Source organism: Streptomyces sp. NPDC093510, assembly GCF_040683555.1.
GTDB lineage: Bacteria > Actinomycetota > Actinomycetes > Streptomycetales > Streptomycetaceae > Streptomyces.
Genome location: NZ_JBFBEE010000013.1, coordinates 57,672 through 288,357, shown reverse-complemented (window position 1 = coordinate 288,357; position 230,686 = coordinate 57,672). Strand labels below are relative to the sequence as shown.

Annotated in this window: 190 protein-coding genes and 6 pseudogenes (2 of these 196 only partly in view); 118 read left to right on the top strand and 78 right to left on the bottom strand. The window is 71.2% G+C overall.

What is annotated here, in order from left to right:
* The 5 genes from AB0N81_RS22720 to AB0N81_RS22700 form a co-directional block, all read right to left on the bottom strand.
* Positions 1-1,425, bottom strand: the 5' portion of a protein-coding gene (locus AB0N81_RS22720) for a hypothetical protein (RefSeq protein ID WP_365361047.1). Its footprint begins 363 nt before the window's first position; the window shows 1,425 of its 1,788 coding nt (coding positions 1-1,425); it begins with the start codon at positions 1,423-1,425; the stop codon falls past the left edge of the window.
* Positions 1,422-2,924, bottom strand: a complete 1,503-nt coding sequence (locus AB0N81_RS22715) for an integrase (RefSeq protein WP_365361045.1) — start codon at positions 2,922-2,924, stop codon at positions 1,422-1,424. Before AB0N81_RS22715 ends, AB0N81_RS22720 begins: the two co-directional genes overlap by 4 nt.
* On the bottom strand, positions 2,911-3,258 hold the full coding sequence (locus AB0N81_RS22710) for a hypothetical protein (RefSeq protein ID WP_365361043.1): 348 nt from the start codon (positions 3,256-3,258) through the stop codon (positions 2,911-2,913). Before AB0N81_RS22710 ends, AB0N81_RS22715 begins: the two co-directional genes overlap by 14 nt.
* Positions 3,215-4,351, bottom strand: a complete 1,137-nt coding sequence (locus tag AB0N81_RS22705; protein WP_365361041.1) for a hypothetical protein — start codon at positions 4,349-4,351, stop codon at positions 3,215-3,217. The genes AB0N81_RS22710 and AB0N81_RS22705 overlap by 44 nt, the downstream gene beginning before the upstream one ends.
* A gap of 83 nt (positions 4,352-4,434) precedes the next feature.
* A complete protein-coding gene (locus AB0N81_RS22700; protein WP_365361039.1) occupies positions 4,435-4,965 on the bottom strand; it encodes a hypothetical protein in 531 nt (176 codons plus the stop codon).
* A gap of 213 nt (positions 4,966-5,178) precedes the next feature.
* Between AB0N81_RS22700 and AB0N81_RS22695 the strand changes: the two genes are divergently transcribed.
* A complete protein-coding gene (locus AB0N81_RS22695; protein ID WP_365361108.1) occupies positions 5,179-5,376 on the top strand; it encodes a hypothetical protein in 198 nt (65 codons plus the stop codon).
* Between the two features lie 62 nt (positions 5,377-5,438).
* On the opposite strand, the pseudogene cutA reads toward AB0N81_RS22695, so the two are convergent.
* A pseudogene (gene cutA / locus AB0N81_RS22690) lies at positions 5,439-5,749 on the bottom strand (divalent-cation tolerance protein CutA); the annotation flags it as partial.
* A gap of 290 nt (positions 5,750-6,039) precedes the next feature.
* Between cutA and AB0N81_RS22685 the strand changes: the two are divergent.
* Together AB0N81_RS22685 and AB0N81_RS22680 are read left to right on the top strand one after the other, a co-directional pair.
* Positions 6,040-8,226, top strand: a complete 2,187-nt coding sequence (locus tag AB0N81_RS22685) for a hypothetical protein (RefSeq protein ID WP_365361037.1) — start codon at positions 6,040-6,042, stop codon at positions 8,224-8,226.
* A 426-nt stretch (positions 8,227-8,652) separates the two neighbouring features.
* Positions 8,653-8,748: pseudogene (locus tag AB0N81_RS22680) on the top strand (IS5/IS1182 family transposase); the annotation flags it as partial.
* A gap of 245 nt (positions 8,749-8,993) precedes the next feature.
* On the opposite strand, the pseudogene AB0N81_RS22675 reads toward AB0N81_RS22680, so the two are convergent.
* Together AB0N81_RS22675 and AB0N81_RS22670 are read right to left on the bottom strand one after the other, a co-directional pair.
* Positions 8,994-9,140: pseudogene (locus AB0N81_RS22675) on the bottom strand (transposase); the annotation flags it as partial.
* 135 nt (positions 9,141-9,275) lie between these two features.
* The gene (locus AB0N81_RS22670; protein ID WP_365361035.1) at positions 9,276-10,124 is read right to left on the bottom strand and encodes a helix-turn-helix transcriptional regulator; all 849 of its coding nucleotides are present in this window, start codon (positions 10,122-10,124) and stop codon (positions 9,276-9,278) included.
* Positions 10,125-10,263: 139 nt separating this feature from the next.
* Between AB0N81_RS22670 and AB0N81_RS22665 the strand changes: the two genes are divergently transcribed.
* From AB0N81_RS22665 to AB0N81_RS22635, 7 genes are all read left to right on the top strand, one after another.
* The gene (locus AB0N81_RS22665; protein WP_365361033.1) at positions 10,264-10,539 is read left to right on the top strand and encodes an Atu4866 domain-containing protein; all 276 of its coding nucleotides are present in this window, start codon (positions 10,264-10,266) and stop codon (positions 10,537-10,539) included.
* Positions 10,540-10,694: 155 nt separating this feature from the next.
* The gene (locus tag AB0N81_RS22660; RefSeq protein ID WP_365361031.1) at positions 10,695-11,453 is read left to right on the top strand and encodes a glucose 1-dehydrogenase; all 759 of its coding nucleotides are present in this window, start codon (positions 10,695-10,697) and stop codon (positions 11,451-11,453) included.
* A 185-nt stretch (positions 11,454-11,638) separates the two neighbouring features.
* Entirely contained in the window at positions 11,639-11,866 is a 228-nt protein-coding gene (locus AB0N81_RS22655) for a DUF5133 domain-containing protein (protein WP_365361029.1), read from the top strand.
* Positions 11,867-11,897: 31 nt separating this feature from the next.
* On the top strand, positions 11,898-12,353 hold the full coding sequence (locus AB0N81_RS22650; protein WP_365361027.1) for a DUF6098 family protein: 456 nt from the start codon (positions 11,898-11,900) through the stop codon (positions 12,351-12,353).
* A gap of 150 nt (positions 12,354-12,503) precedes the next feature.
* A complete protein-coding gene (locus tag AB0N81_RS22645; protein ID WP_365361025.1) occupies positions 12,504-13,703 on the top strand; it encodes an aromatic acid exporter family protein in 1,200 nt (399 codons plus the stop codon).
* A gap of 247 nt (positions 13,704-13,950) precedes the next feature.
* The gene (locus tag AB0N81_RS22640) at positions 13,951-14,910 is read left to right on the top strand and encodes an SDR family NAD(P)-dependent oxidoreductase (protein WP_365361023.1); all 960 of its coding nucleotides are present in this window, start codon (positions 13,951-13,953) and stop codon (positions 14,908-14,910) included.
* A gap of 72 nt (positions 14,911-14,982) precedes the next feature.
* Positions 14,983-15,159, top strand: a complete 177-nt coding sequence (locus AB0N81_RS22635; RefSeq protein WP_365361021.1) for a hypothetical protein — start codon at positions 14,983-14,985, stop codon at positions 15,157-15,159.
* A 39-nt stretch (positions 15,160-15,198) separates the two neighbouring features.
* On the opposite strand, the gene AB0N81_RS22630 is transcribed toward AB0N81_RS22635, so the two are convergent.
* Positions 15,199-15,891, bottom strand: coding sequence for a TetR/AcrR family transcriptional regulator (locus AB0N81_RS22630; RefSeq protein WP_365361019.1), 693 nt, complete (start codon positions 15,889-15,891; stop codon positions 15,199-15,201).
* A gap of 53 nt (positions 15,892-15,944) precedes the next feature.
* Between AB0N81_RS22630 and AB0N81_RS22625 the strand changes: the two genes are divergently transcribed.
* Together AB0N81_RS22625 and AB0N81_RS22620 are read left to right on the top strand one after the other, a co-directional pair.
* Positions 15,945-17,108 carry an NAD(P)/FAD-dependent oxidoreductase gene (locus tag AB0N81_RS22625; RefSeq protein ID WP_365361017.1) on the top strand — a complete coding sequence of 388 codons (1,164 nt, stop codon included), beginning with the start codon at positions 15,945-15,947 and terminating at the stop codon, positions 17,106-17,108.
* A 74-nt stretch (positions 17,109-17,182) separates the two neighbouring features.
* Positions 17,183-17,671 (top strand): N-acetyltransferase, encoded by a 489-nt coding sequence (locus AB0N81_RS22620; protein ID WP_365361100.1) that lies wholly within the window; start codon positions 17,183-17,185, stop codon positions 17,669-17,671.
* Between the two features lie 139 nt (positions 17,672-17,810).
* Here AB0N81_RS22620 and AB0N81_RS22615 read toward each other — a convergent pair.
* Together AB0N81_RS22615 and AB0N81_RS22610 are read right to left on the bottom strand one after the other, a co-directional pair.
* Positions 17,811-18,129 (bottom strand): annotated as a pseudogene (locus AB0N81_RS22615) (iron dependent repressor, metal binding and dimerization domain protein); the annotation flags it as partial.
* A gap of 8 nt (positions 18,130-18,137) precedes the next feature.
* Complete coding sequence (locus tag AB0N81_RS22610) at positions 18,138-18,671, bottom strand: YbhB/YbcL family Raf kinase inhibitor-like protein (protein ID WP_365361015.1); 534 nt, start codon at positions 18,669-18,671, stop codon at positions 18,138-18,140.
* A gap of 126 nt (positions 18,672-18,797) precedes the next feature.
* On the opposite strand from AB0N81_RS22610, the gene AB0N81_RS22605 reads away from it, so the two are divergent.
* Together AB0N81_RS22605 and AB0N81_RS22600 are read left to right on the top strand one after the other, a co-directional pair.
* On the top strand, positions 18,798-19,472 hold the full coding sequence (locus AB0N81_RS22605; RefSeq protein WP_365361013.1) for a GntR family transcriptional regulator: 675 nt from the start codon (positions 18,798-18,800) through the stop codon (positions 19,470-19,472).
* 250 nt (positions 19,473-19,722) lie between these two features.
* Positions 19,723-21,468, top strand: coding sequence for an FAD-binding oxidoreductase (locus AB0N81_RS22600; protein WP_365361011.1), 1,746 nt, complete (start codon positions 19,723-19,725; stop codon positions 21,466-21,468).
* A 51-nt stretch (positions 21,469-21,519) separates the two neighbouring features.
* On the opposite strand, the gene AB0N81_RS22595 is transcribed toward AB0N81_RS22600, so the two are convergent.
* The 5 genes from AB0N81_RS22595 to AB0N81_RS22575 all read right to left on the bottom strand — a co-directional run bounded on the left by AB0N81_RS22595 (position 21,520) and on the right by AB0N81_RS22575 (position 28,554).
* Positions 21,520-22,566 carry a sulfotransferase gene (locus AB0N81_RS22595; RefSeq protein ID WP_365361009.1) on the bottom strand — a complete coding sequence of 349 codons (1,047 nt, stop codon included), beginning with the start codon at positions 22,564-22,566 and terminating at the stop codon, positions 21,520-21,522.
* A gap of 168 nt (positions 22,567-22,734) precedes the next feature.
* Positions 22,735-24,417 carry an ABC transporter family substrate-binding protein gene (locus tag AB0N81_RS22590; protein ID WP_365361007.1) on the bottom strand — a complete coding sequence of 561 codons (1,683 nt, stop codon included), beginning with the start codon at positions 24,415-24,417 and terminating at the stop codon, positions 22,735-22,737.
* 90 nt (positions 24,418-24,507) lie between these two features.
* Complete coding sequence (locus AB0N81_RS22585; RefSeq protein ID WP_365361005.1) at positions 24,508-26,625, bottom strand: ABC transporter ATP-binding protein; 2,118 nt, start codon at positions 26,623-26,625, stop codon at positions 24,508-24,510.
* Entirely contained in the window at positions 26,622-27,572 is a 951-nt protein-coding gene (locus AB0N81_RS22580; RefSeq protein ID WP_365361003.1) for an ABC transporter permease, read from the bottom strand. The genes AB0N81_RS22585 and AB0N81_RS22580 overlap by 4 nt, the downstream gene beginning before the upstream one ends.
* A 1-nt stretch (position 27,573) precedes the next feature.
* Positions 27,574-28,554, bottom strand: a complete 981-nt coding sequence (locus tag AB0N81_RS22575; RefSeq protein ID WP_365361001.1) for an ABC transporter permease — start codon at positions 28,552-28,554, stop codon at positions 27,574-27,576.
* A 431-nt stretch (positions 28,555-28,985) separates the two neighbouring features.
* On the opposite strand from AB0N81_RS22575, the gene AB0N81_RS22570 reads away from it, so the two are divergent.
* The 5 genes from AB0N81_RS22570 (at position 28,986) to AB0N81_RS22550 (ending at position 34,749) form a co-directional block, all read left to right on the top strand.
* Positions 28,986-29,933 carry an endo-beta-N-acetylglucosaminidase H gene (locus AB0N81_RS22570; RefSeq protein ID WP_365360999.1) on the top strand — a complete coding sequence of 316 codons (948 nt, stop codon included), beginning with the start codon at positions 28,986-28,988 and terminating at the stop codon, positions 29,931-29,933.
* Positions 29,934-30,161: 228 nt separating this feature from the next.
* Positions 30,162-31,130, top strand: coding sequence for a hypothetical protein (locus AB0N81_RS22565; protein ID WP_365360997.1), 969 nt, complete (start codon positions 30,162-30,164; stop codon positions 31,128-31,130).
* Positions 31,127-32,257, top strand: a complete 1,131-nt coding sequence (locus AB0N81_RS22560; protein ID WP_365360995.1) for an FAD-dependent oxidoreductase — start codon at positions 31,127-31,129, stop codon at positions 32,255-32,257. Before AB0N81_RS22565 ends, AB0N81_RS22560 begins: the two co-directional genes overlap by 4 nt.
* A gap of 72 nt (positions 32,258-32,329) precedes the next feature.
* Entirely contained in the window at positions 32,330-33,388 is a 1,059-nt protein-coding gene (locus AB0N81_RS22555; protein ID WP_365360992.1) for an AMP-binding protein, read from the top strand.
* A complete protein-coding gene (locus AB0N81_RS22550; protein ID WP_365360990.1) occupies positions 33,388-34,749 on the top strand; it encodes an aldehyde dehydrogenase family protein in 1,362 nt (453 codons plus the stop codon). The genes AB0N81_RS22555 and AB0N81_RS22550 overlap by 1 nt, the downstream gene beginning before the upstream one ends.
* 26 nt (positions 34,750-34,775) lie before the next feature.
* Here AB0N81_RS22550 and AB0N81_RS22545 read toward each other — a convergent pair.
* Both AB0N81_RS22545 and AB0N81_RS22540 read right to left on the bottom strand, forming a co-directional pair.
* Positions 34,776-35,402: pseudogene (locus tag AB0N81_RS22545) on the bottom strand (histidine phosphatase family protein); the annotation flags it as partial.
* A gap of 133 nt (positions 35,403-35,535) precedes the next feature.
* A complete protein-coding gene (locus tag AB0N81_RS22540) occupies positions 35,536-36,417 on the bottom strand; it encodes an LLM class F420-dependent oxidoreductase (protein ID WP_365360988.1) in 882 nt (293 codons plus the stop codon).
* A gap of 147 nt (positions 36,418-36,564) precedes the next feature.
* Here AB0N81_RS22540 and AB0N81_RS22535 point away from each other — a divergent pair, with 147 nt between their 5' ends.
* On the top strand, positions 36,565-37,437 hold the full coding sequence (locus AB0N81_RS22535; protein ID WP_365360986.1) for an aldo/keto reductase: 873 nt from the start codon (positions 36,565-36,567) through the stop codon (positions 37,435-37,437).
* A 200-nt stretch (positions 37,438-37,637) separates the two neighbouring features.
* A complete protein-coding gene (locus AB0N81_RS22530; RefSeq protein WP_365360984.1) occupies positions 37,638-38,963 on the top strand; it encodes a cation:proton antiporter in 1,326 nt (441 codons plus the stop codon).
* A gap of 111 nt (positions 38,964-39,074) precedes the next feature.
* Here AB0N81_RS22530 and AB0N81_RS22525 read toward each other — a convergent pair whose 3' ends face one another.
* The 7 genes from AB0N81_RS22525 to AB0N81_RS22495 form a co-directional block, all read right to left on the bottom strand.
* Entirely contained in the window at positions 39,075-40,307 is a 1,233-nt protein-coding gene (locus AB0N81_RS22525) for a cytochrome P450 (protein ID WP_365360982.1), read from the bottom strand.
* Between the two features lie 13 nt (positions 40,308-40,320).
* Complete coding sequence (locus AB0N81_RS22520; protein WP_365360980.1) at positions 40,321-41,538, bottom strand: cytochrome P450; 1,218 nt, start codon at positions 41,536-41,538, stop codon at positions 40,321-40,323.
* Entirely contained in the window at positions 41,535-42,146 is a 612-nt protein-coding gene (locus AB0N81_RS22515; protein WP_365360978.1) for an ATP/GTP-binding protein, read from the bottom strand. The genes AB0N81_RS22520 and AB0N81_RS22515 overlap by 4 nt, the downstream gene beginning before the upstream one ends.
* Positions 42,124-42,480, bottom strand: a complete 357-nt coding sequence (locus tag AB0N81_RS22510; protein WP_365360976.1) for a DUF742 domain-containing protein — start codon at positions 42,478-42,480, stop codon at positions 42,124-42,126. The genes AB0N81_RS22515 and AB0N81_RS22510 overlap by 23 nt, the downstream gene beginning before the upstream one ends.
* On the bottom strand, positions 42,477-42,911 hold the full coding sequence (locus AB0N81_RS22505; protein ID WP_365360974.1) for a roadblock/LC7 domain-containing protein: 435 nt from the start codon (positions 42,909-42,911) through the stop codon (positions 42,477-42,479). The genes AB0N81_RS22510 and AB0N81_RS22505 overlap by 4 nt, the downstream gene beginning before the upstream one ends.
* A 2-nt stretch (positions 42,912-42,913) precedes the next feature.
* Complete coding sequence (locus AB0N81_RS22500) at positions 42,914-44,266, bottom strand: ATP-binding protein (RefSeq protein WP_365360972.1); 1,353 nt, start codon at positions 44,264-44,266, stop codon at positions 42,914-42,916.
* A 553-nt stretch (positions 44,267-44,819) separates the two neighbouring features.
* Positions 44,820-45,956 carry an aminotransferase class V-fold PLP-dependent enzyme gene (locus AB0N81_RS22495; protein ID WP_365360970.1) on the bottom strand — a complete coding sequence of 379 codons (1,137 nt, stop codon included), beginning with the start codon at positions 45,954-45,956 and terminating at the stop codon, positions 44,820-44,822.
* A gap of 202 nt (positions 45,957-46,158) precedes the next feature.
* On the opposite strand from AB0N81_RS22495, the gene AB0N81_RS22490 reads away from it, so the two are divergent.
* Both AB0N81_RS22490 and ectA read left to right on the top strand, forming a co-directional pair.
* Positions 46,159-48,000, top strand: coding sequence for an APC family permease (locus AB0N81_RS22490; RefSeq protein ID WP_365360968.1), 1,842 nt, complete (start codon positions 46,159-46,161; stop codon positions 47,998-48,000).
* A 196-nt stretch (positions 48,001-48,196) separates the two neighbouring features.
* Entirely contained in the window at positions 48,197-48,739 is a 543-nt protein-coding gene (gene ectA, locus AB0N81_RS22485; RefSeq protein WP_365360966.1) for a diaminobutyrate acetyltransferase, read from the top strand.
* Here ectA and AB0N81_RS22480 read toward each other — a convergent pair.
* The gene (locus tag AB0N81_RS22480; protein ID WP_365360964.1) at positions 48,723-49,442 is read right to left on the bottom strand and encodes an NAD(P)-binding domain-containing protein; all 720 of its coding nucleotides are present in this window, start codon (positions 49,440-49,442) and stop codon (positions 48,723-48,725) included. The two genes, ectA and AB0N81_RS22480, sit on opposite strands and share 17 nt — an antisense overlap.
* A gap of 93 nt (positions 49,443-49,535) precedes the next feature.
* Here AB0N81_RS22480 and AB0N81_RS22475 point away from each other — a divergent pair, with 93 nt between their 5' ends.
* Positions 49,536-50,495 carry a YafY family protein gene (locus AB0N81_RS22475; RefSeq protein ID WP_365360962.1) on the top strand — a complete coding sequence of 320 codons (960 nt, stop codon included), beginning with the start codon at positions 49,536-49,538 and terminating at the stop codon, positions 50,493-50,495.
* Between the two features lie 573 nt (positions 50,496-51,068).
* Here the strand turns inward: AB0N81_RS22475 and AB0N81_RS22470 are convergent.
* Together AB0N81_RS22470 and AB0N81_RS22465 are read right to left on the bottom strand one after the other, a co-directional pair.
* On the bottom strand, positions 51,069-51,992 hold the full coding sequence (locus tag AB0N81_RS22470; RefSeq protein WP_365360960.1) for an alpha/beta hydrolase: 924 nt from the start codon (positions 51,990-51,992) through the stop codon (positions 51,069-51,071).
* Positions 51,989-53,125 (bottom strand): glutamate--cysteine ligase, encoded by a 1,137-nt coding sequence (locus AB0N81_RS22465; protein ID WP_365360958.1) that lies wholly within the window; start codon positions 53,123-53,125, stop codon positions 51,989-51,991. Before AB0N81_RS22465 ends, AB0N81_RS22470 begins: the two co-directional genes overlap by 4 nt.
* Before the next feature lie 132 nt (positions 53,126-53,257).
* On the opposite strand from AB0N81_RS22465, the gene AB0N81_RS22460 reads away from it, so the two are divergent.
* The 6 genes from AB0N81_RS22460 (at position 53,258) to AB0N81_RS22435 (ending at position 59,028) form a co-directional block, all read left to right on the top strand.
* Positions 53,258-54,223 carry an LLM class F420-dependent oxidoreductase gene (locus AB0N81_RS22460; protein ID WP_365360956.1) on the top strand — a complete coding sequence of 322 codons (966 nt, stop codon included), beginning with the start codon at positions 53,258-53,260 and terminating at the stop codon, positions 54,221-54,223.
* Positions 54,224-54,288: 65 nt separating this feature from the next.
* Positions 54,289-54,663, top strand: a complete 375-nt coding sequence (locus tag AB0N81_RS22455) for a hypothetical protein (RefSeq protein WP_365360954.1) — start codon at positions 54,289-54,291, stop codon at positions 54,661-54,663.
* Between the two features lie 157 nt (positions 54,664-54,820).
* On the top strand, positions 54,821-55,225 hold the full coding sequence (locus AB0N81_RS22450; RefSeq protein ID WP_365360952.1) for a hypothetical protein: 405 nt from the start codon (positions 54,821-54,823) through the stop codon (positions 55,223-55,225).
* Positions 55,226-55,308: 83 nt separating this feature from the next.
* Positions 55,309-56,082 (top strand): DUF6766 family protein, encoded by a 774-nt coding sequence (locus AB0N81_RS22445; protein ID WP_365360950.1) that lies wholly within the window; start codon positions 55,309-55,311, stop codon positions 56,080-56,082.
* Between the two features lie 103 nt (positions 56,083-56,185).
* The gene (locus AB0N81_RS22440; RefSeq protein ID WP_365360948.1) at positions 56,186-57,577 is read left to right on the top strand and encodes an MFS transporter; all 1,392 of its coding nucleotides are present in this window, start codon (positions 56,186-56,188) and stop codon (positions 57,575-57,577) included.
* 140 nt (positions 57,578-57,717) lie between these two features.
* Positions 57,718-59,028 carry a hypothetical protein gene (locus tag AB0N81_RS22435; protein WP_365360946.1) on the top strand — a complete coding sequence of 437 codons (1,311 nt, stop codon included), beginning with the start codon at positions 57,718-57,720 and terminating at the stop codon, positions 59,026-59,028.
* Here AB0N81_RS22435 and AB0N81_RS22430 read toward each other — a convergent pair.
* Complete coding sequence (locus tag AB0N81_RS22430) at positions 59,021-60,451, bottom strand: FAD-dependent oxidoreductase (protein WP_365360944.1); 1,431 nt, start codon at positions 60,449-60,451, stop codon at positions 59,021-59,023. The two genes, AB0N81_RS22435 and AB0N81_RS22430, sit on opposite strands and share 8 nt — an antisense overlap.
* A 239-nt stretch (positions 60,452-60,690) precedes the next feature.
* Between AB0N81_RS22430 and AB0N81_RS22425 the strand changes: the two genes are divergently transcribed.
* Positions 60,691-61,806 (top strand): agmatinase family protein, encoded by a 1,116-nt coding sequence (locus AB0N81_RS22425; RefSeq protein WP_365360942.1) that lies wholly within the window; start codon positions 60,691-60,693, stop codon positions 61,804-61,806.
* Between the two features lie 30 nt (positions 61,807-61,836).
* On the opposite strand, the gene AB0N81_RS22420 is transcribed toward AB0N81_RS22425, so the two are convergent.
* The 6 genes from AB0N81_RS22420 to AB0N81_RS22395 form a co-directional block, all read right to left on the bottom strand.
* The gene (locus tag AB0N81_RS22420) at positions 61,837-62,130 is read right to left on the bottom strand and encodes a DUF6092 family protein (protein ID WP_365360940.1); all 294 of its coding nucleotides are present in this window, start codon (positions 62,128-62,130) and stop codon (positions 61,837-61,839) included.
* Positions 62,123-62,662 (bottom strand): nitroreductase family protein, encoded by a 540-nt coding sequence (locus tag AB0N81_RS22415; RefSeq protein WP_365360938.1) that lies wholly within the window; start codon positions 62,660-62,662, stop codon positions 62,123-62,125. The genes AB0N81_RS22420 and AB0N81_RS22415 overlap by 8 nt, the downstream gene beginning before the upstream one ends.
* Before the next feature lie 47 nt (positions 62,663-62,709).
* Positions 62,710-63,753 carry an iron-containing redox enzyme family protein gene (locus AB0N81_RS22410; RefSeq protein WP_365360936.1) on the bottom strand — a complete coding sequence of 348 codons (1,044 nt, stop codon included), beginning with the start codon at positions 63,751-63,753 and terminating at the stop codon, positions 62,710-62,712.
* The gene (locus AB0N81_RS22405) at positions 63,750-63,980 is read right to left on the bottom strand and encodes a CDGSH iron-sulfur domain-containing protein (RefSeq protein ID WP_365360934.1); all 231 of its coding nucleotides are present in this window, start codon (positions 63,978-63,980) and stop codon (positions 63,750-63,752) included. The genes AB0N81_RS22410 and AB0N81_RS22405 overlap by 4 nt, the downstream gene beginning before the upstream one ends.
* The gene (locus AB0N81_RS22400) at positions 63,964-64,698 is read right to left on the bottom strand and encodes a HemK2/MTQ2 family protein methyltransferase (RefSeq protein ID WP_365360932.1); all 735 of its coding nucleotides are present in this window, start codon (positions 64,696-64,698) and stop codon (positions 63,964-63,966) included. The genes AB0N81_RS22405 and AB0N81_RS22400 overlap by 17 nt, the downstream gene beginning before the upstream one ends.
* A gap of 192 nt (positions 64,699-64,890) precedes the next feature.
* Positions 64,891-65,415, bottom strand: coding sequence for a DUF6328 family protein (locus AB0N81_RS22395; protein WP_365360930.1), 525 nt, complete (start codon positions 65,413-65,415; stop codon positions 64,891-64,893).
* A 143-nt stretch (positions 65,416-65,558) separates the two neighbouring features.
* Here AB0N81_RS22395 and AB0N81_RS22390 point away from each other — a divergent pair, with 143 nt between their 5' ends.
* Positions 65,559-65,786 carry a DUF5133 domain-containing protein gene (locus tag AB0N81_RS22390; RefSeq protein ID WP_365360928.1) on the top strand — a complete coding sequence of 76 codons (228 nt, stop codon included), beginning with the start codon at positions 65,559-65,561 and terminating at the stop codon, positions 65,784-65,786.
* 34 nt (positions 65,787-65,820) lie between these two features.
* On the opposite strand, the gene AB0N81_RS22385 is transcribed toward AB0N81_RS22390, so the two are convergent.
* From AB0N81_RS22385 to AB0N81_RS22375, 3 genes are all read right to left on the bottom strand, one after another.
* A complete protein-coding gene (locus tag AB0N81_RS22385) occupies positions 65,821-67,215 on the bottom strand; it encodes an NADP-dependent succinic semialdehyde dehydrogenase (protein ID WP_365360926.1) in 1,395 nt (464 codons plus the stop codon).
* 237 nt (positions 67,216-67,452) lie between these two features.
* Positions 67,453-67,869, bottom strand: a complete 417-nt coding sequence (locus AB0N81_RS22380; protein WP_365360924.1) for a CBS domain-containing protein — start codon at positions 67,867-67,869, stop codon at positions 67,453-67,455.
* A gap of 127 nt (positions 67,870-67,996) precedes the next feature.
* Entirely contained in the window at positions 67,997-68,482 is a 486-nt protein-coding gene (locus AB0N81_RS22375) for a nuclear transport factor 2 family protein (RefSeq protein ID WP_365360922.1), read from the bottom strand.
* Positions 68,483-68,721: 239 nt separating this feature from the next.
* Here AB0N81_RS22375 and AB0N81_RS22370 point away from each other — a divergent pair, with 239 nt between their 5' ends.
* The gene (locus AB0N81_RS22370) at positions 68,722-69,273 is read left to right on the top strand and encodes a TetR/AcrR family transcriptional regulator (RefSeq protein WP_365360920.1); all 552 of its coding nucleotides are present in this window, start codon (positions 68,722-68,724) and stop codon (positions 69,271-69,273) included.
* 122 nt (positions 69,274-69,395) lie between these two features.
* Here AB0N81_RS22370 and AB0N81_RS22365 read toward each other — a convergent pair whose 3' ends face one another.
* Positions 69,396-70,286: a glycoside hydrolase family 19 protein gene (locus AB0N81_RS22365; RefSeq protein ID WP_365360918.1), complete on the bottom strand. Its 891-nt coding sequence runs from the start codon at positions 70,284-70,286 to the stop codon at positions 69,396-69,398.
* A 252-nt stretch (positions 70,287-70,538) separates the two neighbouring features.
* Here AB0N81_RS22365 and AB0N81_RS22360 point away from each other — a divergent pair, with 252 nt between their 5' ends.
* From AB0N81_RS22360 to AB0N81_RS22285, 16 genes are all read left to right on the top strand, one after another.
* Positions 70,539-71,291 (top strand): FadR/GntR family transcriptional regulator, encoded by a 753-nt coding sequence (locus AB0N81_RS22360; protein WP_365360916.1) that lies wholly within the window; start codon positions 70,539-70,541, stop codon positions 71,289-71,291.
* Positions 71,284-72,573 carry an MFS transporter gene (locus AB0N81_RS22355; protein WP_365360914.1) on the top strand — a complete coding sequence of 430 codons (1,290 nt, stop codon included), beginning with the start codon at positions 71,284-71,286 and terminating at the stop codon, positions 72,571-72,573. The genes AB0N81_RS22360 and AB0N81_RS22355 overlap by 8 nt, the downstream gene beginning before the upstream one ends.
* A gap of 72 nt (positions 72,574-72,645) precedes the next feature.
* Positions 72,646-73,503, top strand: a complete 858-nt coding sequence (locus AB0N81_RS22350) for a GNAT family N-acetyltransferase (RefSeq protein ID WP_365360912.1) — start codon at positions 72,646-72,648, stop codon at positions 73,501-73,503.
* 56 nt (positions 73,504-73,559) lie between these two features.
* A complete protein-coding gene (locus tag AB0N81_RS22345) occupies positions 73,560-75,461 on the top strand; it encodes an ABC transporter ATP-binding protein (RefSeq protein ID WP_365360910.1) in 1,902 nt (633 codons plus the stop codon).
* 143 nt (positions 75,462-75,604) lie between these two features.
* A complete protein-coding gene (locus AB0N81_RS22340; RefSeq protein WP_365360908.1) occupies positions 75,605-76,819 on the top strand; it encodes a metallophosphoesterase in 1,215 nt (404 codons plus the stop codon).
* Positions 76,820-76,885: 66 nt separating this feature from the next.
* The gene (locus AB0N81_RS22335) at positions 76,886-77,230 is read left to right on the top strand and encodes a DUF6479 family protein (RefSeq protein WP_365360906.1); all 345 of its coding nucleotides are present in this window, start codon (positions 76,886-76,888) and stop codon (positions 77,228-77,230) included.
* 229 nt (positions 77,231-77,459) lie between these two features.
* Positions 77,460-78,422 (top strand): NAD-dependent epimerase/dehydratase family protein, encoded by a 963-nt coding sequence (locus AB0N81_RS22330; protein WP_365360904.1) that lies wholly within the window; start codon positions 77,460-77,462, stop codon positions 78,420-78,422.
* Positions 78,423-78,585: 163 nt separating this feature from the next.
* Entirely contained in the window at positions 78,586-80,277 is a 1,692-nt protein-coding gene (locus AB0N81_RS22325; protein WP_365360902.1) for a carbamoyltransferase C-terminal domain-containing protein, read from the top strand.
* Entirely contained in the window at positions 80,277-81,365 is a 1,089-nt protein-coding gene (locus tag AB0N81_RS22320; RefSeq protein WP_365360900.1) for a glycosyltransferase, read from the top strand. Before AB0N81_RS22325 ends, AB0N81_RS22320 begins: the two co-directional genes overlap by 1 nt.
* Positions 81,362-82,021 (top strand): HAD family hydrolase, encoded by a 660-nt coding sequence (locus AB0N81_RS22315; protein ID WP_365360898.1) that lies wholly within the window; start codon positions 81,362-81,364, stop codon positions 82,019-82,021. The genes AB0N81_RS22320 and AB0N81_RS22315 overlap by 4 nt, the downstream gene beginning before the upstream one ends.
* Positions 82,018-83,181 (top strand): glycosyltransferase family 9 protein, encoded by a 1,164-nt coding sequence (locus AB0N81_RS22310; protein ID WP_365360896.1) that lies wholly within the window; start codon positions 82,018-82,020, stop codon positions 83,179-83,181. The genes AB0N81_RS22315 and AB0N81_RS22310 overlap by 4 nt, the downstream gene beginning before the upstream one ends.
* On the top strand, positions 83,178-84,143 hold the full coding sequence (locus AB0N81_RS22305) for a glycosyltransferase (protein ID WP_365360894.1): 966 nt from the start codon (positions 83,178-83,180) through the stop codon (positions 84,141-84,143). The genes AB0N81_RS22310 and AB0N81_RS22305 overlap by 4 nt, the downstream gene beginning before the upstream one ends.
* A gap of 47 nt (positions 84,144-84,190) precedes the next feature.
* Complete coding sequence (locus tag AB0N81_RS22300; RefSeq protein ID WP_365361098.1) at positions 84,191-85,423, top strand: glycosyltransferase; 1,233 nt, start codon at positions 84,191-84,193, stop codon at positions 85,421-85,423.
* A 133-nt stretch (positions 85,424-85,556) separates the two neighbouring features.
* Positions 85,557-86,207 carry an SIS domain-containing protein gene (locus tag AB0N81_RS22295; protein WP_365360892.1) on the top strand — a complete coding sequence of 217 codons (651 nt, stop codon included), beginning with the start codon at positions 85,557-85,559 and terminating at the stop codon, positions 86,205-86,207.
* Complete coding sequence (gene rfaE2 / locus AB0N81_RS22290; protein WP_365360890.1) at positions 86,204-87,607, top strand: D-glycero-beta-D-manno-heptose 1-phosphate adenylyltransferase; 1,404 nt, start codon at positions 86,204-86,206, stop codon at positions 87,605-87,607. Before AB0N81_RS22295 ends, rfaE2 begins: the two co-directional genes overlap by 4 nt.
* A 20-nt stretch (positions 87,608-87,627) precedes the next feature.
* Positions 87,628-88,689 (top strand): glycosyltransferase family 9 protein, encoded by a 1,062-nt coding sequence (locus tag AB0N81_RS22285; protein WP_365360888.1) that lies wholly within the window; start codon positions 87,628-87,630, stop codon positions 88,687-88,689.
* Positions 88,690-88,695: 6 nt separating this feature from the next.
* Here the strand turns inward: AB0N81_RS22285 and AB0N81_RS22280 are convergent, their stop codons facing one another.
* Entirely contained in the window at positions 88,696-89,982 is a 1,287-nt protein-coding gene (locus AB0N81_RS22280) for an MFS transporter (RefSeq protein WP_365360886.1), read from the bottom strand.
* A 593-nt stretch (positions 89,983-90,575) separates the two neighbouring features.
* Between AB0N81_RS22280 and AB0N81_RS22275 the strand changes: the two genes are divergently transcribed.
* The 6 genes from AB0N81_RS22275 (at position 90,576) to AB0N81_RS22250 (ending at position 95,666) form a co-directional block, all read left to right on the top strand.
* Complete coding sequence (locus AB0N81_RS22275; protein WP_365360884.1) at positions 90,576-91,322, top strand: SDR family oxidoreductase; 747 nt, start codon at positions 90,576-90,578, stop codon at positions 91,320-91,322.
* 106 nt (positions 91,323-91,428) lie between these two features.
* Entirely contained in the window at positions 91,429-92,403 is a 975-nt protein-coding gene (locus AB0N81_RS22270) for an NAD-dependent epimerase/dehydratase family protein (protein WP_365360882.1), read from the top strand.
* Complete coding sequence (locus AB0N81_RS22265) at positions 92,387-93,406, top strand: glycosyltransferase family 9 protein (RefSeq protein WP_365360880.1); 1,020 nt, start codon at positions 92,387-92,389, stop codon at positions 93,404-93,406. Before AB0N81_RS22270 ends, AB0N81_RS22265 begins: the two co-directional genes overlap by 17 nt.
* Positions 93,403-94,287 (top strand): glycosyltransferase, encoded by an 885-nt coding sequence (locus AB0N81_RS22260; protein WP_365360878.1) that lies wholly within the window; start codon positions 93,403-93,405, stop codon positions 94,285-94,287. The genes AB0N81_RS22265 and AB0N81_RS22260 overlap by 4 nt, the downstream gene beginning before the upstream one ends.
* Positions 94,288-94,371: 84 nt before the next feature.
* Complete coding sequence (locus AB0N81_RS22255; RefSeq protein WP_365360876.1) at positions 94,372-95,325, top strand: glycosyltransferase; 954 nt, start codon at positions 94,372-94,374, stop codon at positions 95,323-95,325.
* Positions 95,326-95,396: 71 nt separating this feature from the next.
* The gene (locus AB0N81_RS22250; RefSeq protein WP_365360874.1) at positions 95,397-95,666 is read left to right on the top strand and encodes a DUF6480 family protein; all 270 of its coding nucleotides are present in this window, start codon (positions 95,397-95,399) and stop codon (positions 95,664-95,666) included.
* 30 nt (positions 95,667-95,696) lie between these two features.
* On the opposite strand, the gene AB0N81_RS22245 is transcribed toward AB0N81_RS22250, so the two are convergent.
* On the bottom strand, positions 95,697-98,228 hold the full coding sequence (locus AB0N81_RS22245; RefSeq protein WP_365360872.1) for an ATP-dependent Clp protease ATP-binding subunit: 2,532 nt from the start codon (positions 98,226-98,228) through the stop codon (positions 95,697-95,699).
* Between the two features lie 254 nt (positions 98,229-98,482).
* Here AB0N81_RS22245 and AB0N81_RS22240 point away from each other — a divergent pair, with 254 nt between their 5' ends.
* Positions 98,483-99,508 (top strand): DNA topoisomerase IB, encoded by a 1,026-nt coding sequence (locus AB0N81_RS22240; protein WP_365360870.1) that lies wholly within the window; start codon positions 98,483-98,485, stop codon positions 99,506-99,508.
* Between the two features lie 120 nt (positions 99,509-99,628).
* Here AB0N81_RS22240 and AB0N81_RS22235 read toward each other — a convergent pair whose 3' ends face one another.
* From AB0N81_RS22235 to AB0N81_RS22220, 4 genes are all read right to left on the bottom strand, one after another.
* On the bottom strand, positions 99,629-100,099 hold the full coding sequence (locus AB0N81_RS22235; RefSeq protein ID WP_365360869.1) for an SPW repeat protein: 471 nt from the start codon (positions 100,097-100,099) through the stop codon (positions 99,629-99,631).
* Between the two features lie 248 nt (positions 100,100-100,347).
* Positions 100,348-101,487 (bottom strand): Vms1/Ankzf1 family peptidyl-tRNA hydrolase, encoded by a 1,140-nt coding sequence (locus AB0N81_RS22230; RefSeq protein ID WP_365360868.1) that lies wholly within the window; start codon positions 101,485-101,487, stop codon positions 100,348-100,350.
* Positions 101,488-101,847: 360 nt separating this feature from the next.
* Positions 101,848-102,660, bottom strand: coding sequence for a VOC family protein (locus tag AB0N81_RS22225; protein WP_365360866.1), 813 nt, complete (start codon positions 102,658-102,660; stop codon positions 101,848-101,850).
* 299 nt (positions 102,661-102,959) lie between these two features.
* Positions 102,960-103,361, bottom strand: a complete 402-nt coding sequence (locus tag AB0N81_RS22220) for a hypothetical protein (RefSeq protein WP_365360864.1) — start codon at positions 103,359-103,361, stop codon at positions 102,960-102,962.
* 336 nt (positions 103,362-103,697) lie between these two features.
* Here AB0N81_RS22220 and AB0N81_RS22215 point away from each other — a divergent pair, with 336 nt between their 5' ends.
* Entirely contained in the window at positions 103,698-104,750 is a 1,053-nt protein-coding gene (locus AB0N81_RS22215) for a helix-turn-helix domain-containing protein (RefSeq protein ID WP_365360862.1), read from the top strand.
* 125 nt (positions 104,751-104,875) lie between these two features.
* On the opposite strand, the gene AB0N81_RS22210 is transcribed toward AB0N81_RS22215, so the two are convergent.
* Entirely contained in the window at positions 104,876-106,210 is a 1,335-nt protein-coding gene (locus AB0N81_RS22210; protein ID WP_365360860.1) for an amidase domain-containing protein, read from the bottom strand.
* Complete coding sequence (locus AB0N81_RS22205; RefSeq protein WP_365360858.1) at positions 106,207-106,698, bottom strand: hypothetical protein; 492 nt, start codon at positions 106,696-106,698, stop codon at positions 106,207-106,209. The genes AB0N81_RS22210 and AB0N81_RS22205 overlap by 4 nt, the downstream gene beginning before the upstream one ends.
* A 191-nt stretch (positions 106,699-106,889) precedes the next feature.
* On the opposite strand from AB0N81_RS22205, the gene AB0N81_RS22200 reads away from it, so the two are divergent.
* Both AB0N81_RS22200 and AB0N81_RS22195 read left to right on the top strand, forming a co-directional pair.
* On the top strand, positions 106,890-108,566 hold the full coding sequence (locus tag AB0N81_RS22200) for a helix-turn-helix domain-containing protein (RefSeq protein ID WP_365360856.1): 1,677 nt from the start codon (positions 106,890-106,892) through the stop codon (positions 108,564-108,566).
* A 63-nt stretch (positions 108,567-108,629) separates the two neighbouring features.
* Positions 108,630-108,743, top strand: a pseudogene (locus tag AB0N81_RS22195) (NADP-dependent oxidoreductase); the annotation flags it as partial.
* 55 nt (positions 108,744-108,798) lie between these two features.
* Here the strand turns inward: AB0N81_RS22195 and AB0N81_RS22190 are convergent.
* Entirely contained in the window at positions 108,799-109,935 is a 1,137-nt protein-coding gene (locus tag AB0N81_RS22190) for a hypothetical protein (protein WP_365360854.1), read from the bottom strand.
* A 10-nt stretch (positions 109,936-109,945) separates the two neighbouring features.
* A complete protein-coding gene (locus AB0N81_RS22185) occupies positions 109,946-112,660 on the bottom strand; it encodes a type II secretion system protein GspG (protein WP_365360852.1) in 2,715 nt (904 codons plus the stop codon).
* A 466-nt stretch (positions 112,661-113,126) separates the two neighbouring features.
* Here AB0N81_RS22185 and AB0N81_RS22180 point away from each other — a divergent pair, with 466 nt between their 5' ends.
* Entirely contained in the window at positions 113,127-113,822 is a 696-nt protein-coding gene (locus tag AB0N81_RS22180; RefSeq protein ID WP_365361096.1) for a L,D-transpeptidase, read from the top strand.
* A 58-nt stretch (positions 113,823-113,880) separates the two neighbouring features.
* Here AB0N81_RS22180 and AB0N81_RS22175 read toward each other — a convergent pair whose 3' ends face one another.
* The gene (locus AB0N81_RS22175; protein WP_365360850.1) at positions 113,881-114,174 is read right to left on the bottom strand and encodes a DUF4389 domain-containing protein; all 294 of its coding nucleotides are present in this window, start codon (positions 114,172-114,174) and stop codon (positions 113,881-113,883) included.
* 205 nt (positions 114,175-114,379) lie between these two features.
* On the opposite strand from AB0N81_RS22175, the gene AB0N81_RS22170 reads away from it, so the two are divergent.
* The 5 genes from AB0N81_RS22170 to AB0N81_RS22150 all read left to right on the top strand — a co-directional run bounded on the left by AB0N81_RS22170 (position 114,380) and on the right by AB0N81_RS22150 (position 119,234).
* Entirely contained in the window at positions 114,380-114,511 is a 132-nt protein-coding gene (locus AB0N81_RS22170; RefSeq protein ID WP_365360848.1) for a hypothetical protein, read from the top strand.
* Between the two features lie 135 nt (positions 114,512-114,646).
* Complete coding sequence (panD, locus tag AB0N81_RS22165) at positions 114,647-115,075, top strand: aspartate 1-decarboxylase (protein ID WP_365360846.1); 429 nt, start codon at positions 114,647-114,649, stop codon at positions 115,073-115,075.
* Between the two features lie 47 nt (positions 115,076-115,122).
* Positions 115,123-115,806 carry an aspartate/glutamate racemase family protein gene (locus tag AB0N81_RS22160; protein WP_365360844.1) on the top strand — a complete coding sequence of 228 codons (684 nt, stop codon included), beginning with the start codon at positions 115,123-115,125 and terminating at the stop codon, positions 115,804-115,806.
* 994 nt (positions 115,807-116,800) lie between these two features.
* On the top strand, positions 116,801-117,781 hold the full coding sequence (locus tag AB0N81_RS22155; RefSeq protein WP_365360842.1) for an acetylxylan esterase: 981 nt from the start codon (positions 116,801-116,803) through the stop codon (positions 117,779-117,781).
* 121 nt (positions 117,782-117,902) lie between these two features.
* Positions 117,903-119,234 (top strand): transglycosylase family protein, encoded by a 1,332-nt coding sequence (locus tag AB0N81_RS22150; protein WP_365360840.1) that lies wholly within the window; start codon positions 117,903-117,905, stop codon positions 119,232-119,234.
* Positions 119,235-119,286: 52 nt separating this feature from the next.
* Here the strand turns inward: AB0N81_RS22150 and AB0N81_RS22145 are convergent, their stop codons facing one another.
* The gene (locus AB0N81_RS22145) at positions 119,287-120,339 is read right to left on the bottom strand and encodes a DMT family transporter (protein WP_365360838.1); all 1,053 of its coding nucleotides are present in this window, start codon (positions 120,337-120,339) and stop codon (positions 119,287-119,289) included.
* A gap of 247 nt (positions 120,340-120,586) precedes the next feature.
* On the opposite strand from AB0N81_RS22145, the gene AB0N81_RS22140 reads away from it, so the two are divergent.
* The 3 genes from AB0N81_RS22140 to glgC are packed head-to-tail and all read left to right on the top strand — an operon-like array spanning position 120,587 to position 123,782.
* The gene (locus AB0N81_RS22140; protein WP_365360836.1) at positions 120,587-121,318 is read left to right on the top strand and encodes an IucA/IucC family C-terminal-domain containing protein; all 732 of its coding nucleotides are present in this window, start codon (positions 120,587-120,589) and stop codon (positions 121,316-121,318) included.
* 56 nt (positions 121,319-121,374) lie between these two features.
* On the top strand, positions 121,375-122,541 hold the full coding sequence (glgA, locus tag AB0N81_RS22135) for a glycogen synthase (protein ID WP_365360834.1): 1,167 nt from the start codon (positions 121,375-121,377) through the stop codon (positions 122,539-122,541).
* Between the two features lie 20 nt (positions 122,542-122,561).
* Positions 122,562-123,782 (top strand): glucose-1-phosphate adenylyltransferase, encoded by a 1,221-nt coding sequence (glgC, locus tag AB0N81_RS22130; protein ID WP_365360832.1) that lies wholly within the window; start codon positions 122,562-122,564, stop codon positions 123,780-123,782.
* A 9-nt stretch (positions 123,783-123,791) separates the two neighbouring features.
* On the opposite strand, the gene AB0N81_RS22125 is transcribed toward glgC, so the two are convergent.
* The 5 genes from AB0N81_RS22125 to AB0N81_RS22105 form a co-directional block, all read right to left on the bottom strand.
* On the bottom strand, positions 123,792-124,787 hold the full coding sequence (locus AB0N81_RS22125; protein WP_365361094.1) for an ABC transporter permease: 996 nt from the start codon (positions 124,785-124,787) through the stop codon (positions 123,792-123,794).
* 29 nt (positions 124,788-124,816) lie between these two features.
* Complete coding sequence (locus AB0N81_RS22120) at positions 124,817-125,779, bottom strand: ABC transporter permease (protein WP_365360830.1); 963 nt, start codon at positions 125,777-125,779, stop codon at positions 124,817-124,819.
* Positions 125,776-127,314 carry a sugar ABC transporter ATP-binding protein gene (locus tag AB0N81_RS22115; protein WP_365360828.1) on the bottom strand — a complete coding sequence of 513 codons (1,539 nt, stop codon included), beginning with the start codon at positions 127,312-127,314 and terminating at the stop codon, positions 125,776-125,778. Before AB0N81_RS22115 ends, AB0N81_RS22120 begins: the two co-directional genes overlap by 4 nt.
* 1 nt (position 127,315) lies before the next feature.
* Positions 127,316-128,419, bottom strand: coding sequence for an ABC transporter substrate-binding protein (locus AB0N81_RS22110; protein WP_365360826.1), 1,104 nt, complete (start codon positions 128,417-128,419; stop codon positions 127,316-127,318).
* A gap of 144 nt (positions 128,420-128,563) precedes the next feature.
* Positions 128,564-129,577, bottom strand: coding sequence for a LacI family DNA-binding transcriptional regulator (locus AB0N81_RS22105; protein WP_365360824.1), 1,014 nt, complete (start codon positions 129,575-129,577; stop codon positions 128,564-128,566).
* Between the two features lie 171 nt (positions 129,578-129,748).
* On the opposite strand from AB0N81_RS22105, the gene AB0N81_RS22100 reads away from it, so the two are divergent.
* Positions 129,749-132,379 (top strand): PA14 domain-containing protein, encoded by a 2,631-nt coding sequence (locus AB0N81_RS22100; protein WP_365360822.1) that lies wholly within the window; start codon positions 129,749-129,751, stop codon positions 132,377-132,379.
* A 143-nt stretch (positions 132,380-132,522) separates the two neighbouring features.
* Positions 132,523-132,930 carry a peptidase inhibitor family I36 protein gene (locus AB0N81_RS22095; RefSeq protein WP_365360820.1) on the top strand — a complete coding sequence of 136 codons (408 nt, stop codon included), beginning with the start codon at positions 132,523-132,525 and terminating at the stop codon, positions 132,928-132,930.
* Between the two features lie 6 nt (positions 132,931-132,936).
* Here AB0N81_RS22095 and AB0N81_RS22090 read toward each other — a convergent pair whose 3' ends face one another.
* The 4 genes from AB0N81_RS22090 to AB0N81_RS22075 all read right to left on the bottom strand — a co-directional run bounded on the left by AB0N81_RS22090 (position 132,937) and on the right by AB0N81_RS22075 (position 139,250).
* Entirely contained in the window at positions 132,937-135,795 is a 2,859-nt protein-coding gene (locus AB0N81_RS22090) for an NHLP bacteriocin export ABC transporter permease/ATPase subunit (protein WP_365360818.1), read from the bottom strand.
* 1 nt (position 135,796) lies between these two features.
* Entirely contained in the window at positions 135,797-138,043 is a 2,247-nt protein-coding gene (locus AB0N81_RS22085; RefSeq protein WP_365361092.1) for an NHLP family bacteriocin export ABC transporter peptidase/permease/ATPase subunit, read from the bottom strand.
* A gap of 35 nt (positions 138,044-138,078) precedes the next feature.
* The gene (locus AB0N81_RS22080) at positions 138,079-138,885 is read right to left on the bottom strand and encodes an HlyD family efflux transporter periplasmic adaptor subunit (RefSeq protein ID WP_365360816.1); all 807 of its coding nucleotides are present in this window, start codon (positions 138,883-138,885) and stop codon (positions 138,079-138,081) included.
* Between the two features lie 137 nt (positions 138,886-139,022).
* Positions 139,023-139,250: a type A2 lantipeptide gene (locus tag AB0N81_RS22075; protein WP_365361090.1), complete on the bottom strand. Its 228-nt coding sequence runs from the start codon at positions 139,248-139,250 to the stop codon at positions 139,023-139,025.
* Between the two features lie 520 nt (positions 139,251-139,770).
* On the opposite strand from AB0N81_RS22075, the gene AB0N81_RS22070 reads away from it, so the two are divergent.
* From AB0N81_RS22070 to AB0N81_RS22055, 4 genes are all read left to right on the top strand, one after another.
* A complete protein-coding gene (locus tag AB0N81_RS22070) occupies positions 139,771-141,141 on the top strand; it encodes a wax ester/triacylglycerol synthase family O-acyltransferase (protein ID WP_365360814.1) in 1,371 nt (456 codons plus the stop codon).
* Between the two features lie 70 nt (positions 141,142-141,211).
* The gene (locus AB0N81_RS22065; RefSeq protein ID WP_365360812.1) at positions 141,212-142,708 is read left to right on the top strand and encodes an SDR family NAD(P)-dependent oxidoreductase; all 1,497 of its coding nucleotides are present in this window, start codon (positions 141,212-141,214) and stop codon (positions 142,706-142,708) included.
* Positions 142,709-143,212: 504 nt separating this feature from the next.
* On the top strand, positions 143,213-143,386 hold the full coding sequence (locus AB0N81_RS22060) for a hypothetical protein (protein ID WP_365360810.1): 174 nt from the start codon (positions 143,213-143,215) through the stop codon (positions 143,384-143,386).
* Positions 143,387-143,880: 494 nt separating this feature from the next.
* Positions 143,881-144,792 carry a nitroreductase/quinone reductase family protein gene (locus AB0N81_RS22055; protein WP_365360808.1) on the top strand — a complete coding sequence of 304 codons (912 nt, stop codon included), beginning with the start codon at positions 143,881-143,883 and terminating at the stop codon, positions 144,790-144,792.
* Position 144,793: 1 nt separating this feature from the next.
* Here the strand turns inward: AB0N81_RS22055 and AB0N81_RS22050 are convergent, their stop codons facing one another.
* A complete protein-coding gene (locus AB0N81_RS22050; protein ID WP_365360806.1) occupies positions 144,794-145,873 on the bottom strand; it encodes a LacI family DNA-binding transcriptional regulator in 1,080 nt (359 codons plus the stop codon).
* A 268-nt stretch (positions 145,874-146,141) separates the two neighbouring features.
* Here AB0N81_RS22050 and AB0N81_RS22045 point away from each other — a divergent pair, with 268 nt between their 5' ends.
* The 5 genes from AB0N81_RS22045 (at position 146,142) to AB0N81_RS22025 (ending at position 153,789) form a co-directional block, all read left to right on the top strand.
* Positions 146,142-147,440: an extracellular solute-binding protein gene (locus tag AB0N81_RS22045; protein ID WP_365360804.1), complete on the top strand. Its 1,299-nt coding sequence runs from the start codon at positions 146,142-146,144 to the stop codon at positions 147,438-147,440.
* 20 nt (positions 147,441-147,460) lie between these two features.
* The gene (locus AB0N81_RS22040; protein ID WP_365360802.1) at positions 147,461-148,429 is read left to right on the top strand and encodes a sugar ABC transporter permease; all 969 of its coding nucleotides are present in this window, start codon (positions 147,461-147,463) and stop codon (positions 148,427-148,429) included.
* Complete coding sequence (locus AB0N81_RS22035; protein ID WP_365360800.1) at positions 148,426-149,343, top strand: carbohydrate ABC transporter permease; 918 nt, start codon at positions 148,426-148,428, stop codon at positions 149,341-149,343. Before AB0N81_RS22040 ends, AB0N81_RS22035 begins: the two co-directional genes overlap by 4 nt.
* Before the next feature lie 37 nt (positions 149,344-149,380).
* The gene (locus AB0N81_RS22030; RefSeq protein ID WP_365360798.1) at positions 149,381-150,655 is read left to right on the top strand and encodes a glycosyl hydrolase; all 1,275 of its coding nucleotides are present in this window, start codon (positions 149,381-149,383) and stop codon (positions 150,653-150,655) included.
* A gap of 98 nt (positions 150,656-150,753) precedes the next feature.
* Positions 150,754-153,789: a glycoside hydrolase family 38 C-terminal domain-containing protein gene (locus AB0N81_RS22025; protein WP_365360796.1), complete on the top strand. Its 3,036-nt coding sequence runs from the start codon at positions 150,754-150,756 to the stop codon at positions 153,787-153,789.
* 6 nt (positions 153,790-153,795) lie between these two features.
* Here AB0N81_RS22025 and AB0N81_RS22020 read toward each other — a convergent pair whose 3' ends face one another.
* Both AB0N81_RS22020 and AB0N81_RS22015 read right to left on the bottom strand, forming a co-directional pair.
* Positions 153,796-154,551 (bottom strand): hypothetical protein, encoded by a 756-nt coding sequence (locus tag AB0N81_RS22020; protein ID WP_365360794.1) that lies wholly within the window; start codon positions 154,549-154,551, stop codon positions 153,796-153,798.
* A 67-nt stretch (positions 154,552-154,618) separates the two neighbouring features.
* The gene (locus AB0N81_RS22015) at positions 154,619-155,329 is read right to left on the bottom strand and encodes a FadR/GntR family transcriptional regulator (protein ID WP_365360792.1); all 711 of its coding nucleotides are present in this window, start codon (positions 155,327-155,329) and stop codon (positions 154,619-154,621) included.
* 208 nt (positions 155,330-155,537) lie between these two features.
* Between AB0N81_RS22015 and AB0N81_RS22010 the strand changes: the two genes are divergently transcribed.
* The 8 genes from AB0N81_RS22010 to AB0N81_RS21975 all read left to right on the top strand — a co-directional run bounded on the left by AB0N81_RS22010 (position 155,538) and on the right by AB0N81_RS21975 (position 163,669).
* The gene (locus AB0N81_RS22010) at positions 155,538-156,620 is read left to right on the top strand and encodes a sugar ABC transporter substrate-binding protein (RefSeq protein ID WP_365360790.1); all 1,083 of its coding nucleotides are present in this window, start codon (positions 155,538-155,540) and stop codon (positions 156,618-156,620) included.
* Positions 156,617-158,212, top strand: coding sequence for a sugar ABC transporter ATP-binding protein (locus tag AB0N81_RS22005; protein ID WP_365360788.1), 1,596 nt, complete (start codon positions 156,617-156,619; stop codon positions 158,210-158,212). Before AB0N81_RS22010 ends, AB0N81_RS22005 begins: the two co-directional genes overlap by 4 nt.
* A 70-nt stretch (positions 158,213-158,282) precedes the next feature.
* Positions 158,283-159,242 (top strand): ABC transporter permease, encoded by a 960-nt coding sequence (locus AB0N81_RS22000; RefSeq protein ID WP_365361088.1) that lies wholly within the window; start codon positions 158,283-158,285, stop codon positions 159,240-159,242.
* Positions 159,243-159,290: 48 nt separating this feature from the next.
* Positions 159,291-160,703, top strand: coding sequence for an L-fuconate dehydratase (locus AB0N81_RS21995; protein ID WP_365360786.1), 1,413 nt, complete (start codon positions 159,291-159,293; stop codon positions 160,701-160,703).
* Positions 160,700-161,455, top strand: coding sequence for an SDR family oxidoreductase (locus AB0N81_RS21990; protein WP_365360784.1), 756 nt, complete (start codon positions 160,700-160,702; stop codon positions 161,453-161,455). Before AB0N81_RS21995 ends, AB0N81_RS21990 begins: the two co-directional genes overlap by 4 nt.
* Positions 161,452-162,495: an aldo/keto reductase gene (locus AB0N81_RS21985; protein ID WP_365360782.1), complete on the top strand. Its 1,044-nt coding sequence runs from the start codon at positions 161,452-161,454 to the stop codon at positions 162,493-162,495. The genes AB0N81_RS21990 and AB0N81_RS21985 overlap by 4 nt, the downstream gene beginning before the upstream one ends.
* Positions 162,492-162,806, top strand: a complete 315-nt coding sequence (locus tag AB0N81_RS21980; protein ID WP_365360780.1) for an L-rhamnose mutarotase — start codon at positions 162,492-162,494, stop codon at positions 162,804-162,806. The genes AB0N81_RS21985 and AB0N81_RS21980 overlap by 4 nt, the downstream gene beginning before the upstream one ends.
* A 23-nt stretch (positions 162,807-162,829) precedes the next feature.
* Positions 162,830-163,669: an amidohydrolase family protein gene (locus AB0N81_RS21975; protein WP_365361086.1), complete on the top strand. Its 840-nt coding sequence runs from the start codon at positions 162,830-162,832 to the stop codon at positions 163,667-163,669.
* On the opposite strand, the gene AB0N81_RS21970 is transcribed toward AB0N81_RS21975, so the two are convergent.
* A complete protein-coding gene (locus AB0N81_RS21970; protein ID WP_365360778.1) occupies positions 163,657-165,084 on the bottom strand; it encodes a lipase maturation factor family protein in 1,428 nt (475 codons plus the stop codon). The genes AB0N81_RS21975 and AB0N81_RS21970 overlap by 13 nt on opposite strands.
* Before the next feature lie 481 nt (positions 165,085-165,565).
* On the opposite strand from AB0N81_RS21970, the gene AB0N81_RS21965 reads away from it, so the two are divergent.
* The 7 genes from AB0N81_RS21965 (at position 165,566) to AB0N81_RS21935 (ending at position 176,286) form a co-directional block, all read left to right on the top strand.
* Complete coding sequence (locus AB0N81_RS21965) at positions 165,566-168,454, top strand: AAA family ATPase (protein WP_365360776.1); 2,889 nt, start codon at positions 165,566-165,568, stop codon at positions 168,452-168,454.
* Positions 168,455-168,715: 261 nt separating this feature from the next.
* Positions 168,716-169,369: a response regulator transcription factor gene (locus AB0N81_RS21960; protein WP_365360774.1), complete on the top strand. Its 654-nt coding sequence runs from the start codon at positions 168,716-168,718 to the stop codon at positions 169,367-169,369.
* A 7-nt stretch (positions 169,370-169,376) separates the two neighbouring features.
* Entirely contained in the window at positions 169,377-170,612 is a 1,236-nt protein-coding gene (locus AB0N81_RS21955) for an ATP-binding protein (RefSeq protein WP_365360772.1), read from the top strand.
* A gap of 166 nt (positions 170,613-170,778) precedes the next feature.
* Positions 170,779-171,822 carry a 3-deoxy-7-phosphoheptulonate synthase gene (gene aroF / locus AB0N81_RS21950; RefSeq protein ID WP_365361084.1) on the top strand — a complete coding sequence of 348 codons (1,044 nt, stop codon included), beginning with the start codon at positions 170,779-170,781 and terminating at the stop codon, positions 171,820-171,822.
* Positions 171,823-172,198: 376 nt separating this feature from the next.
* Positions 172,199-173,179: a ParB/RepB/Spo0J family partition protein gene (locus tag AB0N81_RS21945; protein WP_365360770.1), complete on the top strand. Its 981-nt coding sequence runs from the start codon at positions 172,199-172,201 to the stop codon at positions 173,177-173,179.
* Between the two features lie 119 nt (positions 173,180-173,298).
* Positions 173,299-175,416, top strand: a complete 2,118-nt coding sequence (locus AB0N81_RS21940; RefSeq protein WP_365360768.1) for a SpoIIE family protein phosphatase — start codon at positions 173,299-173,301, stop codon at positions 175,414-175,416.
* A gap of 9 nt (positions 175,417-175,425) precedes the next feature.
* Positions 175,426-176,286: a DNA-formamidopyrimidine glycosylase family protein gene (locus tag AB0N81_RS21935; protein WP_365360766.1), complete on the top strand. Its 861-nt coding sequence runs from the start codon at positions 175,426-175,428 to the stop codon at positions 176,284-176,286.
* Positions 176,287-176,296: 10 nt separating this feature from the next.
* On the opposite strand, the gene AB0N81_RS21930 is transcribed toward AB0N81_RS21935, so the two are convergent.
* Both AB0N81_RS21930 and AB0N81_RS21925 read right to left on the bottom strand, forming a co-directional pair.
* Complete coding sequence (locus AB0N81_RS21930; RefSeq protein ID WP_365360764.1) at positions 176,297-176,941, bottom strand: zf-HC2 domain-containing protein; 645 nt, start codon at positions 176,939-176,941, stop codon at positions 176,297-176,299.
* 90 nt (positions 176,942-177,031) lie between these two features.
* Positions 177,032-177,553 carry a hypothetical protein gene (locus AB0N81_RS21925; RefSeq protein WP_365360762.1) on the bottom strand — a complete coding sequence of 174 codons (522 nt, stop codon included), beginning with the start codon at positions 177,551-177,553 and terminating at the stop codon, positions 177,032-177,034.
* Between the two features lie 287 nt (positions 177,554-177,840).
* Between AB0N81_RS21925 and AB0N81_RS21920 the strand changes: the two genes are divergently transcribed.
* Positions 177,841-179,064, top strand: coding sequence for a CapA family protein (locus AB0N81_RS21920; protein WP_365360760.1), 1,224 nt, complete (start codon positions 177,841-177,843; stop codon positions 179,062-179,064).
* A 60-nt stretch (positions 179,065-179,124) separates the two neighbouring features.
* Here the strand turns inward: AB0N81_RS21920 and AB0N81_RS21915 are convergent, their stop codons facing one another.
* Complete coding sequence (locus AB0N81_RS21915) at positions 179,125-180,555, bottom strand: amino acid permease (protein ID WP_365360758.1); 1,431 nt, start codon at positions 180,553-180,555, stop codon at positions 179,125-179,127.
* A gap of 132 nt (positions 180,556-180,687) precedes the next feature.
* Positions 180,688-181,149: a universal stress protein gene (locus tag AB0N81_RS21910; RefSeq protein WP_365360756.1), complete on the bottom strand. Its 462-nt coding sequence runs from the start codon at positions 181,147-181,149 to the stop codon at positions 180,688-180,690.
* A 108-nt stretch (positions 181,150-181,257) separates the two neighbouring features.
* Here AB0N81_RS21910 and lysX point away from each other — a divergent pair, with 108 nt between their 5' ends.
* Both lysX and AB0N81_RS21900 read left to right on the top strand, forming a co-directional pair.
* A complete protein-coding gene (lysX, locus tag AB0N81_RS21905; RefSeq protein WP_365360754.1) occupies positions 181,258-184,542 on the top strand; it encodes a bifunctional lysylphosphatidylglycerol synthetase/lysine--tRNA ligase LysX in 3,285 nt (1,094 codons plus the stop codon).
* Positions 184,543-184,630: 88 nt separating this feature from the next.
* Positions 184,631-185,476: a polysaccharide deacetylase family protein gene (locus AB0N81_RS21900; protein ID WP_365360752.1), complete on the top strand. Its 846-nt coding sequence runs from the start codon at positions 184,631-184,633 to the stop codon at positions 185,474-185,476.
* A gap of 24 nt (positions 185,477-185,500) precedes the next feature.
* Here AB0N81_RS21900 and AB0N81_RS21895 read toward each other — a convergent pair whose 3' ends face one another.
* Positions 185,501-186,181, bottom strand: coding sequence for a class F sortase (locus AB0N81_RS21895; RefSeq protein ID WP_365360750.1), 681 nt, complete (start codon positions 186,179-186,181; stop codon positions 185,501-185,503).
* Positions 186,182-186,529: 348 nt separating this feature from the next.
* On the opposite strand from AB0N81_RS21895, the gene AB0N81_RS21890 reads away from it, so the two are divergent.
* Complete coding sequence (locus AB0N81_RS21890) at positions 186,530-187,024, top strand: hypothetical protein (RefSeq protein ID WP_365361082.1); 495 nt, start codon at positions 186,530-186,532, stop codon at positions 187,022-187,024.
* Between the two features lie 128 nt (positions 187,025-187,152).
* Here the strand turns inward: AB0N81_RS21890 and AB0N81_RS21885 are convergent, their stop codons facing one another.
* Positions 187,153-187,710 (bottom strand): hypothetical protein, encoded by a 558-nt coding sequence (locus tag AB0N81_RS21885; RefSeq protein ID WP_365360749.1) that lies wholly within the window; start codon positions 187,708-187,710, stop codon positions 187,153-187,155.
* A 190-nt stretch (positions 187,711-187,900) separates the two neighbouring features.
* Positions 187,901-188,116 carry a hypothetical protein gene (locus AB0N81_RS21880; RefSeq protein WP_365360747.1) on the bottom strand — a complete coding sequence of 72 codons (216 nt, stop codon included), beginning with the start codon at positions 188,114-188,116 and terminating at the stop codon, positions 187,901-187,903.
* A 184-nt stretch (positions 188,117-188,300) separates the two neighbouring features.
* Between AB0N81_RS21880 and AB0N81_RS21875 the strand changes: the two genes are divergently transcribed.
* Complete coding sequence (locus tag AB0N81_RS21875) at positions 188,301-189,125, top strand: polyprenol monophosphomannose synthase (RefSeq protein WP_365360745.1); 825 nt, start codon at positions 188,301-188,303, stop codon at positions 189,123-189,125.
* Positions 189,126-189,164: 39 nt separating this feature from the next.
* Here AB0N81_RS21875 and AB0N81_RS21870 read toward each other — a convergent pair whose 3' ends face one another.
* Both AB0N81_RS21870 and AB0N81_RS21865 read right to left on the bottom strand, forming a co-directional pair.
* Positions 189,165-189,929, bottom strand: coding sequence for a hypothetical protein (locus tag AB0N81_RS21870; RefSeq protein WP_365360743.1), 765 nt, complete (start codon positions 189,927-189,929; stop codon positions 189,165-189,167).
* Positions 189,930-189,944: 15 nt separating this feature from the next.
* Positions 189,945-190,073 (bottom strand): hypothetical protein, encoded by a 129-nt coding sequence (locus tag AB0N81_RS21865; protein WP_365360741.1) that lies wholly within the window; start codon positions 190,071-190,073, stop codon positions 189,945-189,947.
* A 687-nt stretch (positions 190,074-190,760) separates the two neighbouring features.
* On the opposite strand from AB0N81_RS21865, the gene AB0N81_RS21860 reads away from it, so the two are divergent.
* From AB0N81_RS21860 to AB0N81_RS21845, 4 genes are all read left to right on the top strand, one after another.
* On the top strand, positions 190,761-191,741 hold the full coding sequence (locus AB0N81_RS21860; RefSeq protein ID WP_365360739.1) for an SCO0930 family lipoprotein: 981 nt from the start codon (positions 190,761-190,763) through the stop codon (positions 191,739-191,741).
* Between the two features lie 214 nt (positions 191,742-191,955).
* Positions 191,956-192,768: an SAM-dependent methyltransferase gene (locus AB0N81_RS21855; RefSeq protein WP_365360737.1), complete on the top strand. Its 813-nt coding sequence runs from the start codon at positions 191,956-191,958 to the stop codon at positions 192,766-192,768.
* Positions 192,765-194,912 (top strand): EAL domain-containing protein, encoded by a 2,148-nt coding sequence (locus AB0N81_RS21850; RefSeq protein ID WP_365360735.1) that lies wholly within the window; start codon positions 192,765-192,767, stop codon positions 194,910-194,912. The genes AB0N81_RS21855 and AB0N81_RS21850 overlap by 4 nt, the downstream gene beginning before the upstream one ends.
* A 4-nt stretch (positions 194,913-194,916) precedes the next feature.
* The gene (locus tag AB0N81_RS21845) at positions 194,917-195,699 is read left to right on the top strand and encodes a VOC family protein (protein WP_365360733.1); all 783 of its coding nucleotides are present in this window, start codon (positions 194,917-194,919) and stop codon (positions 195,697-195,699) included.
* On the opposite strand, the gene AB0N81_RS21840 is transcribed toward AB0N81_RS21845, so the two are convergent.
* Both AB0N81_RS21840 and AB0N81_RS21835 read right to left on the bottom strand, forming a co-directional pair.
* Positions 195,679-198,510: a hypothetical protein gene (locus AB0N81_RS21840; protein WP_365360731.1), complete on the bottom strand. Its 2,832-nt coding sequence runs from the start codon at positions 198,508-198,510 to the stop codon at positions 195,679-195,681. The two genes, AB0N81_RS21845 and AB0N81_RS21840, sit on opposite strands and share 21 nt — an antisense overlap.
* A gap of 64 nt (positions 198,511-198,574) precedes the next feature.
* Entirely contained in the window at positions 198,575-199,450 is an 876-nt protein-coding gene (locus AB0N81_RS21835; protein ID WP_365360729.1) for a LysR substrate-binding domain-containing protein, read from the bottom strand.
* A gap of 95 nt (positions 199,451-199,545) precedes the next feature.
* Here AB0N81_RS21835 and AB0N81_RS21830 point away from each other — a divergent pair, with 95 nt between their 5' ends.
* From AB0N81_RS21830 to AB0N81_RS21815, 4 genes are all read left to right on the top strand, one after another.
* The gene (locus tag AB0N81_RS21830) at positions 199,546-200,253 is read left to right on the top strand and encodes a succinate dehydrogenase (protein WP_365360727.1); all 708 of its coding nucleotides are present in this window, start codon (positions 199,546-199,548) and stop codon (positions 200,251-200,253) included.
* 3 nt (positions 200,254-200,256) lie between these two features.
* Positions 200,257-202,215 (top strand): fumarate reductase/succinate dehydrogenase flavoprotein subunit, encoded by a 1,959-nt coding sequence (locus tag AB0N81_RS21825; protein ID WP_365360725.1) that lies wholly within the window; start codon positions 200,257-200,259, stop codon positions 202,213-202,215.
* Positions 202,212-202,958 (top strand): succinate dehydrogenase/fumarate reductase iron-sulfur subunit, encoded by a 747-nt coding sequence (locus AB0N81_RS21820; protein WP_365360723.1) that lies wholly within the window; start codon positions 202,212-202,214, stop codon positions 202,956-202,958. The genes AB0N81_RS21825 and AB0N81_RS21820 overlap by 4 nt, the downstream gene beginning before the upstream one ends.
* A 91-nt stretch (positions 202,959-203,049) precedes the next feature.
* The gene (locus tag AB0N81_RS21815) at positions 203,050-204,564 is read left to right on the top strand and encodes an acyl-CoA synthetase (RefSeq protein WP_365360721.1); all 1,515 of its coding nucleotides are present in this window, start codon (positions 203,050-203,052) and stop codon (positions 204,562-204,564) included.
* Here the strand turns inward: AB0N81_RS21815 and AB0N81_RS21810 are convergent.
* From AB0N81_RS21810 to hppD, 3 genes are all read right to left on the bottom strand, one after another.
* Positions 204,549-206,891, bottom strand: a complete 2,343-nt coding sequence (locus tag AB0N81_RS21810; RefSeq protein ID WP_365360719.1) for an excinuclease ABC subunit UvrA — start codon at positions 206,889-206,891, stop codon at positions 204,549-204,551. The two genes, AB0N81_RS21815 and AB0N81_RS21810, sit on opposite strands and share 16 nt — an antisense overlap.
* A gap of 271 nt (positions 206,892-207,162) precedes the next feature.
* On the bottom strand, positions 207,163-208,284 hold the full coding sequence (locus AB0N81_RS21805) for an alpha-hydroxy acid oxidase (RefSeq protein ID WP_365360717.1): 1,122 nt from the start codon (positions 208,282-208,284) through the stop codon (positions 207,163-207,165).
* Entirely contained in the window at positions 208,265-209,476 is a 1,212-nt protein-coding gene (hppD, locus tag AB0N81_RS21800; protein ID WP_365360715.1) for a 4-hydroxyphenylpyruvate dioxygenase, read from the bottom strand. The genes AB0N81_RS21805 and hppD overlap by 20 nt, the downstream gene beginning before the upstream one ends.
* A gap of 216 nt (positions 209,477-209,692) precedes the next feature.
* On the opposite strand from hppD, the gene AB0N81_RS21795 reads away from it, so the two are divergent.
* The 11 genes from AB0N81_RS21795 to AB0N81_RS21745 form a co-directional block, all read left to right on the top strand.
* The gene (locus AB0N81_RS21795; RefSeq protein WP_365360713.1) at positions 209,693-210,820 is read left to right on the top strand and encodes a prephenate dehydrogenase; all 1,128 of its coding nucleotides are present in this window, start codon (positions 209,693-209,695) and stop codon (positions 210,818-210,820) included.
* 170 nt (positions 210,821-210,990) lie between these two features.
* Entirely contained in the window at positions 210,991-213,303 is a 2,313-nt protein-coding gene (locus AB0N81_RS21790) for an aminotransferase class I/II-fold pyridoxal phosphate-dependent enzyme (protein WP_365360711.1), read from the top strand.
* A 96-nt stretch (positions 213,304-213,399) separates the two neighbouring features.
* Entirely contained in the window at positions 213,400-214,497 is a 1,098-nt protein-coding gene (dpgA, locus tag AB0N81_RS21785) for a 3,5-dihydroxyphenylacetyl-CoA synthase DpgA (protein ID WP_365360709.1), read from the top strand.
* A gap of 14 nt (positions 214,498-214,511) precedes the next feature.
* The gene (gene dpgB, locus AB0N81_RS21780; RefSeq protein ID WP_365360707.1) at positions 214,512-215,177 is read left to right on the top strand and encodes an enoyl-CoA-hydratase DpgB; all 666 of its coding nucleotides are present in this window, start codon (positions 214,512-214,514) and stop codon (positions 215,175-215,177) included.
* Between the two features lie 92 nt (positions 215,178-215,269).
* Positions 215,270-216,520: a (3,5-dihydroxyphenyl)acetyl-CoA 1,2-dioxygenase DpgC gene (gene dpgC / locus AB0N81_RS21775; RefSeq protein WP_365361080.1), complete on the top strand. Its 1,251-nt coding sequence runs from the start codon at positions 215,270-215,272 to the stop codon at positions 216,518-216,520.
* Positions 216,521-216,532: 12 nt separating this feature from the next.
* Entirely contained in the window at positions 216,533-217,342 is an 810-nt protein-coding gene (locus AB0N81_RS21770) for an alpha/beta hydrolase (RefSeq protein ID WP_365360705.1), read from the top strand.
* 101 nt (positions 217,343-217,443) lie between these two features.
* Positions 217,444-217,668, top strand: coding sequence for an MbtH family protein (locus AB0N81_RS21765; protein WP_365360703.1), 225 nt, complete (start codon positions 217,444-217,446; stop codon positions 217,666-217,668).
* A 47-nt stretch (positions 217,669-217,715) separates the two neighbouring features.
* On the top strand, positions 217,716-219,914 hold the full coding sequence (locus AB0N81_RS21760) for an ABC transporter ATP-binding protein (RefSeq protein ID WP_365361078.1): 2,199 nt from the start codon (positions 217,716-217,718) through the stop codon (positions 219,912-219,914).
* A gap of 180 nt (positions 219,915-220,094) precedes the next feature.
* Positions 220,095-220,748: a response regulator transcription factor gene (locus tag AB0N81_RS21755; RefSeq protein ID WP_365360701.1), complete on the top strand. Its 654-nt coding sequence runs from the start codon at positions 220,095-220,097 to the stop codon at positions 220,746-220,748.
* Positions 220,749-220,750: 2 nt separating this feature from the next.
* A complete protein-coding gene (locus tag AB0N81_RS21750; protein WP_365360699.1) occupies positions 220,751-222,115 on the top strand; it encodes a HAMP domain-containing sensor histidine kinase in 1,365 nt (454 codons plus the stop codon).
* 115 nt (positions 222,116-222,230) lie between these two features.
* On the top strand, positions 222,231-230,686 hold the 5' portion of the coding sequence (locus AB0N81_RS21745) for an amino acid adenylation domain-containing protein (RefSeq protein WP_365360697.1). The gene runs 3,241 nt beyond the window's last position; 8,456 of the gene's 11,697 nt are visible here — the first part of the coding sequence; the start codon lies at positions 222,231-222,233; the stop codon falls past the right edge of the window.

The following is a 230,686-nucleotide window of genomic DNA, read 5'->3' as shown; positions in this document are numbered from 1 at the left end:
TGGAGCCAGGCCGGATCCTGTCAGCTGGTCCGGTGTGCTGCCGCTCGGGATGACGGTGGGGGTGTAGAGCACCTGGGCCGTGTTGCTCTTCGCCGAGGACGGCAGGTGGCCACCCAGCTGGCGGGTCCGTCGGGCATCGACGCTGGTCTTGATCTTGTTGAAGGTCACTTGAAGCGGCATCTCGACGGAGGGGAGGGCGTTCTCCTGCCCCTTCGCCCGCTCGGTCGGTGCAGGCGGGTCGGCCAGGACGGGTTTCGTGCGCGTCGCCGCCCATGTGCTCAGCTGCAGCTGTCCGCCGGCCCGCAGGTCCGCTTCGAACGGTGCGTAGTGCTCGTGTCTCGTCCCCCTCGCGTGAACGCGGTGGCCGTTGCGCCACACGCAGAGCGCGGACGGTGAGCCGCAGAACGCCCGGCTGCGAGCGGTCAGTTCAAGCAGGAGGAGGTAGAGACCGCCGGGTGTGTGCAGCTCGCGCCCTTCGGTGCCGATCTCCCAGGTCACGGTCTCGAACCAGCGGTCAGCTCCGCGGCGCCGTTTCACCAGGCGAACCTCGACCGCCCGGTTCTCGAGGAGCCGGTGACGGGCGGGCAATTCCTTGAGTGTCTCGCCGTTCCGTTCCGTCGCGATGGCGAGGAGGGCCATCAACGGAGGCAGGTCGCTCCAGGTCAGGAACAGGTGGGCAGCGAGTTCGCGCCGTTCCCGCCATTGATCAATCCCCGTGCCCGGGGGGACTTCCCCGGTCTCAGCCATTTCCGCAAGTACCTGGGCCAGCTGTTGCTGCTGTGGAGGGATGCCCTCAGGTTCGTCCTGCTGTCGGCGTACCAACTCCTCGCCGGTGCGGATGCGTCGGACGATCCGGGCGGTGTCCTCCCGTGCAGCGGCAGTCAGGCGGTCCAGTTCGCCGGCCGAGTATCCGCCCTCCGGATTCGTCCTGGGCCCGGGAAGGCGCCTCGCGAACGCGTCGCGAGCCTCCATGGGGATCTGGTCCCGGATCTTCTCCTGCCCGAACAACACCTGCAGTTCTGCCATGTCCCTCTGCCGCGTGCCCGCCGCAGAATCCGTGCGGGTATGGAAGGCGTTGACGTGATAGCGCGTGAGTTGTGCCGGCACCACAGGCTGAGGGTCCAGCGAGGCCAGGAAGTCCGTCCATCGCCGCAGGGGCAACCACCTGTTCTGGGCTCCGGAGAGGGTGCGAAGTCCGCCGCCAGGGCCGGTCCGCATCGCGAATGCCTCGGCGAGGAGGGGATGCCACCCGGGCAGCGGCAGCTTGCCGACATCGAATGTGCCCCGCCGGCCGTCCTCGCCGTGGAAGTCGACGACGAGTCCCCCCGATGCCCCTTCGTGAACGAGCGCTGGGGCCTTGTAGTCCGCGGCTGGCAGAGCTGACCGGCGGCCCTGCCCGGTGCTGCCCCGGCCCTGGCGGGTCACAGCGTCGTCTCCTTCTCCCCGGGCAGGTCCTGCGGGGGCTTCTCGTCGCCCAGGGCCGCGGCCGGGGTGTCGCGGGGGTCCTCCCAGGTATCGGGGACCAGGGCCATGCGGGTCTCCATCTCCAGTTCCTGCAGGGCGTGCAGATAGAGCAAGGTCGACAGCTGCGAGGCGTGTCCGAGTCTGCGGCGGACCCAGTCCATGGGGTCGCCGAAGATCCGCTGGTAGTGCAGCCGTTGGGCCGGGTTCATAGCGCCGAGTGCGGCGATGTGCCCGCGCTGGAGCTGTTCGAGGGTGATGACGGCAAATGTGTGTCTCAGCAGGTGGGCGTGTGCAAAGAGATCCAGGCCCTGCTCTTCGCACCGCTGGTTGGCTGTGGTGAACATGTCCTTCCATGCCGACAAGGTCAGCGGCATCCCGCTCTCGCCGAGCCAGAACATCGCGGGCTCCAGGCCCTGTTCGGTGTCGACCAGTAGCCGCCGACGCTCGCGCGGGCCGAGCAGTCGGACGTCGATCCTCTCGCTGCGGTGGATACCGCTCGTGTACTGGGCCAGGTGCGGCCTCTGCGGATCGGCGATCACGATCGGCCGTCGGATCTTGCGGTAGCGGCCTGCATCGCGGGCCTCCTCGATGACGCACTGCCGGTCCTCGGCCGCGTAGGCCGACAGGTCCCGCCGGACCGAGGCCGGCTCGTAGACCCATCGCGCGGAGTTCCGTTTCGCGATCGCCTTGGGCAGCCAGGACTTGCTGTAGCCGGCCGGGCCGGGTCCGGTCGGCACTTCCGTGATCAGACGGCTGGCCTGCTCTTCCAGCCGCAGGCCGGTGCGGACCGTGGAGTCAGTGAAGGTCCCGTTGCGCGACGCCCACCGGCCGCGGAAGTTGTCCCGGGGCAGGCCCTCTCGGTCATAGCCGAGGACTCCCACGTCCCGCCATCGTCGGTAAGACGGTGCGGGAAGCCACTCGATCACCTCGCCACCTGTGTCGTGAGCGTAAGTCGCTGGCACCGTCTCCCCGGTGTCCACCGGCTTCGAGCGGTGCCTGTTTCCCTTCTGCTCGGCCTTCCCGTCGCGTCGCGGCCGCTGCGGGATCGGCACTTCCGACACCCACTGCTTGCGCTTTGCGTAGACGTAGAACTGCTGCAGATGGGAGACCTCTTGGCTCCATGTATCCCCGTCGACCCGAGGCCCGCGGGGATCAAGGCGCCGCCAGTAGTGGTAGGCCGTGTGATCGGCCTCGGTCGCGTCCCGCCAGTTCTTCCCGCTCCGGCTCTGGTGCAGGAAGTTCAGCTTCCTGCAGAGGGCCGACGCCCGGTTGATCTGACTGTTCAGTGGGCCCTCCAAGAGGTTCACCCGATGGAAGTACGAGTTCAGGTCCGCGTCGTAGACGAAGCGCGGCGACAACAGGTACGGCGTGCCATCAGGAATGCCCAGGTCATCGAGCCACAACTCCCACTCGTCCGGGGAAATCCGCAGGTGCCAGGGCTGCGGCTCAGGCTGCGGCAAGTCCCGCGAGCTGTAATGGACTGACCAGGTTCCTTGTCTCAACACCCGCGGACCGTACAGCTACTTGGTCACTGACCGAGCGTGCACAAGCGAGCGTGCGACGAAAACGCTGGGTGCCGATGCGTCCCATAGGGTCGGCCTCAATGGCCTGCTCGGGCAGACCGAGCGCGGTGGCCTCGCGGTTGACCCAGGCGACGAAGTCCTCGATGCGGACGGCGGGGGCGCTCGGCCGCAGGACACCGTGATCGATGCGGGAGGTTCCGTTGTGCACGGCATGACTGAACAGGAACTTACCGTCGGGTGCCAGGCGTTCCAGGACGCGGATGGCACTCACCACGGGAGCGATGGGCCACCCAGGGCACGTCGCGTTCGACGCCGGCGGAGAGATGGCTGCCGTGGTCGTCGACGGCACTCTTATAGGCGCGGCTGTGAATACGGTGCCAGCGGGGGCTCTCGGCGTCACCCGAAGGCGGGCAGCAGCCGGTGCGCAGGCCGAGGACTTCGCCGGGGCGCATGCCGGTGAGGTAGGCGATCACGACGAAGCACGCGGTGACCAAGTGGCGTAGCAGTCTGCCGGTTTCGTTGAAGTCGATCACTGCCCGCCAGGGGCGCTCGCCAATCCGGCCGTGGACGGGAATGGACACTGGGCAGGGGCCGGGTCGACGGGAGGCGGCGGCAACGAGTCCGGTGCGCTCCGCATACAGGGCAACCTGGTGGCGGGAGGCGCCGGTGATACCCCCGACGTAGGCACGGGCGGAACCGGAGCGGCCCTGGTTCACCGTTGCCGGGACGGGCGTATTGCCGGTGACGAACGGCTCGAAGTAGGCATGCAGGGCAGCCAGCCCGTGGGCAGTGGTGGGATTGGTGCGGGCCGCCTGGGCCAGCCGCTGAGTCTCGGAATGCCCCGCGAGGATGTCCTCGGCGAAGTCTTCGACCATGCGTAGCGCCCACACCAGCAAGGGCCCCATCGTCTGCTCGGCCAGTGGCTCGGTTTCGTTCTCCCCGCCGCTGGAAGCCGGGGTCACAGGCAGGTAGTCGTCGACTGCGTGCTCGTCCCAGGGCGGCCGGGCAACTCCACTCGGGCGGACGCTGAGCTGGTCGTATGCCCACAGACGGGTGAGGGAGATGAGGATGTCGGCGATGCGGTCGCGGCTCAGCCCGGGGTCGGCCAGGTGCGTCCACTGCTGCACGGTCTCTTTGACCTTGGACAGGCTGGTGCGGGCCCGAAACCGGGTGCCGCGCCCGAAGAGGAAGCTGGGCCGCAGTTCTCCGTTGATCAGCGTCCAGGCCGTGCGGCGGATCTCGGGCTGAAATGCCGCAGGGCAACGCCGCCAGTGGATCTGTTCCAGGGCCCGGTTGGGGTTCTCCGTGAGCGCCGCGAGCGGCCAGACGGGGTCCAGGTACCGGCCGTTGAGGTGCGCATGCACGGGCCGAACATGCTGGGCGAGGACGATCGGTGAGTCGGGTACCGGCTCTGGGATCAGGTAGGCGTCAGCCTCGACAGCAGGATTCACCCTTCGAGCACCCCCGCAAGTAGGAGAACAACGAGAGCCCGATCCTCGTCACCAACCGCATGCAACGCCTGCCGCCACAGCCCGTCTCCGAGGGTCGCCCTGAGGTCCTCCAGCCGGGCATGGGCCTGGGCCCACTCGCTCTCCCACACCGGCACTGACAGGACCGAGCGCAGATTGCCCAGCGCACGGTGCAGCAATGCGAGGCGGGCGTGATGGCCCGGGTGGATACGGGCGTTGGCACAGCCCAGACACATCAGAAACGACGCGGCGCAGCGGCCGTCCACACCGGCGACCGGGCCATGCCTGTCGTCCTGGCAGTCGGCCACCACCGTGGGCCGGTCCGCTGGATCGCCTGTGGCACGCAGCGGCGCGACCACGCAGGCGGTGGCGCGCCGGGCCGCGTCCTCGGCGTCTGCCGCGATGACTTCAGCGGCTCGGTTCTGCACCCGGTGGTCGGCCAGCACATAGAAGCGGTCATGGGTTGCTGGGCTGTTCTGCCCGGCTTCGCGCCGGTGCAGCGCGTTCACCGATGCCGGCGCTCTTCGGGCCTTGGAGCAGGCGAGATTCGCGTATGACTTCGCGAATCACACGAGTGAGCAGGCGTGGGTCCGATTCGTGACGCCGTACCGGATGGACTCACTGGCGCTTTCGGTATACGGCGAACTCAAGCGCCAAGAGCTGACGGTTACAGCTGACTCCGCGTCGAGCGCCTCGGTAAGGAACTGCCTGACTCTGGAGTCGTGGTGCTCGGGGCCCTGGCGTCGGCGCTTCTGCGCGGCGGCGACGTAGACCGCGGGGTCTACGTCGCGCGCCAGTTCGCAGCAGCAGTGGAGTCAAAGCCGAACACCATGGGACGTCAGCGGGCGCAGGGCATCGCTGCCTGGCTCCCTGACACGGAGTGCGACCTGGCCGGCCACCTGCTGGCGTTCGCGTCGTGAGCCATCATGGCGCGCAGGCTCGGTGACGGTGAGGTGCCGGGGGGGGGGTACTGCGGATGAGCCTCCTCGACCACCCAGGACAGGTACGCCTGCGACCCTCCGGTCACGGGCAGCGTGATCCACTGGGGACGTCATACGGATGCTTCTCGTGCAGTCACGCCTCCAGTGCCGGGAGACGGTCCGTAGTAGTCATGTACGAGATCCGCCACTCCTGCGCTGTCTCGACCTCCCCCTTCCACCAGTAGAAGGCGGTGATCGGCGCATCAATGTGAACGCCCGCTGCCAGCTTGCTCTCGACCGCGCCCCGGGCCAGCGCCTTCGCTTGATCCTCGTCGTCACTGGTTGTCTGCGCGATCACAATCTCGTGGGCCATGCAACTGCCTCTCCAGCTCGGGTACCGCGACCCTAAGCAGCCGACCAGTGCACGCCGACAGTCGGTCGCATCGCAGCCTTGTCTACCTTGCGTGTGCCATCACTTGGGGACCACGCCTGGGGACCAGTGCCACGTGCACGCAGGTTTGTGCCGCTTGCGCGCATGTGGAGGCAGCGAGTTGAGTACCAGCGGCTTTGGCCTCGGCGGTGAGAGAGCCGAGTCCCGCGTATGCAGCGATGTGTGTCAGTCCTCGGCTCTAAGCTGGCGAAGCGGAGGATTGGGGGAGGTTCATGCAGGAATACTTGTTGGCTGATGTGCCGCTCGGACCGTTTGAGGGCACGCGGATCACGCTGTACTCGGCCCGGGGGAAAAACGCCAGACTGCACGTTGCCAGAGCATGTGGGCAGCTTCGTACGTCTGACGTGAAGACCGCACAGGTCGCTTTGGACGCGGAGGTGATGGGGCGGCTGTGCTCTCGCTGCACGGAGTGGGGATCGTGGGCACGGCCGACGACCGCGCTGGGGATGTTCCTCCGGGCACTCGGCGGAGTGGGCCTGCTCCATCAGCTGCAGTCCTACACCGAACCTGACGAGGACGAGTGCTGGACACAGGAAGAGGTAGAAGCTGCCGCTGAAGTCCTGCGTTCGGATGCGGAGGCGACGGATGACGACGGGGAGGACGCGCGCGAGGACGCGGAGCGCCTGCAGGGGCTGGTCTTCTCCTACTGGCACAGGGCGGCGGAGAGCCTGCACCGGGCACAGTCAATCCTCGCCTCCTTCCTCTGGCTTGAGGACTGGGCGCAGCGGGCGTTGGAGACGAAGGCGGAGTTCCTGGAGACCTTGCGCTCTCAGGCGGCCCTGTTCGTCGAGCCGGCGGGACTGCTCGTGGCTGCGGCGGCGGCAACGATGGAGCGGCCCCGGCTTTCCGGAGAGGACCCGGCCTTCGCGGTACTGGGCAGCAGCGACAAGATCTCCACGGCGCTGAACGCGCTGTGGCGTCGGTGGCAGGGTGCGGCCGAGAGCAGTTGGGTGGGGTCTCCAGCTCGCTCGTACATGTCTCACTACCTTGTGCAGGGCATCCGCAGCAACCGGAAGGGTCATGACGATGCGCTGGCTGGGGCGGCTCGTCTGATCGACTCCTGGGAGGCCCAGGCTCGCGCTCTGGCTGCATCGGCTGAGGGCAAGCCGACGCAGCGCGTCACCGCGCGCCTGCCCGAGGCCACTGAGGAGACGGCACGAGGGGTGCGGGGAGGACTGCTCGAAGGGCTGGATTCGTGGACGCAGGGTGTTGTGGCCACGTGGGTCGTGGGCGCGGACTGGGGGCGCCGTACGCTCACGCTTGACGTTCCTGCCCTCATCGCGGAAAGGCTGCACGCCCCGTCCAGCGACGTGGCGTGCGAACCGCCCCGCGAAGAGGCCGATGCGATCGAAGCGAGTCGCACCCCAGCTGGTCGGCCGAGTTCAATCCGCCCCGGGGTCTTCGACGACACCCCGGTCTTCGACCGGCAACCGGTGACTGCCGAACACATCCGCGCGCTGCGGACCTTCACTCGCAGTCCTGACCAGCTCTACATTGTCATCTCGGTGAGTGGCGGAGTCGAAGTCCTGCCCCACGACGTGGTGGAGAGGAGGCTTGCGCAGGGGTGGAGCGGAGTTCTCGTCGCAGGTGCCTCCGATCTTCCGGAGAGCCTGATCGGAACGTGGGCTCAGACCGCCGGCTCCGAGCTCGAGGCGGGCGGGAGCCACTGGACGGGTGGTTGCAGAGACGCTCACGATCTGCACTTCGGCGAAGAGTTCGGGGGCATCGACGGTGCGCGTCAGACCGTTCGCCACACCTACTTCGACGCCGATCGTGCACGCAACCTACGCCTGCTCGCCTTGACGCGAGGGGTGCACGATCTGCGAACCCTCGACGCAGGCAGAGAGCGGATGCTGCCCTTGGCGGTGTGGGAGGGGACGCTCGCGAGCGACCGGCTGGACCTCGCGCCTTTCATGCAACCCAGTGCTGACAGGTGGCACCGCGGTAGCGGTCTTCCTCTGGGGCCTTTGGCTGTAGCCCAGATCTACACCACGAACGCGGATCCGCAGATCGAAGGAAAGGGCCACTCACCCCTGTGCCGTCACGCCAGGGAACGCGGTGTCGCGACCAACGACGATCTTCTGACCGTCACTGACCTGCTTGCGAGAGACGACTTCGACTGGTGCGGCAAGTGCGGCGGTTACGCCGTACGCAGGCTGACCGACACCCAGGTCTCGCTCTACCGTGCCGCCCACCGACTCCACGCCATCACAGCTCAACTCGACCGAGGTAGGTGTCACGACGATGCCGACACAGTGCTTTCACAGCTGGAGGAACTGGCGGACTGGCAGCCGATCGATGAAGAGGGCTGGTACACCAGCGATTCCTGGCGGTGGCACGAGGCCATCAGGAACCTCAAACGTAAGGTCGAGAGGGCCCGTCGGGACGAGATCTCTTGAGATGTCGGGCTGGGATTGGGATCCTCCTCAAGAGGCTGATCTATCCGGTCTGCGTCATTGCCGTGGGGACCAGTTGGGGACCACACGGTGCTCGCGCACCTGAACAGCACGCGCGGGGACGCACGTTCTGCGTCCTAGTCTTGCCTGATATGTGCAGGTAGTTACTGTGGTCCACACTCATGGGGGTCAAGGGGTCGCAGGTTCAAATCCTGTCGTCCCGACTCGAAAGAGTCGTTGATCGAGGGGCCGTTTCAGAGCAATCTGAAACGGCCCCTCGATCGGTTTTGGGGGCCGTTGGGGGACTGGCGCGCTTGACCGCGTCAGCGGGTGACCATGATGGGGCTCGGCCGGCGTCGGTCCGCCAAGCTCCCGGTCCGCCAAGCTCCATGCGGGGGCTACGACTACGACCACCTGCGGTAATGACTCCGAGCTCGCCATGTCGTGCCGCGCATTGCAGGCAGGGGCATCGAGTCCTCGGGTCGACTGGGGCGGCACCGGTGGCCCGTCGAGCGGACTGTGAGCCGACTGGTCGGAGGCCGGCTCCTAAACTCCTGCCTCGTGGCCGTCCCTGGTCAGCGGAGCCGTGATCGGAGAGTCTGGGGGGCATGCTGCTGGTCCTCCGAACTGAGGTGCCTGGCGGGATCGGTGATGCGGACGACCCCAATGAGCTCGGTCTTCCCATGGGTTGGCGGCCTTCGATGCGGAGAGCCCTGCCGCCCTCAAACTGCTCTGCCGATTCCGCTGCTGCCTGCCGGGCTGAAGTGCGGAGCTTTGATGCCGCGGCGCCGTAGGTGTGCGCGGATCGTCTGGGATGAGTAGCCCTTGTCCGCGACGACGTGGCTGGAGCGGGCGACGCGGATGCCTGCCATCACCCGCTCGAACTGTGTGCAGTCGTTGCGGTTGCCGCCGGTGAGCGCTCCGGCCTCTTTTGACGGGGCGAAGACCGTCTGGAACGTCGTCAGCTATGAAACACGCGGTGGCGAAATCGACCGGGCTCGACCGGGCACTATTGCCGAATTGCCGACCGATCTCCATGTTCCGTCGGCTGATCAGCGGTGGGGGCGGGGCGCGGGTCGGCGGCGGGTGGCCTGGATGGAACCGAGCAGATTGAGGGACTGCGCACTGGGGCTGCCTGGTTCGGCGTGGTAGATGACGAGCTGCTGGCCGGGGGCGTCGCGTACGTCGAAAGCCTGGTAGGTGAGGGTGAGGGTGCCGACGTCCGGGTGGAGGAGGTGTTTGGCGTGCTGGGTCTTGCCACGCACGGTGTGGGCGTTCCAGAGGCGGTTGAAGTCCGCGTTGTCCTCGGTGAGGGTGCGGACGAGCTCGCGCAGCCGTGGGTTGTCCGGGTCGAATCCGGTTGCCTCGCGGAGGTTGGCGACGGTGGCCTGTGCTGCCCGGTCCCAGTCCATGTAGAAGTTGCGGCCCGCGGGGTCGAGGAAGGTCATGCGGGCCAAGTTGTCCGCGGGATCGAACGGGGCGTAGAGGGCATCGGCCATGGCGTTCGTGGCGAGGAGGTCCAGGGTCCGGTTCATGACGAACGCTGGAGTGTTCGGGTAGCCGTCCATCAGCTGTCGCAGTGCTGGGCTCACCTGCTCGGTGGCACGGGCGGAGAACCGGTCGTTCGGCGTGGCCCCGGCCAGCCGGAACAGGTGCGCGCGGGCCTCCGTGTCGAGCTGCAGGGCGCGGCTGAGTGCGTCGATCACCTGGGGTGAGGGGTTGCGCTCGCGGCCTTGTTCCAAGCGGGTGTAGTAGTCGGCGTTGACTCCGGCCAGGACGGCGACCTCCTCGCGGCGCAGTCCCGCGACTCTGCGGGGCCCGTAACTCGCCATGCCGACGACCTCCGGCCGCAGGTCGGCGCGGCGTGCGCGCAGGAAGTCTCCCAGGTGGTTGTCGTCCATGTGTTCAGGCTAGGTGAGGGCTCGGTGTGCTGCCTGGGTGTGCCATGCCCAGGCAGCAAGCGTCCTGGTTGATGGCCGGTGACCTGCCCAGACTCGGTGGAGCGGGAAGGACCACATCGTACGAGGAGAGGAGTCCGCCATGGCCGGGACCGTTGAGGGCGAGCAGGGCGAGCAGGTCGACGTGGTCGGGGTGTGGGTGACCGCGGATGGGCACATCCGGCAGGAGCTGCTGCCGGACGGCCGGTACGACGAAGCCCGCGGCGAGCGGGCCAGCGCCTACACCGGCCGCTACACGGTGACCGGCAGCCACCTGGACTACGTCGACGACACCGGCTTCACCGCCACGGGCGACATCCGGGACGGAGTGCTCTATCACGAGCACCTCGTGCTCCACCGGGAGCAGAAGCAGTCGTAGCAGTCGTAGAGAAGGCCGGGCCCATGACCGCCCTGTAGCCCTGTACCGGAGTGCGACTCCGCCGTCGGCGGATCAGGAAGCCCCGACACAACAGCCAGTCAGCATCAACATCAACATCAACGAGAACCAAGGACCAAGGACTAAGGAACGCATCCATGACAGGACAACGACTTGACGGCAAGGTCGCGCTGATCACAGGCGCGACCGGCGGCCTCGGCACAGCGACCGCCGAGCTCTTCGCCGGCGAAGGCGCCCGGCTGGTGATCACCGATGTCGCCGAAGGCCCCCTGCGGGAGCTGGCCCACCGGATCGAGGCACGCGGTGCGGAGGTCGTCGCTGCCCGCCTCGATGTCTCCTCCGCGCGGGAGTGGGACGAAGTGATCACCGTCGTACGCGACCGGTTCGGAACGCTGGACGTGCTCGTGAACCTCGCGGGCATCGTGGACTGGCCGGGTATCGAGGACACACGGGAAGAGGCGTGGGACCGCGTCATCGACGTGAACCAGAAAGGCACATGGCTCGGCATGAAGGCGGCGGTGCCGCTCCTGCGTGCGAACGGCAACGCGTCGGTGATCAATACGTCGTCAGTGCTCGGCCTGGTGGGAAGCGGTGCGGCTGCGGCCTACCAGGCGTCCAAGGGGGCCGTGCGCCTGTTGAGCAAGACCGCCGCGGTCGAGTACGCCCGGCAGGGAGTACGGATCAACTCGGTGCATCCCGGGGTGATCGCCACTCCGATGATCCAGGACCTCCTGGACGACCAAGGCGACCAGCAGCCGGACATCCAACGCACTCCCATGCGCCGAGCCGGCCGCGCCGACGAGGTCGCGCCCGCGATCCTTTTCCTGGCCTGCGACGACTCCTCGTTCGTCACCGGCGCGGAGCTGGTGGTCGACGGCGGGCTCACCGCGCACTGAACGACCCAGCCGTACGACGTCCACGTGGGCCTGCCGTGGATGTGTCAACGGCTCGGCCCCCCGGCCCCGCGCACCCGCACCGCCCCACACAACCCGCCCATGAGATCGGACGCATAGTCCTTTGAGGCCCGGGCACACGAGTCCGTGTACAACCCATGTGAATGGTGGCGAAAGGGAGGCCTCTGATGCTCATGGCGCACCCGGTGGTCCTGAAGGACCTGATCGAGGAGTACGAGACGCTGCGGATGCTGCACGCCGAGAGCGGTACCGAGCAGGCGCGACAGCGGATGGACGACGTCGCGTACACCCTGTGCGTGGCCACCGGTACCCGTGACATCGACGCCGCTCTCGTCGCCGGACGCCATCAGCTGCCCGGGGCCCGGGTGACGGACGATTCCCTCCTCGCCGCCTGACCGTTCCTCGAAGACGCGAGCCCGCGGGACCATGAGCCATGCCGATGCCGAGAACCTGCCGACGTTTGCCGGCCTCGACAAGCTGACCCGGCTCGTCACCAGCTGCCGCGGCCTGTACGTGCGCTGGTCCCGCGGCCCGCAGCATGATCTGCCCGAGGCGGCCAGCACGGACGACCTCACCGGGGTGAAACTGCCGGGACTGTCCGCCAACTGCCTGGACATCGAGACCTGGTGGGGGCAGCGGCCCGCTCACGTCTGGGTTGCCCGGCGGCTGTACGACTACTGCCACCTGCCCCGGGTGAAGGACCTCCGCGCACGCCCCTGGCTCCTCCGGGGCCACGAAGCCGCCCGCGGCCCCGACAACGAACCCCTCGTGATCGACGTCGAACCGCTCGGCTGGATCGCAGACCACGTCATCGCTGACGCCCGCGGCATCATCACCGACCTGCCCGGCAACTGGGGCCCACTCAACCGCGATACGACCTGAGAAAGAGTGCCCCACGACCGGCCGAGGTCCGTAGTCCGCCGACGAGCAGGCACGACACGCACCGAAAAGACCACGCACCGAAAAGACCACGCACGGAAAAGACCACGCACGGAAAAGACCACGCACGGAAAAGACCAACGGAGGCGGTAAGTGGCCGGCGAGGCCGAACAGCAGGAGTCCGCACCCGATTCGCTCCGGCACTGGCCGGATCACCTACGGCAGTGGTGGCAGCGGGCCAGACAGACGCCCGGATCTGAGCGTCACAGCCTGCTGCTGATCATCAAGAGCACGCTGGCGGCAACCCTGGCCTGGCTTGTCTCCTACTATCTGCTCGACGCGCCCATGCCGGCCTTCGCGCCGTTCTCCGCCGTACTGATCATGCAGGTGACGGTCTATCAGTCCCTGCTGCAGTCGTTGCGCTACGTGGCAGCCGTGAGCGTCGGCGTGGCCATGTCCACCGCCCTCGGATTCATGATCGGATCCGACCTGCTGACCTTCGTGGTCGTCGCGTTCATCGCCCTCACCATCGGACGCTGGCCCGCCCTCGGGCCCCAGGGGCCGCAGGTCGCCACTGCGGCGTTCTTCGCCTTCTCGACCTACGCCCTCGCCACCTCCGACAGCCAGAGAGTCACCCAGCTCGGGCAGATCATCCTGCTCGTCGTCATCGGCTGCGGCATCGGCGTCACCGTCAATCTCGCCCTGATCCCGCCCCTGCGCCACCGCAGCGCCGAACACGGTGTGCGCTCCCTGTCCAGGGGGCTGTACTCGCTGGTGAGCGACCTACAGGCGGCCCTGCGCGCGGGCAAGGTGGACCAGGAGTACACCCGCGCCTGGCGTCAGAGGGCGGAACAGACCGGCGAGCTGATCACCCAGGCCAGAGCCAGCTTCCGCACAGCGGAGGAGAGCCTCTACTACAACCCCCGGCGCATGCTGCGCCGGCACCGTATGCCCGCTTCCTTCGACGGATACGGCGGCGTACTCGAGGCGCTCATCCGCTGCCTGCACCAGGTGGCCTCGCTCGCCCGCAGCCTGGATCAGTGGACAGAACAAGAGGACGGTCTCGACGACGACGCGTTCTTTTCCATGTACGCCGACTACCTGCAAAGCGTCGCCACAGCCGCGGAACTGCTCGGTGAGCTTCGAGAAGAGTCCCTCCGGGAGCAGGCCAAGGAACTTGAGGACATCGCGGCGGAGGCCCAGGAGCGCACCCGCGCAGTGACGGAACAATGCGGCCGGTCGGAGCTGCCGCTGGCCGATGTCTCTCGTCCATATGGAGTCCTGGTCGTCGAGGCGACCCGCCTCACCGAAGAGATACGGCACACCAGTGAGGTGCTCTCCTCGACCTGCTGATCCGGCCGCGATGCCGGGGCCGGAGGTGTCTGCGGTCGCGGTCACTGCGGTCGCGGTCATTGCGGTCGCGGTCACGACGGCGGAGAGCCGTTCGGGCCTCGCTGCTCCGCGTCGGCAGGATGTCGGTGGTTCGGCGGGGCTGTCGGTGACCCATAGGCGATGCGTCGGGGAGCGCTGGAACCGTGGGCGTCGAGCAGCCCTGCGGGGCAGCCGCAGTCGCCTTCAACGAAAGGGAGACCCCGCCGTCATGTCGTCCACCTCCTCCTCCGTCCTGCCCTGGGATGTTCAACGGCTGCCGCGTGCCGATGGCAGCGTCATCCTGGTCACCGGCGGCAACGCCGGCATCGGGTATTTCGTCGCGGAGCAGTTGTCCGCGACCGGAGCCACTGTCGTACTGGGCAGCCGGAATCCGGCGAAGGCCGAAGCCGCCGCGGGCTCGATCCGCTCACATGTCCCTGGCGCGCGGGTCCGGGCCGTACGGCTGGACCTCGCCGACCTCTCGTCGCTCGGGCCGACGGTGGAATCACTGGCTGTGGAACGCCTCGACGCGGTGGTCCACAACGCCGGCGTCGCGCTCGACGACCCGCCGCGCCTGGAGACCGGAGACGGTCACGAGCTCATGTTCGGCACGAACCACCTCGGGCACTTCGCGCTGACCCACTGGCTGATGCCGCTGTTGTCGGCCGCACCGGCGGCCCGCATCGTGACCATGGGCAGCTTCGCCGCGAAGTCCGAGCGGCTCGACCTGGACGACCTGCAGTCCCGCAAGGACTACCGGCCCAAGCGCACGTACGGACGCTCCAAGCTGGCGCAGATGTACTTCGGCCTCGAACTCGACCGGCGTCTGCGCGCTGTCGACAGCACGGTGGCGAGCGTGGTGGTCCATCCCGGCGGCGCGCTGGACTCCCTGACCCCGTCACGGCCGCCCGTCCATGTGCGGACCGCTGGTGCGCGGCTCTGCGGGGCACCGGCCGCCCTCCTCGTCCAGGGCAAGCACGCCGGCGCATGGCCCGCGGTCCGAGCAGTGCTCGACCCGACCGTGCGCGGAGGGCAGCTGTGGGGGCCACGCGTCCTCAGCCTGCGCGGCACGCCCCGACGTGAACCGGTGTGGAGCCATCTCACCGACACCTCCGTCGCGGCTCGGTTGTGGGACGCAAGCCGCGACCTGACCGGCGTCGACGTCGACGTCGACAGCATCCCCGGATAGACCCGGGCCTGTAGTGGGCTGCGACGGGCGCTCGCCGGCTTCCTCTCCGGCCCGTGCTGAGAACGTCCAGCAGTGGGTACGGTCCCGCTGGAGCTCGAGGCCCGGCGCACGTGCTACGCCACGCTCAGCGCCGGTACTCGCGACCTGGCCAACGTGATGGTGAAAGTCCTCCACGCCCTGGAGAAGGGTGAGATGACCGAGGAACTGCGCTCAGATCTGGACCGGGCACGTTCGGTCACCCCGGTCTGACGCTCGGGCAAGAGCAAGAGCAAGAGCAAGGGCGAGGCGTCACGTCGGTGGGCGGGTGAGTTTGACGGCCACGGCGTCGAGGACCCAGTCCAGGCCCGTCGCGAAGGATGCCTCGGCGTCCACGTCCGTCCCGTCGTGCACCGCCTTGGCCAGCGCGGGGAAGCGGCCCGTGGCCAACACGCTCGTCACACGCGGGCCTTGGGCCCGCTGCCAGTCCTGCTTGGGCTGGCCCGTGGCGCGCTCGGCCCGCAGGTTCGTGACCTCACGTCTGATCGCGCCGATGAAGTAGGCGCTGACAGTCTCCACGGCGCGCATGACGGTGTCGATGTCGGTGAGGCCGTCGAGGGCGGCCAGCGTGGTCTCGGTCACGGCGAGGCCGTTCGGGCCCATGGCCGGGCGGCCTCCGAGCAGGTCGGCCAGCCATTCGTGACGGAGGGCGGCCTGCCTGGTGCGATGGGCGAGGCTGCTCAGCGCCTCCCGCCAGTCATCGGACTGTCGCTCCGGGAGGATCTCGGCCTGGACCTCGTCCACCATGAGGTCGAACAGCTCCTCCTTGGTGGAGATGAATCTGTACAGCCGCATCGGGCCGGCGTCCAGGCGGGCGGCCACCTTGCGCAACGACACCGCTTCCAGGCCGCCCTCGTCGGCCAGCGCGATCGCGGCGGCAACAATCCGCTCCCGGTCGAGCGGCACGGGTTGAGTCGGCGGCTCCGGCCGGTCCCACACAGTCATGGTGACATCGTACTGTTGCGATACGTCGTAGCGTAGCAATACGCTGTATCGATATGAGACACCGCATCGCAGTGGTCGGGAGTGGTCCCGCGGGCCTCACCTTCGCCCGCGTCCTGCACCGCCATGGCCACACCGTCGCCGTCCTCGAACGCGACCCCGCCCCCGACGCCCGGCCCCCGGGCGGCACGCTGGACCTGCATGAAGAGCTGGGCCAGCTCGCGTTGGACAAGGCGGGGCTGTCGGCGGAGTTCCTGGCGCTGTCCCGTCCCGAGGGGCAGGCCATGCGCATCCTGGACGCGGACGGGACCGTCCTGCGCGACTGGCGACCCCGGCCGGATGACCGGGCCAACCCCGAGATCGACCGCGGGCAACTCCGTGACCTGCTGCTCGGTCCTCTCGACGTCCAGTGGGGCCGGGGCGTGACGCAGGTGGTGCCGGGGGCCAGGGATGGCGTACTGGTCCATTTCGCGGACGGGCGACAGGAGACGTTCGACCTCGTGGTCGGCGCGGACGGCGCCTGGTCCCGGGTGCGCTCCGCGGTGTCGTCGGCCGCGCCGCACTACACCGGCGTCACCTACGTCGAAACCTCCCTCGACGACGTCGACGCCCGCCACCCCGACCTCGCCCGGCTGGTCGGCGACGGTTCCGTGGCTGCGTACGGCGTGAACCGAGCTCTCGTCGCCCAGCGCAACAGTGGCGGCCACGTCAAGGTGTACGCCCAGTTCCGCGCGCCGGTGGACTGGCACGCGAACCTGGACCTTGCCGACGTCGAGGCCGTGCGGTCGAGCCTGCTGGCTCTGTTCGACGGCTGGGCCGCTCCCGTCCTCGACCTCCTCCGCCACGGCAACGCCTTCGTCCACCGCCCCCTCTATGTCCTGCCCGTGTCCCATACCTGGACCCATGTCCCCGGGGTGACGCTGCTGGGCGACGCCGCCCACCTGATGCCCCCGCTCGGGGCGGGCGCGAACCTCGCGATGCTGGAAGGCGCCGAACTCGCCGAGTCCATAGCCACCGGAGCCACCGGAGCCACCGGAGCCACCGGAGCCACCGGAGCCACCGGCCCTGTAGAGCTGGACGAGGCGATCCGCGCCTTCGAGGAACAGATGTGGGCACGGGCCGGCAGATGGGCGCAGATCACGACGGCCGGTCTGGAACGCCTCGTGAGTCCGGACCCCGCCGAAGCCCTCGCCCTCTTCGACCAAGTCCAGCCGTCCTGACTGCCGTTCAGGAGGGAAACGGCGTTGCGTCCCGGGTGACCGGCATGGATGCTGGCTGGTCGGAGGCGGTGAGAATGATCGACGTCGCGTTGAAGTTGTCGGTACGTGATTTGGTGCACGCGGACCTCGCGGCCTGCGGGTGGTCGGGGTCAGAACACCACCTGGCCAATGTCGCGACGCAGTTGGAGCGTGCACGGCTCGGCGAGGTCGAATACCTCGCGGTCTGCCCTGCGACGGACATTCCCGTGGCGAAAGGCGGTGTCGACTACCGGGTCAAGGAAGGTGTCGGCACTCTGTGGCAGCTGGCGGTCCATCCGGCATTGCAGTCCTGCGGGATCGGCACCTTCCTCGTCGAATCCGCGGAGCTTCGGATCAGGAACCGCGGTCTGCGACAGGCCGAGCTCGGTGTGGAGGAGAACAACCCCCGAGCTCGGGCGCTGTACGAACGACTGGGCTATGTCGCATACGGCAGTCAGCCCGATTCGTGGGACGAGCAGGCCCCGGACGGATCGCTGCGCCGCTACGAAACGACGTGCACGTTGATGCGCAAGGATCTCTCGTAGACCACGCGCGCCCACCGTCCCGCCCAGCGAGAGGCCGGCCCCGACCACCATCATGGTCGGGGGCGGCCCCTGTCGTGGTCGCGACGATCGCGGCACGCGTACGGGTCAGGGACTGGTCACGAAGACGTACACGGCGATTCGCGCCCGGCCGCACCCCGGCGTACCGCAAGGCGGACATCAGTCGGGCGTCGGTCCGGACCGGCTCCCCGATCCTCCGCACGATCGCGCGCGTGCCGGCCGGGATCGGGCTCCCCCAAGGAGGTTCGGCCGGTTGCCGCAGCAGCGCGAAGAGGTGCCGTTCGACGGCCTCGCTCATCACGTGTTCCCAGCGGCCGTCGCGTTCCGCGCTCTGATGCAAGCGCTCGGCGATGCGGGCACGCATCGGGACCACGTCCTCCTCCTCGAGCTCCAGGACGGTGCCGGAGGTGCACCCCCGTCGCGTCGATGAGACGGGACACGCCGCTCGTCAGGCGGACGTCTCAGCGGTGGCGGTCAGCACCGCGCGGCCGAGGATGTGGCCGGACATGGTGAAGCCGAGGAGGGCCGGGGTCGCGTCGGCCGGGACGCCGATGGAGTCGACGTCGAGGGCGTGCACCACGACGAAGTAGCGGTGCGGGCCGTGCCCGGCGGGCGGCGCCGCGCCCATGTAGCGGGCCGCGCGGGCGTCGTTGGGCAGCTGGAAGGCGCCCTCGGGCAGGCCCGAGCCGGCGTCGTCGCCCGCGCCCTCGGCCAGCTCGGTGACGGAGGCCGGGATGTCGGCGACCGCCCAGTGCCAGAACCCGGACCCGGTGGGGGCGTCGGGGTCGTAGACGGTGACGGCGTAGCTCTTGGTGCCCTCCGGAGCGCCGCTCCAGGACAGCTGCGGGGATATGTCCTTGCCGCCGGGGACCCCGGAAGAGAACTGCTCGGGCGGCCACGGGCTGCCGTCGCCGACGGTCGTGCTGGTGGCGGTGAAGGAGGCCGCCTCGGGGAGGCGGGCGAAGGGGTCGTTGGTGCGCATCGCGTCATTCCTTTCAGGCCGTACAGGTGAGGTGCGGCGGACCGTGGCAATGGAGAGCCCGGCCCATCGATGAATCGACAGTAACATAGATAATCGATTATCGATTGGATCGTCTATGCTGGGCGCATGACTCAGACGGTTCCCACCCCGGCCCCGGCGGGGAAGCAGATGCTCTCCGAGCAGGTCCACGCCCGCCTGCGCGACGCGATCATGCGCGGTGACTTCGGCCCCGCCGACGCCCTCAAGCCGCAGGACCTCGCCAAGCAGCAAGGGGTGAGTCTGGCCGTCGTGCGGGAGGCGCTGGTGCGGCTGGTCGGCGAGGGTCTCGCGGACCGGCTGCCCAACCGGGGGTTCGCCGTGCCGGCCTTCTCCGACCGTCGGTGGCAGGAGATCGCGGAGGCTCGTCGGACGATCGAGCCGGTCGTACTGCGCCTGTCGATAGAGCGCGGCGACGTCGACTGGGAGTCCCAGGTGCGAGCCGCCCACCACCGTCTGACCCGCACGCCGCCGTATGTGCCGGGCGAGGGGGAGTACTACAGCGGCGCCTGGTCGGAGGTCCACCGGATCTTCCACCGCACTCTCCTGGAGGGCTGCGGCAACCCTGTCCTGCTGGAGACGTTCGACCGCATGTGGGCCGCGAGCGAGCTGGCCCGCCGCTGGTCGGCGCACCGCAACCCCGAGCGCGACGGCGTCGAGGAGCACCGCCGGCTGGAAGAGGCGGCCCTGGCCCGTGACGCCGACACCGCCGCCGACGTACTGGTCCGTCACCTCACGCGCACCGCGACCGATCTGGCCGACTGAGCGCTCCGGGAAGGCCGACTGAGCGCTCCGAGAAGGGTGACTGAGCGCTCCGCGAAGAGCCGCTGAGCGGTCGTTCGGGCGCGCATAGTTGCACATGCTGCAACCAACCGTAGTTTGACCGGCAGTTCGGACAGTTTTCTCAATGAAGCTATTGCGCCGCCCCTGTCCCACTGGGCTAATGTCGTGATCGATCATCGATCGATGCGCCTTCAACTTCCGTTCTTTTCAGACCCGTTGGTGGAGTGTGACCATGCGCAGGACAAACAAGACAACCGACTCGGGTGCGGCGAATCAGGGCAGACCGGTAGGTCGAAGATCCCTCCTCGCCAGCGCCGCCGCAGTCGCCGGCGGAGCGGCCCTGACCACCGCCCCGCCCGCGGCCGCCCAGACCCCCGCGGGCCCCGGCGCCGCCGCCGCGACCGCTGTCGCCACCGGCCCGCAGACCGCCGCCGGCACGTCCGACTACATCACCGTCGCCCCGGGTGACGCCCGCTTCCCTGACCTGGTGCGCGGCATCAACCAGCGCTGGGTCGCCAAGCCCGACTACGTCCGCCTGGTCACCACCACCGCACAGGCCGTGCGGGCCGTCCAGGACGCCGTCGCCGCGGGCAAGCGGCTGACCGTCCGCAGCGGCGGCCACTGCTACGAGGACTTCGTCTTCAACAAGGACGTCCAAGTCGTCATCGACATGTCCGGGATGATGCAGGTCTACTACGACAGCGGCAAGAACGCCTTCGCGGTCGAGGGCGGCGCCTCCAACCTCCACATCTACGAGACGCTCTACAAGCTGTACGGCGTCACGCTCCCGGCGGGCTCCTGCGCCTCCGTCGGCGCGGGCGGCCACATATCAGGCGGCGGCTACGGCCTGCTCTCCCGCCTGCACGGCCTGACCGTCGACCACCTCTACGGCGTCGAGGTCGTCACGGTGGACAAGAACGGCACGGCCAAGGCCGTCGTCGCGACCCGCGACTCCACCGACGCCGCGCTCAGGGACCTGTGGTGGGCCCACACCGGCGGCGGTGGCGGCAACTTCGGCCTGATAACCCGCTACTGGCTGCGCACCCCCGGCGCCACCGGCACCGACCCCGCCAAACTGCTCCCGAAGCCTCCGTCCGAGGTCTTCGTGCACGCCACGGCCTTCCCCTGGAAGGACATGACCGAGGCGTCCTTCACCCGGCTCCTGCAGAACTGGGGCACCTGGCATGAGCAGAACAGCGCGCCCGACTCCAAGTACAACTCCCTGTTCGGCCTCCTCAAGCTGAACCAGCGCGCCAACCCCGAGCGGTCGGAGATCGTCCTCCTCACGCAGATGGACGCCACCGTGCCCGACGCCCAGACCCTCCTGGACGACTACCTGGCCGCGGTCTCAGCGGGCGTCGGCGTCACCCGCCGGGCGATGACCCAGCGCTCCGGTGAGCACGCTGCCATGCCGCAGTTCGCCAAGCCGCGCACGCTGCCCTGGTACATCGCAACCGACTACCTCAGCGGCGGCAACCCCACGCTGTACGGCAAGTACAAGTCGGCGTACGCGCGCAAGGGCTTCTCCGCCACCCAGATCAAGGCGATGTACAAGCACCTGACGCGCACCGACTACAGCAACGGCGACGCGCTGCTCCAGGTCGACTCGTACGGCGGCCGCATCAACAGCGTCAAGCCCGGCGACACCGCGGTGCCGCAGCGCGACTCGGTGCTCAAGCTCCAGTACCAGACGTACTGGACCGACCCGGCCGACGAGGCCAGGCACCTGGCCTGGATCCGCGACTTCTACAAGGACGTCTACGCGGAGACCGGCGGCGTCCCGGTGCCCAACGACATCAACGACGGCTGCTACGTGAACTATCCCGACAAGGACCTCGGCGACGCCGCCTGGAACACCTCGTCGACCGCGTGGAACAGCCTCTACTACAAGGACAACTACGCCCGCCTACAGAAGGCGAAGGCGGCCTGGGACCCGAAGAACATCTTCCGGCACGCCCAGTCGGTCCGCCTGCCGTAACCCGGCCCGGCGCACGCCCCTGTGACCACCGCTCCACTGCGAGAGCGGTGGTCACGGTCGGCCCGGCCGCTCCCGCAGAGCGCGGGTGCCCGGAGCGCAGCTCTTCCTCAACTCGTCGAGTTCGGTGGCCGTCAACTGCCTCTCGGCCGAGCCGCGGCGGCTGCCGTCGATCCGGGCACACGCGCCGTCCAGCCACTGAGGGGACGGCTCGACCCTGACGAACGCGGCGAGACGCGTGAGTTCCTCACGCGGCGCGTCGAGGAGGTCCTCGTAGGCGAGCGCCATGCGTCGGTCGTTCGGCAGACCGTCGAGGAACCGCACCCCTTGGACGACGAGTTCGGACCACAGGGCGCCGAAACGACACAGAGGAAAATCACGGTCTCGTACGAGCGCCGGGTCGAAGCGGTCGCCGAGCAGCGGTGCGAGGTCCGGCGGCAGGGCCCGCACCTGTTCGGCCGTCAGATCGGCGAAGCTGTCGACACCCGTCCGTTCCCGGATCTCACGTATCAAGGTGATCGTGCGATACCCGGGATGACGGCTCATCGACAGGGCGCAGTCCGGCCCGTCCCGATGGAGATGCACGAACTTCGCGTACGGGAAGGCCGCGCGCAGCCCCGGTGCCCAGCCCGTCGAGTAGCCGGAACGCTCCACGACGGCGGAGCGGCCGAACCGTGCGCCGAGCCACGCGAACAGCGCCTCGTGGTGCGCGGCGGCGCTGCGGTCGGGCCAGTCGACGACCGCCGTACGGATCTCGTCGAGCAGACCGTCGGGGTCGTCGGTGAGGTGGGGCAGCACCATGAGGGAGAGCGCCGGGATGCCCGTGGTCTCGGCCGCGTACCGCCCCGGGCGGCGGGTGTAGAGGAATTCCGGCATCAGCACCCCGCTGCGGATCATGTTCGCGAAGTACGGGGTGGGCCGGAAGAGGGCCTCCCAGAACTCCGCTCCCGACAAGGATCCCTCGGGGAAGGCCGCATCCCCGACCGACGCCATGTACTCGTTGAGGCTGAGCACGTCGGGGTGGCTGTTGAGGATGCCCGACAGCGCGGTGGAGCCGCTTCTGCCCGTTCCGATGACGAAGGTCAGACTGCGCAAGGTCATGGCTCCGAAAGGGGATTCCTGCGGTTGTGGAAGTTTATAGGCGTGGTTGAGGTGCCTGCTCTCACTCAGGGACGGATGCGGCTGCTGCCCGGCCCGTTCCATTCCCTCCCCGTTTCCGGCGTGGAGTACACCACGGGCGGGTCGGGCCGGACGCATCCGGGGAGAGGGCTACTTCTCCCAGCCCACCGTCTCCGGCAGCGGGTTGTGGAAGATGGTCGCGCCCACGTTCGCCAGGCCCCTCTTGACGCTGTACGTCGACGGGCCGCTGAACATCGGGAGCCGGGCGTAGTTCCGCAGGGCCTTCCGCTCGGCCTTGTTCGCCGCCGCTGCCTGCTTGTCCGGGTCGGCGATGTCCGACGTGGCGCGGATCTCCTTGTCCAGCGCCGGGGACCCGGCGCCCGTGAGGTTGGAGTCACGGTCCGAGCAGTACATCTCGCACAGATAGCGGGCCCCGAAGGGGTCCATGGAGCGGTTGCCTGAGAGGAACAGGTCGAACTTCCGCTCGCTGAGGATGCCGGCGAAGTCCGCGTCGTCGGCCTTCTTGACGATGAGGCGCACGCCGACCGGCTTCAGCATCGCGGTGAGGGCGCCGGCGGTGGCCTTGCCCAGCGGGTCGTCGCCCAGCAGCGTGTATCCGACCTCCAGCTTCTTGCCGCCCTTCTCCCGGATCCCGTCGCTCCCGGGCTTCCAGCCCGCCGCGTCGAGGTCCTTCTTCGCCTTGTCGGGCCCGTACTTCAGGACGGCCGCGACATTGTCCTCGTACCCCTTCTGGAAGCTGTAGAGCAGGCCCGAGCCGGGCAGTGGCTCCTTGTAGTCCAGACCCTGGAACTGGATCTTCGCGATCTGGCTGCGGTCGATGCTCTCCTGGATCGCCTTGCGCACCGCCTTGTCCCCGAGGACCGACGACTTGGTGTTGAAGTAGAGCGAGTACACGAACGGGCTGCCACCGCTGCGGATCTCGGTGCCCTTGAGCCCCTTCACCTGCTTCAGGCTCTCGGCGTCGACCGCGGAGACGTAGTCCAGCTGACCGTTCTTGAAGGCGTTGACCGCCGCGGCCGACTCCAGGTTCACGTAGACGCGCTTGTCGAGCTTGCCCTTCCTGCCCCACCACTTCGGGTTGCGGACGAAGGTGATGTTGCCCGAGTGGGTGTCCCACTTGCCGACCGTGTACGGGCCCGCGCCCCACTCGGGGTGCGCCTTCTTCACGTACGCCTTGTTGAAGTTGGCGACCTTCGCCGCCTTCGGGTGGAGGAACGTGGAGAACAGGCTCGGCCAGGAGGCGTTGACGCCCTTGAAGGTGAGGACGGCCTGCTTGTCGTCCTTGCCCCGCGCGACGCCGGTGATCTGGTCGTAGCCGTCCGTGGTCGAGGCCGCGTAGTCCTCGTCGGAACCGTTGTTGGCCTTCCATGTGGCCTTGATCGCGGTCCAGTCGATCGGCGTTCCGTCGTTGAAGGTGGCTTTCTTGTTGATCGTCAGGACGACCTTCTGGTTGCCGCCCTTCACTGACACCTTCACGTCGCTGAAGTAGTCCGGGTTGTACCGCACTTCACCGGTCGGCGAGAAGGTGATCGCGTTCGCGTTGTACCAGGCCCACACCCTGGACGCCGTCAGAGTGCCGTTGACGTTGAACGGGTTGCCCTGTTCGTCGAACGTCCCCGCCGTCGTGTAGGTCCCGCCGTCCTTGAGCTTGTCGTACGCCGTCGGGTTGTAGTCGGCGGCTCCCGACGCGGAGGACGGGGTGCCCTTCCCGTCCGAGCCCGCGGCGCCGTCACCGGAAGAGGACTGGCACGCGGTGGCGGTGACGGAGATGGCTGCTATGAGGGCGACGGGCAGGGCCAGTCTTGCGCGCATGGGAAAGTGTCCTTGAGTTGATGGTCAGAGGGTGAAGTGGTGGTTGTGCGGCGGTAGTTGGCGTCGGACGCGCCCTGGGAGGGGCGTCGGTCACGCGGCGTGGCAGGCGTACGCGTGGCCCGGCTGCCCCGGCACCGGCCTGGACGCCGGGCGTTCCGTACGGCAGCGCTCCCGGACGTCGTCGTCGGCGAGGCGGTACAACGGGCAGCGGTCGATGAAGACGCAGCCGCGCGGCAGGTCCGTGGCGCTGGGCTGCTCGCCCTCCAGGACGATCCGCTCGCGGGTGCGCTCGCGTTCGGGGTCGGGGACGGGGATCGCCGACAGCAGCGCCCGCGTGTAGGGGTGCTTCGGGTCGGAGAAGAGCGTCTCCGTGTCGCCCGTCTCGACGATGTGTCCCAGGTACATCACGGCGATGCGATCGCAGATGTAGCGGACCACGGCGAGGTCGTGGGCGACCATGAGGTAGGCGAGGCCCAGCTCGCGCTTGAGCCTGCCGAGCAGGTTGATCACCCCGGCCTGGACCGATACGTCCAGGGCGGAGAGCGGCTCGTCGAGGGCGAGCAGCTTCGGGTCCGTGGCCAGGGCGCGGGCGATGCCGACGCGCTGGCGCTGGCCTCCCGAGAGCGCGGCCGGGAAACGGTCGCGCACCGCGGGGTCGAGACCGACGAGCGTCAGCAGTTCGTGGACGCGGGAGCGGATCGCGTCACGGTCGCGGCCGACGGCCTGCAAGGGTTCGGCGAGGAGCTGGTGGACGGTGAGGCGCGGGTCCAGGGCACCGAGCGGGTCCTGCATGACGATCTGCACGTCGTGCCGCAGGGCGCGTGGACGCCCGGCACCGGCGCTGACATCGGTACTGGCGGCCGTGGCCGCCGGTGCGCCGACCTCCCGCCCCGCGATCTCGATCCGGCCGCCCTCCGGCCGTCTGAGCCGCAGGACCTCCATCAACGTCGTCGTCTTGCCGCTGCCGGACTCGCCCACCAGGCCCAGCGTCTCCCCGCTGCGCAGCTCGAAGCTGACGCCGTTGACGGCGTGCAGTGTGCCGACCCGGCGTTTGACGAACGCGCCCTTGGTGACGGGGAAGGTCTTGACGAGGTCCTCGACGCGCAGCACCACATCGCCGAGCTCGGCGCTCGCCGTGCCCGCCCGCCGGTCGACGGGAGCGACACCTCCGGCCGGGTCCAGCGTGCCGTCGGCAATCTCGGCCGCGCGCAGGCACGCCACGTCCCCGTGCCCCGTGACATGGAGCAGCTCCGGCTCCCCGGTACGGCACGCGTCGAGCGCGAGGGCGCAGCGGCTCGCGAAGGGGCAGCCGTCCGGGAGGCCCGAGAGGGCGGGTGGCTCGCCGCCGATCGGGACGAGGGGGCGGCGTACCCCGCCGTCCACGGTCGGCACCGCGGCGAGGAGCCGCGCGGTGTACGGCATCGTCGGCCGACGGAACAGGGAACGCACGTCCGTCTTCTCCACGAAGCGGCCCGCGTACATGACGGCGACGTCGTCCGCGTGGCCGGCCACGACGCCCAGGTCGTGGGTGATGAGGACGAGCCCGGCGCCGGTCTCCTGCTGCGCGAGGCGCAGGACGTCGAGGATCTGCGCCTGCACGGTGACGTCGAGTGCGGTGGTGGGCTCGTCGGCCACGAGGACGCTCGGCCGGTTGGCGATGGCCAGGGCGATGACCACACGCTGGCGCATGCCGCCGGAGAACTCGTGGGGGAAAGCCGACGCCCGGTTGCGGGGGTCGGGGATGCCGACGAGGTCGAGCAGTTCGACGGCCTGCTCCCAGGCCGCCTTCTTCGACAGGTCCTGGTGGACCCGCAGCGCGTCGGAGAGCAGTCTGCCGACGGAGAAGATGGGGGTGAGCGCGGACAGGGGGTCCTGGAACACCATGCCGATGGATCTGCCCCGTACCCGCGACAGCGCCCGGTCGTCGAGGCCGATCAGGTCCTGACCGCCGAGCAGCACCTGGCCGCGCAGCCCGGCGGTGGGCGGCAGCAGGCCCATGAGGCCCATCGCGGTGGCCGACTTGCCCGATCCGGACTCGCCGACGATGCCGAGGGTGCGGCCCGGCAGCAGGTCGAAGCTGACGCCGCGCACCGCCTCGACGGGCCCCGCCTCCGAAGGGAAGGAGACGCGCAGGTCCCGTACGGAGAGCACGGGGGCGGCGCCGGTGGGGGAGGCTTCGCCGTTGCGCAGTGGGGTGGTGAGTGTCATTGTCGGCCTCCCGCCGCGCCGGTCACAGAGGTGGGGTCGAGGGCGTCGCGCAGCCCGTCGCCGATGAAGGTCATCGACACGGTGAGCAGGACGACGAGGCCCGCGGGGAAAGCGAAGAGCCACGGGGCACTGGTGACGGTGTTCGCCCCGTCGGCGAGCATCGTGCCGAGGGAGACGTCCGGGGTCTGGACGCCGAAGCCGAGGAACGACAGGGCGGTTTCGCTGAGCACGGTCGCGACGACGCCGAGCGTCAGGTTGACGATGAGCAGGGAGCCGAGGTTGGGGATGATGTGGCGCAGGATGATGCGCGGCGGGCTGACGCCCATGAACTCCGCCGCCGTCACGTAGTCCCGTTCACGCAGCGACGTCGAGACCGACCAGATGACCCGGGCGGTGGACATCCAGCCGAACACGGTGAGGACGACGATGAGGACGCGCCAGTCACCGGCCAGGCGGTGGGAGACCAGGGCGAGGATGAGGAACGAGGGGACGATCAGCAGGAAGTGGATGGCGGCGAGCGTCAGCCTCTCCACCCGGCCGCCGAAGTACGCGGCGCCGGAGCCGATCACCGCGGCGACGACGACCGTCAGGACGGACACACTCACGGCGATCACCAGCGAGCGCCGCAGTCCGTGCACCGCACTGGCGTAGATGTCGTTGCCGCCCTGGTTGGTGCCGAACCAGTGCACGTCGCTCGGAGGCTGGGTGAGGGCGGTGAAGTCGGCGTCGGTGTGGGTGTACGACGTGAACAGGCCGCCGAAGGCGCTGAACAGCACGAGCAGCGCGAAGATCACGACGCCGGCGACGGCGAGGCGGTTGCGCAGGAAGCGCCGCAGATAGAGGCGGCCGCGCCCGAGCTCTGCGTGCCCTGACTCTGCATACCCTGACTCTCCATGCCCTGGCTCTTGATGCGGCTGGGCGGTGACGGCATCGGTCACTGTCGCCATGTCAGCTCACCCGCACTCTCGGGTCGAGGAAGACCGTGGCGATGTCCGCGAGGATCGCGCCGATCGCGGTGAGCACCGCGGCGAACGCGGCGGTAGCGACCGTGCCGTGCACGTCGTTCTTGCCGATGGTCTGGATGAAGTAGCGGCCCATGCCGTTCCAGCCGAAGATCGTCTCGGTGATGATGGCTCCGGTGAAGATGGCGGGCACGCTGAACGCCACGGAGGCCGCCGTCGGGATCAGCGCGGCGCGCAGGGCGTGCCTGCGGACGGCCTGGCCGCGGGTGAGGCCGGTGGCCTGGGCCGTGCGCACGAAGTCGGCGTTGATCGTGTCGAGCAGCAGCGAACGCTGCGTCAGGTGGTAGCCCACGTAACCCGTCAACGTCAGGGTCAGCGTCGGCAGGATCAGATGGAGGAGGCGGTCCCCGATCGTCGGGAGCAGGCCCTCGACGTCGGGGGAGTTCTCCCCGGCGACGTAGAGGAAGTCGAGCCCGGCGTGCTGGTTGAGCCAGATGGCGACGAAGACGACGGCGAGCGCGGCGACGGACGTCGGGATGTTGAAGACCGCGATGGAGACGGCCTGCGAGACGCGGTCGGCCGGACCGTACTGTCGTGCGGCGGTGTAGACGGCGAGCGCGACACCGATCACGACGGACAGGATGGTCGCCGTCACGACCAACTGGGCGCTGACCAGCGCCCGGTAGCCCACCTCGCCGTTGACGGAGACGCCGGTGGGCGACTTCCCCCAGTCGAAGTCGAGAGTCACGGAGGTGAGCCAGTTCCACCACCGGTGCACCAGCGGCTCGCCGGGGTCGAGGTTGTACGGGGCGAGGGCCCGCGAGATCTGTGCCTCGCTGCGGGCGGGACGCAGCTCTTTGAAGTTCGATCGAGGGTCCAGAAACCAACTGGACAGGAAGTAGGTCGCGTTGGTCGCGACCACGATCATCAAGAGCCAGCCGCCCGCCTTGCGTACTACATGGCGCATGGGACGGCCCACCCCCTCACCACACGCGTGAGGTGCGCCGGGACGGCGTCGGAGAGACAGGTCGAGTGCATGGGTGGTGGAGCTTTCTGCGGGCGTACGGATATGGAACGGTGCCGCGAAGGGGCGAATGTCAGCTTGGTCCGAACCAGGTGGTCAGACCAGGTTCTGGGTGGTTCCGCCATGAGCTCGCAACGCTGTCGTCGCGCCCGCAACATTGCCGTAGGGCTTGCAATGCGGCCGCAACAAAATGATCTTGACGGGGACGGGTCGTCACCTGACGGCGAGGGCGGGCGGTGGCACGACTGCGTGGGAGTCGTGAAGAGTTGGCGCCTGATCTTCAGGATTCGGTCACGAACGAGGGAAACTCTGAGGCTCACTCGGCGCTTTCGAACACGTCGGGCGCCGACCCCACGATGGGAGACCGATCAACGATGCTCAGTCTGGTACGGAGCAGAGCACGGACGGCCGCGCTCGCACTCTCGGCCGTCGCGGCCCTCGCCCTCGGTACGACCGCCACGTCCGGCGCGGCAGCGGCCCCCGCTCCCACCCCTGACCCCGCTCCCGCTTCCGCCTCCGCGAAGCGGGGGCCGACCTCGGTGGCGTACGTCGAGGTGAACAACAACAGCATGCGCAACGTCGGCAAATACACCCTCGCCACGGGCGGTGACAACGTTTTCGACGTCGCCGTGATCTTCGCGGCGAACATCAACTACGACACGGGCACGAAGTCGGCGTACCTGCACTTCAACGAGAACGTGCAGCGCGTCCTCGACAACGCCGACACGGAGATACGGCCGCTGCAGGAGAAGGGCATCAAGGTCGTCCTCTCGGTGCTCGGCAACCACCAGGGCGCGGGCTTCGCCAACTTCCCCTCCCAGAAGGCGGCTTCGGCATTCGCGAAGCAGCTGTCGGACACCGTGACCAAGTACGGCCTCGACGGCATCGACTTCGACGACGAGTACGCCGAGTACGGCAACAACGGCACCGGCCAGCCCAATGCCGGCTCGTTCGTGCACTTGGTGACGGCGCTGCGCGCGAACATGCCGGACAAGATCATCAGCCTCTACAACATCGGCCCGGCCGCATCACGCCTCTCCTACGGCGGCGTCGACATCTCCTCCAAGTTCGACTACGCCTGGAACCCGTACTACGGCACCTGGCAGGTCCCGCGCATCGCCCTGCCCAAGTCGAAGCTGTCGCCGGCGGCCGTCGAGATCGGCCGCACCTCGCAGAGCACCTCCGCCGCCCTCGCCCGCCGCACCGTCGGTGAGGGGTACGGCGTCTATCTGACGTACAACCTCGACGGCTCCGACCGCAGCGCGGATGTCTCCGCGTTCACGAGGGAGCTGTACGGCAGCAACGCCGTCTACACGCCGTAGGGCGACAGCGCCGACCGCGCCCTCGACAACGATGTCGGGGCGCGGTCGTGCCTTCCGCGCAACCGCATCGAGCGGTACGCACAGCCGTGGCACAGGCCGCGGGCGTCGGGGTGGGCAGTTGACCACAATAGGGGGGTGATTAGGGGTGGGGCCGAGCTTGATCGCCGGTACGTTGAGGACCGATCACAGGGAGTTTTCGCACAGGTCAACTGAACGAAGGGGAAAGTCTTGTCTGAAACGTTCTCCGGCCGGCACCTCGAAATCGCCTGGCCCGACCTGGGTATCACCGTGACCGCGGAACTCGACGGCCGAAACGCCGAACTCGCGGACGTACTCTGGGATTCGTTGCCCTACCAGAGTCTTCAGGGACACGCGTTGGTGGCGGGCGAGCATCTCTATCACGCGGCTCCCATACCTTCGCTGCTTCACGTGTCCCCCTCGGTTCGTATACCGGATCGACGCGACGCTCCCAATGGGACCGTATTCTGCTCCGCGTTACAGCATTTGGGCATCAAGTACGGCACGTTGACCGAACCGATGCCCGCAGCCCCGGTCGGCCAGATCCGGCAGGAGGACATTCCGGCGCTGCTGGAGGCCGGTCGGGAGATCTGGGATTCGGTCTATTCCACGAAGAAGGCGATCCTCGCGGAAGTCCGCAAAGCGGGATCCGAAGGCGGCCACAGCATTCCGGAACTGACCGCCGCCGATCCCGAAGCGAAGCGTCTGATCCACGATGTGCACACCGCGACCGAGCGGGCCTGGCTGACCGCACCACAGGAACTCGCCGATCTCCACGAGGGATTGATCCCTTCCGGGGCGGGCAGCTTCGATACGGTGCTGCCCACTCTGTTGTTCGTCAACGGAGAGACGCGCCCGTTGGGATATGCCACCTATGGCGGTCTGGTCCGGGCCGCGGTCCAGGGCATGCCGATGGATTCGCTGCGGCACATGACGCGCCTGCTGGTCGGTGTGCCGGCCGAGTTCCTGGGCTACTGCGGCCTGGAGCAGCTGTGGAGTTTCACCCAGCGCTTCCTGGCCTGCCTCGACCAGCTCGAGCGCGACGACTTCCTGAACGTGGTCAGCCAACTGGCCCTCTACGTCAACTGCCTGGGCGGGTGGAACCTGCACCTGTACCCATGGGACTCCGCGGATCACCTGCGCCAGCTGCGCACCGGTGAACCGGTCAGCCAGTCGTGAGCAGGCTTCCCCAGCGCGCGGACGTCGTCGTCATCGGCGGGGGCGTCATCGGCACCTCGATCGCGTGCCAACTCGCCGAGTCGGGTGTCGGCACCGTGCTGCTGGAGCGTGGCGCGCTCGGATCAGGGTCGTCCGGTACCACCGCGGGCGTTGTGCGCACTTACTTTCCCGGCAACGCGCTCATCAGCAGCCTTGCCGTCCGGAGCCTGGAGGCCTACCGCGCCTTCGCCGAACGGACCGGAACCGACCTCGGTTTGACGCGCATCGGACTGCTCGTGCTGTTCACCGACGAACAGCAGGTGCGGGACTTCCGACGCACCCGGGCCGACCAGCAGGCGGCCGGAGTGGACGTCGAACTCGTGACCCCCGCAGAAGCGGCGCGGCTCAACCCGCTGGTCGACGAGCGAGCCGTCCTGGCGGCGGCCTGGTCGCCCGAGGCCAGCGCCTGCGACCCCGCCGCGATCGTGCGCGGCTATGCCGCGGCCGCCGAGCAGGCCGGCGCGATCCTGCGCACGGAGACACCCGTCACCGGCATCGACCCGGACGGACGGGTGCACACGCCTGCGGGCAGCATCCGCGCCGACACCGTCGTCTGCGCGGCGGGGCCCTGGGCGGGAACGGTCGCCGCCATGGCCGGCGTGCGCGTTCCCGTCACCACGTACCCCGTCGAGATGCTCCTGACCGACAGCCCCGACAGCCCCGACACCCCCGACAGCGCCCCACGTGCCCCTCTGCCGATGACCATGGACCCGTCCAGCCTACGGATCCGGAGCTGGGACGACCGCATCCTCGTCGGGATGGGCCGCCCCGCTCCGGACGAGACCCGGGAGGCCTGGCTGCGCCGGGTGTCCCGCCAGGTCGGCACCACCTACCCGTCGCTCGCCGGCAGCGGCCTCGACCACGGCTGGCGCGGAGACCTCGACGTCAGTCCCGACGGGATGGCCTTCGTCGGCCGCGACAGCTCCCGCCCGTTCGTCTACGCGGCCGGATTCTCCGGTCAGGGACTGTGCCAGGCACCTGCCGCCGGAGAGATCGTCCGAGACCTCGTGCTCGACAAGGAGTCCTGGATCGACACGTCCGGCCTCTCCACGGCCCGCTGCCCCGATGGTCCGGCCGAGGCCGGGTGAGAGCGCCGCGAACGCTCGGTCGACGAGGCAGCAGCCGCGGGCATTTGTTCATTTCTTTCGAGAGGGAAGTCCATGGTCGAGCACACCGGCAAAGAGTTCGTCCGGGAGATGATGCGGTGGCACTTCAGCCCGGAGACCGGGTCGTCGTTCTGGCTCGAACGGGCCAAGACCCTCGACTTCGATCCGCTCGACGACGTCCGGGATTTCGACGATCTCGGCTTGTTCCCCAATGTGGTGGACGAGCTGCGTGACGTCGGCGTCCGTGAGCTGATCCCCCGGGGCTACGGCGACCGGCACGAGGTGTCCGTCTACGAGAGCGGCGGCACCACGGGGCAGCCCAAGCGCGTGCCGTACGCGGCGGAGTGGCACCGGCGCAGTGTCGAATGGTTCAGCGAGCGGCTGGACGCACACGGCGTGCCCCGGGATGTCGACTGGCTCAGTGCGGTTCCCTGCGGACCGCACAACGTCGGCGCGATGGCCGCCGACGCCGCGATGGCCCGGGGCGGGCTGAACTTCAGCATCGACCTGGACCCGCGATGGGTGAAGAAGGTGATCTCGATGGGCCGGCCGGAGATGGCCGAGGCCTACACCGACCACCTCATCGAACAGGTCGGACACATTCTGGCCAGCCAGGAGGTGGGCGTCCTCTTCGCCACCCCGCCGATGCTGGAGCGCCTCGCCCAGCACGACGATCTGGTCGAGCTGGTGGACCGGAAGGTGCGCGCGATCATCTGGGGCGGTACGCATCTGGACGCCGACACCCGGGACCTGCTGCGCGACGAGGTGTTCGCGAGCACCAGGTTCGTCGGCGGGTACGGCGGCACGATGATGCTGGGGACCTCGGTGGAGAGGCCCGGACTCGGTGACGACGAACCGTGCGTGTTCGACTCCTTCGCCCCGTACACCACGTTCCGGGTGATCGACCCGGACACCGGCAAGGTCGTCCCGTACGGCGAGCGCGGGCAGATCGTCGTGCATCACATGAGCCGAAGCGCCCTGCTGGTCAACAACATCGAGCGGGATCAGGCGACCCGGATCGCACCGCTGGACGGCGGCTTCGGTGACGCGGTCGCGGACGTCACCCCCGTGGCGTCCTTCGGTGACACTCCCGTGGTCGAGGGTGTGTACTGATGCTGTCCCTTGACGTTCTCGGCCCCGGCGGCCCCTATCGGTCCCGGCGCCAGGAGACCATTCAAGGCCCCACCGGAGACACGGTCGCTTCACTGAGCCTCGCGCCCTCGCTGTATGTCACCCGCGCGATGAAGGCGCTGCGCCGAGCGCCCGCGCTCCCCGCCGACACCCGGATCGCGGCGCTCGCCCGGGCGGGCCGGGCCTTCGCCACGGGGACCGTCGCAGGGCTGACGGCGCAGGAGTACCAGCACACCGTCAGCGTGGCCACGGGGATACCGATCACGGTGGTGCGCGGTGCCACCGACGACATCGCGCGGGCCGCCGAGCTGATCCATCTCAGCGTGGAGAACGCGCGGCCCGCCGGTGCCGTCGCCTCGTGGCGCGATCCACGGGCCCGGGACGGTGCGGCGGTGTGGACCCGGCGCGGTGAGGTGTTCGCCGTCCACGCGGCGGGCAACCATCCGGCGGTGCACCAGGGTTGGTTCGACGCCCTCGCGCTCGGCTATCGCGTTGCCGTACGTCCCTCCCGGCGCGAGCCGTTCACCCCGCACCGGCTGGTCACGGCTCTGCGCGAGGCCGGTTTCGGCGACGAGGGGATCGCGTTGCTGCCCACCGACCACCACGTGGCCGGCGACATTCTGCGGCACGCCGACCTCGGCATGGTGTACGGCGGCGCGGACGTCGTGAGCAAGTACGCGGGCGATCGACGCGTGCTGCCGCAGGGCCCGGGGCGCTCCAAGATGCTCATCACCGCCGAAACCGAGTGGGAGCCGATCCTCGACACCATCGTGCAGTCGATCAGCGGTGGCGGCGGCGTCGGCTGCGTCAACGCCACCGGAATCCTGGTCGAGGGCGACCCTTCCCCCGTGGCCGCGGCGATCGCCGAACGCCTCGCCGCACTGCCCAGCCTGCCCGCGACGGACGAACGCGCCGTCCTGCCCGTGATGCCGGTCGAACCCGCCCGCCGGTGGGACGCGCATCTGCGGCAGCGGGCCGCGGGCACCAAGGCGTGGCTCGGCGGAGACGGCATCGTAGACGAACTCGGCGACGGTTCCGCGGTGCTCCGGCCCGCGGTGCACCAGCTAGACAGCCCGTTCGCCGAACAGCTCGGGACGGAGCTGAACTTCCCCTGCGCCTGGGTCGCGCCGTGGGACCGCGACGCGGGTATCCGGCCGCTGCGCGACACCCTCGTCCTCACCGCCGTCACCACCGACGCGGACCTGATCGACGAGTTGGTGGCCGAACCGACCATCGCCAACCTCTACGTCGGGGACCATCCGACACCGTGGATGGAGCACGGGCTGCCGCACGACGGCTACCTCGCCGAGTTCCTCATGCGAACGAAGACGTTCCGACGCTGACAGCGGCAGCTGTCAGTGAGGAGCTGTCAGTGAGGAGCCGTCAGGTGCGACGTGTCGTTCAGCGATCGCACGGACGCTTTCCCGCCCCCGTGGTAGGCCACGGCCGACAGTGAGGCCGCCGACAGCTCCATCCGGAACAGCGACTTGGGCGGCGCGCCAAGCGCCAGCCGTATCAACGTCCGCAACACTCCGACGTGGGAGACGACCAGTACTGTCTGCCCCTCGTACCTAGCCAGGAGCCGGTCCCGCGCGAGCGAGGCCCGGCGCGCGACCGCGGCGAACGTCTCCCCGGTCCCGCCGGGCACCGCGGACGGAGAGGCGAGCCACGCCGCCATCTCGTCCGGGAAGCGCTCGTGCACCTCGGCGAACGTGAGTCCCTCCCAGGCGCCGAAATCCGCCTCCGTGAGCCCTTCGTCGATATGGACGTCCAAACCCAGCCGGCGTGCCACTGTCCCGGCCGTCTGCCGGGCCCGGCACAGCGGCGAGGACACGACCGCCTGCACCGCGCCGCGTGCCGCGAGCATCTTCCCGGCGGCCTCGGCCTGCCGCTGCCCCGTCTCCGACAGCGCCGGGTCGGAGCCGCCACTGCCGGACAACCGCTTCTCCGGTGTCAACGCCGTCTCACCGTGGCGCAGCAGCAGCAGGGTCGTGGGGGCGCTCCGGTCGGCGGCCGCGGGGTGCACGCGGGCCGCTCCACGACTGGTCCCGGAGCCGGTGCGCATCGGATCATCCCTTTCGGTCACAGCCGTCGCCGACGGCGTCGTGGCGAGTGGCGAAGTGTGCGATTCAGCGCAGCGCGGCGATGACCGGCGCGAAGTTCTCCATGTTGTATTCCATCACCGTGAAATAGGTGAAGCCGTAGCGCTCACGGCGCTCCTTGATCTGCTGCGCCATCTCCGCCGGGGTGCCGACCAGCACGCTGGGTGGCTCCTCGGTGCTGTGTGCGGCGTCGGGCGGCACAGGGGCGAACCTGTCGGGCAGCGCGGCGCGTTCGGCGGGCGGAATCACCTCCTGCACCAGGAGATTCAGCTCCACGGCGTCGGCGCGCTCCCCGAGCAGGCCGCGCACGTAGGCGACCCGTTCCGCCGTCTGGTCGCTTCCGGCCAGATGGAGCGCATCACCGGTGGTGCTGGCCCAGCCGCCGGGGAAGGCGATGATGTCGGCGTGCGTCGCGGCCAGCCGCAGCAGCCGGTCGCCCCAGCCGGCGATCAGCAGCGGTGGCCCGGACGGCTGGGCCGGACGCGGCTGATATTTCTCGTCCTCGAACAGGCGGCGCAAGGTGAGGACGGTCTGTTCCAGCTGTTCGACGCGCTTGCCGCCGCTGGGGAACGGTATCTCCGCCGTGTCGAACTCGGCCTTCACATAGCCCGCGCCGAGCCCGAGTTCCATGCGTCCGTCGACGAATTGGTCGGTGCTCGCCGCGTCACGCGCGAGAAGGACGGGGTTGTAGAACGGCGTGTTCAACACGAATGTACTCAGCCGTACCCGTTCGGTCGCTTCGGCTGCGAGCACTATTGCCGGAAACGGCGCGGAGAACTCCAGATGATCGGCGACCCCGACCACATCAAAACCGAGTTCCTCGGCTCTGCGGCACTTCGCGCTCCACTCGCGTCGCGAACCGGGAACGTACATGTTGACACCGAAGCGTAAAGGGCGCTGCGAAGACATTGTGCCTGTCTACCATACGGTGATCTTCCCGTCATCCCGCTGGGCAAAACAACATCAACTCATGGGCCATGGCGGCGTGTTCGGCCTACAATCGGCTTCAACTTCACCAGTGCTCCCGCAGTTCCCCAGGGGAAAGAGATGGGCCATATGAGCGACCGGAACACATCCCGTCCCGCAGACGCCTCCGGCACCTTCGCCATCGGCGGAGACCGCACCGTCAACCGTCTCGGCTACGGCGCCATGCAACTCACCGGACCCGGAATCTGGGGCGAGCCCAAGGACCCTGACGAAGCGATACGCGTGCTGCGGCGCGCGGTCGAGTTGGGCGTCGACTTCATTGACACGGCGGACTCCTACGGCCCCTTCGTCAGCGAGCAGCTCATCCGCAAGGCCCTTCACCCCTACTCCGACGACCTGCTCATCGCCACCAAGGGCGGGCTGACCCGCCCCGGCCCCGACGACTGGCGCCCCATGTGCCGGCCCGAGTACCTGCGCCAGCAGGCCGAGTTGAGCCTGCGCCACCTCGGCGTCGAACGGATCGACCTCTACCAACTGCACCGCATCGACGAGGCGGTGCCGCTCAGCGAGCAGCTGGGGGAGCTGGTTCTGCTCCAGCAGGAGGGGAAGATTCGTTATATCGGCGTCTCCGAAGTGACCGTCCAGCAGCTCAAGGAGGCGTGCGACATCGCGGACATCGTCTCCGTCCAGAACCTCTACAACCTCGCCAACCGGAGCGCTGAGGACGTCCTGGAGTACGCGGAGCGCGAGAACATCGCCTTCATCCCCTGGTTCCCCCTGGCCACCGGCGAGCTCGCCCGCCCCGGCGGACCGCTCGACGTCGCCGCCAAGCGGCATGGCGCCGGCCCCTCCCAGCTAGCCCTCGCCTGGCTGCTGCACCGCTCCCCGGTGACCCTCCCCATCCCCGGCACGTCCCGGACCGCCCACCTGGAGCAGAACATCCAGGCCGCCCGCATCACCCTCACCGACGAGGAGTTCGACGCGCTCTCCGCCGCGGTCTGACCCTTCGGGCTGACGCGCCGCCGGCGAGGCTCTGGCCTCGGGCCCGCCATCGCCCACGCGCTGGTTCAGAGTGCTGCTGCCACACATGTGAGCCGCGCGCCCTCCCGTTTGCACGGGAGATTGGCGGCAATGTTGATCGCAATGCCGATCAGGGCGACGAAGCAGCCATGTGGGTCCATGGAAGGGACAGGCGCAGCACAGTGACGCTTGCCGACGGCGTGTTCGTGTGGTTGGGACTGGGAGCGCTGCTCGCCGCGGTACTGCCCCGCGTGGTGGCCGGGCGCCCGCTGTCGCTGCCCGTCGTGTTCCTGGTGAGCGGCATCGCCGTATATCTGCTGCCGCTGCCTCTGCCGGTCGTCGACCCGGTGGAGCAGCGGCTGATGACGGAACACGTCACCGAGGTCTGCGTCATCATCGCCCTGATGGGCGCGGGGCTGGCCCTGAACCGGCCCGTCGGCCCACGGTCATGGGCCTCGGCCTGGCGGCTGCTCGGCGTCACGATGTTTCTGACCGTCGCCGTCACCGCGCTGGTGGCGTGGTGGCTGCTGGACTGGCCGCCCGCCGCCGCCCTGCTGCTCGCGGCCGTCCTCGCGCCGACGGACCCCGTGCTCGCCTCGGAGGTGCGGGTGGGGGAGCCCACCCGGGACGAGCACGACGAGGACGAGGTGCGTTTCGCCCTCACCAGCGAGGCGGGGCTCAACGACGGCCTCGCCTTTCCCCTCACCTACGCGGCCGTCGCGCTGGCCGCCGCCGCGGGCGCCGGATGGTCGGCCGACTGGATCGGCGCGTGGGCGGTGGAGGACGTCGTCTTCAAGTGTGTCGTCGGCGTACTGAGCGGTCTGCTGATCGGGCGGCTGCTGGGGTGGCTGTTCTTCCGGACCCGCGCGACCGTGCTGCGCCTGTCCGAGTACAAGGAAGGATTCGTGGCGCTGGCCGCCACCTTCCTGTCGTACGGCCTGACCGAACTCGTGGGCGGTTATGGCTTCCTTGCCGTGTTCACCACCGCGTGCACCGTCCGGGCGGCCGAGCGCGCCCACGGCTTCCACAACGTGCTGCACGACTTCGTCGAGCAGGTCGAACGCCTGCTGACCGCCGTTCTGCTGTTCCTTCTCGGCGCCTTCGTCGCGCTGGGCGGCCTGGCCCCCCTGACCTGGCAGGGCGCCGTCACCGCGCTGCTGCTCCTGCTGGTGGTCCGGCCGCTCGCCGGCTGGGCGGGGCTGCTGGGCGGACGTCTGCGGGGCCGGGAGCGCTGGGTGGTCGCGGCCTACGGCATCCGCGGCATCGGTTCGCTGTACTACCTCGCCTACGCGCTTGGCCGGCAGGACTTCCCGGTGCCGGAGCGGGAGTTGTGGGCGGTGGTCACCTTCACGGTGCTGGTCTCCGTGGTACTGCACGGACTCACGGCGGGCCCGGTCGTCTCCCGGCTGGACCGGCGCCGCACCACCGGGAGCGACATCCGACCGGGGAGGCTGTCGCGCCCGTTCGGTATGGCGTCGGGCCGCAGGCGCGGTGCGCCGGACAGCTGAGGGAAGTGCTCGTGCCGGTGCGCGGCGGGCCCGGAGCCATGAGGCCGTGGCCGACTGTCCGTCGGCCACGGCGACTCTGAGGCTGCCGTATCCGTGCGCTCCCGGCCGACGTCAGGCGGTGGCGGGCCCGAGACGGACGGGCAGGGACTGGTGGCCGTTGCTGAGCAGGGAGCCGAGCGGCTTCAACTCAGCGGCGGGCGTGGCGAGTTCGAGGTCCGGGAAGCGGTCGAAGAGCAGGCGCAGGGCCGTGCTGACCTCGAGGCGGGCGAGCGGGGCGCCGAGGCAGAAGTGGACGCCGTGGCCGAAGGCGAGGTGCTCCTTGACCGTGCGGTTGATGTCGAAGTCGTCCGCGCTCTCACCGTGCCAGTCGGGGTGACGGTTGGCGGCCGCGTAGGAGGCGAGTATGGCCTCGCCCTGGGCGATGGTCTGCCCGTCGGACAGGACGATGTCGGTCACCGCGAACCGCAGGGGCAGGTGCCTGACGGCCGGTTCGAGACGCAGGGTCTCCTCGACGGCCTCGCTCCAGTCGACCTGGCCCGACTTCAGCAGGGCGAGCTGGTCGGGGTGGGTGAGGAGCTGGGTGATCGCCTGGTCGATGACGTTGACGGTGGTCTCGTAACCGGCGCTGATCATGAGCAGCAGCGTGTCGCGGAGTTCGTCCTCCGACAGGCCGCCCTCCTCGTCCTCGTCGCGCGAGGTGATCAGCAGAGAGGTCATGTCGTCGCCGGGTGCGGTGCGTTTGGCGGCGATGAGCAGATGGAGGGCTTCGTAGAGCGCCTTGGTGTTGGCCTCGGACTCCGCGGCGGTCAGGGTGGTGTCGAAGACGCCGTCGACGACCCGGCGGAAGGCGTCCTGCTGCTCGGCCGGTACGCCCATGAGGCGGCTTATGACGGCGATGGGCAGCGGGTAGGCGAGGTGCTCGCGCAGGTCGACGGTCTCGCCGGCCGGGAGTGCGGCGAGGCGGTCGAGGATGCCGGTGACGACCGTGTCTATGCTCTCGCGCAGCGCGGTGATGCGGCGGTGGCTGAAGGCGGGGGCGACCATGCGGCGCAGGCGGCGGTGGTCGGCCCCGTAGGCGGTGAACATGTTCTCCACCGCGACCCACAGGGCCAGCGGCCATCGCTGGACCGTGTCCGCGAACTCCGGCCAGTGGGCGCGGGCGTCCTTGGAGACGCTCGGACTGGTCAGCAGCTCCTTGAGGAGAGCGGGGTCGGAGACGGACCAGGCGGTCACGCCCAGGATGTCGACACGGACCGCCTGGCCGTGCGCCCGCAACCGGCGGTGCTCGTCGTGCGCGCGGGCTCCGGTGGGGTCGAGGGTGATCGGCTGCGTGGGCACGGCCATGGTGGTGGTCCCTTCAGACGGATGCGGCGGTGGGGAGCGTGGGGAACAGGACGGGCAGAGCGGTCAGCGCCCGGTGGAAGGGCCCGGGGCGCCAGACCAGGTCCTCGGGGGCCGCGGCGAGGTCCATCTCGGGCAGCGCGTCGAGGAGGTGGGTGATGGCCGTCTCGGCGATGAGGTAGGCGTGCGGGCGCGCCGGGCAGGCGTGCGGGCCGGTGCTCCAGGACAGGTGGGCGCGGTTGCTGGCGATGCGCTGGTCCCCGAGGGCGGGGTCGTTGTTGCAGGCGGTCATCGAGATGACGACGGGCTGGTGCGCGGGCAGCAGGAATCCGTCGACGTCGACCGGGTGCGGCGGGTAGCTGATGCAGTAGTTCGCCAGGGGCGGGTCCGTGTAGAGCACCGTGTCGAGCGCTTCGCGGACGGAGGAGCCTCCCGCGTGCAGGTCACCGGAGAACTGGTCGTCGACGAGGATGCGGAGGACGGTGTTGGCGATGAGGTTGGTGAGGGGCTCGATGCCGGCGCCGTAGAGCGTGACGAGCTGATGGGCCATCTCGACGTCGTCTAGGGCAGCGGCGTGCGCGAGGAGCCGGGAGGTGATGTCGTCCCCGGGCTGCCGCCGGCGCAGGTCCACCAGATCGGCGACGGCCTCGGAGAGGATCTGGTTGCCGCTGGCCGCGTCCACCCCCTCGAAGATCTTGGCCATGCCGTCGGCGATGCGGCGGCCCATCTCGTCGGGGCAGCCGAGCAGGGCGCTCAGCACCCGGAAGGCGATGGGCCAGGCGTACTGGGTGAGCAGGTCGGCGCCGTCGGAGTCACGGAACTCGGCGATGGTCGCGTCGGCGACCTGCTCGACCAGCGTGCGCAGCCGGTGCTGGTCGACGGCGTCGATCGCGGCGGTGTTCGCCGACCGGTAGCGGGTGTGCTCGGGCCCTGTCGAGCGCAGCGCGTTGGGGCGGTGCTCCATCATCGGGCGGACCGGGCAGGTCTCGGGGACGGACTGTTCCCAGACGCGCGGGTCGGCAGGGAAGCGCAGGGGGTCGTTGAGGATGCGCCGGGCCTGGGCGTAGCCGATGACGAGGGTCGCCGGGACCCCGGGGATGAGGTCGACCGGCACGAACGGCCCGAACTCGGCCCGCATCCGCGCGTACGCGGCGTGCGGGTCGGCCGCGAACTCGGCCTCGTACAGGGCTGTCCGGCGCTCGGTCACCGCGTCGGTCGTGGTCGGGCTGGTCACGGGCGGGGCTCCAAAACGGGTGCGTGCAGGTCGGACAGGTACTCGCAGAGGGTGATCAGGGCCAGGACGCTGGAGGTGCTCTCGCGCGCGTCGCACGTCGTCAGCGGCGTGCCCGGGTCCAGGTCGAGGGCCTGGCGGATCTCGTCCAGGTCGTAACGCGGCGCCCCGTCGAACAGGTTGACGGCCACGGCGTACGGGGTGCCCTGCTCCTCGTGGAGCGCGAGTATCTCGAAGGACGCCTCCAGGTTGCGGGTGTCGACCAGGACCAGCGCGCCCAGGGCGCCCTCGGTCAGCCCGGCCCACATGGGGCGGAAGCGGCCCTGACCGGGGGTGCCGAACAGGTACAGCGCCAGGGACTCGCTCAGATGCAGGCGCCCGAAGTCCATGCCGACGGTCGTGGTCGTCTTCCGCGGGGTGCGCGCCAGATCGTCGACCCCGGCGCTGGCCTGAGTGATCCGCTCCTCCATGCGCAGCGGCGGGATCTGGGAGGCGCTGCCCACGAACGTCGTCTTGCCGACGGCGAAACTCCCCGAGATCACGATCTTCGCGGACCGGGTCACGCCGGGTGGCACATAGATGAGGCCGTCAGACGAGGGCGCGGAGACCACGCAGTACCTCCTGGAGCAGATCGGTTTGGGGTTGGTCCTCGTCGGCGGCGACGGGGCGGGCCAACAGGCCTTCGTCGATGAGCGATGAGACGAGGATGCGTACCGTGGACGGAGGGAACTCCAGGGCGGCCGCGATGTCCGCGACCGCCAGACCACCGCCTCCGGCATGGGTGAACAGGCCCATCACCCGCCGGGCGTCCGCGCCCAGGCCCTCACTCGAGCCGCTCGCGGCGAGCAGCACGGTCTCCAGGCGCACATCCGGATCGGCACGGACCCGTCCGTCGGTACGGACATAGGGTCTGACGAGGTCCGGGTCCCGCCGCGGGCCGCTCACGTCGTCGGCAGGCCGAGCTCAGACGGCCGCTGGGGCTGGTGCGGCTGCCGCGGCGCGACCTTCATCTCGTGGCCCACACGCTGGGCCAGCTCCAGCATGTGATGGGTGATCAGGCCGATGTCCGCGTCGGGGCCGCTGGTCTGCACCGACAGCATGGTGTTGCCGCCGGCCTGGGTGATCAGGCCCACGTGGTTGGTCAGCTCGATCAGCGCCTGCCGGGTGCCCCCGCCGCCGGTCTCCTCGTCGTACGCGAGCGCGGCGGCGCGGACGGCCGCGGTGATGGCGGCGAACTTCTCCGCCTCGTCCTGCCCGATCCCCGAGGTCCGGGAGTGCAGCAGACCGTCGGAGCTCATCAACACCGCGTGCCGGACGCCGTCGAGGGACCCCAGTGAGCGGTCCAGCAGCCAGCCAAGTTCGTTGCCGGTGGTCACGGTCAGGCTCCTTCGTGCGTGGTGGTCGTGTCTTCGGTGCGTGCGCTGCGTGTCCCCTTCGCCCAGGCGGCGGCGATGGAGGGGCGTCCCGGCGCCGCGGCCTGGCTCTCGGACGACGACCGCGGGCTCACGGCGGCGGACGTCCGCGACCGGCCGGCGGGGGTCCGGGACCGGACGGTGAGTCCGCTGGCAGTGGTGCGCTTGGCGGGGTCGGGCTCGTCGACCGTAGCGGAGGCGGGGGCGGGTGTGGGCGGGGCGGACGCGGTCAACAGGCTCTTGGGGATGAACATGTACACACGTGTGCCACCGAACGGGTTCGGCGCCTCCAGGTCGATCCGGAACCCGTAGTCACCGGCGAGGGCCGCGGCCGCCCGCAGGCCGGTCTGCGGGTGCGCGCCGAGCTGGTTGATGTCGTCGCGCCGGACACCCGTCAGGATCTCCCTGGCCCACGTCAGCTGCTCCTCGTTCATGCGCAGACCGGCGTCGTCCACGATGACCGAGACGCCGTGGTGCCCTTCCTGGAAGGCCACGTGCACCCGGGCGGAGGAGGGGGAGTAGCGCACCGCGTTGTCCAGGAGCACCGCAAGCGCGTGGACGACGGGTCCGACCGCCCGGCTGGTCAGCGTGGCGTCGAGCTCCTGGTGCTCGACGCGCTCGTACTCCTCGATGCTGCCCATCGCGGCCCGCACCACATCGGTCAGCGGGGTGGCCGGCCAGCGTCGGGACAGCTTGCCGCCGGACAGGACCACGTAGTTCTGGGCGACGAGCAGCATCTGCTGTGTGGGGTGGTCGATGCCGACCAGCGTCTCGTACGCCTCGTCACCCTCGTGCCGCCGCACGCCTTGACTGACTCGCTGGCTCAGCTTCGAGGCCATGCCCACCATCGCGGAGGAGACGGCACGCACCGCGGCCCGGCTGGATTCCTCGGCCGTCTGCCGCGCGCGGGTGACCTCGTCCTGTGCGTCCTTGCGGACCTCGTCGATCTGGGCGCTGGTGCTGGTCTGCGCGTCGTACTGGACCTTGCGCACCGTATGGGCCGCGGAGTCGGCGAGCTCCGTCAGCCGCTGCGCGAGCGCCGTGTTCACCAGCGCTTCGGGCAGCTCTATGTCGACTCCGTGGCCGGTGCCCTGACGCTCCGCCTCGGCGCCGAGACGGGGAATCACACCGCCGGCGAGCTGCGCCAGCACGTGCTCGGTGGCGCGCTGCTGTGCGGCGATCTCCTCGGCCTGGCCGCGGAGGCGGCCGCTCGTGGCGCGCTCGCCTCGGTACTGGTCCCAGAACCGCCAGGCCGCGCCGCCGGCGGCCAGGGCCAGCACCGAAGGCACCACGGTGGTGGCCTGTATCAGGTCTGTCATCACGTCCTCTGGAGGTGTCATAGGGGGTGAGGCGGCCACGTGCCGCCGGCTGGACGGGGTGACTGCGACGGCCGCGGGACGGGCCACGGCCGACAGCCCGTCCGGCCCGCCGGGGTCACAGCGGGCACGCCGCCCGGCGGTGACTGCGAATGCGGGCCGATCACGGTTGTCCTTGGGCTGTCGGGGTCCGGCACGGACCGGGGGAGAGGCCGCGCCGGGGTGTCGCCGGATGGGGGGTGGGGGAGGGGGCCGACTACGGAAGGAGCCACCCGGGTCGCCGGATGGTCCGGGAGACCGGCCGGAGAGAGGGCGTCGCCGGGAAGCCGAGCCAGTGGGCGTATCGAGGCCGTGTCGAGGGCCCGACCTGTCTCACTGCGCTCATCAACACTTCCTGGTTTTTCCTCGGTCGCGGCAGCCTTCCCGCGGCACACGTTTTTGGCCAATCAGTGGCTGAATGAAGCCAGTTGGCCGTCGCTCGTCAACGATATCTTGTCGTGTCCATCGCGGTCACCAGGTGACCACGTTCCGGAACCGATGCCTCTACTTGGATTTCTCATCGCCCCTCCAACAGGGGTCTCAGCGCCGCCGCGAGGCGTTCGTACTCCGTGGACACGTTGTAGATCTGCCCGCAGACACGGATGCCGCCACCGCCCGGCCACGGCCAGATCAGCACACGGAATCCCAGGCGGGCGGCTATCTCCTCGCGCAGGGCCGCCGCCTCCGCGGGCGTGCGGGCCAGGCTGGCCGGCAGCCGCAGCGCCCGCATGGCCAGGCGTTCGTCGGCGGGCAGCGGCCTCAAGGACGGCAGCGCGCCGAGGAGCTCGGCGCCGTGACCCGCCAGAGCGCTGTTGTGACCGCGTACGCGGCCGGGCCCGAGGGAAGCGATGAGGTCCAGGCCCTCGGGGGCGGCCAGCAGGCCGGTGTAGTCGGCGGTGGCCCGGTACTCGACGGCGCGGGGGAAGCCGCGGTCGTCCTCCCACGAGGGCACGGGCGCGGGCACCTTGTCCCGGTGGGCGGGGGAGACGGCGAGCACCGCGCTGCCCGGCGGGGCGTACGCCCACTTGTGCAGATTGCCGAACCAGAAGTCGGGGGCACCGGCGAGGGGGTCGGGGAGCATGCCGGGGGCGTGGGCGCCGTCGACCACGGTCGTCACCCCGCGCTCCGCGAGGTCGGCGAGGAGTCCCGGGGTGGCGATGAACCGGGCGGTCGGCGAGCTGATCTGGTCGAGCAATGCGACGCGTGTACGCGGGGTGAGACCGGCGAGGACCGCTTTGCGCACCGCCTCCTCGTCGGGGAGGGCCGGGTCCAAGGGCACGGTGACCACACGGGCCCGGCGGGCGGCGGCCGCGACGACTGTGCCGTATCCGTGGTCGGTGACCAGCACTTCGTCGTCCGGCGCCAGACGCAGGGCGTCGAGGGCGAGGCCCGCGGCCTCGGTGGCGTTGGTGACGAGGGCCAACCCGGCGGGGTCGGCGCCCAGGTGGGCGGCGATCCGGGCGCGGGCCTCGGCGAGCCGGTCGGGGACGCCCAGGAAGAAGGCGTCCGGATCGGCGGCGGCCTCCCGCGACAGACGCCCGTGAGCGTCGGCGACGGGGGCCGGGACGGCCCCGAAGGACCCGTGGTTGAGGTGGGCCACCTCGGAGCTGAGCCGGAAGAGCTCGGCGCCGCCGGGGAATTCCGTGGGAGTCACGCACCGATCTTCTCAGGACGAGGCGCCGTCCGGTACCCGCTCCCGTCAGTGCGGCGTATGGAACGGACCACGCGGCATGAAGGACCCGTAAGGGACGGGCCCTCGCCGGCGCGAACGGACGGAACCTGAGCGCACTGACCAGTGAAGCGCCAGTGAAGTGCCCGTGAAGTGCCCGCGAGGGCGCGTGAAGGAGTGCGCGTACATGTCCGTCCTGACTGCCGAGCCCGGCACCGTCTCCGCCCCGGAGGAACCGCCGGACACCGGCGAGAAGCACCGGCTGACCGCCCTGACCGGGCTCGCCGCGCTCTCCCTCGACGCGATGGCGTCCGTGGCGTACGGGCCGGAGGCGATCGTCCTCGTCCTCGCCGCGGCGGGCGGCCACGGCCTCGGGTTCACGCTCCCCGTGACCCTCGCGATCGCCGGACTGCTCGCCGTCCTCGTCGCCTCGTACCGTCAGGTGATCGCCGCGTTCCCGGACGGCGGTGGCTCCTATGCCGTGGCCAAGCGGCACTTGGGGCGTCGTACGAGCCTGGTCGCCGCGGCCTCTCTCGTCCTGGACTACGTGCTGAACGTCGCGGTCGCCGTCACGGCCGGGGTCGCCGCGCTCACCTCCGCCTTCCCGGAGCTGTACGACGACCGGCTGGTCCTCTGCCTGGGAGTGCTCGTCCTGATCACCGCGGTGAATTTGCGCGGCATCGTCGAGTCCGCGAAGCTCTTCATCGCGCCCACCGCGGTCTTCGTCGTCGCGATCTTCACGCTGACAGCCGTCGGCCTGTTCCGGGACGCCCCCGTCTCGACGGCGACCGCCGAGGGCCATGCCGCGGTCCTCGCGGACAACGCCACGACGGTGGGCGCCCTGCTGCTGCTCAAAGCCTTCGCGGCCGGGTGCTCGGCGCTGACCGGTGTCGAGGCCATCGCGAACGCCGTGCCCTCGTTCCGTGAACCCCGGGCCAAGCGCGCCCAGCACGCGGAGGTCGCCCTCGGCGCTCTGCTCGGCGCGATGCTGATCGGGCTCGCGGTGCTCATCTCCCGTTTCGGCCTGCGGCCGGTCGAGGGCGTCACCGTCCTCGCGCAGCTCGCGGACGCCTCCCTCGGGCACAACTGGGCGTTCTACGTCATCCAGTTCGCGACCATGGTGCTGCTCGCCCTGTCCGCGAACACCTCCTTCGGCGGTCTGCCTGTCCTGCTGGAACTGCTCGCCCGCGACCATTTCCTGCCGCATGTCTTCGCGCTGAAGGCGGACCGCCAGGTGCACCGGCACGGCGTGCTCGCGCTCGCCGCCGTCTCGGCCGCGCTGCTGCTGTTCTCCCGCGGCGACACCAACACGCTCGTACCGCTCTTCGCGATCGGCGTCTTCGTCGGCTTCACCGTCGCGCAGACCGGCATGGTGCTGCACTGGCACCGCGAGCGCGGCCCCCGATGGCTCGGCAAGGCACTGCTCAACGGCCTCGGCGCCCTGCTCACCGGCGTCGGCGCGGTGGTCGTGACCGCCACCAAGTTCCACGACGGCGCCTGGCTGATCGTGGTCGCGCTGCCGCTGCTCGTCCTCTCGTTCGAGACCGTCCACCGCGCGTACGCGAGGATCGGCGAGCGGCTCGGTATCGGCCGCGTACCCGAACTGCCGCACCGCGACCACTCGTTGGTGATCGTCCCGGTCGGCGGTCTGTCCAGGCTCACGGGCGAGGCGCTGAACGCGGCGGTCTCGCTCGGCGACGAGGTGCGGGCGGTGACCGTGACGTACGACGAGCCCGAGGACCGCGAGGCCGCGGCCGCGCTGCGCCGCGACTGGGAGCTGTGGAATCCGGGCGTCGACCTGATCGAACTCCGGTCCCGCCACCGCACGGTGGGCCGCCCCGTGGCCGCGTACGTCAAAAGGATCTACGACTACCACCCGGGCACCCGGGTCACGGTCCTCATCCCCGAGACGGAAGCCTCCCGCCTCTGGCAGCGGATTCTGCAGAACCAGCGGGGCACGGTCGTGGCCCACGCCGTGCGCCGCGACACGGACGCGACGATCTGCCGCCTCCGCTTCCGTCTGACGTGAGGACCGGCTGAGGTGTCGTGAGGTACGGCTGAGGGAGGGGGGCGGGGCACCGGCGATTTCCGGCCGCCGACCGGAGGCCGGTGTCGACATTCTTCCCCGTTACGTCTATGACAGCACGTCAGAGACGGACGCGGCCGCGACCCGGCCGGCGTTCGGCCCGCACTCTCAGCGACCCAGCTCCGAAAGCGAGATGCCGATGCCGCGTGCCACGTCCCCCTCGACCGACGGAGGCTCCCCGTCCCTCGCGGGCCTCACCTTCCGGCAGCCGCTCGCCGGTGACGGCGCCGCCATGTGGCGCCTGGTGCGGGACACGCCGAACCTGGACACCAACTCCCCGTACTTCTACCTCCTGTGGTGCCGGGACTTCGCCGCCTCCTCGGTCGTCGTCGGCAACGGCGAGGAGCTCTGCGGCTTCACCGCCGGATTCGCCCGCCCGGACAGTCCGGACACCCTGTTCGTGTGGCAGACCGCCGTCTCACCCGCCTGGCAGGGTCTCGGCCTGGCCTGCCGCATGCTCGACCACCTCGTGGCCGACACCTACCGCTTCGTCGAATGCACCATCACACCCGACAACCACGCCTCCGACCGCTACATGCGCGCCTTCGCCCGCGACCGCCGGGCAGCGCTGCACCGACAGCAGCTCTTCCACAGCGAGCACTTCCCGGAGCCGGGCCACGCCTCCGAGACGCTGTACCGCATCGGCCCCGTGCCCGAACGGCGCCTCAGCGGACGACCTTGATGCCGAAGTGGCCGCCGAACCGGTGGCCCAGGCCGAAGCCGATGGCGGAGTGCATGTGGGCGTACATCTCCATGCCGCGGGCGCAGACGAGCGGGCCGAGATCGAGGATGTCGGTCCAGCCGTAGGACTTCAGCAGGTCCGTGGCCTGCTGCTTGGCGTCCGCGTCCGCGCCGGCCACGAACATGGTGTGCTCCCCGCCGCCGACGCTCGCCGGGTCGACGACCGTGCTCTGCTCCTGGGTGACGAAGGACTTGACGACCTTGGTCCCGGGCAGCGCGCGCTGGATCTGCTCGCCGAGGCTGTCGCTGTCGCACGGGTCCAGTTTCGGCATGATCCCCCACGGTGTGGGCCAGGGGTGTTCCGGCGTGTGCTGGTAGACGAACGGGACCGCGTAGTCGATGAGCGTCTTGCCGGCGAGCTCGTCGGCGATGGCGGAGAGCGCCTTGACGGCGTTGTGGCCGTCGATGCCGTTGATCACCAGGCCGTCGGATGCCGCCGCGGCACCGCCGAAGGAGTGCAGCTCGACGCTGGGGTGCTCGGCCAGGAACTCCTTGAAGGGCGGGGTGCCCATCATGTCGGGCTCGGTGCGGGCCAGGGTGGCCTCGGCGTCGCGCGTGCCGACGTGGACCTCGTGGCCCAGCCCGGTGAGCCGGGCGATGTGGGAGCGGGCGCCGCCGCCGGTCCCGAGAACTGCGATCTTCATGGTGGAATCTCCCGTTTTGCTCCGTATGGACATCTCTACCGTAGGCGCCCTTCCGGACAGAAGGTGTCCTTTGACGTCGGCATCATGGGACCCATGACGAGCGACACGACCGGCCGCGTACTGCGCCTGCTGTCCCTGCTCCAGACCCGGCGCGAATGGTCCGGCGCCGATCTCGCCGAGCGGCTGGACGTGACCGTGCGCACCGTCCGCCGCGACATCGAGCGCCTGCGGGAGCTCGGCTATCCCGTCGACAGCGCCCGAGGGCACGCCGGCGGCTACCGCCTCACCTCCGGCACCGACCTCCCGCCGCTCCTCCTCGACGACGAGGAGGCCGTGGCCATCGCCGTCGCCCTGCGCACCGCCGCCGGAGGTCTCACCGGGATCGAGGAGACCGCCCTGCGGGCCCTGGCCAAGCTGGAGCGGGTCCTGCCCCGCCGCCTGCGCGGCCAGGTGGCCGCGCTGCAGGGCTCACTCGCCGGCATCGCCTGGGAGGATGCGGGACCGCGCGCCGACCCCGCCCTGCTGGCCGCACTCTCCGTCGCCTGCCGCGACCACGAGATCGTCACCTTCGACTACACCGGCCGCCGGGGCGTCGGCACCCCGCGTCGCGTCGAGCCGTGCCACCTGGTCGCCTCCGGCGGCCTCTGGTACCTCCTCGCCCACGACACCGACAAGGACGACTGGCGCCTCTTCCGCCTCGACCGCATCTCCGGTGCACTGCCGACCGGCCGCCGCGTCCGGCCCCGTCCCGTACCCGGCGACGACCCCGCCGCCTTCGTCGCCGAGCGGCTGACCGCGGCGCCCGTCCGCCACCGTGCCGTCGCCACCGTCCACGCCTCCGCCGACCACGTCCGTGCCCGCACCCGCGGTCTGGCCGCTCGGCTGACCCCCATCGACGAACACACCTGTCGCCTCGACGCCTCCGACGACGACCCGCGCCGCATCGCCCGGATGCTCGCCGGTCTCGACACGGCCTACACCCTCGAAGCCGACCCCGAGACCGCCGACCACCTCCGCGCCTCCGCCCTACGCGCGCTGCGCGCCCTGAGCTGACCGCGCAGGGGCTGGGCGACGCGCCACTGGCAGATCTGTACGAGCGATTACCTCATGGAGGGACATCCGGAAATCTGCCCTGGCTGAAGTAGACATTGAAGAATCGCCTGGTTATGGTTTCTCTTGTAGCCGAGATCGAGAAGGGCCCGGCAGACACGAACTGCCGGGCAGTAGTACAGATGTGACGGTGCGGTGGTGGAGTCCTGAAGCCAGGGTTGGAACAACGGCGACAGGGCTGATCATCGGACTGGGTGGCCCGCGGTGATCAGGGGCCGCCATCAGAGGTACGGCAGTACGAGACGTAGTTGAGAGGGAAGAACGGAGGAATCGAACGCCGTCAGGATCGCCCGGGCGGAAGTCGAGCCCGGGTACCGCAGGACATCGATAGGCAGGTGGTCTCCGGTCACGCATCCGCGATCCTCGCACCCCCGTCGGTACATACGACGGCCGTGCGGATACGAGAAGCCGACGCGGCACTGAAGTCGGCAGATGGTGTTGCAGTTCCTTCGGGGCCCTGGTGTCACAGACACCAGGGCCCCTCGACGTGTGCCGTCCACGCGTCACATCGACGTGTCAGGCGCGGCGGAACTCCTCGAGGAACGGCACGATCGCGTCGAGGAAGTGCTCGTTCCGGTCACCGACCACCATGTGCCCCGCGCCCGCTACATCGACCTGCCGTGCCCGGGGGACCCGGTCGCGGAACTCCTCGGCGATGTCCGCGCGCACCACATCGCTGACCCCGCCGCGGACCAGCAGAAGCGGTACGTCGATGTGGCGAGCCGCGTCCAGAAGGCGATCCGCCATACCGGGTGGGTCCATCCGGCCCTCGAAGCTGTCCAGCAGCCGTGGGTCCCAGTGCCACACCCAGCGGTCGCCGTGGCGCCGCAGGTTGTGCCGCAGCCGGTCGGCGACGTCCGCGCGCGGGCGGTGCGGCAGGTGGGCGGAGACCGCCGCGGCCGCCTCCTCCAGGTCGGCGAACCCGTCCGGCCGACGGCGCATGAACTCCACGATCCGGTCGGCGCCCCGGTGGTCCGGCCGATGGGCGACATCGACGAGCACCAGAGCGCGAATCGCCGCCCCCGGCGTCTCCCCGGCGGCGAGCAGGGACCCCAGGCCGCCGAGCGAGGCGCCGACGAGCGCCGGGCGACCGCCGAGGTCGGCGACGAGCGCCCGGATGTCCTCGGCGTACAGGTCGAGGTCGTAGGAACCATCGGCGGACCAGGCGCTGGTGCCATGTCCTCGCAGGTCCGGGGCGACGACCTGCCAGCCGAGGGCGGCCAGTCGCGGCCCGGTCCGGTCCCAGGCGTGTCGCGTCTGGCCGCCCCCGTGCAACAGGACGAGGGGCGGCGACGACGCCTCGCCCCACACGTCCGCAGCGAGGAGCCCGCCGCCGTGACCCACGAAGCGCCGGGGCCGCGGCGGCGTCGGGGTGCGTGCGACGTCCTGCGCCTGTGCGGCGAGACGGTCGAAGGGCCGCTCCGGCCCGTCGGGGGTCATGACGGATGGGTGAGGCGTACGCACTCCGCGACCACGGACCGCAGGCTGCCCGTCCGGTGCAGCAGCTCCCGCTGCACGCGGGCACCGTTGCCGTTCTTCAGCAGGTCCGCGGTGGTCCGGCGCACCAGGTCGAGGTCGCCGGCGTCCTCCAGGGCGTCCCGCACATGGTCGATGAGCGCCTGCACCACCTCGGCGCTCGCGACGGGCCGCATGGTCAGCGGATGGAGCAGCGTGTCGTCGAGCCCGGACCGCGCGGCACGCCACGCGGCGAGACGCAGCAGGCCGATGCCGTGCGCCAGCGGCGCACGGCCCGCCCGCCACTCACGCGCGGCCGTCTCGACAAGACCCCGCGCCAGCGCCGCGACCAGGACGGTCGTCGAGGACTCCAGGCAGACGTCCGCGACCCGGATCTCGATCGTGGGGTAACGGTGGGAGAGCCGGGCGTCGAAGTAGACCATGCCCCGGTCCCGCAGCACCCCGGTGGCCACCATCTCGCTCACCTGCTCCTCGTACCGGGCGGCGGAACCGAAGAGCTCCGTGGGGCCCGCCATCGGCCAGCGGCCCCACACCCTGCTGCGATAGCTGCTGTACAGGCTGTCGTTCCCCTGCCAGAAGGGCGAGTTGGCGCTCAGCGCGACAAGGACCGGGAGCCAGGGGCGGATGCGGTCGATGACGGCCACGCCCTCCTCGTCCGAGTCGACCGACACATGGACGTGGCAGCCGCACGTCAGCTGTTCCTGGGTGGTCAGGCCGAACTGTTCCTCCATCCACTGGAAGCGGCTGCCCGTGTTGACCGACGGGCTCACCGGCAGGGGAGAGGTGGCGAGGGCGGCGACGGCGGCGCCCACGTCGCCCGCGTGCCGTGCCGCCTCCCCGCGCCACCCGACTATCTCGTCCGCGAGGCTGTCCATGCTCGCCCGCGGCTGCGTCGCGAACTCGAGCTGCTGGCTCTGGAGCTCCTTCTCGAACGCCTCGTCCTCGGGCTCGCGGTAGTCCTCGGTCTGCTTCTCCGTACCGCTGTTCTCCGTGGTGTCCCTGGCCGCTCGCGCCAGGACCGCCGAGGAAAGGGCGCGGGGTTCCCCGCTCTCGCGGTCGACGAGGAGGAGTTCCTCCTCCACTCCTACAGTTCGCAAAGGAGACCGCCTCTCTGTCCATGGCCCCATGACTGTGGTTCCCCGATACCCCGGCTTTCCGTTCGCATCCGTACGGTGGACCAGAGGGCTGTCGGATGTTTCAGCGAAAGCGGTTCGGCAAACCGATCATTTATGGTGCAAATCGGCTATACGATGATGACCGAGCAGGCCGGACCGCGCGCGCTCGTGGATGATCTGGTCGCGGCGGAACAGGCGGGGTTCGACTTCTCCGTCACCTCCGACCACTATTTTCCGTGGCTCGACTCGCAAGGGCACTCCCCGTACGCGTGGAGTGTGCTCGGCGCGGCCGCGCAGGCGACCTCGCGCATCCCGCTCATGACGTACGTGACCTGCCCGACGGTCCGCTACCACCCCGCCGTCGTGGCGCAGAAGGCCGCGACGATGCAGCTCCTCTCCGAGGGCCGCTTCCGGCTGGGGCTCGGTTCGGGCGAGAACCTCAACGAGCACGTCGTGGGTGCCGGCTGGCCCGCCCCACGGGTGCGCCTCGACATGCTCGAAGAAGCGGTCGGCATCATCCGAGCGCTCTTCACCGGCGACAACGTCAACCACCAGGGCACCCACTTCGACGTGGCGAACGCCCGGCTGTGGGACCTGCCCGACGAACTCCCGCCCATCGGCATCGCAGTCTCCGGTGGACGGTCCTGCGCACTGGCCGGACGGCTCGCCGACCTCGTCATCGCGACCGAGCCCAAGGCCGAACTGCTCGCATCCTTCAACGAGCACGGGGGCGGGGGCAAGCCCCGCGTCGGCCAGCTTCCCGTCTGCTACGACACCGACAAGGACGCGGCGACCGCCCGCGCCCACGACCAGTTCCGCTGGTCCGTCGGCGGCTGGCCCGTCAACTCCGAACTGCCGGGGCCCTCCGGATTCGCCGGGGCCACCCAGTTCGTCAGCCGGGAGGACATCGCGCGGCAGATCCCGTGCGGGGACAACGTCGACGACTTCGTCGAAGCGGTACGTCCCTTCGTCGACGCGGGCTTCACGGAGGTCGCCCTCGTCCAGGTGGGCGGCGACCACCAGCGCCCCTTCATCGACTGGGCCGAGAAGGAGCTCCTGCCCGCGCTGCGCGAGCTGTGACGCGCCGGATGCCCGGCCCCACCGGGCCCCCACCGCAAACGGAATCCTCTCTGAAAGGAGACAGCGTGACGGACCTCGTGCAGGTGGTGCTCGGCGAGTGCTCACCGGCCGACGCGGACACCGTCTTCAACGTCCTGCGCGCCCACTTCCCGTCGGACCGCGGGGCCGACGCGCCACGCCAGACCGGCGACGCGTGTCCCGCCGTGTGGACCGGCGGGTTCCTCGCCGCCCACAGCCCGGACTCCGTCCCCGGCGTCCTGCTCGCGGGCTCGGTCACCGCCGGACTGCAGGGCGGCCCGGTCGCGGTGACCCGTCTGCGCCGGGCACTCGAATCGGCCTTCGTCGTGTCGGCCGTCGGTACCGTCTCCGGCGACCAGGAGGTCGAGGTGCAGCTTCGGCTGACCGGTCCCGAGCACGGGGCGCCGCCCGCGGACGGCTGAACGGACGCCGTCCGTTCGGGTGCACGTCCGCGTGTCGGGCGTGCGGCTTCCGCCTGCCGACCGGCGGGGGCGGCATCGTCGGAGGGCCTGCACCCAGCGGCCCCCGCCGTGGTGCGGCAGCCACGAGCGGACGGGACCGCGAAGGAGAGCAGAACTGGTGCGCCGAACGAGGTGGGGCATGGCCGCGGCACTGCTGTGCTGCGCGCTCGGCGGATGTGGCGACATCGACGCGCGCGAGGACGGCGCCGCCGCCGCGGTCACCCGGTTCGAAGCGGGTCTCGGTGACTCTGACGGCGCGCGCGGCTGCTCGGAGCTCGCCCCCGGGACCCGCGACGAACTGGAACAGTCCGCTGAGCTGCCCTGCGCGCGTGCCTTGCCCGACGCGGGGCTGCCCACGGCGGCCGGGGTGCGGCACGTCGACGTGTACGGACGCCAGGCGCGCGTCGTGGCCGACGGCGACACGCTGTTCCTGTCGTCCTTCCCGGACGGCTGGAAGGTCACGGCCGCCGGCTGCACCGCGCGTCCCGAGAAGCCGTACCAGTGTCTGATCAAGGGTGGTTGACCGGTGCGGACGATGTTCACGGTGTATCTGCTGATGGTGGCCGCCGGACTGGCCTACTGCACGGTGCTGGGGCTGGTGCAGCGATGAGGCCGAAGGGGGAGAGGGCGCCCCGTGGCGTCCGTGGCGTCCGTGGCGTCCGTGGCGTCCGGGGTGTCCGGGGCGTCCGTGGCGCTCGTGGCATCCGTGGCTTCCTGCGCGACAACAGCCTGTCCCTCGCCTTCGGTGTGGGCTTCCTCCTCACCCTGGCCGGGCAGGCGGTCGCCGGGCACGCCGACTTCAACAACCGCCTCACCGCGGAGGACCTGGCCCCGGTGACGTTCGGCGGCTATCTCCTGAGCTCCGACTTCGGTGTGGACGTGATGGAGAACTGGCAGTCCGAGTACCTGCAGTTCTTCCTCTACATCTTCGGCACGGTCTGGCTGCTCCAGCGCGGATCGCCCGAGTCCAAGGAGCTCCACAAGGCGGGCACCGAGTCCGACGAGGACCAGAAGGTCGGGGAACACGCGAAGCCCGACTCGCCGCGCTGGGCCGCCGTCGGCGGAGTGCGGCAGGCCTGGTACTCCCGGTCCCTCGGCATCCTCATGTGCACCCTGTTCCTGCTCTCCTGGCTGGCTCAGTCCGTCGCGGGCACGGCCGCGTACAACGAAGAGCACCTGCGTGAACTCCAGGCGCCCGTCAGCTGGTTCGAGTACCTCGGCGCCGCCGACTTCTGGAGCCGGACGCTGCAGAACTGGCAGTCCGAGCTCCTGGCCGTGGGGTCGATGGCCGTCTTCTCCGTCTATCTGCGCCAGCGGGGCTCCCCGGAGTCGAAGCCGGTCGGTTCCCCGCACGGCGCGACCGGCGTCGAGGGCGGCTGACGCACTGTCACGAGGAGCGCGCGTGTCACCTCCGTCCCAGCCCCAGCCCCAGCCCCAGTCCCAGTCCCAGTCCCAGTCCCAGGAACATGGTCCCGGAGCGCCTGTGGCCGAGCGCCACGTCACCGCGACGGTCGCCATCGCCGTCCTCGGGGTGTTCGCCGTCTATCTCCCCATCAACGGCGTCGCGGGAGCGCTGAACGAGATCGCCGCCTCCACGGGTGCCGACACCGCTCAGCTGCAGTGGGTTTCCGACGCCTACGTCCTGCCGATGGCCGCCGCGGTCCTGTCCGCCGGCGTGTTCGGTGATCTCCACGGCCGCCGCCGGATCTTCTCCCTGGGCCTGGCCCTGACCGGTGCCGGGGGGCTCGTCGCGGCACTGGCCGGCCTGCTGGGAAACGGGGCGGCGATGCCGGCCCTGTGGGCCGGGCAGGCCGTTTCCGGCCTCGGCGCCGGGCTTCTGCTGCCCACCACGCTGGCCCTCATCGCCCATGCCGTCCCCGACCCGGACGGCCGTGGCCGCTACATCGGTCTGTGGGCCGCCGGGGTGGCCGCCGGACTCGCCGTCGGCCCCCTACTGTCCGGCGGCATCCTCGAATCAGGCGCCTGGGGGTGGATCTTCGTGCCCGCCTCCGCTCTCTCCTTCGGCACGCTCGTGTACGGCCACCTGCGTCTGCCGGAGTCGAAGAGCCCGGAGGGCCGCCGCCTGGACTGGCCGGGTCAGATCACCGCCGCCCTGGCCATGCTCGGCCTCATCCTCGGCGCCATCGAAGGCGGCTCCCGGGGCTGGACCTCCGCCTGGGCGCTGACCAGCTTCGCCGTCGGTGTCCTCGCCCTGGCCGCCTTCGTCGTCGCCGAGCGCCGCGCCGCCGCTCCGCTCATGGACCTGCGGCTGTTCACCTCACCCGGCTTCGCCACCGCCGCCTTCGCCTCGGTGATCGCCCTCTTCGCGACCGTCGGCTTCACCTTCCTCATCAGCCTCTACCTGGGCGACGTCCACCACTACTCCGCCCTGGAGATCGGCGTCCGGCTCTTCCTCTTCGCCGGGGTCAGCGCGGTCGCCAACGTGCCGGTCGGACGTCTGATGAGCCGCGTACCGCCCCTGACGCTGCTCACCGCCGGTCTCGCACTGGCCGCCGCCGCCGTTTTTCTGTGCACCCAGGTCGGGCCCGGAACCAGCTTCCTCGGCCTCGCCTGGCGGCTGGCCCTCTTCGGTGTCGCCGTCTCCCTGATGCTCACCTCCGTCGCCGTCGTCTCGGTCAACGCCGCCCCCTGGAACCTCGCCGGCATGGCCTCCGCCACCAGCACCGCGCTGCGACAGTTCGGCGGCGCCCTCAGCCCCGCCGTCCTGGGCTCCGTGTACGCCACCGGGCTCACCGGCGACGGCGACCCCACCGCCGCCTTCCACACCGCCCTGGTCGGCATCGGGGGCCTGCTGGCCGTCGGGTTCCTCGGCTGCCTGGCCGTCCTGGCCACCGGCCTGCGCCACACACCCTGACCCCCTGAGCCGGGTTGCCCGATGCCCGGCGGCTCCGATAATGGAATGGTCCATTCGCGCCCGTTTTGCTCGTACGTGTCCAGGTATGTGAGCGCGGTGTGAAGCCGTGCGGCGCCGAACGCGGAGCTCCGGGAGGATGCGTGCGTGCTCATGAAGGTTCTGCCAGTGAACTGCTCGTCATCAAGCAGACGGAACACCCGGAAGAGCCCGCGGTCCTGCACCGGTACGACACGCCCGCGAGCTCCAGCCCTCGTCCCGTCCCCGGCAGCGAGGGTCTGTGGCAGACAGCGGCCGCGGACATGCCGGACCAGGACAAGGCGGTCAGACGCGCGTTCCAGCGCGTGCACACACTCGGTGAGTACTTCGGCGCCGACGGGTTCGACACGGGCCCCGACGCGCTGATCGTGCAGAGCCGCAGGGACCGCGCGCACAAGGCGGTCTTCGCCGGAGCCGAGTTCCACGGCAGCCGCCACCGCCTGCACATTAAGGGGGCGCGCAAGCTCACCGGCACCGCGGACGACGCCGACCGTGCGGAACTGGTCAGCGGTGTCTGCCTGTTCAGTCACCGGAACCTGCGCTTCATCGATGAGCACGGCGACTGCACGGAGCTGCTGCGCGCCGACGCCGTTCCGTCGGCCGCCCGGCTCCGGTCCATCGTCATGGAGAGCGAGCTGTCGCTCTACGAGTACGAGACCGTCGTACGCCAGTCACGCATGATCGGTGACGTCGCCGCCATGCTGCCTCCCTCCCTGGCCCTGACGGTCACCGTCGACGTGCCCCGGGTCCAGTACTACCTCTACCTTCTCGACGCCTTCCAGGACGGCCTGGTCGCCGCCGAACTGGCCCAGCACTATTTCCGCCTGGTCGACGGCCGCTACCACCATGTGCTCGACCTGTTCTGCCGGCACATCCGCCGGGCACTGGACGCCGCGGGCCGTCCGGACGTCCCCGTGCGCACCGCGCCCGGCCTCGACCCCTTGGCCGAGTGCCTGTGGGAGTCGGTGACCACCGGGGACATACCGTGCGACGACGACCTGCTCGCCCTGATGGTCGCCGGCGGTGACCCGATGTGGAAGGAGCTGCGGGAGCTCGATGTGCCGCGCAGCCGCCACTGCCTCGGTTACACCAGCTATCTCGTGGAGCTCCTGCGGTCGGCCGGCCTCTCCGACGACGGCAAGGGCGCCCTGAGCATCAACGTGGACAGTTTCGGGGAAGCGCTGTTGTTCGATCAGGCACGGCAGATGCGGCAGCGGCTCGGCGCCCCGGAGGACGACCTGCCGTCCCTGGGCATCTACGCCGCCGAGACAGTGCAGACACTGCGCCCCGACGGCCACGCGGCCTCCCTGTACCTGACCGATCCCGGCCGGTACGCCGTGGACGAAGACGGCGCGCCCGTGGACCTCTTCCGTCTGATCGACGCTCTGTACGCACAGCCCCCGGGCGTCATCTGAGGTACGCGACGAGCAGCGACCACAGAGCCTCGGGGACGGGGGCCTGCTGCCAGGTGTTCCGGACCGCCGCACCGCGCGGGTCGTTCGCGTCGGTGGCGAGACCGCGCAGGCTCTGGTGCAGCAGATCGGCCAGTACGCCCTGCATGGCGGTCGGCGTTCCGTGCGGAGGAAGAAAGAGGTCCACCAGATCGGGCAGCCAGCGCTCCAGGGTCTCCGGAAGGGCGCTCGGTGTGATCGTGCGGGTGGGGTCGAAGGGGTGCTCGGCAACGGTGTCGCAGGTGAGGTGGTCGGCGATCATCTCGGCGAGGCGGGGGGCCAGCAACATGCCGTTGCGATAGGTGCCCGAAGCGATGAGCACCCGCGGGTCGGCGGTGGGACCGACCAGCGGGAGATGGTCGAGCGTGAAGGGGCGGTACCCGACGCGGGTGCCGACGATCTCCCCTTCGTACAGCTTGGTGCTGAGCTCCTCGCCCGATTCCCGCAGCAGGTCGGCGAGTTCCATGACCAGGGGGTGGGGGACCGCTCCCGAGGGGGAGAGCCGGTTCGTGGCGCCCAGATAGACCATGCCGTCGGCGCGGGGCACCAGGTGCATCCCGCAGGCGAAGTCGCGCATGGGCGTACGGATCGCGGTCGGCAGCGACATGGGAACGTTGCGCAACAGCGCGCTGACCCCCTTGCCGGCCAGCATCGGGGGCAACGACAGCTCGAGATCCGGACTGTTCGCCAGCAGGTCGGCCAGGCCGACACCCACGGCAAGGACGACGCGCGGCGCGGTGACCCGGGGCGCGGTGACCCGGGGCGCCCCGGCACAGGTGACGGCCAACTCCTCACCGGCCGCTGGAGCCAGGCCGGTGGCTTCCGCGTCGGTCCACGTCACATCGGCGTGGGCGAGCAGCGCGTCGGTCAGGGCGCTCATCAGCTCACCCGAGTCGATGGTCGCCTCACCGGGCAGCCACAGCGCCCCATGGGCGGTGCAGGACCGGGCCGGGGACAGACCGGGCACCTCGCGTGGGTCGTGGCGCTCCGCCCGGTGGCCGTGACCGAGCGCCGCGTCGGCGATGGCGTCCAGCTCCGTCGCGTCCCCGCGGCCGCCGGTGGTGGCAACCACCCACAGTCCAGGTGTGAGGGTGAGGGGCCGACCGCTCGCCTGCCGGAGCGGCGGCAGCCACGCGTCGTACAGATCCCGGGCGGCGACACGTTCGCCGACTTCCAGGGCGACGCGCTGTGGACTGTCGGAGGCGGCCACCTCACTGAACGGGGCGAGCATCGCGCCCGCCGCTCGGGACGCCTGCCCCCGGTGCTCTCCCGAGCACGGGCCGATCAGACGCACCCGGAGCCCACGGCGGGCCGCCTCCCAGGCCGTGGCAAGCCCGATGACACCGGTGCCGACGACCACGACGTCCGCGTCCGCCGACCTAGCCACCGCGTACCGCCGCGGCTGTGTCCGGCACGTCACTGCGTAGCATCAGCTGTCCTTTCGGGTGGTACGCCACCAACGATCCGCAGCGGCCCGGCCGCACGCACGCCCGGTTGCGCCGTCCGGGCCCACGCCCCCGGAAATGGTCCGCACGGCTGACTGTCGCCGCCCGTACTGGCGGGGTGCCGACCGGCGGCACGCTCCCTCGGGTTGACTGCCCGGGCGCGACAAGAGGGAGAGCCCCCGTGGAAGACGTCCCGGCGGATGCCTGGAGACAGAAGATCGACCGTACGTCCGAGCCGGGGCGCGAACCCGGGCCGATCAACCTTCAGCGGTATGCGTTCACGCCCCCCTACGCCGGTATCGCCACGCTGTTCGGGCTGCCGCTGTGCCTCAACCAGGACGACTTGCGCGCGGGCCGGGTCGACGTGGCGGTGCTGGGAGCACCGGTGGACATGTCCACCGGGCACCGGGGCGCCGCCTTCGGTCCGCGTGCCATCCGGGCGGACGAGCGAAGCCTTCCGCACACCCCGCGGCTGCTCGTCAACCCGAGCACGCGCATCAAGCCCTTCGAGGAGCTGACGGTCGTCGACTACGGCGACGCGGCGGTGGACTGGTTCAGCATCGACAACTCCATGGAACCGATCCGTGCCCTGGTCCGCGAGATCGCCGAGACAGGAGCGATCCCCATCGTGCTCGGCGGCGACCACTCGATCCTGTGGCCCGACGCCGCCGCCATGGCCGATGTCTACGGCGCGGGCAACGTCGGTGTCATCCACTTCGACGCGCACCCGGACTGCGCTCCCCATCTGTCGGGCCATCTCGCCTCGCACGGCACACCGATCCGTCGGCTGATCGACGACGAACACATCCCCGGCCGCAACTTCGTCCAGATCGGCTTGCGCAGCGCGATCGCACCCGACGACGAACTGCTCGACTGGATGCGCGACAACCAACTGCGCGCGCACTTCATGGCCGAGATCGACCGGCGCGGATTCGACGCGGTCCTGCAACAGGCCATCGAAGAGGCACTGGACGGTCCCGAGCACCTCTTCGTGTCCCTGGACATCGATGTGCTGGACCCGGCCTTCGCGCCCGGCACCGGCACCCCCGAGCCGCCGGGCCTGACCAACCGTGAACTGCTGCCGGCCATCCGCCGCATCTGTCACGAGGTGCCGGTCGTCGGCATGGACATCGTCGAGGTGGCACCCCACCTGGACCCCGGCGGCACCACCACGATGAACGCCCGCCGCGCCATCTTCGAGGCGCTGTCCGGAATCGCCATGCGACGCAAAGGGCTGCAAGGACCCGCCTACTTGGACCCGCGCGTCTCCGGGCCGCCGCCCGACCCACAGCCGTAGCGGGCCGGGGCCGTGCGGGTGAGCGGGGAATCAGCCGTCCGCCCGGGCCCGGGCCGGCTCTGTCACGACCGCGGCCACCTGCTCGCACAGGTTGTCCAGGAAGTCAGCTGTGTGATCGTGGTTCTGCGGCCCGGTGAGCACGTCCTCGATCCTGGTGCGGACGGCGACCAGCCGCGGGTCGCTCGCCTCCTCCTGTTCGAGCAGTTCGAACACCCGGCAGGCCGCACCCAGGCAGCGCATCGGACCGTAGTCCTTCGGCTCGTCCAGCAGTCCGCGAGCGCTGCTCAGCAGGTTCGCGGCGAGCAGGACGAGATCCTCACGCACCGACGGCGGGAGTGTGCTGTCCGCAGACTTCATAGCTGATCACTTCGCTCCGGGGTCGACGCTCGGACATCTGACGTTCCCCTGCCGGATAGCCCAGCGGCACCATGAACACGGGCTCTACCTCGTCGGGCATGCCCAGCAGCACCCGCAGGACACCGGACCGGAAACTCGTGACAGGGCAGGCGCCGAGCCCGTACGCGTGGGCCGTCAGCAGCAGCGTGTTGACGGCCATGGTCACGCACAGCTGCGGCGCGCCGTCGTGCGAAGCCATGTCGAGGCGGCTGCCGTCCACACAGGCGACCACCACGACCTGAGGCTTTCCCACCAGCCCGGGAGAGAACGCTCGCAAGCGCCGCAGGGCCGACGGGTCGCGCACCACGACGAAAGACCACGCCTGTGCGTTGCTGCCGGTGGGAGCCGACAGCATGGCATCCAGCAACTCCTCCAGGACGTGATCCTCGACGGGAGCGTCGGTGTAGCTGCGCACGGCACTGCGGGTGCGCACCACGCGCACGAACTGTTCCGGCGACATACCGTCACCACTTCGGCCTTCAGTCACATGTCAGATATAACCGGCCCTCAGTCGTGCGGCCACTCGAGCAGGGCGCTGCGCCCCTGCCGCCACGAGGTGAGAAGCAGCGCGCCCAGCCGGTCCTCGAGGAACCCGGTGGCGCGGACCCCGAAGGCGACGTCGGCCTCGAGTGCGGGCTCGGCGGCCAGGAGGCCCCCGACCACATCGCGGCGCACCACCTGCTCGTGCACGGCGTCCGCCTCCACGTGCTCGTCGTAGAACCGCTGTGCGGCCTCGCCCGCGCCGACGCGGCGCAGCGCCGCCGCCAGCCGTCGCGAACCGGGCGAGGACGTCACCTCGACCCAGGCGAAGTGCCCGACCAGCGCACCGCGGTGGGCGCGGTGCAGGCCGAACAGGGACATGAGGTTCACGGTGGCGAGGACCTCGGCGGGAGCGGCGTCCACGTAGTGTCCGTAGGACGTCTCCAGGCCGAGGTCGGCCATGAGCTCGGCGAAGAGGCCCGCGTGGATGTCCTCGGGGCGGCCCGCGCCGAACTCGTCGTACTCGATGGCCACCATCGCCGCCTTCGCCCGGCCGTGCAGCCGGGGGATGACCCAGGCGTGCGGGTCGGCCTCCTTCAGGTGGTACAGGGAGCGCAGCGCCGCGTACTCCCTGAGCTGCCAGAGTTCGCCGTCGCGCTGGAGGTGATGACTGACGCTCGTCTCGTCGTGTCCGACGGGCTCCACCAGGAGAGCGGACAGGGCCTCTTCGGCGTCCTCGCCCGAGGGGACGTCGGCGCGCAGGGCGTCCAGGAAGCGCCGCTCCAGCGCGCGCCGCAGGGTCAGCAGGGCCGGGTCCCACTCCCGCTCGTCGGTGACTTCCTCGAACCCCTGGTAGTGGAGTTCGTAGAGGACGTAGAGGGCGAGCTGGAGATCGTCTCCGTAGGGGTCCGTGTGCTGGGCGTCCGGTGGGGCGGGGACCGGGCCGCCGCTGCGCAGGGCGGCGAGCACGTCGCGGGACAGATCGCCGCGGGGGGCGGGGAGTTGGGGGCTGCGGTGGCGTGATTCGGCCTGCGGCTGCGCGGCGGTGCGCGGTGCGGCGGGGGCGGTCATGACGAGGCCTCCGGCTCCTCGGTGTCGGTCTGCTTCACCCGTCGGCGGTGGCTCGTGTCGCACCACGGGTACGTACGGCTGCGGCGGCAGGTGCAGATCGCGACCTGGAAACGCCGTGAGACGGATACGGTTCCGTCGTCGCCGACCACCTCGACCGGACCCTCGACGAGGAGCGGCCCCTCGCGGTCGACCGTGACGCGGCGGGGGCGGTCAGCTGCGTTCGGCACGGATCACCACCAGTTCCTCGCTGGTCTCGTCGTCGGCTATGAGGCGGCGGCGGCGCAGCCACGCCTCGCGGGCACGCATCACGGGCCCGAACGGGATGAACTGCCGGTCGACGACGGCGGGTTGCATGCCGAGGCCCGCGAGCCGTTCGAGCGAGGCGTCCACGTCGCAGAGCGCGGAGTGCACCATCAGCAGGACGCCGCCGGGCCGCAGGGCACCGGGAGCCGCGTCGCAGACCCGGTCCACGACGGCGCGGCCGGCCGGTCCGCCGTCCCATGCGCGGGCCGCGCCGCGCCGGGGGAGCAGCGGGGAAGGGGAGGGTACGTAGGGCGGGTTGCTGACCACGAGGTCGTACGGCCCCGACGGCACCTCAAGGGTCATGTCGCCGCGGCGCACGGTGACCGACTGCTTGGAGAGCCACGCATTGACCCGGGTGGAGAGCACCGCCCGCCGCGAGATGTCGAGGGCGGTCACGCGCGCGCCCTGCCGGGCCGCCGTCACGGCGAGAGCGCCGGAGCCGGTTCCCAGGTCCAGTACGGAGGTGCCGTCACCGATGCGCTCGCGGTACAGGGCGCGGGCCAGCATCCCGGTGTCGTACTGAGGTGCGTAGACGCCGGGCAGGGTGAGAAACCGCCCCGGGCGGGCCGGAGGTGTCGTCGGACGGGCCGGACGTGCCGGGTGGACCGTCGTCGGGATGGGCGATCGCGTGTGCGTCGTCATGTGGCATCTCCCGTCTGGGGGAACTCCACTGGTGGCTCCTCCTCCCACACTCCGCCGGTTCACCGTCGCCCACCACCGGAAAGGTGACAGATGGTGACTTAACGCGAACAGGGCGGATTTGCTGCCTGCTTCGGTCCTGACACTGGGTGCCCCCGGCACCGTGATCCACACCTGAGCCGTGCCCGGCGGGGATCAGTCCGCCGTGGTGTACCGGTGCCGCGCCCACGCGGGCAGCACGAACCAGCACAGCAGGTACCACGAGACGACCCCGACCACCAGCCAGGGCACGACGGTGTCGTCGGTGGCGACCCGCAGGACGAGGAGGAGCGCCGTCGTCACCGTGCCGAGGAGGAGGATCAGGCCCACGAAGATCAACCGGGACGCCCACACCACCGTCTGCGGCTTGATCTTCCGCCCCGAGACGATGCGGTGGAACGACACCGGCCCGATGAGGGCTCCCGTCGCCGTCGAACCGAGGACCACCGTCACGACGTAGATCGTCCGGTCGGCGTCGCTCAACTCGGCGAACCGCGGCGTGAAGACGACCGTCAGGAGAAAGCCGAACAGGATCTGCACGCCGGTCTGCGCCACCCGCACTTCCTGGATCAGCTCGGTCCAGCGGCGGTCGGCGCGCTCGCTCTCGGTCTCGCGGCGGCCGTCGTCGTTCCGGGTCTCCCGTTCGGGCCGGCCCGCGGCCTCGTTGTCCGACGTGTCCACATCACCGAGTCTGCCCAGGAACCGGCGGAACGACAAACGGGGGAGGCCGGGGTAAACGGAGGGGGCCGGGGTGATTCGAGCCGTCGTGCGGGGGCAGGCGGGTCACTGAGCAACTGTTGTACCCGACCCGAGGGAGGCTCCCCGTGCTGCTGGCACACCCCGCCGTGCTGGAAGACCTGCTGGAGCGCTACAAGACCCTGGCCGTGCTCCGTGCCGACCAGGGAAGTGCCGGGAGCCGGCAGGCGTACGAGGACATCGCGTACAGCCTGTGCCTGGCCACCGGCACCAGCGACATCGACGCCGCGGTCGTCGCGGCGGGACACCGGCTGCCGGGCGCCAGGACCACGGACGACTCGCTGCTGTCGGCGTGAGCCTCCCGGGCCCCCGCGGGGGCCCGGGCCGTCGTCACGACGCGCCGTACCAGACCGTCGTGGCGTTGCAGAACTCGCGGATGCCGTGGCCCGACAGCTCCCGGCCGTAACCGGAACGCTTGACGCCGCCGAAGGGCAGTCCGGGGTGGGAGGCGGTCATGCCGTTGAAGAACACGCCGCCCGCCTGGAGATCCCGTACGCAGCGCGCCATGTCGGCCTCGTCCCGCGTCCACGCGTTCGAACTCAGGCCGAACGGCGTGTCGTTGGCCAGCTCCACGGCCTCGTCCAGGTCCGTGACGCGGTAGAGCGTGGCCACCGGGCCGAACGTCTCCTCGCGGTGGATCCGCATCCGCGGGGTGACGTCGGCCAGGACGGTCGGTGAGTAGAACCAGCCCCGCTCCTGCTCCTTGGGGCGCTGCCCGCCGCACAGCGCGGTGGCGCCTTGGCCCAGCGCGTCCTCGACGAGCTCCTCCAGGTCCGCGCGGCCCTGCTCGCTCGACAGCGGGCCCACGTCGGTGTCCTCGTCCATCGGGTCACCGACGGTCAGCTCCCGCATCCCCGCGACGAACCGGTCGCGGAAGGCGTCGTAGATGTCGGCGTGCACGATGAAGCGCTTGGCGGCGATGCAGGACTGGCCGTTGTTCTGTACGCGGGCGGTCACCGCGGTCGCTGCGGCCCGCTCGACGTCGGCGCTCGGCAGCACGAGATAGGGGTCGCTGCCGCCCAGTTCCAGGACGGTCTTCTTGATCTCGTCGCCCGCGACGGACGCCACCGCCCGGCCCGCGGGCTCGCTGCCGGTGAGCGTCGCCGCGGCCACCCGCGGGTCGCGCAGGATGTCCTCGACCTCGCCCGAGCCGATCAGCAGTGTCTGGAAGCAGCCTTCCGGGTAGCCGGCGCGGGTGAAGAGGTCCTGGAGGTACAGGGCGGTCCGCGGCACGTTCGACGCGTGCTTGAGCAGGGCCACGTTGCCCGCCATGAGGGCGGGGGCGGCGAAGCGGACGACCTGCCAGAGCGGGAAGTTCCAGGGCATGACGGCGAGGATGACGCCGAGCGGGCGGTAGTGGACGACCGCCCGGGAGGCGCCCGAGTCGGCCACGTCGTCCTGCGCGGGATGCTCGTCGGCGAGCAGTTCCTCGGCGTGCTCCGCGTACCAGCGCATGGTCTTGACGCACTTCGCGGCCTCGGCCCTGGCGGCCTTCACCGGCTTGCCCATCTCGGTCGTCATGGTGCGGGCGATGTCCGCGGCGTCCGCTTCCAGCAGATCGGCGGCGCGGTTGAGCAGCCGAGCGCGCTCGGCGAAGCCGGTGGTGCGGTGGTGGGCGTACGCGGATTCCGCCGCCGCCAGACGGTTCCGGACGTCGGCGGCGGACAGGGGCTCGAAGGTTTCGAGGGTCTCACCGGTGGCCGGGTCGACCGTGGCGATGGGCATGCGGTTCCTCCTCGGGGTGCCCGGGACCCGGTGGGGCCGGGCTCTGTGGCTCCGGGCGACGCGTGCCCCGGGATTTCCACCGTAGGCCGACCCGTGTGCGGGGGCATGCCGGAGGCGGCCGAGCGGTGCCGCGGGAGGGCCGGTGGCCCGTCCCGCGGCGGCTGACCTGTCGGCCGAGCCGGGGCGGCCCGTCGATGGACCGGGCGGCTCGTCGCTCGGTGGGTCGTGGCGCGGGCGTCAGTCCGTGGAGAGGGCCTCCAGGAGCTGCCCCGCCTTGGGGTCGGTCAGCGCGCGGGCGGCGTCGGCGAGGGCGACCATGCCCACGAGGGCGCGCCCGTCGATCACGGGCAGCCGGCGCACCTTGTGCGAGGTCATGGTCGCGAAGACCTCGTCGACGCTGTCGTCCGCGCCGATGGTCACGGCCTCGGCCTGCGCGAGCTCGCCCACGAGGACCTTCGAGGGGTCCTTGCCCTTCCCCAGCACCTTGACCACGATGTCCCGGTCGGTGATGACGCCCTTGAGGCGGTTGTCGGTGCCGCAGATGGGCAGCGCCCCGACGTCGAGCTCGGTGAGCTTGGCGGCCGCCTGGAGCACGGTCTCCTCGGCTCCGGCGCACTCCGCGCCCGGCGTCATGATCTCGCGTGCGGTGGTCATGTGGACCTCCTTGCGGTCGGCGAACGGTTCGGCCCTGTGGTCCGTCCTGCGGACCGGGCCGCTGTCGCCGACCGGGTGCCCAGTGTCGGAGGGGGTAACACCCTGGCCGCGCGGTGCTTTCGGCCGCTCAGAGACCGAGGTCGGTGAGGCCGGGGTGACCGTCGGGGTGGCGGCCGAGCGGCCAGCGGTGGAGGCGGTCGGAGTCCTGGATGGGCAGGTCGTTGATGCAGGCGTGGCGGGTACGCATCAGGCCGTCGTCGTCGAACTCCCAGTTCTCGTTGCCGTACGAGCGGAACCAGTGGCCCGAGTCGTCGCGCCACTCGTAGGCGAAGCGCACCGCGATGCGGTGGCCGTCGTGCGCCCACAGTTCCTTGACGAGCCGGTAGTCGAGCTCGCGGGCCCACTTGCGGGACAGGAAGCCGACGATGGCAGCGCGCCCGGTGACGAACTCGGCGCGGTTGCGCCAGCGGGAGTCCTCGCTGTAGGCGAGGGCCACCTTCTCGGGGTCGCGGCTGTTCCAGCCGTCCTCGGCGAGGCGCACCTTCTCGATCGCGGTCTCCCGCGTGAAGGGCGGGAGCGGGGGCCGAACGGCGGCGGTCTCGGTCGAGGTCATGGGTCTGCTCCCTGTGGCTGTGGCTGTGGCTGTGGCTGTGGCCGCGTGGAGAACGAGCGTTCTCCTTCGAGGTCGCCACGATAGGAGAACGGTCGTTCTCGCGCAACGATGCGGTGGTGTCGAGGGGTGTAGTACGGTGCGAGAACGCGCGTTCTCGACCAGCTCCTGAACTGCTCTTGACCTGCTCCGACCTGCTTCCGGCCGGCTCTCGAACCGCTTCCTACCTGCTTGGAGTACCGATGGATCACGCGGAGGCGGAGGTCAGACTCCTCGACGCCGCCGAACGGCTCTTCTACGAGCGGGGCATCCAGGCGGTCGGCATGGACCAGGTCCGCACCGCCTCCGGTGTCTCGCTCAAGCGGCTCTATCAGGTCTTTCCCTCGAAGTCGGAGCTGGTCCGGGCCTGCCTGGACCGCCGCGACCGCCGCTGGCGCGCCCGCCTCGCCGCGTATGTGGAGGGCCGCCCCGAGGGTGAGGGGCGTGTCCTCGCGGTCTACGACTGGCTGTACGACTGGTTCACCGAACCGGACTTCCGGGGCTGTGCGTTCATCAACGCGTACGGGGAGCTCGGGGCCGTCGACCCCGAGGTGGCCGACACCGTCCGGGCGCACAAGGACGCCTTCCGGGAGTACGTGGCCGGGCTGGTCGCCGACGCCGGGCTGCCGGAGCCGGCCGTCGGTCCTCTGGTCCTGCTCGCGGAAGGGGCCATGACGACCGCCGCGATCTCCGGCTCACCCGAACCGGCGCGCCAGGCCGGGCTCGGCGCGGCCCGGTTGCTTGCCGCGACGTGAGCGTGGCGACGTGAGCGTGGCAACGTGAGCGCGGCGATGTGAGCGCGGCTCGGCCCCGGTGAAGTGCCGGGCAGGCGCGTGGGGTGGCGCCCGCCCGGCGGTCGGGGGTCGTGCGGCGGACGTCAGCAGCTCAGGTTCGAGCCCGGGGTCGTGCCCAGGATCTGGGTGAAGGACTTGTAGCGGTCGATGCGGCTCTGGACCTGGGCGGGGTTGCCGCCGTTGCACTCCAGGGTGCCGTTGATGGCGCGGATGGTCTCGCCGAAGCCCGCGCCGTTGACCATGGCGTTGTGCGGGGTCATCTTGCCGGGGCCGCTCTGGGTGTTCCAGTACCAGAGGCCCGTCTGCCAGGCGATGGCCGGGTTCTGCTCGACCAGGTAGGGGTTGTTGAGCAGGTCGATGCCGAGCGCGTCACCCGCGGCCTTGTAGTTGAAGTTCCAGCTCAGCTGGATCGGGCCGCGGCCGTAGTAGGCGGCCTGCCCCGCCGGGCAGCCGTAGGGCTGGGTCTTGTCGCAGTAGTGCGGGTAGTTGTTCTGGTTCTGCTCGACCACGTACTTCAGGCCGCCCGTCTCGTGGCTGACGTTGGCGAGGAACGCCGCCGCCTCCTGGCGCTTGACGGTGTCGCTGCCGGTGTTCGCGAAGCCCGGGTAGGACTTGAGCGCGTCGGTCAGGCCCTTGTACGTGTAGAACGAGTTCCGGCTCGGGAACATCTGGTTGAACTGGGTCTCGCTGACGACGAAGCCGGACGGGTCGGGGTTGCCCGGGTCCGTCCCGCCGCCGCAGGTGCCCTGGTCGGCCCAGACGTCGGCGCGGCCGGGGGTCTCGTTCTGGGTCCACCACTTGGCGGTCCAGTTGTGTCCGTTGTACGAGGCCGACTTGCCGCCCGTGTAGACGGACGAGGAGCTCCATGGCGCCGCGCACTCGGCCGCGGACGCCGTGGTGGCGGCCGGGCCCAGGACGATCATCGCGCCGAGCGCGGCGAGCGCGGCCGCGAAGCTGGTGATGCGTCTGATCATGCCAACTCTCCTTACGGGCGGCGCGGTTGCAGGGCCCGCGCCTTCCAGGGGGTGTCGCGAACTCAAGCGAAAATGGTCTGGACCTGTCAAGGTCTAGACCAAATGTGGAAGGTAAAACCTCGGGGTGGCCTCTTCGGGTGGGGGAGAGTTTGACAGGGCAAAACATGGGATGTTCCGATGTCTGAGAAACATGGGATGTTCCCATGCCTAGGTCCCATGCCCCACCGTCCCTGAGAGAACAGGTACCGACCGATGCCGTTGCGCAGCGCCGCCCGGACCAACCTCGTCGACCTCGTCATCGCCCAGATGGAGAGCCTCATCACCGACGGCGAGTGGCGGGTCGGCGAGAAGATCCCGGCCGAACCGCTGCTCGTGGAGCAGCTCGCCGTGGGGCGCAACACCGTCCGGGAGGCGGTCCGCGCGCTCGTGCACACCGGCATGCTGGAGCCGCGTCAGGGCGACGGCACGTATGTGCGGGCGAGCAGCGACTTCGGCGCGGCCGTGCAGCGCAGACTGCGCAGGGCCGGCGTCCTGGAGGCGTACGAAGTCCGCGCCAGCCTGGAGCGGGACGCCGCACGGTACGCGGCGGAGCGCCGCACGGACGAGGACCTCGCGACACTGCGGGCCGCCCTCGCCGAGCGCGACCTGGCCTGGGAGAGCGGCAACACCGCCGCGTTCGTCGACGCGGACATGGCCTTCCACCGCACGGTCGCCGACGCGGCGCACAACAGTGTCCTCGCCGAGCTGTACGGACACCTCAGCGACGCCCTGCGCTCCACGGTGCAGTCCGTCATCGGCGCACCCGTCCCGGACTCCGTGCGCCACCAGCTCGAAGGCCACGCGGCGATCGTCGACGCGATCGAGGCACGGGACGCCGAGGCCGCAGAAGCCGCGGTGCTCGCCCATCTCGCCGAGGGCATGGCGGCGCTGCGCGAGCACCCGCCCGGCAGCCCCATCACCGCCCCGGGCGCCGACAAGAACGAATCAGGAGCAGCACATGAGTGAGGCAGCAGCGGCGACCGCCGAGGCCGCGCAGGACAGCACCGCCCCGGCTCCGCCGACCCCGGGGGCCTCCCCGGCGACACCTCCCGCGGCCTCCCCGCTGACCGGCCGCGGCGCGTTCTGCCTCGCCATCGGCGTCGTACTCCTCGCCCTCAACCTCCGCCCCGCCCTCGTCGCCGTCTCCCCGCTCGCCGACACCATCCGGGACGACAGCGGCATGTCGGCCGCCGCGACCAGCCTGCTCACCGCGCTCCCGCTGCTCTGCTTCGGCCTGCTCGCGCCCGTCGCGCCGCGGCTCGGCCGCCGCCTCGGTATGGAGCGGTCGCTGCTCGGCACCATGGTGCTGATCTGCGCGGGCACGGCCCTGCGCATGCTCGACTCGGTCGTCGCGCTCTTCGCGGGCACCGTCGTCATCGGCGCGGGCATCGCCGTCGCCAACGTCCTGCTGCCCGGCCTGATCAAGCGCGACTTCCCCGCGAAGGCGGGCCTGATGACCGGCCTGTACTCGATGTCGCTGTTCGGCGGCGCCGCACTCGCGGCCGGTGTCACGCTGCCCGTGCAGCAGGCCAGCGGCATGAACTGGCGCACCACACTGGCCTGTTGGGGTGCCCTGGCCGTCGTCGCGCTGTTCGTGTGGCTGCCGCAGATCCGGTCGCGTACGCGAGTGGGCGCGGCCGCGGCACGGCAGGCCGCCCATCCCGTACGCGGCCTGTGGCGCTCCCCGCTCGCCTGGCAGGTCACCGCGTACATGGGCCTGCAGTCCCTCAGCTACTACGCGGCCGCCGCCTGGCTGCCGACCGTGTTCCAGGACGCCGGCATGGCTCCGGGCGACGCGGGCTGGATGCTCTCCTTCTCCTCGCTGCTCGGCATCGCGGGCTCCTTCCTGGCGCCGGTGATCGTCGGCCGCAGGCTGCGCTCGGGCACCCTCGCCGCGCTCGGCGCCGTCCTGTGCGCGCTCGGCTTCGCCGGACTGCTCGTCGCACCGGCCGGCGGCGCCTACCTGTGGATGACGCTGCTCGGCCTCGGGCAGGGCGCGGCCATCAGTCTGGCGCTGCTCTTCATCGTGCAGCGGGCGCCCGACGCCCGGCACGCGGCGCAACTCTCCAGCATGTCCCAGTGCTTCGGGTACATCCTCGCCGCCACCGGGCCGACCCTTCTGGGCGCCGTCCACGACGTCTCGCACAGCTGGACCGTGCCGCTCGTCCTGCTGCTTGTCCTGCTGGTGCCGCAGGTCGTGGCCGGACTCGGTGCCGCACGCGACCGTCATGTGGCGGGCATCGGCTGACGCCGGGCCGGGCAGGATGCATCCGGTGCGGCCCTCCACGGCCCGCCGCGTCGGATTGAGAAGGGTGCAGCGATGACGGATTCGGCCCCCGGGCGGCTCGCGGTCTCACGGGCGACGCTCGACGACTGGCACGTGGTGACGGGATGGGCGGCGGACGAGGGCTGGAACCCCGGCCTCGGCGACGCCCCCTCGTTCTTCGCACAGGACCCCGAGGGGTTCTTCCTGGGGCGCCTCGACGGTGCACCGGTCTCCGCGATCTCCGTGGTCAACTACGGGGACATCTACGCCTTTCTCGGCTTCTACCTGGTCCGCCCCGACCAGCGCGGCCGCGGCTTCGGCCTCGCCACCTGGCGAGCGGGGCTCGCGCACGCCGGGGGCAGGACCGTGGGCCTGGACGGCGTACCGGCCCAGCAGGACAACTACCGCCGCTCCGGCTTCGAGTGGAGGCACGGCACGCTGCGCTACGTCGGCCCGCTGCCCGCGCCCGACACCCCCGACCGGCACGTGCGCCCCGTCGAGGCGGCGGGCCTGCGCGCCCTCATGGCGTACGACAGCGGATGTCTGCCGGCCGACCGGCCGCGCTTCCTGGAGTCCTGGCTCGCCGCCCCGGGGCACCGCGCCCTCGCCCGCATCGTCGACGGCAGGCTGACCGGGTACGGAGTCCTCCGTCCCGGCCGCGACGCGCTGCGCGTCGGACCGCTGTTCGCCGACACCCGCGCCGACGCCGAGGCACTCCTGGACGCGCTGGCGGCGGAGGCGGACGGTGCGCCCGTCGCGATGGACGTGCCCGGGACGAACCCGGAGGCCGTGGCGCTCGCCGAGGCACGCGGCATGAAACCCACGTTCGACACCGCCCGCATGTACACGGGCCCGGTCAGGGACTACGCGGAGCGACGGGTCTTCGGCGTCACCTCGCTCGAACTCGGTTAGGTGAAGCGGCGGTCGAGGCTTGACCTCAAGTTTAGTTGAGGTTCTAACCTTTCGGTATGAGCATGGAAACGACCGCATGGACGCAGCTGTACAGCGTCATGCATGCGCAGCAGGACCGACGCCCCTTCGCCCGAGCCACGCTGCGCCGCATCGGCGCCTTCGCGCGGCCCCATCGCCGACGCATCTGGCAGTTCGTGCTGCTGAGCATCGTCACCGCACTGCTCGCCGTGGCAACTCCCGTACTGGCGGGGCACGTTGTCACCGCGATCGTATCGGGCTCCGACTCCTCGACGATCGTGCGCTACGCCCTGCTCATCGCGGCCATCGCACTCGCCGAGGCCGGACTGGGCCTGCTGAGCCGCTGGCTGTCGGCGAACCTCGGCGAAGGGCTCATCCTCGATCTGCGGACCGCCGTCTTCGACCACGTACAGCGGATGCCCATCGCCTTCTTCACCCGCACCCGCACGGGCGCCCTGGTCAGCCGCCTCAACAACGACGTGGTCGGCGCGCAGCGGGCGTTCAGCAACACGCTGTCCGGCGTCGTCGGGAACGTCGTCACGCTGCTCCTGACCCTGGTCGTCATGATGACGCTCTCCTGGCAGATCACCCTGCTCGCCCTCGTGCTGCTGCCCGTCTTCGTCGTGCCCGCGCGGCGCATGGGCTCGCGGATGGCGAAGCTGCAGCGCGAGGCGGCGCACCACAACGCCGCCATGGGCACCCGGATGACCGAGCGCTTCTCGGCGCCGGGCGCCACCCTCATCAAGCTCTTCGGCCGGCCCGGCGACGAGTCCGCGGAGTTCGCCGCGCGAGCCTCCCGGGTGCGGGACATCGGCGTACGCACCGCCATGGCGCAGTCCGCGTTCATCACCGCGCTCACCCTGGTGTCGGCCCTCGCGCTGGCGCTCGTGTACGGCCTCGGCGGGTACTTCGCGCTGCAAGGGACGCTGGCGCCGGGCGACGTCGTCGCGCTGGCCCTGCTGCTCACCCGGCTCTACGCACCGCTGACCTCGCTGGCCGGCGCGCGGGTCGAGGTCATGAGCGCCCTCGTCAGCTTCGAGCGGGTCTTCGAGGTGCTCGACCTGAAGCCGCTCATCGAGGAGAAGGAGAAGCCGGTACCGGTGCCCGAGGGCCCCGTCGCCATCGAGTTCGACAACGTGCGGTTCGGATACCCGTCCGCCGACAAGGTCTCCCTCGCCTCGCTCGAAGAGGTCGCCTCGCTCGACACCCGCGGCGGTGAGGAAGTCCTGCACGGGCTGTCCTTCCGCGCCGAGCCCGGACAGACCATCGCGCTCGTCGGTTCGTCCGGAGCGGGCAAGTCGACCATCGCGCAACTGCTGCCGCGCCTGTACGACGCGGACGAGGGCACCGTGCGGATCGGCGGCGTCGACGTGCGGGACCTGTCCGCCGAGTCGATGCGGGCCACCCTCGGCATGGTCACGCAGGACGGCCACCTCTTCCACGAGTCCGTCCGCGACAACCTGCTCCTCGCCCGGCCCGGCGCGAGCGAGGACGATCTGTGGGACGTACTGCGCCGAGCCCGCCTCGAAGACCTCGTACGCTCCCTGCCCGACGGCCTGGACACCGTGGTCGGCGAGCGCGGATACCGCCTCTCCGGCGGCGAACGGCAGCGGATGACCATCGCGCGGCTGCTCCTCGCCGGGCAGCGCGTCGTCATCCTCGACGAGGCGACGGCCCACCTCGACAACACCTCCGAGGCCGCCGTGCAGGAAGCACTGGCCGAGGCGCTCGCCGGCCGCACCGCCGTGGTGATCGCACACCGGCTGTCCACCGTGCGCTCCGCCGACCAGATCCTCGTCGTAGAGGCGGGACAGATCGTCGAACGCGGCACCCACGACGAGCTGCTGGCCCTCGGCGGACGCTACGCGGAGCTGTACCGGACGCAGTTCGCCAAGGTTACGGAGCCGGTGGGCCCGGCGGAGGTCGTGACGGCGGCCTGAGGGACGCGGCGGTCCGAGAAGCGAGGCAGCCCGGCCGCGGGGGCGGGGCTGCCGCGTCGCGGACCACGAGCCGTGTCCATTCGTCCACCAGGAGTTCATCGGTTCCCCACCATCCGCCCGCGCCGCCGTGAGAGAAACCCTCCATGTGCGATGACGAGTTGATACCACCGGACGCGGATCTGACGGAGGACCAGTGGCTGCGGGCCGACCCGGCTCTCGCCGAGGGGCCGGTGGGGGAGCGGGTCCGGGAGATGCGGGCGCCGCGCCGCCGGACCGTGCTCGGCGGCGTGGTGGCGGGAGCGGCGGCACTGACCGTCCTGCCGGGCGGGGCGCAGACCCCCGCCGCGGCGGCGGCCCGCACCGGTAAGTTCCCCCTGCCGACCGCGCCGAACAGGTCCGGGGAGTACGCGGTGCTCCTCACCGGCGACGCCGGTACGGGCGAGGAGGCCCAGCACGCGGTGGCGGCGGCGGCCCGCGAGGTGTGCCGGGCCGAGGGCATCGGCCTCGCGGTCGGCCTCGGCGACAACATCTACGAGAACGGCCCCGAGTCCGCCGACGACTCGGAGTTCCGCACCAAGTTCGAGGACCCCAACTCCGGTGTGGACATGCCCTGGCTGATGGTCCTCGGCAACCACGACTGCTCCGGTCTCATCCCGGGCAGCGGCGGTGACCCGTCCCGCGGCGACCGGGAGGTCGCCTACGCCAAGGGCTCGCCCCGCTGGTACATGCCGAGCCGCTACTACAACGTCGCGCTGCCCGCCACGGGCGCCGCCGGGAGCGACCCGGTGGTGGAGTTCTTCGCCATCGACACCAACCCCGTCTCCTCGTACGTCACCCAGCTCGACCCGCACTACCGGTGGAACGGCCCCTATATGCGTGAGCAGCGCGCGTGGCTGGACGAAGCCCTCAGCTCGTCGCGGGCGCGCTGGAAGATCGTGCTCGGCCACCACCCGTACCTGAACAACGGCAAGCACGGCAGCGCCGGTTCGTACGACGGTTTCGTGATCGGCCACTACACCAGCGGCATCCACCTCAAGGAGCTGTACGAGGAGGTGGTGTGCGGGCGCGCCGACCTGATCCTGTCCGGGCACGACCACACCCTCCAGATCCTCGAGCCCACCGCCCGCACCGGCGGCACCCGGCAGATCGTGAGCGGCGCCGCGGGGAAGGCGGGCGACGGAAAGGCCCATTTCAACCATCCGTCGACCTGGCAGAACTTCTCCGACCACGGCTTCATGGTGCTCAAGGTGTCCGAACGGGCGATGACCGTCGAGGCGTACACCGTCGACGTCGCCACGCGGAGGGCTCGCCTGGCACACCGGACGCGTACGTCCGCACCCGTGGCACATACGTCGTGAAATATGTGAAATAGGTGAATTCAGCTATTTTTCGGATTAGACGGGTAAACCCATTGTATGGAACCAATGGAACTTTCCGTCTCGCACACCGTGGCCCTTCTGATGTGGGTCGCCGGCATCGTCGTGGTCGCCGTGCTCCTGGGCGCCTTCTTCTGGGGCCGGCGCGCCCAGGAGCGTGAGACACGCACGCCCAGCCCGGCCGAACAGCCGAAACGGCCGTACGACGGGCCGGCGCGGGAGGAGCGGGAGTACCGCGACCCGGACGAGGTGCCGCACGACGGCGACCGCCTCACCCCCCACGAGCTGAACGACGGCTACGGCAAGTCCGGCACACACCCCAGCCCGTCACAGGACCCGGACGACCACAGGAAGGACCACGGCGGCAGCTTCGGCAGCGGCGGCCTCGGCTGAGCTCCCCGATGCCCGCCGCACCCCGCCCCAGGCGTGGTGCGGCGGGCATTTCGCGCTCTCGCGGGGGGTGGCCGGGGCTCTCGGCGTGTCACTCGATTGCCGTACACCACCGAGCCGTCCGCGCTCACGTGGCAGAGGCTGATCGAGCAATCGGCGGCCTCTGGAGCCGCCGGCGACCGATGGTCGGCACCGCATCGGATGCGCTGTCCCGCGCACGGAGGAGTCCTCGATGACCCCAGCTCAGTCGAAGAAGTGGGAACACGCCGTCGTCACCGGCGGCGGGGGCTTCGTCGGATCGCATCTCTGCACCGCCCTGCTGACCGCAGGCACCGCTGTGACCTGCGTGGACGACTTCAGCACAGGGCAGCCCGAGAACCTGGCGCCGCTGCTCGACCGGCCCGGCTTCCGGCTGATACAGGCGAACGTGGCCGAGGGACTGACCGTGGAGCGACCGGCCGACCTGGTCCTCCACTTCGCCTCCCCGGCCTCGCCCGCCGACTACCTGCGGCTCCCCCTGCACACCCTGGACACCGGCAGCCTCGGCACGCGCAACGCCCTGGAACTCGCCCACCGGTCCGACGCCCGCTTCATGCTCGCCTCGACCTCGGAGGTCTACGGGGACCCGCAGCAGAACCCCCAGGACGAGCGGTACTGGGGCAACGTCAACCCGGTCGGACCGCGCAGCGTGTACGACGAGGCCAAGCGCTTCGGTGAGGCCCTGACCACCGCCCACGCCGACGCCGAGGGCACCGACACCGGCATCGTGCGGCTGTTCAACACCTACGGCCCCCGCATGCGCGGCCACGACGGGCGGGCGGTGCCGACCTTCATCCGGCAGGCGCTCGACGGCGAGCCCCTGACCGTCACCGGCGACGGAAACCAGACCCGCTCGCTGTGCTACGTCGACGACACCGTGCGCGGCATCCTCGCGGCGGCCGCCCACGGCATGCGCGGCCCGGTCAACATCGGCAACCCCACCGAGATCACCATGCTCGAACTGGCGCGCCTCATCATCGAGTTCACCGGCTCCCGCTCGGAGATCCGCTTCATCGACCGGCCGACGGACGACCCGGCCGTGCGCTGCCCGGACATCACGCTGGCCCGCGACAAGCTCGGCTGGGAACCGGAGGTCGCCGCCGACGAAGGCCTGCGGCGCACCATCGACTGGTTCCGCGCCACAGCGGACCGCTGAGCACCGGGCGGCGCGTCCACGGCGCCGCCCGACCGCGGGAAACCTGCCTGCCCAGACCCAGCTTGGCCATGTTCCCCGTACCGCTGTCACAGCTGCGCGCACGCGCTCACGACCGCGGGTCCGGACATGTGCCAAGGACCGCCGACAGAATCTCGGATCCTCCATGCGCGTCCTCGGAATCAACGCACTCTTCCACGACCCCGCCGCCGCCCTCGTCATCGACGGCAGGACCGTCGCCGCCGCCGAGGAGGAGCGGTTCTCCCGGCGCAAGCACGGCAAACGGCCCCTGCCCTTCTCGGCCTGGGAACTGCCCGAGCAGGCCGCCGCCTGGTGTCTGCGCAGGGCCGGTCTACGGCCTCAGGACCTCGACGCGGTCGCCTACTCCTACGACCCCGAACTCGCCCGGCCCGCCGAGACCATGGGCCTCGACGACCCCTGGGACCACCTGCGGCAGACCTACGCCCGCGAGGCCCCGAACTTCCTCCGGACCGCGCTGCCAGGACTCGACCCGGGCATCGTCCGCTTCGTACCGCACCACATGGCCCACGCCGCGTCGAGCGCCTTCGCCGCACCGGACGCGGAGGACTCCTCGGTCCTGGTGCTCGACGGCCGCGGCGAGCGTGCCTCGCACCTCGCCGCACGACGGGTCCGCGACAAGCTGGAGCCGCTGTACGCCCAGGACCTGCCGCACTCCCTCGGACTGGTCTACGAGGAACTCACGGGACACCTCGGATTCCTGCGCTCCTCCGACGAGTTCAAGGTGATGGCCCTCGCCTCCCACGGCACCCCGCGCATGCTCCCCGAGCTGCGCAAGCACGTCCACCCGACGGGCGACGGCGGGTTCCGCGCGACCGCCGTGCCGTGGCACGAGCTGTGCCCGCCGCGCGGCGCGGACGAACCGTGGACGCAGGACCACGCGGACGTGGCCGCCAGCGCGCAGGCCGTCCTGGAGGAGACCCTGCTCGACCTGGCACGCTGGCTGCACGGCAAGACGCACCACAGCGTGCTCACCCTCGCCGGCGGCGTCGCGCTGAACTGCGTCGCCAACTCCCGCATCGCACGCGAAGGCCCCTTCTCCCAGGTGTGGGTGCAGCCCGCCGCAGGCGACGCGGGCACGGCACTGGGCGGCGCGCTGCTGCTCACCGCGGGCGCGGGAGTCCAGCCGGAACCCATGACCGGCGCCGACCTCGGCCGCGACTGGTCGGACGCCGAACTCGGCGCCTGGCTGAAGACCGCCGCCGTCACCTTCGAACGGCCCGCGGACATCGCCGCGACGGTCGCGCGGGCGCTGGCGGAGAACCGGATCGTCGCCTGGTTCCAGGGCCGGTCCGAGTACGGCCCCCGGGCGCTAGGCCATCGCTCGCTCATGGCCCACCCAGGCCACGCGGGCAACCTGGAGCGGCTCAACGACGTCAAGGGCCGCGAGCAGTTCCGGCCCGTCGCCCCCATGGTCCTCGCCGACCGCGCCCCCGAGATCTTCGACGGGCCGATGCCCAGCCCGTACATGCTGTTCGTGCACGACGTGGCGGAACCCTGGCGGGACCGGATTCCGGCGGTCGTCCACGTCGACGGGACGGCCCGCATCCAGACCGTGGACCCGGCGTGCGAGCCCCTGGTCGCCCGCATGCTCGGCGAGTTCGAGAAGCTCACCGGTCTGCCGGTCGTGGTCAACACCAGCCTCAACACGGCGGGCCGCCCCATGGTGGACGACCCGCGCGACGCGCTGGAGTGCTTCGGCTCCTCGCCCGTCGACCTGCTGGCCATCGGCCCGTACGCGATCCGCCGCCAGGACCTCTTCCGTACCTCTGAAGGCGGCACCTCTGAAGGCGGCACCTCCGAAGGCGGCGATCTCTGATGGCCGCGGGCAAGAAGCGGAAAGCCGCCGACGGCACGTACGCCGTGGTGATCCCCACCCTCGGGCGACCGAGCCTGACCGTGACCCTGCGCGCGCTGGCCGATGCCGCGGGACCCGCACCGGACCGGGTGGTCCTCGTCGACGACCGGCCCGGCACGGACGGCACGACACCGCTGCCCGTCGAGATCCCGGCTTCCCTGCGTCCCGTCACCGCCGTGGTGAAGGGCAAGGCCCGCGGGCCCGCCGCGGCCCGCAACACGGGGTGGCGGGCGGCCGGCCGTCTGCCCTGGATCGTCTTCCTCGACGACGACGTCGTCCCCGGCCCGACCTGGGCCGACGACCTCGCCCTCGACCTCGCCGCGGCCGCCCCGCGCGACGCGGCGGTCACCGCCCGCATCGACGTACCGCTCCCCGAGGACCGCAGGCCCACGGACTGGGAACGCAACACCGCCGGGCTCGCCACAGCCCGGTGGATCACCGCCGACATGGCGTACCGCCGCGAGGTGCTCGAGGCCGTCGGAGGCTTCGACGAGCGGTTCCGGCGCGCCTTCAGAGAAGACGCCGACCTCGCGCTGCGGGTGCTCGCCGCCGGCTGGACGGTGGACGCGGGGACACGCACCACGGCCCACCCGGTACGCCCCGCCGACCGCTGGGTCTCGGTGCGCGTGCAGGCCGGCAACGCGGACGACGTCCTCATGACACGGCTGCACGGACCCGGCTGGTGGACCCGCGCCGACGCCCCGCGCGGCCGGCTGCCCCGCCACCTCGCGGTGACCGCTGCCGCCGTCGGGACCGTCACCTGCGCCGCGCTGCGCAGGCCCGCGGCCGCCACCGTCTGCGCCGCCGCCTGGCTGGCCGGCACCACCGAGTTCGCCCTCGCCCGGATCCTCCCGGGCCCGCGGAACAGGGACGAGGTGGCCGCCATGGCGCTGACCAGCGTGCTCATCCCGCCCGCCGCCGTCTGGCACTGGCTGCGCGGACAGGCGGTACACCGACGGGCCGCGCAGCTCGACCCGCACCCGGCCGGGCCAGGACTCGGCACGCGCCCGCCGATCCGGCCCGCCCACGAGGAACGGGCACGCCGATGAGCCGACATCCGACGCCCTGGCTGATCGAAGGGCCCCGCGGAACGACGGCGGCCCCGCACGACGGTGCACAGGGCATCCCCGCAGCGGTCCTCTTCGACCGCGACGGCACCCTCGTCGAGGACGTGCCCTACAACGGCGACCCCGCGCTGGTGCGGCTCGCCCCGACCGCACGCAGCGCCGTCGAGGCCGTCCGGGCTGCGGGCATCCCTGTCGGCGTCGTGAGCAACCAGTCGGGCGTCGCCCGCGGTCTGCTGACCCGCGTTCAGGTCGAAGCGGTGGGGCGGCGCGTGGAGGAACTCCTCGGCCCGTTCGCCGTCTGGGCCATCTGTCCGCACGGACCCGGCGACGGCTGCGGCTGCCGCAAACCGGCGCCCGGCCTGGTGCTCGCCGCGTGCGAGCGGCTCGGCGTCCCGGCCGGACGCGCCGCCGTCATCGGCGACATCGGGGCCGACACGGACGCCGCCCGCGCCGCCGGAGCCCGCGGCGTCCTGGTCGCCACCCCGGTCACCCGGGCCGAGGAGATCGAGGCGGCCGACACCGTGGCGCCCGACCTGCTCACCGCGGTCGGCCTGCTCCTCACCCCGCGGGGAACGGCCCGCCCCGCAGCGGCCGCCTGCGCGCCCGCGACCGGTTCGGGGGAGGGGAGGCGGCGATGACCGGCACCCCGGCCCTTCCGCGCACTCTCGTCGTACGCCTCGACAGCGCGGGCGACGTACTCCTCGCCGGGCCCGCCGTGCGTGCCGTCGCGGCCGGCTCCTCGTACACCGCGCTGCTCTGCGGACCGCAGGGCGTCCAGGCGGGCAAGCTCCTGCCCGGAGTGGACGACGTACTGGTCCACGACGCCCCCTGGGTGGGCCTGGAGCCCGCGCGGGTCTCGCGCGAGACGACGCGTCAGCTGCTCGACGCGGTGACGTCCTGCTGTTTCGACCGGGCCCTCATCCTCGTCTCCTACCACCAGAGCCCGCTGCCCGCCGCATTGCTCCTGAAGCTCGCCGGGGTCCCCAGGACGGCCGCCGACAGCGAGGACTACCCGGGCAGCCTCCTCGACCTGCGCCACCGCAGGATGCCCCACCGCCACGAGGCCAGGGCCGCCCTCGACCTCGCCGAAGCCGCCGGATTCACGCTGCCGCCCGGCGACGACGGGGCACTGCGGGTGACGACACCGCCCGACACCACCTCCCTCACCGGCAGCGACCCCTACGTGGTGCTCCACCCCGGAGCCGCCGTGCCCGCCCGCGCCTGGAGCCCCGACCGGGCGCGCCGCGCAGCGGCCGCACTCGCCGCCGCCGGGCACCGGGTCGTGGTCACCGGCGGACCCGGCGAGCGCGAACTGACCGCGAAGGTCGCCGGGCGCCACGCCCTCGACCTCGGCGGGGCCACCGATCTGCGGCACCTCGCGGGCGTGCTCGCGGCAGCACGGGCGGCGGTGGTCGGCAACACCGGCCCCGGGCACCTCGCCGCCGCCGTGGGAACGCCCGTCGTCAGCCTGTTCGCGCCGGTCGTACCGGCCGAGCGCTGGGGCCCGTACGGCGTCCGCCACGTCCTGCTCGGCGACCAGCGCGAGCGGTGCGCGGACAGCCGCGCGCGGACCTGCCCGCTGCCGGGCCACCCCTGCCTCGACGGCGTCGGCGACGCCGAAGTGCTCGCCGCCGTGGCGGCACTCACCGCCGATACCGCCGATACCGCCGGCACCGCCCATGCCGCCGAAACGACCACGACCTCCCGCCGGACGCGCCCGAGACCGGCGGCGTCCCTGTCCCACCCGCCGACCGGAACGGGCCGCACGCCCGGGACGGAACGAGGAGCGATCGTATGAACATCCTGCTGTGGCACGTGCACGGTTCCTGGACGACCTCCTTCGTGCAGGGGCCCCACACCTACCTCGTGCCCGTCACACCCGACCGCGGCCCGGACGGCCTTGGCCGGGCCCGGACGTTCGCCTGGCCCGACTCGGTGCGCGAGGTCACGCCCGAAGAGCTGCGCGACGCGGAGGTGGACCTCGTCCTCTTCCAGCGGCCGCACGAACCGGAGCTCGCCGAACGCTGGCTCGGCGGCCGGCGCCCCGGACGTGACGTGCCCGCCGTGTACCTGGAGCACAACGCACCCGACGGCGACGTTCCCGACACCCGCCACCCGTGCGCCGACCGCGACGACCTCACGCTCGTCCACGTCACCCACTTCAACCGGCTGTTCTGGGACAACGGCAGCACGCACACGGAGGTGATCGAGCACGGCATCGTCGACCCCGGCCACCAGTACACCGGGCGCCTGCCCCGGGCCGCCGTCGTCGTCAACGAACCGGTGCGCCGGGGCCGTCACACCGGCACGGACCTCCTCGCGGGACTGAGCGAGGCCGCCCCCCTGGACGTCTTCGGCATGCGGACGGAGGGCCTCGCCGAGCACCTGGGCCTCCCCGAGGACCGCTGCCGCTCCGCCGACCTCCCGCAGAGCGAACTGCACACGGCACTCGCCGAGCGCCGCCTGTATCTGCACCCGGTGCGCTGGACCTCCCTCGGCCTCTCCCTGCTGGAGGCCATGCACCTGGGCATGCCGGTCGTGGCGCTCGCCACCACGGAGGCGGTGGAGGCCGTGCCCCGCGGCACCGGCACCCTCTCCACCCGCCCCGAGGTCCTGGCGCGGGCCGCCCGGCGCTACCTGGAGGAACCGGAGGCCGCGGCCGAGGACGGCGCACGCGCCCGGCAGGCCGCTCTCGAAAGGTACGGACTCAAGCGCTTCCTCGACGACTGGGAGCGCGTCATGACGGAGGCGATCTCATGACCTCGACCCTCAGCCCCCTCGACTCCGGCGCCCTCGGCGCCGAGCCCATGGGCCCCGGCGTGCTGTCGATCGCGCTCGTCTCGGAACACGCGAGCCCGCTCGCCACGCTGGGCGGCGTCGACGCGGGCGGCCAGAACGTGCACGTGGCCTGCCTCGCGGGAGCGCTCGCCGACCGCGGCCACCGCGTGACCGTCTACACCCGCCGTGACGCACCCGACCTGCCCGAACGCGTCGCGCTGCGCGCGGGAGTGCAGGTGCATCACGTACCGGCGGGACCGCCCGAGCAGATACCCAAGGACGAACTCCTGCCCCACATGGACGAGTTCGGCCGCTACCTGGCGCGCACCTGGCGCGGCCGCCCGCCCGACCTGGTGCACTCGCACTTCTGGATGTCCGGCCTCGCCTCGCTGCGTGCCGCGCGTGAACTCGGCCTGCCGTTCCTGCACACGTACCACGCCCTCGGCACGGTGAAGCGGCGCCACCAGCAGCTCGCCGACCCCAGCCCGCCGAGGCGGATCGCCCTGGAGACCGAGGTGGGCCTCGGCTGCGACCGGATCATCGCCACCTGCCGGGACGAGGTCGCCGAACTGGGCAGGATGGGCGTCCCCGCCGCCAAGGTCGGCATCGTGCCGTGCGGTGTCGACACCGAGCTGTTCACCCCGCGCGGGCCGGTCGCCGAGCGCGGCGCCCAGCGCCACCAGGTGCTCCAGCTCGGCCGCCTCGTGCCGCGCAAGGGTGCGGCGGTCTCCGTCGCCGCGCTGGCCCGGCTGCCCGAGACCGAACTCGCCGTCGTCGGCGGCCCGCCCGCCGACCGGCTGGCCGAGGACCCCGAGGTCCGCAGGCTCCGCGCGCTCGCCCGCGAGGCGGGCGTCGCCGACCGGGTCCGCTTCACCGGCGGCGTGCCGAGCGCCGACGTGCCGCCGCTGCTGCGCGCGGCCGACGTCGTGCTGTGCCCCGCGGACTACGAACCGTTCGGCATCGTGCCGCTGGAGGCGATGGCGTGCGGCAGACCGGTCGTCGCCAGCGCCGTCGGCGGGCAGCTGGACACGGTCGCCGACCCGGCCACCGGCCGCCTCGTGCCGCCCCGGGACCCCGAGGCCCTGGCCCGCGCCGTCGCCGAACTCCTCGCCGACCCCGCGCTGCGCGAGGCGAGCGGCGAGGCGGGCCGGCGCAGAGTCCTGCGCCGGTACGGCTGGAGCCAGGTCGCGGCGGCCACCGAGGTCGCCTACTGCGACGTCCTCGACGCCAGGCCCGTCGTGACGGGGGTCGGAGCGGTGTGAGGCCCGCACGGGCCCGGTGACCCGGACCGGTCACCACGGGCGCTCCCGGCCTTCGCCGGCCGATCGTGAAGCACGGACACCCGAAGGAGGTGCGGGCCCCGGCGTCCTCGCGGACGCCGTACGCCCGACCAGCATGAGCGAATCCCCCGCACTCGACGCCGCCCGGCTGCACTGCCGGTCACTGGAGCAGGCGCTCGGCCGGCTGCGCCGGGACGGCCTCGGCCGGATCACGGACTGGGGCGGCCGGCTCGCCGCCGCACTGCCCGCAGGGAGCAGGCTCCTCGCCGCGGGCAACGGCGGAAGCGCCGCCCAGGCCCAGCATCTGACCGCCGAACTGGTGGGCCGCTACCGGCGTGAGCGGCCGGCGTACTCCGCCATCTCCCTGCACGCGGAGACGTCCAGCATGACCGCCATCGGCAACGACTACGGCTTCGACCACGTCTTCGCCCGCCAGGTCTCCGCCCACGGCCGCCCCGGCGACATCCTCGTCCTGCTGTCCACGTCCGGCCGCAGCGCCAACCTGATCACGGCCGCGGTGGCGGGACGGGCCGCCGGGCTGCGCGTCTGGGCGCTCACAGGACCAGGACCGAACCCGGTGGGCGAAGCCGCCGACGACGTCCTGTACATCGAGGGCGACAGCACGGCGACCGTGCAGGAGACCCACCTCGTCGCCGTCCACCTGCTGTGCGAAGCCTTCGACGCGGCGCTCTCCGAACCCGTCGTGGCCACCACGGGCCGCATCGCGCCGCGCGACGTGGTCCCCGTCAACGGGAACGTCTCGTGACCGCGCCGAAGCCGCTCGTCGTCGTCGGAGACGTCCTGCTCGACGAGGACATCGAGGGCGTCGCCACCCGGCTCTCCCCGGACGCCCCCGCCCCCGTCGTCGACGTCACCGCCGACCGGCGGCACCCCGGCGGCGCGGGTCTCGCCGCCGCGCTCGCGGCACGCGGCGGCCGCGCGGTGACCCTGGTGACCGCGCTCGGCGACGACCCCGCGAGCGAGGCCGTGCGCCGCGAACTCAGCGGCCGCGTACGGCTGGTGGAGCTGCCGCTGAACGGCACCCTGCCGGTGAAGACGCGCGTCCTGGCTTCCGGCCGCCCGCTGGTGCGCTTCGACCGGGGAGGCGGCACACCCGGCGAGCCCGACGCCGCGGTGCGTGACGCGCTGGCCGGGGCCCACGCCGTCCTCGTCGCCGACTACGGACGGCACACCGCGAGCGCGGTACGCGAGCACCTCGCGGCCGTCACCCCGCGCACCCCGCTGGTGTGGGACCCCCACCCCAAGGGCGACACCCCCGTACCCGGCGCGCGGCTCGTCACCCCGAACGCGGCGGAGGCCCGGGCCCTGTGCCCCGGCGACGACGCGACGCTTCGCGCGTACGCCGGACGCGGCGCGGAACTGGCCGACCGCTGGCAGGCCGCCGGAGTCGCCGTGACCCTCGGCGAGCGCGGCGTGCTCCTCACCCGGCCCGGTTCCGGTACGCCGATGCTGATCCCGGCGCCGTACCGCGCGAGCGGCGACCCGTGCGGCGCCGGTGACTGCTTCGCCGCCGCCACGGCCGCGGCCCTCGCCGACGGGGCGCTCCCGGAGGAGGCCCTCCAGCGAGCCGTGGCGGAGGCCGCCGCCTTCGTCTCGGCGGGCGGCGCCACCAACCCGGACCTGTGGCGGACGACGCCCGCCGACCCTGCCGAGGACGAGCCCCGCACCGACGCCTTCGCCCTCGCCGAACAGGTACGGGCACGCGGCGGCACGGTGGTGGCGACCGGCGGCTGCTTCGACCTCCTGCACGCCGGCCACGTCGGCCTGCTGGAGAGCGCCCGGCGCATCGGCGACTGCCTGATCGTCTGCCTCAACTCCGACGCGTCACTCACCCGGCGCAAGGGCCCCGGGCGCCCGCTCAACAAGGAGGCGGACCGCGTCCGCGTCCTCGAGGCACTCGGCAGCGTCGACGCCGTGGCCGTCTTCGAGGAGGACACCCCGCAGGCACTGCTCGGCAGGCTGCGGCCCGACGTGTGGGTCAAGGGCGGCGACTACTCCGTCCAGGACCTGCCCGAGGCCGAGACCCTGCGCGCGTGGGGCGGGCAGGCCGTCGTCCTGCCGTACCTCGACGGCCGCTCCACCACCCTGCTGGCCCGCCGGGCCGCCGAGGCCGCGACGCCGACCCGGCGGCCCACCGCACCCTGAGCCGAGAGGCACCCCCGAAGGTGAACGAAGAGACCGCACGCCCACCGCGGCCCGGCACCTCGACGACGGACCGCCCCCGAGCGCTGGTGCTGCGGGCACTGGGGCTGGGGGACCTGCTGACCGTCGTACCGGCGCTGCGCGCCCTGCGGCGGCGGCTGCCCGCCCACGAGATCGTGCTGGCCGCTCCCGAGCGGCTGACCGGCCCCGCTCTGGCGACCGGCGTCGTGGACCGGCTGCTCCCCGCGTCGGCCGCCGGCCGGGCGGTGCCGACCGGCCTTCCGTGGACCGGCCCGCCCCCCGACCTGGCCGTGGACCTGCACGGCAACGGCCCGCCGAGCCACCTGCTGCTCCAAAGCCTGCGACCCGGGCGGCTTCTCGCCTACGCGCACCCGGACACCCCCGACATCGAGGGACCCGCATGGCGGGACGACGAACACGAGCGGGACCGGTGGTGCAGGCTGCTGTCCTGGTACGGCATCGAGGCGGACCCCACGGACGTACGCATCCCGTCGCCCCCGCTGCCCTCACCGGCACCCCGAGCCGTCGTCGTCCACCCGGGCGCCGACGCCGGGGCTCGCCGCTGGCCCCCGGAGCGGTTCGCCGCCGTGGCCCGGGACCTGGCAGGCCGCGGTCACCGGGTCGTGGTGACCGCGGGGGCGGGGGAGGAGGCGACCGGGCAGTACGTGGCGAGGGAGGCGGGGCTTTCGGCGGACGCCGTGCTGGGCGGCGCCGAGGACGTGCCGTTCGACCGGCTGACGGCGCTCGTGGCACACGCCCGCTGCGTCATCGTCGGCGACACCGGCCTCGCCCACCTGGCAACGGCGCTCGGCACCCCCTCGGTCGTCCTGTTCGGCCCGGTGGCACCCCGGTTGTGGGGCCCACCGGCGGACCCCCGCCACCGGGCGCTGTGGCACCCGGACGGCGACGACGCGGCCCGTCCGGGCGACGCCCACGGCGCGGAGCCGGACGAGCGGCTGCTGCGGATCACTCCTGAGGAGGTCCTCGCCGCCGTGCGGGATCTGCCGGAGCCGTGTCTGCCGTCGGCCGCGGCAGCGGCGCAGGCCCCCGTGCCCGGGAGGTGAACGCGGTCAGGCGGCCGTCTCCAGTGCCGGCTGGACCGTTGCGCCCTGCGGTGTCTTCCTGCGCAGGAGCACCGGGGCGGTGGTGCCCCGCCTGCGGAGCACGAAGCCCGCTCCGATCGATCCGGCGATGATCAGACCGCCGGAGACGAGGGCACCGCGGGCGCCGGCCAGTTCCATGAGGAGGCCGAGCGCGGGCGGGCCGCCGAGGCCCCACGCGGTGCTGATGCTGCCCCATACGCCGAGCACGCGGCCCCGCAGGTGGGCGGGCGGGTCGGTCTGCAGGACCGTCGTCCCCGCCGTGTCGGAGACGGACTCGACGACGGCCATCGGCAGGACGAGGACCAGCAGGACGGCGAAGGAGGGTGAGAAGCCCGCCACCACCTGGAGCAGCGCGCCCGCCGCGGCCAGCGTGCCCACGAGCCGCACGGACGGCTTCCGCAGCCGGGCGCCGAGGACCGCCCCGATGATGCCGCCGACGGCGAGCACGGTGGAGACCGTGCCGAACGACCCGGCGCCTCCGGCGAGCGGCCCGGTGACGAGCACGGCCAGCGTGAGGTTGTAGTTCCGCCCGAAGACGGCGCTGACGCCGGTGACGCCCGCGAGGGCCACGAGCCGGGGCCGCCGCATGAAGTAGGCCAGGCCCTGCCGGACGGTCATGTGCTCGCCGACCGGCGCGGGGCCGACCGGCGCGCTGCCGTTCGGCTCGGGAGCCACGGTCCGCTCGGTCCCGGCCTGGCGCAGCGCCCCGTACGCGGGGCGGAGGAAGGGGATGACGGCGGCGACGAAGAGGAAAGACACACCGTTGGCGGCGTAGGCGGCGGCCGTGCCGAGGAAACCGACCGTGACGCCGCCGAGCGCGGCACCGGCGAGGCGGCCCGCGCTGTGGACCAGCGAGCCCACGCCGATGGCGGAGGGCACGTCCTCCGGCGGCACGAGATCGTTGCCCAGCAGGGCGCACGCGGGCCCGTCGACCGTGGCGATGATGCCGGTGACGGCCGCCAGCACCATCAGGACCGTCAGATCCAGCCCGCCGCTCGCCACGAGGACGGCCGTCGTGAAGGCGATGGCACCGAGCAGCGCCTGGCTGACGGAGGCGGTGAGCTTGCGCGGCCAGCGGTCGACGGCCGCGCCGCCCACCAGGCTCATCAGCAGCGCGGGCGCGGCCTGGACGGACATGGAGAGCCCGGTGGCGGCGGCGGAGCCGGTGATCTGCAGGACCAGCAGGTTCTGCACGGTGAGCTGCATCCACGTGCCGGCGTTCGACACGAAGTTGGCGACCGACCACCAGCGCATGCTGCGGTACCGCAGGGACCGCCACGGCGACCGCGATACGGGCGCGGAGGAATGAGCGGACTCCGACGTGGCAGGAGAGGAAGAGGGCACGGGTGAGGCAGGAGAGGAAGACACAGGGGCACTCGAAGACTCGGGGATGAGTCCGGAGGGACTCAGGTGGGGGTCTCGGCGGAAGCGCGGGGCACCGGCTGCACTGCTCGGTCACTCCACCGGATCTGTCAGACGCACCGCGCTGCGGGAGGGACGTCGGCAGATCGCGCCAAGACGGCGCAGGGACGTTCCTGAGTACGGCGATGACCATCGTGGCAGACGGTTTCGCCGTGCCCTGGGACGGCTCTGCCGGACAGGGCGCACGACAGGCGTAAATCACGTACCCCGTAAGGGATTTCGCGCTTCTGGTGTGCTTGCTCACACGGCTTTCCGGCAGGCCGGGGACCTGCCCTTCCGGGCCTCTCGCGGTGACGGGGACCACAGTCCCGCGCCGTCCGCACGGCACCCGCTCGAGGTGCCGGACTCCGCACCGGCCGTCACAGTGAGAGGCGGGGCGGTCGCGGAGCGCGCTCGCCTTCAACGGAACGACGGAAGGCACGGGCATGGGCGGCGCACCGCAGGTCGACCTCCACGGCAAGCAGGCTCTCGTGACGGGTTCGGCCAGGGGCCTCGGCGCCTCGATCGCGCGAAGGCTGGCGGCGGCCGGCGCGACGGTCCTGGTCGCCGACGTCCGCAAGGAACTGGCGGGGGAGCTGTGCGACGAGCTCACCGGCGAGGGCCTCGACGCCCGCTTCCTGGAGATGGACGTGCGGGACGCCGCCGGAGTCTCCTCGGCCTTCCGGGAGCTGGACGAGGCGGGCCGGCCGCTCGACATCCTGGTCAACAACGCCGCCGTGGACGTCTCCAAGCCGATCGAGCACCTGACGGCCGACGAGGTGACGCGGGTCATCGAGACCAACCTGCTCGGGCCGATGTTCCTGTGCCTGGAGACCTACCGCCGCATGATCGCCCGTGGCGGCGGCCACATCGTGAACATCCTGTCCACCGCCGCGAACCGGACCTGGACCGAGGCGGGGCCCTACGCGGCGGGCAAGTCGGGCCTGCGCGCGTTCACCCACACGCTGTTCAAGGAAGCCCAGCGCGACTGCGTCGGGATCGGTGTCACCGGGATCATCGCGGGCGGCATGGAGACCCCGTTCATCATGGAGCGCTTCCCGGACACCGACGTGTCCATGCTGCAGAGCCCGGACATCGTCGCCGACACGGTCCTGTACGCCCTGTCGGTCCCGGCCGGCAGCGTGGTGGGCGAACTCGTCGTCGTACCGCGCAGGGAACCGTCCTGGCCCTGACGGGACCGCCGCGCCCGTGCGGAGGCGACAGACGTCCAGGTCTGAAAGCCGCGCGACCGGGCACGTGAGGCGCTGCCCACCCGGAAGCGGAAGGAAGGTCCAGCCCATGACGTCGACGATGTTCTCCATGGCGCCGCAGCCACCGCCTCCGTGGGAGAGGGCCATGGTCACCGCGGGAACCGGCTTCCTCGGCTCGCACCTGTGCGAACGCCTGCTGGACGCGGGCGTGGCGGTCGACTGCGTGGACGACATGACGACCGGCTCGCCCGAGAACGTGGAGCACCTGGCGGACCGCCCCGGATTCCGTGTCCTTCGGCTCGACCTCACGCGGCCCGGCTGCGCCGACACGCTCACCGGACCGTACGACCTGGTCGTGCACTTCGCGTGTCCCTCGGCCGCGGCCTTCTCACGTCCCCTTCAGACGCTGGACGCCGGCAGCCACGGCGTCCGCAACGCCCTGGCCGTCGCCGAGCGCGACGGCGCGAGGTTCCTGCTGGCGTCCACCTGTCCCGCGCACGGCGACCGCTCCGGGTCCGCCGACGAGACCCAGCGCTTCTCGGAGGTGCTGACCGCGGCGCACGTCAGCGCGAAGGAGGCCGACGCGGGCATCGTGCGCGTCTTCCCCTCGTACGGACCACGCATGGCCGCCGGGGACGGCCGGATGATCCCTGCTCTGATACGGCAGGCCCTGAGCGGGGGACCGGTGACCGTTCCCGGCGACGGCAGCTCCACGCCCTCGCTGTGCTACGTCGACGACACGGTGGAGGGTGTGCTCCTGGTCGCCGCCAGCCGTTCGGTGCGGCCGGTCGACATCGGCGGCGATCCCGGCCCGACGCCGGCGGAGATCGCCCGCAGGATACTCGAACTGACCGGCTCCGACGCACGCCTGGAGTTCACCGGGCCGCGCGACGAAGAGCCCGAACCGCCCCGCCCCGCCACCGGCTTCGCCCACGAACTCTTCGGATGGACGCCCAAGGTCTCCCTGGACGACGGGCTCAAGCGCACCATCGCCCACTTCGGGAACGGCGGACAGGGAGTGCCGAGCGCGGAGGGAGGCGCACGCCATGCGTGCTCCTGGTGACGACGTGCGGGGGAACGTGGCGAAGGCCCTCGTCGTCTGCCTGGACGGCATGAGCGGCGTCCTCCTGGCAGGCCCCGCCGTCCGGGCCGTCGCGGCCAGGGCCGACCACGTGGCGATGGTCTGCGGGCCACGCGGCGCCCCCGCCGCCGCACTGCTGCCCCACGTCGACGAGGTCCTCGTCTGGGAGGCGCCCTGGGAGGGCACCCGCCCGCCGTCGGTCGACGAGGCGGACGTCGAGGGACTGCTGGGACGGATGCGGGACGCGGCGTACGACGTCGCCCTCGTCGTCACCTCCTTCGAACAGAGCCCGCTGCCCATCGCGCTCCTCCTGCGGATGGCCCACGTGCCCCGCATCGGCGCCGACAGCGTCGACCACGCGGGCAGCCTCATCGACGTACATCACCGGCGGCTGCCCGGCCGGCACGACGCGGAAGCGGCGCTCGACACGGCCGCGGCCCTCGGCTTCTCGCCCCGGACCGGCGACGACGGCCGGCTCCGCGTGCTCCCGGCCCCCGACACGACAGGCCTCACCGGCAACGGCCCGTACGTCGTGGTGCACCCGGGCGCCACGACGCCCGCCCGCGCATGGGACACCGGGCACGCGGCCGAGACGGTCGCCCTGCTCGCCGACGCGGGCCACCGCGTCGTCGTCACCGGCGGGCCCGAAGAGACCGCCCTGACCCGGCGCGTCAGCGGCGGCACGGCCATCGACCTCGGCGGCCGCACGGACCTGCGGACCCTGACCGGCGTCCTGCGCACGGCCGACGTCGTCGTCACGGGCGGCACCGGGCCTGCCCACCTGGCCGCCGCGACCGGCACCCCGGTCGTCTCCGTCGGCCTCCACGACGTACCCGAGGAACGGCGGAGCCCCTACGGCGTGCCCGCCGTCGTCCTCGGGGACCAGGACGCCTCCGGCGGGGACGCCGCCCGCCCCGGTCCGGACGAGGCGCCGCCGGACGACGTGGTGCGTGCCGTGCAGAAGCTTCTGAAGGAGAGCACGTGAGGCCCGAGAGCCCGAACCCGCCGCGCACCACGGTCGCCGTGATCACCCGGAACCGCCGCGACAGCGTGCTGCGCACCCTCGACCGGCTCGCCGCGCTCCCGGAGCGGCCGCCCGTCGTCGTCGTCGACAACGGCTCCACGGACGCGACGGCCGACGCGGTGCGCGCCCACCCTGTCGGCGCCCACGTCGTCGAGGCCGGGCACAACACCGGAGCCCTGGGCCGCAATCTCGCGGTCCGGCACGCCACCACGCCCTATGTGGCCTTCAGCGACGACGACTCCTGGTGGGCCCCGGGCGCCCTCGACACCGCCGCCGACCTCTTCGACGCGCATCCACGCCTCGGACTCCTGGCCGCCCGCACCCTGGTGGGCCCCGAGACCCACGAGGACCCGCTCAACCGGGTGCTCGCCGACTCGCCGCTGCCGCCCGCCCACGACCTTCCGGGCCGCCCCGTCCTGGGCTTCCTCGCCTGCGCGGCGGTGGCCCGGCGCGCCGCGTTCCTTGAGGCGGGCGGATATCACCGGGTGCTGTTCTTCGGCGGCGAGGAGACCCTGCTCGCCTACGACCTGGCGGCCCGCGGCTGGGGCGTGACCTACGCGCCCTCCGTGACGGCCCACCACCACCCCGACCCTGCCACACGGCCCGGCCGCTCCGCGGTGCAGCGCCGCAACGCCCTCCTCACCGCCTGGCTGCGGCGGCCGGTCACCGTGGCCCTGCGCGGCACCGCGCACCTCGCCGCGGCGGCCGCCCGCGGGGAACGGGACGCCGCGACCGCCCTCAGAGGCGTACTCGTCCGCCTCCCCGCCGCCCTCAACGCCAGGGAACCCCTGCCCGCCGGCATCGAGAGCGCGGCCCGCCTGCTGGACCGGGCCCCCTCATGACCACCTGACCGCCACTTTCATGGCCACCACCTTCATGACAACCACCTTCATGACCACCACCGTTCGTGAACAGGATCAGCACGCATGACGCACGACACCGCCCGCACGTCCGCCACGCTCGCCGAGGACGAGCGGGACCGCGGACCCGATCCCCGTACGACCGTCGTCGTGATCACCAAGGACCGCCGCCGCGAGGTGCTGCGCACTCTTCACACCCTGCGCGATCTCCCCGAGCGGCCCCATGTGATCGTCACCGACAACGCGTCGGGCGACGGCACGGCGGAAGCGGTCGCCCGCTGCTTCCCCGAGGTCCGACTGCTGCGGCCCGGACGCAACTTGGGGGCCGTCGGCCGCAATCTCGCCGTCCGGCACGTCCGGACGCCGTACGTGGCGTTCTGTGACGACGACACCTGGTGGGAGCCCGGCTCCCTGCGGCACGCCGCGGACCTCCTCGACGCGCATCCGGCCCTCGCCGCCGTGACGGCCCGCATCGTCGTCGAACCGTCGGGCGAGGAAGACCCCGTGGTGGCCGAGTTGCGCGATTCCCCGCTCGCGGGACCCGACTGGCTGCCCGGCCCCGCCCTCGGCTCGTTCCTGGCCGCCGCGACGGTGATCAGAGCCGACGCCTTCCGGGACGCGGGCGGCTTCCACCCGGGGCTGTGGCTCGGTGGGGAGGAGGAACTCCTCGCCACCGACCTGCTGACGCGAGGACACTGGCTGAGCTATGTGCCGGAGCTGACCATCCACCACGCGGCCTCGACCGTCCGTGACAGCACCGACCGGCGGGTCCTCGGCCTGCGCAACACCCTGTGGTTCACCTGGCTGCGCCGCCCCTGGCCCGCCGCCCTGCGCCGCACCGGCCACCTGCTGCGCACGGTGCCGCGCGACAAGCCGTCGCTGCGTGCCGTCGGCCGGGCGCTGGCGGGGCTGCCCTGGGTCCTGCGGCAGCGCGCCCCCGTGCCCCCGCAGATCGAGGACCGCATCGTCGCCCTGGAAGAGGCCCGCCGCCACTCGGCGGCCCGCCGCTACGTCGGCTGAGGAACGGCCCCGGCCCCGGAACGGCTGTTGTGGAGAGGTGGGCACGGGAACCCCGTGGGAACTTGGATCACATGACTCCATCCCAGAAACCGGATCCGGGCTCCGACCCCCGTCACCCGGATCCGGACCCCGACCCGCAGGACGCCACAGGGCTGGAACCCGGCGGGAGCGTGCCGCCGGGAGAGACCCCGCCCGTCGAGAGCAGCATGCCGGGAGCGGGACCCGAGGAGACGCACAACCCCCCGAAGGGCTGGGCGAAGGGGCCGCTGGCCCTGATCCTCGGTCTCGCGTTGCTGATCGCGGCGTTCTTCCTCGTCTACGCGATCGTGCTCCTGGTGTGACACCGGTCAGCGCCCGCCGAGCCCCCCGGGTCAGGCGGGCGCACCCGCCGTGACCCTCATGTCCAGCGCGTCGTCCTCGACACCCACCAGGACACGGCTGCCCGCGGTCAGCTTCCCGTCCAGAAGTAAGCGGGAGAGCCGGTTGTCCACCTCGCGCTGGATCGTGCGACGCAGCGGACGCGCGCCGTACTCCGGCTGGTGCCCGCGCCGGGCCAGCCAGTCCACCGCCTCCGGGGTGAACTCGATGCCGACGTCCTGCGCGTGCAGCCTGCGCCGGGTCTCCTCGAGCAGCAGATCGGTGACCTGCCGCAGCTGTTCACCAGTCAGCCGCCGGAAGATGACGACCTCGTCGATCCGGTTGAGGAACTCGGGCCTGAAGTGCTCGCGCAGCGGCCGCAGCACCTGTTCGCGCCGCGCCTCCTCGTCCGCCTCCGACCCGTCCGCCCGGAACCCGAGGGTCGCGCCGCGTCCCGTGAGCGCCTCCGAACCGAGGTTGCTCGTCATCACGATCACCGTGTTGGTGAAGTTCACCGTCCGGCCCTGAGCGTCGGTCAGCCGTCCGTCGTCGAGCACCTGGAGCAGGGTGTTGAAGACGTCGGGATGCGCCTTCTCCACCTCGTCGAGCAGCAGCAGCGAGTACGGGTGACGCCGTACGGCCTCGGTGAGCTGGCCCGCCTCCTCATGACCCACGTAACCGGGCGGCGCCCCGACGAGCCTGCTGACGGTGTGCCGCTCCTGGAACTCGCTCATGTCGAGGCGGACCATCCGCTCCTCACTGCCGAACAGCGCCTCGGCCAGGGCCCGCGCCAGCTCCGTCTTGCCGACGCCCGTGGGGCCGAGGAAGAGGAAACTGCCGATGGGCCGGTCCGGGCTCGACAGACCCGAGCGTGAGCGCAGGACCGCCTCCGCCACGGCGCTGACGGCCTCCTCCTGCCCGACGACCCGCTCGTGCAGGTGCCCCTCCAGGCCGAGCAGCCGGTCCCGCTCCTCCTGGGTGAGGGTGCTGACCGGGATGCCGGTCTGCCGGGACACCACCTCGGCGATGTCCTCCGCGGTCACTTCGATGATCTGCCCGTCCCCCGGCTCGCGGCTCCGCCCCGCCCCGATCCTGCGGACCAGATCGCCGATGCGGTCCCGCAGTTCGGTGGCCCGCTCGTACTGCTCCGCCGCCACCGCCTGGTCCTTGTCCCGGCTGAGCTGCTCCCTCTCGCGTTCCAGGGCGCGTACGTCCGTGCCCTTCGTGCCGACCCGCAGCCGTACCCGGGCGCCCGCCTGGTCCATGAGGTCGATCGCCTTGTCCGGCAGGAAGCGCTCGGTGAGATAGCGGTCGGACAGTTCCACGGCGGCGACCAGCGCCTCGTCGGAGTAGCGCACCTGGTGGTGTGCCTCGTAGCGGTCGCGCAGACCGCGCAGGATCTCCACCGCGTCGGCGGCCGTCGGCTCCGCGACCAGGATCGGCTGGAAGCGGCGGGCGAGCGCCGCGTCCTTCTCGATGTACCGCCGGTACTCCTCCAGGGTCGTCGCACCGATGACGTGCAGTTCGCCCCTGGCGAGCGCGGGCTTGAGCATGTTGCCCGCGTCCATCGACCCGCCCTCGGAACCGCCGCCGCCGGCCCCGACCACGGTGTGCAGCTCGTCGATGAAGACGATCACCTCGTCGGAGTGGGCGCGGACCTCGTCGATGATGTTGTTCAGCCGCTCCTCGAAGTCGCCGCGGTAGCGGGTGCCCGCCACCACCCCCGACAGGTCCAGCGCGATGACGCGGCGGTCCGCGAGGGTGTCCGGGACGTCGCCGTCGGCGATCCGCTGGGCGAGGCCCTCCACGACGGCGGTCTTGCCGACGCCCGCGTCACCGATGAGCACCGGGTTGTTCTTGCCCCGCCGGGACAGCACCTCGATGGTCTGCTCGATCTCCTCCTCACGGCCGATGACCGGGTCCACCCGGCCCTCCGCGGCCCGCGCGGTCAGATTCCGCCCGTACTGGTCGAGCGTGGGCGTGGACGTGGCACCTCCGCCACCGGTCTGCCGCTGCTCCGCCTGGCCCGGCCGGCCCTGCGGCGGCTGCGGGGACGAGCCGGGGTCGAAGCGGGCCGCGTTGAGGATGTGCCCCGCCGCGGAGTCGGGGTTGGCGGCCAGCGCCATGACGATGTGCTCCGGGCCGATGTACCCGGCGCCGACGGCCCGCGCCACCTCGTGCGCGTCGAGCAGTGCCCGCTTGACGGCCGGGGTGAGCGCGACGGCCTGGGTGGGAGCGGCGCCCTCGGTCTCGGCGGAGTGCCGGTCGATCTCCTCGGCGATCTGCTCCGGGTCGGCTCCCGAACGCGCGACGAGACCACGGGTCGGCTCGATGGTCAGCGCCGCCCGCAGCAGGTGCTCCGTGTCGAGGTTGCTCTTGCCGTGCTCAGCCGCGTACGACGCCGCGGCGGCCACGAGCTGCCGCGCCTGGCCGCTCATCAGCCTGCCGATGTCGATCTGCCGTCGGCCGCTGCCGAGGAACCGTGCGAAGAGCTCCCCGAAGGGGTCCTGCCCGAAGCCCTCGGGCCCGATGAAACCGCTGCTCATAGCCGTCCGTTCCTGTGGTGTCTGTGGCGTGTCCGTGGTGTCGGTGGTGTCTGGTGTCTGTGGTGTCCGCTCCGGGTGCCCAGTGGTCACCCTCGTCACTCCTGGCGTCCGGGAGCAGGTGGGGTGGTGCCCTCCGCTCTCCGGTCGTCACCCGCTCCGATCGTCACCCGTGGCGGCCCGGCGTGCCCGCGGCACACTCCGCCGAACGGGCTGCTCCCAGGTCTGCCGCCGCGCATCGGGGGAACTCCTGGGACATGCCTGAGAAGCGGCGACTGAGGACGAGCCACGTCGGCGGACCCGGAATCCGCCGCATCCGTTCGGGACGCGGATTCCGCTATACGGATGCCTCGGGTCACCCCGTCACCGACCCCGCGGAGAAGGAGCGCCTGCGGCAGCTCGTCATCCCGCCGGCCTGGCGGGACGTATGGATCTGCCCGTGGCCCAACGGACACCTCCAGGCCGTCGGCACCGACGCCGCGGGCAGACGCCAGTACCTGTACCACCCGCGCTTCCGCGAACGACAGGAGACGGCGAAGCACGAGCACGTCCTGGAGGTCGCCGCGGCACTGCCCAAGGTGCGTGCGCATGTGCGGGACGACCTCGCCGGGCGTGGCCTCGGCCGCGACCGCGTGCTCGCCTGCGCCGCCCGCCTGCTCGACCTCGGGTTCTTCCGCATCGGCAACGAGTCCTACCGGCGGGACAACGGCACGTACGGGCTGACCACCCTCCTGAAGGAGCACGTCTCGTGCGGGGGCGGGGAGGTCTGCGTCACGTACCCGGCGAAGTACTCCAAGACGCAGACACGCGCCTTCGTCGACCCGCCCGCCTGCGCGGTCCTGCGCGCCCTCCTGCGCCGGAACGGCGACGGCCGACGGCTGTTCGCCTACTGGGAGGGCCGGGCCTGGCACGAGCTGCGCGCCGCCGAACTCAACGACTACCTGCGGGACCGCGCGGGCACGGACATCACCGCGAAGGACTTCCGCGTCTGGCACGCCACTGTCCTCGCCGCGGTCGCCCTCGCCGTGTCGGCACTGGTCGCGGAGGAGTCCAGGACCGCCCGCAAACGCGCCGTCACCCGGGCGGTCCGCGAGGTCAGCGCGTACCTCGGCAACACACCCGCGGTCTGCCGTGCCTCGTACATCAACCCGCGGGTCATCGAGCTCTTCGAGGAGCGCCGCACGATCGCCGACGCCCTGGACCGGCTGGGCGACGGCGCCGCGTTCGGCCGCCCGGCGACCCAGGGGGCCATCGAGGAGGCGGTACTGCGGCTGCTGACGTGAGGCGGCACCACCACGGCGCCGCTCATGGGGCCGCGCCCCGCGGCGGATGTGCCACGGGGCGCGGTCGTCGGACTTGCCGGTCAGGCACCGGCGAGTGCCGGTGAGTCAGCGGCGTGCCGGTCAGTCGTGGCCGGCGCGGGCCATCCCCCTCCTGCTCCTGCCGTGCGCCGCGCCGGACGAGTCGCCCGAACGGGCGGCCGCGCTGGCGGCCAGGGCGAGGAGGGCGGCCACGGCACCGGTGATCACGTTGCTGACCACGGTCCTTGTGGTGGTGGCGTCACCCGCGATGACCCACGGCGCGACGATCGTCCAGACGCCCAGGGCGCACGCGGCCCACGCCATGCCGTGGGTGCGCTCGTAGGCCCGGCCGAAGCCGCCGCTCATCAGGAGCGCGTACGCGATGCCGACGATCAGGTTGATGATCGACAGCCGCGTGAAGCTGTTGAAGCCCGCGATCCAGGGAGAGGCGGCCAGGTAGATGCCGGTGAGGAAGGCCAGCGCGTCGATGGCCTGCACTTTGGGTGTGCTTGCCGCGCGCTCGGCACTCTCGTGACGGGCGCGCATGTCGACGATGTCAGGATGCGTGTCCATGGAGGACGGCGACCCCGACATGGGGGTGTGCGCTCCGGACATCGAGGACGGAGCTCCGGACGGCGTTCCGGCCGGCGTTCCGGACTGGGACCTGGGGGACGTTGTCACTGCATCCACCTCCAACTAGGTGGTACCAGGTGGTTCCTGGTGGTTCTCTGGTGCGGAAGGGACAGCCGCGCATCCGAAGTCACGCGGTTGGACCGGGGCGGGGGATGTGGCCGCGCGTGTCCGGTCATGGCTCCTGGCTCTCAGGTCGCGCTCGGCTCGTACGTCCAGCGCAGCAAAGCGCCGAGTCCTCCTGCCGGGATGTCGTCGCTCACCTCCTCGAACGGGATGATCAGGACGTCTGCGGACGTGGCCGCCGCCGAACGCAGCAGCGCGTCGTCGGCGCGTACGGAGACGGGGGAGCCGTCACCGAGGGCCTCGGCGTCCGTCCGGCGCACCGCGACCTGGTCCGGATCGGCGCCGGCCCACATCTCCCGGTGCAGGTCGGACCCGTCCGGTCGCACCAGGAGGGTGTCGATGCGGTGTTCGCGTGCGGCATCCACGACGGCGGGCACGCCCTCCACGGCGTCGGTGGGCCGGTCGGTGCCCACGCGGCCCGCGCGGAAGCGGTCGAGCGCCTCGTCGACGCGCCGGTGCAGGTGCTCCTGGGAGGCGTTCTCGATGGCCTCTTCCAGCGCCGCGGAGCCGGAACCGGCGGCCCGGCCACCGTGCTCCGTCTCGACCGTCACGGCCCGGACGGCCTCCGGCAGCTTGTCGCGCACGGCGGGCCTCTCCCGGGGGTCGCCCACCAGTACGACGAGGTCGGCGCCGGACTCCTCATAGGCCGCGGCCAGCGCCTCGGTGATCTCCACGGCGTTGTGCTCCCAGGTGTTCTCCACCTTGAGCTGGAAGTGCCGTTCCGACCAGTCGGCGGTGGCGGTGCGGTGCACCGGCCACTGCTGCCCCTCCACGTGCCCGGAGTCCTGCGGGCCGGCCGCGGCCCGCAGCTCGAAGTCGGCGCCGGTGCGGTCGATGTAGGCGACGAGGCTCACGGGGTCCTGGCCGCACAGCTCCAGAAGGGGCGTCAGCCGCGGCAGGGGAGCCCAGCAGGCGAACTCGCCCTGGGGCCGTCGGGACAGACGGTGGCTCAGCACGACCTCGCCGCCCGTGGCGAAGACGACGCGTCCGGCCGGGTCCTCGGCCGGTGAGAGCGCGGCCAGGTTGTCGCGGACCGCCGCGACAGTGGCCTCGTCCGCGCCCTCCTGTTCCAAGGTCCGGCACACCTCCCGCACGGACAGTTCGCGGCGCTTGGCGCCCGCCTCGTCCGCCTGACCGGGATCGAAATACACCGTCGCCCAGGGTCCTGGCCGGTCAAGGAGTGGTTGCAGAAATGAAAGACGCATGGTGACTCGCTCCTGGTGGGCCACGCCGCGCGATGGGCCCACGGTCGGGTTCGTCGGTCAGTCCGGTTCTCATGTTCAGCCGGTGTTCTTTGCGGTTCCCCTGGGGCAAAAGGGTGCAAACTTCCTCTCGATACGGGATCGCGTCGGAATCCGTAGAGGAGGGTGGGCGCGCTGAGACGCGGCGGGCTCTCGTAGGAGAGACGGGCCCTTCATCGCAGGGAGAGGGGCCTTCAGGTTGGGCTTGCCGCCGCGGTGAGCAGCGGGAACCGTGCGTTTTTCCGTTTTCTCGCCCCATCAGAATACGCGCCGAACCCGAGCCGCGCTTCGGGACGCATCCTCACTGAGGCGTCACGCGCGCCCTCACTGAGGCGTCACGCGCGCCGTCACGGTGAGGATGCCGCCCTCGGGGTCGCTGATGGTGGTCGCCGGGCTGTCCGGGGTGCCCTCGCGACGCACCACGGCTCCGCCGTGGCGGACTGCCGTACGCACCGTCGCCTCGGGGTCGTCGACCGTGAAGTGGACTTCCCAGCGGGGCAGGTCGACCGGGTCGGAAGCCGACTCGACGGCGCCCGGGCCGAGCCGGGCGAGCACCGTGCCCTCCTGGCTCAGGACGACTTCGTCGTTCTCGTAGCCGACGTCGCAGCAGCCGGGGCGCCCGCAGGCCCAGTCGAGGACCTGGCCGTAGAAGATGGCCGCCTCGAAGGCGTCCGGTGACCGCAACCGCAGCCAGAGCGGCGCGTCCGCGCGCCAGGAATGCCAGTCGGAGACCAGTTGGCCCTCCCAGATGCCGAAGACGGCCCCTGACCGGTCCGCCGCGAGCGCTCCGCGTCCCACCGGGAACCGGAGCGGTCCCACGGCGACGGTGGCGCAGCGCTCACGGATGCGCGCGGCCGTCTCGTCGGCGTCCTCGACCGCGAAGTACGGCGTCCACGCGACGGGAACCCGCAGTGCGGAGGCGAGGGAGCCGATGCCCGCGACGGGTTTGCCCTCGTGCAGGGCGACGCGGAATTCCTCACCGAGAGGGGCCGGACGGAACGTCCAGCCGAAGACCGCGCCGTAGAAGGACTCGGCGGCCGACAGGTCATGCGTCAACAGCGTCGCCCAGCAGGGGGCGCCGACGACCTCGCGGCTTGTCGTCGCGCGTGCGGCAGCGGTTGTTCTGTGTTCGGTCATCGCACTCAACGTCCTGGTGGGAGGGGTGCGGCGCGGGCCGGTACGCCCGGGAGGCCGCTCGTGCGTGCTGCTGTGCCGAGCCACTCAACCGGTACATATGCCCGGATTCCCGGCGTTGCCATGCTACTCGGCATGCCGGACCGCGAGCCACGCGCCCACCCCGCCTCCCTGTACCGGACCCGGGGCCGACGCCGGGGCCGACGCCGGGTCCGGGCGGCCCGGCTCCTGGTCACCGGCCGCCCCGAGATGCTGATCGAGGACGAACCGTTCAAGCCTCACTCAGCGGACATGGCATCGACTCAGCACCAGTAGATGCTGCCGCCGTTCGTGAGGTTCTCGTCCCACACCCAGCCCTTGGCCCCGGTGGCACGGACCGTCACATAGGTCCACGTGTTCCCGGACTCGTTCTCCGTATAGCAGTGGTAGTCGACCGCCCTGCTTCCGACGGGGTTGCTGCCGCAGTTGCTGTGGGGGCCGCTGCGGCGCAGCGTCTGGGTGCTGACCGTCTCCCCGCCGCCAGGGTCGAGGTCACGGTGGGAGTGGGAGGAGCAGTTCTGTGCCCCGTTGGGCGTCCAACCGGGCGGTTCCCCGATGTCGGTGCCCTGGGCCCCGGTGGGGACCGCCTGTGCGGTGGTGACCGAACCGCCGGCCAGCAGGGCGGCTCCCGCCGCGATGCCGGCGAACCATGTGCGAGTACGCATGATGCTCCTCGGAGTCGATGTGTCGGTCGATGTATCGGTCGATGCGTGGATCGAGGCGCCATCAGCCCTGTCGGCCGCCGAACAATGACTTGATGCGATCTGCCGACCGCGTGCGGCGGTGCGTAGGTTGTCCGCTTGCCCGGACAGCGGTGTCGAAGGGGGCGGGAGCGTGGCGCTCGGAACTGGACGGGGCAGACGCTGCCCGCTGCTCGCCGCGTCGACAAGGACGAACGATGTTCGAACTTGTTCGGAGCGGTGCTCAACGTGTTCCGGACACGTCCGAACACCGGAGCATCGCCTGAATCCGGCGGTTGTGCGGTGGACCCGGTCGGCGCCGTGACGAGCGGGGAAGAGGGCGTCCCGGCCGAGCGGTCGGCAAGAGCCCCGCAACCGGCACAGGCCGACACCCCGGCCGAGTTCGCGGCGGCACTCCGCACGCTGCGGACCTGGTCCGGACTGACCTACCGGCAGCTCGAGAGCAAGGCGACCGCACATGGCGACGCCCTGCCGGCCAGCACGATCGCGACCACCCTCGGTCGCATCACCCTGCCCCGGGAACGGTTCGTCGAGGTCTTCACCCGCGCGTGCGGCCTGGGTGACGAGGAAGTACGCCGGTGGCTGGAGGTCCGCCGCCGCCTCGCCACCGACGATCCGTCACCGGCCCGCGACAACGACGGTGGCGACAGCAGCAACAGCAGCAACAGGAGCGACAGCAACAGCAGCAACAGCGACAGCAACGGCAGCGGGGGTCCGGCCTCCACTGCTTTCGCGGCGCGTGCCCCGTGGTGGCACCGGGCTGCCGGGCTGGTCGCCGCCGCGGGCCTCGGGATCGCCGGCACCCTCGGCGTCGGCAGTCTGCGGGAACCTTCGGAGCCGACGGCCGCCACTTCCGCGGCGGCGGTGACCGGACTGCGCATCCCGGCCGCGGGCAGCTGGGCGCGTATCCACCCCGCGCGGACGCCGGAGTTCTGCGTCACCGAGGGCAAGGATCGCACCGGCCGCTACAGAACTGCTGTCGCCGCCCAGCGGCTCTGCACGAAGGCGGTCCAGCCCCGCGTGTTCCTCGAACCCCTGGGCGGGGACGTCGTGCAGATCCAGTGGCACCATCCGAAGTACAACATCGGCTGCTTGACGGTCCTGTCGATGGGGCCGGGCCGCGACCTGCTCGAACCTCGCGAGGACTGTTCCGACGACAACAGGGCTCAGCAGTTCCGCATCGAGCCCTTGGGCCCGGCCGCCGCCGAGCACTTCCGCCTCCGCCCTGTCGTCACCGGCCGGTGCCTGAGCCTGCGCGACCAGGACGTCGAAGCCGGTACGGAGATCGTCCAGGGCCGCTGTTCCGGAGCCGCCGACCAGGATTTCCTGATCGAACCGATCCCGCCGCCGTGAGGACAGGCCGGCGCCGGCACCGGCACTGATACCGGCACCGGCACCGGCACTGATACCGGCACCGGCACCGGCACCGGCACCGGCACTGGTACCGGCACCGGCACCGGCGTCCGACCGGACCTGCGTCAGTCCGTCTCGAAGGTGTCGTTCACGTGCACCGGGTAGAAGTGGACCTTCATCTCCCGGCCGGCCGGCCAGTCATTGGGCACGCCGTCACCGTCGGGATCCACCATCGGTGCGGTTGCGATCTTGATGCCCACGCTCAGCGGGATGTTGCTGCGGTGCGGTGAGTTCTGCGAGTACGTGGGCTCGGTGAAGCCGAGCTCCGTGTAGCTCCCCGAGACCGCCATGGCGTGGTCGATCTTGCCGTCGGGAACGGCACGTTCGTCCTTCCAGGTGGCCGGGTCGTCCTCCAGGTTCTCGTTCCACCAGTCGACGAAGAGGGGATCTCCCGGCTTGAGGTTCCAGATGTCCGCCTCGCCCGGCGGACCGTCGTGAAGCCGCGTGGCCCGGTCCGAGTCGATGGTGTACTTCCACAACTCGTAGGCGACCGACCAGGTCCGTGAGGGCCCCGCCGGACCCCAGAGGTCGTAGTGCCAGTTGTCCTCGTCGTCCGAGTCGACTCCGTCCTCCAAATCCCAGCCGCCTTCGTGGAGGACCTGCGAGACGAAGTTGGTGCAGTTGTTGTCCTGTTTGGCCCGGTCGTACGTCGAGTTGTAGCGGTCCTCGATGTGGTACGTGCCGTCCGACTGCTGGTAGACGGACTGGCCGGACCAGTAGCGGGCGTACTCACCGGCCGCCGCCCGGTCGAAGGTCTTCGTCTCCAGGGTTCCCACGGAGCCGTCGGCGACGTCCGTCCGCCGACGCCGCTTCTCCGTACTCGCGGGCTCGGGAGCGGGACCGGCGGACCGCGCGTCGGCGTCGGTCAGAGGGACAGTCGCGTGCTTGACGTTCACGATGCGCCAGTTCCGCGACTTCTTCGTCCGCTCCAACTCGACGATGTACGGATCGCTGTAGACGGACTCGCCGAGTTCCTTGTTGGTCCATTTCAGCGTGCTTCCCGACGTGACGGTGACCGTCGCGCGGCGACCACGGATGTCGACATCGGGTCTGCGTGAGGTTCCCGTGCTCACCTCCTCGACCCGCAGCCCGCTTTCGGCCTCCACCTCCGCCGCGATACGAGACGTGCGAGCGGCCAGCCGCCGAGGGCCGTCGGCCACCTCGCCGTCGCCGAGGTCCTTCGAGACGCTGCCCTCCCTCGTGAGCCAGCCCTTGTCCCGCTCGACGAAGTACTCATGGACCAACCGCATGATCTGCTGCTTCTGCCCCTTGCCCGCGGCCGCGCGACCACCGGTGGCGGTCGCCTGGGCCGGCACCGTACCCGCCGCGACCGTAAGGAGCAGAACCGCTGCGACCGCCCACTTCCGCCTGCCCTCCGAGGTGGCGGTGGTCCCGGTCATCCGAGATCCCAGGTGATCCGGCAGAAGGGCACGCCGAGGCCGACGTCCGTTCCGCAGGTCGCCGTCTCGTTGTCCCGGATCTTCGTCCACACGCCCTTCGCCTTCCACGTCGTCGCACCGTGGAAGTCGAGGATGTAGGCCTCGCTGTTGAACGTGACCGCGTCCACGTCCACTCCGCTGCCTCCGCGCCGTCCACCCGACGAAAGCTTCTTCTGGGTGCACTCGGCGTACACCCACTTCTGCTTGTCTCCGCCGTCGTAGTTCCACACGTCGCAGCGGTCGGAACCACTGCCGAGTTTGATGGTGGTGTGCATGGCGAGATGCGAGGCGTTCGACACCTCGCCGCACAGCTTCGCGTCGCCGTTCTTGTCCTTGCAGCCCTCCCCGGCCGCGTGAGCGCTGCTGGGAAGGGCGACCAGCAACGTGAAAGCGCTGACGGTCGCGGCGACACCCGCGGATATCGCTCTCGCCCTTGAGTTCCCGTGCATGCAATGTCCCCCGTCTCGTGGTCCGTTCGGATCCGTTTCAGACTCGCGAGGTCCGGCGGCCGGATCAATGAGAGGGCTGTTCCCACTTGTGCGGAAACGTTCGGACCCGTCGTGACCTGATGTTCTCTCCGTGAACGGGAACCCTCGTGGGAGGCTGTTCCCCCTGCGTGGCCGTCTCGGGGGAGGGCATTGTGGACCAGGCAGCGGGGGCAGGCGAACTCGCGTCACTGCTGACGGAGTTGAAGCGGAGAAGCGGACTCAGCTTTCAGGAACTGGCGGGCAGAACGTTCCTGAGCCGGACCACCGTCCACCGCTTCTGCAGCGGCGCGCGCGTCCCGAACGACTACGCCGTCGTCGTCCGGCTCGCCCGGGAGTGCGGTGCCGAGCCCGAGGACCTCAACAGGCTGCTCGCTTACTGGCGGGCGGCCACCCGGACCGAAGAACCGGACGCCGGAAGTCCGCCGTGTACGGCTGCACGGTCGGTGCACCCCCCGGAGCTGCCGCCACGGACACCGGGCCGCGGTGGCCTCGACCGGGCCTCGGCTAGGTGGGTGCTCGGCCTCGTACTGGCCGTGGGCCTGTCGCTCACGGCGGTCGCGAGCGGGCAGCTCGACACCTCGGTCGACCGTTCGGTGACGGGCGGCCAGGTCTCCCGGAGCATTCCCGCCCCGAGCTGGGAAGAGGTTCCCTTTCCCGTTCCCCGGACGATGTTCGGCGTCACCATGAACAGCAGCAGCGGCGCCATGCCCACGTTCCAGGTCGGCGGCGTACGTCTCTGGGACAGCGAGACGCGATGGGCCAACCTGGAGCCGGAACGCGGCACTTACGACTGGGTGACGCTCGACAGGCTCCTCGCCGGCGCGCACAGAGCGGGCCTGCCCACCCTGTTCGTCGTGGGCGGAACACCTTCCTGGGCCGCGCCGAACGGGCGCAAGGCCGCCTACCCCGATGGCTCACGGGCCGCACCGCCGGACGACCTCGACGACGGGGACAGGTTCGTACGGGCGCTGGTGCAGCGGTCGCGCGGCCGCATCGACGCGTACGAACTGTGGGTGATGGCCAACGACCCCCACTACTACAACGGCGGCGTGCGGACCCTCGTCGAGATGACGCGCCGCGCCGCACGCATCATCCGCGAACATGACGAGGCGGCCGTGGTCGTCTGCCCTTCCATGGGCCGCCTGTGGGAGGCGGAAGGGCGGCGGATTCTGCGGGAGTTCGCCCGCCTGGGCGGTTACCAGCACTGCGACGTGGCGGGCGTCAAGCTCCACCAGCGCAACGCGCAGGACCCACCCGAAACCATGCTCCAAGCGCTGGAGTTGGCGGACCAGGCGTTCCACGAGGCCGGTGTGCACCCCGAGTTATGGAACACCGGCACGACGTACAGCCTCCTCCTCCTCCAGAAGAAGCCGAGCCGGTCCCAGGCCGCCGATTACGCAGTCCGCTTCTACCTGACCGGGCTCTACGCACGCCGCTACGACGTGCAACGCATGTACCTGTACGCCTGGGGGAATGACCGCGTGCCGATCGTGCTCCAGCCCCAAGGGGGACCGCCGACCCGCCCGGCGCTGAACGTGGAGCGTCTGCAGCGGTGGATCGGCGACGCGCGGATCCGCTCCTGCGGCCGCGGGGATCAGATCGGCATGCCCGACAACGTCTGGCAGTGCGAGTTTCTCGTCGCGGACGCCGGGGGAGAACGCGCGGCACGCATCCGCTGGACCCACACGGGCCGGGCGACCACGCCGGTCGGACCCGACGCGGTGGCGGTCGAACGGCTCGACGGCACGGTGAGCCGCTACCCCGCCGGCGGCTCCCTCCAGGTAACGGAGAGCCCGGTGCTCATCTCCGGCCCAGGAGGCCCGCGTTGAGGATGAGGCCGCCCCAGCGCCCAGCCGCCGTCGGCCACCTCTTCGAGGACCACGAGTGTGGTGGTGATCTCCATCGCCGATCTGGGCGCACCGGAGCACGGCGCCCGCTTCTCGGGTGTGACCGGCGACGTGCCGCGAGCTCTCGCCGAGGCGACCGGCCTCATCTCACGGGGACGGGCCGGTCACGCGCGCGGGCGCCGGGTCATCGTCGTGTCCTGACGGTCGAGCACCGTCAGTGGCTGCCGACGAGGCCCCGGCCGGGGCCGCCCGACAACAGCGGGCGCAGGGCGGCCTGCGCCCGCTCGAAGTAGCCGGGGACCTTCGTCGCGCTCTGGGCGTACCGGACGGCGTTCGCCAACTGCGCCGCCTCCGCCGCTCCCGCGGCCTCCGCGGCACCCGCGACCCCTGCGGTCTCCGCGGCCGCCGCCGCGAGCGGCACCGCCGTGGGCCAGGCCAGCACCACGAGCGTGACGAGCAGGGCCGCGCCGAGGCCGATGGCGAGCCACTTCTTCAGCTCCCTGCTGTCGGCGGTGTTGTCGTCCCAGTACTGCTGCATCGCCGGCAGCAGCACGAGCTGATGCTGGTTCTCCAGTTCGCGCAGGCGGCGGGCGACCCGTCTGAGCACCTCGATGGGGGCACCCTGCGGAAGGGGCGTGCTGTGGATCTCGTACAGCACCAGGCCGTCCTTCCCGATGCCGTCGGGACGGAACGTGGGCTTGTAGCAGATCCACTCGTACTTGACGTTCCCGGGCGCCCCCGTCGAGGGCTGGGTGGGCAGGAGCGGGTAGTAGAGCTCGTTCCAGTACGGCCGCCAGGTCGACCGGCGCACCTCGATCCGCGTCGGGGCGCCGATGCTCACCCGCCCGGCGCGCTGGAGGGTGAGCATCTCCTTGAGAGCCGGATCGATGACGAAGCGCTGCAGAGTGTCCGTCTTGTGCTGGAGGTCCTCGACCTTGGTCTTCTCGGCCTCACCGACCGTGGTCACTTCGACGAGTTCGAGGACCATGGTGGTCCCCTCGGCCCGAACACCGAGCATGTCCGAACGCAGCCGGCCACCGGGCTGATGCGTCTTGATGTCCCGCTTCAGGGCGTCGCGGCCGAACTCGTTGCGGTACTCCGCGAGCATCCATTTGGCGAGGATCTCCGTCGCGCCGCGAAACCGCTTGGTGTCCAGGTAGCTGAGCTGACTGATCACCTCGGAGTCCGGATAGCGCTGCCTGAAGTACTTGGTGAAGCACTCGACCATGTAGTACTCCGCGGTGAGCGACTCCAGGTGCAAGCGGAACCCGCTGCGATTTCCTTCGCTGTCCTGACCGACCTTGCGGGTCGGCAACGAGCAGTAGTGGTCCAGCAGTTGGATGTCCGCCATGACGCTCCCGCTACCCGTTCTCGGCGAAGTCGGAGCCGACCTCGATGTCGAGACCGCTGCACGGCGTGTACTCGAACCAGGTACCGACGAGGTTGCCCTCCGCGTCGGTCGAGATGTCCGATGCCTCTTCCGCCCCGCCCGCCGACGAGTCCGCGCCCTGGCTGGTGACGACGAACGGCGCGGTGCGCCCCGGGTTCTGATAGAGGTACGGCCTGCCCCAGGGGTCGGTGAGGACCAGGCTCGGGCGGGCGTCGAGCAGCACCCGCAGACCCTGCCGGGTGGTGGGGTAGTACTCCGGCTCGATCGGCGCGCCGCTCCACTTCGGGTCGACCCGCCGCTTCGCCTTCTCGGCGTACTCCTCCAGGGCCGCGACGATGGCCTCGATATCGCGCCACGCCCGCTGCTGGTTCACCGTGAGGAGCGGCCGGGCCCGGGCGGCGATGTCCGGGTTGGCGGGCGGAATGCCCGGGTAGTTGGTGCGCGCGTACGCCTGGATCTCCTCGGCGATGGACATGTACGGCGGGTCCTGAGGGTCCGACGATCCGTCGCCGTCGATGCGGCCGGTGGACATCAGCCGGGAGAAGGCGCGCTCGAATCCCGGCCGGACGGGCAGGACCACGCGTGCGGCGCCCGCCCGCAGGAACTCGCGGCGCAGCGGGTCGGGGTGCCACAGCAGCCGCTTGGTCTCGGCCAGTTTCTCCGACCCCCAGAAGTACGGGTAGAAGAAGTAGAGGACGTTCTCCCATTCCACGGCCTGGTGCAGGAACTTGACGAACTCGCCGAACTTCCGGATCTTCAGCCACACGTCGGTGTTGACGGGCAGGGTGGACGGATCGATGTCGTCGGTCCAGGTCGGTGTGGAGTTGGTGCCGAATTCAGCGAGCACCGAGTCGATGTCGTCGGGCGCCGTGTCGAAGTCGCTGCCGAAGAGCCACTGCAGGGACCGCTTCATCAGCTCCTCGCGCTCGGCGCGGCGCAGTGTGAGGGTGTCGTCGCGGTTCAGCTCCGCGAGGAGTTGTTCACGACGGTCCCGCATCCGCTGCTGGAGCGTGTAGTACTGCTGCTCGGCGGCCTCTCGCAGCTTCTGCCAGGTGGCGAGCTGCCAGGCCAGATACGCCTGGTCCGACAGTCGCAGGGTGGTGGCGAGCCGGAACCCGGCCCAGCTGATGTTGCGGTGGGTGTACTGGATGGAGAGGTGGCCTGTGCTGCCGTTCAGGTGCAGCAGCTGCGACTGGTAACGGCCCTTGAGCTCCTGGCCGACCGGGGTCGCCGTGACCTCCACGGCCTCGTCGCCGATCACGTCGAAGCGGGCCAGCTCGGCGGGCCGCCAGCCGTAGTAGTTGACCTCGAAGAGGATCGGCACGAGTTCATAGCCCTCCGGCAGGTCGATCTGCCAGGACTGGTACCGGGTGGTCACGGCCTCGTCCTCACCGATGATGGAGGGGAACTCGTAGGTGTAGTCGGGCGGGCTGAGGTACTCCTCCGGTGGTGCGGTCACCGACGCGCCGTAACGGGCGGCGAGCGTCATCCAGTTGGTCCGGTCGATCTGGTCGACGCCGAAGGCGAACTCGTAGGGGGTGGCGAGGGTCCTGTCGATCTCGGCGAGTTCCATGAGCTGGCGCCGCAGCGCGCCGCCCGGGTCGGGGACGACCAGGTCGTACGTCATGCGCAGGCCGTAGCGCATGAGGTCCACGCGCCACTTGCGCATGATCCGGTAGTAGTCGATGCGCATCGCGCGGGGGGAGTTGTTGGTGATCACGCGGGCGGCCTCGTCCTCCTCGCCGCGCCGGGTCTCGGTACGGAAGGAGACCTTGTGTTCCTTGCGTGAGCGGGATGAGGCCTTCGACGTGATCTCCGTGGCGTGCTTGTTGCTGGCCTGACGCGACTCGTGGTCCGAGGTGGACACGCCGTAGTTGAACGTGCTCGTGACCGAAACCGTGCCGTAGCTGCCGCTGGCTGTGACGCCGAAGTTGAGGTTGGTGTCGCGCTTGGACTCGTTGGCGGTGGACATGGCCACGTCCGTCTTCTCGGCCACGCCCTTCTCCGCGTAAGTCTCCAGTTCGTCCGTGACGATCCGGGACAGCTCCTCGCTCTGCGTCGACCATTCCTTGTGGCTCACGCGCACGGTCTCGCCCGGAGCCATCGGAATGGTCGAGACGAGCTCGCCGCGCTCCAGGCCCACCGGCTGCATCTCGATCCGCTCCAGGTGCAGCCAGCCGACCGGCTGGATGGCGGCCTCCTCGAGGAAACGGTCGACGAGCAGACCGACGTCGGTCGCGCGGGGCTGTCCGGTGTCCGGTCCCGCGCCGGCCGACTCCGTGCCGTCCGGCGTACGCAGGGCGGCGACTTCCCGGCCGAGGGCGGCCAGCGTCTCGGGAGCGACACCGGCGTACAGCCGGGCGGTGCTCGCGGCGGTGGCCGGGTCGCCACCGAGCAGGGAGGGCAGGATGGTCTCGAACGCTTCGGCCGGCTCGCCGCTCGGTCCTCGCCCCGGCCCTGACCCTTGCCCTCGCCCTCGCCCTCGCAGCCGTTCTGCCAGGGCCTCGGTCTCGGCAGGTGTCAGCGCCAGGGACCGCATGAAGTTCAGCTTCGCGAACACCGACATCGATGCTCCCCGCGAGGTGGTCGCACCGGGTTCGGCAGGCTCGGCCGGCATGGCCGACGGGACGGGTTGGGTGTAGGTCGCCTTGAGGATCGCCCGGGTGGAGTTGGTCAGTCCGGTCATGCCTGTTCGTCCCCCTCAAACTGCGACAGCGCCGCGATGTTCAGCGCACGACGAATCGCCTGGCTGGAGCGTCATGGGGTCCGCCGCCCGGCGGACCGCCGCGGGTGAACTGCCGCGACGGAAAGGCGGGAAAGCGGAGGAGAAGTGGGCGGAGAAGCGGGAGGAGAAGTGGTGGATGCGGCACGCTAGCAGCATCGGCCGGTTGTTTTCGTCACCCTGACGAGTGAACGCTTTCCGGCCGCGGGGGGGCGCCCGGGGGGGGCGAGGACGCGCGCCGGGTGTGCGGCTGTGCGGCTGTGCCTTTGTGCCGGTCAGCGCGCGCGGTGGCGGCCGATCCGGCGACAAGTCGTCCCTGTTACGCATCTGTGTCGATTCGCTCTGCAACGAACACTGCGTCCGCGCTGTCTAGGAGGTGGAGTCCGACCGCGGACATTTGACGAACGAGGGGCAGGCGGCAGTGACAGCAGTGGGGGACATACGCAGAAGGGGAGCCGTGGCTCTCGGGATCACCATGCTGGTGGCCCCGCTCACGGTGGCGCTCGGTACCGGCAGCGCCCAGGCCGCGTCGTGCTCGACGCAGACCGGGCCGTACCAGAAGCAGGTCGAGAAGTTCCTCGGCCGCCCGGTCGACGGCAAGCAGTCGGCGGCCGACTGCAAGGCGATCAAGGCCTTCCAGACCAAGCACAAGATCAGCCCGAACGCCGGGTACGCGGGGAGCGTCACCTGGGGCGTCATGAACCTCATGAACAAGCAGAAGGCGGTGGGCGACAACCCCAACAAGGCGGGCAAGTGCCCGACCGACAAGGGGCGCATCGCCTGTGTCGACCTGACGCTCCAGCTCAGCTGGATCCAGGACGGCAAGAACCTCAAGTACGGCCCGGTCCCGGTGCGCACCGGCCGCAACGGCCACGAGACCCGCACGGGCCTGACGAAGGTCTACTGGCGCGACATCGACCACGTGTCGAGCATTTACCACGTGCCGATGCCGTACAGCCAGTTCTTCGACGGCGGCCAGGCGTTCCACTCGGTCGGCGTCAGCGTCTGGTCCCCGCCGGGCTCCCACGGCTGCGTCAACATGACGAAGAAGGACGCCGTGAAGTACTGGAACACGCTGCGCAAGGGCGACGACGTCTTCGTCTACGGCCGCAAGCCGGGCACCTGATCCCCACGGTGGCAGGACGCGTCCGGTGCCGACCGTGTCGTCGGCACCGGACGCCGGGTCAGCCGGCTTGCAGACTGAAGGGCGGGTACTTGTCGGTGAGCAGACCGACGTAGGCCTGTACACGCAGGTTGTAGCGGTAGATCCCTACGACGAAGTCACGGATTCCCAGGGGGTATTCGCCGGTGATGAGGACGGCGAAGAAGCCCACGACCACGGCGACCGTCGCTGCGACGCTCAGCAGGAACAGCACCAGGTAGTGCGGGGCGGCGAGTACGCACCGGAGACGTCGTGGTTCTCGGTGTCCTCGGCCATCAGCGTGCGGCGGAGGCCTGAAACGGCCGGAGTTCTGCACGTCACCGAGCGTTCGGCCGACCCCCGAGCTTGCTGCTGCGCAACTACGGCTATGGCGCGAGGGATTACCGGACCGAACGCCACCTGCGGCTCCTGGCGCGCGCCACGAGTGACAGGCGCCTGGACATCGTCGGCTTCGCCGAGGACGGCGTATACCTGTCCCACCGGGGCAGCCCGGCGGAAGGTTCGACACCCCGCGACGAGTCGTGGCCGACCTCGGCCACGGGACGGGTTGGCGGGTGGAGAAGCACCCGCGCTTCCTGGCCGACATTACCGACGACGGCCAGGCCGACATCGTGGGCTTCGGCGACGAGGGCGTATGGGTGGCTCGCGCTTGATCGCCTGCATCGTTGCTGCGTTCCTGGTGAGAACCTGAGGAACGCCGCCCGCCGCACGAGGCTCGTTGTAAAGTAGGCAAATAGCCCTTGACCTGCAAAAACGCAGGCAGGGAGCCTACGTTCAGGAGTGTCTCGATGCTGCGCACCATGTTCAAGTCCAAGATTCATCGCGCCACGGTGACTCAGGCCGACCTGCACTACGTGGGGTCCGTCACCATCGACGCGGATCTGCTCGACGCGGCCGATCTGCTGCCCGGCGAGCTCGTGCACATCGTCGACGTCACCAACGGCGCCCGTCTGGAGACGTACACGATCGAGGGCGAGCGCGGCAGCGGTGTCATCGGCATCAACGGTGCCGCCGCCCACCTCGTCCACCCCGGCGATAAGGTGATCATCATCAGCTACGCCCAGGTCGAGGACGCCGAGGCGAGGGCGCTGCGGCCGCGGGTCGTACACGTCGACGAGGGCAACCGCGTGGTGGCCCTCGGGGACGATACGGCGGAGCCCGTGCCGGGCGCCCCGGACATGGTGCGGAACCCGTCGAGCCGTCGGGCCAGCGCCTGACCGGTCCTCTCCCGCCCCGGGCGACGGCCCCGTGGTGAGGAGAGGCGATGAACGGTTCCGGTATCCGTGACGATCGGGCCCGGAGGCCCGTGACGCTGGGGCTCCTGCACACGTCACCCGTTCACGTGCCCGTGTTCGACGCGCTGCGCGACGCCGAACACCCGGGGCTCGGGCTGCGCCATCACGTGGTGGAGGATCTGCTGGCGCGTGCGCGGCAGAAGGGGCCGGACGCGGTCGCCTCCGACGTGCGCGCCGCCCTCGTGCGGGCTGCCGGGGGCGGGGCCTCCGCCGTGCTGTGCACCTGCTCCACCATCGGCGGCGTCGCCGAGGCCGTGGGCGCCGGCGTGGGGGTCCCCGTGGTCCGGGTCGACCGGCCCATGGCGGCCGCGGCCGTCGCCGCGGGGCCCCGGGTCGTCGTGCTCGCCACGGTCGCCTCCACGGTGGGGCCGACCTCGGCGCTGGTCCAGGAAGAGGCCCGGCGCGCCGGGCGGGACGTGTCGGTGCGCGCCGAGGTGGTCGAGGGCGTGTGGGCGCGGTTCGAGGCGGGGGATGCGGACGGCTATGCGGAGGGCGTGGCCCGCGCGGTGCGCGAGGTGCGGGACGCCGACGCGATTGTGCTGGCGCAGGCCTCCATGGCAGGAGCGGAGGAGCTACTTCCCGGGGGCCGGGTGCCCGTCCTGTCCAGCCCTCGCCCGGGACTCGCCGCGGCAGCCGCGTTGGCCTCGCGGTAGCGGGGCGGAGGGCCCTGCTGCGTCCGTCGCGGGTGGGGCCCGGTCGTGGAGTGGCGCGGAGCCGGCTGTCGGCCGTGCTGCCCGCGCGGTGGCTGAGCAGGGCAGGGTGACGGTCGCTCCGTTTCGGGTCGGCTGACCCCAGTGGCGGTGGCGGTGGCAGTGGCGATGGCGGTGGTCGCGGGCCGACGGGTTCGGGGGTGGCGTTGCCCGACGGCCGTCGCGCCGGTCGGCGCCGGGGGCGGACCCGGATGGTGAGTCCGGAGGGGCGAGGGGGGGCGACCGGGCCCGTCGTGGCGCGGTGGACCCGGGTGGCGGTTGCCGCGGGCAGGGTGTGCGGAACCGTGGAAGGCTTGGGTGCGGGGGTGTCGGGTACGCGGGGAGGAGCCGCTGGCGTACCACTGGCTGGAGGAGAGCAATGAGTCAACCGTTCCCCGATCCCGCACCCAAGCCGGGGCCGGTCAGGCCGTTCCCGGACCCTGACCCCGTGCCGCCGACGGAGCCGGGGAGGCCCTTCCCGAACCCGGACCCCGTGCCGAGCCCCGAGCCCCGGCCCAGTCCGGAACCGCCGCCGTCCCCGATCCCCCAGCCGCCGGGCCCGGACCCGGCGCCTGAGCCGCAGCCGGGGCCGATGTCGTGAGTGCGGGGGGCGTGGGCCGTCGGTCGGCCTGCGCCCCCCCCGGCCCAGGCATCGGGCCTGCCCGGGGCCTCGCCCCACCCGCGCCCGAGCCGGGTCCTGGCCCCCGCCTCCGCAAGGTCGGCCCGCCTCCGCACGACCCACCCGCGCCCGAGCCAGAGCCCGGCCCCGCCCCCACAAGACCGCCCGCGCCCGAGCCAGGGCCCGGCCCCGCCTCCACCCGACCCGCCGGCCTCCGCTCCACCCGCGGCCCCCCCACCCAAGCGAACCCCGCCGGAAATACTCCCTGTCGAGTACAGATCGGCTGGCATAGCGTGACCCTTCCAGGCCATCGGCCCGTGATCTCAGGAGGAGTCGCCCGTGCCACAGTTCGATCTGCCCCTCGAAGAACTGCGCCGTTACCGACCTGACTTGCCCGAGCCCGACGACTTCGACGCCTTCTGGGAGAAGACGTTGCTGGAGGCGCGTGGGCATGAGCTGGACGCGCGGTTCGAGGTGGTGGAGTTGCCGTTGACCGGGGTGCGGGTCTTCGACGTGACGTACGCCGGGTTCGGGGGCCATCCCGTCAAGGGGTGGCTGGTTCTGCCCGCCCGGGCCGTGGAAGAGGGGCCGGTGCCCGCCGTTGTGGAGTACATCGGGTACGGGGGTGGCCGCGGGCTTCCCCACATGCACCTGCTCTGGGCCGCGGCCGGGTTCGCCCACTTCGTGATGGACACCCGCGGGCAGGGCAGCGCCGGGTGGGCGCAGGGGGACACCCCCGACCCGGTGGGGAGCGGACCCGCGTACCCCGGGTACATGACCCGCGGCATCGAGGACCCGCACGACTACTACTACCGGCGCCTGTACGTCGACGCGGTGCGGGCCGTCGAGGCGGCCCGCGCCCATCCGCTCGTGGACGCCTCCCGGGTCGCCGCGCTCGGGGTCAGCCAGGGCGGCGGCCTCGCCATCGCCGTTGGCGGGCTCGTGCCGGACCTGGCCGCCATCACACCCGACGTGCCCTTCCTCTGTGACTTCCCGCGCGCGACGACCCTCACGGACATGCCTCCGTACAGCGAGATCGCGTCCTATCTGAAGGCCCGCAGGGGCGGCCAGGAGCGTGTCTTCCAGACCCTGTCGTACTTCGACGGAGTGCACTTCGCCGCGCGAGGGCGGGCGCCCGCCCTCTTCTCCGCGGCCCTTCAGGACCAGACCTGCCCGCCGTCGACGGTCTTCGCCGCCTTTAACGCGTATGCGGGAAGCGAGCGTTCGATGGAGGTGTACCCCTTCAACGATCACGAGGGCGGCGGCCCCTACCAGCAAGGTGTGCAACTCAGGTGGCTTCAGCAGTACTTGAGGGGCTGACGGGTGCAACGCCCCCTCCACGCCGCGCTCTTGTCACGGATTGGTCAACCCGCTAACTTGCGGGCTTGTCGTGTGTCCGCTGTGCGCAATCCGTGATGACGTGTGTCCGAGGGGGCTCCCAATGGCCGTACGCGGCCGGCACCGCCGGTACCAGCCGAACCGCATCAACCGTGCGTCGCTGACCGTCACGGCGGGCGGCGCGGGCATGGCGCTCCCGCTGACCGTCGTGGGCACCGCGGGCGCGGCCGACGCCGACACCTGGAACAAGGTGGCGGCCTGCGAGTCCGGCAACAACTGGAGCATCAACACCGGCAACGGCTTCTACGGCGGCCTCCAGTTCAAGCAGTCCACCTGGGAGGCGTACGGCGGCACGGCCTACGCCACGCGCGCCGACCGTGCCACCAAGGACCAGCAGATAGCCGTAGCCGAGAAGGTCCTCGACGCGCAGGGGCCCGGCGCCTGGCCGGTGTGCTCGGCGAAGGCCGGGCTCACCCGGGGCGGCGGCACGCCGCCCGACGTCACCCCGGCCAAAGCCCCGTCCAAGGCCCCGTCCAAGGCTTCCTCCAAGGCTTCGGGCAAGCCGGAGCGGCCCGGACGCGACGTCAAGGACGTCAAGCCCGAGGTGACCCCGCAGTCCGCCGCGGGCAGCGCCGAGATGTACACCGTGATCCATGGCGACACCCTCTCGGGCATCGCCGAGGAACGCCGGGTCCGGGGCGGCTGGCAGCAGCTGTACGACGCCAACCGGCGCGTCATCGGCGGCGACCCCGACCTGATCACCCCCGGCCAGCGGCTCTCCGTCCACGGCCGGGGCGGCGGCGCCACCAAGGAGCGCGCCCAAGAGCGGGACAAGGACCGGGCGGCCGACCAGCGCACCCGGCAGAAGGCCGCAGAGAAGAAGCAGGCGGCGGAGAAGCAGGCGGCGGAGAAGCAGGCCGCGGAGAAGAAGGCTGCGGAGAAGAAGGCCGCCGAAAAGGCCGCCGCCGAGAAGCAGCGCGAGAAGCAGCGCGCCCCCCGCGCCGCCGCACCGCAGGCGGAGAGGGCCACGTCCGGCGCCTCGGCCCCCGTCGCCGCCTCGCCCAGCACCCCCTACCGGGCCGCGGGCAGCTCCTGGTCGAAGGGCTACCACACGGGCGTCGACTTCGCCGTGCCCACCGGGACGTCCGTGAAGGCCGTCGCGGCCGGCCGGGTCGTCTCCGCGGGCTGGGGCGGCAGCTACGGCTACCAGGTGGTCATCCGCCACACCGACGGGAAGTACAGCCAGTACGGGCACCTGTCGGCGCTTTCCGTGAAGGCGGGCCAGCAGGTCGGCGCCGGTCAGCGCATCGCCCGGTCAGGGTCCACCGGAAACAGCACGGGCCCGCATCTGCACTTCGAGGTGCGGACGGGGCCCGGTTTCGGTTCCGACATCGACCCGCTCGCCTACCTGCGGGCACGCGGCGTACGCATCTGAGCGTACATATCTGAGCATACGCATCTGAGCGTACGCATCTGAAGAAGAGCCGTCAGGACACCATCCGCTCGCGGCGCCTCGGCTGCCGCGGGCGGGTCCGCCGGTGGGCCACCGTCGGCTGCTGCGAGGGCACCGCGGGCAGCGCGTCGGCGGCGGGACACGGACCGGGGCCGCCGTCCGCCTCGTCGGACGCGTCGGAGGCGGACTCGGGTCGCGCCGCGGACGGGCAGCCCTGCGCCACAGGACGCCCCTCGGCGACGGTCACGGTCGCCTCCCGCGCGATCCGCTCGGTCGTGAGCAGGATCAGACCGCACGCGGCCACGACACCGCTGCCCAGCGCCAGAACGGTGCCCGTGGCGCCGTGACGGAAGGATTCTCCGAAGAGGCTCAGGCCGACCGCCGCCGCGACCACAGGGTTCACGACGGTCACCGTCGACAGCGGAGCCGCGAGCCCCGCGCCCCGGTACGAGGCCTGCGACAGCAGCAGACCGGCCGCCGCGAGCACCGCGATCGCCCCGAGCGTCGGGAGCTGCTCGATGAGCGCGACGTCGCGGTCCCAGTCCACCGCGACCGTCTTCGTGAACACCGAGGCGATACCGAACGCCGCGCCCGCCCCACAGGCGAGGAGAACGCTGCGCACCACCGGGTGCCGGTGCACGGCGTGCGCCGCCACCATCAGCGCGACCACACCGCCGCCCGTGACCAGACCGAGCGTGACGCGCTCCGCGTCGGCCAGCGTCTGCGAGTCGGACGACGAAGTGAGCGACAGGAGCCCGGCGAGCCCCACCGTCGCCATGAGCGCGCCCCGCCAGGCGGTGGCCCCGGCCCGGCGGCGTACGAGAACGGCCGCCATCGGCAGGGCGAAGACGATGGTCAGCGCGCCCAGCGGCTGGACCAGGCTGAGCGGGCCGTAGGCGAGCGCCACCACGTGCAGCAGCGCGCCAAGGCCGTTCAGGGCGATCGCGGTCCACCAGGCGCCCCGGCGCAGCGGGGCGTACCGCTGGTCCGGCGTCGTCGCGGCCACGCGCTCCTGAAGGATCGCCCCGCCGGCGTACGCCACGGCTGAGACGAGGGACAGCACCACGGCAAGCGCCAGAGCACTCATGATGTGCTCCGCGGGGTGCGGTGCGTCCGGCGATCCCGGTCGGGCGAACGGTCTGCTTCCATACTGACAACGATGACGCGGGAATCCCTTTAAGTCGTCGTACCTGAGCAGGCAATTGGTCCTACTGCCGATGGAGTACTACGTTTCCCATGTCCTCCCCAGGAGGGGTTACCGCATGGGCGCGCAGAGTGACTCCCAGAGGCACCCCAGGGTCGGACGGCGCCGCGGGACTTGCTGTACTTCTGTCGTGACCACCCTCATTGACCTGGCAGAACTCGGCTCCGTCGGCGGATTCTTCGCCCTGCGCGTGAGCCCGGCGCACCACCCCGGCGTCCGTCCGCTCACGGAGGTGTACGCACCACCGGAATCCGGTGATCCGATCGGTTTTCGCGTCACCAAGGTCGCGGGCCGGCTCGGCGCCCCGGAGGACCGCATCGCGGTGTCCGTGGCCCAGCTGGGGCTCGCGGCCCGGCTCTGGTCCGTGGCGCTCGGCTCCGCCGCGCTGTACGGCCGGGTGCCCGACCTCGACGCCCGGCTGCTCGGCTGGGACGCCGACGGCACCTCGCCCGACGACCTGTGGCTGACCGGCGTACGACCGCTGCCGGGCGACGCCGCGACCGTACGGGACGTCGTGCAGTACGGCCATCTCGCGCCGCTGGCCGACGCGTTGCGCGCCCGGTACCGGATCTCCGCCGCACTGCTGTGGGGCAACGCGGGGTCCGCGCTGGCGGGCGCGGCGCGCGAACTGCACGGCTGGGCGGAGCGTTCGGGGCGCGAGGACGTCGGGGAACGGGCCCTCGGCCTGGCCGCCGAGCTCTTCGACCACCCCGACCTGCGTGGCACCGGCACTCTGCGGGGCACGGCGTTCCGGCGCCGCAGCTGCTGCCTCTACTACCGGTGCCCGAGCGGCGGGCTGTGCGGCGACTGCTGCTTCGACCGCCCGCCGCAGCGGTCTTCCCCCGGCGCCGCGTCTGGGTGACCATGAGGTGGCGCGGCCGGCATCGGACGGACTCGGACGGAATTGGAGGGTGCTACGTGAAGGTGGGGCTGCTCACCCGGGAGTATCCACCGGACGTCTACGGCGGAGCCGGCGTCCATGTCGAGTTCCTCGCACGGGAGTTGCGCTCCCTCACGGACCTCGACGTGCACTGCTGGGGGGAGGGCGCGGCCGACGGCCTCGTGCGACACCACGCGTGGCCCGCGCTCGACGGGGCCAACGACGCGCTGCGCACCTTCTCCGTGGACCTGTCCATGGCGGCGGCGCTCGCCGACCGCGAGCTCATCCACTCCCACACCTGGTACGCGAGCCTCGCGGGTCACCTCGGCAAGCTGCTGCACGGCATCCCGCACGTGATGACCTCGCACTCCCTGGAGCCGCTGCGCCCCTGGAAGGCCGAACAGCTCGGCGGCGGATACGCACTGTCCGGCTGGGCCGAGCGCACCGCCGCCGAGGCCGCCGACGCCGTCATCGCGGTGTCCGGCGCGATGCGCGAGGACATCCTCGCCTGCTACCCGGACGTCGACCCGGCGAAGGTCCACGTCGTGCACAACGGCATCGACACCGACCTGTACAGGCCCGACCCCGGCACCGACGTCCCGGAACGGCTCGGCATCGACCTCGGGCGGCCGTACGTCCTGTTCGTCGGGCGCATCACCCGCCAGAAGGGCGTCCCTCATCTGCTGCGCGCGGCACGGAAGTTGGACCCCGAGGTCCAGCTCGTCCTGTGCGCCGGAGCCCCGGACACACCCGAGATCGACTTCGAGTTCCGCACGCTTTTCGAGGAGTTGAGCACATCCCGGGCGGGAGTCCAGTGGATTCCCGAGATGCTGCCGCGACAGGAGATCGTCCAACTCCTGACGCATGCGGCGGTGTTCGTCTGTCCTTCCGTCTACGAGCCGCTGGGCATCGTCAACCTGGAGGCGATGGCGTGCGGGACGGCCGTCGTCGCCTCACGGGTCGGCGGTATCCCGGAAGTCGTGCGGGACGGCGGAACGGGGGTACTCGTCCCGTACGACGAGGACGACCCGGAAGGTTTCGAACGCGACCTCGGGCTGCTCCTGGACAGACTGGCCACCGATCCGAAGAGGGCCGGGGCGATGGGCGCGGCCGGGCGCGACCGCGCCCTCGGTGAATTCGGCTGGGACGCGGTCGCACGGCGCACGGTCGAGGTGTACGAGGAGATCCTGCACGCCGACAGATAGCCGACAAGTAGGGGGCTGGGATGCGCGGTGGACCTTCGGTGCTCGGAATCGTGCTCGCCGGCGGGGAGGGAAAGCGGCTGATGCCGCTCACCGCCGACCGCGCCAAACCGGCTGTCACGTTCGGCGGCACCTACCGCCTCGTCGACTTCGTGCTCTCCAACCTCGTCAACGCCGACATCCTGCGCATCTGCGTCCTGACGCAGTACAAGTCGCACTCACTCGACCGGCACGTGACGACGACCTGGCGCATGTCCAGCCTGCTCGGCAACTACGTCACGCCCGTGCCCGCCCAGCAACGCCTCGGCCCGCGCTGGTACCTGGGCAGCGCCGACGCCATCCTGCAGTCCCTCAACCTCGTCCACGACGAACAGCCCGACTACATCGCCGTGTTCGGCGCCGACCACGTCTACCGCATGGATCCGCGGCAGATGCTCGCGCAGCACATCGAGAACGGTGCCGCGGTGACCGTCGCGGGGATCAGGGTGCCGCGCGCCGAGGCACCGTCGTTCGGCATCATCACACCCGCGCGCGACGGCACGAAGGTGGAGAGCTTCCTGGAGAAGCCCACCGACCCGCCGGGCCTGCCCGGCGCTCCGAACCAGGTCTACGCCTCCATGGGCAACTACCTGTTCACCACCAAGACGCTCGTCGACGCCCTCCAGCAGGACGCCGAGAACGAGGATTCGGCGCACGACATGGGCGGCTCCATCCTGCCGTTGCTCACCGAGCGCGGCATGGCCCAGGTGTACGACTTCGACGGCAACCACGTCCCCGGCGAGACCCCGCGCGACCACGGCTACTGGCGCGACGTCGGCAGCCTCGACTCGTACTACGAAGCCCACATGGACCTGATCTCCGACCACCCCGTCTTCAACCTGGACAACCGGCTCTGGCCCATCTACACCCACTCCGACGGCCTGCCGCCCGCCAAGTTCTGCGCGGGCGGCATCGCGGGCGAGTCGATCGTCAGCCCCGGCTGCGTCATCCGCGGCCAGGTCACCCGCTCCGTCCTCTCGCCCGGCGTGACCATCGAGGAGGGCGCGGTCGTCCAGGGCTCCGTGCTGCACGACAACGTACGGATCGGGCGGGGCGCGGTGGTCCGCGGCGCCGTCCTCGACAAGAACGTCGACGTACCGCCCGGAGCGACGATCGGGGTCAATCCGGACCGCGACGAGGAGCTGTACACGGTGTCGAAGGGCGGGGTGATCGCGCTCGGAAAAGGGCAGGTGGTGCCGGAGTGAGGGCCCCGCTCACAGCACCCGGCGCCTGCGTCCCAGCCACGTCTGCGCGATCACCACGACCGCCAGGAAGGCGCCGCTGACCACCTGTTGGTAGGCGGAGTCGAGCGAACCGATCTGGTTGATGACGTTCTGGATGACCTTCAGGAGCAGCACGCCCACCAACGACCCGCTGATGAAGCCGAACCCGCCGGTGAGCAGCGTGCCGCCGATGACGACCGCGGAGATCGCCTCCAGCTCCATGCCGGAACCGAGAATCGTCACCCCGGACACCAGCCAGGCCGCGTTGAGGGCCCCGGCGAGCCCCGCGCAGAGCCCGGAGACCGTGTAGACGGCGATCTTCGTACGGGCCACGGGGGCGCCCATCAGCGCCGCCGCGTCCTCGTTCCCGCCGACCGCGTACACGTACTGACCGAACCGGGTGCGGCGCAGCACGACCGCGCCCGCCACGAACAGCGCGACCGTGATCCACACCGGGGCGCCGACGCCGAGCACCTTGCCCTGCCCGAGCGTCGCGAAGAAGGAGTCCTTGTCGACGAGGTACGTCTTCGACCCCTCGTCCGTGACCGACAGGAGGATGCCGCGGGCCGCCAGCATCGCCGCGAGCGTCACGATGAACGGCGCGAGCCGTGCGCGGGCGATCAGCAGACCGTTGACCAGGCCGATGAGTCCGCAGACCGCGAGCGGCAGGAGCAGCGCCACGGCTGTACCGTACCGGGACCCCCAAGCGGCGAGGACGCCGCCGAGGGCGAACAGCGAGCCGACCGACAGATCGATGCCGCCGGTGACGATGACGAACGTCATGCCGAGCGCGACCACCGCGAGGAACGCGGAGGACACCGCCATGTTCTCCAGGTTGTCGCCGGTCAGGAAGGTGTCGAAGCTCAGCGACGCGACGAGCACCGCCACGACCAGCGTGACCAGCGCGCCGTGCTGCTGGACCAGCGCGCTCAGCCGTTCGGAGCGGGAAGGACCCAGGGCCTGCTCCTCCTGGACGACCTGGCCCATGGGCCCCGTCGGACTCTTTGTGTCGATGGTCATCGCTTGCCCCTCTCGCGTGCCGCGCAGACCGCCAGGACGATCACCACGGCCTGGGCGATCTGCGTCCACGACGGCGGCAGGTCGTGCTTGATGAGCGTGGCCGTGAGCAACTGGATGAGGACGGCGCCCGCCACGGTGCCGCCGATCCGAATGCGGCCGCCGCTGAGCGGAGTGCCGCCGACGACCACCGCGGTGATCGCGGAGAGCTCCATCAGAGTGCCGAGCGACGTCGGATCGCTCGCGGAAAGGCGGGCGGTCGCGAGGACCCCGGCGAGCGCGGCGAGGGCGCCGCAGACCATGTACACGACGATGAGTACGCGGCGCACCGGCAGGCCCGCGAGGAGGGCGGCGGGGCGGCTGTCGCCGATGGCCAGGAGCTGCCGGCCGAACGTGGTGCGCCGCACGACGAAGGCGACGAGCAGCGCGAGGGCCGCCGCGATCAGGACCAGGTACGGGATGCCGAACACGTCACCGGAGCCGAGCGACGCCATCGTCGGGTCGCGTACGTCCTTGAGCTGGGGGAGGAGGACCAGGGCGAGGCCCCGGCCGGCGACCATCAGGGCGAGCGTCGCCACGATGGGCTGGACCCCGAGGAACGCGACGAGTGATCCGTTGGCCGCGCCGACCGCCATCCCGCCGAGCAGCGCCACGGCCAGGGCGATCCACATGCCGTATCCGAGGTAGAGCGAGACGAGGGAGGTGGAGAGCGCCATGACCGAGCCGACGGACAGGTCGACGCCCTCACTGCCGATGGCCAGCGCCATGCCGAGCGCCACGACGAGGACGGGGGCGACCTGCACGGCCTGGGTGCGGAAGTTCTCGCCGGACACGAAGTGCGGGGTGAAGAGGATGTTGACGAGGAGGAGAACGGCGACGCCCAGGTAGACGCCGTAGCTCTGGAGGAGACGCAGGAGACGGTCGCGGTCGGTGACCGTGCGGCCGAGGGCGAGATCGGTCATGGGGAGCTCCGTGGGTGCGGGACCTGCGCGCCGGGGGACGGGCCGGCAGCCATCGCGCGCAGGAGGTTCTCCTCCGTCACCGCGGTGCCGGTGAGCTCCGCCACGGCCGCGCCGTCCTTGAGGACGATCACTCGGTCCGAGCCCTCGATGAGTTCCTCCATGTCCGAGGAGATGAGGAGGACGCCGAGGCCGTCGGCCGCCAACTCGTCGACGAGGGACTGGACTTCCGCTTTCGCGCCGATGTCGATGCCGCGCGTGGGCTCGTCGAGCAGCAGCACCTTGGGGTGCATCGCCAGCCAGCGGGCGAGCAGCACCTTCTGCTGGTTGCCGCCGGAGAGTTCGCCCACCTTCTGGAGCGGGCTCGACGCCTTGATGCGGAGGCGTTCGATGAAGGTGTCCACGATCGCGTCGATGCCGCGTTCGTCCACCAGGCCGAGGCGGGAGAGGCGGGGGAGCGCGGCCAGTGCGATGTTGTCGCGGACCGAGAGGCCGGGGACGATGCCCTCCGCCTTGCGATCCTCAGGGAGGAGGCTGATGCCCGCGCGGATGGCGGCGGGCGTGGAGCCCGTGCGGATGCGGGTGCCGCCGATCGCGACGCTCCCGGAGTCGGTCGGCAGGGCCCCGGCGATGGCCTTCGCCGTCTCGCTGCGGCCCGAGCCGAGCAGCCCGCCGAGGCCCACCACCTCCCCGGGCCGGATGGCGACCGACACCCCGTGGAGCCGGTGCCGCGCGGTCAACTCCTCTGCCACCAGGACGGGTTCGGTCGTCGTCTCGTGCGCCCCCGTGAACCGGGTGAGCCCCTCTTCCTGTACGTGTCGGATCTCGCGGCCCAGCATCAGCGCGACCAGCCGCAGCCTGTCGAGGTCGGCGAGGGCGCCCGTGTGCACGACCTTGCCGTCGCGCAGCACGGTGACGGCGTCGCACACCTCGTACAGCTCGTCCAGGCGGTGGCTCACGTAGATCACCGCGATGCCGCGCTCGCGCAGCATGCGGATCACCCCGAACAGGGTCCGCACCTCGCGGGGTTCGAGGGAGGACGTCGGCTCGTCCATCACGACGACGCGCGCGTCGACCGAGACGGCGCGGGCCAGCGCCACCATCTGCTGCGCGCCGAGGCCGAGTTCGCGCAGCGGGCGACGGACGTCGACGCGGACGCCGAGCCCGCGCAGTGCCTCGTCGGCCTCGCGGCGCATCCGCGCGAAGTCGATCAGGCCGAGCCGTCCGCGGGGTTCGCGGCCGAGGAAGAGGTTGCGGGCCACGCTCATCAGGGGGACGAGGTTGACCTCCTGGTAGATGGTGGAGATGCCCGCGTGCTGCGCTTCGAGAGGGCTGGCGAACCGGACCGGGCGGCCGTCGTACGTCACGTCGCCCGCGTCCGGCTCGTACACCCCCGTCAGGACCTTGATGAGGGTGGACTTGCCCGCGCCGTTCTCGCCGATCAGCGCGTGGACCTCGCCGGCGCGTGCGGTGAAGTCGACCGCGTCCAGGGCGCGCACGCCCGGGAACGTCTTGGTCAGACCGGCCACTGACAGCACGTCAGTACGCCTTGCGCAGGTCGGACTTGGCGTTGTCCTTCGTGTACGCGTTGTCCTTGATGACGATGTCCTGGGAGACCTTCCCGCCCTTGGTGAACGCGTCCAGCGTCTTGAAGGCGAGCGGGCCGAAGCGGGGGTTGGACTCGATGACGCCGTCGATCCAGCCGTCCACGATGCCCCGCACGGCGCCCTTCGTGCCGTCGATCGTCACGATCTTCACGTCGCCGGCCTTCTTGCCCGCGCCCTTGAGCGCGTTCACGGCGCCGAGGCCCATCTCGTCGTTCTCCGCGTAGATCCCGGTGATGTCGGGCTTGGACTGGATCAGCTGCTCGGTGACCTGCTGGCCTTTCTCCCGCGCGAACTCGCCGGTCTGCTTGAAGACGATCTCGAGATCCGGGGCCTTCTCCTTGATCCTGTCCTCGAACCCCTTGGTGCGCTCGGTGGTGACGTTGTTGCCGGCGGCGCCCAGGAGGATCGCGATCTTGCCCTTGCCGCCGGTCGTCTCGATCATCCGGTCCGCCGCGCGCCTGCCCTGCGCGACGAAGTCGGAGCCGATGAAGCTCACGTAGTCCTTGCAGGCGGTCGCGTTGATCTTGCGGTCGACGGTGACGATCGGGATGTGCTTGGCGCCCGCGGCGCGCAGCACCGGCTCCCAGCCGTCGGAGTTGAGCGGCGCGATGACGAGCAGGTCGGCGCCCTTGGCGATGAGGTCCTGGACGTCGCTGATCTGCTTGGAGAACTGCGACTGGGCGTTGGCGGTGAGGAGCTTCACGCCGCGCTTCTCGGCCTCGGCCTTGATGGAGGCCGTCTCCGCGATGCGGAAGGGGTTGGCCTCCTTCTCCGACTGGGAGAAGCCCACGGTGGCCGTCTTCAGATCGAGCTTCTTCCCACCGTAGGCGTCGATCGCGCAGGTCTTGCCGCCATCCCCGTCCGACGACGAGACCTCCTGCCCGGCGTCGCCCTGGTTCTGCGACGCGGCGCTGTCGCCACCGGAATCGTCGTCCTCGGACTTCGCGCAGCCGGCGGCGAACACGAGGCTCGCGGCGAGACCGGCGGCGGCGAGGGTCCTTGCTGAGGTACGGCTGAGGAGTGTGGTCGGCTTCATTGGAGTCCCCAAACGGCACGGCCCCGGCACTGAGAGCGCTCACGGGAAAGACGGCACTTGCGGTCAACTCGGCGGTACGGGGAGCTTTTTACATCGTTGAAAGAGGGCTGTAAACCCTCCGCGCAGCGGCCCGGGTTTCCCGGGTCAGCGCCGACCCAGGGTGCTCTCCCGTTCCACCAGCCGGAAATCGGCGGTGAGTTCACGTCCGCCGGGCCGTTCCGGATGCGCCAGGCTGCCGAGCAGCGACTCGACCGCGAGGCGCGCGATGGCCTGCTTGTCCGGCGCCACCGTGGTGAGCGTGACCGCCCCGAACTGCCCCTCCGCTATGTCGTCGAAGCCCACCACCGCCACGTCCCAGGGCACGCGCAGCCCCCGCTCGTGCAGGACCCGCATCGCACCGATCGCCACCAGGTCGTTGTACGCGAACACCGCGTCGGGCCGCACCCCCGCGTCCAGCATCCGCGCCATGGCCTTCGCCCCGTCCCACCGGTCCCAGCCGCCGACCGGACCCACCAGACTCTCCGGGGCGGGGATGCCGGCCGCCGTCAGCTCCTCGCGCCAGCCCTGAAGGCGCAGGTGGGCGGGGCGGTTCGCGGAGTCCGTCCGGGCGCCCAGGTAGGCGATGGTGGTGCGGCCGCGCCCGATGAGATGCCGTACCGCGGTGCGGCTGGCGGCGATGTTGTCGATCGCGATGTGGTCGTAGCTCAGGTCGTACTGGCGCTCGCCGAGCAGTACCAGCGGCACGTCGTCCTCGCGGGCGCGCAGGTCCTCCGCCTCCAGCTCCAGCGGGCTGAGGATGAGACCGTCGATGACCCGGGCCCGGAAGCCCTGGCTGACCAGGACCTCCTGCTCGCGGTCGCCGCGGGTGTGGTCGAGGAGCACCGTGAAGTCGTGCTCCGCCGCCGCGTCGATGACGGCGCCCGCGAGCTCGGCGAAGTACGGATTGCCCAGTTCGGGGACGGCGAGCGCGATGATTCCGGTGCGCCCCTTGCGCAGGTGACGTGCCGTCAAGTTCGGCCGGTAGCCCAGTTCGTCGATGGCTTCCTGTACGCGGGCCCGCATCGCCGGGGTGACGTGCTGATACTTGTTCACCACGTTCGAGACGGTCTTGATCGAGACGCCCGCGCGCTCCGCGACGTCCTTGAGGCTTACCCGCACTGGATCTCCCTGCGTCGGTGAACGCCCCGGCCTCCGGGGCGTTTGTCATGACCCTGGACAGCGCGCCGTAGCGCGTGCTGTCATGCCAACGGTCGTTCCTTCCAACGTTGTACAGACTCGTTGTACCGACTGCAGCGACAAGCCGCCACCCTTCCTCACCAAGGAGGATCCGTGCGCCTCAGACGACATCCCGGACGCCCCGCACACCTCGGCCGGCACCTCGCCCTGCTGCTCGCAGGGGCCCTCGGCGTCGCCGGACTCACCTCGGTCCCCGCCGCCACCGCCGCCGACGAACCCGTCGAGATCCAGGGACTCAAGGGCGAGTACTTCACCCAGTCCGCCCCCGGAGCCTTCGACTTCGACGAGCTCAAGGCCACCGGACTCGACCCGAACATCGACTTCGGCAACCTCGAACCCCGCCTCAAGGCCACCACCGGACAGGCCGACGACGTCAGCGTCCGCTGGACCGGCCGGATCGTGCCCGAGAAGACCGGCGCCACCACCTTCTCCATGATCGGCGACAACGGCTTCCGCCTCTGGGTGGACGGCAGGATCGTCATCGACCACTGGCAGGACGACTGGGACAAGGAACAGACCTCCGCCCCCGTCGAGTTGACGGCGGGCAAGGCCCACGACATCAAGGTCGAGTACTTCGAGCACTACGGCGGCTCCAACCTGCGCCTGAAGTGGACCCCGCCGGGCGGCGAGAAGAAGCCGGTCCCGCGGTCCGCCCTCCGCATCCCCGAGGACTTCGACTACGACGGCGCCATCGCCGCCACCGTCCTCCGCGACGGCCGCAGCCTCAAACTCGACTTCGCCCAGAAGCTCACCGCCCCGCCGGCGGGACTCGCCGACCACCTCGACGCCGTCATCGGCGGCGCCAAGTGGCCCCTCGGCACAGTCAAGGCCGACCCCACCGACGACCGCAGCCTCCTCGTCGGCCTGAAGGAACCCGTCGTCGGCAAGAAGGGCGGCAACGCCCCCGGCCTCGCCGACATCCGCTACGACGGCAAGGGCGGTCTGAACGGCACGGACGGGGACGCCGTCGGCCAGTTCTGGAGCAGCGGGCCCAACCACTCCGAGTACCAGCTGCGCACCGAGTGGGCCGACGACGTCACGCCCGGCAACGCGCACCGCGAGTACCCACGACCGCAGCTGAAGCGCGACAACTGGCAGAACCTCAACGGCTCCTGGCAGTTCGCCGCCGCCGACGCGGGCGAGAAGCCCCCGGTCGGCAAGAAGCTCAAGGAGAAGATCCTCGTCCCCTACCCGGTCGAGTCCCAGCTCTCCGGCATCGAACGGCACGAGGACAGGATGTGGTACCGCCGCACCTTCACCGTCCCCAAGAACTGGGACATCGGCGAAGGCAAGCGACTCAACCTCAACTTCGGCGCCGTCGACTGGCAGTCCGAGGTGTACGTCAACGGCCGCAAGGTCACCGAACACAAGGGCGGCTACGACAAGTTCAGCGCCGACATCACCGACGCGCTGAAGCCGGGCCGCACCCAGGAACTGATCGTCGGCGTGTACGACCCGACCGACGCCGACGACGGCGCGAATCCACCCGTCGGCAAGCAGCGCCTGGACCCCAGCGGCATCTGGTACACCCCGTCCTCCGGCATCTGGCAGACCGTGTGGATGGAGCCGGTGGCCACCGACCACGCGGACTCCCTCAAGATCACGCCGAACGTGCAGGACGAGCAGGTCACCGTCGAGGCACGGGGCGTGCGCGACGGAGTACCGGTCAGGGCCACCGCGTACGAACGCGGCAAGAAGGTCGCGGAGGTCAGCGGACGCACCGGGAAGCCGCTCCGCCTCGAGATCACCGACCCCCGCCTGTGGTCGCCGGACGACCCGTTCCTCTACGACCTCAAGGTGCGGGTCGGCGCGGACCGCGTCACCGGCTACTTCGGCATGCGGTCCATCGCCGTCGAGAAGGTGAACGGCACCCCGCGCACCATCCTCAACGGCAAGCCCGTCTTCCTGATGGCCACGCTCGACCAGGGCTTCTGGCCGGACGGCCTGCACACCGCGCCGAGCGACGAGGCGCTCGCGTACGACCTCAAGATGCACAAGGAGATGGGCTTCAACTCCGTCCGCAAGCACATCAAGGTCGAGCCCGACCGCTGGTTCTACTGGGCCGACAAACTGGGACTCCTCGTCTGGCAGGACATGCCGTCGATGGACGCGGGCCGCACCCCCGACACGGCAGCCCGCGCCCAGTACGAGCGCGAGATGAAGCAGATGATCGACGAGCACGCGAGCAGCCCCTCGATCATCATGTGGGTGACCTTCAACGAGGGCTGGGGCCAGTACGACGTGGGCCGCATCGCGCGGCAGGCGAAGACCTGGGACCCGACCCGCCTGGTCAACAACCAGTCGGGCCTCAACCTCGGGACCGACGGAGGCGCCGGCGACATCATGGACGAGCACGGCTACCCGAGCCCGGCGCTCCCACCACGGCCCGACGGCGAACGCGCCCTGGTGAGCGGGGAGTACGGGGGCCTCGGACTCGCGGTGCCCGGCCACGCCTGGGCCGTCCAGCAGAGCTACGTCGACGTCGACCCGGCGACGTACACGGACGACTACATCGCCAAGCTCGACGAGGTGCGCGCGCTCGCCTGCAAGGGCAACAACGGCGCCGTCTACACCCAGATCACGGATGTGGAGGGCGAGCTGAACGGTCTCCTCACCTACGACCGCAAGGTCGTCAAGCCCGACGTGAAGCGAGTGAAGGCGGCGCACGAAGCACTGATCCGTGACGCGTCACAGGCCACGGTGCCGGGCTGCGGCGGCTCCTGACCCCCGAGGTCTCCGGTCCCTCGCCCCGTGCGGCGGACCGGGGACCTCCCACGGGTGTCCCTCGTGTGGGGGATGGCGGCTCGCCGAACAGGTCGACAAGCCTTGGACGCCCAAGGCGGATCTGCACGCGGAAGGCAATCGTGATGAGGAAGAGACTCTTGATGCCGCTCGTGGCGGTGGCCGCCGCGGCCGCCACCGTGGTGCCGGTCTCCGCGGCGCACGCGGCCGACGGGTACGACCGGTGCCCCGACGGCCACTACTGCATGTTCTCGGGGCTCGACGGGACCGGGGACATGATCACGCTCAGGGCAGGCACTCCGGATCTCGCGGCGCTCGGCATGCACGACCGGGCCAAGTCGGACTGGAACCGCACCTCCTCGACCATCCACCTCTGGTCCGACGCGGGGTACACCGGCTGTACCGCCGTGACCTCCGCGGGCCCGACCGGCAAGGGCAACTTCTTCCCCACGTACCAGGACTTCTTCAGTTCGGTGCAGTTCGACGGGCCGGGCGGCCCGAGCTGCGGCACACCGCCCGGCGAGGGCCGCTGAACACTCTCACCGCAGCTGGCGCCGCACCAGTTCGTGCAGCCGCCCGCCCGTATCGGCCAACAGCTGGGAGGGCGGGCCCTGCTGGACGATGCGGCCCTCCGCCATGACGACGACCCGGTCGGCGTCCATGACGGTCGAGAGACGGTGGGCTATCACGACGCGGGTGGCGTTCAGGGCGCGGGTGCTGTCGATGACGGTCCGCTGAGTCTCGTTGTCCAGGGCGCTCGTCGCCTCGTCGAAGAAGAGGATCCGCGGGCGGCGGATCAGCGCCTGGGCGATCATCAGGCGCTGCCGCTGCCCCCCGGAGACCGCACCGCCACCGGAGATCATCGTGTGCAGGCCCATCGGCATGCGCTTGATGTCCTCGGCGAGCCCCGCCATCGCGGCGGCCTCCCACGCCTCCTCCTGCGTGAACGACTCGGCACCGCAGATGCAGTCCAGGATCGACCCGGTGACGGGCTGCGCGTTCTGCAGGACCACACCGCACTGGCGGCGCACCGCCGACTGGTCAAGCGCCGCCAGGTCCTGGCCGTCGTACAGCACGCTGCCCGAGGCCGGCTCGTCGAAGCCGATCAGGAGGCGCAGCAGCGTCGACTTGCCGCAGCCGCTCGGACCGACGACGGCCACGAACTCACCCGGCCGGACCGCCAGGGACACGTCGTCCAGGACCAGCGGGCCGTCGTCGGTGTAGCGGAAGGACAGCGAGCGCGCCTCGATCCCGCCCTGGAGCTCGCCCGGCTGCGTGCTCCCGGCGCGCACCTCCGGCGCCTCGTCGAGCACCGGCTTGACCTGCTCGAACATCGGGAGCACCGCGGCCGCCGAGAGCAGCGCGCCGGTGAGCTGCGTGACGGACGTCAGGAGCATCGTCACGGCGGTGCTGAAGGTGAGGAACTCACCCGCGGTCAGGCTGCCCCGGGCGGGGCCCGCGAGCAGAACGAACATGACGAGCGTGCAGAGCGGCAGATAGACCGAGTTCAGGACCGTCGTGATGTTCTTGATGCGGCCGGCCCGCCGCTGCAGCTCCCGGCTGCGCGCGAACTCCCCGGCCCAGGCCGCGTACGCGAAGCTCTCCGCCCCGGCCACCCGCAGCTTGGGCAGACCGCGCAGGCTCTGGAACGCCTGGTTGTTCAGCTTGTTGCCGAGCTCCACCAGACGCCGCTGCCAGCGCAGTTCCCACAGGCCGAGCGTGAGGAACACGGCGGCGATGACGGCCAGCATCGCGAGGGCGGCCAGGGCGAGGGGGACGCTGTAGACGAGCAGCAGGACGAGGTTCATCCCACCGACCGAACCGGCTTGGAGAGCGACCGGGCCGATCCCCGACAGGACCCGGCGGATCGCGCTGACGCCCATCGCGGCGCTCGCCAGCTCGCCGGTGGAGCGGGACGCGAAGAAGCGCGTGGGCAGCCGCAACAGCCGGTCCCACACCGCAGGCTGGAGCGTGCTCTCCATGCGGCCCTCCATCCGCAGGACGGTGAGGTTCTGGAGCAGCATGAACGCCGCGGAGACGATGCTGGTGATCATGACGGCCAGGGAGACCTGGACGATGAGGCTCTTCTCCCCGTTCGGCACGAACACGCCGAGCACCTGCCCCGTCGCGACCGGCACCAGCGCGCCGATCAGCACCGTCACGAGACCGGCGAGCACCAGGTTGCGCACGTCGTCCCGGGTGCCCCGCAGGCTGAAGAGGAACAGCCGCCACGGCGTCAACGGCCGCTCCGGGAGCGGCCGGTAGAACATGACGGCCTGCGGTTCGAACTCTTCGGCGTTGGCCTCGTCGACGCGGGTGCGCCGCCCGGACGTGGGGTGCACCGACTCGTAGCGGCCGCGCCGCCACAGCAGCGCGACCGGCGCGCCGCTCGCGGCCCGGTGCCCCACCAGCGGGCCCGCGTTCTCGCGCCACCAGCGGCCGTCGAGCCGGACGGTGCGGGTGCGGATGCCCGAGGCCACCGCGACCTGCTCCACCGGATCGATCCGCTCGCTCACGGCGCCACCCTCCGCGGCACCCGACAGCGTGATGCCCGCCGCCTCCGCCACCAGCCGGCAGGCGGCGTACGTCGCGTCGTCACCGCCACGGGACTCCGTACGGCGCGCACCCCGTCGGCCCGAGCGGCCGATGGAGGCGATCAGGGTGCGGTCGGCCTGCTCTCGGACGTTCTCGCCCGCCTTGATGCCGGCCGCCGTGCGGTCCTCATGGGCCCGCTCCAGGCGTTCGATCCAGCGGTCCAGGGTGGCGAGCAGCCGGTACTGCTGGTTGACCATGCGCTGCCACATCGAGGCGTCCACGAGCAGGTCGCCGGCCGCCTCCGCGCTGTAGGCGGAGCCGTACTGCACACTGCCCGGCGCGACCGGCATCCAGAGGATGTCGTCGTCGGCCACCCCGTCCACCACGTCGTCGCCGACCGTTCGGCCGTCCAGCGGCGCCTCGAACAGGACCCGGTGGCCGCGTCCGATGCCGAGCGCGAAGGCGTGCTCCAGCAGACTCAGGGACGTGTCCTGTGTGTCGTACTGGGAGGGGTACTGCTGTTCGTACGACCACGTGTCGCCGTAGTCGGGTCGGTAGAGCTCGCGCAGCGGGATGCGGCGCAGCTCGCAGCCCTGGAGGGGGCGTCCGACCAGGGTGTGCTGAGGGCCTTCGACCGGGCCGAGGAGCAGCGTGCCCGGTTCGAGACGGCCGAGGTAGTGCCAGTGGCCCTGCTGCACGGCGTCGACCGCGAACAGGTCGAGCGCGCCGGCCACGACGAACCACAGCACCTGCGGACCCTCCAGGTGCATGCTGCGCAGACCCGTGCAGTCGGCCGGGGTGCCGAGCGCTCCGAAGGCGGCGCCCACCGCGTCGTATGCGTGCTGCTCAGGGGGTGAAGTCACCTCAGTGCTCCTTGACCAGGTCGGCGTAGGGGCCGCCGGCGGCGACGAGGTGTTCGTGGCGCCCGCGTTCCACGATCCGGCCGTGGTCCAGCACGACGATCTCGTCGCTGTCGCGCACGGTGCTCAGCCGGTGGGCGATGACGACGCAGGCACAGCCGCGGCGGCGCAGGTTGTCGATGATGACCTGTTCGGTCTCGGCGTCCAGGGCGCTCGTCACCTCGTCGAGGACGAGGATGCTGGGGCGGCGGACCAGGGCCCGCGCGATCTCCAGGCGCTGGCGCTGTCCGCCGGAGAAGTTCCGCCCGTCCTGCTCCACGCGGCCATGGATGCCGCCGGGCCTGCGGGCCACGACCTCGTGCAGGCAGGCGTCCTTCAGCGCGGCGACGACGGCGTCGTCGGGGATCGAGGGGTCCCACAGGGCGACGTTGTCGCGGATCGTGCCCTCGAAGAGGAAGACGTCCTGGTCGACGAAGGAGACGGAGGCCGCGAGCGCGCCGCGCGGAATGTCCTCCAGGCGTTGTCCGTCGATGCGGATCGTGCCCTCCCACGGGCTGTAGAGCCCCGATATCAGCCGGGAGACGGTCGACTTGCCGCTGCCGGAGCCGCCGACGAGCGCGACCTGCTGCCCCGGCCCGACCGACAGCGAGAAGCCGGTGAGGAGCGGCTTGTCGAGAGGGCTGTAGCCGAAGGTGATGTCGTCGAGGGTGACGTGTCCCTTCAGGCGGCGCGTGCTGGCGGCGGGTTCGGGGCGGGAGTAGAGCGTGTCTACGGGGAAGTTCTCGACGTCCTTGAGGCGGGCGACGTCGGCGGCGAAGTCCTGGATGCGGCCCGCGACGCCGTTGAGCCGGGTGATCGGCGCGGTGAAGCGGGTGACGAGGGCCTGGAAGGCGACGAGCAGCCCGATCGACAGATGCCCCTCGACGGCGCGCAGACCGCCGATCCACAGGATCAGCGCGCTGTTCAGGGTGGCGAGGGTCGGCGCGACGACACCGAGCCAGGCGCTCGGCACTCCGAGGCGCTGCTGCTCCTCCAGGGTGGTGGCGTGCTGGCCTGCCCAGCGCCTGAAGTAGCCGTTCTCGCCCCCGGTGGCCTTCATCGTCTCGATCAACTGCAGGCCGGTGTAGGAGGTGTTGGTGAGCTTGGCGCTGTCGGCGCGCAGTTTCTGGGTGCCGGTGGCGCGCAGCCGGATGACGACGCGCATGGCCACGACGTTCAGCAGGGCGATGCCGACGCCGACGAGGGTGAGCTGCGGATCGTACGTCCACAGCAGGGCCGCGTAGAGGAGGACGACGATGCCGTCGATCCCGGCGGCCGTGAGGTCGCGGGCCAGCGTCTCGGCGACCGCGTCGTTGGAGGCGAGGCGCTGCACGAGGTCGGCGGGGCTGCGCTGGGCGTAGAACGTGACGGGCAGGCGCAGCAGATGGCGGAAGAAGCGGGCGCTGCCGAGCGTGGAGGAGATGATGCGGCCGCGCAGCAGGTTGGCCTGTTGCAGCCAGGTCAGCACGACGGTGAGCGCCACCATCGCGCCCATTGAGGCGAACAGCGCGCTGAGCAGGGTGGTCTGATGGCCTATCAGGAACAGGTCGATGTACGTCCGGCTGAGCGCGGGCAGCGCCGCGCCGACCGCGACGAGCAGCAGGCTGGCCAGGAGCGCGGCGAGCATCGTGCCCGTGGTGCCCCGCAGCCGCGCGGGGAGGGCCTTCATAACGCCGGGCCTGCGGCCTCCCGGACGGAAGCCGTCCCCGGGTTCGAGGACCAGGACGACCCCGGTGAAGCTGGTGTCGAAGTCCTCCGACGGCACGAAGCGGCGGCCCTTGTCCGGGTCGTTGATGTATACGCCCCGGCGGCCGAGTCGGCGCCCCACGCCGTCGTACACGACGTAGTGGTTGAACTCCCAGAAGAGGATCGCGGGCGCCTTGACCTCGGCGAGGGCGGCGGGCTCCATCTGCATGCCCTTGGCCGTCAGGCCGTAACTGCGCGCCGCCTTCAGGACGTTGCTGGCCCGCGAGCCGTCGCGGGAGACGCCGCACGCGATGCGCAGCTCCTCCAGGGGGACGTGCCGTCCGTGATGGGCGAGGACCATGGCGAGCGCGGCGGCGCCGCACTCCACGGCTTCCATCTGCAGGACGGTGGGCGTGCGGACGGTCTTCGGCCGCCTGCCCTTCGAGGCGGGGCGCGGTGCCGCACGGCGACGGCCGCGCTGCGGGGGTTCGGGGCGGTGCCTGCGCCGACCGCCCGGGGGAGGCAGCTGCTGCTGGTGCGCGGGGGAGGGGAGCGGTGCGGTCACGGAAGCAGCCAATCGATCGGGCGCTGCTCGGCGAGGTGGAAGGCGCCGGTGGCCGGGGTCATGGAGGCGGGCGCGAAGGGCGGCCCGTCGGCGGTCGACCAGGCGTAGCCGGACTTGGTGCCCGCGGACTTGTCGAGCCGTACGAGGACGGCCACGGGCGGCCCGTCCTTGGCGAACTGTCCGGCCAGTTCCTTGTCGCCGAGGAACCCGGTGATCTTCTGCCGGGTCTGCGCGGCACGCCCGACCGCCTTCACCCGGCCGCGCAGCGTCCCGTACTCCTGGGTGGGCACGGACTGGACGGTGAGATCCACCGACGCGCCGACGGGGACGGTGGCCGCGCTGTCGGCGGGTACGTAGAGCATCGCGAGGAGCGGGTCGTCGGCGCCCGCCACACGCTCCAGGGTCGCGACGTCGGCGCCGGTGGTGACGACGGTGCCGATCCTGGCGGTGAGCGCGGTCACGCGGCCGGCGGCGATCGCGCGCACGGCCCTGTCGCCCCGTTCGGTCCGGACTTCGAGCACGGGAGCGCCCGCGGTGAGGCGCTTGCCCTCCTCGGCGAGTACGCGCGTCACCTGGCCGGTGACGGGGCTCTGCAGGACGTAGCTGCCCTGGCCGTGCGTGAGGATTCCGGGTGCGCGGAGCGTGGAGGAGACGGAGCCGGTGACGGCCCAGACGCTCGCGGCGGCCATCACGACGAGGGTGACGGCGAGGACGAGCAGGCCCTGGGGGCGGGCGTAGCGCACCGGCAGGTCGAGTTCCTCCGGCGACTGCAGCTTGGACAGGGCCTGTTGGCGGAACTGCACGGAACGCTTCCCTTACTGTGCCTGTGGCGAATGCGCCTGTCGCGAATGTGTCCGCGGCGTTTGTGCCTCTGGCGTCCGTGAGCCCCGGAACCAGAGGTTCCGGGGCTCACGCATCACGGGGTCAGTGAGCGAAAGGCTCAGAGACCGGCGGTCAGGCCGGAGGCCAGGCCCGTGACGGCGCCGGTGTTGAGGCCGGTGGCACCCTCGACCGTGCCGACGACGCCGGAGACGACGCCCGAGACGGGGGCGATGGAGTCAACGGTGCTGGTGACGTTGCTCGCGACACCGGCGACGAGGCCACCGGAGACGTTGTCGAGGTCGGCGTCGGAAATCTCGAGGGTCTCGACCTGGGGGACGTTGTTCATGGTGTGAGCTGCCCTTCTCATGAATGGTGCATAGGTGTTTCCAACTCCGCGGAACCTGGGGATTCGAATTCCGCGGCGAGCCAGGATCAAAGCACGTTCACAGCTCGTACATCCAATCGACGGAGCGACCCTCGGTCGCGGCCGCCGCATCGAATCATCGCTGCGTGCAGGCAGGTTCACCGCGTCGCGGCAGCTCCTTCACAAGATTCACAGACGTGAATCGGGGGCAGGCCGGTACGCCCGTCAACAAAACGGACACTTTCGCGGCGAACGGCGATCTCCGTGGCCGTTGCATGGAAATTCAGGGGGAGTGGGAACGGAATTGCGTGACCGGTCTGCGCATTCGATGTGCAGGTTTATTGAAGGCGCGCCGTCACACGCGGTCGCCCCTGCCGGTGGAGGGTGGCGCCTTAATCCGTTGTTAACTCAGCGTAGCTTGTTCGTACTTGACCGTAGTTGCCCGGAGCGGTTGACTTCACGTTCGCCACCACCGCCCCGTCCTCGACGCGAGAGCGAGTCCGTGACTTCATCGTCTGCTCAGAGCTCCGACCTGCTCGTACCTCTCGATCTGGCCTTCTGGAACATAGAGACCGCCGAACACCCCATGCACCTGGGCGCACTCGGCGTCTTCGACGCCGACGGGCCGGGCGCGGCCGACCGCGCCGCCGACCTCCTCGCGTCCCGCGCGTCAGCCGTGCCCGGACTGCGCATGCGCATACGTTCCGTCCTGCTGCCCGTCGGGGGCGCCGTGCGCGTGCCGGTGCCCGCCTTCGACCCGCTGGAGCATGTGCGGGTCTCGGCGCCCGTGGCGGACTTCCACGCCGCGGCGGGGGAGCTGATGCAGCGACCCGTGGAGCGCGGCCGCCCGCCGTGGGAGGCGCACGTGCTGCCGGGCGCGGACGGCACGTCCTTCGCGGTCCTCTTCAAGTTCCACCACGCGCTCGCCGACGGACTCCGCGCGCTGACGCTCGGCGCCGCCCTCCTCGACCCCGTCGACCTCCCCACGCCCCGCGAGCGCCCGCCGGCCCCCGCGGCCCCCCGTCGGCCGCTCCTGGACCCGCGCACCCTGCCGGAACGCCTCCGCGGCACGGTCGCCGAGGCGGGCCGGGCCATCGGCATCGGCACGTCCGTCGCGCGGGCGACCCTGGGCGTACGTTCCTGCGCCGCGCTCACCTCGTCCGCGACCGGCACCCGGCGCACCGCCGGGGTCGCCCTCGACCTGGACGACGTGCACCAGGTGCGCAAGGCCGTGGGCGGCACCGTCAACGACGTACTGATCGCGGTCGTCGCCGGGGCGCTGCGCCGCTGGCTCGACGAGCGCGGCGACTGCAGCGAGGGCGTCGAGCCCCGCGCCCTGATCCCCGTCTCGCGGCGCCGACCGCGCTCCGCACAGCCCCCGGGGAACCGGCTCTCCGGATATCTGGTCCGCCTGCCCGTCGGCCACGAGGACCCCCTGGAGAGGCTGCGCCGCGTGCGCGCCGCCATGAACAGGAACAAGGACGCCGGCCCGGAGCGGGGCGCCGGGGCCGTGGCGCTGCTCGCCGAGCACGTGCCGCCGCTCGGCCACCGCATCGGCGGGCCCGTCGTCGCACAGGCCGCGCGGCTGCTCTTCGACATCCTCGTCACCAGCGTCCCGCTGCCCGGCATCGGCCTGCGGCTCGGCGGCTGCCACCTCGCCGAGGTCTACCCCTTCGCGCCGCTCGCCCGGGGCCAGTCGCTCGCCGTCGCCGTCTCCACCTACCGCGGCCGCGTCCACTACGGACTGGTGGCGGACGCCGCCGCCGTACCCGACCTGGAACTGCTCGCGCGAAGCGTGCGGGACGAGCTCGACGGCCTCGTGGCGGCGTGCGCGCGGGAGGCGGGTTTGGTGACAGGGCCCGCCGCTACGTAAAGTTCCGCTTTTGGAGCTTCCGCGGACGACCAGACGCACCGCGGCACGGAATGACATGAGGACAGCGGCGATGACGGTGACAGACGAAAGCCAGGAGGGCACCGCTGAGCACAGCGCGTACGGCCCCGGCATCGACCCGGACCGTCTCGCCGTCTGCCTCAGCGTGCTGGACGAGCTGGACAAGCTGGACGTGGACCACCCGGACGCGATCGCCGTGCGCCGGGCCACGGCGGGGATCTACCGGACGGTGAAGCAGCGCCGCCGCCAGGAGCGCCGCGCCGCCAAGACCGCCCACGACAAGGCCGTCACCGAGGCCACCGCCACCGGTTCCGCGCAGCGCATCGACGACGAGACCGAGGGCCTGCTGCCCTCCTCGCGGACCGAGGAGGGCAGGATCGCGGGGATACTCCAGCGCCCGCGCTCCTGCTACACCTGCAAGACGCGGTACGTGGAAGTCGACTACTTCTACCACCAGCTCTGTCCGGACTGCGCCCACCTGAACCGGACCAAGCGCGACGCCCGCGCCGACCTCACCGGCAAGCGCGCGCTGCTCACCGGCGGCCGCGCCAAGATCGGCATGTACATCGCGCTGCGGCTGTTGCGTGACGGTGCTCACACCACCATCACGACGCGGTTCCCCAAGGACGCCATCCGCCGCTTCAAGGCGATGGACGACTCGGCGGAGTGGATCCACCGCCTGGAGGTCGTCGGCATCGACCTGCGCGACCCGGCGCAGTCAGTGGCCCTCGCCGAGCAGGTCGCCACGGCGGGCCCGCTCGACATCCTCATCAACAACGCGACGCAGACCGTACGCCGCCTGCCCTCCGCGTACGCCGCACTGGTCGACGGCGAGAGCGCGCCGCTGCCCGCCGGGGAACTGCCCGCCCACTCGGTCATCGGCGCCTTCAACTCCGGGGCGGTGGACGGCCTGGCCGCGCTGCCCGTCGGCACCAGCGGCCTGGACGCGCAGCAGGTCGCCGACCTCGCCCTCGTCGCGGGCAACGCCAGCGTCGCCCGGCACCTCGACGGCACCGCGATCGACGCGGGCGGCCTCGTCCCGGACGTCGTCGACAGCAACACCTGGGTGCAGACCATCGAGCAGATCTCCCCCGTGGAGCTCCTCGAGACCCAACTGTGCAACTACACCTCGCCGTTCATCCTGATCAGCGCGCTGCGCACTGCCATGGCCGACGCCGCGAAGAAGGCGTCGAGCGGCCGTTCCTACGTCGTCAACGTCTCGGCGATGGAGGGCGTCTTCGGCCGCGGCTACAAGGGCGCGGGCCACCCGAACACGAACGCCGCGAAGGCCGCGATGAACATGGTCACGCGGACCAGCGCCCAGGAGATGTTCCAGACCGACGGCATCCTCATGACCTCGGTGGACACCGGCTGGATCACGGACGAGCGCCCGCACTACGACAAGCTGCGCCTCGCGGAGGAGGGCTTCCACGCCCCGCTCGACCTGATCGACGGCGCCGCCCGCGTCTACGACCCGGTCGTGCGCGGTGAGGCCGGCGAGGACCTGTACGGCGTCTTCCTGAAGGACTACACGCAGGGCAAGTGGTAGCCGAGGGGTTCTGAAGGAGCTGGGCTGGACAGTCGTCTCAGCTTTTGGACAGCCGGTTCGGGTGCCGCGCAGGGCGCGGCCCGGGCCGGCTGTCTGCTTTTCGCCAGTCGTGACCGGCTCGGCGCTCACCGCGACCGTGCCGACTGCGGGCGCCCAACTCCCGCCGCTGTCACGGGCGTCGGCGGGAGTGACGCTCGCGTCGTCCGCCTTTCCGGCGCCGGTGGACGTCGTGTCCCGCGCGGGGCCCGGGGACCCCAGGCCCCTGCCGCCACAGTCGGCCGCACGGGCGGCATTGTCCAGAATCTACCCCGACTCAGCTCCCCATCGAGCGGCGCGGCGCTCATTTGGTTAATGTAGTGCGAACGAGCGGCCACGAGAGATCCACAAGCATCCCTCGGCCGCTCGGGGACAGGCCGGCACCACGGCTGCGGTCCCGCCAGAGAACGGCGCCACCGCGACCGAACTGCCCTTGCCCTTCCGTTACGCGACACAAAGGAGTGCGCGGTGACACCAGATTTGACGAAGCACGAGAAGCGACCGGCGGAACGCGGCGGCGAACGGGCCGGCCGGCCCAAGAAGCTCCGCAACCTGGAGGCGTGGGCCAAGGCGGCCCCCATCCGTCTGGCCGGCTACGAGGACGACCTCGCCGAGCCGCACATCCTCCCCGGTATCGACTGAACCGATACCGACCGGTACCTCCGGTACCGCTCCGGTCCGCTTCACCACGCGCCCCCTGCCCCTTCCGGCGGCAGGGGGCGCGGACGTCTTCCGCCCACGCACCACGACGGCTTCGTGCGCTACCCGTGCGTCCACATCCCACCGGCCGACGAGAACCAGCACCTCCACGGCGTCTACGCCAACGGCAGCGAACGCGCCCCGCCCGCGTTGACATGTGGGGGAGTGGGTGACTGTAATGGTGCTCGTGCCGCGTGGCGCCGACCGAAGAGCAGTGGGCGGGTCGGCGACCGGGCGAGCACCTTCACTCAGGGACGACGCCTATGAGTACGTCATGAGTTCTCACCCTCGGGCCAGCGCCTGACCCGCGCCTCTCGCGCGCCTCCGGTCACCTCTCATGGTGGCCGCGACTCCCTTCACTCACCTCGCGGTGAACGCGGTCGGCCGATGCTGCCGACGCGCGGTCCCGCAACCCCGTACGGAGATGCGACACCGTCATGCCCACACCCTTCAACCAGTCCGTCATCGACGAGTTCCGAGCCCACGAGGGCAAGGTCGGCGGCCCCTTCGAAGGCGGCGACCTCCTCCTGCTCACCACCACCGGCGCGCAGTCCGGCAAAGAGCACACCACCCCGCTCGGTTACGTCCGCGACGGAGGTCTGCTCCTGGTCACCGGGTCGAACCTCGGCGGCCCGCGCCACCCCGACTGGTACCACAACGTCCTCGCCCACCCCGCGGTGACCGTGGAGCTCGGCACCGAGACGTTCGAGGCCGTCGCCGTCCCCGCCGAGGGGGAGCGGCGTGACCGGCTCTTCGAGCGGGTGGTCGCCGCCGACCCCGGATACGGCGACTATCAGGCGCGGACCAGCCGCATCCTGCCGGTCGTCGTCCTGGAACGGCCCGCACACGAAGCCGACATCCCTCAGGAGGCCTCGAACTTCGCCGACAAGATGGTCCAGGTCCACCTCTGGCTCCGCGGCCAGCTGCGGCACGTGCGCGACGAGACCGACGCGTACTTCGCCGCGCTCGCCGACCATCAGGGGCCGGACGCCCCGCCGTCGCCCGGTCTCGGTCTGCAGATCCGACAGCACTGCCTGGCGTTCTGCGACGCCCTGGAGTTCCACCACACAGGCGAGGACGCGCACCTCTTCCCCACCATGGCCGGCTACCACCCCGAGCTGCGCGACACCTTCGACCGGCTCGCCGAGGAGCACCGGACGGTCGCCCGCATCCAGGGCGAGCTGGCCGCGCTCCTCGCGGACGTCGGGGGTGCGGAACCTGTCCGGTTCCGAACCGAACTCGCCCGCATGTCACAGGAATTGACGGCCCACCTCGACTATGAGGAGGAGGCGCTGCTGCCGATCCTCGCCGGGCTCCCGTGGCCGCCCGTGCCGCCGGGCGGCGAGTGAGTCACCGCCGGGGCGCCGGGCATGCCCGGCCCCCGGCCCTCGCGCGCCCCGTGCTCTCCCGTTCGATGAGCCGGGGCAGCGGCACCTGTACCGTCGCCGCGGGGCCGTCGTCGAGAAGTGCGAGGAGTTCGCGGGCCGCGGTGCGCCCGAACGAGACCGTGTCACGGGACAGGGCCGTGAGCCACGGGTGCACCATGCGGCACAGCGCCGAGTCCTCCCAGGCGACGACCGAGACGTCGTCGGGGACCGCGAAGCCCAGGGAGGACGCGGCGGCGACACCGGCGACGGCCATCACGTCGTTGTCGTAGACGAGCGCCGTCGGCGGGTCCGCGGACTCCAGGACCCGCCGGGTCACCGCGGCGCCCTCGGCGTCGGAGTAGTCCGTCGTCACCGAACGCACCCCCGACAGGCCGCGGCCCGCCGCCTCGACGCGCAGCGTGCGGATCCGGCGCTCGGTGTGCGCGAGACCTTCGAGGCCCGCGATGTGCACGATCCGGCGGTGCCCGAGCGCGTGCAGATGGCCCACGATCGACGCCATCGCGCCCGCGTCGTCCGCCCACACCGTGGACAGGCCCGGATGCCCGGCCTCCGGGTCGGGCACCCCGCCCGTCACCACAGCGGGCAGCCCCAACTCGTCCAGGAGCGCGGGCCGCGGGTCGTCCGTCCGCGGGTCCACGACCAGGACACCGTCCACCCGGTGCTCGGCCCACCAGCGGCGGTAGACCGCGCACTCGGCGGCCACGTCCTCCACCACCTGGAAGAGCAGCCCCAAGTGGCGCTCGGCCAGCACCTCCTGGATGCCCGAGATCAACTGCAGGAAGAACGAGTCGACGCCCAGGGTCGCCGCCGGGCGCGCCACGACCAGGCCCACCGTCGCCGAACCCTCGCCGGACAGGGCGCGCGCCGCCGTACTGGGCCGCCAGCCCAGCTGCTCGGCGACCCTGCGCACCCGGTCACGGGTGATGTCGGAGACGCCGGGTCTGTCGTTGAGCGCGAAGGAGACGGCGCTCTCGGAGACCCCGGCGCGGCGCGCGATGTCCTTCATGGTCGGCCGGCGCGCCGGTGACCGCTTGCCTTGCACCCGTTGCCCCTTTCCTGGCTCCCGGATACTAATGCGCTTGAGCGGTCAGACTCTAAAGCGCATTAGTCATCCCTCGCAAGGCTTTCAACAGGCCCGCCTGACCTGGGGAGTTGCCCGGATGGTCACGCTTCCTTCGAATTCGGTTCCACGAATCCATTGACTTTGCGCCACAGTTCCATGCAGGGTCTGCCTCGGCGTGGATTGCCCGGCTCGGACGGCCGCAGTCACCGCCGTCTCACGCTGGGCCGAGCAAAGGAGCCGTTTCACCGTGCGTATCTCCCGTATTCCCCGCAGAGCGGTCGCCGCAGGCGCCGTCCTCGCCGTACTGCTGCCGCTGAGCGCCTGTGGTGACGGAGGCGACGGCGGCGGTTCCACGGACGCCTCCGGGAAGATCGAAGGCAAGATCACCTTCCAGACCTGGAACCTGAAGGCCAACTTCAAGCCCTACTTCGAGGGCCTGGTCGACGAGTTCGAGAAGAAGTACCCCGGCACCGAGGTGCGCTGGGTCGACCAGCCCGGCGAGGGCTACGCCGACAAGATCAGCGCCGACGCCGCCGCGGGCACGCTCCCCGACGTCGTCAACGTCTCGCCCGACCTGGTCGCCCCGCTCGCCAAGGCGGGCCTCGCCCTCGACCTCGGCAAGGCCGCGGGGAAGTACGAGAAGGAGTACCTCCCGGGAGCCTGGAAGAGCCACCAGATACCGGGCATGGACGGCACGTACGCCTTCCCCTGGTACCTCAACACCGGGCCGCTCTTCTACAACAAGCGCCTCTTCAAGGAGGCGGGCCTCGACGAGAACAAGCCCCCGAAGACGTACGACCAGCTCTTCGACAACGCCCTGGAGCTCGCCGAGAAGAGCGACGGCAAGGTCGCCACCCTCGCCAACGTCCCCACCATCGAGGACTTCGGGCGGTACGGGGTGCCGCTGATGAACAAGGAGGGCACCGGCTTCACGTTCAACGACGCCAAGGGTGTCGAACTCCTCACCGAGTACAAGAAGTTGTACGACGCCAAGGCGCTCGACGGGCAGGCGCTGACCGCGACGCCGGAGTCGACCGGCAAGAAGTTCCTCACCGAGGCCGTCGCCATGAACCCCGGCAGCGCCCTCGACCTGGAGAAGTTCAAGAAGGACGCGCCGAAGCTCTACAAGAACATCGGCATCACCCCGCAGATCAGCAGCACCGGCAAGGACAACATGTACGTGATGGGCGTGATGGTGAACGCCCGCACGAAGCAGACGCCGGCCGCCGTCGCCTTCGCGCACTTCGTCACCGACGCGCAGCACCAGATGCAGTTCGCCAAGAAGGTCGCGATCTTCCCCAGCACCCAGGGCTCCCTGGACGACCCGTACTTCACGAAGCGGGACGGCAAGGAGGAGACGCGGGTCCGCGTCGCCGCCGCGAAGTCCGTCAAGACCGCGGTCAACTACACGCCTGTGCTGTTCAGCGAACAGATGAAGGTCGAGCTGCGCAACGCCGTCGCCAGGGCACTGCAGGGCAAGGAAAGCCCGAAGGAAGCACTTGACAACGCTGTCAAGAACTGTGACCGGCTGCTGAAGACCAGCTGAGGCCAGGGACCCGTACGATCATGAAGAGCCCCACCGCCGCCAAGGCGACCTCATCCGACATCGGCACCGCGGGCCCCGCGCTCAAGGGGCTGCGCCCCGACGGGCGCGGCGGCCGCCGCATCCGCCGCCAACTGCCCACCAGCCCCTGGCTGTTCGCCGCCCCAGGTCTCGTGATCGTCGCGGTCTTCATCCTCTACCCGTTCGTCAGCACCCTCAACAACTCCTTCACGGACAAGCGGACGCTGCTGCCGGGCGAGTACGTCGGCCTCGCCAACTTCTCGGAGCTGCTGCACGACGACATGTTCTGGATCGGCCTGCGCAACAGCACGATCTACGTCCTCGTGGTCGTCCCGGCACTCGTCCTGCTGCCCCTGCTGCTCGCGATGCTCGTCCAGAAGCACATCCCCGGCATCACCTTCTTCCGGTCCGCCTTCTACACCCCGGTGGTCGCCTCCATCGTGGTCGTCGGCCTGATCTGGGTGTGGATGCTCGACGAGCGCGGCCTGGTCAACGCCGTGCTGGAGGCGGTCGGCGTCGGAAAGGTCGGCTTCCTCAGCGACCAGTGGCTGCTGCTCTTCAGCGCCATGGCCGTCACGGTCTGGAAGGGCCTCGGCTACTACATGATCATTTATCTCGCGGCGCTCGCCAACGTGCCGCGCGAGCTCCACGAGGCGGCGGCGGTCGACGGCGCGGGAGCGGTCCGCCGCTTCTTCAGCGTCACCGTGCCCGCCGTGCGCTCCACCATGGTCCTGGTCGGCGCGCTCTCCTCGGTCGCCGCCTTCAAGGTGTTCTCCGAGGTCTATCTGATGGCGGGCCCCACCGGTGGCCCGGCCGGCGAGGACACCACGCTCGTGATGCTGGTGCAGCGCGTCGGCACCGGCCTGACCGGGCGCGTCGGCTACGCCTCGGCCATCTCGGTGGTCGTCTTCGTCGTCACCGTCGCGCTGATGCTGCTCGTGCTGCGGGCGGACCGCAAGGAGGACGCGTGACCATCACCGAGAAGACGCCTCCGGCGGCCACGGAGCGTACGGCGGGCCGCAAGACCCGCCGCCCGCGCGTCACCGACGAGAACGGCCGGCGGATGCCCGTGTGGGAGATCATCCTGCGCTACGGCCTCCTCCTCGCCGTACTGGCCCTGATGATCGGCCCGTTCCTCTGGCAGCTGTCCACATCACTGAAGGGCCCGCACGAGGACATCTTCAGCTCCCCGCCGAAGTTCCTGCCCTCCGACCCCACCCTCCACAACTACGAGCGGGTCGCCGACACCATCCCCGTCTGGGACTACGCGCTCAACTCCCTGAAGGTCGCCGCCGCCAACGTCGTCACCAACTGCGTGGGCGCGACCCTCGCCGGCTACGCGCTCGCGCGCCTGCGCTACCGCGGTCGCAAGGCGGCCACGGTCGTCTTCATCCTGGCCATGCTGGTGCCCGTCGAAGGCATCATCATCGCCCAGTTCACCACCATGCGTGAGCTCGGCCTGAACAACACCCTCATCGGTGTGCTGCTGCCCGGCTGCGTGTCCGCGCTCAACGTCCTGCTGATGCGCAACGCCTTCCTGAACGTGCCGTACGAGATCGAGGAAGCCGCGTTCGTGGACGGCGCGAACGTCTGGCAGCGCTTCCTGCGCATCGCGCTGCCCGCCGTCAAGGGCACCCTCGCGGTCGTCGCGATCTTCGCCTTCATGGGGGCCTGGGACGACTTCCTGTGGCCGCTGATCGTGCTCAGCGACCCGGACCGGTTCACGCTCACCATCGGTCTGAACTATCTGCACGGCACCTTCGCCAACGACGAGCGCCTCGTCGCCGCGGGCACCGTCATCGCCGTGCTCCCGCTGATCGTCCTCTTCGCCTGTCTGCAGCGGTACTTCTTCCGCGGTGTCGGCGAGGGCGCGGTCAAGGGCTGAGCGGCCCTACCCGAACTCTCCAGAACCAGGATCCGCATTGCCTTCCGCATCGCCTTCGGGCCTGCCCGCGTCGCCTTCGCGCACGCCGCGCTTCGGCGCCAACTACACGCCCGCCCAAGGGTGGTTCCACCACTGGCTCGACTTCGACATCGACGCCGTGCGCGCCGATCTCGACGCGATCGCCTCGCTGGGCCTCGACCACATCCGGGTCTTCCCGATCTGGCCGTACTTCCAGCCCAACCGCACCCTGATCCGCCCGCGCGCCGTCGACCAGCTGGTCCAGCTCGCCGACGCCGCCGCCGAACGCGGACTCGACGTCAACGTCGACGGACTCCAGGGCCACCTGTCCAGCTTCGACTTCCTGCCCGCGTGGACCCAGACCTGGCACCGGCGGAACATCTTCACCGACCCCGATGTCGTGTCCGGGCAGGCCGCCTACCTGCGCACGCTCGCCGCCGCGCTGGCCGACCGGCCGAACTTCATCGGCATGACCATCGGCAACGAGATCAACCAGTTCTCCGCGGGCCCGCACCCCGACCCCGACCGCATCACCCCGGAGCAGGCGGAGAACTGGCTGCGCACGGTCCTCGCCGCCTGCGAGGAGGGCGCACCCGGCAAGCTGCACCTGCACGCCGAGTACGACGCCGCCTGGTACCAGGACGACCAGCCCTTCACCCCGGCGCAGGCCGCCCGCCTCGGTGCCGTGACCGCCGTGCACTCGTGGGTGTTCAACGGCACGGCCCAGCGCCACGGGCGCACCGGCACGGCCACCCGCACCCACGCGGCGTACATGATCGAGCTGTCCAAGGCCTGGGCCCTCGACCCGCGCCGGCCCGTCTGGCTGCAGGAGGTCGGCGCGCCCGCGCCGCTGATTCCCGCGGAACACGCGGCGGAGTTCACCGAGGACACGATCGCCGCGGCGCTCGACTGCCAGGACGTGTGGGGCGTGACGTGGTGGTGCTCCCACGATGTCTCGCGCGACCTCGCCGACTTCCCCGAACTGGAGTACAGCCTCGGTCTGTTGGCCAACGACGGAGCGGTCAAGCCGGCCGGCGCGGCGATCGCCCGGATCGCCGAGGAGTGGCGCGGGCGGACGTACGCGCCCGCGCCCCGGACGACCGCGGTGGTCGTGGACGACGCCATGTCCCTGCGCTCGGAGTGTGCCCCCGGAGGGCTGGTCTTCGAGGCGTTCGCACGGCTGGTGGCGGACGGGGTGCGTCCCACGGTGGTCCTCGCCGGACGGGCGGCGGATTCCGGGCACCTCGCCGCGCGAGGCATCAGCGAAGTGCTGCTGCCGACGGATGTCGCGTAGACGTCCGTCTCACACGGGGCTCCGCCCCGGACCCCGCTCCTCAAACGCCGGAGGGGCCGCAGCCCCTCTTACCGATCGACCCTCCCGGGAGACCCCTCATGCATGACGACCGCACCCTGGTCGAAGCCCGTCTCAAGCGCGTTCTCGACGAGCGCATCAGGCCCGCCGTGTATCCCGCCTCCGTACCGCTGGACGTCGCGGTGTGGAACGCGCCGGGCGAGCCGGTTCCGGTGGCCGAAGGACTCGCCGCCGAACCGTCGCCGACCGCGGTCGGCCAGAAGTGGGGCGCGCCCTGGGGGACCAGCTGGTTCCGGGTGACCGGCACCGTGCCGCGGGAGTGGGCGGGGAAGACCGTCGAGGCGATCCTCGACCTCGGCTTCGACGAGAACATGCCGGGCTTCCAGTGCGAGGGCCTCGTCTACCGGCCCGACGGCACCCCGGTGAAGGGCCTCAACCCGCGCAACCAGTGGGTGCGGATCGCCGCGCCCGCCGAGGGCGGCGAAGAGGTGCGGCTGCACATCGAGGCCGCGTCCAACCCCGTCATCCTCGACTACCACCCCTTCCTGCCCACGCAGCTGGGCGACAAGGAGACCGCGGGCAGCGAACCCCAGTACCGGCTGGAGCGCATGGACCTCGCCGTCTTCGACGAGACGGTGTGGCAGCTCGTCATCGACCTGGAGGTCCTCGGCGAGCTGATGCAGGAGCTGCCCGAGGACTCCGGGCGGCGCTACGACATCGTGCGCGCGGTCGGCCGGGCGCTGGACGCCGTAGACCTCCAGGACGTGAACGGCTCGGCCGCCGCCGCGCGGGCGCGGCTCGCAGGGGTCCTCACCACCCCCGCCGAGCCCTCCGCACACCGCATCAGCGCCGTCGGCCACGCCCACATCGACTCCGCGTGGCTGTGGCCGCTGCGCGAGACGGTGCGCAAGGTGGCGCGCACGACGTCGAACATGACCGCGCTCATCGAGGACGAGCCGGACTTCGTCTTCGCCATGTCGCAGGCACAGCAGTGGGCGTGGATCAAGGAGCACCGGCCCGAGGTGTGGGCGAAGGTCAAGAAGGCCGTCGCCGACGGGCGGTTCGTACCCGCGGGCGGCATGTGGGTCGAGTCGGACACCAACATGCCGGGCTCTGAGGCGATGGCCCGTCAGTTCGTGCACGGCAAGCGGTTCTTCCTCGACGAGTTCGGCGTCGAGAACGACGAGGCGTGGCTGCCCGACACCTTCGGCTTCGCCGCAGGGCTCCCGCAGATCATCAAGGCGGCCGGCTCCAAGTGGCTGCTCACGCAGAAGATCTCCTGGTCGCAGACCAACCGCTTCCCGCACCACACCTTCAACTGGGAAGGGATCGACGGCACCCGCATCTTCACGCACTTCCCGCCCGTCGACACCTACAACTGCTCGATGAAGGGCAGCGAGATCGCCCACGCGGCGAAGAACTTCAAGGACAAGGGCGTCGCCCGGCACTCCCTCGCCCCCACCGGCTGGGGCGACGGAGGCGGCGGCACCACCCGCGAGATGATCGCCAAGGCGGGGCGCCTGCGTGACCTGGAGGGCTCGGCGACCGTCGAGTGGGAGACGCCCGCCGCGTTCTTCGAGAAGGCCGAGGCCGAGTACCCGAACGCCCCCGTCTGGGTCGGCGAGCTCTACCTGGAGCTGCACCGCGCGACCCTCACCAGCCAGGCCGGGACCAAGCAGGGCAACCGCCGCAGCGAGCACCTGCTTCGCGAGGCGGAGCTGTGGGCCGCGACGGCCGCCGTCCGCTCCGGGGAATTCACCTACCCCTACGAGCAGTTGGACCGCATCTGGAAGACGGTGCTGCTCCACCAGTTCCACGACATCCTGCCCGGCTCGTCCATCGCCTGGGTGCACCGCGAGGCCCGCGCGACCTACGCGGCGCTCGCCCAGGAGCTCAACGGCATCATCGACAAGGCGCAGCGCGCGCTCGCCGGCGAGGGCACGGGCGCGCTGGTCTTCAACTCCACGCCGCACACCCGCGACGGCGTCCCCGCCGGCGGCGCCAGGACCGAGGTGATCGACGGAGAGTCGGCGATCGCCACGCGCGCGGACGGCGGCTTCTTCCTCGGCAACGGCCTGCTGAGGGTCGAGATCGACGCACGCGGCCTGGTCGTCTCCGCGTACGACCTCGTGGCAGGACGCGAGACCGTCGCGCCCGGCGGGGCGGCGAACCTGCCGCAGCTCCACGCCGACTTCCCGAACATGTGGGACGCGTGGGACGTCGACGAGTTCTACCGCAACACCGTCACCGACCTCGTCGAGGCGGACGAGGTCACCGCGGGAGAGGGCGCGTCGGTCCGTGTCGTGCGCACCTTCGGCGACTCGCGCCTCACGCAGGTGCTCTCGCTCACCCCCGGTGCGCAGCGCCTCGACATCGACACCGAGGTCGACTGGCACGAGACGGAGAAGTTCCTCAAGCTCGCCTTCCCGCTCGACATCCACGCGGAGCGGTACGCGTCGGAGACCCAGTTCGGGCACTTCTACCGCGCCACGCACACCAACACGAGCTGGGAGGCCGCCAAGTTCGAGGCGTGCAACCACCGTTTCGTGCACATCGAGGAGCCGGGCTGGGGCGTCGCGCTGGTCAACGACTCGACGTACGGCCACGACGTGACCCGCACCGTGCGCGCCGAGGACTGCGGCACGACCACGACGGTCCGCGTCTCCCTGCTGCGCGCCCCGCGCTTCCCCGACCCCGAGACGGACCAGGGCGTGCACCGCTTCCGGCACGCCCTGGTGCCGGGCGCGGACATCGGCGACGCGGTGCGCGAGGGCTACCGCGTCAACCTGCCGGAGCGGCGGGTCAGCGGCGGCTCCGAGGTGGCGCCGCTGGTCACCGTCGACAACGACGCCGTCGTCGTCACGGCCGTCAAGCTCGCCGACGACGGCAGCGGCGACGTGGTCGTCCGCTTCCACGAGGCCCACGGCGGCCGGGCCCGCGCGACCCTGACGGCGGGCTTCCCGGCCGGCTCGGTCACGGTGACCGACCTCCTGGAGCGGCCGCTCGACGGAGTGCCGGCACCGGCGCTCGCGGACGACGCGGTGTCGGTCACGCTGCGGCCGTTCGAGCTGGTGACGCTGCGGTTCACGCGGGGCACGCGGTTCACGCGGGGCTGAGGCCCCTCATCCGTCGGTCCGCAGCCACACGCGCAGCGGGCCGACGGGCTCGAAGCCCTGGCGGAGCGCGGCGGCGAGGTCGTCGCCGTGCTCGTACCCGACGACCGGTACGCCCGGCCACAGCCGGTCCGTGGCCGCCAGGCAGCAGCGCCAGGCGGCGTCCGGGCCCTCGGCGGCCTCGCCGACCTCGTCGGCGTCGTCGGCCTCAGCGGCGGCGAAGAGGTTGGAGATGCCGACGACACCGGCACCGGGGTACGCGACGGCGCCCGCGGTGACACGGTCGGCGGCCGGGGACGTGGCCGCCAGGAACACCGCTCCGTCGTCGAGCAGCGAGGGCCGGAACAGCCCTTCGCTCTCCCCTTCACCGCTCCACGCGGCCTCCCACGCGTGCAGTCGGCCGGCGCTCCCGACCGGCTCCCAGCCTCCGGCACGCGGTGCGGGTTCCGTCGCCGGGCGGTGGATCCACCGCGCCTCGAACAGCACCTCGAAGCCGGCCGCGGAGAGGTCGAGCGAGCCGAAGCTGTCCTTGACGGAGGCGCCGGGGGAGGAGAGGTCGATACGGCTCAGCACGTCGTCGGGTGTCGCGGCGGGCGAGAGCGTCACGGCGTCGGGGTACAGCGGGGGAGTGCGCCGAGGACTGGCCCAGACGCCTCCTTCGACGGCGCCGGGCACCCCGTGGGACCGGCAGACGGCGTCGCACCAGTCGGCGTTGTTGCGTACGGCCGCGGCCAGGGGCTGGGTAACGCGCGAGTCGATGATCACGCGGGGATGCTGCCAGACCCGCCGGGTGCGTGTCGCCTGTATTTCTTTCGGACACCCTTGGGAGCGCTCACCCCTCCCACTGTGCCCGAAGCCACTCCTCGACCTCGCCGACGTGCGCCGCCGCCGCGGCGCGGGCCGCCTCCGGGTCCCGTGCCACGAGCGCGCGGTGGATACGGGCGTGTTCGCGGCGCGTGCGGTCGAACGCACCCTCCTCCTGGTAGCCGCGCCAGACGCGCGCGCGGAAGGTGCGTGACGACAGGCCCTCCAGTATCGCGGCCATCGTGTCGTTGCCGGCCGCGAAGGCGATCGTGCGGTGGAACGCCAGGTCGTGGGAGAGGATCTCCTCCGGGTCGTCGGTGGCTTTCATCGCCTCCAAGTGTTTCTCGACATCGGCCAGTTGGTCCTGCGTGATGCGGGCCGCCGCCAGCGCGGTCGCCGTGGACTCGAGGACCCGGCGCACTTCCAGGAGCTCGACGAGCTGCGGTCCGCGGGACAGGTCCGCGACCACTCCGAAGGTCTCCAGGAGGTCCCCGGCCTCCAGCTGCGTGACGTAGATGCCGGAGCCGTGCCGGGCTTCGAGGACGCCGAGCACGGTCAGCGCGCGGATCGCCTCCCGCATCGAACTGCGTGATATGCCCAGCTGGACGGCCAAGTCCCGTTCGGTGGGCAGGCGTTGGCCGGGTTCCAGGCGGCCCTCGCCGATCATCGCCTTGATCTGGTCGATGGCCCGCTGCGTCACGGTGCCCTTCTGCGGGGCGGACTGGTCTGGCTGGTCCACGTAACGCTCCTCCAGTAGCCGAGTGCGCCGCAGTCTAGCCAGAGATGTGGTCGGACCACTACGGCCGGAAAGCGCGAAAAGGTGGCGACGAGGGGTGTTGTGGGCCCCAAGTGGTCTGATAAATATTCGCGTCATCACGTCCCTCGTTCCCTCTTTCGTTCCCTCTTTCGTTCCCCCCTTTCGAACCCCCTCGATGAGGAGCCGTCAGATGGCCGGCAGGAATGTGCACAACAGGCCCAGCAGGACGGGGACTTCGCGGACGGTGCGTGCCGCGGCCGCGGCCGCCTGCGCGTCCCTCGTCCTCGCCGCGTGCGGCAGTACGAAGGACACCGCCTCGCCCGGCGGCGAAGGCGGCGGCGAGGGCAAGGTCGGGGTGATCCTGCCCCTGCTGACCTCGCCGTTCTGGCAGGCGTACAACGACTACGTCCCGAAGATGGCGAAGTCCGAGGACGTCGACGCGATGAAGACCGTCAACTCGAACAGCGACCCCTCGCAGCAGATCACCGACATCAACAACCAGCTCAACCAGGGCGTGAAGGGACTCGTCGTCGCGCCGCTCGACAGCGCCGCGATCTCCGCGGGCCTCGACCAGGCCGAACGCAAGGGCGTGCCCGTGGTCGCCGTGGACGTCGCCCCCGAGAAGGGCAAGGTCGCGATGGTGGTGCGGGCCGACAACGTCGCGTACGGCGAGAAGGCCTGCGACTACCTCGGCAAGCAGGTCAGGACCGGCAAGGTCGTGCAGATCATGGGAGACCTGGCGTCCGTCAACGGCCGCGAGCGGTCCAAGGCCTTCCGTGACTGCGTGAAGAAGAAGCACCCGAAGCTGAAGGTCCTGGAGATCCCCGCCAAGTGGGAGTCCGACACGGCCGCCGCCAAGCTGGACACGCTGCTCAACTCCGACCCCGACATCAAGGGCATCTACCTCCAGGCGGGCGGCGTCTACCTCGCGCCCACCCTCCAGACCCTCAAGTCCAAGGGCATGCTGAAGAAGGCAGGCGAGAAGGGCCACATCACCGTCATCTCGAACGACGGCATCCCGCAGGAGTTCGACGCGATCCGCAAGGGTCAGATCGACGCCACCGTCTCGCAGCCCGCCGACGCCTACGCCAAGTACGGCATGCACTACATCAAGGCCGCGATGAACAGCGAGAAGTTCAAGCCGGGCCCGACCGACCACGGCTCCACGATCGTCGAACTGCCCAGCGGCATCCTCGAGGACCAGCTGCCCGCCCCGCTGGTCACCTCGGAGAACGTCGACGACGCCGAGCTGTGGGGCAACACCGTCAAATGACCACGCCGACGTTTCAGTCCAGCACCGGCCGGGCCGACGTGCTCCCGCTCGTCGAGGCGTCCGGCATCGTCAAACGGTACGGGCCCACCGTCGCCCTGCGCGACGGCCGCCTGACCGTACTGCCGGGCGAGTCGCACGCCCTCGTCGGCCGCAACGGCGCGGGCAAGTCCACCCTCGTCACGGTCCTCACCGGGCTCCAGGCGCCCGACGCGGGCACCGTCCGCTTCGACGGCGAACCCGCGCCGCCGCTCACCGACCGCGACGCCTGGCGCCGCAAGGTCGCCTGCGTCTACCAGAAGCCCACCGTCGTCCCCGAGCTGTCCGTCGCCGAGAACCTCTTCATCAACCGGCAGCCCGCGGGCCGCGGCGGCCTCATCAGCTGGCGCAGGCTCCGCGCCGAGGCGGCCGAGGTCCTGGACACCTGGGACGTGCGCGTCGACCCCGACGCGCGCACCGCCGACCTCAAGGTCGAGGACCGCCAAATGGTAGAGATCGCACGGGCGTTGAGCTTCGGCGCGCGCTTCATCGTCCTCGACGAACCGACCGCGCAGCTCGACAACCGCGAGATCGAGCGCCTCTTCACCCGCATGCGCACCCTCCAGGAATCCGGCGTCACCTTCCTGTTCATCTCGCACCACCTCCAGGAGGTGTACGAGGTGTGCCAGACCGTCACCGTGCTGCGCGACGCCCGCTGGATCACCAGCGCACCCGTGGCCCAACTGCCGCGCGCCGCCCTCGTGGAGGCCATGGCAGGCGAGGTCATCGCCGAACAGGTGGACGCCCAGGAGGCCGTGGCACGCTCCGAGGTCCCCGCCGACGCCCCCGTGATGCTCGACGTCAGGGGCCTGACAGGCGAGTCGTACGCCGACATCGACCTGACCGTGCGCAAGGGCGAGGTCGTCGGCCTCGCCGGCTCCAGTGCGAGCGGCAAGATCAACCTCGCGGAGAGCTTCGCCGGACTCCACACCCCGACCGCGGGCACCGCCCGACTGGCCGGCGAGAGACTGCCGTTCGGTGATGTCACCGCCGCCCTGCGCGCCGGAGTGGGCTGCGTGCCGCGCGACCGCCACGACCAGGGCCTCGTCTTCGGCATGACCATCGGCGACAACGCCACGATGAGCGTCCTGAACCGGCTCGGCCGATACGGCTTCGTCGGCACCGACGCGAAGCGCCGCTTCGCCGACGACCTCATCGAACGCCTCGACATCCACGCCGAGGGCCCCGACCAGCCCGTGTCCGACCTGTCCGGCGGCAACGCCCAGAAGGTCGTCATGGCCCGCGCCCTCGCCTCGAACCCCCGCCTGCTGGTCCTCATCAACCCCACCGCGGGCGTCGACGTGAAATCCAAGGAATCCCTGCTCGCCCGCGTGGACCACGCCCGCGAGGACGGCACCGCCGTGCTCGTCGTCTCCGACGAACTGGACGACCTGCGCCGCTGCGACCGCGTGCTCGTCCTCTTCCACGGCCGGATCGTCGCCGAGCACCCCGCGGGCTTCACCGACCACGACCTGATCGCGTCGATCGAGGGAGTGGGCGGCGCGCCGAGCCCCCACCGGACCGCAGCCGAAGAACAAGGAGACCACCGTGGCTGACCTCAAGGCCCCGGCCGGGCACGCGACCCGGGCGCAGGACGGCACCGCGGAGAGCCGCGCGGCGAAGAGCATCATCCTGCGGCGCGCCCGCGAACTCGCCCTCGTTCCGGCCCTGTTGCTGCTCATCCTGCTCGGCGCGCTCGTGAACGACTCGTTCCTCACCGAGCGGAACCTCATCTCCATCCTCGGCGCGTCCGCCGCGCTCGCGATGGTCGTCCTCGCCGAGTCGCTCGTCCTCATCACCGGCAAGTTCGACCTGTCGCTGGAGTCGGTCGTCGGCATCGCGCCCGCCGTCGGCGCACTCCTCGTGCTGCCCGCCGCCCAGGCCGGATTCGGCACGGACATGCCCGCCGCCGTCGGCATCCTCGCCATCCTCCTCGTCGGCGCGGTCATCGGCGCCTTCAACGGCGTCCTCGTCGTGAAACTCAAGCTCAACGCGTTCATCGTGACGCTCGCCATGCTGATCGTGCTGCGCGGCCTGCTCGTCGGCGCCACCGAGGGCAAGACCCTCTTCGGCATGCCCGACGCCTTCTACACCCTCGCCACCACCACCTTCCTGCACATCCCCATGTCGGTGTGGCTCGCAGCCGGCGCCTTCGCCGCCGCGGGCTTCGTCCTCAAGTACCACCGCGTCGGCCGGGCCCTGTACGCGATCGGCGGCAACCCGGAAGCGGCGCGCGCCGCCGGCATTCGCGTCGAACGCGTCATGCTCGGCGTGTTCGTCGTCGCGGGCGCGCTCGCCGCGGTCGGCGGACTCATGCAGACCGGCTACGTGGGCGCCATCAACGCCAACCAGGGCCAGAACATGATCTTCACGGTGTTCGCCGCCGCGGTCATCGGTGGCATCAGCCTCGACGGCGGCAAGGGCACCATGTCCGGCGCCCTCACCGGCGTCCTGCTCCTCGGCGTCGTACAGAACCTGCTCACCCTCGCCCAGGTGCCGTCCTTCTGGATCCAGGCCATCTACGGCGGAATCATCCTGGTCGCCCTGATGATCGCGCGCGTCACCACGGGCCGCGCACAGGACTGACCCCGCACCGGTCCGCCGTTTCCCCGCCCCCTTCCGGAAAGGCCTCCTGTGTCCCCGACCCCCTCCCGCATCACCGCGGTCGACACCTACGACATACGGTTCCCGACCTCACGGGAACTCGACGGGTCCGACGCGATGAACCCGGACCCCGACTACTCCGCCGCCTACGTGGTGCTCCGCACCGACGCCGACGACGGCCTGGAGGGGCACGGCTTCACCTTCACCATCGGCCGCGGCAACGACGTCCAGGTCGCCGCGATCCGGTCCCTGCGCCACCACGTGATCGGCCGCCCGGTCGACGAGGTCTGCGACGACCCCGGCACCGTCAACCGCGCCCTCGTCGGCGACAGCCAGCTGCGCTGGCTCGGCCCCGAGAAGGGCGTGATGCACATGGCCATCGGCGCCGTCGTCAACGCCGTCTGGGACCTCGCGGCCAAACGCGCCCGCAAACCGCTCTGGCAGCTGCTCGCCGACGCGACCCCCGACTGGCTCGTCTCCCAGGTCGACTTCCGCTACATCGCCGACGCCCTCACCCCGGACGAGGCGCTCGGCCTGCTGGCGGCCGGCCGTACGGGCGCCGCGGACCGCACGGCGAGGCTGAAGGAGCACGGCTTTCCCGGCTACACCACCTCGCCGGGCTGGCTCGGCTACAGCGACGAGAAGCTCACCCGGCTAGCCCGGCAGGCCGTCGCCGAAGGATTCACCCAGATCAAGCTGAAGGTCGGCGCGGACCTCGCCGACGACATCCGCCGCTGCCGCACCGCCCGCGAGGCGATCGGTCCGGACGTCCGCATGGCCGTCGACGCCAACCAGCGCTGGAACGTCGGTGAGGCCGTCGAGTGGACGCGCGCCCTCGCCGAGTTCGACCCCTACTGGGTGGAGGAGCCGACCAGCCCCGACGACGTCCTCGGCCATGCCGCGATCCGCTCGGCCGTCGCCCCCGTCAAGGTCGCCACCGGCGAACACGTGCAGAACCGCATCGTCTTCAAACAGCTCCTCCAGGCCGGCGCCATCGACATCCTCCAGATAGACGCGGCCCGGGTCGGCGGCGTCAACGAGAACCTCGCGATCCTGCTGCTCGCCGCCAAGTTCGACGTGCCCGTCTGTCCGCACGCGGGCGGTGTCGGCCTCTGCGAGCTCGTCCAGCACCTGTCGATGTTCGACTACGTGGCACTCGCGGGCACCACAGAGGATCGCGTCATCGAGTACGTCGACCACCTCCACGAGCACTTCACCGACCCGGTCGTGATGCGCGCGGGCCACTACACGGCCCCGGCCGCACCCGGCTTCTCGGCGACCATGCGGGCCGAGTCCATCGCCGAGTACACCTACCCGGACGGCACCTTCTGGGCGGCGGACCTCGCTCACAACGGCCCCACACATAACCCCGCACACAACAACCCCGCACACAACAACCCCGCACACAACAACCTCGCACAGGACAAGGGAGCAGCCGTATGACCGACTTCCAGGGGCTCAAGGCCCTGGTCACCGGCGGGGCCTCCGGCATCGGCCGGGCCACCGCCGAACTCCTCGCCGCGCGCGGCGCCGAGGTGGCCGTCCTCGACCTCGACCCGGACGGCGTGGAGAAGCCCCTGCGCGCCTACACGGCCGACGTCACCGACGACACATCCGTGCGCGAGGCCGTCACGTCGGCGACCACCGACCTCGGCGGGCTCGACGTACTGGTCAACAACGCGGGCATCGGAGCCCAGGGCACCGTCGAGGACAACGACGACGCCCAGTGGCACGCCGTCCTGGACGTCAACGTCCTCGGAATCGTCCGCACCACCCGCGCCGCCCTGCCCCACCTGCGACTCTCCACGAGCGCGGCGATCGTCAACACCTGCTCCATAGCCGCCACCGCGGGCCTCCCGCAGCGCGCCCTGTACGCGGCGTCGAAGGGGGCGGTGCTCTCCCTCACCCTCGCGATGGCCGCCGACCACGTACGCGAAGGGGTGCGCGTCAACTGCGTCAACCCCGGCACCGTCGACACCCCGTGGATCGGCCGCCTCCTGGACGCCGCCCCCGACCCGGCCGCCGAGCGGGCCGCGCTGGCAGCCCGCCAGCCCACCGGACGCCTGGTCGAGGCGGGCGAAGTCGCGGGCGCCATCGCCTACTTGGCGAGCCCCCTGTCCGGCGCCACGACCGGCACCGCGCTCGCCGTCGACGGCGGCATGCAGGGCCTGCGGATGCGGACGGTGAACCGGTGAGCGGCCTGGCACGGCGCCCCCTCGGACCCGGCGGCGTCGAGGTGACCGAGCTGTCCTTCGGCGCCGCCGGCATCGGCAACCTCTACGCACCGGTCACCGACGAGCAGGCGGCCCTCGCCCTCGACCACGCCTGGGACGCGGGCATCCGCTACTTCGACACCGCCCCGCACTACGGCCTCGGCCTCTCCGAACGCCGGCTGGGCGAGGCGCTGCGCGGCCGGGACCGCTCCTCGTACGTCATATCGACGAAGGTCGGCCGCATCCTGGAGCCGGCCGACGAGGTGAGCGGCGACGACCTCGGCGACGGCGGCTTCGCGGTGCCGCGCACGCACCGCAGGATCTGGGACTTCAGCGCGGACGGCGTGCGCCGCTCGATCGAGTCCAGCCTCACCCGCCTCGGCGTGGACCGTGTCGACGTCGTCTTCCTGCACGACCCCGACAACCACGCCGAGGAAGCCTTCCGCGAGGGCTACCCGGCCCTGGAGAAGCTGCGCTCCGAGGGAGTCGTCGGCGCGATCGGCGCCGGCATGAACCAGGCGGAGATGCTCACCCGCTTCGTGCGCGACACGGACGTCGACGCCGTGCTCTGCGCCGGCCGCTACACGCTCCTCGACCACCAGGCCCTCACCGGACTGCTGCCCGCGGCGAGCGAACGCGGCGCGTCGATCGTCATCGGCGGCGTCTTCAACTCCGGGCTGCTCGCCGACCCCAAGCCGGGCGCACGCTTCAACTACACCGAGGCACCGCCCGAACTCCTGGCCCGCGCCCGCGCACTCCTCGAGATCGCCGAGCGGCACGGCACCACGCTCCGGGCGGCCGCGCTCGCCTTCCCCTTCGGCCACCCGGCCGTCGCCAGCGTCCTGGTCGGCATCCGCGCCCCCCGGCAAGTCACCGACGCCGCCGCCCAGTTCGCCGCCGACGTGCCCGCAGGATTCTGGCAGGAGGCACGGGAGGCCGGACTGCTCCCACCGGAGGTGCCGGTACCCGGAGAGGGGCGCGCAGACATACCGGACGGCATACGGGGAAAGGACCGGCTGTGAGAGTCGCCCTGCACACCAAGGTCCGCCCCGACCATGTCGACGCGTACGAAGCGGCACACCGCGAGGTGCCCGCCGAACTCACCGCCGCGATCCATGCCGCGGGCGCCACCTCCTGGGCCATCTGGCGCAGCGGAACAGACCTCTTTCACGTCCTGGAGTGCGAGGACTACGGCCGGATGCTCGCCGAGCTGGAGCGGCTGCCGGTCAACATCGCCTGGCAGGCTCGCATGGCCGAACTCCTCGACGTGGTCCACGACTACTCCGCCGACGGCGCCGACGCCGGACTGCCCGTCGTCTGGGAGCTGCCGTGACCGGGGCCGGGGCGGACGGGCCGCTGCTTGTCGACGCCCACCACCACGTGTGGGACCTGTCCGTGCGCGACCAGGACTGGATCACCGGTGACGCCCTCGCCCCGATCCGCAGGAACTTCTCGCTGGCGGACCTCGCGCCCGAGGCTCGCGCGGCGGGCGTCGGCGCCACGGTCGCCGTGCAGACCGTGACGGTTCCCGAGGAGACACCGGAACTCCTTGCCCTCGCGGCGGACAGCGACCTGGTCGCGGGGGTCGTCGGATGGACGGACCTCACCCGCCCGGACGTGGCGGACACACTGGCCGCGCTCCGTGAACTGCCGGGCGGGCAGCACCTGGTGGGCATCCGGCACCAGGTGCAGGCCGAGCCCGAGCCCGAGTGGCTGCTGCGCCCGGACGTCCGCGAAGGGCTGTCCGCCCTCGCGTCGGCGGGCCTCGCCTACGACCTCGTCGTACTGCCCCATCAGCTGCCCGTCTGCGCCAAGGTGGCGGCCGACCTGCCCGAACTCACCTTTGTCCTGGATCACTTGGGCAAGCCGCCCATCGTGTCGGGCGCGCTCGAACCCTGGGCGTCGGCGGTCCGCGCGCTCGCCGCACGGCCCAACACCGTGTGCAAGCTCTCCGGCATGGTCACCGAGGCCGACCGCGCGACGTGGACGGTGGACGACCTGCGGCCCTACGCGGACACGGTCCTGGAGGCCTTCGGGCCCCGGCGGCTGATGTTCGGCTCAGACTGGCCCGTCAGCACGCTCGCGGCGGCCTACACCGAAGTCCTGGATGCGGCACGGCTGTTGACGACATCGCTGGGGACCGCCGAGCGCGGCGAGGTCTTCGGCGGCACCGCCCGGCGCGTCTACGGCTTCTGAGCCGGTGCGGCGAGCCGCGTCGGCGCCAGGAACTCACGGACGTACGTACGCTCCCAGCAGGCGCCCGTCTCGCGCAGCTCGCGCCACGTGGTGTACCGGTAGCGGTACAGCCGGGCCCGGATGTACGCGGGCGGCGCGCCGGGCGGGAACGGTGAGCCGCGCAGCAGCCGCAGGGTGTCCCGGTCGCCGTCCAGGAGGCGCTCCACCAGGGGCCCGAACCACGACCGCGCGTACGCGGGGGAGAGCGCCGCGAACCACATCATCCAGTCGAGCCGCAGATGGTAGGGCGCGAACTGGCGCGGCCACCGGCGTACGTCGCCGGGCTTGCCCTTGAACTCGTACGCCAGCCATTCGGAGTCCTCGCGCGGTACCTCGTCCGCCGTGCCCTCGATGACGATCTCCTGGCGCACACGGCTGATGCTGCCGAACGCGCCGTACGCGTTGACGAGGTGCAGCGGATCGAACGAGCTGTTCATGACCTGCCGCCGGGACAGCAGGTTGCGTACGGGACGGTGGCTCAGCGCCAGGAGCAGCGCGGACACGGCGGTCACCACCACCACGTACCACAGGGGCGCCTCCGCCACGGCAGGCGCCGTGTGCCAGGCGGACAGGTCGAGTGCGGGCACGGCGAGTACGACGGTGAGCCAGTTCAGCCAGGCGAAGTTGCCGGACAGGATCAGCCACAGCTGGGTCACGATCAGCAGGCAGGCCGCGCCCGTCGCCACCGGCTGCGGCGTGAACAGCAGGACCGGGACGGCGAGTTGGGTGACGTGGTTCGCCGCGACCTCCACCCGGTGCGCGGGCCTCGGCAGGTGGTGGAAGAACCAGCTCAGCGGGCCCGGCATCGGCTGCGTCTCGTGGTGGAAGTACAGGCAGGTGAGGTTGCGCCAGCACGCGTCCCCGCGCATCTTGATCAGCCCCGCGCCGAACTCCACCCGGAACAGCACCCAGCGCAGCAGGAAGAGCACGAGCACCGGCGGCGCGACCCGCTCGTTGCCGAGGAAGACCGCCAGGAAACCCACTTCCAGGAGCAGCGACTCCCACCCGAAGCCGTACCACCTCTGGCCCACGTTGACGATGGAGAGGTACAGCGCCCAGGGCACCAGCCACAGCGCCATCGCGCCCCACAGCGGCAGGAGCCCGTCCACACCGGCCAGCAGCGCCGCCGCGACCGCGCAGCCCGCCCAGGCGCAGAGCGCGAAGAACCGGTCCGAGTAGTGGAGCTGGAACAGGCTCGGCGCCCGGCGGAACGGCACCTGTGCCACGTACCGCGGCACCGGCAGCATTCCGCGCTCCCCGATGAGCGCCCGGAACTGCAGAGCGGCTCCCAGGAAGGCCACGAGATAGAGCGCGGCCAGAGCCCGCTGGAAGATCAGCCGACTCAGCCAGTACGCGTCCGCCGTGAACCACTGCACGTGACCAGTGTGCCGCCGGTCGGGCTCCTGGGCAGCATCGCCACGTGATCTCCACCTCGGCCGACCGTTCCGCTGTCAGCCGACAGCAGGCGAGCCGAATCGGTCATACGGCGGGTCGGCGGGCCATGCGGAACGGGCCAACCGTTCCCCGGCCCTCCCGTCGCTGTCGTCCCAGTCGCCCCGGCTGTCCATTGGTTTCGGTCCGCAAGCGCGTTCCGAAAATTCGCCGAGTTCGGTGAGTTCAGTCATCAGGCAAATGCGCAAGAGTTTCCGAATGATATGGAGCGGTCGCGTCCGATTACGTGAGATGTGGCGCATTCGTGACGGTAATGGCGCGGCATTGAGTCAAATAGCGCTGGTAGTTGATTTTCAGATATGGCAGAGTCGTCCATCGGGTGTCCGGTCAAGTCGATGGAATTGATCCAGCTGGTCTTCCGGCCGCTCAAGGATCAGCCGTCAGCCGCGGGGGAGAAGTCGGCTCATGAACTTGGTGGAACGCGGTGAAGAACTTTCGATCATGGAGCACATGCTCGACTCGGGTGCGAGCGGGCATGGCGGAGTCATTCTGGTCAGCGGCGCGGTGGCCAGTGGCAAAACCGCACTGCTGCGCGCCTTCGAGGCGCGCGTAAATGCATCGGGCGCACTGTACTTGCAGGCCACAGCGTCGGATGCGGAGCGGGACCTGCCCCTCGGAGTGATGGGGCAACTGCTCCTCGGCGCCGGTCTGTCCGCCCCGGACGCCCGGCGCGCGGCTTGTCTCATGGAGCTCGTCGCCGGCTCGGCCCAGACGCGGCGGGCGGCGGGAGAACTGCCCGCCGTGGCCATGAACGAGATTCCCGAGCTCTGCGGGATTCTGCTCGATAAGGCCAGGGAAAGGCCCCTGGTGCTGGGTATCGACGATGTGCGCCACGCCGACGAACACTCCCTGGAATGCCTCCTCTACCTGGCTCGCCGGCTGGCCGTCAGCCGCATTCTGGTCGTGCTGGGAGAGAACAGTGGCTTCCTGGCGGGACACGCGAGATTACGCGTTGATTTGCTGCGTCTGCCCGGCTGCCGAAATATCAGGCTCGGCCCGCTCAAGCGCTCGGGAGTCGCAGAAATGATCTCCGTATTCGGGGATCCGGGGTGGCGGACGCGCAAGCTGGTCTCGGAGCTCCACCACATCGGCGGCGGCAGCCCGCTGCTGACCCGCGCGCTCATCGAGGACCGTCGCGCCGCGGGCCCGGGAACCACATCCTCCGCCGGTCTTGTGCCCGGCGAATCGTTCGTCCGGGCCGTCGCGACCTGTCTCTACCGCAGCGACCTCGCCACCCGGCGCACCGCCTGGGCCCTGGCGGTCGCGGGCCCCGACATGTCGCTCGCCGAACTGGTGGAGGTTCTCGGGACCAGCAGGGAGTCGCTCCTGCGCAGCCTGCGCGCGCTGAACGAGGCGGGCCTCCTCGACGCCGGGTGGTTCCGCCACGAGGCCGGGCGCGCCGCGGTGCTCAGGAGCCTGGAGCCCGCCGACCGCGCCCGCGTCGAGGCCCGCTGCGCCCAGGTGCTCCACGAGCACGGTGCGGCCGCGACCGTCGTCGTGCGGCACCTGATCGCGGCGGAGACGGTCGACGCGCCCTGGGCGCGCCGCACCCTGATCGAGGCGGCGGAGCGGGCCCTCGCCGACGACGAGGTCGACCTCGCCCTCACCTGCCTGCGGATCGCCCGCGACACCAGCACCGACCCGCACCAGATCCTGGAGATCCGGGCCGCGCTCACCCGGGCCGGCCGGCGCGTCAACCCGGCGGGCGTCGCCCAGCACCTGCCCGAACTCACCGCCGCCGCGCTGGACGGACGCCTCGGCACCCGGCACGCCGAGGAACTCGTCGGACACCTCCTCTGGTTCGGCCGGGCGGAGCGTGCCCTCGACGTGCTCCGCGCCGTCGAGCGGCGGGGCACCGAGCCGCCGGGACGGTCCGGCCCCGGCGCGCAGCACCGGCACGACTGCCCGCGCCGCTGGATGACGTACGCCTATCCGGGCCTCCCCGCCTCCGCCCGCACCTGCCTGGGCGGAACGCCGGAGCACACGACGGCGCGGGACACGACCCCACAGCACACGCAGTCCCTGACACGCAGCCCACATCAGCGGGCGGCGACCCTGCTGATGGTCCTCCTCGACGGTCCCGGCGAGGACGTGGTGGTCCGGGCCGAGCAGATCCTGCAGAGCACCCGCCTGGACGACGGCACTCTGACGGCGCTCCTGGTCGCGCTCGACTCCCTGGTCCTCGCCGACCGCCTGGAGGCGGCGGCCTTCTGGTGCGAGACCCTGCTGAAGGAGGCCGCCGAGCGGCACGCCCCCATGTGGCAGGCGCTGCTCGCCGCGGCCAAGGCACGCATCGAGCTCAGGACGGGCGCCCTGCTCGCCGCCCAGGAGTCGGCGCGCTCGGCGCTCGCCCTCGTCCCCGCGGACGGCTGGGGAGTGGCCGTCGCCTCGCCCGTGGCCACCGCCGTGTTCACCAGGACCGCCATGGGCCGGCTCGACGAGGCGGCGGCCCATCTCAGCGTCCCCGTACCGGACTCGGCGTTCCAGACCTCCGACGGACTGCTCTATCTGCGGGCCCGCGGCCACTACTACCTCGCCGCCGGCCGCCCCTACGCCGCACTCGACGACTTCCTCACCTGCGGCGACCTCATGCGCCGCTGGGACTTCGACCTCCCCGCGCTGGTGCCCTGGCGCACCGACGCGGCCGAGGCCCACCTGTCGCTCGGCGACCGCGAGCGCGCCCGGGCCCTGGCCGAGGAACAGCTGGCCCTGAGCGGACGCGGCAACAGCTGCGCGCGAGCCGTCTCGCTGCGGATGCTCGCCTGCACCCTGAACGCGGCACACCGGCTGCCGCTGCTCGGCGAGGCCATCGAGATCCTGCGGGACCGGGGGCACCGCCTCGAACTGGTCCGCGCAACCGACGAGTTGGCCCGCGCCCACCGGGAGCTCGGCAAGGTCGGCCAGGCGCGGGCCCTGGCCCGCAAGGCGCAGCGTCTGGCGGGGGAGTGCGGGGTGCCGGTGCCCAGTATGCCGTCCGCGGCGGCCGACACGAGCGGCCCGTACCCCGCCGAACTGCCGTGGTCGTCCGGGAACCGCCGACATCCCGACGAGCTCAGCAACGCCGAACTGCGTGTGGCCACGCTCGCCGTCCGCGGCCACACCAACCGTCAGATCGCCGACAAGCTCTGCATCACGATCAGCACCGTCGAGCAGCATCTGACGCGTGCCTACCGCAAGCTCGCCGTCCAGCGGCGCGCGGACCTCGCGGCCAAACTCAGCCCCCTCGCGGGACCGGGGGAGGACCGCGAGGGGGCCGCGGCGCACGACGCCTGCGACCGGCTGCACGTGGGCTGACGACCGGACGTCGGTCATGTCCGTCTCCCCGTTGGTGAGCACGGCCGGCATCTCCTTGTCGCGGGGTGTCGCGAGGCCCTGGCACAGTTGCGGTGGCGCGGTTCCGTTTCTACGCGGCGGACGGTCACACCGCGGTCCGAAGATCTGTGACCGGCTCACAGGAACACCGGAGGCACGCGGGGACACCGGACTGTGACCGGTGCGTGACGAGGGTTCGGGCACCGTGGACTTCATGATCAGTTCCCCGATGAGGCCCCCACGGTGAGGGTCCTGGTGGTCGAGGACCACGCCGAGCTCGCGCAGTCCGTGGCGCGGGTGCTCCGCCGCGAAGGCATGGCGGTCGACGTCGTCCTCGACGGCACGGATGCCCTCGAACGCACCTCCGTGGTCGAGTACGACGTGGTCGTGCTCGACCGGGACCTGCCCGGCGTGCCCGGCGACGAGGTCTGCCGCAGACTGGCCGAACAGCCCGCCCACGCCCGGGTGTTGATGCTGACCGCGTCCGGCACGATCGCCCACCGCGTGGCGGGCTTCAGCCTCGGCGCCGACGACTACCTCCCCAAACCGTTCGCCTACGCCGAGCTGGTGGCCCGCATCCGGGCGCTCGCCCGCCGCTCGCAGGCGGCGCTGCCCCCGGTCCTCGTACGCGGCGACCTGAGACTCGACCCGGCGCAGCGGGTCGCGACGCGCGCCGGGGAGCGACTGGCGCTCACGCCCAAGGAGTTCGCGGTCCTCGAGTACCTGCTCGCGGCCCAGGGCCGGGTCGTGTCGGCCGAGGAGCTCCTGGAACGGGTGTGGGACGAGGCGACGGATCCGTTCACCACCACGGTCAAGGCGACGATCAACCGTCTGCGGCCGAAGCTCGGCATCCCGCCCGTCATCGAGACCATTCCTCGGGGCGGCTACCGGATTTGAGGGGCCCATGCGCCTGCCCTCGCTCACCACCCTCGTCCCCGTTCCGCGATCCTTGGTGCCCCGGCGGATGGGCGTCCGCCTCACGCTGCTGTACGGCGCGCTGTTCGTCGCCTCCGGAGCGGTCCTGCTGGCGATCACGTATCTGCTCGTCGCCCGGTTCCCGGCGGACCGGGTCGTGGTCGACGGAGCCAGGGCCGAGCTGGGAGCCGGCCCTGAGGTTCACACCGCCGCCGGGGCCGACGGCACGATGAGCCGGCTGCGCGAACAGGCGGCCCGTCAGCACGCCGACCAGCTACGGGAGTTGCTCGTGCAGTCGGGCATCGCCCTGGCCGCCATGGTGGTGGTCTCCGTCGTCCTCGGCCGGCTGGTGGCCCGGCGGGCGCTGCGCCCGCTGCGCACGATGACCGGCACCATCCGGCGCATCTCGGCGCACACCCTGCACGAGCGGCTGGCCGCCGAGGGGCCCGCCGACGAGATCAAGGACCTCGCCGACACCGTCGACGGGCTTCTCGGCCGCCTGGAGACGGCCCTCGACTCCCACCGCCGCTTCGTCGCCAACGCCGCCCACGAACTGCGCACCCCGCTCACCCTGGAACACGCGCTGCTCGAAGAGGCGCTCATCGACCGCGACGCCACCGCGGAAACGTTCCGGTCCCACTTCGAGCGGCTGCTGGAGATCAGCGAGCAGCAGGCACGGCTCCTGGAGTCGCTGCTGACGCTCGCGGGCAGCCAGCGTGGCCTCGGCCACCGGGAGCGGGTGGACCTCGCCCTCGTCGCCGGATGGGTGCTCGACCTGACCCGTCCGGAGATCGAACGGCGCGGGCTGCGGATGGAGACCGCCATCGGCCCCGCGGCCGTCCTCGGCGACCCGGCCCTCGTCCAGCGCCTGGTGTCCGACCTCGTGGACAACGCGGTGGGCCACAACGTCCAGGGCGGACGGGTGGAGATCGCCACCGGGGGCCGGGGCGGGTACGCGGTCGTGGCCGTCGCCAACACCGGTGCCCGGGTGCCGCCGCACGAGGTGGAGCGGCTCTTCGAACCCTTCCAGCGGCTCGGCCGCACGGCGGGCGACGGCCATCACGGCCTCGGCCTCTCGATCGTGCACGCCATCGCCCTCGCACACGACGCAGTGATCAGCGCACGGGCGCTTCCCGGCGGCGGGCTGGCGGTCGAGGTCGCCTTTCCGTCGCGAATCGGCGGCGTTGATATTGCGCAGTTGGACAAGAGTGCCGGTCTGCGTTGAGGAAATGTCCAGGCACTCCTACCGTGGTCGCCCGACGTATTTCCCCGACGGTTCCCGGGATTTTCCGGAGAGCGCACGGATTTCGTCCGGCTCGGGGAATATCACGTATTCGCGATCAGTCCCGCACCGCCGGGGCACCGTCCACGGGAGGAACCCCTTGGTTGTCGTGATGGCACCGGAGGCCACGCAGGAAGATGTGGACGCGGTCGTCGAACTGGTCCGCACCGCGGGCGGGGACGCCTTCGTCAGCCGAGGCGTCACCCGCACGATCGTCGGCCTGGTCGGGGACGTGGCGGCGTTCGGCGCCCTCAACCTGTCCCATCTGCGCGGGGTCCTGGACGTCGTGCGCATCTCGGTCCCGTACAAGCTGGTCAGCAGGGAGCACCACCTCGACCGTTCCGTGGTGACCGTGGCGGGCGTGCCCATCGGCCCCGACACCCTGACCGTGATCGCGGGCCCGTGCGCGGTGGAGACCCGCTCGCAGACGCTCGCCGCCGCGCGGATGGCCCAGGCGGCCGGTGCCTCCCTGCTGCGGGGCGGGGCTTTCAAGCCGCGCACCTCGCCGTACGCGTACCAGGGCCTCGGCGAGAGCGGGCTGCGCATCCTCGCCGAGGTGCGGGAGGAGACGGGCCTGCCGGTCGTCACCGAGGTCATCGACCCGGCCAGCGTCGAACTGGTCGCCTCCTACGCGGACATGCTGCAGATCGGCACCCGCAACATGCACAACTTCGCCCTGCTCCAGGAGGTGGGCGCGGCCGGCAGGCCCGTGCTCCTCAAGCGCGGCTTCGGCGCCACGATCGAGGAGTGGCTGATGGCCGCGGAGTACATCGCCCAGCGCGGCAACCTCGACATCGTCCTGTGCGAGCGCGGCATCCGCACCTTCGAGACCGCCACCCGCAACACCCTGGACATCAGCGCCGTGCCGGTGGTCCAGCGCCTGTCCCACCTCCCCGTGATCGTGGACCCCTCGCACTCGGGCGGCCGCCGTGACCTCGTCCTGCCGCTCACCCGGGCCGCCCTCGCGGTCGGCGCGGACGGTGTCATGATCGACGTGCACCCCGAGCCCGGCACGGCACTCTGCGACGGCGACCAGGCCCTGACCCGGACGGAGATCGGCTCGGTGGCGAGCGCCGTCGCCGAGCTGTCGCCGCTGATGGGCCGCACCCTCGCACGGCCCGTCGCCGGCGCACCGGCCGGTAGGGGTGAATAGGGGTGGCGGAACCCGTGGCGCGCCATTAGTGAGGGGTACCAGCGCCCAAAGCGCGTTGTTAGGGTGAAAGTGCTCGGCCGGCGGAAATTCTTCCGCGGCCGGGCGCGCGGATTCCCGCCGAAGGGACAGGGGTGCCGGACGCGGGTGAATTTCTGCAATCCGGGAGAAGTACCTGCAGAACGCGCAACGCATTCATTTCAGGGGCCCTCGACCAAGGGCGAACGCGTACGTGGCGCACACCGTCGATGAACTCCTCCGGGAGCCGGCGCCGGGCCGAGCGGCCGACGGCGGCAGAGGGACACGGCGCTGAGGCGTGAGCCGGTCGGTGTGCCGGGACGCGCGCACGGGGGACAACAGAGCTTGAGGGGGAGTTGAGTTGGCAACACCTGGGCACGCAGAGATCGACCGGCTCATGGTCGTCGAGGTCGAGATCGGCTCGCTGTCGACGACGGACTCACCGCGGACGTGCGGAGTCGATCCGGAGCACGTGCAGGCACTGGCGGTCGTACAGACGCCGCTGCCGCCGATCACCGTCCACCGTCCGACGATGCGGGTCATCGACGGGCTGCACCGCTTGCGCGCCGCCGAACTCCAGGGGCAGAGCAAGATCTCGGTGAAGTACTTCGACGGCGCGGAGGACGACGCCTTCGTGCTCGCCGTCGAATCCAACGTCACCCACGGCCTGCCGCTGACCACGGCGGACCGCAAGCGGGCGGCCGCGCGCATCATCGCCTCGCACCCGCAGTGGTCGGACCGGATGATCGCCTCGGTCAGCGGCATCGCGCCGGGCACCGTGGCGGACCTCCGCAGACGCGCCCCCTGCGGGCAGCGGGGCGACGAGAGCCGCATCGGCCACGACGGCCGGGTCCGGCCCATCAACGGCGCCGAAGGGCGCAGGGTCGCCGGCGAGCTGATCGCACAGAACCCCGGCCTGTCGCTGCGGCAGGTGGCGCGCGTCGCGTCCATCTCGCCGGAGACGGTGCGGGACGTACGCAACAGGATGATGCGGGGCGAGGACCCCGTGCCGCAGCGGGGGAAGCAGCCGCACCGCGAGGACCACGTCGCCGCCCCGCGGGTCGCCCGCCCCTCGGCCGTGCCCGACCGGGACACGGCACAGGACCGCGCCGCCGCCGTCAAGCGCCTCAAGGCCGACCCGGCACTGCGCTTCAGCGAGATCGGCCGCACCCTGCTGCGGCTGCTCACCATCCACACGATCAGCATGGAGGAGTGGGACCAGATCATCGACAAGGTTCCGCCGCACTGCAGGGGCATCGTCGCCTACCTCGCAGGGGAGAGCGCGGAAATGTGGACGGAGGTCGCGGTACGGGTCCAGAGCAAGGTCGCCGAGACGGCGTAGCGCGTGGGGTGCCCAAGTGGGCGGGGCCCGCCGTCGGACGGCGGAGCCCTGCCCACTCACGCCCCCACGGGCCGCCTCCCCCACATGCGCGTGCGGGGGCCTCCGCCTAGCGTGGGCCCATGGAGCACGACCCGGCGGGGCAGAGCCGCTGTGGACAGCCGGCCGGGGAGCCGGCCGGCTGTTTCCTCGCGCTGTACGGGGCCGCGCTGCGCATGGGCCGCTTCGACTGGGACCTCGACACGGGCCTGATGACGATGGACGCCACCGCCCACGAGGTCTTCGACGTACGGCCCGAGGAGTACGACAACCGGCCCGAGACGCTCGCCTTCCGCGTCCCGACCGTCGAGGGGCACCGCCTGGACCAGACGGTCTCGCACGCCCTGAAGGACGGCAGCGACACGTACGGCGCGTACTTCCGGATCCGCTGCCGCACCGGCAAGCTGCGCTGGACCCACACACAGGGCTGCATCCAGCGGGACGGCACCGGCCGCCCCCGCCGCATCGTCGGCATCGTCAGGGACGCCACCCGGGAGCTCGGCGACAGCCCGGCCGCCCTGCGCGAGCGGGCCGACGAGGAGACCGAGCGGCGCCGCACGACCAGCCTCGTCCAGGGCACCACGGCGGCGCTCGCGCACGCCCGCACGGTGCGCGACGTCATCGACGTGCTCCGGGACACCCACGGCCTCGCACACCTGGGAGCGTCCAACCTGGTCATGGGCCTCGTCGAGGCCGGGCGCATCCGTCTGGTCGCCGAGGGCCCCGCGGGCAGCTTCGTGCCGGGCACCCGCCTCACCGGTGTCGACGAGGAGTACCCCATGAGCGAGGTCGTCCGCACCCTCGCGCCGCGCTACATCGAGACGGCCGACGACTTCGCGGAGTCCTACCCCCGGCTGTGGCCGCACATCGACGAACTCGGCATCACCGCGGCCGCCTACCTGCCGCTGATCGCGCAGGCACGCCCCATCGGCGCCCTCGGGCTGCTCTACCAGGACAAGACCGGCTTCACCGAGGACGAGCGCAACGTGCTGGTCGCACTGGGCAGCAGCATCGCGCAGAGCCTCCAGCGCGCCATGTTCTACGAGCAGGAGAAGGACCTCGCCCAAGGCCTCCAGCAGGCCATGCTGCCGCGCACCATCCCCGGTGTGCCCGGCGCGGAGGTCGCCGTCCGGTACCGGTCCGCGGCGCTCGGGCGGGACATCGGCGGCGACTGGTACGACGTGATCCCGCTGCCCGGAGGCAGCCCCTCCGGGGGAGGCCGCGTCGGCGCCGTCATCGGCGACGTCCAGGGCCACGACACGCACGCGGCCGCCGTCATGGGCCAGCTCCGCATCGTCCTGCGCGCCTACGCCGCCGAGGGGCACACGCCCGCCACCGTCATGGCCCGCGCCTCCGGCTTCCTGCACGAGCTGGACACCGAGCGCTTCGCGACGTGCCTGTACGCGGAGGCGGACCTGTCGACCGGTGTGGTGCAGTTCGTCCGGGCCGGCCACCTCGACCCGCTCGTCCTGCGCGCCGACGGAACCTGCCGACGGGTCCCGGTGGAAGGGGGCCTGCCACTGGGCCTCTCCGCCGAGTTCGGCCGGCTCGACTACCCCGTCACCACCCTCGAACTGGAGCCGGGCCAGACCCTGTTGCTCTGCACCGACGGCCTCGTGGAGGAACCGGGCGCCGACCTGGACGACGGCATGCGGGCCCTCACGGAGCTCGCCGCCGTCGGACCCCGGGATCTGGAACGGCTCGCCGACCGGCTCTGCGGCATCGTCGACGGCCGTGGCGGGGACGACGACGCGGCGCTCCTCCTGATGCGCCGCCGCCCGCTCGACACGCCCCGGTCGGGCGGCCGCCTGCGGCAGCACGTCGCCCCCAGCGATCCGGAGGCCCTCGCCGAGGCCCGGCACATGATCAGGGCGGCGGTGCGGGCCTGGGGCGCGGGCGAGCGGGCCGACGAGATCGAGCTGGTCGCCGACGAGATGATCACCAACGCCCTCATGCACACCGACGGCTCCGCGGTCGTGACCGCGCGCGTCCTGGCCGGCGCCGACCGGCGGCTGCGCGTCGACGTCGAGGACTCGTCGAGCGCCCTGCCGCGCCGCCGCGACGCGGGCGAGTCCGGGGTGTCGGGCCGCGGTCTGCTCCTGGTGGACCGGCTCGCGGACGTGTGGGGCGTGGAGGCGCGTGGCAGTGGCAAGTGCGTGTGGTGCGAGTTCGTCGTGCCCGGCGAAGAAGCGCGGAGCTGAGGGGAAACGATGCCGGAACTGCCAGAAGTCGAAGCCCTGCGGGAGTTCCTGACGGAGCATCTCGTCGGCCGCGGGATCGTGCGCGTACTGCCCACCGCGATCAGCGTCCTCAAGACGTACGACCCGCCGCCCACCGCCCTGGAGGGCCGCACCGTCACCGCCGTCGAGCGGCACGGCAAGTTCCTGGACATCGACGCCGACGGCACGCACCTCGTCACCCACCTCGCCCGCGCGGGCTGGCTGCGGTGGCACGACCGGCTCCCCGACGGCGTCCCGCGCCCCGGCAAGGGGCCGCTGGCACTGCGCGTCGCCCTGGAGACGGGGGAGGGCTTCGACCTCACGGAGGCGGGCACCCAGAAGCGCCTCGCGGTGTATGTCACCGAGACGCCGTCGGAACTCCCGGGCATCGCACGGCTCGGCCCCGACCCGCTGGCCGCCGACTTCGACGCGGAGCGGTTCGCGGGTCTCCTGGCGGGCGAACGGCGGCAGATCAAGGGGGCGTTGCGCGATCAGAGTCTGATCGCGGGCATCGGGAACGCGTACAGCGACGAGATCCTGCACGCGGCCCGCATGTCCCCTTTCCGGCTCACGTCGAGCCTCACCGAGGAGGAGGTCCATGGGCTGCATGTGGCGCTGCTGGCCACGCTGACCGAGGCGGTGGAGCGCTCGCGCGGGGTCGCGGCGGGCCGCCTCAAGGCGGAGAAGAAGAGCGGCCTGCGCGTGCACGGCCGCACCGGCGAGCCGTGCCCGGTGTGCGGCGACACGATCAGGGAGGTGTCCTTCGCCGACTCCTCGTTGCAGTACTGCCCCACGTGCCAGACGGGCGGGAAGCTGCTCGCGGACCGGCGGATGTCGCGGCTGTTGAAGTAGCGGCGGCCGGTCATGGATGCCGCAGCGTCAGGAGGGGCTTCCCGTCGGCGGTGCGGACCTCGTACCGCTCCGTCTGCGCGGTGCGCAGGGCCGCGGCGCCCCGTGTCCGCACGGTCGGCGCGGGGAGCCGCCACGTCGTGACGGTCTGCTCGGAGCCGTCGGCGCCGACGGCGACCAGCTCGCAGACACGCCCGTCGGCCGCCGTGTCCCGCACCGTGAGCCCGATCTCCGTGCCCCAGGCGCGGTCCCGGGCGGTCAGCGTGGCCGAGACCCCGCTGCGGGCGTCCCGCGCGCTGATCCGCACCGGGGCGGGTCCGGTCGCCGTCACGACGGTCGTGGCGGGGGCGCCGACGGCCAGGACGACCCCGACCGCGAGCGCGCAGAGCCGCCGTCCGCGCCGCGTGCCGTACAGCCGGCCGGCCTCGCCCAGGACGCGGTCCAAGAGGCTCGGAGTGGGCGCGGTGAAGGGCTCCACGGGGGTCGTCGTCACCCGCACGTACAGCCGCAACTGGCTCACCGCGCCGTGAAGTTCGTCGAGTGAGAGGAGGCAGGCGGGACAGCCCACGAGGTGATCCTCGAAGCGGAAGGCGTCCGCCTCGTCCAGTACGCCGAGCGCGTAGGCGCCCGCGTCGCGGTGCCGCTCCAGGGGCCTCATGGCGTTCCTTGCCGTTCCGTGTCGGTGCCGGGTGCTGTTCCTCCTCCGGTACGCGGCGGACCACCGAATCGTTCAAGGGCCACAAACGGTTCAGAACAGATGGATCGCCAGGTGCCCCAGCGGCAGCCCGAGCCGCCACGCGGGCGTCCACACCTTCGGCCCGTCCTCCTCGCCCTGCCCGCCGCGGCCGGGCACCGCGTCCAGGTCGGGGGCGAGCAGCTCGGTCTCCCGCAGCCAGCGCCACGCCCGGTCGGCGAGCTCCAGGTCGGGGCGGGGCCCGCCGGCGGCGACGGCGTCCGCCGTGAACAGCGCCATCCGCTCCCGCACCCAGTCCTGCCACGGCTGGCCGTACGCGGTCAGTGTCAGCCAGGTCTCCAGCTGCGACACCACGCGGATTCCGGACAGCTCGCCCTCGCTGTCCGACAGGAAGATCGTCAGCGCGAGGGCGTCACGCCCCGCCCGGTACTCGAAGGACGTGGGGGGCATCAGATCGCCGGTGCGCAGCAGTTCGTCGGCGATGTACTCGGCGTACAACCACGCCATGGGTACGGCGAGTTCGCCGCCCCGGGGGTCGTCCGCGCCGTCAGGGTTTCCTCTGCTCTCGTGCCGCATCCGTTCCGCCTTCCTCCGGTCCGCGCGCGCTCCGGCTCTGGCCCCCCAATCCGGCACACGGTGAGGACAGCCGATTACCCGAGAGGGGTGCGGAGCAAGGCGCTTTACGGAGGCTTGACCCGGGCCCCGGTTTCACCGCAGGTGAGCCGCCCTGTGTTGTTCGCGTCACAGGTGGAGCTGTTTGACTCCGTTTCAGCGACTGTGACGGCATTGGTCCTTGATTAATCGTTAAATCCGTATGTGGGTTTGTCTGGACGCATATCGTCCCCACCCACGGAGTCCGTCCCATGAAGCAGCGCGCACGGATCACACGGCACACGAGAACCACCCCCACCTCGGGAAACACGCGGCGGAGCAGGCGGCCGCGTCCCACGACAGCCGCCGCGGCGGCCCTGTTCGCCGCGGGCGTCACCGCCACCACCGCCTGCGCGCCGAGTACGCTCCCGGCGCACTCCCCGGCCGGCGTGGCCGCGGCCGAACGGCGCGGCTTCACGCTCGCCGCCTCCGGGGACGTCCTGCCGCACGCCTCGATCATCCGCAAGGCCAACGCCGACGCGGGCGGCGACGGCTACGACTTCGCGCCGATGCTCGCGGGCGCCAAGCCGGTCATCGGCAAGGCCGATCTGGCCATCTGCCACATGGAGACGGTTTACGGAGCGGACGGCGACTACAGCGGCTACCCCAGCTTCAAGTCCCCGCCCCAGGTGGCCCGCGCCCTCAGGTCCACCGGGTACGACTCGTGCTCCACCGCCTCCAACCACACACTCGACGACGGCGCGGCGGGGGTGCGCCGCACCCTGGACGCGCTGGACAAGGCAGGCGTCAAGCACGCGGGCTCGGCCCGCTCGGCCGCTGAGGACAGGACCCCGGCCTGGCTGCGCGCGGGCGGCGCCAAGGTGGCGCAGCTCGCGTACACGTACGGCACGAACGGCTATCCGCTCCCCAAGGGCAAGCCGTGGTCCGTCGACCTCATCGACCGCGCCAAGATCCTCGCGGACGCCCGGGAGGCCCGGAAGGCGGGCGCCGACGTCGTGGTCGTCAGCCTGCACTGGGGCACGGAGTGGCAGGACGCGCCCGACCGGCAGCAGCTGCGGCTCGGCAGACAGCTCACGGCGTCGCGCACGGGCGGGCGCCCGGACATCGACCTCATCCTCGGCACCCACGCCCACGTGCCGCAGGCCTACGAGAAGGTGAACGGCACCTGGATCGTCTACGGCATGGGCGACCAGATCGCCGGAGACATGATCAACCACGAGGGCGCGCACGACCCGCGCGGCAACCAGGGCACCATCGGCCGCTTCACCTTCGCCCCGCCCGCCCGGCAGGGCGCCCGCTGGACGGTGAAGAAGGCCGAGTTCGTCCCCATGTGGTTCGACACGGACTCCGGCCGCGTCGTCAACCTCAACAGGGCGCTGGACCGGGGCGCCGACGTGAACGACGTCCGCGACCGCATCCGCCGCGTCGTCCTCGGCCGTGGGGCCGCCAAGGACGGCCTCGTCATGGGGAAGTAGGCCCGCCCGGCAGCAAGGAACGCGAGTTCCTGGAGTACGGCACCGAGCGCCTGACCCGCCTCACGCCCCGGCGTCCCGCTCCGCCTTGGCCAGCTCCGACTTCCGGTACGAGTACCCGAAGTAGACGAGAAGGCCGATCCCGAACCACACGGCGAACCGCACCCACGTCTGCCACTGCAGGAACGTGATCAGCCAGATGGAGAAGACGACTCCGATCGCCGGCACCACCGGCATCCCGGGGCAGCGGAAGGTGCGGGGCAGCTCCGGCCGCTTGTAGCGCAGCACGATCACCGCGATGCACACCACGACGAACGCCAGCAGAATCCCGATGTTGGTCAGCTCGGCCGCCTCGCCGATCGGCAGGAATCCGGCGATGGCGGCCGACGCGACTCCGACGATCCACGTCACGCGCGTCGGCACGTGCCGGGTCGGGTGCGTCTTGGCGAACCACTTGGGTAGCAGGCCGTCCCGGCTCATGGAGAACCACACCCGAGTACAGCCGAGCATGAACGTGAACATGACGGTAAGGATGCCGATGATCGCGCCGACCGCGATGACGTCCGCGAGACCCCCGAGCCCCACGGACTTGAAGGCCGTGGAGAAGCCGCTCTCCGGGTCGACCTCCTTGTAGCCCTGCATACCGGTGAGGACCAGGCACGCGAGGACGTACAGCACCATCGAGATGGCCAGGGAGTAGAGGATCGCCTTCGGCATGTGCCGCTGCGCGTCCTTGGACTCCTCGGCGGCCGTCGACATGGCGTCGTACCCGAACACGGCGAAGAACACGGTCGCCGCCCCCGTGAACGCGCCGCTGATCCCGTAGGGGAAGAACGGATCGTAGTTGCCCGTCTCGATGTGGAAGAAGCCGACCGCGATCACGACGAGCACCACGATCACCTTCAGCACGACCACGATCATCTCGAAGCGCGCGGCGTTCTTGATGCCGAGGGTGAGCAGGTACGCGATGAACAGGCACAGCACCGCGGCGAACAGGTCGACCTTGTGGCCGTCACCGGTGCCGGGGGCGCCCATCATCCAGCTCGGCAGCTCGGCGCCCATCTCCTCGACCAGGAAGCCGAAGTACCCGGAGATGCCGATCGCGACGACGGCGACGATCGCGGTGTACTCCAGGAGCAGGTCCCAGCCGATGAACCAGCCGGTCAGCTCCCCGAGCACCACATAGCCGTACGTGTACGCCGAGCCGGCCTTCGGGATCATGCCCGCGAACTCGGCGTACGAGAAGGCGGCGGCCGCGCTCGCGACACCCGCGATCAGGAAGGAGACCAGCACCGCGGGTCCCGCCGTGCCGTTGGCAACGGCCCCGGCGAGACTGAAGATGCCGGCGCCGATGATGCCGCCGACACCGATCGCGGTGAGCTGCCAGAGCCCGAGGGACTTGGCGAGCCCGCCGCCCGCCCCCGCCTCTGTCTCCTCGATGTCATCGATGGGCTTGCGGCGCAGCACGCCCCGTCCCATCCGGAGTCCCGGCATGAGCTCCACCTCTTCGCAGACGGCAGTCGGCTGATGGCGGATCATGATGGCCCAGGCAGGCCCGCTACGGAAGACGCCACACCCCGGCCGCCCGGGGCGACGGCGCGACGGGGGCCATTCAGGTGGGGCCGGTCACGGAACCACGGTGACCGGCCACCGGCCGGCCTTCACCAGACGGACGGCCACCGACCCGACGATGCGGTGACCCGCCTGCTCCGAGGCGCCGACGACGACGGCGTCCGCCTTCAGGTCGTCCGCCGCGGTGACCAGGCCGGTGTAGGGGTCACCACGGAACGTGTGGAACTCCCAGCGGACATCGAATATGTCCTTCACCCGCTCGGTCGCCGCCCGGATCTCCGCGATCAGCCCCTCGGCGATCTCGTCGGTGGTCTCGGCGACCGGGACACCGAACGCGGCACCACCGGCAAGCACCGGCTGGACGTACACCACGGCGAGCAGAGCCCGCTGCCGCCGGGCCAGGCCCCCGGCGTAGGCCGCCGCTCGGAGCGATGAATCGGAGCCATCGACTCCGGCCACGATCACCTTCGGCCCGTCGGTGCCGCGTTCGAACTGCTGGGACTGGTCTTCGCTCACCTCGAGAGGTTAACGGAGGCTCTCCTACCGCCTGTGGCCCGGGCCGCCGTGCCCCGTCCCGCCCCTCTCGGCGCGCGCGGCGGCCCACCTCTTCCTAGAGTCGTGCACATGACTGTCAGCACGGAGGAGCCCGAGGCCAGAGGGCGGATACGCTCCCGCGACGGTTTCCTCGGCCGCGTCCCGGAAGGGTTCGCCGCCTTCTTCGGCGCCCTCGGCGTCTTCTGCGCGGTCCTCGCGGTCATCGCCCCGCTGCGCCGCCTCCTCATGCCCGTCATCCGCTTCCTGGACCTCGTGACGGTCCCGGTCAGCGCGAACCTCGCGTACGCCGTCTTCCTCTTCCTGCTCGCCGCCGCCACCGCCGCCCGGAAGAAGATCACCTGGTGGCTCATCGTCACCTACCTGGGCCTGCTCCTCGCCTTCGACGTGCTCGGCGCGGCCCTCGGCTACTGGGCCGAGTCCCTGCCCTCCTTCGTCGTCTGCGGCGCCGCCTTCGTCCTGCTGATCCTGGCCCGCAAGGAGTTCTCCGCCGACTCCCGGCGCGGCGCCGTCCGGCGGGCCCTCGCGGTCCTCGTCGCGGGCCTCGGCCTCGCGATCCTGCTCGGCTGGGGCCTGGTGGAGCTGTTCCCCGGCACCCTGGTGCGCGGCGAGCGCCTGCTGTGGGCGGCGAACCGGGTCTGCGGCGGCCTGATCCACGGCCACGACTACTTCGACGGCACCCCGTCGCGCACCCTCTACTTCTGGCTCGGCCTGTTCGGCGCCCTCGCCCTGCTCAACGCCGCCGCCACCCTCTTCCGCTCCCAGCGCATGGAAGCGGCCCTGCACGGCGACGAGGAACCCCGCATCCGCGCCCTCCTCGGCGCCTACGGCGCGCAGGACTCACTCGGCTACTTCGCCACCCGGCGCGACAAGGCCGTCGTCTTCTCACCCAGCGGCAAGGCCGCCGTCACCTACCGGGTCGAGGCCGGCGTCTGCCTGGCCAGCGGCGACCCCGTCGGCGACCGCGAGGCCTGGCCGCACGCCATCGGCGCCTGGCTCGACGTGGCCCGGCGGTACGCCTGGGCCCCCGCGGTGATGGGAGCCTCCGAGGACGGCGCGACCGCGTACGCCCGCGCCGGGCTCGGCGCGCTGCAACTCGGCGACGAGGCGATCCTGCACGTCGCCGACTTCGACCTGGACGGCCGCGACATGCGCGTCACCCGCCAGGCCGTGAACCGCGTCCGCCGCACCGGCGCCACCGCCCGCATCCGCCGCCACTCCACCCTCACCGACGAGGAGATGGAGGAGATCGTCGACAAGGCCGACGCCTGGCGCGACACCGAGACCGAGCGCGGATTCTCCATGGCCCTCGACCGCCTCGGCGACCCCGAGGACGGCGACTGCCTCCTCGTCGAGGCCCTGGACGCCGACGGCAGGCTCCTCGCGCTGCTCTCCCTCGTCCCGTGGGGCAGGGACGGCATCTCCCTGGACCTGATGCGCCGCGACCGCACCGCGCCCAACGGCGTCATGGAGTTCATGGTCGCCGAACTGTGCGCGGCCGCGCCGAAGTCCGGTGTGCGCCGCATCTCCCTGAACTTCGCCGTGTTCCGCTCGGTCTTCGAGGAGGGCGGCCGCATCGGCGCGGGACCGGTCCTGCGGCTGTGGCGCAAACTGCTCCTCTTCTTCTCCAAGTGGTGGCAGCTCGAAGCGCTCTACCGCTCGAACGCCAAGTACCACCCGGAGTGGTACCCGCGCTTCATCTGCTACGGCGACAGCGGCGCCCTCGCCCGCATCAGCCTGGCATCCGGCATCGCCGAGGGCTTCGTCTCCGTACCGTCCCTGCGCAAACTCTGGGGCAACGGCCACAAGCCACGGGGCGTCAACCGGCCCGCCACCACCGAAGGGCTCCCTCCGATCGCCGCGCTCGGCCTCGCGGGCCGGGACGACAGCGCCGACGCCGACCCCACGTCGAGGCTCCCGGAACAGATCCGCGTCCGCCACCGCAAACTCGACCGGCTGCGCGCCGAGGGCGTCGACCCCTATCCGGTGGGCCTGCCCCCACGCACCCACGAACTGGCCGCCGTGCGGGCCGGTATGACGGGGAGTCAGGTGACTGTCGCCGGTCGCGTCATGCTCGTACGCGACTTCGGCGGCGTCGTCTTCGCCGTGCTGCGCGACTGGTCGGGCGACCTCCAGCTCGCCCTCACCCGCGACACCTCGGGCCCCGACGTCCTGGACCGCTTCACCGACGGCACCGACATCGGCGACCACATCACCGCCACCGGCACGGTCGGCACCAGCGACCGGGGCGAGCTCACCGTCTTCGTCACCGACTGGCGGCTCACCGGCAAATGCCTGCGCCCCCTGCCCGACAAGCGCCGCGGCCTGACCGACCCCGAGGCCAAGGTCCGCCGCCGCTACGTCGATCTCGTCGCGAGCCCCGGCGCCCGCGACGTGGTCCGGGCCCGCTCCACCGCCGTACAGGCGCTGCGCCAGGGCCTCCTCGACCGCGGCTACCTCGAGGTCGAGACACCGATGCTCCAGCAGATCCACGGCGGCGCCAACGCACGCCCCTTCACCACCCACATCAACGCCTATGACCTCGACCTGTATCTGCGCATCGCCCCCGAGCTGTACCTGAAGCGGCTCTGCGTCGGCGGCATGGAGAAGGTCTTCGAGATGGGCCGCACCTTCCGCAACGAAGGCGTCTCCTACAAGCACAACCCCGAGTTCACGATGCTGGAGGCATACCAGGCCTTCGCCGACTACGACGTGATGCTCGACCTCACCCGCGAACTCGTCCAGGGCGCGGCGACGGCGGCCTTCGGCAGGCCGGTGGCGTACAAGGACGGCGCCGAGCACGACATCTCCGGACCCTGGCCGGTCAAGACGGTGTACGGCGCGCTCTCCGAGGCGCTCGGCGAGGAGGTCGGCGCGGACACCCCGACGCACCTCCTGCACCGGCTCTGCGACCGGGCCGCCGTCCCGTACATGGCGGACGACGGCCGCGGCGACATCGTCCTGGAGATGTACGAGCGGCTCGTCGAGGAGAAGACGAAGCTGCCCACCTTCTACAAGGACTTCCCGACCGACGTCTCCCCGCTCACCCGCCGGCACCGCACCGACCCGCGCCTGGCCGAACGCTGGGACCTGGTGGCCTTCGGCACCGAACTGGGCACCGCCTACTCGGAGTTGACCGACCCCGTGGAGCAGCGGCGCCGCCTCACCGCGCAGTCGCTGCTGGCCGCCGGGGGAGACTCCGAGGCCATGGAGCTCGACGAGGACTTCCTCGACGCCCTGGAGTACGCGATGCCGCCCACCGGCGGCCTCGGCATCGGCGTCGACCGGCTCGTCATGTTCCTCACCGGCCTGACCATCCGGGAGACGCTGCCCTTCCCCCTCGTCCGCCGCGTCTGAGGGCCCCACCGCGTCTGATCGGGTGCTTTCGGGGGCCGCCGCGGTGTTGATGTTCCACGCGGGCCTTCGGCCATGCGACGGATTAGTCATGCAAGACGATCAGCTGACGCCAGGGCGTCGGGTCCTGCTCCGCGCCGCCGCGCTCCTCGGCTCGGCCACGATCGCGGGGTGCGCGGGCACGGACCATCCGTCCGCCCCGGGACCCACCGCCACCGGAGGGACACCCGCCGGGGGCCCGCAGGCGGTACGCGCCCGCAAGCCCTCCGCGTACCGCCTGCGGCCCATGACGGGCCACGGCCCGCCGCGCGCCACGCGGGTCCTGTCCCACGTCCGCAAGGCGCCGATCCTGCGCATGCCCGGCCGCGACCGGACGATGGTGCTGACGTTCGACGACGGACCCGACCCGCGCTACACCCCGCGCATCCTGCGGACCCTGCGCAAGCACGACGTCCGCGCGATGTTCTTCGTCTGCGGCGAGATGGCAGCCGACAGCCCCGACCTGCTGCGCGAGATGGCCGACGACGGGCATCTGATCGGCAACCACACCTGGAGCCACCCGCTGCTGCCGCGCCTCGGCAGGGCCACGATGCGCGAGGAGATGGAGCGCGCCTGCGACGTCATCGAGGAGGTCACCGGCGAATACCCCGCGTGGTTCAGAGCCCCCTACGGAGCGTGGAACCGCAACGCCTTCCAGCTGGGCGCCCAGCTCGGCATGGAGCCGCTCGCGTGGACGGTCGACACCCTCGACTGGACCGAGCCGGGCGCGAGGACCATCGTGCGCCGCGTCCGCGCGGGCGCCGGTCCTGGCGTCGTGGTGCTCTCGCACGACGCGGGCGGCGACCGCTCGGGCAGCGTCGAGGCGCTGCGCGACTACCTCCCGGAACTCCTCGACTCCGGTTACCGCGTCACGGTGCCGAGCCCCTACATGATGTGAGCGCCGTATCGGCCCGGCCGCGTATCAGTGCCCGGCGACCAGGCGGGCGAACACCACGACGTTCCCGTCGTACCCCCCATGCTGCGAGAAACCGCCGCCGCAGGTGATGACGCGCAATTCGGGAGTTCCGCCGTTTCCGTAGACCCGCTCTCCCGGGAATTTGTCCTTGTCGAACACTTCGATGCCGTAGATCTCGAAAGTCGCCGTCTTCTTGTCCCTGCGTTCGACCTCGATGCGGTTTCCCTTCTTCAGCGAACCAAGACCGTAGAAAACGGCCGGGCCCTGCTGATTGTCCACATGGCCGACCACCACGGCTGTGCCTCTTTCGCCGGGCGACACGGCGCCCGTGAACCAGCCCGCGAGATTCGGGTCCCCCGGCGGCGGCGCGTCGACCCAGCCCTCGGAGTCGAGACCCACCTGTATGACCGGCGCGTCCACCTGGATGCCCTTGATGCGGATGCGCTCGGCGGGCGAGAACGTCAGCGGCGCCGGTGCGCCGTCGTCGGCCCCGGGCGCCTGGTCCGCCGCCGCCGCGGACGCCGGCTGCGGCGGGCCCACGTCGAATTCCCCGGAACCGTTGCGGATCAGCGCGAGACCGGTGAGCAGGACAAGCGCCATCACACCCCACGGGGCGCGCTTCCTCTGCTTTTCGTCCTCCTGGAAATCCTGGAATTCGAACTCGTCGGCCGGATGGGACGAAGGCATTCTCTATCCCCTCTCAACGCGATACGCGTACCGCGTCCGTTGCGCGTACCAGAACGCTAAGCGCGGGGCGCGCGGCGTGCGAAAGGGCGGGAGCGAACGGGTGGCGCGGGGTCCGGGGTGCGCCATCCGAGTTGCCCGGGCCAGGAAATTTCTGACGGTCCGTGACCTGCGGCGATGTGAGGTGGCGCGGACGTGCCCCGGCGTGTCGTCTCACCAGGACGGCCGATCGCCGAAATGCGGGTCTTCGCACCGCATCTGAGGGTCAGTCTGGGAGGCGCTCTCGCCGATCGACCGGGGACGGTATCCCCGGGGCGCCTTCCGCGGAGGATTGCCATGCGTACTTCTCGTATGCGGACCACTCGTGCCGTCGCGGTCGCCGCGGTGGCCGTCGGTGCCGTCGGGCTCGCCGCCCCGGCCGCGTCCGCCTGGGCCGACCCGACCAACATCGTGGCGATGCCCAGTGTGATCCCGAGGGGCGGCCACCTGACGGTGACCGTCGACGGGTCCTCCTGCCAGTCGCCGGGCAGCAAGGTCACGTCGCCCGCCTTCCCTGACACGAACCTGCACACCATCTCCGGGGGCACCACGGCGAGCGCCACCGCGATCGTCCACTCGCACGCCCACCCCGGCGCCTACGACATCACCGCCCACTGCGGTGGCAAGACCCTGACCCGCCCGGCGGCGTTCACCGTCATCCACGGCGGTGTGCGCGGCGGCTTCGGCGGCAGCACGCACTCCGGAGCGACCGGCACCGACATGGCCATCGGCGGCGCCCTGGTCACCGCCGCGCTGGTGGGCGGCGGGGTCTTCTGGATGCGTCGCCGGTCCGAGAACAGGACCTGAGGTTCCGCCGGGCCGGCGCGACCCCCTTCCGCTCCGTGCCCGGCGCGCGCCCTGCCCGCACGGCACGTGACAGCGCTTCGCCCCCGGGTCCTGGAGACGCCCGGGGGCGCGGCGCTGCGGCACGGGGGTCAGGAGTTGCCCTCGCCGGTGCGGCGGCGCGTCTTGTAGTACGCGGCGCCCAGTGTGCCCACGATCAGGGCACCGCCGAGCGCGATCTCGTGCAGGTCGAGTCCGCCGAAGCTGCCGCCGACGCCGGCCTTGACGCCCTTGTGCGGGTTGTGGTGGGTGTCGCCGTCAGGGCGGGTGTTGCCGTCGGGGCGGCCGGTGGCGATCGTGAGGTCGGTCTTGTCGCTGCCGGGGTTGCTGCCGTTGCAGGTGAACGTCACCTCGTACATCGCGCCGGGCTTGGCGTCCCAGAACACGTGGGCCGTGGCGGACTTCTGGCCCTTGGGGATGGTGGTGTCGTCGAAGACGCCGGAGGTGACCTTGGTCTCGCCGTCACAGCCGTCGACGTTGAGGGTGACCTGACCGCCGGCGGCGACCGTCTTGGGGGAGATGCTGAAGCCGAACGCGGTGACGTTCTCCTCGCCGAGGGGCACGGACGCGGACGCGGACGCGGTCGGGGCGGTGAGTGCGAGGGCGGAAGCGGTGAGCAGAGCGGCCGAAGCGACGCGTATCGCGCGCATGATGAATCCTCCGGGTCCACGAGGAGCAGCTGCGGACCTTCTTCCGCTGACGCCTTGAATGCACCTCGATGCCCGAAACGCTAGGTTCGGACCTATGACGCCGCGATCCGTGTCGCGCGAACGGGGCAATCGTGTGGGCCGGTCGAGCGAATGGCGCGGCGCGGCGTCCCCGGCGGCGCGCGTACGTCCACTAGTGCGTGTCCGTCCACACGTGCGGTCCGCCGCGCCACTCGACGAGGTGCGGGTCGTCGAGCGCGATGTCGGCCTCGCCGAGCCCCGCGTGCCGAAGCAGTTCCCTCAGCGCATGGTCGCTGCGTGCGACGCCGACGTCCTGTCCGCGCACGCTGATCCGCCGCCCGCCGTCGGTGGCGGGCGGATGAACGACGATCGGTGACTGCCAGGCCATGGCACCAGGGTGCGCCGTACGGAGGCCCGGCGCAGCGCGGTTCACGGCCAACGCGCGTCATCACATCCGGCGGGCGGCGGGGCGGCGCCGCAACGGGCCGTCCACGCACGGGTGTTGGCCGCTTTTCATGATCCCTGTCGTAGTGTGGTGCCGACCGCACGGAGAATCGCACGGGGGAATGATCGTGGAACAGGCGTCCCGGGCTGCCGGCCCGGCCTCCCCGAAGGTCGTGGTGGTCGTTCCCACGTACGAGGAACGGGAGAACCTGCCCCTTCTCATCGGGCTGCTCAAAGGGCTGGACCTGCCGAACCTGCACGTCCTCGTGGTTGACGACAACTCGCCCGACGGCACCGGCGACGTCGCGGACGAGATCGCCGCGGAGTCCGCCGGCACGGTCACCGTCCTGCACCGCACCGAGAAGGACGGGCTCGGCCGTGCCTACGTCGCCGGGATGACCCGCGCTCTCGCGGAGGGCGCCGACGTGGTGGTGCAGATGGACGCCGACCTCTCGCACCCGGCGCGGGCGCTCCCGCTGATGGTGCGCACCCTTCTCGCGGGCGAAGAAGGACTCGGGGGCGACGCAGGGCTCGCGGTCGACGAAGGACTCGCGGGCGACGCAGGACCGGCCGTCGTGCTGGGCTCGCGCTATGTGGCGGGCGGCGCGCTCGCCACCGAGTGGGCCTGGCACCGCAGGGCGCTGTCCGCCTGGGCGAACTTCTACGTCAATGCCGTCCTGCGGCTCGGTGTGCGGGACGCGACGGCCGGGTTCAAGGCGTGGCGGGCCACCGCGCTGCAAGCGATCGACCTGCCGTCGGTGCGGAGCAACGGCTACTCCTTCCAGGTCGAGATGAACTACCGCGCGATCCGCCGCGGCCTGCGCATCGTCGAGGTGCCGATCACCTTCGAGGAGCGCGCCAACGGCGAGTCCAAGCTCAGCCTGCGGGTGCAGGCGGAGTCGGCGCTCACCCCGTGGAGGCTGCGCTTCGGCCGCCGGGGCGCGGGGAACTGACGGGCCGGCCGGGCCCCCCGCGCCGAAGCGCCGCCTCGATCAGCTCCCCAGGCCGGGGAAGAGGGCGCGGAAGGGTTCCGCCGTCGCGGCGACGCCACGGCTGTAGGGCGCGTCGAAGTCCCAGATGAGGAAGAGCAGAAAGGCGAACAGGGCGGAGAAGAGACCCGCGAGGACCAGTTCGCGCGGTGTACGTCGGATCTGCAGGGCGAAGAGCATCCCGATGGTGACCAGACCGCCGGTGATCAGACCGAACCAGACCACGGCGGGCATGGTCGCCCCGACGCTGTCCGCACGGGCGCTGCGCGCGTCGTCGGCGGCCGCCACCGAGTCGACCAGCGGCTGGTAGGCCTGCGCCTCGAAGTCCGACTTCGGTTCGTAGTCGGTCACGTCGTGCCGGACACGGGCCAGGAGGTCCGAACCGCGTTCGGTGAGCTCGCCCTTGGACCTCATGGTGTCCCACTCCGTGGTGACGACATGGCTGACATAGGTGTGGACATCGGCGCGGATACGGTCCCGGACGTCCTCCGGGTAGATCCGCGCCCGCTCCGACACCTCGTGCAACGCCTGTGCCTCCAGTCGCACGTGTTCCTGGGCGGCGCCGCGCGCCTCCCAGACACCCGCGATGGCCAGGCCGAGGACGATGGCGTAGACGACGCCGATCATCATCGTCATGTACTCGATGACGTCCGGAGTCTCGGACGAGTCGTAGTCCGCGCCGGTCCTGCGGTGGCGCAGCAAAGTGACGATGAGCACAACGCCGCAAGCGGCCACCATCGCGAGGGTGAGAACAAGCCATTCCGACATGGAAACCTCCGGCGGTCAGCGCGGGCGGAGCGCGGCGACGGCGAGCACAGCGGGCGCCGTGATGAGCAGGGTGAGCGAGACGAGGGACGGGCCGTGACGGGGCGGCCGCTTGCGGGGCGGGGCCTGGTACTCCGGATATGTCACGCGAGCGGGGGGCTTCGGAGGGCGGGAAGAGGGCTTGGGCTTGGGCTCGGGCTTCGGCTCGGGCGCCGGTGCGGCGGGCGGAGGTGGAGGTGGCGGCGCCTCGGGCCGCACGGACGGCTCGGGCGGCGCGGGGGCCGGTGGCGGGGGCGGCTCCGGGGCGGGCGGCTTCGGTGGTGGGGGCGGAGGCGGCGGGGGAGGGGGAGGTGGTGGCGGGGGCGGCGGATTCGGATGCTGCGTCGGACCGGCCCAGCAGTCGCCGTCACCCGACACGGCCACGTTGTCGCCGCTCTGCGCATCACCTCCTTGAGTGATCGACGCGTACCCGCAGTCGTCGGCGGAGGCCGACCCGGCGGCCGACGACGCACCGAGCAGCAACGCCAGCGCGACGAGCGCCAACACGCGTGTGACGAGGGGCGACAAGGCTCGCGGAGTTCCGTGCACGACGGGGAGCATGAGCCGCGCACGCCCTCGGCACGCCCACGAGGCTCCCGAATGACCCGAAGGAAGGACACGCCGACCGCACGGGTTTGACGCCGGGCCACCCCACCGCGGCCGCTCCGCCCCGCCCTGCCCCGCGCAAAGAATTTTGCGACGCGGTTGAACGCGGCGGCCGCTCCGCCCCGTACCTAGGGCCATGTGTGACGCAAACGGGCGCCACAACACCTGTGCTGACACTAGGAGTCAAGGATGCTGCATCCAAGCGGGGGTTCCCCCCGGGCCTGGCGGAACGCCTCGCTCGTAGCGACAGCTGCGGCCCTGCTGGCGCTGACGACGGCGTGCGGTCAGGAGAAGGGCGACCAGTCTCCGAACGGGCAGAACGTGGGCAACGAGGCACCCGCGAAGAGCGACGGCTACGGTGCCGGTGACGGCTACGGAGAGGACTCCGGCGCCGCGGACAAGGGTGCCGGGGCCAAGGCCAGGTCCGCGGGCCAACTCGCCGTGTGGGACAGCAAGAAGCTCGGTGAGGTCGTCACCGACAGCGCCGGCTTCACCCTCTACCGCTTCGACAAGGACACCGCCCAACCGCCCAAGTCCAACTGCGACGCGGCTTGCCTGAAGGCGTGGCCGGTCGTCGCCGCGGACGGGGCGAAGGCCGCGCCGGGCGTCGACGAATCCCTGCTCGGCGAGGTCACCGCCGCCGACGGCAGCAAGCAGCTCACCATCGACGGCTGGCCGATGTACCGGTACGCGAAGGACACCGAGCCGGGCGACGCCAAGGGCCAGGGTGTGGGCGGCATTTGGCACGCGGCGGCCCCCGACGGCAAGAAGGCCGCACCGGCGGCGGCCGGGACCGCCCCCGTCGACCCGGCGGGCCTGTCCACCCGCAAGGACCCGAAGCTCGGCGAGATCGTCGTCGACAAGAACGGCATGACCGTCTACCGCTTCACGAAGGACTCCGCCTGGCCGATGAAGTCCGCGTGCACCGGCGCCTGCCTCGACAAATGGCCCGTCGTGGAGCCCGTGGCCAAGAACGACACTCGAGGAATCCTCAAGAAAGGCTTCACCGTCTTCGACCGGCCCGACGGCAAGCAGCAGCAGACGATCGACTGCTGGCCGATGTACACGTTCGCCGGCGACAAGAAGCCCGGCGACACCAACGGCCAAGGCGTGGGCGGGACTTGGTTCGCCGCGAGCCCCGAGGGGAAGCCGGTGGGCGCTTCCCAGTAGATCCACTCGCCATACGGACAGACCGGCCCGTCCCCTCCCATATCACAAGGAGGGGGCGGGCCGGTGGCATGTGTGGGATACGGCACTTGCCAAAGGCAGTGACCGAGAACGGACGACCAATTTCCGTTTTGACTCGCTCCCTTGGCGGACGATCAGTAGCCTCACCCTCGAACAACGGATCGCCTGTGCCACCCCCCAACGCCTTGGAGTCTTGATGGAGCGTCCCGCCTGGGCACCGCTCGGCATCGACATCTCGATGCCCAGCGTGTCCCGCATCTACGACTACTACCTGGGCGGCTCGCACAACTTCGAGGTGGACCGGGAAGCGGCCCGCAAGGCGATGGAGTTCATGCCGGGGCTCCCGAAGATCATGCAGGCGAACCGTGCCTTCATGCGGCGCGCGGTGCGGCACGCCGTCGCCAGGGGCGTGACCCAGTTCCTCGACATCGGCTCCGGAATCCCGACGTTCGGCAACGTCCACGAGGTGGCGCAGCAGGCCGACCCCGGGGCGCGGGTCGTGTACGTGGACCACGACCCGGTCGCCGTCGCGCACGGCCGGAGCGTGCTCGAGGGCACCGAAGGGACCGCCGCCGTCGCCGGGGACCTGCGCAAGCCCCGGGACATTCTGGGCAGTTCGGAAGTCACCGCGGTCCTGGACATGGACCGGCCCGTGGCTGTTCTCCTCCTCGCCGTCCTGCACTTCGTGGAGGACGCGTACGATCCTTACGCCGCGGTCGCCGAACTGCGGGACGCGACCGCGTCCGGCAGCCTCGTCATCCTCAGCCACGCCTCGTACGAAGGGATCCCCGTTCCCCCCGAGCAGGCCGGCGGGACAGTCGGTGTATACAAGAACATCCGCAATCCACTGATCATGCGCTCGCGCGACGAGATCGCGCGGTTCTTCGAGGGATACGACATGGTGGAACCCGGCCTGGTGCCGATGCCGCACTGGCGGCCCGACACCGCGCCCGAGGAGGAGGATCCGTATTCCTTCTCGGGATTCGCGGGCGTGGGACGGAAGCGTTGAGCGGCGAGCAGGACGGACCCGAAGGAAGACTTCGCAGGTTCGCCACCATCTGGAGCCGCGCGATCTTCCCCGTGACGGCCACCTCACTGACCCGTCCCGAGTTCGAGCAGCAACTGGTGCCCCTCGCCAGGCGGTTGAACAACGCACTGCGGGAACGCGTATTCGACGCGGCGGAGAGCCAGGCCGTCGGCGCCGCGCTCATCGGCACCCACTGCACCGACCCCGAGGCGCTCAGCCGCACGCTCGACTGCGTCGACGCCTACCTGGTCCTGTACTGCGGCGGCGAAGGCCCCCGGGAAGAGCTGCTGGCCCGCTCCGCGCGCATCCAGCACGCGATGGCCGCGGGCTTCGCGCAGGCGCTGCGGGAGCGGACCCTCGCCGAGCAGGAGGCGATCTCCCGCGCCGCCCTGAGCGCGCGCAGCGCCGTCGCCGAGGCCCTGCACGCCAGCGAGGCGCGCTTCCGCGCCGTCTTCCACGGTGCCGCGATCGGCATCGGGATCGCCGACCTCGACGGCACGGTCCTCGAGGTCAACGACGCGCTGATCCGCATGTTCGGCGGCCTGGAGCACCAGCTCCGCGGCCGCAACGTGGGGGAGTGGACGCACCCCGACGACTCGCCGCACGTCTGGAAGCTGTACGAGGAACTCGTACGCGGCGAGCGCGAGCACTACCGCGTGGAGAAGGCCTTCTACCGCCCCGACGGCACGGTCCTGTGGACCAACCTGACCGTGTCGCTGCTGCGCGACGCGGACGGTGCCCCGCAGTACCAGCTGGCGCTGATGGAGGACACCACCGAGCGACGTCTGCTCAACCTCCGCCTGCGGTACGAGGCCACCCACGACGCGCTCACCGGCCTGCCGAACCGCACCCTGTTCTTCGAGCGCCTGGAGAAGGCCCTCGCGGCGGGCGCGGGCGCCCGCTTCGGACTCTGCTACCTCGACCTCGACGGCTTCAAGACCGTCAACGACAGCCTCGGGCACGCGGCCGGGGACCGGCTGCTCGTCGAGGTCGCCGACCGGCTCCAGTCCTGCGCGACCGCCCCCGGCGAGATGGTGGCCCGGCTCGGCGGCGACGAGTTCGTGGCGCTCACCACGGGACCCGACACCGAGACCGAGGCGGACGAGCTCGCCGGGCGCATCATGAACGCGCTCGCCGCCCCCATCCGCGTCGACGGACGCGAGCTGACCGTACGCGGCAGCATCGGCATCGTGGAGGGCCCCGCGGGCGAGCGCGGCGCCGCGGAGGTCCTGCGCAGCGCCGACATCACGATGTACCGCGCCAAGTCCGCGGGCGGCAACCGCTACGAGCTCGCCGACCCCGAGGCCGACGCCCGCGCCATCACCCGGCACGGCCTGACCACCGCGCTGCCCGCCGCCCTGGAGCGCGGCGAGTTCTTCATCGAGTACCAGCCGCTCGTGCACCTCGCCGACGGCAGCGTGCGCGGCGCCGAGGCACTGGTGCGCTGGCTGCACCCGCAGCACGGTGTCATCGGCCCGGACCGCTTCATCCCGCTCGCCGAGCACACGGGCCTGATCGTGCCGCTCGGGCGCTGGGTCCTGGCCGAGTCCGTACGCCAGGCACGCCTGTGGGAGGCGCGGACCCTGGACGGGGTGGCCGTCGCGGGACCGCTGCGGGTCAACGTGAACCTCTCGCCCATGCAGCTGAACCACCCCGGCCTGGTCTCCGACACGGTCGACATCCTGGAGCGCGAGGGCCTGGAGCCGGGCGCGCTCTGCCTCGAGGTCACCGAGTCCGCTCTGATAGGAGCCGACGACGACCTGCTCAAGCCGCTGCGCAGGCTCGCCGAGATGGGCGTGGACATCGCGCTCGACGACTTCGGCACGGGCTACTCCAACCTCGCGAACCTGCGCCGCCTGCCGGTGAGTGTGCTCAAGCTCGACCGCTCCTTCACCCAGGGCATGCAGCACTTCCCCGCCGACCCCGTCGACCTGAAGATCGTCGAGGGCATCGTCGCGCTCGCCCACAGCCTCGACCTCGCGGTCACCGTCGAGGGCGTGGAGACGGGAGCGCAGGCGGACCAGCTGCGCGAGCTCGGCTGCGACACGGCGCAGGGCTGGTACTACGCCCGGCCCGGCCCGCCCGACCGGCTGCACGAGCTGGCCCTCGCCGACGCGACGGGCTGAGCCGGTGATTCGTTGGGCGTACGCCTTCATCGACAGGCCGCGCGACGGCTTCTCCCGTGCGTGCGCCTTCTGGACCGCCGTCACCGGCACGCACCTGTCGGAACTCCGGGGCGCCGACGGCGAGTTCGCCACGCTGCTGCCCCACGCGCCCGCCCACGCACCCGCCCACGCCCCCGCCGACGCGTTCGTGAAGGCGCAGGCAGTGGACGGGCCCGGTGGCGCGCACCTCGACCTCGCGGTGGACGATCTCGCTGCCACGGCGCGTGAGGCCCGCGGCCTCGGTGCCGCCGCGGTGTACGCGGAGGAGGGCCTCGAGGTCCTGCGCTCGCCGGGCGGTCAGCTGTTCTGCGTCGTCCCCTGGGCCGGCGAGACGTCCCGGCCCGCGCCGGTCGCGGCGCCAGGCGGCGCCACCAGCCGCCTGGACCAGGTGTGCCTGGACGTGACCCCGGATTCGTACGACAGGGAAGTCGCCTTCTGGGCGGCGCTCACCGGGTGGGATTCCCGTGCGAGCGCCCTCGCCGAATTCCACCGCGTGCAGCCGCCCCCGGACCTCCCGGTCCGCCTCCTGCTGCAGCGCCTCGGCCCGGACGGACGCACCGGGGCACACCTCGACCTGGCCTGCTCGGACCCGGACGCGGTGCGCGCCTGGCACGAGAGCCACGGCGCGGCCTTCGTGTCCCGCGGCGCGAACTGGCTCGTGATGCGCGACCCGGCGGGCGGCACGTACTGCCTGACGGGCCGTGACCCGGAGACGGGCACACCGCCGTCACGGGGGAGCGCCGGGTGAGGTGGACGAAGAAGGCGACGAAGAGGGGCTCGGCGTCTCGACGGGAGCCGTGACGTCGTTGGCCCAGGCGGTCGCGAGGACGGTGACCGCGGCGGCGATCGCGGCCACGAGGACGGCGCTGAGCGGGGTCGCGAGCGAGGACAGCCGGCGGAAGTTGCGAATGTGACCCCAGAGGAGATCCGCCCTGCGCACGAGGCGGATCTCCCAGTACAGGCCCAGGCCGAGGGCCATGACGGCGGTCTGGGAGAGCAGCAGGAACACGGACAGGGCGGTCGACTCGCCCGGCACCTGAAGCTTCGGGACGAGCAGCAGGAGCTGCACCGCCGACATCACCCCCCACAGCCAACCCGCTTTCACGACCGGGCTGTTGCCGCGCAGCCACGCGTACAGATACCCGTACGTGAAACCGTGCGCGAGCCATACGCAGGTGGGCCCGCCGGCGACGGTGACGACTTCGAGGACGCCGCTGTATCCGTGGGCCTGCAAGGCGGTCCAGATGGTCCAGGGCGCGGTGAGCAGGGCGGTGGCGGCCGTCGCCGCGACGCCGTTGACCCAGGCGGTGCGGCCCGCCGAACCGCCGAGCGCGTCGGCCCGCAGGCGCGTCGTCTCGCGGTTCGCGTCCGAGGCCGTGGGCTGCTTGAGGCTCTGCCACGTGTCGTCCCAGGTGTTCGCGGGCAGCGAGGTGTCGGCGAGCGTCGCCCGTGATGACGTGAGGAAGCGGTGCCGGCCCTCCGCGAAGAGCAGGGCGCGGGCCAGCGCGGACACCAGGCGGGTGTGGGCGGCTCCGGTGTACGCGTGCCGTCGTGCCGCTGCCTCGGCGTGCCCGCGCGGCAGCAGCAGGGCCCCGCCGCCCCAGGCCGTGGCGAGGGCGGCAGCGGTGGTCCAGTACGGCAGCCAGCTCTCGGGGGCGCCGATCACGGTGCTGCATGCGGCGAGCACGAGCAGGAGGACGCAGCTCGCCCGTGCGCTGTGGTGCCAACGGCGCGGTGCTGTACCGGTGTTGTTCAGGTGGAGCAGCAGCAGGGCCACGGCGGCCAGCCAGATCAGCTGGAGGGCGGGAGCCATGGTGCTGATGCCGATGATCAGCTGTTCCCCTGGACTCTGCCCCGTCAACTGTATGAACAGGCCCGCGGTCGGCGGGGATTCGGCGTAAGGGAACTCGTGAAGCGGCGTCCACCAGGGCAGCAGCGCGGTGATGAGCAGGAGGCCGAGGGCCGTTCTGCGTCGGCGGGAGGCGGGCACGAGTGCGGAGAGCGGCTCCGACAGCACGAGCAACGCCGCGATCCATGGGGTGAGCAGCAGGAAGACGGCCGGCCAACTGGCCACCAGGGCGGCCCGGGTCAGCGTCAGGTCGTCCCCGGCGACTGCCTGCCACAGATCGCGGGGCACGGCCTGGAGCACGACGGCCGACGCCACCCCCGCCCAGGCCGCGGCGGCGACCGGCACGGCCCAGGCGCGCAGGCCCGGCCACCAGGGTTGCAGCCGCAGGAGCCCCAGGGTGGCCAGCGAGGCCACCGAGGCGGACACGAGGCAGTGGCCGACGGGTCCCAGCCAGTCGGGGCCGCCCATGATGCAGAACAGCAGGACGAGAGCCGGTGCCGGAGCGGCCACGGCGAGCGTGGGCAAGACGGGCGGTGGTCCCGAGGTGCGCAGGCGGTGGCCGACGGCGGTGGCCACGACCGGAAGCGCGAACAGCAGGATCCCGAGCAGCACGCCCTGGGTCCGGACCTCGATGGGCAACACTTGCGAGGCCAGTTCGGTGCTCGCGAAAACAGTGGAGCCCGACATCCAGCCGAGCACGCTCCAGTTCGGCTGGTAGAGGTCCCACAGCAACGCGCCGGTGGCCGCGGCCACCAGGCCGCCGACGCCCAGGGCGACGGCGCGCGGGCGGTACGCCGCACCGGACGTGCCGGTCGGCCGGCGGAGCAACGCGGCGCAGGCGCCCGCCGTGGTGAGGAACAGGGCGAGCAGCGAGACCATGGCCAGGTGCCGCGACGCGGTGGCGGCCGGTTCATTCACCGGTGCCGCCTCCTCCGCCGGGTCTTCCATGAGGAGCGCGGCGGTCACGTCATCGATGCCGCGTTTCTCGGTGAGGTGGAAGCGGACCGATCGAGCGGTCTGCCCCTCCGGCCGCCCTCGCGCCCGCAGGCCCCATCCCCGGGGGACGTCCATGCTCCAGGTCCAGCGGCCGGGCAGGCGGGGCACCACACCCTCGTCGCCGTCCGGTGCCCGTAGGCCGAGAAGGAAGTTGAGCGATGTGTCCTGAGTCGTGACGGAGTGCTCGGCGGTCACTGTGACGCGGCTGCCTCTGGTGGGCTGGCTCACGGTGCACCAGGCGGGAAACCGTGCCGTATCTGCCGCCTCCAGCTCGACGGCATCTCCCACGTCTCCGGCCGTCTGGGCGGTGACGTAACCACCCGGCAGGACATAGACGACCTCGGAGATAAGACCGGGGTCGGCCCTGAGCTTGCCGATCAGTGGGTCGTCGGAGCGCAGGCTCAGACGGTAGCTGAACGTCACGCGCCGGACGTCGGCCGAGCCGGTGCGGCGGACGCTGACGGCGATGTCCCCGGCGCTGTCCGACCCGGGCAGCACCTCGGCCACGTCCTGCGGGCCGAGCGGGAACAGCGGTTCGGCAACGGGACCCGGCCGGAGCGTGGTGAGGTCGTGCTCCTCCGCCGTGACCTGCAGCCGCGCCGCCTCCCCCCACCGGTCCATGCCCCACGCCGCGCAACCGACGACGACCGCGCACAGCAGCACCACAGAAACGGCCTTCGCCGCTGCTCCGGCCGCACCCCGCACAGTCGGCATGGGCGGCGCCCCCTCCCCCTACCGGGAGAGCCACTGTAGAACCGCCCCGGCCCCACCGGGACCCTCAGCGTTGCAGCAGCATCCGCTGGAGTTCGCGTGCCGCCCGCGGCGGTGCCACGTCGCTGCGGTGGGCCAGGGCGATCGTGCGGTGCAGGCTCGGGCGGGCCAGGGGAGTCATCCGCAGGCCCGAGCCGGACCGCTCCGCGACCATGCGCGGCACGACCGCCACCCCGAGCCCCGCCCGCACGAACCCGAGCACCGCGTCCATCTCGCCGCCCTCCACCGCGAACTCGGGCTCGAATCCTTCGGCGCGGCACGCGGTGACGGTGAGTTCTCGCAGGTCGTAGCCGTGCCGGAACATCACGAGGCGTTCCCCTTGGAGGTCCGCGATGCGTACCGATCCGCTCGGCCGGCGCCAGTCCGGCGACGACACCACGACCAGGTCCTCGCGGAGCAGCTCCACGGTCGTCAGGGCGGGTGACGGCGACGGCAGGGGGAGGACCACCAGGGCCAGGTCCAGGGCTCCGCGAGCCAGTTCGCGTACGAGATCGTGGGAGCCGCCCTCCTCGATGAGGAGCTGGATGCCGGGGTGGCGGTCGTGGAAGGCGCGGAGCACGTCCGGCAGCAGGCCCGTGCACACGCTCGGTGTCGCGCCGAGGCGGATGCGGCCGCGGCGCAGCTGGGCCAGTTCCTGCACCTCGATGCGGGCGGTGTCCGCGTCGGCGAGGATGCGGCGGGCCAGCGGGAGCAGGGCCTCGCCCGCGTCGGTGAGGGTGATGTTGCCGCGCGCCCGGCTGAAGAGTTCGGCGCCCAGCTCCTTCTCCAGGGCCCGGATCTGCTGCGAGAGCGAGGGCTGGGAGACATGGACCTCCTCCGCCGCCCGCGTGAAGTGCCGTGTCTCGGCGACCGCGACGAAGTAGTGCAGCTGCTGGAATTGCATAGCCGCACCATACGACGGGCGATAGAGAGAGACTATCGATATGAGCTGAACCATCTGTTGGACCGATCGGGGCCTTCGGCCGTAGCGTCTCTGACATGGCTCTGGCAACGCGGACGGACAAACGGCCGTCCATGACCCGCACGCTGTGGGACTCCACCATCGGCAAGAAGACCGTGATGGCGGTGAGCGGCCTGATCATGCTGCTCTACCTGGTCCTGCACATGTTCGCGAACCTGAAGATCTTCTTCGGCCCCGCGGAGATCAACGAGTACGCGCACTGGCTCCGCACCCTCGGCGAGCCCTTCACGCACTACGAGTGGACGCTCTGGCTGGTCCGCGCGGTGCTCGTCGTCGCGGTCGTCGCGCACGCCACCTCCGCGTACCAGCTGAGCCGCCGCGACATCAGGGCGCGCCCCACCCAGTACGTGCACAAGAAGCGCGAGGCGAGCTTCGCGACCCGCACCATGCGCTGGGGCGGCATCATCCTCGCGCTGTTCATCGTCTGGCACATCCTCGACCTGACGACCGGCACCGTGCACCCGGGGAACTACCAGCACCTGCACCCGTACCAGAACGTCATCGACACCTTCTCCACCTGGTACGGCAACGTCGTCTACATCGTCGCCGTGGTCGCCGTCGGCTTCCACGTGCGGCACGGACTGTGGAGCGCCGCACAGACCCTGGGCGTGGGCACCGCGACCCGCAACCGCGTCCTCAAGCCCCTCGCCAACGGCCTCGCCCTCGTGCTGACCGTGGGCTTCGTCTCCGTACCCGTGGCCGTCATGACCGGACTGGTGAGCTGACCCATGAATCACTCCAGTGAGTACTCCGCGTACACGACGGGAGAGCCGCTCGTCGACGCCAAGGCCCCCACCGGGCCGATCGCCGAGCGCTGGGACACCCGCCGCTTCGAGGCGAAGCTCGTCAACCCGGCCAACCGCCGCAAGCAGACCGTGATCGTCGTCGGCACCGGCCTGGCCGGCGGCTCCGCCGGGGCCACGCTCGCCGAACAGGGCTACCACGTCGTGCAGTTCTGCTACCAGGACTCCCCGCGCCGCGCCCACTCCATCGCCGCACAGGGCGGCATCAACGCCGCGAAGAACTACCGCAACGACGGCGACTCCATCCACCGCCTCTTCTACGACACCGTCAAGGGCGGCGACTTCCGCGCCCGCGAGTCCAACGTGCACCGCCTCGCACAGATCTCCGTCGAGATCATCGACCAGTGCGTCGCGCAGGGCGTGCCCTTCGCCCGCGAGTACGGCGGGCTCCTCGACACCCGCTCCTTCGGCGGCGTCCAGGTGTCCAGGACGTTCTACGCGCGCGGCCAGACGGGACAGCAACTCCTCCTCGGCGCGTATCAGGCGCTCAGCCGGCAGATCGCGGCCGGCAACGTGGAGATGCACCCCCGTACCGAGATGCTCGACGTCATCGTGGTCGACGGGCGGGCGCGGGGCATCGTCGCCCGCGACCTGATCACCGGCAAGATCGACACGTACTTCGCCGACGCCGTGGTCCTCGCCTCCGGCGGGTACGGCAACGTCTTCTACCTGTCGACGAACGCCATGAACTCCAACGCCACCGCCGTCTGGCGGGCCCACCGGCGCGGCGCGTACTTCGCCAACCCCTGCTTCACCCAGATCCACCCCACCTGCATCCCGCGCACCGGCGACCACCAGTCCAAGCTCACCCTGATGAGCGAGTCGCTGCGCAACGACGGCCGCATCTGGGTGCCGAAGGCGCGCGGTGACCAGCGGCCGCCGAACGAGATTCCCGAGGACGAGCGCGACTACTACCTGGAGCGTATCTACCCCTCCTTCGGCAACCTCGTGCCCCGCGACATCGCCTCGCGCGCCGCGAAGAACGTGTGCGACGAGGGCAGGGGAGTGGGCCCCGGCGGCCAGGGCGTCTACCTCGACTTCGCCGACGCCATCCGGCGGATGGGCAAGAAGAAGGTGGAGGAGAAGTACGGCAACCTCTTCGACATGTACGAGCGGATCACCGCGGAGAACCCGTACGAGGTGCCGATGCGGATCTACCCCGCCGTGCACTACACGATGGGCGGCCTCTGGGTCGACTACGACCTTCAGACCACCGTCCCCGGCCTCTTCGCGGTCGGCGAGGCCAACTTCTCCGACCACGGCGCCAACCGGCTCGGCGCCAGCGCCCTCATGCAGGGCCTCGCCGACGGCTACTTCGTGCTGCCGTCCACCATCAACGACTACCTCGCACGCAACCCGCACAAGGACGAGGTGGACGACGCCCATCCCGTCGTCCAGGAAGTGCTCGCCGAGACCGAGGACCGCCTCAACCTGCTCCTGTCCGTCGACGGCGACCGCACCCCCGACTCCTTCCACCGCGAACTCGGCGAAGTCATGTGGGAGTTCTGCGGCATGGCCCGCACGGAGACGGGACTGCGCAAGGCCCTGGACCGCATCCCGCAGATCCGCGAGGAGTTCTGGCGCCGCATCAAGGTCCCCGGCACCGGCGAGGAGTTCAACCAGTCCCTGGAGAAGGCCAACCGCATCGTCGACTACCTGGAGCTCGCCGAGCTGATGTGCCTCGACGCCCTGCACCGCGCCGAGTCGTGCGGCGGCCACTTCCGCGAGGAGTCCCAGACCCCCGACGGCGAGGCCGCCCGCCGCGACGAGGAGTTCTCGTACGCCGCCGCCTGGGAGTTCACCGCCACCGGCGACGCCCCCGTCCTTCATAAAGAAGACCTCGTCTTCGAGTACGTCCACCCCACTCAGCGGAGCTACGCATGAAGCTCACCCTGCGCGTCTGGCGCCAGAAGAACGCCGACGCCGACGGCGCGATGTCCACGTACGAAGTGGACGGCATCTCCTCCGACATGTCCTTCCTGGAGATGCTCGACACCCTCAACGAAGAGCTCATCGTCAAGGGTGACGACCCCGTCGCCTTCGACCACGACTGCCGCGAGGGAATCTGCGGCGCCTGCTCGCTCGTCATCAACGGCGACGCGCACGGCCCCGAGCGCACCACCACCTGCCAGCTCCACATGCGGTCCTTCGAGGACGGCGACACGATCGACATCGAGCCCTGGCGCGCCGCGGCCTTCCCGGTCGTCAAGGACCTGGTGGTGGACCGCTCCGCCTTCGACCGCATCATCCAGTCCGGCGGCTACATCAGCGCCCCGACCGGCGCCGCACCCGAGGCGCACGCGGCCCCGGTGCCGAAGCCGGACGCGGACTTCGCCTTCGAACACGCGGAGTGCATCGGCTGCGGGGCGTGCGTGGCCGCCTGCCCCAACGGGTCGGCCATGCTCTTCACCTCGGCCAAGGTCAACCACCTCAACGTCCTGCCGCAGGGCGCGCCCGAGCGCGAGACCCGGGTGCTCGACATGGTCGCGCAGATGGACGAGGAGGGCTTCGGGGGCTGCACGCTCACCGGCGAGTGCGCCACGGCCTGCCCCAAGGGGATCCCCTTGCCCTCCATCGCGGCCATGAACAAGGAGTGGCTGCGGGCCACCCGGAAGGTGAGCCGGTAGCTCCGGCGGTGGGGCCGGGTGGGACCTGCGGGTCCGATGTGGCCGGTCGCGCAGTTCCCCGCGCCCCTGAGGGACGCGTACCTTGCGCCCTATGTATCCGGGAGCGTACGACCCCGCCAGGACGGCCGTCGTCACCGCCGACGGCGCACGGACCCTCACCTACGGACAACTCGAAGAACGCTCCCTGCGGCTCGCGGATCATCTGCGGGCCGCGGGGCTGCGTCGGGGCGATCACCTCGCCCTGCTCTGCGACAACGACCCGCGCGCCATGGAGGTCTACTGGGCGGCCATGCGCTCCGGGCTTTATCTCACCGCCGTCAACCACCACTTGAGGGCGGACGAGGCCGCCTACGTCGTGCGTGACTGCGGCGCGGGCGCCCTGATCGTCTCGGGCTCGCTCGGCGAACTGGGCGTGCGGGTGACGGAGTTGGCGTGCGGGCCGCCGCTCGTGCTCGGCCTGGACGACGGGACGTACGAGAAGGCGCTGGCCGGCGCCTCCGCCGTACCGCCCGACCGGCAGCCGCTCGGCACCGACATGCTGTACTCCTCCGGTACCACGGGCCGTCCGAAGGGCGTCGAACCGAAGCTCCCCGAAGGGGACGTGCGGGAACAGCCCACCACGTACACCGTCGTCTTCCAGGCGATGTACGGATTCGGCGAGGACACCGTCTACCTCTGCCCCGCACCCATCTACCACGCGGCGCCCCTGCGCTTCTGCGGTGTGGTGACCGCGCTCGGCGGCACCGTCGTGCTGATGGAGTCCTTCGAAGCCGAGGCGGCTCTCGCGGCCGTGCAACGCCACCGGGTGACGCACAGCCAATGGGTGCCGACCATGTTCGTCCGCATGCTGAAGCTGCCCGCCCAGGTGCGTGAGCGCTACGACCTGTCGTCGATGAAGGTCGCCATCCACGCCGCCGCGCCCTGCCCCGTCGAGGTCAAACGGCGGATGATGGACTGGTGGGGGCCCGTCCTGTACGAGTACTACTCGTCGACGGAGGGCAACGGCATCACCTTCATCTCGCCGGAGGAGTGGCTGCGCAAGCCCGGTTCGGTCGGCCGCGACGGGTTCCTCGGGACCCTGCGGATCTGTGACGGGACGGGGCGCGTCCTGCCGCCCGGCGAGACCGGGACGGTCTACTTCGAGCGCGACGAACCGTCCTTCAGCTACCACGGCGACGAGGCCCGCACCCGCGAGGCCCGGCACCCCGAGCACCCGAACTGGACGACCACCGGCGACATCGGGCACGTCGACGAGGACGGCTACCTCTTCCTCACCGACCGGAAGGCATTCATGATCATCTCGGGTGGTGTGAACGTCTACCCGCAGGAGGCCGAGGACGTGCTGGTGCTGCACCCCGCCGTCGCCGACGTCGCGGTCGTCGGTGTCCCCGACGCCGAGATGGGCGAGGCGGTCAAGGCGGTCGTGCAGGTGGAGCCGGGCGTCGAACCCGGCCCCCGCCTGGAGCGTGAGCTCATCGACTTCGCGCGGGAGCGCCTCGCGCACTACAAGGCCCCACGCTCCGTCGACTTCACCGAGACCCTGCCACGCACCCCCACCGGCAAACTGGCCAAGTCCCCTCTGCGCGACGCCTACCGCAACGCGTGACGGGCCAAGTAGGGCGCCGTGCGGCTGCCTTCGGCGCGTGACACCTCCGCCGGGGTGCCCGATGCAACGATCCGGCCGCCCCGGTCGCCGCCGCCCGGACCCAGGTCGATCACGTGGTCCGCGCCCGCCACCATCGCCATGTCGTGCTCGACGACGACCACCGAGTTGCCGCCGTCGACCAGTTCGTGCAGACGGCGCGCGAGGAGTTCGGCGTCGGCGGGGTGCAGGCCCGTCGTCGGCTCGTCCAGGAGGTAGAGCGTGTGTCCCCGCCGGACGCGCTGCAACTCACTGGCCAGCTTGATGCGCTGGGCCTCGCCGCCCGACAGCTCCGTGGCCGGCTGGCCGAGCCGCAGATAGCCGAGCCCGACGTCGAGGAGCGTGCGCAGGCTGCGTACGACGGACGGGGTGTCGGCGAAGAAGTCCGCGGCCGCCTCGACGGTCAGATCGAGCACCTCCGCGATGTTCCTGCCCTGGTACGTCACTTCGAGCGTCTCGGAGTTGTAGCGGGCGCCCGCACAGTCGGGGCACGGCGCGTAGGTGCTCGGCAGGAAGAGCAGCTCGACGCTGACGAACCCCTCGCCCTGACAGGTCTCGCACCGGCCGCCCGCCACGTTGAAGGAGAAGCGGCCGACGCCGTAACCCCGCTCCTTCGCCGTACCGGTGGCCGCGAAGACCTTGCGCACGACGTCGAACAGGCCGGTGTAGGTGGCGAGGTTGGAGCGGGGCGTGCGCCCGATCGGCTTCTGGTCGACACAGACGAGCCTGCCGACCCCCGGCAGGTCCTCGGTGATCTCGCCGACGAGCGTGGACTTGCCCGAGCCCGACACGCCCGTGACCGCCGTGAAAGCGCCGAGAGGGATCTCCGCGGTCACCTCGCGCAGGTTGTGCCGGGTGACCGGGCCCACCTTCAACCAGCCCTGGGGGTCCCGCACTTCACGTACCGGAGCGGGAGCCTCGTCGAAGAGGAAGCGGGCCGTGGCCGACTCCTCGACACCGGCGAGGTCCGCCGGCGGGCCGCTGTGCAGCACCCGCCCGCCGTGCTCGCCCGCCCGCGGGCCGACGTCGACGAGCCAGTCCGCGTGCCGGACGACATCGAGGTGGTGCTCCACGACGAAGACGGAGTTGCCGGCCTCCTTGAGCCGGTCGAGGACCGTCAACAGGGCCTCCGTGTCCGCCGGATGGAGGCCCGCGGACGGCTCGTCCAGGACGTACACCACGCCGAAGAGACCGGAGCGCAGCTGGGTCGCGAGGCGCAGGCGCTGGAGCTCGCCCGCGGAGAGGGTGGGCGTGGCGCGGTCCGGGCTGAGGTAACCGAGACCGAGCTCGGTCACGGTCGCGATGCGGGCGAGCAGGTCCTCGGTCAGGACGCGCGCCGTCTGTGACGCATCGGCCGCGCTCTCCAGGGCCTCGGCGAGTTCGGAGAGCGGCAGCGCGGCGAGCTCGGCGATCGTGCGGCCCCCGAACGTCACCGCCATCGCCTCGGGCCGCAGCCTGCTCCCGCCGCACGCCGGGCACGGCGCGCTCGCCAGGAACCGCTCGGCCTTGGCACGCAGCGTCTGGCTCTTGGAGTCCGAGAACGTCTTCATCACATAGCGGCGTGCGCTCATGTACGTGCCCTGGTACGGACGGTGGATGCGGCCCGCCTCCCGCACCGGGTGCACGGTCACGACCGGCTGCTCGTCCGTGAACAGGATCCAGTCGCGGTCCTGCTGCGGCAGCTCGCGCCAGGGGCGGTCCACGTCGTGGCCGAGGGCGTCCAGCACGTCCCGGAGGTTCTTGCCCTGCCAGGCGCCGGGCCATGCGGCGACAGCACCCTCGCGGATGGACAGCGAGGGGTCGGGGACCAGCAGTTCCTCGGTGGTGCGGTGGACACGGCCCAGGCCGTGGCACTCGGGGCACGCACCGGCCGCCGTGTTGGGCGAGAAGGCGTCCGAGTCGAGCCGCTCGGCACCCTCCGGGTAGCGGCCCGCGCGTGAGAACAGCATGCGCAGGGAGTTGGAGAGCGTGGTGACCGTGCCGACGGAGGAGCGGGAGGTCGGCGCCGAGCGGCGCTGCTGGAGCGAGACGGCGGGCGGCAGCCCGGTGATCTCACCGACCTTCGGGGCGCCCACCTGGTGGATCAGCCGCCGGGCGTACGGAGCGACCGACTCGAAGTAGCGCCGCTGGGCCTCGGCGTAGATCGTGCCGAACGCCAGCGAGGACTTCCCCGAGCCCGAGACGCCCGTGAAGACCGCGAGGACGTCACGCGGGATGTCCACGTCGACGCCCTGGAGGTTGTGCTCCCGGGCACCCCGGACGCGTACGAACGGATCATGGGGGCTGTGCATGGGCGGGGCTCCGTACGCGGCTCGGGGGCAAACCCCACAATTCTAGGCCGCGGGCGAACGCGCGAGCCGGTAGGGGTGAATAGGGGGTGTCGCGGGGCGTCATCGGGGCAAGCGGCTGCTCACGCCCCTGCCCATAGGGGTGCCAAGGTGCTCAATGCGCGGAGAAACATCGATGCTCAATGCGCGGAGAATTGGACGCCGAGCACGGTGAATGGGCCGCCGATTCGGCGGGCCTCGGCATAAAATTCCATGTGATACGAGCGCTGCGGATTCACCACTGCCGACGGACCGCGCGCAATTCACGGGCGGCGGCCACGTCCGCGCAGCCCGCGAGCCCCAGCGCGTCCCGGAACTCCTCCGCGAGCAGTTCGAGGACCCGCCGCACCCCGTCCTCGCCGGCCACGGCAAGACCCCAGAGCGGCGGTCGCCCGACGAGGACGCCGGACGCCCCGAGAGCCAGCGCCCTGAGCATGTCCGTGCCGCCGCGGACACCGCTGTCCAGCAGCACCTCGCACCGGCCGGCCACCGCCGCCACCACATCGGGGAGCGCGTCGGCGCTCGGGACGGCGCCGTCCAGCTGACGGCCCCCGTGGTTCGAGACCACCACGGCGTCGACCCCGCACTCGGCGGCCCGCACCGCGTCCTCGGCCGCCAGGACGCCCTTCAGCACCAGCGGCAGCCGGGTCCGCTCCCGCAGCTCGGCCACCGACGACCACGTCAGTGCCGGCGAGAACGCGGCCCGGGTGTGCGCGGCCACCGCGGAGGCGGCGCCGTAGGGGAGCCGGTGGGCCGTGGAAGGGCCCGCCGCGAGGTGGGCGGCGCGCACGTGGTCCGGCAGCGTGAACCGGTTGCGCACGTCGCGCAGGCGGCGGCCCATCCATGGCACGTCGACCGTCAGCATGACCGCTTCCGCGCCGGCGTCCTCGGCCCGGCGGACCAGGTCGAGGGAGCGTCCCGGCTCCCGCAGCCAGTACAGCTGGAACCAGACGGCCCCGCCGGCCGCGATGAGCCGCTCCACCGGGACGCTGCTGAGCGTGCTCACGGTGAACGGCACGCCGGCCGCCTTCGCCGCGCGGGCGGCGGCCAGCTCTCCCTCCGGGTGCACCAGCCGCTGGTAGGCGACCGGCGCGACCGCGAGCGGCAGCCGAGCAGGACGACCGACCAGGGTGGTCTCCGTCGTGCACCGCGACACGTCACGAAGGACGCGCGGCACGACGAACACCCGGTCCAGGGCGGCACGGTTGGCGTCGAGCGTCACCTCCGCGCCACTGCCGCCGCCCACGAAGTCGCGGACGGCGGCGGGCAGAACGGTCGCGGCGGCGCGCTCGACGTCGGCCAGGCAGTGGAGGTCGGCCGGCCGCGGAACACCCGCGTCAGCGCTGGTCGAAGCCACGCTGTTTCGTCCGCTCCAACTCCACCGCTTCGTAGAGCGCCTTGATGTTGGCGCTGCCGAAGGTCGCGGCTCCCTGACGTTCGATGACCTCGAAGAACAGGGTCTTCCGCGGATGGGTGGAGGCGGTGAAGATCTGGAAGAGCCGGCCGTCGTGGTCCTCGTCCGCGAGCACGTTCGTCGAGCGCAGATCGGCCAGTCGCTCCTCGCCCAGATCGACGCGCCGCCCGAGCAGTTCGTAGTACGACGACGGGGTGCGCAGGAAGGCGACGCCGCGCTTGGAGAGGGCCCGCACCGAGTGGACCGCGTCCCGCGTCGAGAACGCCAGGTGCTGGACTCCCGCGCCCTGGTGGCCCTTGACGAACTCGTCGATCTGGCCCGTGGCGGCCGAGGTGTCGGGTTCGATGAGGGTCAGGGTCACGGTGCCCGACCGGCTCTGCACGACCTTCGACTCCATGGCCTGGGTGCCGACGACGATGTGCTCCTCGAAGACGAAACGGAAGCCCAGGGCGTCCCGGTAGTAGGCGACCATGTCGTCCAGGTCGCCCGCGGGCAGGCACACCGCGACGTGGTCGAGCTCCAACAGGCCGATGGCGGCGGTGTCATCGGAGGGCTGACCCCCGGCACGGGCCTCCCTGGCACGGGCCTCCCCGGCACGAGCCTCCCCGCCTCGGACGGCCGGAACCTCCACCTCCACCGGCACATAGCCGTCGGGCAGCCCGGGGCCTTCCCCCGGGGCGCGCCGGACAAGTGTGTGGGCCAGGTCCCCGAAGCCGCGGAGCGCCGCGCTGACGGCGGGGCGGTCGTCGGTGCGGGGCGCCGGGTACCGGTGGGCCAGGGCGCCGCGCGCCAGCGCCGCGTGGAAGGCCACTTCCGGGTCGGCGGTGCGCAGCGCGATGTCCGCGATGCCGTCCCCGTGGGCCATCACGTACGCGGAAGCGGGGTGCAGTTCGGACGTCGCCTGGGTCAGGACGAGCGTGATCTGCCCGTGGCGCACCGCGAGTCCGCGGTGTCCGGCGGAGGCGCTGGTGCCGACCACGGTGAAGGCGTACCGGTCGGTCCAGTGGGCGGCCGCCGCGTCCAGGTCCTCGACGTACATCTCCACGTAGTCGAGGGAGAGATCCGCGAGCGGATCGGTTGGTTCTGCTGATCGCGCTGATTCCGCTGATTCCGGTGCTTCGGATAAATCCCTCATGAGTGTCTCCAGATCCGGAGAGAAATGAGCTGCTGGGACTCTACGAGCACGGTCGCGAATCTGGCCAACGGGCGATATGGACGGCGGACTTCGGTGCATAAAATCGGCGGTCGTCCCGCTTTCGGTTCATGTTCGGGGCGGCGCGTGTCCCGGTTCGTGTTCCGGATTGTCTTTCGGTTCTCGACGGATGGCCTATTGGACGGGTGATGAATTGTGATGCGCACCATGGCCGTCATCGGCACAGGCCTGATCGGCACCTCGGTGGCGCTGGCCGTGAGCGGGCGGGGCGTGACGGTGTTCCTGTCGGACCGTGATCCCGCGGCCGCCCGGACGGCGGCCGCCCTCGGCGCCGGAATCGCGGGAGCGCCGACCGAACCGGTGGACCTGGCCGTGATCGCCGTCCCGCCCAGCCAGGTGGGCGCCGTACTCGCCGAGGCACAGGGGCGCCGCCTCGCCGACAGCTACACCGACGTGGCGTCCGTGAAGGCCGAGCCGGAGCGGGCCGCGTTGAGCCGAGCCCCCGACCCGCACCGCTACGTCGGAGGGCACCCGTTGGCGGGCCGGGAGCGCTCGGGCCCGCTCGCGGCCCGCGCCGACCTGTTCAAGGGGCGCAACTGGGTGCTTACCCCGTCCCCGCTGACCTCGGACGAGACCTTCGACCGCGCCCTGGAACTGGTCGCCCTGTGCGATGCCGTCCCGGTCGTGATGCGCAGCCAGGACCACGACGCCGCCGTGGCCGTGACGTCCCACGTGCCCCATCTGATGGCCAGCCTCATGGCGGCCCGGCTGCGCGAGGGCCCGCCCGATCTGACCCGCCTCGCCGGGCAGGGCCTGCGCGACGCCACCCGGATCGCGGGCGGCGACTCCGGGCTCTGGGGCGACATCCTCCAGGCCAACGCCCCGGCGATCGCCGGTGTCCTGAAGGACCTGCACATGGACCTCTCGCGCCTCGTGCCGGCACTGGACGCGCTCGCCAGGCCCGGCGGGCAGGAGCGGGACCACGGCATGCGGACGCTGGTGGACCTGCTCGACCGGGGCATCTCCGGCCTCGCGGAGATCCCCGGCGCCCGCCACGGGGCTTCGCCGGAGGACATCCGCGTACGGGTCGCCGTGCCGGACCGCCCCGGCGAACTGGCGCGGGTCCTCGCCGCCGTCGCGGACCTCGGGGTCGCCGCGGAGGACGCCACTGTGCAGGTAGGCGCGGAGGCGTCCGGTTTCGCCGTACGCTTCACCGTCCCGCCGCGCACCGCCGACCGGCTCGTGGCCGTGCTCGTCGCCGCGGGATGGGATGTCGTACGGGACGCGGCCGTCGCCGCGGCCCGACCCGGCCGTCGCCCCGCGTGACCGTCGGCCGTCGCCCCAGGTGACCGCCGACGCCATGTTCAACCGTGTCCGTGCCTGTCCAAGTGTGCGAATCGGCCGGTTGGACGGCGTTGTTGGACCGTCGAGAACCGTGTGACTCTGAGCGACGGATGACACTTTCCCGATAACTTCCGGACGCCTGGGGGAAATCCATGCCGGGACCGACGGCCGACGGCTCCGAACATTCCGCCGCGAACCGCGCGGCGTTCGACCGCAGGGGCCTACGACAGGGCGGACACGGCGCACACGGCGGACACGGCGGCCAGGGTGGCCTGGGCGGGCAGCGCGGGCAGCGCGGGCAGCGAGGCCAGGGCCGGTCCGGAAACCCCGGGCCGCCCGACACCACCGTGAAGATCCTCGGCCGTGTCTGGTCGGCGCCCCTGGTCGTCGGCCCGCTCTGCGCACCGGCGCGGCCCGGCGGCGAGCTCGCCGTGGTCCGGGCCGCGAGTACCGCCCAACTCACCGCCGTGGTCGGCGCCTTCGCGGAACGCACCTTCGGCGAGCTCGCCTCGGCCACCGACGTGCCGCCATGGCTGCGCACTTACGCCTTCCGGGACCGCGACATGGGACGACAGCTCGCCGCGCGGGCCGAGGAGGCCGGTTTCGGGGCCGTGGTCATCGCCCTGGGCAGCCGCGACGACGTCGGGCTCAGGAAGGTCGCCGCCCCCGCCAACCTCACGCGGCAGGGACCGTTGAGCGACGTCCGGGCCCTCCTCGACGCCCACGCCGACTGGGCCGACGTGACCGCGCTGCGCGCCGCGACCACCCTGCCGCTGCTGGTGGCCGGCGTGCGCACCCCGTCCGACGCGCTCCGCGCCGTGGACAGCGGCGCCGACGGCATCGTCGTCACCTCCCTCGACGCGCTCCCCGCGATCGCGGAGACCGTGGCGGGCCGCTGCCCCGTCCTGCTGAGCGGCGGAGTCCGGAGCGGCGCCGACATCGTCACGTCGGTCGCCTCGGGCGCCGACGCGGTGTTCGCGGGCCGCCCCGTCCTCGACGGGCTGCGGGCCGGCGGGCGCGCGGGCGTGGCGGAGGCGCTGGACGGCCTCGTCCGTGAGCTGGCGGAGGCGATGACGTTCACCGGCACGGCCACGGTCGCGGACATCGGCCCCGGCGTGGTCCGCACCGGACCGCGCACGGCCGGCACGACGCAGCCCGCGGCCGCCCGGCCGCTGCGGAAGGCCGAACTGCACGCCAGCGTGTCCGACCCGGTCCTGGACACGATGACCTTCCTCAACGAGATCACCTCCCGCTACCCGGAGGCGATCTCCTTCGCGCCGGGGCGCCCCTACGACGGCTTCTTCGACACCGAGCAGATCTTCACCCATCTGCGCCGCTACCTGAACCACCTGGAGGAGCAGGGGTGTTCACCGCAGCAGGTGCGCACCGCCATGTACCAGTACGGTCCCACCGCCGGCCAGATCCGCGAGATCATCGCCGACTCGTTGCGCGCCGACGAGAACATCGACGTGCCGGCCGAGTCCATCGTGGTGACCGTCGGCGCGCAGGAGGCCATGCTCCTCGTCCTGCGCGCCCTGATCACCGGACCCGACGACGTGCTCCTGGTCTCCAGCCCCTGTTACGTGGGCATCACCGGCGCGGCCCGCCTCCTGGACATCGCCGTGACTCCCGTGGAGGAACAGGAGGACGGCATCTCCTGCGCGGACCTGGAGGCGGCCATCAGGAACGAGCGGGCCCGTGGGCGCCGGCCCCGCGCCTTCTACGTCGTCCCCGACCACTCCAACCCGTCGGGGACCACCATGGGGCCGCAGGCGCGGGCCGAACTCCTCCAACTGGCGGCGCGGCACGGCATCCTCATCCTGGAGGACAGCCCCTACCGCCTGGTCAGCCCCGGCCCGCCGCTGCCCACCCTGAAGTCCCAGGACCGCGCGCACTCGGTCGTCCACCTGGGCTCCTTCTCCAAGACCGTGTTCCCCGGCGCCCGCGTCGGCTTCGTCGTCGCCGACCAGCCCGTCGTCGACGACTCCGGGCACACGGGCCTCCTCGCCGACGAACTCGCCAAGATCAAGAGCATGGTGACGGTCAACACCTCGTCGCTCAGCCAGGCTGCCGTCGCGGGCACGCTCCTCGCCGCGGGCGGCCGGGTCTCGGAGCTGAACGCGGCGGCGTCCGCGTACTACGGAGACGCCATGCGGGCCACGCTCAGGGAGCTCGGCCGGCACCTGCCCCTGGAGCGGCGGGAGGCCCTCGGCGTGCGGTGGAACGAACCCACCGGCGGGTTCTTCCTCACCCTGCGGGTGCCCTTCCGCGCGGACAACGCCGCGCTGATCCGCTCGGCACAGGACTTCGGCGTCATCTGGACGCCGATGAGCTACTTCCATCCCGGCGGCGGGGGCCTGCACGGCATCCGCCTGTCGACCAGCTACCTCACACCCGCCCAGATCGGGGAGGGCATCGCACGGCTCGTGCGGTTCATCGAGGCGGAGAGCGCCCGCACCGCCTGACCCCGCCACGGCACCAGGAAGGAACAGGACAGTGACCGGCACCGAATCCATGCGGCACCTGCGCAGCAAACCACGAATGTGGGGGTGGACCTTCCGATGACCACTGACGTGGCCCCGACCACTGACAGGGCTCTGAGGCCCGGCACGACTCCCACCACCGGCATCGTCGGAGTGGGCACGGCCGTCACCGCCGCGTCCTACTCGCAGCAGGAGGTGCTGGACGCCTTCGGGATCACCGATCCCAAAGTGCGCTCGGTCTTCCTCAACAGCGCTATCGAGCGGCGCAACCTCGCCCTCCCTCCAGAGGACGCCCAGGGCGTCCGCGCCCCCGAGTCGCAGGGCGACCTCCTCGACAAGCACAAGGCGCTGGCCCTAGAGATGGGCGGCGAGGCCCTGCGCGCCTGCCTGAAGAACGCGGGGGCCGAACTCACCGACCTGCGCCACCTGTGCTGCGTGACCTCCACCGGGCTGCTCACGCCCGGCATCAGCGCCCTGCTGATCCGCGAACTGGGCATCGACCGCCACTGCGGCAGGACCGACATCGTCGGCATGGGCTGCAACGCGGGACTCAACGCCCTGGGCGTGGTGTCCGGCTGGTCCGCGGCACACCCCGGCGAACTCGCCGTCGTGCTCTGCGTGGAGGCGTGCTCCGCCGCGTACACGGTGGACTCGACGATGCGGACCGCGGTCGTGAACAGCCTGTTCGGCGACGGCGCCGCGGCGGTCGCGGTGCGCACTGGCCCGGGCGGCGAGGGACCGGCCGTGCTGAAGTTCGCGAGCTGCGTCATCCCCGAAGCGGTCGACGCCATGCGCTACGACTGGGACCGCGCCCAGGGCAGGTTCAGCTTCTTCCTCGACCCGCAGATCCCGTACGTCGTCGGCGCGCACGCCGAGTCGGTCGTCGACCGGCTGCTGTCGGACACCGGGCTGCGCAGGAGCGACATACGGCACTGGCTGGTGCACTCCGGGGGCAAGAAGGTGATCGACGCGGTCGTCGTCAACCTCGGACTGACCCGCCACGACGTCCGCCACACCGTCGGTGTGCTGCGCGACCACGGGAACGTGTCCAGCGGCTCGTTCCTGTTCTCGTACGAACGCCTCCTGGAGGAAGGCGTCGTCAGGGCCGGCGAATACGGAGTGCTCATGACCATGGGACCGGGTTCCACGATCGAGATGGCGCTGATCCGATGGTGAGGACGGAGGGGACCATGTACGCACTGGAGCTGGACGGGTCCGAACCCTTGTCGGCGACGGCGGTCAAGGCCGTCGGCGCCCTCTGTGACCGGACCGAGGACGGGGAAAGCCGTCCCGTGATCGCCCTGCACGTCACCGGCGCCCCGGCGGACGACTGGGCCGACGGCCTCGACGTCATGCTGGTCACCAAGTGGGAGCGTGCGCTGCGCCGCCTGGAACGGCTGCCCGCGGCCACGGTCGCGGTGGCCCGCGGCGACTGCGGCGGGACCGCGCTCGAAGCCTTCCTGGCCGCCGACATCCGCGTCGCGTCGCCGGACACCCGGCTGCTGCTCCCGCGCGATGCCACGGCCACCTGGCCGGGGATGGCCGGCTACCGCCTGGTGCGGCTCGCCGGCGTCGCCCGGATACGCAGGTCCGTACTGTTCGGGCGGACGATCGAGGCGGCCGAGGCACTGGCGCTCGGCATCGTCGACGAGCTGACCGACGATCCGGCGGCCGCGGTCGAGGTGGTGGGCCGGCTGATCGGCGGGCTGTCCGGCAAAGAGGTCGCGATCCGGCGGCAGTTGATGTTCGACGCGGCGACGACCGGTTTCGAGGACGCGCTCGGCGCGCACCTCGCGGCCTGCGACCGTGCCCTGCGCCGGACCACGGTCACCGGAGCGCGGGCGGAGACCTCGTGACGGCCACGCTGCCGGACCCGTCGGGCGTGCGGCCGCCCGGCCCCGCCGACGTGCGGGACGCCTGGGCCGGGTTCGCCGCCGCGTCCGGAGCCGTGGCCCGTGTCGACGACCTGGTGGCCGCCCTGCCTGGGCCGTCCGCCCGCACCCCCGAACAGCGCGCCCGGATCGCCGCGGCCAAGGACGCGGCGCGTGCGCTGCGGGCCGCCTTCCTCGGCACGTACGCGGACACCGTCTACGACCGACTGACCGCGGACCGGGCCGAGTTCCCCCGCATCGACGCACTCCTCACCGCCGCGGCCGTCGCGTTCCCGGGCCTGGTGCCCGACGAAACCCGGCTCGCGTCGGAGCGGAGCAGGCCGCAGGCGGACAAGGAGGGGGACGAGATCGACCAGGGCATCTTCCTGCGCTCCGTCCTCCGCTCCCCGTCCGCGGGCCCGCACCTGCTCGACGCGATGCTGCGCCCGACGCCCCGCGCCCTGGGGCTCCTCGCGGAGTTCACCCGTACCGGCGTGGTGGAGATGGAATCGGTGCGGGTGGAACGGCGCGACGACGGCGTGGCACGGCTGACCATGTGCCGGGACGACTGCCTGAACGCCGAGGACGTCCGTCAGGTCGACGACATGGAGACCGCCGTCGACCTCGCCCTGCTCGACCCGGCCGTCCGGGTCGGGCTGCTGCGCGGCGGGGAGATGCGCCACCCCCGCTACCGCGGCAGGCGCGTGTTCAGCGCGGGCATCAACCTCAAGAGCCTCAGCTCCGGCGACATCCCGCTGGTCGGCTTCCTGCTGCGGCGCGAACTCGGCTACCTCCACAAGCTCGTGCGCGGCGTGCGCGCCGACCGGCCGGGCCGGTGGCACTCGCCCCTCGTGGAGAAACCGTGGGTCGCCGCCGTCGACACATTCGCCATCGGGGGCGGCGCCCAGATCCTGCTGGTCTGCGACCACGTGCTCGCCGCGTCGGACGCCTACCTCAGCCTGCCCGCAGCGAAGGAGGGCATCATCCCCGGCGTCGCCAACTTCCGGCTCAGCAGGTACGCGGGGCCGCGCCTGTCACGGCAGATCATCCTGGAGGGCCGCAGGATCAGGGCGGCCGAACCCGACGCGCGGCTGCTGGTCGACGAGGTCGTGGAGCCGGAGGACATGGACGCCGCCGTCGAGTCGAGCCTCGCCCGCCTCGACGGCGACGCGGTGCTCGCCAACCGGCGCATGCTGAATCTCGCGGAGGAGCCGCCGGACGCGTTCCGCGCGTACCTGGCGGAGTTCGCTCTCCAGCAGGCTCTGCGCATATACGGCCAGGACGTCATCGACAAGGTCGGCCGCTTCGGTGCGACACCGCACGGCTGAGGAGACACCGCGATGCCCATCGCCCGGATCAACGGGACCCACCTCGGATACGACGAGTACGGCACCGGAGAGCCGGTCGTCATGGTCACCGGCACCGGTGCCCCCGGCCGGATGTGGCGCACCCACCAGGTGCCCGCCCTCACCGCCGCGGGCTACCAGGTGGTCACGCTCGACAACCGGGGGATACCGCCGAGCGATCCGTGCCCCGACGGGTTCACCCTCGTCGACATGGTGGCGGACGTCGCAGGGCTCATCGAGCACCTGGGTGAGGGCGCGTGCCGGGTCGTGGGGTACTCACTTGGCGCCATAGCGGTCCAGGAGCTGCTGCTTTCGCGGCCCGATCTCATACAGCAGGCCGTCCTGATGGCGACCAGCGGACGCACCGACGCCCTCACCGTCGCGATGACCGCCGCCGAGGTGGAGCTCAGCGACGGCGGAGGCAAACTCCCGCCGCGCTTCGCGGCGTACGTACAAGCCCTGCAGAACCTCTCGCCGCGCACGCTCAACGACGAGGAACGCCTGCGGGACTGGCTCGCCGTCTTCGAGATGTCGGCCGTGGACGCGTCGGGCGTGCGCGGTCAGCTCGGGCTCCAGCTCGTCCCTGACCGGCTGTCCGCGTACCGCCGCATCAGCAGGCCGTGTCTGGTCATCGGCTTCCAGGACGACCTGGTCATCCGCCCGCATCTGTCCCGCGAGGTCGCGCGGAGCATTCCCGGCAGTTCCTATACGGAGATACCGGGCTGCGGCCACTACGGATATCTGGAGAGGCCCGCCGCTGTGAATTCCGCGATCACCGGATTCTTCGCCGGCCGGCCCGCGTGAATTGGGCGCCGAACGGTGCAGCGACTGGACAACCTTGTCGGCCCCGAATCACCCCGCTAGCGTGAATCACGTCCTGCCGACGGAAATTGATCGGAGTGGTTATGCCGAACCCGTTCGACGACGAAAACGGCACCTTCCTTGTTCTCGTCAACGACGAGAACCAGCATTCGCTCTGGCCCGCCTTCGCCGAGGTGCCGGCCGGCTGGAAGACCGTGTTCGGAGAAGGCGCGCGCAAGGCCTGCCTGGACTACATCGAGGAGAACTGGACGGACATGCGTCCCAAGAGCCTCATCGACGAGATGGAGAAGTCCGAAGCCGCCGGCTAGGCGCGCCCCGACCGAAACGACAACGAAAACAGGAGGTTTTCGTGGCCATGATCGGCGGCCCGGGGCCGGTACTGATGCGGGGGATGGGTCCCGACGAGTCGGTGACCAAGCAGAAGATAAAGCCTGGCACCGCCAAGCGAATCCTCCCCTTTACGAAACCGTATCGCTTCAACATAGGCGTTCTCCTGGTCGTCACCGTGCTCAACGCGGGCAACGTGGTGGCCACGCCTCTCCTCTTCAAATACCTCATCGACGACGGCATCATGGACGGCAACACCTCGGTGGTCGTGTGGATCTCCGTCATCGTCGCCGTCCTCGCCCTGCTGAGCACCGGCTTCGGCTTCGCGGAGGCCTGGTACTCGGGCCGCGTCAGCGAGGGGCTCATCTACGATCTCCGCACCAAGATCTTCGACCATGTGCAGCGGCAGCCGCTGGCGTTCTTCACCCGCGCCCAGACCGGGTCCCTCGTCAGCAGGCTCAACACCGACGTCGTCGGCGCCCAACAGGCCGTCACGGCACTGCTGTCCACGGTGGTCTCCGCCGGCCTGACCCTGCTGCTGGTCCTCGGTGCGATGTTCTACCTGTCCTGGGTGGTCACCCTGGTCTCTCTCGTGGTGCTCCCGCTCTTCATCCTGCCGGGCCGGATCGTCGGCCGCAGGCTGCAGCGCATCATGCGGGAACACATGCAGGTCAACGCCGAGGTCGGCTCGTTCATGAACGAGCGCTTCAACGTGACCGGCGCCCTGCTCACCAAGCTGTACGGCCGCCCCGCGAACGAGACGGGCATGTTCTCCCGCCTGGCCCGCAAGGGACGCGACCTCGGAGTCCTGACCTCCGTCTACGGGAAGATGCTCTTCCTGACGATGACGCTCGTCGGCGCCATCGCCACCGCCCTCGTCTACGGCATCGGCGGCGCCCTCGTCATCGAGGGCACGTTCCAGATCGGCACCCTGGTGGCCCTCGCGACGCTGCTCACTCGGCTGATGGGCCCCATCAACCAGCTGTCCAGCGCGCAGACGAGCGTGCTGACCGCCCTCGTCAGCTTCGACCGGCTCTTCGAGATCCTCGACCTCAAGCCGCTGATCTCCGAGAAGCCCGACGCGGTGCCCCTGCCGGCCGCCGCGGCCACGTCCGCGGCCGACGGAAGCTCCCGGGCACCGGAGGTCACGTTCGAGAACGTGTCGTTCCGCTACCCGAAGGCCGCGGACGTCTCGCTCGCCTCGCTGGAGTCCATCGCGCTGCCCTCACAGGAGCGCGCGCAGAACACCTGGACCCTGCGCGACCTGACCTTCACCGTCCCCGCGGGCAAACTCACCGCGCTGGTCGGCCCGTCGGGCGCGGGCAAGACCACCATCACGCACCTCGTGCCGCGCCTCTACGACCCGGTCGAAGGCGTCATCCGGATCGGCGGCCACGACATCCGCGACGTGACGCTGAAGTCGTTGAACGACACCGTCGGCATGGTCACGCAGGACGCGCACCTCTTCCACGCGACCATCCGCGACAACCTCACCTACGCGCGGCCCGACGCCACCGAGCAGCAGCTGATCGACGCGTGCAGGGCCGCGCAGATCTGGGATCTGATCGAATCGCTGCCCGACGGCTTCGACACCGTGGTCGGCGACCGCGGCTACCGCTTCTCCGGCGGCGAGAAGCAGCGCGTGGCCATGGCCCGGCTGCTGCTCAAGGCCCCGCCCATCGTCGTACTCGACGAGGCGACCGCCCACCTCGACTCGGAGTCCGAGGCGGCACTCCAACGGGCCCTGAAGACCGCGCTGAAGGGCCGTACCTCGCTGGTGATCGCGCACCGCCTGTCCACCATCAGGGACGCCGACCAGATCCTGGTCGTCGACAAGGGCCGGGTCGAGGAACGCGGCACGCACGAGGAACTGATGCAACTGGAGGGCGTGTACGCGGAGTTGTACCGCACCCAGTTCTCCCGCCAGCCCTCGAAGAACGGCGCCGCGCCTGTGCCCGAGCCGGTCGGCGGCCCGCACGGCCCCGGCCCCGTACTGACCGGTGGCCCCGGCGGCCCCGGCGGACCGATGCCGGGCGGCCCGCACGGCGCGTTCCCCGGCGGCCCGGGAGTCTTCCTGACAGGACCCGGCGGGCCAGGCGGTCCGGGCGGTCCGGGCGGTCCGGGCGGTCCGGGCGGACCCGGTGGGCCTGGTGGACCTGGTGGTCCCGGCGGTCCGGCCCACCACGGCCAAGGCCCCGGCGGCCCACCGCCCCCCGGCCACGGCTGAGAAGAGCCTCCCCTCCGACGGCATCCGCGACGCGGCACCCCGCATCGCGGATGCCGTTCTGCCGCACGGACCCGGACCGGCCGCCCCGCCGGTACGCTGAACCGTGGCGGCGGGCTGTGACCAGTGTGTGACCCCCGCTCGGAGATCCTGGTCAGCCATGATCCATCGGGGGGTGGGGCTGTGAGGGTGCTGGTGGTGGAGGACCACACCGAACTGGCGGATTCCGTGGCCAGAGTGCTGCGCCGGGAGGGAATGGCGGTCGACGTCGTCCACGACGGCGAGGGCGCGCTGGAGCGCACGTCCGTCATCGACTACGACGTGGTCGTGCTCGACCGCGACCTGCCCACCGTGCACGGCGACGAGGTCTGCGGCGCCCTGATGTCGGAACCCGCCCGCACGAGAGTCCTGATGCTCACGGCGTCCGGGACGATCGCGGACCGGGTCGAGGGACTCAGCCTCGGCGCCGACGACTACCTCCCCAAACCCTTCGCGTACGCCGAACTGGTCGCGCGCATCCGGGCGGTGGCGCGCCGCGCCCAGCCGGCCGTCCCGCCGGTCCTCGTCCACGCGGACCTGCGGCTCGACCCGGCCCAGCGCATCGCGACCCGGGCCGGGCAGCGCCTCGCGCTCACCCCCAAGGAGTTCGCGGTCCTCGAATACCTGATGGCGTCCCGCGGCCGCGTCGTGTCCGCCGAGGAACTCCTCGAACGGGTGTGGGACGAGGCGACCGACCCGTTCACCACCACCGTCAAGGCCACCATCAACAGGCTGCGGCCGAAGCTCGGTTCCCCTCCGGTGATCGAGACCGTGCCCCGCGGCGGGTACCGGATCTGACGATGCGAAGCGAGATGCCGATGCGTCTGCTGCGTCTGCGAAGCGCGGCCCCCGCGGTCCCTGCGGCCCCCGAGGCCCGCGCGGCCCTGTCCCGGGCCGGACTCCTCTCCCGCCTCATGCCCCGACGGGTCCGCGTGCGGCTCACCCTGCTGTACGGCCTGCTGTTCGTCGTGTCCGGCGCCATCCTCCTGACGATCACCTACCTGCTGGTGAACCGCCCCAGCAACACTGTCCTCGTCAGCCGGCGAGGAGGCTCGGGCTCGCCCGGCGACGCGGGCGTCCACATGTACACACGCGACCAGGTCCCGGGCTCCATCGACAGCTTCGCCCACGAACAGCAGCAGCAGGCGGTGCGCCAGCACGCCGCGGAGATGCAGCACCTGCTCACCCAGTCGGGCATCGCACTGGCGATCATGACGGTGATCGCCATAGGGCTCGGCTGGCTGGTCGCCGGGCGCGTGCTGCGACCGCTGCGCACGATCACCACCACCGTCCAGCGCATCTCCGCGCACAACGTGCACGAGCGCCTCGCCGTCGAGGGCCCTGGCGACGAGCTGAAGGACCTGGCCGACACCGTCGACGGCCTCCTCGGCCGCCTGGAGGCCGCACTGGACTCCCACAAACGGTTCGTCGCCAACGCCGCGCACGAGCTGCGCACACCCCTGACCGTGGAACATGCGCTCCTGGAGGAGTCCCTGATCGACCGTGAGGCCACCGTGGACTCCTTCCGGTCGAACTTCGAGCGGCTCCTGACCCTCAGCGAACAGCAGGCCCGCCTCCTGGAGTCGCTGCTCACCCTGTCCGGGAGCGAACGCGGCCTCGACCGCAGGGAACCACTGGACCTGGCGGAGCTGACCGACACCGTGGTCCTCGGCTCCCGGCAGGAGGCCGTCCGGCGGGGAGTGCGGGTGGAGCCGCACATCGAGCCCGCGTTCATGTGGGGCGACGACGCCCTCGTCGAGCGCCTCGTCGCCAACCTCCTGGACAACGCCATGGGGTACAACGCCCCCGACGGCTGGGTGACGGTCGTGACCGGCGCGCGCAACGGACGCGCCTTTGTCCGTGTCTCCAACACCGGCCCGCAGATCCCGCCCGCCGGAGTCGGCCGCCTCTTCGAACCGTTCCAGCGCCTCGGCCGCACGGCCGACAACGGACACCACGGCCTCGGCCTGTCGATCGTGCGCTCCATCGCGACCGCCCACGACGCAACCCTGAACGCACACGCGCGCCCGCAGGGCGGCCTTGTCGTGGAAGTGGGCTTCCCCCTGCGGACCCCGGCTCCGCCCCTCCCGCACCAGTCGGCGGAACAGGCGGGAATGCCCACCTCGGACGGTCGCGCGCATTCCCCCCTCGGCCATAGCATTTAAGCCTCCGTGCGAGGCCGCGCGTAATTCCCAGTGCATACCCGTCCGGGATGCCTGAACGCGTACCCGTAACTCCGTCCAAGTGCGGAAAGTGCGCGGTTGGACGGCTCGTGCAGCCATGACCGCTCGTACGGCCATGACCGCTCGTACGGCCTTGACAGTCACATGGCCCGGACAGACGGAACAGCCGAGGGGAATTGCTCGGCCAGGGGGAATGATGAACGGCAAAGCTGCTCGCACCCTGCCCCTCCTTGACGCCCAGGAGGGAATATGGCTGGCACAACGCGTGGCGGGCTCACGGCGGTTGTACAGCGTCGGGCAGTACGTCGAGATATCAGGACCCGTCGACAAGAACTTGTTCGAGCGCGTACTGCGGCAGATGACACACGAGACGGAAATCCTGCACGCACGATTCGAGGACGACGGCGCCGGCGGATCACGGATGTCTTTTCCTGATCCACCGACGAACGAAATGACACGTGGCGGAGAGGAGGGCCCCGATGGGGAAACCCCGCTCACCGAATTCCTCGACCTCACCGCCGAGGGCGCCCCGAAAGGGGCCGCCGAAGCGTGGATGAGGGCGGAACTGAACCAGGAGATCGCCTCCCACGCCGACCGTCCCATCGCGTACGCGCTCTTCCGCCTGGCACCCGATCACCACATCTGGTACCAGCGTTACGACCACCTCCTGATGGACGCCTACGGCTGCTCCCTGCTCGCCCGCCGCGCCGCGCACCTGTACACGGCACTGCTCGACGGCAGGCGCCCCGCCCCGGTGGACCACGCGCCCCTGCGCGACCTGATGGAGCAGGAGTCCGCCCACCGCGCGTCGGAGCGGTACGAGGCCGGCCGACGGTACTGGCACGAGCACTTCGCGGACCGGCCGGACCTGACCGGCGTCCCCGGCCACCGGGCGACGACCGCGCCCGCCGAACCGGAAGCGGCCGGCGAGGTGCTGCGCGAGACCGGTCACCTGCCGCCCCGCGCCGTCGCGGCGCTGCGCGCGGCGGCCACGCGCGACGACGTGAGCTGGCCGCGCCTCGTCGTCGCCACGGTCGCCGCGTTCGTCGGCAGGCTGAGCGGCGGGGACGAGGCGATCCTGAGCCTGCCGGTCCCCGGCCGCACGAACGACCAGGCGCGACGCACACCGTGCACGATGGCCAACATCCTGCCGCTCCGCCTCCCCGTGACCCCCGACGCGAGCCTCCTGGACCTCGCGCGTAAGGCGGCCCGGGAGATCGACGACCTCACCGCCCACCAGGCTTTCCGAGGCGAACGGCTGCGCCGCGAGCTCAACTGGCCCACCGGCGACCGCTGGTACTTCGGCCCGTACGTGAACGTCATGCCGATGTCCGGCGAGACCCTGTCGTTCGGCGGCGGGCGGGCCGTCGTGCGCGACCTGTCGAGCCGCCGCGTCGAGGAGTTCGGCGTCCTGGTGGGCGCCGCGTCCGCGGACGAGGGCATGGAGGTCACCTTCGAGGCCGACTCCGCCATGTACGACCGCGCTTGGCTCCGCGAGAGCCACCGTGCCTTCCTGCGCTTCCTGGAACAGCTGACGGACGACCCGTCGCGGCAGGTGGGACGGGTGCCTCTGCTGGGCGGGGCCGAGCACGACATGCTCCTGGACGAATGGAACGCCACCGCGCGGCCGGTCGCGGCGGACACGGTCCCGAAACTCCTGACCCGCCACCTCGGCTGGTCGTCGGACGCACCGGCGGTCGAGGACGAAGAACAAACCATGTCTCACGGGGAGTTGGACGCGGCGTCCGGCCGTCTGGCGTCGTATCTGGCGGGTGTGGGTGTGGTGCGGGGTGATCGTGTCGCGGTGGTGATGGAGCGTTCCGTCGATCTGGTTGTGGCGTTGTTGGCGGTGTGGCGGGCTGGTGCGGCGTATGTGCCGGTGGATGTGGAGTATCCGGCGGAGCGGGTGTCGTTCTTGCTGGCCGACTCGGCGCCGGTGGCGGTGGTGTGCATGGAGGCGTACCGGGACGTGGTCTCGCCGGGTTCCGGGTCGCGGCTGGTGGTGCTGGACGACCCCCGGGTGAGTGCGGCCGTGGCAGGGTGCCATGCCGACGGGCCCGCGGTGCAGGTGGGCGCGCAGGACGTGGCGTATGTGATGTACACGTCGGGGTCGTCGGGTGTGCCGAAGGGTGTGGCGGTGCCGCACGGGAGTGTGGCGGGGCTGGTGCGGGACCCGGGTTGGTCGGTGGGTCCGGGTGACGCGGTGTTGATGCATGCTCCGCACGCTTTCGATGTGTCGTTGTTCGAGGTGTGGGTGCCGTTGGTGGCGGGTGGTCGGGTGGTGGTGGCGGGGCCGGGTGTGGTGGATGCGGAACGGATTCGTGCGGCCATCGATGGTGGTGTGTCGGTGTTGCATGTGACGGCGGGGATGTTCCGGGTGCTTGCGGAGGAGTCCCCGGAGTGTTTCGCGGGTCTGGGTGAGGTGCTGACGGGCGGCGATGTGGTGCCGGCGGGTGCGGTGGCGCAGGTGCGGGAGGCGTGTCCGGGGCTGGCGGTACGGCACTTGTATGGCCCCACGGAGATCACGCTGTGTGCGACCGCGCATGTGCTGCGGCCCGGTGACGGCGGGGGACGGTGGCTGCCGATCGGGCGTCCGTTGGCCAATCGTCAGGTGTACGTCCTGGATGCGGCGCTGCAGCCGGTCCCGGTCGGTGTGGTGGGGGATTTGTACGTGGCGGGGTCGGGCCTGGCGCGTGGCTATCCGGGGCGCTCGGGTCTGACGGCGGAACGGTTCGTGGCGTGTCCCTTCGGTGGGCGTGGGCGGATGTACCGGACCGGTGACCTGGTCCGGTGGACGGCTGACGGTGAGCTGTTGTTCATAGGCCGTGCGGACGAGCAGGTGAAGGTGCGCGGTTTCCGGGTGGAGCCGGGTGAGGTCGAGTCCGTTCTCGCCGCTCATGCGGGGGTGGGCCAGGCCGTCGTGGTGGCTCGCCGGGACGGCGGCCCGGGCGGAGACAAGCAGCTGATCGGATACGTCGTGCCGGACGAGCCGCAGCGGGAGCGCGGCGGCCTCGACCCCCGGGCGCTCCGCGAGTACGCGGCCGAGCGCCTCCCGGACTACATGGTCCCGGCCGCCGTGCTGCTGCTCGATGCGCTGCCTCTCACCGTCAACGGCAAGCTCGACCGTGCCGCCCTCCCGTCCCCCGACTTCGCGGCGGCTGCCGTCCGTGGCCCCGCGACGCCCGTGGAGGACGTGCTGTGCGGGCTGTACGGCGAGATCCTCGGCCTGGGGCGGGTCGGCACCGACGTGTCGTTCTTCGATCTGGGCGGGGATTCGCTGTCGGGGATGCGGTTGGTGGCGCGGGCGCGTGCGGTCCTCGATGTGGAGGTGGGGGTCGGGGAGTTGTTCGGGGCGCCGACGGTGGCGGGGTTGGCGCGGTTGTTGGGTGAGCGTGCGGGTGTGGGGGAGGGGCGGCTTGTGCTGCGGCCGTGGGTGCGGCCGGATGTGGTGCCGTTGTCGTTCGCTCAGCAGCGGATGTGGTTTTTGAACCGGCTGGAGGAGACGGTTCCGGGTGCGGCTTCGGCGTACAACTTGCCGTTGGCGTTGCGTATCTCGGGCGTGCTGGACGTGGCCGCGCTGGAGGCGGCCCTTGGTGATGTGGCGGACCGGCACGAGAGCCTGCGGACGCTCCTCCCCGAGGTGAACGGCGTACCCCGTCAGCACGTCCTCGAGGGCGAAGCCGGCCGGCCCGTGCTGCTGACCGTGGAGTGCACCGAGCGGCGGGTCGAAGAGGTGCTCGCGGAGGAGACGGCGCGCGGTTTCGACCTGCGCGTCGACCTGCCGTGGCGGGTGTGCCTGATGACCGTCGGCGCGGGTGAGTGCGTGCTGTCGGTGGTGGCGCATCACGCGGCGGTCGACGGCTGGTCGATGGGTGTGCTCGCGCGGGACCTGGAGACGGCCTATGCGGCGCGGTGTGAAGGGCGGGCCCCGGGCTGGGGCGCCCTGCCGGTGCAGTACGCGGATTACGCCTTGTGGCAGCGCGAGGTGCTGGGTGAACTGGATGATCCGGCGAGTGTGCTGAGCGGCCAACTCGCCTACTGGCGTGAAGCGTTGGCGGGTGTGCCGCAGGAGTTGGTGTTGCCGGTGGACCGGGCGCGGCCTGTTGTGCCGTCGTTCCGGGGGTGTCTGGTGCCGGTGGCGGCGGACGCCGGGACACATGGGCGGCTGGTGGAGGTGGCCGGGCAGGGCCGGGCGACGATGTTCATGGTCGTGCACGCGGCCGTCGCCCTGTTGCTTTCACGCCTGGGGGCAGGGGACGACATCCCGTTGGGGACGCCGGTCGCGGGGCGGGGAGATGCGGGGCTGGAGGAGCTGGCGGGGTTCTTCGTCAACACCCTCGTCCTGCGGGCCGATATGAGTGGCGACCCGACCTTCGCCGAGCTGGTGGAACGGGTGCGGGCCACGGACCTGGCGGCCTACGCGCACCAGGACGTTCCCTTCGAGCGCCTGGTCGAAGAGGTCAACCCGGCACGTTCCGTGTCCCGCAACCCCCTCTTCCAGGTGATGCTCGCCCTGGACAACGTGCCCGAACCGCAGTGGCGGCTTCACGGCGCGGAGGTGCGTTCCGCCTCGATGATCGCTCCGGCAGCCCGCTTCGACCTCGCCGTGACCTTGACGGAACGGCGTGACGGGCGCGGTGCCCCCGCCGGGCTCGACGGGGAGATCCTCTGCACGGCCGACCTCTTCGACGAACACACCGCGCGGGCGCTGGCGGACCGTCTGGGCCGAGTCCTCGAGCAGGTCGCCGCCGGCCCGCACCTCCGCCTCAGCGAGATCGACATCCTGACGCCCGCCGAACGCTCGCAGACGCTGGAGCACTGGAACGACACGGCTGTCCCTGTCCCTGTCCCCGACGCGTCCGTGCCGGAACTGTTCGCCGCGCACGTGAAGCGCGCGCCCGACGCGATGGCGGTGCGGTGCGGCCCGGACGCCTTGTCGTACGGGGAGTTGGATGCGGCGTCCGGTCGTCTGGCGTCGTATCTGGTGGGTGTGGGTGTGATGCGGGGTGATCGGGTCGCGGTGGTGATGGAGCGTTCGGTCGATCTGGTTGTGGCGTTGTTGGGGGTGTGGCGGGCTGGTGCGGCGTATGTGCCGGTGGATGTGGAGTATCCGGCGGAGCGGGTGTCGTTCTTGCTGGCCGACTCGGACCCCGCGGCGGTGGTGTGCACCGAGGCGTTCCGGGACGTGGTCTCGCCGGGTGCCGGGTCGCGGCTGGTGGTGTTGGACGACCTCCGGGTGAGTGCGGCCGTGGCAGGGTGCCATGCCGACGGGCCCGCGGTGCAGGTGGGCGCGCAGGACGTGGCGTATGTGATGTACACGTCGGGGTCGTCGGGTGTGCCGAAGGGTGTGGCGGTGCCGCACGGGAGTGTGGCGGGGCTGGTGTCGTCCGGTTCGGGCTGGTCGGTGGGTCCGGGTGACGCGGTGTTGATGCATGCGCCGCACGCTTTCGATGTGTCGTTGTTCGAGGTGTGGGTGCCGTTGGCGGCGGGTGGTCGGGTGGTGGTGGCCGGGCCGGGTGTGGTGGATGCGGAACGGATTCGTGCTGCCATCGATGGTGGTGTGTCGGTGCTGCATGTGACGGCGGGGATGTTCCGGGTGCTTGCGGAGGAGTCCCCGGAGTGTTTCGCGGGTCTGGGCGAGGTGCTGACGGGCGGCGATGTGGTGCCGGTGGGTGCGGTGGCGCGGGTGCGGGAGGCGTGCCCGGGTCTGGCGGTACGGCACTTGTATGGCCCCACGGAGGTCACCCTCTGTGCGACGGCCCACCTGCTGCGGCCTGGCGACGAGGCGGGCCGGGCGCTGCCGATCGGCCGCCCCCTCGCCAATCGTCAGGTCTACGTCCTGGATGCGGCGCTGCAGCCGGTCCCGGTCGGTGTGGTGGGCGAGTTGTACGTGGCCGGCTCGGGTCTGGCGCGCGGCTACCTGCACCGGCCCGGCCTGACGGCGGAACGCTTCGTCGCGTGCCCGTTCGGTGAATGCGGGCGGATGTACCGGACCGGTGACCTGGTCCGGTGGACGGCTGACGGTGAGCTGCTGTTCATAGGCCGTGCGGACGAGCAGGTGAAGGTGCGCGGCTTCCGTGTGGAGCCGGGCGAGGTCGAGTCCGTTCTCGCCGGGCACGAGGCGGTCGGCCAGGTGGCGGTGGTGGCCCGCGAGGACCGCCCCGGCGAAAAGGTGCTGGTCGCCTACGTCGTGCCCGGTACGCGACGGAGTCCCGACCCTCACGAGATACGTCAGTACGCGGCCGCCCGGCTCCCGGAGTACATGGTCCCGGTGGCCGTGCTGCTGCTCGACGCGCTGCCTCTCACCGTCAACGGCAAGCTCGACCGCGCCGCCCTCCCGGCCCCGGACTTCGCCGCCCGAGTGTCCCGGCGCGAACCGCGCACACAGACCGAGGAGATCCTGTGCGGCCTGTTCGCGGAGGTGCTCGGCCTGGAGTGGATCGGCATCGAGGACGGCTTCTTCGATCTGGGCGGGGATTCACTCTCCGGGATGCGGTTGGTGGCGCGGGCGCGTGCGGTCCTCGATGTGGAGGTGGGGATCGGGGAGTTGTTCGGGGCGCCGACGGTGGCGGGGCTGGCGCGGGTGTTGGGTGAGCGTGCGGGTGTGGGGGAGGGGCGGCTTGTTCTGCGGCCGTGGGTGCGGCCGGATGTGGTGCCGTTGTCGTTCGCTCAGCAGCGGATGTGGTTTTTGAACCGGCTGGAGGAGACGGTTCCGGGTGCGGCTTCGGCGTACAACTTGCCGTTGGCGTTGCGTATCTCGGGCGTGCTGGACGTGGCCGCGCTGGAGGCGGCCCTGGGTGATGTCGCGGACCGGCACGAGAGCCTGCGGACCGTCCTCCCCGACACCGACGGCGTCCCCCGCCAGGAAATCCGGCACGGTGCCGCGGGGCGTCCGTCGCTGACCGTGGTGCAGGCCGACGAGAGCGTCCTCGACCGCGTGCTCGCCGGGCAGCTGGCCACCGGCTTTGATCTGCGCACGGATATGCCGTGGCGCGTGTGCCTCGTGGTGCTGGGCCCGGGGGAGTGCGTGCTGTCGGTGGTGGCGCATCACGTGGCGGTCGACGGCTGGTCGATGGGTGTGCTCGCGCGGGACCTGGAGACGGCGTACGCCGCGCGGTGCGAGGGGCGGGCCCCGGGCTGGGACGCGCTCCCGGTGCAGTACGCCGACTACGCGCTGTGGCAGCGCGAGGCGCTCGGCGAGCTGGACGATCCGGCGAGTGTGCTGAGCGGTCAACTCGCCTACTGGCGTGAAGCGTTGGCGGGCGTCCCGCAGGAGTTGGTGCTGCCGGTGGACCGGGCGCGGCCGGTTGTGCCGTCGTTCCGGGGGCGCCTGGTGCCGGTGGCGGCGGACGCGGGGACGCACGGGCGGCTGGTGGAGGTGGCCGGGCAGGGCCGGGCGACGATGTTCATGGTCGTGCACGCGGCTGTCGCCCTGTTGCTGTCACGCCTGGGAGCCGGGGACGACATCGCCGTGGGCACACCGTCGGCCGGGCGTGGGGACGCGGCGCTGGAGGAACTGGCGGGGTTCTTCGTCAACACCCTCGTCCTGCGGGCCGATCTGGGCGGCGACCCGACCTTCGCCGAGCTGCTGGAACGGGTGCGGGCCACCGACCTGGCGGCCTACGCACACCAGGACGTCCCCTTCGAGCGCCTGGTCGAGGAGCTGAACCCGACCCGCTCGCTCTCCCGCAACCCGCTCTTCCAGGTGATGCTCGCCCTCCAGAACATCCCCGAAGTCGCCTGGGAGCTGCCGGGCGTCGACGTCCGGCCCGCACCGCTGCCCCCCGAACTCTCCGCCCGCTTCGACCTGGCGGTTTCCATGGTCGAGCGGCGCGACGAGCGCGGCGCCCCCGCCGGGCTCGACGGCGAGATCCTCTACGCGACCGACCTCTTCGACGAACACACCGCGCGGGCGCTGGCGGAGCGCCTGGCCCACGTACTCGAACAGGTTGCCGCCGACCCGCACCTCCGCCTCAGCGAGATCGACGTCCTGACGCCCGCCGAACGCACCCGTGTCGTCGAGCACTGGAACGACACGGCGGCCGTGGTCCCGGACGCGTTGGCGCCCGAGCTGTTCGGCCGACAGGTGGCGGCGTCGCCGGATGCGGTGGCGCTGGTGCGGGGTGAAGAGCGCCTGACCTACGGCGAGTTGGGCGGGCGGGTGTGCCGTCTCGCCCGGTGGCTGGTGGGTGCGGGGGTGGGGCCCGAGGTGCGGGTGGCCGTGGTGGGTGAGCGGTCGGTGGAGCTGGTGGTGTCGCTGCTGGCGGTGTCGTCGGCGGGTGGGGTGTTCGTCCCCGTCGACGCGGGCTATCCGCCGGAGCGGGTCGCGTACGTGCTGGCTGACGCGGATCCGGCGGTGGTGGTGTGCACGGTGGCGTCGCGGGGCGTGGTGCCCGAGGAGTTCGCGGGGCGGGTCGTGGTCGTGGACGACCCGGTGGTGGCGCGCGAGGTGGGGAGGCTACCGGCCGGCCCGGTGCGGGACGGGGAGCGGCCGGTGCCGCTGACGGCTGGCCATGCCGCGTACGTCATCTACACCTCCGGGTCCACCGGCAC

Excerpts from the sequence above, each read along its gene's own strand:
- AB0N81_RS22685 (WP_365361037.1), top strand. The coding sequence starts at position 6,040 with ATGCAGGAATACTTGTTGGCTGATGTGCCGCTCGGACCGTTTGAGGGC.
- AB0N81_RS22670 (WP_365361035.1), bottom strand. The coding sequence starts at position 10,124 with ATGGACGACAACCACCTGGGAGACTTCCTGCGCGCACGCCGCGCCGAC.
- AB0N81_RS22665 (WP_365361033.1), top strand. The coding sequence starts at position 10,264 with ATGGCCGGGACCGTTGAGGGCGAGCAGGGCGAGCAGGTCGACGTGGTC.
- AB0N81_RS22660 (WP_365361031.1), top strand. The coding sequence starts at position 10,695 with ATGACAGGACAACGACTTGACGGCAAGGTCGCGCTGATCACAGGCGCG.
- AB0N81_RS22655 (WP_365361029.1), top strand. The coding sequence starts at position 11,639 with ATGCTCATGGCGCACCCGGTGGTCCTGAAGGACCTGATCGAGGAGTAC.
- AB0N81_RS22650 (WP_365361027.1), top strand. The coding sequence starts at position 11,898 with ATGAGCCATGCCGATGCCGAGAACCTGCCGACGTTTGCCGGCCTCGAC.
- AB0N81_RS22640 (WP_365361023.1), top strand. The coding sequence starts at position 13,951 with ATGTCGTCCACCTCCTCCTCCGTCCTGCCCTGGGATGTTCAACGGCTG.
- AB0N81_RS22630 (WP_365361019.1), bottom strand. The coding sequence starts at position 15,891 with ATGACTGTGTGGGACCGGCCGGAGCCGCCGACTCAACCCGTGCCGCTC.
- AB0N81_RS22625 (WP_365361017.1), top strand. The coding sequence starts at position 15,945 with ATGAGACACCGCATCGCAGTGGTCGGGAGTGGTCCCGCGGGCCTCACC.
- AB0N81_RS22620 (WP_365361100.1), top strand. The coding sequence starts at position 17,183 with ATGATCGACGTCGCGTTGAAGTTGTCGGTACGTGATTTGGTGCACGCG.
- AB0N81_RS22610 (WP_365361015.1), bottom strand. The coding sequence starts at position 18,671 with ATGCGCACCAACGACCCCTTCGCCCGCCTCCCCGAGGCGGCCTCCTTC.
- AB0N81_RS22605 (WP_365361013.1), top strand. The coding sequence starts at position 18,798 with ATGACTCAGACGGTTCCCACCCCGGCCCCGGCGGGGAAGCAGATGCTC.
- AB0N81_RS22600 (WP_365361011.1), top strand. The coding sequence starts at position 19,723 with ATGCGCAGGACAAACAAGACAACCGACTCGGGTGCGGCGAATCAGGGC.
- AB0N81_RS22595 (WP_365361009.1), bottom strand. The coding sequence starts at position 22,566 with ATGACCTTGCGCAGTCTGACCTTCGTCATCGGAACGGGCAGAAGCGGC.
- AB0N81_RS22590 (WP_365361007.1), bottom strand. The coding sequence starts at position 24,417 with ATGCGCGCAAGACTGGCCCTGCCCGTCGCCCTCATAGCAGCCATCTCC.
- AB0N81_RS22585 (WP_365361005.1), bottom strand. The coding sequence starts at position 26,625 with ATGACACTCACCACCCCACTGCGCAACGGCGAAGCCTCCCCCACCGGC.
- AB0N81_RS22580 (WP_365361003.1), bottom strand. The coding sequence starts at position 27,572 with ATGGCGACAGTGACCGATGCCGTCACCGCCCAGCCGCATCAAGAGCCA.
- AB0N81_RS22575 (WP_365361001.1), bottom strand. The coding sequence starts at position 28,554 with ATGCGCCATGTAGTACGCAAGGCGGGCGGCTGGCTCTTGATGATCGTG.
- AB0N81_RS22570 (WP_365360999.1), top strand. The coding sequence starts at position 28,986 with ATGCTCAGTCTGGTACGGAGCAGAGCACGGACGGCCGCGCTCGCACTC.
- AB0N81_RS22555 (WP_365360992.1), top strand. The coding sequence starts at position 32,330 with ATGGTCGAGCACACCGGCAAAGAGTTCGTCCGGGAGATGATGCGGTGG.
- AB0N81_RS22550 (WP_365360990.1), top strand. The coding sequence starts at position 33,388 with ATGCTGTCCCTTGACGTTCTCGGCCCCGGCGGCCCCTATCGGTCCCGG.
- AB0N81_RS22540 (WP_365360988.1), bottom strand. The coding sequence starts at position 36,417 with ATGTCTTCGCAGCGCCCTTTACGCTTCGGTGTCAACATGTACGTTCCC.
- AB0N81_RS22535 (WP_365360986.1), top strand. The coding sequence starts at position 36,565 with ATGAGCGACCGGAACACATCCCGTCCCGCAGACGCCTCCGGCACCTTC.
- AB0N81_RS22525 (WP_365360982.1), bottom strand. The coding sequence starts at position 40,307 with ATGGCCGTGCCCACGCAGCCGATCACCCTCGACCCCACCGGAGCCCGC.
- AB0N81_RS22500 (WP_365360972.1), bottom strand. The coding sequence starts at position 44,266 with ATGACAGACCTGATACAGGCCACCACCGTGGTGCCTTCGGTGCTGGCC.
- AB0N81_RS22490 (WP_365360968.1), top strand. The coding sequence starts at position 46,159 with ATGTCCGTCCTGACTGCCGAGCCCGGCACCGTCTCCGCCCCGGAGGAA.
- ectA (WP_365360966.1), top strand. The coding sequence starts at position 48,197 with ATGCCGCGTGCCACGTCCCCCTCGACCGACGGAGGCTCCCCGTCCCTC.
- AB0N81_RS22480 (WP_365360964.1), bottom strand. The coding sequence starts at position 49,442 with ATGAAGATCGCAGTTCTCGGGACCGGCGGCGGCGCCCGCTCCCACATC.
- AB0N81_RS22475 (WP_365360962.1), top strand. The coding sequence starts at position 49,536 with ATGACGAGCGACACGACCGGCCGCGTACTGCGCCTGCTGTCCCTGCTC.
- AB0N81_RS22470 (WP_365360960.1), bottom strand. The coding sequence starts at position 51,992 with ATGACCCCCGACGGGCCGGAGCGGCCCTTCGACCGTCTCGCCGCACAG.
- AB0N81_RS22460 (WP_365360956.1), top strand. The coding sequence starts at position 53,258 with ATGGTGCAAATCGGCTATACGATGATGACCGAGCAGGCCGGACCGCGC.
- AB0N81_RS22445 (WP_365360950.1), top strand. The coding sequence starts at position 55,309 with ATGAGGCCGAAGGGGGAGAGGGCGCCCCGTGGCGTCCGTGGCGTCCGT.
- AB0N81_RS22415 (WP_365360938.1), bottom strand. The coding sequence starts at position 62,662 with ATGTCGCCGGAACAGTTCGTGCGCGTGGTGCGCACCCGCAGTGCCGTG.
- AB0N81_RS22410 (WP_365360936.1), bottom strand. The coding sequence starts at position 63,753 with ATGACCGCCCCCGCCGCACCGCGCACCGCCGCGCAGCCGCAGGCCGAA.
- AB0N81_RS22400 (WP_365360932.1), bottom strand. The coding sequence starts at position 64,698 with ATGACGACGCACACGCGATCGCCCATCCCGACGACGGTCCACCCGGCA.
- AB0N81_RS22385 (WP_365360926.1), bottom strand. The coding sequence starts at position 67,215 with ATGCCCATCGCCACGGTCGACCCGGCCACCGGTGAGACCCTCGAAACC.
- AB0N81_RS22380 (WP_365360924.1), bottom strand. The coding sequence starts at position 67,869 with ATGACCACCGCACGCGAGATCATGACGCCGGGCGCGGAGTGCGCCGGA.
- AB0N81_RS22375 (WP_365360922.1), bottom strand. The coding sequence starts at position 68,482 with ATGACCTCGACCGAGACCGCCGCCGTTCGGCCCCCGCTCCCGCCCTTC.
- AB0N81_RS22370 (WP_365360920.1), top strand. The coding sequence starts at position 68,722 with ATGGATCACGCGGAGGCGGAGGTCAGACTCCTCGACGCCGCCGAACGG.
- AB0N81_RS22365 (WP_365360918.1), bottom strand. The coding sequence starts at position 70,286 with ATGATCAGACGCATCACCAGCTTCGCGGCCGCGCTCGCCGCGCTCGGC.
- AB0N81_RS22360 (WP_365360916.1), top strand. The coding sequence starts at position 70,539 with ATGCCGTTGCGCAGCGCCGCCCGGACCAACCTCGTCGACCTCGTCATC.
- AB0N81_RS22355 (WP_365360914.1), top strand. The coding sequence starts at position 71,284 with ATGAGTGAGGCAGCAGCGGCGACCGCCGAGGCCGCGCAGGACAGCACC.
- AB0N81_RS22350 (WP_365360912.1), top strand. The coding sequence starts at position 72,646 with ATGACGGATTCGGCCCCCGGGCGGCTCGCGGTCTCACGGGCGACGCTC.
- AB0N81_RS22345 (WP_365360910.1), top strand. The coding sequence starts at position 73,560 with ATGAGCATGGAAACGACCGCATGGACGCAGCTGTACAGCGTCATGCAT.
- AB0N81_RS22340 (WP_365360908.1), top strand. The coding sequence starts at position 75,605 with ATGTGCGATGACGAGTTGATACCACCGGACGCGGATCTGACGGAGGAC.
- AB0N81_RS22335 (WP_365360906.1), top strand. The coding sequence starts at position 76,886 with ATGGAACTTTCCGTCTCGCACACCGTGGCCCTTCTGATGTGGGTCGCC.
- AB0N81_RS22330 (WP_365360904.1), top strand. The coding sequence starts at position 77,460 with ATGACCCCAGCTCAGTCGAAGAAGTGGGAACACGCCGTCGTCACCGGC.
- AB0N81_RS22325 (WP_365360902.1), top strand. The coding sequence starts at position 78,586 with ATGCGCGTCCTCGGAATCAACGCACTCTTCCACGACCCCGCCGCCGCC.
- AB0N81_RS22320 (WP_365360900.1), top strand. The coding sequence starts at position 80,277 with ATGGCCGCGGGCAAGAAGCGGAAAGCCGCCGACGGCACGTACGCCGTG.
- AB0N81_RS22315 (WP_365360898.1), top strand. The coding sequence starts at position 81,362 with ATGAGCCGACATCCGACGCCCTGGCTGATCGAAGGGCCCCGCGGAACG.
- AB0N81_RS22310 (WP_365360896.1), top strand. The coding sequence starts at position 82,018 with ATGACCGGCACCCCGGCCCTTCCGCGCACTCTCGTCGTACGCCTCGAC.
- AB0N81_RS22305 (WP_365360894.1), top strand. The coding sequence starts at position 83,178 with ATGAACATCCTGCTGTGGCACGTGCACGGTTCCTGGACGACCTCCTTC.
- AB0N81_RS22300 (WP_365361098.1), top strand. The coding sequence starts at position 84,191 with ATGGGCCCCGGCGTGCTGTCGATCGCGCTCGTCTCGGAACACGCGAGC.
- AB0N81_RS22295 (WP_365360892.1), top strand. The coding sequence starts at position 85,557 with ATGAGCGAATCCCCCGCACTCGACGCCGCCCGGCTGCACTGCCGGTCA.
- AB0N81_RS22280 (WP_365360886.1), bottom strand. The coding sequence starts at position 89,982 with ATGCGCTGGTGGTCGGTCGCCAACTTCGTGTCGAACGCCGGCACGTGG.
- AB0N81_RS22275 (WP_365360884.1), top strand. The coding sequence starts at position 90,576 with ATGGGCGGCGCACCGCAGGTCGACCTCCACGGCAAGCAGGCTCTCGTG.
- AB0N81_RS22270 (WP_365360882.1), top strand. The coding sequence starts at position 91,429 with ATGACGTCGACGATGTTCTCCATGGCGCCGCAGCCACCGCCTCCGTGG.
- AB0N81_RS22265 (WP_365360880.1), top strand. The coding sequence starts at position 92,387 with ATGCGTGCTCCTGGTGACGACGTGCGGGGGAACGTGGCGAAGGCCCTC.
- AB0N81_RS22255 (WP_365360876.1), top strand. The coding sequence starts at position 94,372 with ATGACGCACGACACCGCCCGCACGTCCGCCACGCTCGCCGAGGACGAG.
- AB0N81_RS22250 (WP_365360874.1), top strand. The coding sequence starts at position 95,397 with ATGACTCCATCCCAGAAACCGGATCCGGGCTCCGACCCCCGTCACCCG.
- AB0N81_RS22245 (WP_365360872.1), bottom strand. The coding sequence starts at position 98,228 with ATGAGCAGCGGTTTCATCGGGCCCGAGGGCTTCGGGCAGGACCCCTTC.
- AB0N81_RS22240 (WP_365360870.1), top strand. The coding sequence starts at position 98,483 with ATGCCTGAGAAGCGGCGACTGAGGACGAGCCACGTCGGCGGACCCGGA.
- AB0N81_RS22235 (WP_365360869.1), bottom strand. The coding sequence starts at position 100,099 with ATGGACACGCATCCTGACATCGTCGACATGCGCGCCCGTCACGAGAGT.
- AB0N81_RS22230 (WP_365360868.1), bottom strand. The coding sequence starts at position 101,487 with ATGCGTCTTTCATTTCTGCAACCACTCCTTGACCGGCCAGGACCCTGG.
- AB0N81_RS22225 (WP_365360866.1), bottom strand. The coding sequence starts at position 102,660 with ATGACCGAACACAGAACAACCGCTGCCGCACGCGCGACGACAAGCCGC.
- AB0N81_RS22220 (WP_365360864.1), bottom strand. The coding sequence starts at position 103,361 with ATGCGTACTCGCACATGGTTCGCCGGCATCGCGGCGGGAGCCGCCCTG.
- AB0N81_RS22210 (WP_365360860.1), bottom strand. The coding sequence starts at position 106,210 with ATGACCGGGACCACCGCCACCTCGGAGGGCAGGCGGAAGTGGGCGGTC.
- AB0N81_RS22205 (WP_365360858.1), bottom strand. The coding sequence starts at position 106,698 with ATGCACGGGAACTCAAGGGCGAGAGCGATATCCGCGGGTGTCGCCGCG.
- AB0N81_RS22190 (WP_365360854.1), bottom strand. The coding sequence starts at position 109,935 with ATGGCGGACATCCAACTGCTGGACCACTACTGCTCGTTGCCGACCCGC.
- AB0N81_RS22185 (WP_365360852.1), bottom strand. The coding sequence starts at position 112,660 with ATGACCGGACTGACCAACTCCACCCGGGCGATCCTCAAGGCGACCTAC.
- panD (WP_365360846.1), top strand. The coding sequence starts at position 114,647 with ATGCTGCGCACCATGTTCAAGTCCAAGATTCATCGCGCCACGGTGACT.
- AB0N81_RS22160 (WP_365360844.1), top strand. The coding sequence starts at position 115,123 with ATGAACGGTTCCGGTATCCGTGACGATCGGGCCCGGAGGCCCGTGACG.
- AB0N81_RS22150 (WP_365360840.1), top strand. The coding sequence starts at position 117,903 with ATGGCCGTACGCGGCCGGCACCGCCGGTACCAGCCGAACCGCATCAAC.
- AB0N81_RS22145 (WP_365360838.1), bottom strand. The coding sequence starts at position 120,339 with ATGAGTGCTCTGGCGCTTGCCGTGGTGCTGTCCCTCGTCTCAGCCGTG.
- glgC (WP_365360832.1), top strand. The coding sequence starts at position 122,562 with ATGCGCGGTGGACCTTCGGTGCTCGGAATCGTGCTCGCCGGCGGGGAG.
- AB0N81_RS22125 (WP_365361094.1), bottom strand. The coding sequence starts at position 124,787 with ATGGGCCAGGTCGTCCAGGAGGAGCAGGCCCTGGGTCCTTCCCGCTCC.
- AB0N81_RS22120 (WP_365360830.1), bottom strand. The coding sequence starts at position 125,779 with ATGACCGATCTCGCCCTCGGCCGCACGGTCACCGACCGCGACCGTCTC.
- AB0N81_RS22110 (WP_365360826.1), bottom strand. The coding sequence starts at position 128,419 with ATGAAGCCGACCACACTCCTCAGCCGTACCTCAGCAAGGACCCTCGCC.
- AB0N81_RS22095 (WP_365360820.1), top strand. The coding sequence starts at position 132,523 with ATGAGGAAGAGACTCTTGATGCCGCTCGTGGCGGTGGCCGCCGCGGCC.
- AB0N81_RS22075 (WP_365361090.1), bottom strand. The coding sequence starts at position 139,250 with ATGAACAACGTCCCCCAGGTCGAGACCCTCGAGATTTCCGACGCCGAC.
- AB0N81_RS22065 (WP_365360812.1), top strand. The coding sequence starts at position 141,212 with ATGACGGTGACAGACGAAAGCCAGGAGGGCACCGCTGAGCACAGCGCG.
- AB0N81_RS22055 (WP_365360808.1), top strand. The coding sequence starts at position 143,881 with ATGCCCACACCCTTCAACCAGTCCGTCATCGACGAGTTCCGAGCCCAC.
- AB0N81_RS22040 (WP_365360802.1), top strand. The coding sequence starts at position 147,461 with ATGAAGAGCCCCACCGCCGCCAAGGCGACCTCATCCGACATCGGCACC.
- AB0N81_RS22025 (WP_365360796.1), top strand. The coding sequence starts at position 150,754 with ATGCATGACGACCGCACCCTGGTCGAAGCCCGTCTCAAGCGCGTTCTC.
- AB0N81_RS22010 (WP_365360790.1), top strand. The coding sequence starts at position 155,538 with ATGGCCGGCAGGAATGTGCACAACAGGCCCAGCAGGACGGGGACTTCG.
- AB0N81_RS22005 (WP_365360788.1), top strand. The coding sequence starts at position 156,617 with ATGACCACGCCGACGTTTCAGTCCAGCACCGGCCGGGCCGACGTGCTC.
- AB0N81_RS21990 (WP_365360784.1), top strand. The coding sequence starts at position 160,700 with ATGACCGACTTCCAGGGGCTCAAGGCCCTGGTCACCGGCGGGGCCTCC.
- AB0N81_RS21965 (WP_365360776.1), top strand. The coding sequence starts at position 165,566 with ATGAACTTGGTGGAACGCGGTGAAGAACTTTCGATCATGGAGCACATG.
- AB0N81_RS21955 (WP_365360772.1), top strand. The coding sequence starts at position 169,377 with ATGCGCCTGCCCTCGCTCACCACCCTCGTCCCCGTTCCGCGATCCTTG.
- AB0N81_RS21940 (WP_365360768.1), top strand. The coding sequence starts at position 173,299 with ATGGAGCACGACCCGGCGGGGCAGAGCCGCTGTGGACAGCCGGCCGGG.
- AB0N81_RS21935 (WP_365360766.1), top strand. The coding sequence starts at position 175,426 with ATGCCGGAACTGCCAGAAGTCGAAGCCCTGCGGGAGTTCCTGACGGAG.
- AB0N81_RS21930 (WP_365360764.1), bottom strand. The coding sequence starts at position 176,941 with ATGAGGCCCCTGGAGCGGCACCGCGACGCGGGCGCCTACGCGCTCGGC.
- AB0N81_RS21925 (WP_365360762.1), bottom strand. The coding sequence starts at position 177,553 with ATGCGGCACGAGAGCAGAGGAAACCCTGACGGCGCGGACGACCCCCGG.
- AB0N81_RS21920 (WP_365360760.1), top strand. The coding sequence starts at position 177,841 with ATGAAGCAGCGCGCACGGATCACACGGCACACGAGAACCACCCCCACC.
- AB0N81_RS21915 (WP_365360758.1), bottom strand. The coding sequence starts at position 180,555 with ATGCCGGGACTCCGGATGGGACGGGGCGTGCTGCGCCGCAAGCCCATC.
- lysX (WP_365360754.1), top strand. The coding sequence starts at position 181,258 with ATGACTGTCAGCACGGAGGAGCCCGAGGCCAGAGGGCGGATACGCTCC.
- AB0N81_RS21900 (WP_365360752.1), top strand. The coding sequence starts at position 184,631 with ATGCAAGACGATCAGCTGACGCCAGGGCGTCGGGTCCTGCTCCGCGCC.
- AB0N81_RS21895 (WP_365360750.1), bottom strand. The coding sequence starts at position 186,181 with ATGCCTTCGTCCCATCCGGCCGACGAGTTCGAATTCCAGGATTTCCAG.
- AB0N81_RS21890 (WP_365361082.1), top strand. The coding sequence starts at position 186,530 with ATGCGGACCACTCGTGCCGTCGCGGTCGCCGCGGTGGCCGTCGGTGCC.
- AB0N81_RS21885 (WP_365360749.1), bottom strand. The coding sequence starts at position 187,710 with ATGCGCGCGATACGCGTCGCTTCGGCCGCTCTGCTCACCGCTTCCGCC.
- AB0N81_RS21880 (WP_365360747.1), bottom strand. The coding sequence starts at position 188,116 with ATGGCCTGGCAGTCACCGATCGTCGTTCATCCGCCCGCCACCGACGGC.
- AB0N81_RS21870 (WP_365360743.1), bottom strand. The coding sequence starts at position 189,929 with ATGTCGGAATGGCTTGTTCTCACCCTCGCGATGGTGGCCGCTTGCGGC.
- AB0N81_RS21860 (WP_365360739.1), top strand. The coding sequence starts at position 190,761 with ATGCTGCATCCAAGCGGGGGTTCCCCCCGGGCCTGGCGGAACGCCTCG.
- AB0N81_RS21855 (WP_365360737.1), top strand. The coding sequence starts at position 191,956 with ATGGAGCGTCCCGCCTGGGCACCGCTCGGCATCGACATCTCGATGCCC.
- AB0N81_RS21840 (WP_365360731.1), bottom strand. The coding sequence starts at position 198,510 with ATGCCGACTGTGCGGGGTGCGGCCGGAGCAGCGGCGAAGGCCGTTTCT.
- AB0N81_RS21835 (WP_365360729.1), bottom strand. The coding sequence starts at position 199,450 with ATGCAATTCCAGCAGCTGCACTACTTCGTCGCGGTCGCCGAGACACGG.
- AB0N81_RS21830 (WP_365360727.1), top strand. The coding sequence starts at position 199,546 with ATGGCTCTGGCAACGCGGACGGACAAACGGCCGTCCATGACCCGCACG.
- AB0N81_RS21825 (WP_365360725.1), top strand. The coding sequence starts at position 200,257 with ATGAATCACTCCAGTGAGTACTCCGCGTACACGACGGGAGAGCCGCTC.
- AB0N81_RS21820 (WP_365360723.1), top strand. The coding sequence starts at position 202,212 with ATGAAGCTCACCCTGCGCGTCTGGCGCCAGAAGAACGCCGACGCCGAC.
- AB0N81_RS21815 (WP_365360721.1), top strand. The coding sequence starts at position 203,050 with ATGTATCCGGGAGCGTACGACCCCGCCAGGACGGCCGTCGTCACCGCC.
- AB0N81_RS21810 (WP_365360719.1), bottom strand. The coding sequence starts at position 206,891 with ATGCACAGCCCCCATGATCCGTTCGTACGCGTCCGGGGTGCCCGGGAG.
- hppD (WP_365360715.1), bottom strand. The coding sequence starts at position 209,476 with ATGAGGGATTTATCCGAAGCACCGGAATCAGCGGAATCAGCGCGATCA.
- AB0N81_RS21795 (WP_365360713.1), top strand. The coding sequence starts at position 209,693 with ATGCGCACCATGGCCGTCATCGGCACAGGCCTGATCGGCACCTCGGTG.
- AB0N81_RS21790 (WP_365360711.1), top strand. The coding sequence starts at position 210,991 with ATGCCGGGACCGACGGCCGACGGCTCCGAACATTCCGCCGCGAACCGC.
- dpgA (WP_365360709.1), top strand. The coding sequence starts at position 213,400 with ATGACCACTGACGTGGCCCCGACCACTGACAGGGCTCTGAGGCCCGGC.
- dpgB (WP_365360707.1), top strand. The coding sequence starts at position 214,512 with ATGTACGCACTGGAGCTGGACGGGTCCGAACCCTTGTCGGCGACGGCG.
- AB0N81_RS21770 (WP_365360705.1), top strand. The coding sequence starts at position 216,533 with ATGCCCATCGCCCGGATCAACGGGACCCACCTCGGATACGACGAGTAC.
- AB0N81_RS21765 (WP_365360703.1), top strand. The coding sequence starts at position 217,444 with ATGCCGAACCCGTTCGACGACGAAAACGGCACCTTCCTTGTTCTCGTC.
- AB0N81_RS21760 (WP_365361078.1), top strand. The coding sequence starts at position 217,716 with ATGATCGGCGGCCCGGGGCCGGTACTGATGCGGGGGATGGGTCCCGAC.
- AB0N81_RS21750 (WP_365360699.1), top strand. The coding sequence starts at position 220,751 with ATGCGAAGCGAGATGCCGATGCGTCTGCTGCGTCTGCGAAGCGCGGCC.